Origin of the sequence: Pantoea sp. X85, from assembly GCF_029623675.1 — a bacterium.
In the GTDB taxonomy this organism is placed as follows: Bacteria; Pseudomonadota; Gammaproteobacteria; order Enterobacterales; family Enterobacteriaceae; genus Pantoea; species Pantoea leporis.
This window is the reverse complement of the sequence record NZ_CP121108.1, coordinates 3570255-3797970: the sequence shown is the minus strand read 5'-3', so window position 1 is coordinate 3797970 and position 227716 is coordinate 3570255. Positions and strand designations below refer to the sequence as shown.

The following is a 227716-nucleotide window of genomic DNA, read 5'->3' as shown; positions in this document are numbered from 1 at the left end:
TCATCGGGCTTGAACTGAACCCCTCGAAACTGTGGGCGCTGCGCCGTTCGATATTTGGCGTTGGTGCGGCTCAGGTGCTGATTTCCGCCGCCATTCTCGGCGGATTGCTGTGGCTGACCGATTTTAGCTGGCAGGCGGCGGTGATTGGCGGCATTGGTCTGGCAATGTCATCCACGGCGATGGCGCTGCAGCTGATGCGCGATAAAGGCATGAACCGCAGTGAATCGGGACAGCTCGGCTTCTCAGTGTTGCTGTTCCAGGATCTAGCGGTGATTCCCGCGTTGGCGCTGGTGCCGCTGCTGGCGGGCGGCGACAGCGGTCATGTTGACTGGTTGAAAGTTGGGATGAAAGTGCTGGCGTTCGGCGGGATGCTGATTGGTGGTCGTTATCTGCTGCGCCCGATTCTGCGCTTCATTGCCGCATCCGGCGTGCGCGAAGTGTTTACTGCCGCCTCACTGCTGCTGGTGCTGGGTTCGGCACTATTTATGGATGCGCTCGGCCTGTCGATGGCGCTCGGTACTTTCATCGCCGGTATTCTGTTGGCGGAAAGCGAGTATCGCCACGAGCTGGAAGTGGCCATCGAACCGTTCAAAGGTTTGTTGCTGGGCTTGTTCTTTATTTCGGTTGGCATGGCGCTGAATCTCGGCGTGCTTTATACCCACATCACTGAAATTTTGTTGGGCGTGCTGATTCTGGTGACGGTGAAAACGCTGGTGCTGTATGTGCTGGGGCGCATTTATGGCCTGCGCAGTTCGGAGCGCCAGCAGTTTGCCGGTGTGTTAAGCCAGGGCGGCGAGTTTGCCTTTGTGCTGTTCTCGGCGGCGTCGTCAGCCAAAATGTTCAGCGGCGACCAAATGCCGCTGCTGCTGGTGACGGTGACGTTATCCATGATGACCACGCCGCTGCTGATGAACGGCATCGATCGTCTGCTGGCGCACCGCTTTAATGAGCCCGATGAAAATGCCGAGAAGCACTTTGTTGAGGACGATCAGCCGCAGGTGATTGTGGTGGGCTTTGGTCGTTTTGGTCAGGTTGTTGGCCGTTTGCTGATGGCGAACAACAAGCGCATTACCGTGCTGGAGCGTGATATCTCCGCGGTGAGCCTGATGCGTAAATATGGCTATAAGGTTTACTATGGCGACGCCACCGAGCTGGAGCTGCTGCGTGCGGCGGGCGCGGAGAATGCGCAATCCATCGTCATTACCTGTAACGATCCGGAAGATTCGATGACCATCGTGCAACTGTGTCAGCAGCATTTCCCGCAGCTGGAAATCCTGGCGCGTGCGCGTGGACGTGTTGAGGCGCACGAACTGTTGCAGGCGGGTGTTACGCTGTTCTCGCGTGAGACGTTCTCCAGTGCGCTGGAGCTGGGTCGTAAAACGCTGATCTCGCTGGGCATGCATCCGCATCAGGCGCAGCGCGCGCAGCAACATTTCCGTCGTCTGGATATGCGTATGCTGCGTGAGCTGGTGCCCAGCCACGATGACAGCGCGCAGGTTTCGCGTGTGCGCGAGGCGCGGCGCGAGCTGGAGGATATCTTCCAGCGCGAAATGCAGCACGAGAAACGTCAGTTTGACGGCTGGGATGACGAGTAGAACTATACTTACTTAATCCGTTCACTAACGACGGCAGGAAACAGTATGCGTAAACAATTTATTGCCGGTGCGGTTTGCCCGCACTGCCAGGAAAAAGACACGTTGGCATTGTGGCGTGAGAACAATGTTGATGTGGTGGAGTGCGTCGAGTGCGGTCATCAAATGCGGGAAGCGGATAAGCAGGTGCGCGATCAGGTTCGCAGCAATGAGCAAGTGATCGGCATTTTTCATCCTGAGTAGCGCAATGGCTCAGCTTTTTTTAAGCTTGAACTTACAGCGGGATTGAATTCCGTTACAATCGGCGCCATTAACGCTGAGCAGTATGCAACAACACATTTGTTGGCATCCTCAGTCTTGAACCTTTCTGGTTGGTTATTGCACGCAAAATTGACCAATGGGACGGGATCTTAGTTCTCAACGGTTAGGAGATATCATGAAAGTAGCAAAAGACCTGGTGGTGAGCCTGGCGTATCAGGTTCGTACCGAAGACGGTGTGTTGGTTGACGAGTCACCGGTGAGTGCGCCGTTGGACTATCTGCACGGTCATGGTTCCCTGATTTCTGGTCTGGAAAAAGCGCTGGAAAATCATGATGTAGGCGATAAGTTTGACGTGCATATTCCGGCGAACGACGCTTACGGTCAATACGATGACAACCTCGTACAGCGCGTGCCAAAAGACGTGTTTATGGGCGTTGACGAACTGCAGGTTGGCATGCGCTTCCTGGCAGAAACCGATCAGGGTCCAGTTCCGGTTGAAATCACCGAAGTTGAAGATGAGCACGTAGTGGTTGATGGTAACCACATGCTGGCGGGTCAGAACCTGAACTTCAACGTGGAAGTTGTGGCGATTCGCGCAGCGACCGAAGAAGAGCTGGCGCACGGCCACGTGCATGGCGCAGATGGTCATCATCACGATCATGACCACGACCATGGTCACGATCACGGCCAGGGCGGTTGTGGCACTGGCGGTTGCGGCTGCAGCCACTAATCAGTGTTACGCTGGCGAGGCCACCTTCGGGTGGCCTTTTCTTTTTAGTAATGTGGCGGCGGGGTTTCTTCAGATTGCGAGGCAATTATCGACGGCGCGCTATCTTTCACTTTATCGATTAACAGACGGACCTGCTCACGCAGTCTGATCATCTCCAGCTCATGCTGAACCACCGTTTGATTGAGCTGATCGATGGTGTATTCCTGAAAAGCCAGCTTGCTCTCCAGCGCCTCAAGGCGTTGTTCCCATTCTGTTGGTTGCATGATCTTTCCTCATCTTGCGGTGCTGCACGTTAGTCTGTTTCGGGCCTGATTCTACGGCCTTTCGCTTCAGAATCACCTGATATTTTACCTTTCCGCGCCATGCTGCATTGAAACGCCGCATAACGCCTATATCTCTGATGAAACTTCCTGAAGCAAAAAAGGTCGGAGGTTGGACGGGTAATTACATTGTGGGAGTGTTCGCCGCTGCCACGTAAAGTTATAGTGTGGGCCTCAGTCCGCAATGATTCCCGAGGTTAGAGGCTTCGGTTTTGGAGAAAGGATGAATTCACTGTTTAAAGTCACATTGTTAGCTACCACCATGGCCTTCGCGCTGAATGCACCGCTGGCAATGGCAGCAGAAACCGCCGCTGCTCCAGCAGACGCCGCTCAGGCTGCGCCGCAAGCACCGAAAAATGCTGCCTTCAAAAACGAAGACCAGCAATCAGCTTATGCACTTGGCGCGTCCCTGGGTCGCTACATGGACAACTCTCTGAAGGAACAAGAGAAGCTGGGCATCAAACTGGATAAAGATCAGTTGATCGCGGGTGTTCAGGACGCCTTTGGCGGCAAGAGCAAACTCTCTGATCAAGAGATCGAGCAAACCCTGCAGGCCTTTGAAGGCCGCGTAAAAGGTGCTGCTCAGGCGAAGATGGAAAAAGACGCGAAAGAGAACTCCGATAAGGGTTCCGCTTACGCTGACAAATTCGCCAAAGAAAAAGGCGTGAAGAAAACCGAATCTGGCCTGCTGTATCAGGTAGAGAAAGAAGGTACCGGTAGCGCGCCGAAAGACAGCGACACTGTGGTTGTGAACTACAAAGGGACGCTGATCGACGGTACTGAGTTCGATAACTCTTATACCCGCGGTGAGCCGCTGTCGTTCCGTCTGGACGGTGTGATTCCGGGCTGGACCGAAGGTCTGAAGCACGTGAAGAAAGGCGGTAAAATCAAGCTGGTGATCCCACCGAACCTGGCTTACGGCAAAAATGGCGTTCCGGGTATTCCGGCGAACTCCACGCTGGTGTTCGATGTTGAACTGCTCGACATCAAACCCGCGCCGAAAGCGGACGAAAAAGCGCAGGCTCCAGTCGCTGCCGATCAGAAAGCACAGTAATCTTAACTTTCTGCATCACGCCGCCCTCGGGCGGCGTTTTTATTGCGGAGAAGAGAGTAAAGGTCTGGCTAAAGACCAGCACATTTGCCAGACTAGCGCCTGCACAATTATCACAATATGAGTCTGCCCCAATGCTGTCGAGACAGGCTCCAGCCATTTAGGGTAATGTCTTCGATGTCTAATCCATTCAATCCCGGTGAACTGACTGACTTCGATTTACTGGAGCAACGTCCGTTCGAGCAAGCAGATTACGATATCCTCAAATCCTACGAAGCCGTTGTCGATGGCCTGGCGATGCTGATTGGCTCGCACTGCGAAATCGTGCTGCACTCGCTGGAAGATTTGAAGTGTTCTGCGGTGCGTATCGCCAACGGTGAACATACCGGGCGTAAAGTGGGTTCGCCGATTACCGATTTGGCGCTGCGTATGCTGCACGATATGCATGGCGCCGACAGCAATGTCTCGAGAGCCTACTTTACGCGCGCGAAAAGCGGTGTGCTGATGAAATCGGTCACGATCGCGATTCGTAATCGCCAGCAGCGCGTTATTGGCCTGCTGTGCATCAACATGAACCTCGACGTTCCGTTCTCGCAGATTATGTCGACCTTTATGCCGCCGGAGATGCAGCAGGTGGATTCCAACGTCAACTTTGCCAGCTCGGTGGAAGATCTGGTGATGCAGACGCTTGAGTTCGCGATTGAAGAAGTGAGCGCTGACCGTAACGTTTCGAATAATGCCAAGAATCGCCAGATCGTGCTCAATATGTATGAGAAGGGTATCTTCGACATTAAAGATGCGATTAACCAGGTCGCCGATCGCCTCAATATCTCCAAGCACACGGTTTACCTCTACATTCGCCAGTTTAAAAGCGGTGATTTTCAGGGGCAGGATCGCTAATGCGTTACACCTTGCTGGTCACCGGACCAGCTTACGGAACGCAACACGCCAGCAGCGCGCTGCTGTTTGCGCGCGCACTTATTAAGGCCGGGCATCAGCTGGAGAGCGTGTTCTTCTATCGTGAAGGCGTATTGAACGCCAACCAACTGAGCGCGCCGGCCAGCGATGAGGTGGATATGGTGCGTGAATGGCAGCAGTTGCGCGCTGAAAGTGGCGCCGCGCTGAATATCTGCGTGGCCGCAGCATTACGTCGTGGCGTAACCGACGCGCAGGAAGCCGCGCGCTTGCAACTGGCGGGCAGTAACTTGCAGCCGGGTTTTGAACTCAGCGGTTTGGGCGCATTGGCAGAAGCCGCGCTTAGCTGCGATCGTCTGGTGCAATTCTGATGAACCGCGTGGCTTTTCTATTTACTCAGGCACCGCACGGCAGCAGCGCGGGCAGGGAAGGGCTGGATGCTGTGCTGGCGACGGGCGCGCTAAGCGAAGATATCGGTCTGTTCTTTATCGGGGATGGCGTGCTGCAGCTCAATCGCGACCAACAACCTGAGCAAATTCTGGCGCGTAACTACATCGCGACCTTTGGCGTGCTGGAGTTGTACGATATTGACCAGTGTTTTGTCTGCGCCGATTCGCTGCTGGCGCGCGGGCAAAGTTTGACGGCCGAACGTGTGTTAAACGCTGAAGTGATGGATGCCGCATCGCTACGCGAGAAGCTGGCTTCCTATCATCGTGTTATTCGATTCTGAGAACTGATCATGCTCTACACGCTGCTGCAATCTCCCTGGCAATGCGACCTCGATAGCCTGCTGCTTTTATTGCAGGAAGGCGACGATCTGCTTTTATTGCAGGATGGCGTCAGCGCCGCTTTGGCTGGCAGCCAAATGTTAATCAAGCTCAGCGCATCGCCGGCTACGCTGTGGGTATTAGAAGAAGATGTTGCGGCGCGTGGCCTGGCTGAGCAAATTTCGACCAAAGTAGCACGTTTGGACTATACTGGTTTCGTTGCGATGACAGCGAAGCATCCACAACAAGTGGCCTGGTAAGAGCGAAAACCTGGTTATTTCTTGACACCCTTTTGACACAGCCCTAAAATTCTGCCTCCTCGTAGTAATACGAGGCGATTTATTACGTGTTTACGAAGCAAAAAGCTAAATCCCAGGAGCTATTTAATGGCAACAGTTAACCAGCTGGTTCGCAAACCACGCGTACGCAAAGTTGCAAAGAGCAACGTGCCTGCGCTGGAAGCTTGCCCGCAGAAACGTGGTGTATGTACTCGTGTGTACACCACTACCCCTAAAAAACCAAACTCAGCACTGCGTAAAGTTTGCCGTGTGCGTTTGACCAACGGTTTTGAAGTTACCTCCTACATCGGTGGTGAAGGTCATAACCTGCAGGAACACTCAGTGATCCTGATCCGTGGCGGTCGTGTTAAAGACTTGCCAGGTGTGCGTTACCACACCGTTCGTGGCGCGCTGGACTGCTCAGGTGTTAAAGACCGTAAGCAGTCACGCTCCAAGTACGGCGTGAAGAAGCCAAAGGCTTAATGGTTCTCCGTTAAGTAAGGCCAAACGTTTTAACTTAAATGTCAAACTAAACTCGTAGAGTTTTGGACAATCCTGAATTAACAACGGAGTATTTCCATGCCACGTCGTCGCGTCATTGGTCAGCGTAAAATTCTGCCGGATCCTAAGTTCGGATCAGAGCTGCTGGCTAAATTTGTAAACATCCTGATGGTAGATGGTAAAAAATCTACTGCTGAATCTATCGTCTATACCGCGCTTGATACCCTGGCTCAACGCGCTGGTAAAGATGGCCTGGAAGCGTTCGAGGTTGCTCTCGAAAACGTACGTCCGACTGTCGAAGTTAAGTCACGTCGCGTTGGTGGTTCTACCTACCAGGTTCCAGTTGAAGTCCGTCCGGTTCGTCGTAATGCCCTGGCAATGCGTTGGATCGTAGAAGCTGCTCGTAAACGCGGTGATAAATCTATGGCTCTCCGCCTGGCGAACGAACTTTCTGATGCTGCAGAGAACAAAGGTACTGCAGTTAAGAAACGTGAAGACGTTCACCGCATGGCTGAAGCCAACAAGGCGTTCGCACACTACCGCTGGTAACAGCAACGTAGTTGTTATAAACCCAGCGGGCGTCCCAGTGACTCACCTGCTGGGCTTTTTTAACTTAGAACGTCTAAGAATCAGAGGAATCAAATGGCTCGTAAAACACCCATTGAGCGCTACCGTAACATTGGTATCAGTGCGCACATCGACGCCGGTAAGACTACAACTACCGAACGTGTTCTGTTCTACACCGGTGTAAACCACAAAATCGGTGAAGTTCATGACGGCGCAGCAACCATGGACTGGATGGAGCAGGAGCAGGAACGTGGTATTACCATCACGTCTGCTGCGACTACCTGTTTCTGGTCTGGTATGGCTAAGCAGTTTGAACCACACCACGTAAACATCATCGACACCCCGGGACACGTTGACTTCACCATCGAAGTTGAGCGTTCTATGCGTGTGCTTGATGGCGCAGTAATGGTTTACTGTGCAGTTGGTGGTGTTCAGCCACAGTCTGAAACCGTATGGCGTCAGGCTAACAAATATAAAGTTCCACGCATCGCGTTCGTTAACAAAATGGACCGCATGGGTGCTAACTTCCTGAAAGTTGTTGACCAGATGAAAGTGCGCTTGGGTGCAAACCCAGTTCCACTTCAGCTGGCTATCGGCGCAGAAGAAGGTTTCACCGGTGTTGTTGACCTGGTGAAAATGAAAGCGATCAACTGGAACGATGCCGATCAGGGCGTTACCTTCGTTTACGAAGATATTCCAGCTGATATGCAGGAACTCGCTGAAGAGTGGCGTGCGAAGCTGGTTGAAGCCGCTGCTGAAGGTTCTGATGAGCTGATGGAGAAATTCTTCGGCGGTGAAGAACTGACTGAAGAAGAGATCAAAACTTCTCTGCGTAAGCGCGTTCTGAAAAACGAAATCATCCTGGTGACCTGTGGTTCTGCATTTAAGAACAAAGGTGTTCAGGCGATGCTGGATGCGGTAGTTGAATACCTGCCAGCACCGACTGACGTTACCGCGATTAACGGTATGCTGGACGACGGTAAAGACACGCCGGCTGAGCGTCATTCCGATGACAAAGAGCCGTTTGCTGCACTGGCGTTCAAAATCGCTACCGACCCGTTTGTTGGTAACCTGACCTTCTTCCGCGTTTACTCTGGTGTTGTTAACACCGGTGACACCGTGTTCAACCCGGTTAAGTCAAACCGTGAGCGTCTGGGCCGTATCGTTCAGATGCACGCGAACAAACGTGAAGAGATCAAGGAAGTTCGTGCGGGCGATATCGCCGCTGCGATCGGTCTGAAAGACGTAACCACTGGTGACACCCTGTGTGACCCAGACAACGTCATCATTCTTGAGCGTATGGAATTCCCTGAGCCGGTAATCTCTATCGCCGTTGAGCCGAAAACCAAAGCTGACCAGGAAAAAATGGGTCTGGCTCTGGGTCGTCTGGCGAAAGAAGATCCATCATTCCGCGTATGGACTGATGAAGAAACCAACCAGACCATCATCGCAGGTATGGGTGAGCTGCACCTCGACATCATCGTTGACCGCATGAAGCGTGAATTCAACGTTGAAGCGAACGTCGGTAAACCTCAGGTTGCTTACCGTGAAGCGATTCGCGCGAAAGTTACCGATATCGAAGGTAAACACGCCAAGCAGTCTGGTGGTCGTGGTCAGTATGGTCATGTTGTTATCGACATGTACCCACTGGAGCCGGGCGTTAATCCGAAAGGTTACGAATTTGTCAACGATATCAAGGGCGGTGTGATTCCAACTGAATACATCCCTGCGGTTGATAAAGGTCTCCAGGAGCAGCTGAAATCAGGTCCACTGGCTGGTTATCCGGTAGTTGATCTGGGTGTTCGTCTGCACTTCGGTTCATACCATGATGTCGACTCCTCTGAGCTGGCGTTTAAACTGGCTGCTTCTTTAGCCTTTAAAGATGGCTTTAAGAAAGCACAACCTGTTCTGCTTGAGCCAATCATGAAGGTTGAAGTAGAGACTCCGGAAGAGAACACCGGTGACGTTATCGGTGACCTTAGCCGTCGTCGTGGTATGCTCAAAGGACAGGAATCTAACGCTACTGGCGTTCAGATCCATGCTGAAGTTCCGCTGTCTGAAATGTTCGGATATGCAACCCAGCTGCGTTCTCTGACCAAAGGCCGTGCTTCTTACTCCATGGAGTTCCTGAAGTACGATGATGCGCCGAACAACGTCGCTCAGGCCGTTATTGAAGCTCGTAGCAAATAAGCTACGGTTTAAAAATTGTGAACTGATGCCTTCATGACTCATGAAGGCACAACGTAAGGAATTATCGCCATGGCGAAAGAGCAATTTCAGCGTAACAAACTGCACGTAAACGTGGGCACCATCGGTCACGTCGACCACGGTAAAACCACCCTGACTGCAGCAATTACTACCGTACTGGCTAAAACCTACGGCGGTAAGGCAAGCAAATTCGATGAGATCGATAAAGCGCCAGAAGAGAAAGCACGTGGTATCACCATCAACACTTCTCACGTTGAATATGAAACCCCGTCTCGCCACTATGCGCACGTTGACTGCCCAGGCCACGCCGACTATGTGAAAAACATGATCACCGGTGCTGCGCAGATGGACGGCGCGATCCTGGTTGTTGCTGCGACTGATGGCCCAATGCCACAGACCCGTGAGCACATCCTGCTGGGTCGTCAGGTTGGCGTTCCTTACATCATCGTGTTCCTGAACAAGTGCGACATGGTTGATGATGAAGAGCTGCTGGAACTGGTAGAGATGGAAGTACGTGACCTGCTGTCAGCTTATGACTTCCCAGGCGACGACACTCCAATCGTACGTGGTTCTGCTCTGAAAGCGCTGGAAGGCGACGCTGAGTGGGAAGCTAAGATCATTGAGCTGGCTGAGCACCTGGATACTTACATCCCAGAGCCAGTTCGTGCAATCGACAAGCCGTTCCTGCTGCCAATCGAAGACGTATTCTCAATCTCTGGCCGTGGTACCGTTGTTACCGGTCGTGTTGAGCGCGGTATCGTTAAAGTGGGCGACGAAGTTGAAGTTGTTGGCCTTAAAGACACTGTGAAATCAACCTGTACTGGCGTTGAAATGTTCCGCAAACTGCTGGACCAGGGTCAGGCAGGCGAGAACTGTGGTGTTCTGCTGCGTGGTATCAAGCGTGAAGACATCGAGCGTGGCCAGGTTCTGGCTAAGCCGGGTTCAATCAAGCCACATACCCAGTTCACTTCAGAAGTTTACGTTCTGTCTAAAGATGAAGGCGGCCGTCATACTCCGTTCTTCAAAGGCTACCGTCCTCAGTTCTACTTCCGTACTACTGACGTGACCGGTGACGTTCAACTGCCAGAAGGCGTTGAGATGGTAATGCCAGGCGACAACGTAAAAATGACAGTAACTTTGATCAAGCCAATCGCTATGGATCAGGGTCTGCGTTTCGCAATCCGTGAAGGCGGCCGTACTGTTGGTGCGGGTGTTGTTGCTGAAATTATCGCTTAATTGCGTTAATGTTGATGGCTGTTTCGGCAGTCATCGCAGCATGAAAAAGAGCACTTCGGTGCTCTTTTTTTATGTCTGAATTTTGCCGTTTCGATTAATCCCACATAAAAGCTGCGTTTGAAATAAAAACCATTCTCATTTACAATTTGATCATAAATTGTACGGGAGTCCGCAGTAAATGTACGTCTGCTTGTGTAACGCCGTGAGTGATAAAACTCTGCGCGAAGTGGTTCGCCGCTATCAACCCAAATCGATTCAACAATTGCGCCAGTTGGTTCCCATTGGAAAGCAATGTGGCAAGTGCGTGCGGTTTGCGCGTGAAATTATGAAAGATGAACTGCAAAACGTGCCGCTCTACAAAGAGATAGCTTAATAAAGTAATTCTGCACTTCCTAATACCCACAATAACTGTCGCGTTTTTTTGACTTCCTTTCATCCGCATCTACGCTCTATTTAGTTGGAAGCGGAGGAAGCAAAAATGAAGGGCGACAGTAAAATCATATTTCATCTCAACAAATTGCTGGGGAATGAACTGGTTGCGATTAATCAGTACTTCCTTCATGCGCGTATGTTCAAAAATTGGGGTCTGACCCGGCTCAATGACGTTGAGTATCATGAGTCAATCGATGAAATGAAACATGCGGACAAATATATCGAACGCATTCTTTTTCTTGAAGGAATTCCTAACCTGCAAGATCTAGGTCGATTACGCATCGGTGAAGACGTGCCGGAAATGCTGCAATCTGACCTGGCATTAGAACTGGAAGGCGCAAAGGATTTGCGTGAGGCGATAGCCTATGCCGACAAGGTTCATGACTACGTCAGCAGAGACATGATGATTGAGATTCTTACGGAAGAGGAAGGGCACATAGACTGGCTGGAAACGGAACTCGATCTGGTGAACAAACTCGGCCTGCAAAATTATCTTCAATCTCAATTAAAAGATCAGAACGAACATTAGCCATATGCCCATCGTCACGCAAGCCCGCTCAGTCAAAACGATTGCTGCGGGTTTTTTTCGGTCTGTAACCAGATTGATGTGGTTAAAAACACAACACGGGTTGCTTCCTGAACTGATTTACGTATAATGCGCGGGCCTGCCGATATTGGTGTGGCGCGATTCGAGCAGAATCGCAGGGGATAGCTGTTTATGTATCGCCTAACAATACTCCCAATTGGGGAGTTATATGCTGAACGATTACACTCCTCCATCAATCGTAATGGATGCGGGTAGTAATTCTTTTCGTTTATAAAATGTTTGGAGCCTTGGTCTCATGTCGAACCAAAGAATCCGTATCCGTCTTAAAGCGTTTGATCATCGCCTGATCGATCAATCAACCGCGGAAATCGTTGAGACTGCCAAGCGCACTGGTGCGCAGGTACGTGGTCCGATCCCGCTGCCAACCCGCAAAGAGCGTTTTACCGTTCTGATCTCTCCGCACGTTAACAAAGACGCGCGTGATCAGTACGAAATCCGCACTCACAAGCGTCTGGTAGACATCGTTGAGCCAACTGAAAAAACCGTTGATGCTCTGATGCGTCTGGACCTGGCTGCCGGTGTTGACGTGCAGATCAGCCTGGGTTAATCAGGTCATCGAGCGATTGAGAGGTTGATACAATGATTGGTTTAGTCGGTAAAAAAGTGGGTATGACCCGCATCTTCACTGAAGATGGCGTTTCAATCCCAGTAACCGTTATCGAAGTTGAAGCAAACCGCGTTACTCAGGTCAAAGGCCTGGACAACGATGGTTACCAAGCTATTCAGGTTACCACCGGTGCTAAAAAAGCAAGCCGTGTGAGCAAGCCTGAAGCAGGTCATTTTGCTAAAGCTGGCGTTGACGCTGGCCGTGGTCTGTGGGAATTCCGCACCGAAGGTGAAGATTTCTCTGTTGGCCAGAGCATCAGTGTTGAAATTTTCGCTGACGTTAAAAAAGTAGACGTTACCGGTACCTCTAAAGGTAAAGGTTTCGCAGGTACCGTTAAGCGCTGGAACTTCCGTACCCAGGACGCTACGCACGGTAACTCCTTGTCACACCGCGTTCCGGGTTCTATCGGTCAGAACCAGACTCCGGGCAAAGTGTTCAAAGGCAAGAAAATGGCTGGTCAGCTGGGTAATGAGCGCGTAACCGTTCAGAGCCTGGAAGTAGTACGTGTTGACGCTGAGCGCAACCTGCTGCTGGTCAAAGGTGGCGTCCCGGGTGCAACTGGGTGCGATCTGATTGTTAAACCAGCTGTGAAGGCGTAAGGGGATAGCAATGGAATTAGTACTGAAAGACGCGCAGAGCGCGCTGACTGTTTCCGAAACTACCTTCGGTCGTGATTTCAACGAAGCGCTGGTTCACCAGGTTGTTGTTGCTTATGCCGCTGGTGCTCGTCAGGGTACTCGCGCGCAGAAGACTCGTGCTGAAGTTACTGGTTCAGGCAAAAAGCCTTGGCGCCAGAAAGGTACCGGCCGTGCGCGTTCAGGTTCTGTAAAGAGCCCGATCTGGCGTTCAGGTGGCGTAACCTTCGCTGCACGTCCACAGGACCACAGTCAAAAAGTTAACAAAAAGATGTACCGCGGCGCGCTGAAAAGCATTCTGTCCGAGCTGGTACGTCAGGACCGTCTGATCGTTGTCGAGACGTTCTCTGTAGAAGCGCCTAAAACTAAGCTGCTGGTACAGAAACTGAAAGACATGGCGCTGCAAGATGTGCTGATCATCACCGGTGAACTGGATGAGAATCTGTTCCTGGCTGCGCGTAACCTGTACAAGGTTGACGTGCGTGATGCAGCGGGCATCGACCCAGTTAGCCTGATCGCCTTCGACAAAGTCGTTATGACTGCGGAAGCAGTTAAGCAAGTTGAGGAGATGCTGGCATGATCCGTGAAGAACGTCTGCTGAAAGTAGTGCGTGCACCGCACGTATCAGAAAAAGCATCTACTGCGATGGAAAAAACCAATACCATCGTTCTCAAAGTTGCTAAAGACGCGACCAAAGCAGAGATCGTTGCTGCTGTTGAGAAGCTGTTCGAAGTGGAAGTTAAAGACGTAAACACCCTGGTAGTTAAAGGGAAAGTTAAGCGTCACGGACAGCGTATCGGTCGTCGTAGCGACTGGAAAAAAGCTTACGTCACCCTGAAGGAAGGCCAGAATCTGGACTTCATCGGCGGCGCTGAGTAAGTCGGAGGAGAAAGACAATGGCAGTTGTTAAATGTAAACCGACATCTCCGGGTCGTCGCCACGTAGTTAAAGTGGTGAACCCAGAGCTGCACAAGGGCAAACCATTTGCTCCGCTGGTAGAAAAAAACAGCAAATCCGGTGGTCGTAACAACAATGGTCGTATCACTACCCGTCATATCGGTGGTGGTCACAAGCAGGCTTACCGTATTGTTGACTTCAAACGCAACAAAGATGGTATCCCAGCAGTTGTTGAGCGTCTTGAGTACGATCCGAACCGTTCTGCGAACATCGCACTGGTTCTGTACAAAGATGGCGAGCGCCGTTACATCCTGGCCCCTAAAGGCCTGAAAGCCGGCGATCAGATTCAATCTGGCGTTGATGCTGCGATTAAAGCAGGTAACACCCTGCCGATGCGTAACATCCCGGTGGGTTCTACCGTTCATAACGTAGAAATGAAGCCAGGCAAAGGCGGTCAGATTGCTCGCTCAGCTGGTACTTACGTGCAGATCGTTGCGCGTGAAGGTTCCTACGTTACCCTGCGTCTGCGTTCAGGCGAAATGCGCAAAGTTGAATCCGAATGTCGTGCAACTCTTGGCGAAGTCGGCAACTCTGAGCACATGCTGCGCGTACTGGGTAAAGCTGGTGCAACCCGTTGGCGTGGTGTTCGTCCTACCGTTCGCGGTACTGCGATGAACCCAGTCGATCACCCGCACGGTGGTGGTGAAGGTCGTAACTTTGGTAAGCACCCGGTAACTCCGTGGGGCGTTCAGACCAAAGGTAAGAAGACCCGTAGCAACAAGCGTACTGATAAATTTATCGTACGTCGCCGTAGCAAATAATTTTAGAGGATAAGCCATGCCACGTTCTCTCAAGAAAGGTCCTTTTATTGACCTGCACTTGCTGAAGAAGGTAGAGAAAGCGGTGGAAAGCGGTGACAAGAAGCCCCTGCGCACTTGGTCCCGTCGTTCAACGATCTTCCCTAACATGATCGGTTTGACCATCGCTGTCCATAATGGTCGTCAGCACGTTCCTGTCTTTGTTTCCGACGAAATGGTCGGCCACAAACTGGGTGAATTTGCACCGACACGTACTTATCGCGGCCATGCTGCAGATAAGAAAGCCAAGAAGAAATAAGTAGGAGGAAGAGATGGAAACTATTGCTCAACATCGCCATGCTCGTTCTTCTGCTCAGAAGGTTCGCCTGGTGGCAGACCTGATTCGCGGTAAGAAAGTGTCGCAGGCTCTGGATATTCTGACCTACACCAACAAGAAAGCTGCTGTGTTGGTTAAGAAAGTCCTGGAATCTGCCATTGCGAACGCCGAACACAACGATGGCGCTGATATCGACGATCTGAAAGTCGCGAAAATCTTCGTAGACGAAGGCCCAAGCATGAAGCGCATTATGCCGCGTGCGAAAGGTCGTGCAGATCGCATCCTGAAGCGCACCAGCCACATTACTGTGGTTGTGTCCGATCGCTGAGACTCTGGAGACTAGCAATGGGTCAGAAAGTACATCCTAATGGTATTCGCCTGGGTATTGTAAAACCATGGAACTCTACCTGGTTTGCGAACACCAAAGAATTCGCTGACAACCTGGACAGCGATTTTAAAGTCCGTCAGTTCCTGACCAAGGAACTGTCTAAAGCGTCTGTATCTCGTATCGTTATCGAGCGTCCGGCTAAGAGCATCCGTGTGACTATTCACACTGCTCGCCCGGGTATCGTTATCGGTAAAAAAGGTGAAGACGTAGAAAAACTGCGTACGGTCGTCGCGAAAATCGCTGGCGTTCCTGCACAGATCAACATCGCCGAAGTCCGTAAGCCGGAACTGGACGCTAAATTGGTTGCTGATAGCATCACTTCACAGCTGGAGCGTCGTGTGATGTTCCGTCGTGCTATGAAGCGTGCTGTACAGAACGCAATGCGTCTGGGCGCGAAGGGTATTAAAGTCGAAGTCAGCGGCCGTTTGGGCGGTGCCGAGATCGCACGTACCGAATGGTACCGTGAAGGTCGCGTACCGTTGCACACACTGCGTGCAGACATTGACTACAACACCTCTGAAGCGCACACCACTTATGGTGTAATCGGCGTTAAGGTATGGATCTTCAAAGGCGAGATCCTGGGTGGTATGGCTGCTGTTGAACAACCGGAACCGGCTGCTCAACCTAAAAAGCAGCAGCGTAAAGGCCGTAAGTAAGGAGAGTCGCTGATGTTACAACCAAAGCGTACGAAATTCCGTAAAGTGCACAAAGGCCGCAACCGTGGTCTGGCGCAAGGTACGGATGTCAGCTTCGGTACTTTCGGTCTGAAAGCTGTTGGCCGTGGTCGTCTGACTGCTCGTCAGATCGAAGCAGCACGTCGTGCTATGACCCGTGCAGTTAAGCGTCAAGGTAAAATTTGGATCCGTGTATTCCCGGACAAACCAATTACCGAGAAGCCGCTGGAAGTGCGTATGGGTAAAGGTAAGGGTAACGTGGAGTATTGGGTTGCCCTCATTCAACCGGGTAAAGTCCTGTATGAAATGGACGGAGTTTCGGAAGAATTGGCCCGTGAAGCCTTCAAGCTGGCAGCAGCAAAACTGCCTATCAAAACCACCTTTGTTACTAAGACGGTGATGTAATGAAAGCAAATGAGCTGCGTGAAAAAAGCGTTGAAGAGCTGAACACTGAGCTACTTAACCTGCTGCGTGAGCAGTTTAACCTGCGCATGCAAGCAGCATCCGGCCAACTTCAGCAAACCCATCTGCTGAAAGAAGTTCGCCGTAATGTTGCACGTGTTAAGACTTTACTGACTGAGAAGGCGGCGTAATGACCGATAAAATCCGTACTCTGCAGGGTCGTGTTATTAGTGACAAAATGCAGAAATCTGCAGTTGTTGCTATCGAACGTGTCGTGAAACACCCGATCTACGGTAAATTCATCAAGCGTACGACTAAGCTGCACATCCATGACGAGAACAACGAATGCGGTATTGGTGACGTGGTTGAAATCCGCGAAACCCGTCCGCTGTCCAAGACTAAGTCTTGGACGCTGGTTCGCGTTGTAGAGAAAGCGGTTCTGTAATAGAATCCGTTTCCTCTAAAAAATAAAACGAACGGCTCGTCTGAGCCGTTCGTTTTTTCTACCCATGTGCGAGAACCGGTGTTATAATGCCGCGCCCTCAATTATGGGGCTTTTTAACGACCTGAGGTTTGGGTCCCGAAGTAGTAGTTGACATTAGCGGAGCACTAAAATGATCCAAGAACAGACTATGCTGAACGTCGCCGACAACTCCGGTGCACGTCGCGTAATGTGTATCAAGGTTCTGGGTGGCTCGCACCGTCGCTACGCAGGCGTCGGCGATATCATCAAAGTGACCATCAAGGAAGCAATTCCTCGTGGCAAGGTGAAAAAAGGTGATGTCCTGAAAGCGGTAGTGGTGCGCACCAGGAAGGGTGTTCGTCGCCCGGACGGTTCTGTCATTCGCTTCGATGGTAATGCATGCGTTATTTTAAACAATAACAGCGAGCAACCTATCGGTACGCGTATTTTTGGGCCGGTAACTCGTGAACTTCGTACTGAAAAGTTCATGAAAATTATCTCTCTGGCACCAGAAGTACTCTAAGGAGCGAGCAATGGCAGCGAAAATCCGTCGTAACGACGAAGTTATCGTGCTTACCGGCAAAGACAAAGGTAAACGCGGTAAAGTAAAGAACGTCCTGACTTCTGGTAAAGTCATCGTTGAAGGTATCAACCTGGTTAAGAAACATCAGAAGCCGGTTCCGGCCCTGAACCAGCCAGGTGGCATCGTTGAAAAAGAAGCGGCTATTCAAGCTTCCAACGTTGCACTCTTCAATGCGGCAACCGGCAAGGCTGACCGTGTAGGCTTTAGATTCGAAGACGGCAAAAAAGTCCGTTTCTTCAAGTCTAATAGCGAAACTATCAAGTAATTTGGAGTAGTACGATGGCGAAACTGCATGATTACTACAAAGACGAAGTAGTCCAGAAACTCATGACAGAGTTCGGCTACAATTCTGTCATGCAAGTCCCTCGGGTCGAGAAGATCACCCTGAACATGGGTGTTGGTGAAGCGATCGCTGACAAGAAACTGCTGGATAACGCAGCAGCTGACCTGGCAGCAATCTCCGGTCAAAAACCGCTGATCACCAAAGCACGCAAATCAGTTGCAGGCTTCAAAATCCGTCAGGGCTATCCGATCGGCTGTAAAGTAACTCTGCGCGGTGAGCGTATGTGGGAGTTCTTTGAGCGTCTGATCACTATTGCTGTACCACGTATTCGTGACTTCCGCGGTTTATCTGCTAAGTCGTTCGACGGTCGTGGTAACTACAGCATGGGCGTTCGTGAGCAGATCATCTTCCCAGAAATCGATTATGACAAAGTCGATCGCGTTCGTGGTTTGGATATTACCATTACCACTACTGCGAAATCTGATGATGAAGGCCGTGCTCTGCTGGCTGCCTTTGAATTCCCATTCCGCAAGTAAGGTAGGGTTACTTAATGGCTAAGCAATCGATGAAAGCACGCGAAGTTAAGCGTGTGAAATTAGCAGACAAGTTCTTCGCTAAGCGCGTTGAACTGAAAGCGATCATTTCTGATGTGAACGCATCCGACGAAGATCGTTGGGATGCCGTTCTCAAGCTGCAGAGTCTGCCGCGTGATTCCAGCCCTTCCCGTCAGCGTAACCGCTGCCGTCAGACAGGTCGTCCGCACGGTTTCTTGCGGAAGTTTGGGTTGAGCCGTATCAAGGTCCGTGAAGCCGCAATGCGCGGTGAAATCCCGGGTCTTAAAAAGGCTAGCTGGTAATTGTCACCATTTGAATCACGGGAGTAACACAGATGAGCATGCAAGATCCGATCGCGGATATGCTGACCCGTATCCGTAACGGTCAGGCCGCGAACAAAGTTGCGGTCTCTATGCCTTCCTCCAAGCTGAAAGTGGCAATTGCCAACGTGCTGAAGGAAGAAGGCTATATTGAAGATTTTAAAATCGAAGGCGATATCAAGTCTGAACTGGAAGTTACTTTAAAGTATTTCCAGGGCAAGGCTGTGGTAGAGAGCATTCAGCGTGTTAGTCGTCCAGGTCTGCGCATCTATAAGAAAAAAGATGAGCTGCCAAAAGTAATGGCTGGTCTGGGCATCGCTGTAATCTCTACCTCTAAAGGTGTCATGACTGATCGTGCAGCGCGCCAAGCTGGTCTTGGTGGCGAAATTATCTGCTACGTAGCGTAATCGGAGGAATAAAATGTCTCGTGTTGCAAAAGCACCTGTCGTTGTTCCTGCGGGCGTAGAGGTAAAACTCAGCGGTCAGGAAGTTTCGATCAAAGGCAAAAACGGCGAGCTGACTCGTACTATCAACAGTGCTGTAGAAGTTAAGCATGCAGACAACGCCCTGACTTTCGCTCCACGCGAAGGTTATGCGGATGGTTGGGCACAAGCAGGTACTGCTCGTGCGCTGCTGAACGGCATGGTTATCGGTGTTACCGAAGGCTTCACCAAGAAGCTGCAACTGGTTGGTGTTGGTTATCGTGCAGCTGTTAAAGGCAACTCTGTGAGCTTGGCCCTTGGCTTCTCTCACCCTGTTGACCATGCACTGCCGGCCGGCATCACTGCTGAATGTCCAACTCAGACTGAGATCGTGCTGAAAGGCGCTGATAAACAGCTGATTGGTCAGGTTGCAGCTGATCTGCGCGCCTACCGTCGTCCTGAGCCTTATAAAGGCAAGGGTGTTCGTTACGCCGACGAAGTCGTGCGTACCAAAGAGGCTAAGAAGAAGTAAGGTAACACTATGGATAAGAAATCTGCTCGTATCCGTCGTGCGACCCGTGCACGTCGCAAGCTCAAAGAGCTGGGTGCTACTCGCCTGGTGGTACATCGTACCCCGCGTCATATCTACGCACAGGTGATCGCCCCGAACGGTTCCGAAGTTCTGGTTGCTGCTTCTACTGTAGAAAAAGCTATTGCCGAACAACTGAAGTATACCGGTAACAAAGACGCCGCTGCAGCTGTAGGTAAAGCTCTGGCTGAGCGCGCTGTTGAGAAAGGCATTACTAATGTCTCTTTCGACCGTTCCGGGTTCCAATATCATGGTCGTGTCCAGGCACTGGCAGATGCTGCCCGTGAAGCTGGCCTTCAGTTCTAAGGTAGAGGTCTAAGATGTCAAACATCGAGAAACAAGCTGGCGAACTGCAGGAAAAACTGATCGCGGTAAACCGTGTATCTAAAACTGTAAAAGGTGGTCGTATTTTCTCCTTCACCGCACTGACTGTAGTGGGTGATGGTAACGGCCGCGTTGGTTTTGGTTACGGTAAAGCGCGTGAAGTTCCAGCAGCGATCCAGAAAGCGATGGAGAAAGCCCGTCGCAATATGATTAACGTCGCGCTGACTCACGGCACCCTGCAGCACCCTGTTAAAGGTGCTCACACAGGTTCTCGTGTGTTCATGCAGCCAGCTTCTGAAGGTACCGGTATCATCGCCGGCGGTGCAATGCGCGCCGTTTTAGAAGTTGCTGGAGTACATAACGTTCTGGCTAAAGCGTATGGTTCTACCAACCCGATTAACGTGGTTCGTGCAACTATTGATGGCCTGGGCAATATGAATTCTCCGGAAATGGTCGCTGCCAAGCGTGGTAAATCCGTTGAAGAAATTCTGGGGTAATCACGATGGCTAAGACAATTAAAATTACACAAACCCGCAGTTCAATCGGCCGCCTGCCTAAGCACAAAGCGACTCTGGTTGGCTTGGGTCTGCGTCGCATCAATCACACCGTTGAGCGTGAAGATACGCCTGCTGTACGCGGTATGATTAACGCGATTTCCTACATGCTGAAAGTGGAGGAGTAAGAGATGCGTTTAAACACTCTGTCTCCGGCCGAAGGGTCTAAACACGCTTCTAAGCGTCTGGGTCGTGGTATCGGTTCTGGCCTCGGTAAAACCGGTGGTCGTGGTCACAAAGGTCAGAACTCTCGTTCTGGCGGTGGCGTACGTCGCGGTTTCGAGGGTGGTCAGATGCCTCTGTACCGTCGTCTGCCGAAATTCGGTTTCACCTCTCGCAAAGCAATGATCACGACAGAAGTTCGTCTGTCTGATCTGGCGAAAGTTGAAGGCGGTATTGTTGACCTGAATACGCTGAAAGCGGCCAATATTATCGGTGTTCAGATTGAATTCGCGAAAGTGATTCTTTCTGGTGAAGTTTCTGCACCGGTAACGGTTCGCGGTCTGCGTGTCACCAAAGGTGCTCGTGCTGCAATCGAAGCTGCTGGCGGTAAAATCGAGGAATAAGTAGCAGATGGCAAAGCAACCGGGATTAGATTTTCAAAGTGCCAAAGGTGGCTTTGGTGAACTGAAGCGCAGACTGTTGTTTGTAATCGGTGCACTCATTGTCTTCCGAATTGGCTCTTTTATTCCAATCCCCGGTATCGATGCCACTGTACTTGCCAAACTGCTTGAGCAACAGCGTGGCACCATCATTGAAATGTTCAACATGTTCTCTGGTGGTGCTCTCAGTCGTGCCTCAATCTTCGCTCTGGGTATTATGCCGTATATTTCGGCCTCCATTATTATCCAGCTGCTGACGGTGGTTCATCCAGCGTTAGCTGAGATTAAGAAAGAGGGTGAAGCTGGTCGTCGTAAGATTAGCCAGTACACTCGCTACGGTACACTGGTTCTGGCTGTATTCCAGTCGATCGGTATTGCTACCGGTTTACCGAATATGCCTGGAATGCAGGGGCTGGTAATGAATCCAGGCTTTGCATTCTACTTTACCGCTGTTGTAAGTCTGGTTACTGGGACAATGTTCCTGATGTGGCTGGGCGAACAGATTACTGAACGAGGTATCGGTAACGGTATCTCGATCATTATCTTCGCAGGTATTGTTGCGGGACTCCCGCCGGCCATTGGCCATACCATCGAGCAAGCGCGGCAAGGTGACCTGCACTTCCTTCTGTTGCTGTTGGTTGCAGTTCTAGTATTTGCAGTGACGTTCTTTGTTATTTTCGTCGAGCGTGGCCAGCGCCGCATTGTGGTCAACTACGCTAAACGTCAGCAAGGCCGTCGTGTATATGCTGCACAGAGCACACATTTACCGTTGAAAGTGAATATGGCGGGCGTAATCCCAGCTATTTTTGCTTCCAGCATTATTCTGTTCCCGGCGACCATAGCATCATGGTTCGGGGGCGGTACCGGTTGGAACTGGCTGACAACAATTTCGCTGTATTTGCAACCAGGACAGCCGCTTTATGTGCTACTCTATGCGACTGCAATCATCTTCTTCTGTTTCTTCTACACGGCGTTGGTCTTCAACCCACGTGAAACAGCAGATAACCTGAAGAAGTCTGGTGCATTCGTACCGGGAATTCGTCCGGGAGAGCAAACGGCGAAGTACATCGATAAAGTAATGACACGTCTGACCTTAATCGGCGCACTGTATATTACTTTTATCTGCCTGATCCCGGAGTTCATGCGTGATGCTATGAAAGTTCCATTCTACTTTGGCGGCACATCGCTGCTCATCGTAGTGGTCGTCATCATGGACTTTATGGCTCAAGTGCAAACTCTGATGATGTCGAGTCAGTACGAGTCTGCATTGAAGAAAGCTAACCTGAAGGGCTACGGCCGTTAATTCGGGTGCTTGAGAAGTTACGGAGAGTAAAAATGAAAGTTCGTGCTTCCGTCAAGAAATTATGTCGTAACTGCAAAATCATTCGCCGCGACGGTGTCGTACGTGTGATCTGCAGCGCCGAGCCAAAGCATAAACAGCGCCAAGGCTGATATTGTCACATATTTTTCTTGCAAAGTCGGGTTGAGCTGGCTAGATTAGCCAGCCAATCTTTTGTATGTCGATGCGTTACCATTTGAGTATCCTGAAAACGGGCTTTTCAGCATGGGACGCATTTGTTTAATTATAGGAGTGCATAGTGGCCCGTATAGCAGGCATTAACATTCCTGATCAAAAACATACCGTTATCGCATTAACTTCGATTTTCGGTATCGGTAAAACTCGTTCTAAAGCCATCTGCGCTTCAACGGGTATTGCTGAAAATGTTAAGATCAGAGAGCTGTCTGAAGAACAAATTGAACAGCTGCGTGAAGCAGTTGGTAAATTCGTTGTTGAAGGTGATCTGCGCCGTGAAATCACCCTGAGCATCAAGCGTCTGATGGACCTTGGTTGCTATCGTGGTTTACGCCATCGTCGTGGTCTGCCAGTTCGCGGTCAGCGTACTAAGACCAATGCACGTACCCGTAAGGGTCCGCGTAAACCGATCAAGAAATAATCGGGGTGAGTAAATAATGGCAAAGGCACCAGTTCGTGCACGCAAGCGTGTAAGAAAACAAGTCTCAGATGGCGTGGCTCATGTCCATGCATCTTTTAACAACACCATCGTTACAATTACTGATCGTCAGGGTAACGCACTGGGTTGGGCAACCGCCGGTGGTTCCGGTTTCCGCGGTTCACGTAAATCTACTCCGTTTGCTGCTCAGGTAGCTGCAGAGCGCTGTGCAGAAGCAGTGAAAGATTACGGTATTAAGAATCTGGAAGTTATGGTTAAGGGTCCGGGTCCAGGACGCGAATCAACAATTCGTGCTCTGAACGCTGCTGGTTTCCGCATCACTAATATTACTGATGTGACTCCAATCCCTCACAACGGTTGTCGTCCGCCGAAAAAACGTCGCGTTTAATCGCCCGTTTTTAGGTTAGTTGGAGAAAGAAAATGGCAAGATATTTGGGTCCTAAGCTCAAGCTGAGCCGTCGTGAGGGTACCGACTTATTCCTTAAGTCTGGCGTTCGCGCGATCGATACCAAGTGCAAAATTGAACAACCACCTGGTCAGCATGGTGCGCGTAAACCGCGTCTGTCTGACTACGGCGGCCAGTTGCGTGAAAAGCAGAAAGTTCGTCGTATGTACGGCGTGCTGGAGCGTCAGTTCCGCAACTACTATAAAGAAGCAGCACGTCTGAAAGGCAACACAGGTGAAAACCTGCTGGCCCTGCTGGAAGGCCGTCTGGATAACGTTGTTTACCGTATGGGCTTTGGCGCCACTCGTGCAGAAGCACGTCAGCTGGTTAGCCATAAATCTATCCTGGTGAACGGTCGCGTTGTTAACATCGCTTCTTATCAGGTATCTCCGAATGATGTCGTAAGCATCCGTGAGAAAGCCAAACAGCAATCTCGCGTGAAGGCCGCTCTGGAGCTGGCTGAGCAGCGTGAAAAGCCAACCTGGCTGGAAGTTGATGCTACTAAGATGGAAGGTGTGTTCAAGCGTATTCCTGAACGTACTGATCTGTCTGCGGACATTAACGAACACCTGATCGTCGAGCTTTACTCTAAGTAAAGCTTAGTACCAAAGAGAGGACACAATGCAGGGTTCTGTGACAGAGTTTCTAAAACCGCGCCTGGTAGATATCGAGCAAGTGAGTTCGACGCACGCCAAGGTGACCCTTGAGCCGTTAGAGCGTGGCTTTGGCCATACTCTTGGCAACGCACTGCGCCGTATTCTGCTTTCTTCCATGCCGGGTTGCGCGGTGACCGAGGTTGAGATTGATGGTGTGCTTCATGAGTACTCCACCAAAGAGGGCGTACAGGAAGATATCCTGGAAATCCTGCTTAACCTGAAAGGGTTGGCGGTAAGAGTTCAAGGTAAAGATGAAGTCATCCTTACTCTGAATAAATCTGGCATTGGCCCTGTGACTGCAGCCGACATCACCCACGACGGTGATGTTGAAATCGTCAAGCCGCAGCATGTGATCTGCCACCTGACCGATGAAAACGCATCTATTAGCATGCGTATCAAAGTTCAGCGTGGTCGTGGTTATGTGCCGGCTTCTGCCCGAATTCATTCGGAAGAAGATGAGCGCCCAATCGGCCGTCTGTTGGTTGACGCTTGCTACAGCCCTGTAGACCGTATTGCCTACAATGTTGAAGCAGCGCGTGTAGAACAGCGTACCGACCTGGACAAGCTGGTCATCGAAATGGAAACCAACGGCACAATCGATCCTGAAGAGGCGATTCGTCGTGCGGCAACCATCCTGGCAGAACAACTGGAAGCTTTCGTTGACTTACGTGATGTACGTCAGCCGGAAGTAAAAGAAGAGAAACCAGAATTCGATCCGATCCTGCTGCGCCCTGTTGACGATCTGGAATTGACTGTCCGCTCTGCTAACTGCCTCAAGGCAGAAGCTATCCACTACATCGGTGATCTGGTACAGCGTACCGAGGTTGAGCTGCTTAAAACGCCTAACCTGGGTAAAAAATCTCTTACCGAGATTAAAGATGTGCTTGCTTCACGTGGTTTGTCTCTGGGCATGCGCCTGGAAAACTGGCCACCAGCAAGCATTGCTGATGAATAAACCGATCACAGGTTAAGGTTTCACTGAGAAGGATAAGGTCATGCGCCATCGTAAGAGTGGTCGTCAACTGAACCGCAACAGCAGCCATCGTCAGGCTATGTTCCGCAACATGGCTGGTTCTCTGGTTCGTCATGAGATCATTAAGACGACTCTGCCGAAAGCCAAAGAGCTGCGCCGCGTAGTTGAGCCGCTGATTACTCTTGCCAAGACCGACAGCGTAGCTAATCGTCGTCTGGCATTCGCCCGCACTCGTGATAACGAGATCGTGGCAAAACTGTTTAACGAGCTGGGCCCGCGTTTCGCGAGCCGTGCCGGTGGTTACACTCGCATTTTGAAGTGTGGCTTCCGTGCTGGTGACAACGCTCCGATGGCTTACATCGAGCTGGTTGATCGTCCAGAAGCTCAAGCAGAAGCTACTGCAGAGTAATTTGCAGTATCGTAAAAAACCCGCTTCGGCGGGTTTTTTATTGTCCGTAATTCCTTTCCATTTACTCACCTTTCGCTATGCTGATGGCTGATACACCCATCAGGAATTCCCTTATGTGGCTAATTGATCAACTTGTAGAGCAACATATACGTGAAGCTCAGGAAAAGGGTGAACTGAGTAATTTGCCGGGCGAAGGTGCACCTTTACAGCTAGATGATGACAGCGGAGTGCCTGTTGAACTGCGCACGGCATATCGGCTGTTGAAAAACTCTGGTTACTTACCTCCGGAACTTGAATTGCGTCGAGAAGCATTGGCGATAAACGATCTGCTACGCGAACTGGATCCTGACGATGGCAAGGCGCGAGAACTGTCGAAACGCTTAGCTTTGCTAGAAATAAAACTCCAGCAAGCCGGAATCAGTACCGAATTTTTGCGCGGCGAGTATAGCGATAACATCCATCATCATTTGCAGCGGGAGAAATAGCATGTATCGGATTGGCCAGCTGGCAAAAATGGCGGATGTGACGCCAGACACCATCCGCTTTTATGAAAAACAGCAGATGATGAATCATGAGGTACGCACTGAGGGCGGTTTTCGTCTTTATAGCGACGATGATTTACAGCGGCTGCGTTTTATTCGTTATGGTCGCCAACTCGGCTTTAGCTTAGAGTCAATCCGTGGTTTATTGTCGATCCGCATCGATCCTGAACATCATACTTGCCAGGAATCCAAAGCCATTGTGGCGAAAAGATTGGATGAAGTGAATGGCATGATTGCCGAACTACAGACGATTCAACGTTCATTGCATCGTTTAGCTGAAACCTGCTGCGGCGACATACATAGCAGCGCTTGCTGTTCAATACTTGAAGCTCTGGAGAGAGGTGAGGAGCCGCAGCCTGAAATTTGTTGTAGTAAGGATTGAATTTTGCGCTGGAAGGAATATAGTTGCGCCGTTAATAACCGGAGGACGAGATGACTCGCTATCAGCACCAAAAAGGTAAAATCAACGATAATGCACTGGAAGCATTATTACATGATCCACTGTTTAGGCAGCGCATTGAGAAGAATCAGAAAGGAAAGGGCAGCTATCAACGTAAAGACAAACATGGCAAAGGACGTAACTGGGAGGCCAGTGATAAGCAGAAAAGTTTATCACTGGCCTTCTTCTTTAAAGACAAAAAAGCCGCCTTACGTGGGCGGCTTTTTTATTATAATTTATCGTGATTTTGTTGTTTTAACAGGTCACGGATTTCAGTGAGCAGTAACTCTTCATTCGTCGGCTTAGGTGCCGCTTTCTCAACTTCTTTTTTCTGATACAGCTTGTTCATTACTTTAATTGCCAGGAATATCGCGAAGGCAACAATAACGAAATCGAACACGGTCTGAATAAAGTTACCGTACTCCATTACCACAGCAGGAATATCACCTTCTGCCGGTTTTAATATCCATTTAAACTGTTTGAAATCGACGCCACCAATCAGCAAGCCAAGTGGCGGCATGATGATATTGGCGACCAGTGAAGAAACAATCTTACCAAAAGCGGCACCGATGATGACACCTACCGCCAGATCAACCACGTTCCCGCGCATTGCAAAATCACGAAACTCTTTGAATAAACTCATTGTTATCTCCTTGCCTTGGCCAATGGCTAAAGTCTAACAAACCTTTGTGCAATTGCCATTAGAACAATGGATTAAGCGAAATTTTCACGGCGGGCTTTCGCCCGCAGCTTTTACAGGAAGAATGGACTTGGCTGGAACAGGCGCTCAACATCGGGCACAAACTTCTTATCCGTCAGGAACATAATTACGTGATCGCCCTGTTCGACGCGCACGTTATCATTGGCGATGATCACCTCATCACCGCGCACCACAGCACCGATAATGGTTCCCGGCGGCAACTTAATATCTTCTATCAAACGCCCAACCACGCGTGAGGTGGTTTCATCGCCGTGTGCGATCGCTTCGATTGCTTCTGCAATACCGCGACGCAGTGAGGACACGCCCACGATATCGGCTTTACGTACGTGACTTAGCAGCGCCGAGATCGTGGCTTGTTGCGGCGAGATCGCAATGTCGATCACGCTACCTTGAACAAGATCGACGTAGGCCCGGCGCTGGATCAGCACCATTACTTTTTTCGCACCCATTTTCTTAGCCAGCATGGCCGACATAATATTGGCTTCATCGTCGTTAGTGACCGCGATGAAGAGATCCACCTGATCGACATGCTCTTCGGCCAGCAATTCCTGATCCGAGGCATCACCGTAAAACACGATAGTATCGTGCAAACGTTCTGCCAGTTCTGCCGCGCGTTGTTGATTACGTTCGATCAACTTCACGCTGTACTGTTTTTCCAGGCGCTGCGCCAATCCAAAGCCGATATTGCCGCCGCCAACTAACATGATGCGCTTATACGGTTTTTCCAGACGCTGCATTTCACTCATCACCGCGCGGATGTGTTGGCTCGCGGCAATAAAGAACACTTCATCGCCGGCTTCCACAATCGTAGAACCCTGGGGACGAATGGGACGATCCTGACGAAAAATCGCCGCGACTCGCGTATCAATATGCGGCATATGTTCACGCATGATCGACAAAGGATTCCCGACCAGCGGTCCGCCATAATAGGCTTTAACCACAGCGAGGCTCACTTTGCCTTCGGCAAAATTCACTACCTGAAGTGCGCCAGGATACTGAATCAGGCGGTAGATATTGTCGATGACCAACTGCTCAGGAGAGATCAGATGATCAATTGGTACGGCTTCAGGTACAAACAGCTTCTCAGCATCGCGTAAGTATTCAGCGGCGCGAATACGCGCGATACGATTGGGCGTATTGAAAAGGGAATACGCAATCTGACAAGCCACCATGTTAGTTTCATCGGAGTTGGTTACCGCCACCAGCATATCTGCATCTTCAGCACCGGCTTCACGCAAAATACGCGGATGTGATCCGTGACCATGCACGACGCGCAGATCAAATTTGTCCTGCAATACGCGTAAACGCGTCGCATCGCTATCGACGACGGTGATATCGTTATTTTCCCCGACCAGATTTTCTGCCAGGGTTCCGCCGACCTGGCCGGCGCCGAGGATAATGATTTTCATGGCTTAGATGCTCTTGTCAGTGTGCGCAGCACTATTTTTTCATCAGCTTAGCGTAGAAGAAGCCGTCGCCGCCATCGATGGTCGGGAAAACCTGCCAGCCATTATCCTGGCCCTGTGGCAACGTCTCGGCCACGGCGTCGCTGTGCGCTGCCAAAAAGGCGCTGATTTGATTGTGATTCTCTTCCGGCAATATTGAGCAGGTGGCATATATCATCGTGCCGCCAGATTTTAGACGCGGCCAGACGGCCTCAAGTATTTCGCGCTGTAGATTCGCCAGCTCAGGAATATCACGATCGCGACGTAGCCACTTGATGTCTGGATGGCGGCGAATAACGCCCGTGGCAGAGCAGGGCGCATCGAGCAGGATACGATCAAACTGCATATCACCACACCATTCTGCCGGTGTACGACCATCGCCCTGACGCACTTCGGCCTGCATGCCCAGGCGCTGTAAGTTCTCATGCACACGGAGCAGGCGTTGCGGGTCAACATCGACGGCTAAGACTTTGGCTTGCGGGGCGATTTCAAGGATATGCGTGGTTTTACCACCTGGAGCAGCACAGAGATCGAGAATAGTTTCCCCATTTTTTGGCTCAAGCAGCAGTGCGCAACGTTGTGCAGAAAGATCCTGCACCGTCACCCAACCTTGATCGAAACACGGCAGCTGGCTGACTGGAGCGGGTGATTCCAGTCGCAATGCATCTTGTGCATCGCCAGGAAAAGCAACTTTCTCTTCTGCCTGCAATAGCGCCAGCCAGGCATCGCGACTGTGATACTGGCGATTGACGCGCAGCCACATCGGCGGTCGCTGATTGTTAGCTTCAACAATCTGTTGCCACTGTTCTGGCCATGCCGCTTGCAGACGTTTCAGCAACCAGCCTGGATGCCAGTAACGTTGCGAGCCCTGATCGACTTCGGCTAACAGCGCTTCTTGCTGGCGCAGGAACTGGCGCAACACGCCATTTAACAGGCCTTTTAAAGCCGTGCGCTTCAGCACTTCAGCACCCGCCACGGTTTCTGCCAGTGCCGCATGGGCCGGCACGCGGGTATATAGCAGCTGATAGAGGCCAACCATCAACAGATAATGCAACACGCGCTGCTTACCGGTTAAGGTGCGCTCCATCAGTTTGCCGATTAAGGCTTCTAGCTGCGGCAGCGTGCGCATCACGCCAAAACAGAGTTCTTGCAGCAGCGCGCCATCTTTATCGGATAGGTTCTTTTGCGCGCCTGGCAAAATGGCACTTAGCGATTCACCTTTGTCCACAACGCGTTCAATGAGTTGCGCGGCCAGGCTGCGCAAGTTGGTAGCTTTTTTCATGTTATTTCATCAAACAAAAAGCCCGGTCAAACCGGGCTTGGAGGATCAGGCCAGAACGGTTCCAGGTACGAACCATTCGCGGCGCGAATTGAGCAGGTCCTGAGCGGACATGGCTTTTTTACCGGCAGGTTGCAGCGATACCAGATTCAGCACACCATCGGCCGTTGCGATCTGAATGCCTTGTTTATCTGCAAGGACGATTTCACCGGGTTGCTTGTTCTGATGCGGCAAAACCGTTGCCTGCCAGACTTTTACCGGTTGCTCTTCAATCATGAAATAGCTCATTGGCCATGGATTGAAGGCACGAATACAACGTTCCAACTGCGCTGCGGAAAGTGACCAATCGAGACGTGCTTCTTCTTTGCTCAGTTTCTCGGCATAAGAGACAAGCGCTTCATCCTGGACTTCTGGCCTGGCATTACCGCTTGCCAGCAGATCCAGCGTTAACAGCATGCCTTGCGGGCCGAGTTGCGCCAGCTTCTCATACAGCGACGCGCTGGTGTCTTCAGCCGTAATTGGGCAGGAGAGTTTATGCAGCATGTCGCCGGTATCGAGGCCAACATCCATCTGCATAATGGTGACACCGGTTTCGGTATCGCCAGCCCAGAGAGAGCGTTGGATGGGTGCAGCACCGCGCCAGCGTGGCAGCAGCGAACCATGCACATTAATACAACCCAGGCGCGGCATCGCCAGCACGGCTTTTGGCAGGATCAAGCCATAAGCGACCACCACCATGATATCGGCCTGCAGATCGTCAACCAGATGCTGGTTCTCTTCAGGCTTCAGGGATTTCGGCTGAAATACCGGAATATCGTGCGCCTGTGCCAGGACTTTGACCGGGCTTGACGTAAGCTTATTGCCGCGTCCGGCTGGACGATCGGGCTGGGTAAAGACGCCAACAACCTGATGCTCAGAAGCAAGTAGCGCGTCTAAATGACGCGCTGCAAAGTCAGGTGTACCGGCAAAGATAATTTTGAGCGGTGCAGACACAGTTTAACCTTCAATGAGCACTTAATCTTCGCGTGCGTTTAGGCGGGCCAATTTTTCCAGTTTCTGTTTGATACGCTGACGTTTCAGTGGCGACAGATAATCAATGAAAAGTTTGCCATCGAGATGATCGATTTCATGCTGGATGCAAATCGCCAGCAGACCGTCGGTTTCCAGCTCGAAGCTTTTGCCGTCACGATCCTGCGCACGCACTTTGACCCACTCTGCGCGCGGCACAAAAGCACGTTGCTCAGGAATGGAAAGGCAGCCTTCTTCAATACCGGTTTCACCGCTTTTTTCCAGCAGTTCCGGATTAATCAGCACCAAACGCTCGTCACGGTTTTCAGAAACATCAATAACAATGATGCGCTGATGAATATCGACTTGGGTCGCCGCTAAGCCAATACCTTCTTCGGCGTACATGGTTTCAAACATGTCGTCGACAATACGCTGCACGTCTGCGTTTACGGTTGCCACCGGCGCAGCGATTTTGCGAAGGCGATCATCAGGGAAATGTAATACCTGCAAAACTGACATAAATATCCAGATCTGTATGCGTTGAAGAAAAGATTACTGCCTCATATTGTAGACTTTTTGATGTCTGATTGACAGCATTGCACCGCATGATAGCGCGGCTGACAGGGAGTGCAGCATGGAGAGAATTGAATGGATGCTCAGGCTGGCAAATGTGAAAGGCTTAAGCTCTGGAGTTGTCAGACATTTAGCTGAGGCATTGCAGGATAATGCTCAGGTTGATGACGATCTTTTACTGGATCAGGGATTAAACGAAACCCAGCGACAACAGTTTAAAGAGCTTTGTCCACGCCAGTTAGCACGAACACATCTATGGCTGGAGGATGAACAGCATCATGTAGTTACCTGTATCGACGAACATTATCCCTCGGCGTTAGCGGAAATCAGTCGACGTCCCTCATTGCTGTATGTCGCGGGAAATATGGACATCTTGCAGACGCCCCAACTCGGTGTCGTGGGCAGCCGTCACTGCACGCATTATGGTAAGCAATGGGGAAGCTGGTTTACGCAGCAATTAGCGCTAAGTGGATTGACCATCACCAGCGGCCTTGCACGCGGAATCGATGGCGTGGCGCATCGGGCCGCGTTAGAAGTGCAGGGCAAGACCGTTGCAGTATTAGGCAGCGGTCTGCAGCATATCTACCCTAAAAGTCATCAAGCGTTAGCACGTGAGATCATCGCTGGCGGTGGGGCACTGATCTCGGAATTCCCCCTTGATACGGCACCGCATGCGGTTAACTTTCCGCGGCGTAATCGCATCATCAGTGGTTTAAGTCTTGGCGTACTGGTAGTTGAAGCCACGTTAAAAAGCGGTTCGCTGGTGACGGCACGCTACGCTTTGGAACAAAATCGTAACGTTTATGCATTACCCGGCGCGCTAGGCAATCCGGGTAGTGAAGGTACGCACTGGCTTATCCAGCAAGGCGCGCTGCTGGTGGCGCATCCTAACAATATCCTTGAAGATTTACATTCAACGCTGCAATGGTTGCCTGATAGCAGTTCAGAAACAATATATTCACAACACAGTGACGATGTGCCATTGCCATTTGCAACTGTGTTGGCTAACGTAGGTGATGAGGTTACACCTGTTGACGTCGTCGCTGAACGTGCCGGCCAACCTGTGCCAGTTATCGCAGCTCACCTGCTGGAGCTGGAGTTAGCAGGATGGATCGCAGCTGTACCCGGCGGCTATGTCCGATTGAGGAGGGCATGCCATGTTCGACGTACTTATGTACTTGTTTGAGACGTATATCCACAACGAAGCTGAAATGCGCGTTGATCAGGATAAATTGACCGATGATTTAACCGATGCCGGTTTTCATCGTGAAGATATCTACAATGCGTTGAATTGGCTTGAGCGGTTAGCGGATTATCAGGAAGGCTTAGTTGCGCCAGTACTCATGGCAAACGATCCGCTCTCAATGCGAATCTATACCGAAGAGGAAAACCAGCGCTTAGATGCAGAATGTCGCGGTTTTATTTTGTTCCTGGAACAGGTCCAGGTGCTGAATATGGAAACGCGCGAGATGGTCATCGAACGTGTAATGGCCCTTGATACCCTCGAATTCGATCTTGAAGATCTCAAATGGGTGGTGTTGATGGTGCTATTTAACATCCCAGGATGTGAAAACGCCTATCAGCAAATGGAAGAACTGTTATTCGACGTCAATGAAGGTATGCTGCATTAATAATTTGCGATTGATGCAACCGGTAATATGAGTAAATCAGCACTATTTTCCGTGCCTAAACACGATCTCTGCCCCGCTTGCGGGGCAGAATTAGTCATACGTTCCGGCAAACACGGCCCTTTTCTGGGGTGTGTAAATTATCCAACCTGCGATTACATTCGCCCGCTGAAAAGTCAGGGAGATGGGCACGTTGTTAAAGTGCTGGAAGGCCATGCATGCCCTCAGTGTGGCGCAGACAAAGTTCTGCGTCAGGGGCGATTTGGCATGTTCGTGGGTTGCAGTCACTACCCGGAATGTGATTACACCGAAACCATCGACAAGCCTGATGAAACAGCTATCGCCTGTCCGCAATGTCAGAGCGGTAAACTGGTACAGCGGCGCTCGCGCTATGGCAAAACCTTCTACTCTTGCGATCGTTATCCAGATTGCCAGTTTGTCCTTAACGCAGCGCCGGTCGAAGGCGTTTGCCCGCATTGCCAGTTCCCTTTATTAATAGAGAAGAAAACCGCACAAGGCATGAAGCGCTTCTGCGCCAGCAAACGCTGCGGTAAGCCCATCGTCCAGGACGCATCATCATCATGAAGCCAAGCCAGTATTCAGCGGGTAGTCTCGATTTTTGCATTGAGAGGCTACAGCAACAGGAAGTTATCGCCTATCCAACCGAAGCCGTATTTGGATTGGGCTGCGATCCCGACAGCGAGAATGCCGTAATGGCGCTTTTGGCGCTCAAGCAGCGTCCAGTCGAGAAGGGACTCATTTTGATTGCAGCCGATTACGCGCAGCTGGAACCTTATATCGCCGACCGTGAACTCTCTGTGCTGCAGCGCGAGCGTATGTTTGCCAGTTGGCCTGGCCCGGTAACCTATGTAGTGCCAGCTTCGCCACATACGCCGCGTTGGTTAACGGGGCGTTTTGACTCACTGGCCATTCGCGTTAGCGATCATCCGGACGTACAGGCTTTGTGTCGCGGTTTTGGTAAACCTCTGGTTTCGACCAGCGCCAATCTTTCCGGCGAACCACCTTGTCGTAATGTGGAAGAGGTTGCTGAGCAATTTGGTCCGCAGTTCCCAGTCTTACATGCTGAAACGGGTGGGCGACTGAATCCTTCTGAAATCCGCGACGTTATTAGCGGTGAACTTATTCGTCAGGGCTAACGCATGGAAAATTTTGCCGTTTTTGGTCACCCAATTGCGCATAGCAAATCTCCTTTCATTCATAGCTTGTTCGCTGAGCAAACCGGCATTGAGCATCAATATGGCAAGGAGTGCGCGCCACTTGAGGGTTTTCCTCAGTCGATCGCCGATTTTTTTGCGCATGGCGGCAAAGGTGCCAATGTCACGCTGCCTTTTAAACAGCAGGCGTGGGAATTTGCCGATGAGCTTAGCGAGCGTGCGGCATTGTCTGGTGCGGTTAATACGTTAAAGAAAGATGCGCAGGGCAAGATCTTCGGCGATAACACCGATGGCATCGGCTTGCTCAGCGATCTGGAACGACTGCAGATGATCCATCCAGGCGATCGAATTCTGCTGGTGGGCGCCGGTGGTGCTGCGCGTGGCGTAATCCTGCCGCTGCTTTCATTCGGATGTTCGCTGGTGGTAGTGAATCGCACCGTGGCACGCGCCGAGCAGCTGGCAGAGATTTTCCAGCATAGCGGGGATATCAAAGCGGCCAGCTTTGAGCAATTAGTGGATCAGCAATTTAATCTGATCATTAATGCGACCTCGAGCGGTGTTGATGGCAAAGTTCCGGCGTTAGCCACATCGCTAATTAATGCGCAAACGCGTTGTTATGACATGTTTTATCAACAAGGTTTGACGCCATTCTTACTGTGGTGCCAGCAGCAGGGCGCGCAGCAGCTGGCGGATGGTATTGGCATGTTAGTAGGGCAAGCCGCTCACGCTTTCCATTTATGGCATGGCGTGATGCCAGAGATCACGCCAGTGATAGCCAAACTAAAGCAGTCGATGCAGCAGGAATAAAATTGGCGATCAGGAATGAGATTGGCTTTCCTGAGAGAGATATTCATTCTTCCAACCGACATAGTTATTGGATGAGTAAAGCAGCCCGGCGATTTCCGCTTCACTGAGTGGGCGGACCTGCTTAACCGGGCTGCCTAAATACAGGTAGCCACTTTCCAGTCGTTTACCTGGCGGCACCAAACTGCCAGCGCCAATCATCACATCATCTTCAACGATCACGCCGTCCAGCAGAATGGATCCCATTCCAACCAGTACGCGATTGCCGATAGTACAGCCGTGCAGCATCGCTTTATGCCCTACCGTGACATCTTCGCCAACAATCAGCGGATAACCTTCCGGATTGCTGCTGGACTTGTGAGTGACGTGCAGTACGCTGCCATCCTGAATATTGCTTCTTTTGCCTATCACCACTTTATTGACGTCACCACGAATCGCAACCAGCGGCCAGATGCTAACGTCATCGTCGAGTTGTACTTCACCCACCACCACGCTGCTGTTATCGATCATCACGCGATCGCCTTGTTGCGGGAAATGGTTCTTATAAGGTCGTAGGGCTGTGGACATGATCTTCTCCTTTTACGTTTTTACCCAAGCCTGCGGCTTAAAAGGCGGATAAACAAGATGATTTTTGAGCGGATCGCTCGCGATCGCAGCGAAAAGAGTGAAAACTCGCCAGTCGATTAAAAAGATCGAAAAAAGGGGTTGTGCAAAAAATTCGGATCCCTATAATGCGCCACCACTGAGACGGCAAAGCGGCAACGCAGACGGCTTGGCAGGGAGTGAAGAAATTCATCCCGCCGGATAAAAACGCTGAAAAAAGTGTTTGACTCCGAAGGAGAGTAGCGTAGTATACGCCACCTCGCGACAGACGGTTCAGCCGCTGTTCGCAACGCTCTTTAACAATTTATCAGACAATCTGTGTGGGCACTCGCAGGATTGATATCCGCGTCTCCGGACGCAAAAAAATATCAAAGCCTCACGAGTGAACACATAATGAAATTCATTATGACGTTTTACAGATGAGCATCGCTGAACTGGTTTCAGCAAATCAAACTTAAATTGAAGAGTTTGATCATGGCTCAGATTGAACGCTGGCGGCAGGCCTAACACATGCAAGTCGAACGGTAGCACAGAGAGCTTGCTCTCGGGTGACGAGTGGCGGACGGGTGAGTAATGTCTGGGAAACTGCCCGATGGAGGGGGATAACTACTGGAAACGGTAGCTAATACCGCATAACGTCGCAAGACCAAAGTGGGGGACCTTCGGGCCTCACACCATCGGATGTGCCCAGATGGGATTAGCTAGTAGGTGGGGTAATGGCTCACCTAGGCGACGATCCCTAGCTGGTCTGAGAGGATGACCAGCCACACTGGAACTGAGACACGGTCCAGACTCCTACGGGAGGCAGCAGTGGGGAATATTGCACAATGGGCGCAAGCCTGATGCAGCCATGCCGCGTGTATGAAGAAGGCCTTCGGGTTGTAAAGTACTTTCAGCGGGGAGGAAGGCGGTGAAGTTAATAGCTTCACCGATTGACGTTACCCGCAGAAGAAGCACCGGCTAACTCCGTGCCAGCAGCCGCGGTAATACGGAGGGTGCAAGCGTTAATCGGAATTACTGGGCGTAAAGCGCACGCAGGCGGTCTGTCAAGTCGGATGTGAAATCCCCGGGCTTAACCTGGGAACTGCATTCGAAACTGGCAGGCTGGAGTCTTGTAGAGGGGGGTAGAATTCCAGGTGTAGCGGTGAAATGCGTAGAGATCTGGAGGAATACCGGTGGCGAAGGCGGCCCCCTGGACAAAGACTGACGCTCAGGTGCGAAAGCGTGGGGAGCAAACAGGATTAGATACCCTGGTAGTCCACGCCGTAAACGATGTCGACTTGGAGGTTGTTCCCTTGAGGAGTGGCTTCCGGAGCTAACGCGTTAAGTCGACCGCCTGGGGAGTACGGCCGCAAGGTTAAAACTCAAATGAATTGACGGGGGCCCGCACAAGCGGTGGAGCATGTGGTTTAATTCGATGCAACGCGAAGAACCTTACCTACTCTTGACATCCAGAGAACTTAGCAGAGATGCTTTGGTGCCTTCGGGAACTCTGAGACAGGTGCTGCATGGCTGTCGTCAGCTCGTGTTGTGAAATGTTGGGTTAAGTCCCGCAACGAGCGCAACCCTTATCCTTTGTTGCCAGCGGTTCGGCCGGGAACTCAAAGGAGACTGCCAGTGATAAACTGGAGGAAGGTGGGGATGACGTCAAGTCATCATGGCCCTTACGAGTAGGGCTACACACGTGCTACAAGGCGCGCATACAAAGAGAAGCGACCTCGCGAGAGCAAGCGGACCTCATAAAGTGCGTCGTAGTCCGGATCGGAGTCTGCAACTCGACTCCGTGAAGTCGGAATCGCTAGTAATCGTAGATCAGAATGCTACGGTGAATACGTTCCCGGGCCTTGTACACACCGCCCGTCACACCATGGGAGTGGGTTGCAAAAGAAGTAGGTAGCTTAACCTTCGGGAGGGCGCTTACCACTTTGTGATTCATGACTGGGGTGAAGTCGTAACAAGGTAACCGTAGGGGAACCTGCGGTTGGATCACCTCCTTACCTGAAGATACTTTCCCGCGAAGTGCTCACACAGATTGTCTGATAGAAAGTAACGAGCAGAAAAAACCTCTACAGGCTTGTAGCTCAGGTGGTTAGAGCGCACCCCTGATAAGGGTGAGGTCGGTGGTTCAAGTCCACTCAGGCCTACCAAATTTCTTCTCATGCTGCGTTAAAGCGCCGCTCGTATAGTGAACTATACGTCGCGCCACTTTGCCTTGCCTGAAAAGAAATTACCGTTTGTCAAAAACGGAACTCCTGGTGAGTGGTAGTAGTGGTCTCTGCAGTAACTGTATGGGGCTATAGCTCAGCTGGGAGAGCGCCTGCCTTGCACGCAGGAGGTCAGCGGTTCGATCCCGCTTAGCTCCACCATTACAGTGACTCAAAACAATACTTCAGAGCAAACCGGAAACGGTGTGCTGCGAAGTATTATGCTCTTTAACAATCCGGAACAAGCTGAAAATTGAAACGACGTATCGTCTTCATTCTCCGTAATAAGAATGAAGCGGCGATATGTTCGAGTCTCTCAAATGCTTGCAGTCTGCGCGCGTTGCAAAACGCCTGTGGGTTGTGAGGTTAAGCGACTAAGCGTACACGGTGGATGCCCTGGCAGTCAGAGGCGATGAAGGACGTGCTAATCTGCGTAAAGCGTCGGTAAGGTGATATGAACCGCTACAGCCGACGATGTCCGAATGGGGAAACCCGGTGCACCCAGTGCATCATCGCAACATGAATACATAGTGTTGCGAGGCGAACCCGGGGAACTGAAACATCTAAGTACCCGGAGGAAAAGAAATCAACCGAGATTCCCCCAGTAGCGGCGAGCGAACGGGGAACAGCCCAGAACCTGAATCAGTTTGTGCGTTAGTGGAAGCGTCTGGAAAGTCGCACGATACCGGGTGATAGTCCCGTACACGAAAGTGCACAGATTGTGAGTTCGAAGAGTAGGGCGGGACACGTGGTATCCTGTCTGAATATGGGGGGACCATCCTCCAAGGCTAAATACTCCTGACTGACCGATAGTGAACCAGTACCGTGAGGGAAAGGCGAAAAGAACCCCGGCGAGGGGAGTGAAACAGAACCTGAAACCGTGTACGTACAAGCAGTGGGAGCCTCTTTAATGGGGTGACTGCGTACCTTTTGTATAATGGGTCAGCGACTTATATTCTGTAGCAAGGTTAACCGTATAGGGGAGCCGCAGGGAAACCGAGTCTTAACTGGGCGTTAAGTTGCAGGGTATAGACCCGAAACCCGGTGATCTAGCCATGGGCAGGTTGAAGGTTGGGTAACACTAACTGGAGGACCGAACCGACTAATGTTGAAAAATTAGCGGATGACTTGTGGCTGGGGGTGAAAGGCCAATCAAACCGGGAGATAGCTGGTTCTCCCCGAAAGCTATTTAGGTAGCGCCTCGTGAACTCATCTCCGGGGGTAGAGCACTGTTTCGGCTAGGGGGCCATCCCGGCTTACCAACCCGATGCAAACTGCGAATACCGGAGAATGTTATCACGGGAGACACACGGCGGGTGCTAACGTCCGTCGTGAAGAGGGAAACAACCCAGACCGCCAGCTAAGGTCCCAAAGTCATGGTTAAGTGGGAAACGATGTGGGAAGGCACAGACAGCCAGGATGTTGGCTTAGAAGCAGCCATCATTTAAAGAAAGCGTAATAGCTCACTGGTCGAGTCGGCCTGCGCGGAAGATGTAACGGGGCTAAACCATGCACCGAAGCTGCGGCAGCGACGCGTATGCGTTGTTGGGTAGGGGAGCGTTCTGTAAGCCGTTGAAGGTGTGCTGTGAGGCATGCTGGAGGTATCAGAAGTGCGAATGCTGACATAAGTAACGATAAAGCGGGTGAAAAGCCCGCTCGCCGGAAGACCAAGGGTTCCTGTTCAACGTTAATCGGAGCAGGGTGAGTCGACCCCTAAGGCGAGGCTGAAAAGCGTAGTCGATGGGAAGCAGGTTAATATTCCTGCACTTGGTGTTACTGCGAAGGGGGGACGGAGAAGGCTAGGTTATCCGGGCGACGGTTGTCCCGGTTTAAGCGTGTAGGCTGATACCTTTGGTAAATCCGGGGTATCTTAAGGCTGAGGCGTGACGACGAGCCACCACGGTGGTGAAGTAACTGATGCCCTGCTTCCAGGAAAAGCCTCTAAGCTCCAGGTAACACGAAATCGTACCCCAAACCGACACAGGTGGTCAGGTAGAGAATACCAAGGCGCTTGAGAGAACTCGGGTGAAGGAACTAGGCAAAATGGTGCCGTAACTTCGGGAGAAGGCACGCTGGCGCGTAGGTGAAGGGACTTGCTCCCCGAGCCGAAGCCAGTCGAAGATACCAGCTGGCTGCAACTGTTTATTAAAAACACAGCACTGTGCAAACACGAAAGTGGACGTATACGGTGTGACGCCTGCCCGGTGCCGGAAGGTTAATTGATGGGGTTATCCGCAAGGAGAAGCTCTTGATCGAAGCCCCGGTAAACGGCGGCCGTAACTATAACGGTCCTAAGGTAGCGAAATTCCTTGTCGGGTAAGTTCCGACCTGCACGAATGGCGTAATGATGGCCAGGCTGTCTCCACCCGAGACTCAGTGAAATTGAAATCGCTGTGAAGATGCAGTGTACCCGCGGCAAGACGGAAAGACCCCGTGAACCTTTACTATAGCTTGACACTGAACATTGAGCCTTGATGTGTAGGATAGGTGGGAGGCTTTGAAGCGTGGACGCCAGTCTGCGTGGAGCCAACCTTGAAATACCACCCTTTAATGTTTGATGTTCTAACGTAGGCCCGTAATCCGGGCTGCGGACAGTGTCTGGTGGGTAGTTTGACTGGGGCGGTCTCCTCCCAAAGAGTAACGGAGGAGCACGAAGGTTGGCTAATCCTGGTCGGACATCAGGAGGTTAGTGCAATGGCATAAGCCAGCTTGACTGCGAGAGTGACGGCTCGAGCAGGTGCGAAAGCAGGTCATAGTGATCCGGTGGTTCTGAATGGAAGGGCCATCGCTCAACGGATAAAAGGTACTCCGGGGATAACAGGCTGATACCGCCCAAGAGTTCATATCGACGGCGGTGTTTGGCACCTCGATGTCGGCTCATCACATCCTGGGGCTGAAGTAGGTCCCAAGGGTACGGCTGTTCGCCGTTTAAAGTGGTACGCGAGCTGGGTTTAGAACGTCGTGAGACAGTTCGGTCCCTATCTGCCGTGGGCGCTGGAGAATTGAGGGGGGTTGCTCCTAGTACGAGAGGACCGGAGTGAACGCACCACTGGTGTTCGGGTTGTCATGCCAATGGCACTGCCCGGTAGCTAAGTGCGGAAAAGATAAGTGCTGAAAGCATCTAAGCACGAAACTTGCCCCGAGATGAGTTCTCCCTGACTCCTTGAGAGTCCTGAAGGGACGTTGAAGACTACGACGTTGATAGGCCGGATGTGTAAGCGCAGCGATGCGTTGAGCTAACCGGTACTAATGACCCGTGAGGCTTAACCTTACAACGCCAGAGGCGTTTTGGTCTGAGAGACCGGATTTTCAGCTTGTTTTACCGGATAAAGAATACAGCTTTGTTCTGCGGACGTGAGTCCGAAGGATTTTGCGCTGAAGCAAGGCGGCAAGCGAGACGACGTGAAGGAGCATACTGAGGTATGTGACTGAGCGGCGCGAACGCAGCCAACGCGGCAGCAGCGTAAAAGACGCAGGACAGAGCACAAAGAATTTGCCTGGCGGCTTTAGCGCGGTGGTCCCACCTGACCCCATGCCGAACTCAGAAGTGAAACGCCGTAGCGCCGATGGTAGTGTGGGGCCTCCCCATGCGAGAGTAGGGAACTGCCAGGCATCAAATTAAAGTGTGCTGATATGGCTCAGTTGGTAGAGCGCACCCTTGGTAAGGGTGAGGTCCCCAGTTCGACTCTGGGTATCAGCACCAGTTTTAAAGCGTGAGTTCGGTAAATTACAGAATTTGCCTGGCGGCTTTAGCGCGGTGGTCCCACCTGACCCCATGCCGAACTCAGAAGTGAAACGCCGTAGCGCCGATGGTAGTGTGGGGTCTCCCCATGCGAGAGTAGGGAACTGCCAGGCATCAAACACAGAAGCCCTGAACGAAAGTTCAGGGCTTTTTTGTATGCATTGGAAACCTTCCGCTGCCGCTCACAAACCTAATCCAATTCAAATTGCAGTTATAAAAAAGCCCCTGCTTTTCAGCAGAGGCGTTTCTTAATCTAACTCACTGGATATCAATGAATAACCTGTGACAGAAACGCACGTGTACGTTCTGATTTCGGATTGGCAAAGAACTCCTGAGGTGGGGCTTCTTCCACAATTTCACCCCGATCCATGAAGATCACACGATCCGCCACCGTACGCGCAAATCCCATCTCATGGGTAACGCACAGCATGGTCATGCCATCTTCTGCCAGGCCAATCATCGTATCGAGTACTTCTTTAACCATCTCTGGATCGAGCGCGGAGGTTGGCTCATCAAACAGCATAATTTTCGGCTTCATACAGAGTGAACGGGCGATCGCCACACGCTGTTGCTGACCACCTGAAAGCTGGCCAGGAAATTTATGCGCATGCTCAGCAATGCGTACACGCTGAAGGTAATGCATGGCCAGCTCTTCTGCTTCTTTCTTTGGCATTTTGCGTACCCAAATCGGTGCCAGCGTACAGTTTTGCAAAACGGTAAGATGCGGGAAAAGATTAAAGTGCTGGAAAACCATGCCGACTTCGGTTCTAACTCGTTCAATATTACGCACATCGTGATTGAGATGGATGCCATCCACCACGATGCGTCCTTGCTGATGTTCTTCGAGGTGATTGATACAACGAATAGTGGTCGATTTACCCGAACCGGACGGTCCGCACAGTACGATACGTTCGCGTGGTTTTACTTTTAAATTGATGTCTTTCAATACATGGAACTGACCGTACCATTTGTTAACGTTTTCGAGTGTAATCATCATGGCATCAGCCGCATTAGTCATAGTTTGTGTCATGTTAAGCCTCAGTGCGATGCACGCCCGGTGTGAAAACGCTTCTCCAGATACTGGCTATAGCGCGACATGCTAAAACAGAAAATCCAGTAAACCATGGCAGCAAATACATAGCCTTCCGTCGACATACCCAACCAGGTTGGGTCAACGGTGGCTTGCTGCACGCTACTGAAGAGATCGAATAAGCCGATGATGATCACCAGGCTGGTATCTTTAAACAGCGCAATGATGGTATTCACCAGGCCGGGAATGGTCATCTTGAGCGCCTGCGGTAAAATCACCAGCATCTGGGTTTTCCAGTAGCCCAGCGACAGAGATTCAGCGGCTTCATATTGGCCTTTTGGTAGCGCCTGCAAACCGCCGCGCACCACTTCCGCGACATACGCAGACTGGAACAAAATCACGCCAACCAACGCACGCACCAGTTTGTCGATGGTAGTACCTTCCGCCATAAACAGCGGCAGCATCACCGACGACATAAACAGCACGGTGATCAGCGGTACACCACGCCAGAACTCAATGAAGATGATCGAAAGTGTACGCACCACCGGCATTTCAGAGCGGCGTCCCAGCGCCAGTAAAATCCCCAACGGCAGCGCGCCGGCAATCCCCACTGAAGCGATGATCAGCGTTAATGTCAGGCCGCCCCACTGGCGAGTCTCTACGCGCTCTAAACCGAAATAACCACCGTACATCAGGAACCAAACCACAATCGGATAGACCACCGCCCAACAAGCGATGTAGCGACCGCGACGCGGCATTGATTTGATGAACATCGGAATAATCGAGAGCAAGCCGATGACCAGCGACAGGTTGATGCGCCAGCGCAGTTCATGCGGATAGAGTCCATACATAAACTGGCCAAAGCGTGCATGGATAAACACCCAACATGCGCCTTCTTTGGTACAGTCTGCGCGCGTCTCACCAATCCAGTTAGCCTGAAATACCAGCCAGTTCAGTGCCGGAGGAATCACGTTCCAGATAAGCCAGATGCTGAACAACGTCAGCAATGTATTCAGCCAGCTGGAGAACAGATTTTTGCGTGCCCAGAGCCAAGCCTTGCTAAGTGGATTGGTCGGAATCGGCGGTGTTTCATGTGTAGTAACAGACATAATGATCCCGTTCTCTTAACGCTCAACCAGCGCAATTTTGCGATTGTAGAGGTTCATCAGCAGTGAAATGATCAGGCTGATAATCAGGTAAACCGCCATGGTAATCGCGATGGTTTCTATCGCCTGACCGGTTTGGTTCAGCACGGTACCGGCAAACAGCGAAACCATATCTGGATAGCCGATAGCGGCCGCCAGCGATGAGTTTTTCACGATGTTGAGGTACTGGCTGGTGAGTGGCGGGATAATCACACGCATTGCCTGCGGAATGATCACCTGTCGCATGGTCACTGGATTAGGTAAACCGAGCGAACGTGCGGCTTCGCTTTGACCATGTGGCACCGACTGAATACCGGAACGAATCACTTCGGCGATGAACGACGAGGTATAAACCGACAGCGCGAGAGTCAACGCGGCGAGCTCAGGGATCATCACGAAACCGCCGCGGAAGTTAAATCCACGCAGTTCCGGCACATCCCAATGCATGGCAACGCCAAACAAGGTATGAGCAATCAGCGGCAGCAGAATCAGCAACCCAACCGCAGCCGGCCAGGTGCGACGCAGTTGGCCGGTTTTTAACTGATGCTTACGGTTGTAGCGGAACAGCGCCACGCAACCCAACACCGCTAACGCCAGCGCAATCAGGAATGGCCAGGTGCCAGGTGCGTACTCGGGCCACGGAATATACAAACCGCGATTGCTGACGAATGCCAAATCAAAAGCGTTGAGTGCTTGACGCGGCCCGGGCAGGTTACGCAGTACCGCGAAGTACCAGAAAAAGATCTGCAGCAGCGGCGGGATATTACGGAAGGTCTCGATATAAATGGTTGAAAGCTTGCGCAGCAGCCAGTTCTCAGACAAGCGAGCCAGGCCCACGGCAAAGCCAAGGATCGAAGCGAAAACAATACAGAGCGCGGAAACCAGCAGGGTATTGGTCAACCCCACCATAAACACGCGCGCATAGGTGTCGCCTTCGGTGTAATCGATCAGGTGCTGGACGATGCCGAAGCCGGCACTGCGATCCAGAAACCCGAATCCGGAAGTGATGCCACGATTGGCCAGGTTGATTACGGTGTTGTGGATTAAATATCCCACCACAGCAAGCACGGCAACAATCGCGACGATTTGGTAAAGCCAGGCGCGAACCGTAGGATTACCGAACGAAAAATCCCTTTTTACGGTTGGGCGTTGCGACATGTTAAAACCTCAGTGAAGATTACGCGTGGGCACCGCAGGATGCGGTGCCCGACTGGCAGAATGGAATTAACGAACTGGCGGAGCGTACTGGATGCCGCCCGCATTCCACAGCGCATTCTGGCCGCGCTTAATTTTCAGTGCGCTGTCTTTACCGACGTTACGGTCGAACACTTCCTGATAGTTACCCACTTGTTTGATGATGTTGTAAGCCCACTTGTTATCGAGCTTCAGGTCTTTACCGAAGTCACCTTCCGCGCCCAGCAGATGTGCCATATCCGGCGTAGTCGGTTTCGCTACCATGTCATCGACATTTTTGGAGCTGATACCCATCTCTTCCGCGTTCAGCATGGCATACAGCGACCACTTGACGATGGTGAACCAATCGTCATCACCGCGACGTACCACGGGCCCCAGCGGCTCTTTCGAGATCACTTCTGGCAGTACAATGAACTCGTCTGGCTTGCCAAGTTTGATACGCAGCGCATACAGCTGAGATTGGTCAGACGCGAGGGTGTCGCAACGGCCGCTGTCGAGCGCTTTAGCGGATTCGTCAGAGCGGTCGAAGGTCACGGGGGTGTACTGCATTTTATGGGTTTTGAAGTAGTCAGCCACGTTCAGCTCGGTATCAGTACCGGCCTGAATACACACGGTGGCGCCATCCAACTCTTTAGCACTTTTCAGACCGGCTTTCTGGTGCGTCAGGAAGCCGATACCGTCGTAATAGTTCACGCCTGCAAACAGGAAGCCCATGCCGCCATCGCGTGATGAGGTCCATGTGGTGTTACGAGATAAGATGTCTACTTCGCCAGACTGCAGCGCGGTGAAGCGTTCTTTCGCGGTCAGCGGGGTGTATTTCACTTTAGTTGCGTCGCCAAATACTGCGGCAGCGGCTGCACGGCATACATCCACGTCAATACCGGTGAATTTGCCGTTAGAGTCAGCATAAGAGAACCCAGGCAGGCCGTCACTGATGCCGCACTGTATAAAACCTTTCTTCTTAATGGCATCCAGCGTGGTGCCAGCGTGCGCTTGTTGAGCAACGGCTAACAGCGAGGCTGCAGCGACCAGAGTGGAAAGCATCATCTTTTTCATAAAGCATCCTGTGTGGCGATATCGTGTGTTGTTATGTTTGCGCGCACTTTAATGTGCGCTGTTTTCTGTCTGTGGTGATTAGCCATCCACAACTCTGCAAACCTGATGCCAGGTTTGCAGAATCCTGAATTCTCTGGAAAGATCTTTTAATAAACTGAAGCACTCAGAAGATTCTGGCTAATATGGCGCACCAAAAGGCAGCATGACGAGACGACACGATCACAAATAGTGCAAAAAGTTTCACTATATGGAAGCAGTGTGAGCTAACGCTCAGGAGTGGATGTATGAGTTTGCACGCTTACGGCCGAAGCGGTTGAGGATCACAGAGAAAGCGGGCTGAAGGGTGATGAAAGGATAAGTGAGCGCGTAATAAAGTGAGGGGAAATGCGTTGCTAAGAGGGATAGGATATCACTGCTGCAATTGCAACTATCGTTACCATTATCGCGCCAATTGTTTCATGCGTTTTTAACCTCAGGAAATTACCGGCAGCAGAAACAAAAACGCCAGCCGCAAGGCTGGCGTTATCGCAGCAACGAACAGATTAGTTCATGCCGTATTTTTTCAGCTTCTTACGCAGGGTACCGCGGTTGATACCCATCATCAGAGCTGCACGGGTCTGGTTGCCACGGGTGTACTGCATCACCATGTCCAACAGAGGCTGCTCGACTTCTGCCAATACCAGCTCATACAGATCACTCACATCCTGACCGTTCAGTTGAGCAAAATAGTTCTTCAGTGACTGTTTAACCGAATCACGCAGTGGCTTTTGGGTCACCTGATCCTGAGAGTTAACGGTAGAAACGGTGAGTACGTCAGAATTTACGCGTTGTTCGAACATAGTTCTTTCAGCTCTTTATTTCGTTTACGCAAGATTTTCGAAGTATGCCTCCAACGCCTCCAGCTGTTCGCTGGCATCCTCTATGGCGTTGAATGTGCGCCGAAACTGGTCATCAGGAGCACTTTCCTGCAAATACCAGGAAACGTGTTTTCGGGCAATACGGTATCCTTTGCGCTGACCGTAAAAGTCGTGCAGCTCCCGTATATGTCCAATCAGCATTTGCTTCACTTCAGCCAGCGGCTTCGGTGCCAGCAGCTCCCCTGTGTCCAGATAATGCTGGATTTCCCGGAAGATCCACGGTCTTCCCTGAGCGGCACGGCCAACCATAAGAGCATCGGCTCCGGTATAGTCGAGCACCGCTCTGGCTTTATGCGGGTCAGTAATGTCGCCATTCGCAATAATCGGAATGGAAACGCTCTGCTTAACTGTCCGAATGCTGTCGTATTCAGCAAATCCCTCAAACAAACAGGCGCGCGTGCGGCCATGAATGGTGAGAGCCTGAATGCCACAGCGTTCAGCCAATTGGGCAATCTCTACACAATTACGATTTTCTTTGTCCCAGCCGGTACGAATTTTCAGCGTAACCGGTACATCCACTGCATTAACCACCGCGGTGAGAATCGACTCCACCAGTTGCGGATGTTGTAGCAGCGCTGAACCTGCCATCTTACGATTCACTTTTTTGGCCGGGCAGCCCATGTTGATATCGATAATCTGCGCGCCAGACGCCACATTAATGCGCGCGGCAGCAGCCATCTCATCAGGATCGCAACCGGCAATTTGCACGGCGCGGATACCAGGCTCGTCACTATGCACCATGCGCAAACGGGATTTGTCACTGGCCCAAACTTCCGGGTTCGACGACAGCATCTCGGAGACAGTCATTCCGGCGCCGTTCTCGTAACACAGGGTGCGAAATGGCTTATCGGATACTCCGGCCATAGGCGCAGCAATGAGTCGATTACGTAGCTGATGTTGTCCAATGCGCATGAAAAAAGAAGTGACCCTAACTGTTCGCAAGGCGGCGTATATTACGCATTTTTTAAAGAAGATGAAAGGCCAAACTTTGAACAATTCGCTCTCACAGAGCACGGAAATAGCGTTATCCAGTAAGGGATGAGTTATTAATCTTTATAATTCATGAGATTAAAAAAATATGCTGAAATTGTGTACAAAAATTTTTCTCAAAACATGACCGAAATCACAACATAAAAACCGCTTCTTCCAGTAATTAGCGAAAGAAATGACGCCATTATGATTATTAATTGAACTACTTAGTCACGTAGGGTTAGCGTCACTCCCCAAAAACCTACGTCGTGGAGGAGTGACAGATATAACCTCAGACATCAGGCTACTATTCAATAACCACGCGACCATTCAGCGGCTGTACTGGGCGACTGTTGCCATGCTCACCTAACCGTTTGGCGAACGTTTTAAGCTGTTCAGTTGATGCCGAAACAGTTTGCTTCATCACTAACCAGCGCACACCTTCAGTACAAGGTGGTGTCGTCAACGAACCGCTAAAGCGATAGTAGTTCTTTTGACCCGGAATCAAAGCGCTGAGATTGAGTGGCTGTTGCAGCGCCGCCTCTTTGTTAACTTCAGGTGGCAGCTCACGCAGGATCTCCGCCAGCGCAGGGTTTTCTGCCCCGGCTTCAAACATCACGCCAACCACCGCCAGATGTCCCTCTTCGCTGGCATGGACGAAATGCGCGGCCAGCGGAAAGCGTTTGCCATCAATCAGATTTTCGCTCGGCGTATGGAAGTGGAACTGACGCAGCGTATAAGCTTCGCCATCCAGCGCCAGCGCATCGCCATCTTTGACGTTGATCTGGATGGTGTGACCGTTATTGATGATGGATTTTTGTTTGGCTTGATAGCTCAACGTTAGCGGCGGCAATTGTCCATTCACCACCTTGCGGATATCGACAGGCGACTGGTTCACACCGCTTTTACAGGTGTAATAATCGGCGTGCAGATTGCCCCATTCATCCGGCGCTTCATAAGACCAGTTTGAGCTGTGTGCGTGCGCATACGATGCCATGCTTGTCAGCAGAGCGAATAAACAAAGTTTCTTTTTCATCATCCATTACTTTCAGCGATTTATCGAAGTGAAATGCCATCAAAGGCATTGCCAGCAGGGATAGCGCTATCGCCTGGAGCAGGATTGTAATGACTGAAATGTAAAGAAACGGCAAGGGTTGAGAAGGGCTGGCGCTTTGAGACGGGTCTCAGAAAAATAGTACGGCTTGCCAGTCAGTTAGCCCGACTGGCAAGCGGGCAGGTTAGCGGCGTACGCCGGTGATGCGGCACCACTCTTCTTTCTCTGCAACCGCGTCGAGCTCAAAACGCTCGGCGTAGGCTTCGCACACGCTTTCAGCCTGGCTCGCTAACACGCCGGACAATCCAAGATGACCGCCGGCTTTCGGCAGCACGCTAATCAGCGGTGCCAGCTCACGCAGCGGACCCGCGAGGATGTTGGCGACCACCACGTCAGCCTGCAAGTTTTCCGGCTGCTGGTGGGGCAGATAGAGCGCCAGACGCTCAGAGACGCCATTACGCTCGGCGTTATCACGGCTGGCCTGAATCGCCTGCGGATCGATATCAATGCCGATCGCCTGTGCCGCGCCCAATTTCAGTGCAGCGATAGCGAGAATGCCGGAGCCACAGCCAAAGTCGATCACTGTTTTGCCCTGCAGATCCAGGCCATCAAGCCAGGTCAAACACATCGATGTGGTTGGATGCGTGCCGGTACCAAAGGCGAGGCCCGGATCCAGCATCACATTGACGGCATTTGGATCCGGCACATCGCGCCAGCTTGGGCAGATCCACAGACGCTCACCGAAACGCATCGGGTGGAAGTTATCCATCCATTCGCGCTCCCAGTCTTTATCTTCGATCTGCTCGATCTTATGGCGAAACGCGGATCCCAGCAGCGGATGCTGGCTTAACTCGGCCACCACATCGCTCATCTCGGTTTCAGCGTCGAACAGGCCGATGACATCGGTATCGCCCCACAGCAGCGTTTCGCCCGGCAGCGGCTCGTACACTGGATTGTCGTGCGTGTCCTGGAAAGTGACCGACACCGCGCCAACCTCCATCAGCGCATCGCTCAGGGTTTCGGCGTTTTCGCCGGTGCTGTTAATTTTGATTTGAATCCAAGGCATAGCGTTTCTCTTTATTCCAGTGCCGCGGCATGCGTTGCAGGCGTGCGGCCAAACAGATTGCCCACCAGGAAGGCCAGCAGGCTTAAGGTCAATGACGGAACGATCGGGTGGAAGCCCCACCACTCAATATTCAGGCTGGCAAGCAGCGTATAGCATCCCGCGCCGACCAGCATGCCGCTGATCGCACCGGTGGAGTTGGCGCGCTCCCAGTACAAACCCAGCACCAGCGGCCATAGAAATACCGCTTCAAGGCCACCAAATGCCAGCAGATTCAGCCAGATAATCATATCGGGCGGATTCCACGCTGCCAGCAATAGCAGCACACCGAGCACAAAAGTGATGGTGCCTGACAGCATGCGCAGGCGCGCTTCATTTTCACTGTGCTGCGGGGCAATACGCAGGTAGAGATCTTTGATCAGCGTAGCGGAGGATTGCAGCAACTGCGCGTTGATGGTCGACATAATGGCCGCCATCGGCGCCGCAAGAAATACGCCCGCCGCCATGGGCGGTAATACGGTAATCATCAGCGTGGGAATCACGCGATCGGGGATGGTGAGATCGGGCAAAATCACGCGTCCCAGCGCACCGGCCAGATGCATACCAAGCATCAGGATCACCACTACAATGGTGCCGAGCACAATGCCACGATGCATGGCTTTGCTATCTTTATACGAAATACAGCGCACCGCGGTGTGGGGCAGGCCAATCACCCCGAAACACACCAGCACGGCAAACGAGCTGAGGAAGGTTGGGTTGATGACGTTGCCCACGCCTTCCGGTGAGGTCAGCTGCGGATCGATATCATGCAGTTTAGTCACTGCGGAGGCTAATCCGCCAGCGTGGTGAATCACTGCAAACAGCAGCAGGAAGGTGCCGATCAGCATTACCAAACCTTGCATCGCATCGTTCAGCACGCTGGCGCGGAAGCCACCGAAAGCGGTGTAGAGCGCGATGGTGCCGCCGAAGATCAGCAGGCCGGTGTCATAAGGAATGCCGGCCGCTGTTTCCAGCAGGCGCGCACCGCCAATGAACTGCACGGTCATTGCGCCGATAAACGCCACCAACAAACTGATGCTGGAGAGCCAAATAAGCAGCGTGCTGCCGTAGCGGCCGTACAACATGTCGTTGAGCGTTACGGCGTTGTAGCGACGCGCCAGAATGGCGAATTTCTTGCCTAACACGCCAAGCGAAAGCCAGACGGCAGGCACCTGAATCATCGCCAGCAGCACCCAGCCAAGGCCATATTTATAGGCTGCGCCGGGGCCGCCAATGAACGAGCTGGCGCTGATATATGTGGTGGTGATGGTCATGGCCAGCACAAAACCGCCCATCGAACGGCTGCCGAGGAAGTATTCGCTCAGGAAGTTGCCCTGACGCTGCTTGCGCATGGCAAACACCGACAGCGCGGCGATCAGCACCAGATAGGCCAACAGCGGAAGAATGATTTCAGAGTCCATCGTTATCCTCCAGCGACATGTCGCGGAACAGCACGCGCACCATCAGCCAGCACAACACAATAAACAGCAGCGGGGCGAACAGACACGAAAGCTCGAACCACCTTGGTAAGCCTAAGACGCCGATCTCATTGCCGCCCAGCCAGGCAGAAAGTCCCCAAACGGCAAGGTAGGCCAGCGTCAGATAAAGTGACCAGCGCGCCTCTTTGTTCGCTTGTAAAAAACGCCAATCCATTATGTAACCTCAAAGGCGACAAAAATGAAAAAGGCCGGAGTTAACCGGCCTCTGCTTTGCTCTGCACTGCAATTACTTCTCTTGCAGGCCGAGTTTTTTCTCCAGATAGTGGATGTTGGTGCCACCCTGCTGGAAGTTTTCGTCGGACATGATTTTCATCTGCAGCTCAATGTTGGTCTTGATGCCGTCGATGATCAGTTCCGCCAGCGCATTCTTCATGCGCGAGATTGCCACGTCACGGTTTTCACCGTAGGTAATCAGCTTACCAATCATGGAATCGTAGTACGGTGGCACACTGTAACCGGCATAGATATGCGATTCCCAACGTACACCAAAGCCGCCCGGCGCGTGGAAACGGGTGATCTTGCCTGGGCTTGGCAGGAAGGTGTTTGGATCTTCGGCGTTGATACGGCATTCAACCGCATGACCGCGAATCACCACGTCTTCCTGTTTGATCGACAGCGGCTGACCAGCAGCAATACGCAACTGCTCTTTGATCAGATCGACGCCGGTGATCATCTCAGTCACCGGATGCTCCACCTGAATACGGGTGTTCATCTCGATGAAGTAGAACTCACCGTTTTCGTACAGGAACTCGAAGGTACCTGCACCGCGATAGCCGATATCGATACAGGCTTTAGAGCAGCGCTCACCGATGTAGCGACGCAGTTCCGGCGTGATGCCTGGCGCTGGCGCTTCTTCGACGACTTTCTGGTGGCGACGCTGCATTGAGCAGTCACGTTCCGCCAGATAGATAGCGTTACCCTGGCCATCGGCCAGCACCTGAATCTCAATGTGGCGTGGATTCTCGAGATACTTCTCCATGTACACCATGTCGTTGTTGAAAGCCGCTTTGGCTTCCGCTTTCGTCATGTTGATGGATTGCTCAAGATCCTTGTCGCTGCGCACTACGCGCATACCGCGACCGCCGCCGCCGCCGGAGGCTTTGATGATCACCGGATAACCGATGCGCTTAGCGAAGGCACGGTTTTTTTCCATGTCGTCGGTCAGCGAGCCATCAGAACCTGGCACGGTGGGTACGCCTGCTTTCTTCATGGCGGTGATGGCAGACACTTTGTCGCCCATCAGGCGAATGGTGTCGGCTTTCGGGCCAATGAAGATAAAGCCTGAACGCTCAACCTGCTCGGCGAAATCGGCGTTCTCAGAGAGGAAGCCGTAACCCGGGTGGATCGCGACCGCGCCGGTAATTTCAGCGGCGGAGATCAGTGCCGGGATGTTCAGGTAGCTTTTGACTGAAGGTGGCGGGCCGATGCAGACGGTCTCGTCTGCCAGCAGCACGTGCTTCAGGTCACGGTCCGCGGTGGAGTGCACGGCAACAGTCTTAATGCCCAGCTCTTTGCAGGCACGCAGAATGCGCAGCGCGATCTCACCACGGTTAGCAATGACAATTTTATCCAGCATGCTTCGCCTCGTTATTCGATGATGACCAGCGGCTCGTCAAATTCAACCGGTTGGCCGCTTTCGACCAGAATCGCCTTCACAACGCCGGATTTGTCGGCTTCGATCTGGTTCATCATTTTCATCGCTTCAACGATGCACAGGGTATCGCCGGCATTCACTTTCTGGCCAACTTCAACGAAAGCTTTCGCGTCTGGGCTTGGCGTGCGATAGAAAGTGCCGACCATTGGTGAACGCACGATGTGGCCACTGATTTCTGGTTTAGCGGCTTCTGCTGCAACCGGTGCGGCAGGCGCCACCGCGGTAGACAACGCAGGCTGCTGCTGCATCATTGGCGCAGCATAAGCCTGCTGCATCATTGGGTAGCCGGCATTTGCAGGTGAACGGCTGATACGAACGGACTCTTCGCCCTCGGAGATTTCCAGCTCGGAGATGCCAGACTCTTCAACCAGTTCGATCAGTTTCTTAATTTTACGAATATCCATGAGTGTGGTTCCGTACTCTGTTTAATTGGAATGTGACAGGCGTTTTACTGCCGTTTGTAAAGCCCACGCGTATCCATCAGCGCCAAGTCCACAGATGACGCCGGCAGATACATCGGAAAGATAGGAGTGATGTCGGAACGGTTCGCGTGCATGCACGTTCGAGAGATGCACCTCAATAAAAGGAATGCTAACCGCCAACAGGGCATCACGCAGTGCAACGCTGGTATGCGTGAACGCAGCAGGATTGATGATGATGTAGTCCACGTTGCCGCGGGCTTCGTGAATACGGTCAATCAACTGAAACTCTGCGTTCGATTGCAAATGACTCAATTTCACATGGTGCTGATCGGCCTGTTGCGTCAGATCGCCGACGATTTGCGCCAGCGTAGTGTGACCATACTTATCAGGCTCGCGCGTTCCCAGTAGATTCAGGTTGGGACCGTTCAAAAGCAGTATGTGAAATTTGTGCGCCATCTTGCTGCTATCTCCTGCAATCAGTAAGGCATCGCGTAAAATACCGCGACATCTTGCGTTTGTCACCCTTGCGGATGAAAAACCAGACTTCGCTTGCAATAAAGCCGGGCATTATATCCGTTTCGTCGACATTCGCAGCAAAATACTGGTCTTATCTGCGAAGTTGATCGAATGCGGCCCGAAGGCCACACTTTTTAACAGATCTCGCGGGAGGAACACAACCGTGCGGGGATTATCTGGGGAGAAGTTTACGCAACTTATTGTAACGCCACGCTAACAGCGCAATGGCCAGCACGGCGTAGATCACCGGCTGCGGGGAGAGCACTTTCACTGACCAGATATAGTGAATCGGCACGAGGATCGCGACCAGATAGACGCCGTTATGCAGCGTTTGCCAGCGACGCCCCAGTTTGCGCTGCATGCGCTGGAATGAGGTGATGGCGAGGGCGCAGAGAATAATCCAGCTGATCATCCCCAGTAACAAATAAGGACGCGAAACCAGCTCGCTGCCGAGTAAACGCAGATGATCGTAGCCAAGTTCCAGCAGGTAGTAGCTGGTAAGGTGCAAACTGGCCCAGGCGAAACACCACACGCCGAGCAGGCGGCGAGTGCGAATCAGCAGCGGCTGTTTCAGGTAGCGTGTCAGCGGGCTGACCAGCAGCGTGGCGAGCAGCAACTTTAGCGCCATTCTGCCGGTAAAATGCTGGATATCTTTGGCCGGATCAGCGCTCAGCCAGCCCTGACTCGCTGCCATAAACAGATACACAAACGGCAGAAAAGCCGCCAGATGCAGCACGACTTTCAACGCAGTGATGTGACGTAAAGAGAGGCGCACTCAATAGTTCTCCCGTAAATCCAGGCCGCGATACAGTGACGCCACCTCTTTCGCGTAGCCGTTGAACAGCAGCGTAGGTTGGCGATCAACCTTCAGAATGCCGCCCGCGCCGATAAAGCGCTCGGTTGCCTGCGACCAGCGCGGATGATTCACATGCGGGTTCACATTGGCGTAAAAACCATACTCATTGGCGGCGATCTGGCTCCAGGTCGTTGGCGGGCGATCGTGCGTCAGCGTAATCTTCACAATCGATTTAATCCCTTTGAAGCCATATTTCCACGGCACCGTCAGGCGAATCGGTGCGCCATTCTGCGGCGGCAGCGCTTTGCCATACACGCCGGTACTCAGCAGCGTCAGCGGATGCATCGCTTCATCAAGACGCAAGCCTTCCACATAGGGATAATCCAGCCCGCCGCCGATAAAGCGATCTTTCTGACCCGGCATTTGGTCGGGTGCGTACAGCGTTTCAAACGCCACAAAGCGCGCATTGCTGGTGGGTTCAGCCAGTTTGAGCAGCTTGTTGAGTTCAAAACCGACCCACGGAATCACCATCGACCAGGCTTCGACACAGCGCATGCGGTAGATGCGCTGCTCCATGGCAAAACGCTTGAAGATGTCATCCATATCCAGCGTGATCGGTTTGGCAACTTCGCCTTCGATACGCAGCTTCCACGGATCGGTTTTCAGCGTGCCAGCGTTGGCAGCAGGATCGGCTTTATCAAGGCCAAATTCATAGAAGTTGTTATAACCTGACACCTTATCAAACGGCGTGAGCGGCAAATCGGCCTGCCATTCAGCCGGTTTAGTGAAATCTAAATCACGGCCAGCGGGCGCGGGCGGGCGATCATTGCCTTTAAACCAGCTCAGCACATCGGCTTGCGCGGTGCCGGGTAAACTGGCTGCTGCTGCGCCTAATCCCAACGCTTTCAGCACCTGACGGCGGCGCATATTAAAGACGCTTTCTGGCGTGACGTCGGCTTCTGTGAGCAAGTGCTTCAGGTTCATGACGTTCTCCTGTGAATAGTAAATTATGACCAGCATGCTCAACTTCAGTGTCAGGCGCGAACTTGCGGGGAAAAATGTGAAATTTCCTGGCGCATCGCCCTCTTTGAGAATAGGACGAAAAAGCCCATAGCAAAGTCAGGCCATCACGGTTTAACGCTATACTCGCGCCGTAGCGCTTATCATGCTGTGTTATGTGCGATTTTGATGCCAGTCTGGCGCTGAATCACACCTTGATTTGTGCTATTTTGCTCAGGTTTGCGCCAGGGGTAAGCGTGGCGCCGACGGATTAACACCGTTCATAACCGCAGTGATGCAGGCACAGGGATGCGATTAACAACTAAATTTTCTGCGTTTATTACCTTATTAAGTTTACTGGCGATGATATTGATGCTGGTGGGCTGCGCTTTTAGTTTTATCTGGCTATCGCAGCAGCGCGTAGAAACGCGGATGCAAACGCTGGCGACTGAAGTGGATAAAGCACTGGCTTCACAATCGCCGCAGGAAATCACGCAGTGGCTGACGCGCATGATGCCGGTGGTCAATGCCGAACAGGTGCAACTGCTGAACGGCGATACGTTAGTGTTCAGTTTAGCCCGCCATGAAAATCCGATGTTAGAAGATGAGCCTAATCGCTTTGTGCAGTTCGATTTGCCCCTGACGCATTCGCCGGGCCTCGAACTGCGCGTAGTGGCGCTGGATCCGGCCAAAACCCTGTTTCGCTCCTTTACCGGCACTTATACGCTGGTGGTCCTGTTTACGGTCGTCGCGATCATGTGCGTGCTGCTGGTCATGACCAATCGCTGGCTCAAGCGGCGCTGGCAGGATATGGAACAGTTAGAAGCGCGCGCCGATCGCATTCTGACCGGTGAACGTCATTCGCAGGGTGACCATGCGGCGGAATGGCCGCCGAAAGCCAGTCGCGCCATCGATGCGCTGCTGGGCGATCTGCAGGAAGCGGGCGAGCAGCGTTTACGCATCGATACCTTAATTCGCACCTTTGCGGCGCAAGATCCGCGTACCGGCCTGAACAATCGTTTGTTCTTTGATAACCAATTGGCGACGTTGCTGGAAGATCAGGAAGATGTCGGCACGCACGGCGTGGTGATGATGGTGCGTCTGCCGGACCTCGATATGCTGCACGAAACCCTCGGCCCAACGCTGGTGGAAGAGTATCTGTTTGATTTGATTAATATGCTGTCGACCTTTGTGCTGCGCTATCCGGGCGCGCTGCTGGCGCGATATTTCCGCAGTGATTTCGCCGTCTTGCTGCCGCATCGCACTTTAAAAGAAGCCAACAGCATTGCCGATCAACTGATTAATGCCGTCGATTCACTGCCGCCGATGCGCATGGTCGATCGTGATGATTTGATCCACATCGGCATCAGCGCGTGGCGCAGCGGTCAGAGCGTGTCGCAGGTGATGGAAAATGTGGAGATGGCTACGCGGCGTGCGGCATTGCAGGGCGGTAATAGCTGGTCGGTTGGCGAAGGCAATACGCTGGATATGGGGCGCGGCAGTGTGCGCTGGCGGACCTTGCTGGAGAACACGCTCAATCGTGGTGGTCCGCGACTGTACCAAAAGCCGGCGGTGTTGCTGGATGGAAAAGTCCATCATCGTGAATTACTGACGCGTGTGTTTGATGGCGACAAAGAAGTGGTGTCGGCTGAGTTTATGCCGCTGGTATTGCAGCTGGGTATGACTGACAGCTGGGATCGTCAACTGGTGACGCGCATCGCGGCGCTTTCGGAAGTGTGGCCGGACGAAACTCTGGCACTTCCCGTGAATATTGATTCGCTGTTGCAGCGGCCTTTTCAGCGCTGGCTGCAAAAACTGCTGCTACAGTGCAGCAAATCGCAAAGAAAACGTTTTTTATTTGAACTTGCTGAGGCCGACGTTTGTCAACACATCAGCCGTTTAGTGCCGGTTTTTCACATGTTAACCGCATTTGGCTGTCGCATTGCGGTGGATCAGGCTGGTTTGACGGTGGTGAGCAGCGCTTATATCAAACAATTCCCGATAGAAGTGATTAAACTTGCGCCGGGTTTGGTACGCAATATTGAACGACGCACCGAGAACCAGCTGTTTGTGCAGAGCTTGCTGGAAGTGTGTAAGTCATCGCCAACTCAAGTTTTCGCCGCGGGTGTGCGAACACGCGCGGAGTGGCAAACGCTGTCGGGATTAGGTGTTTCGGGCGGGCAGGGCGATTTCTTTGCGCCTTCGTTGCCGGTCAACAGTAATGTAAAGAAACACTCGCAACGTTATCGAATTTAGACCTTCAGCGCGCGAAGTGCAGGCTGATGGCTTTTTTTATCGCTTATTAGTGCCGGAGCGCGCGATGCTGGCGGCTGGAAATGTTAGATTTTATGTCGAAATTCGCCGGCTAGCGCCGGGGCAATTTAGGTTAAAACGGCGTGTTAACGCCATTTAACTGCGGCAAAAGACCCTACGATCAGGCCAAAAAAGTATTCAGCGTATTTTTTCACCGAAGCCGAACGTTTTTGCGCCTTGTAGCGGCTTCGCGTGGTTGGTAAAGTAGGCGGATTTTATTTTCCGCCCCCAGCTTGCAGGATTATCCCTTAGTATGTTTAAAAAATTTCGTGGCATGTTTTCCAATGACTTGTCCATTGACTTGGGTACCGCGAATACCCTGATTTACGTGAAAGGACAAGGCATCGTGTTAAACGAGCCTTCTGTGGTTGCCATTCGTCAGGATCGTGCCGGCTCCCCAAAGAGCGTAGCGGCTGTCGGTCATGACGCTAAGCAGATGCTGGGCCGTACGCCGGGCAACATCGCTGCTATCCGTCCTATGAAAGATGGCGTGATCGCCGACTTCTTCGTTACCGAAAAAATGCTGCAGCACTTCATTAAGCAAGTGCATAGCAATAGCTTTATGCGTCCAAGCCCGCGTGTGCTGGTCTGCGTACCGGTGGGTGCGACCCAGGTTGAGCGTCGCGCCATCCGTGAATCTGCACAGGGTGCAGGCGCACGCGAAGTGTTCCTGATTGAAGAGCCAATGGCGGCGGCGATTGGTGCAGGTCTGCCGGTTTCTGAAGCAACCGGTTCTATGGTGGTGGATATCGGTGGTGGTACCACTGAAGTAGCAGTGATCTCGCTGAACGGCGTGGTTTACTCCTCTTCTGTGCGTATTGGTGGTGACCGCTTCGATGAAGCTATCATTAATTATGTTCGCCGCAACTACGGTTCACTGATTGGTGAAGCGACTGCAGAGCGTATCAAGCATGGTATCGGTTCTGCTTATCCGGGCGATGAAGTACACGAAATTGAAGTTCGCGGCCGTAACCTGGCAGAAGGTGTGCCACGTGGCTTTACCCTGAACTCGAACGAGATTCTTGAAGCGCTGCAGGAACCGCTGACCGGTATCGTGAGCGCGGTGATGGTTGCGCTGGAACAGTGCCCGCCAGAGCTGGCTTCTGACATCTCCGAGCGCGGTATGGTGCTGACCGGTGGTGGCGCATTGCTGCGTAACCTCGATCGCCTGCTGATGGAAGAGACCGGTATTCCGGTGGTCGTGGCAGAAGATCCGCTGACCTGCGTAGCACGCGGCGGTGGTAAAGCGTTGGAAATGATCGACATGCATGGCGGCGATTTGTTCAGCGAGGAGTAATTCCTCAACGGCTGAGGCCCTGGTCAAATTGCGCAGGGAATAGCGCCTATGCTGACGCTGCTGCTGCAACGCACGACGGCGAGATGCGTCCAGCCCTGGAGGCGTTGGTGATTTAGGCTAACGCTTCTTCCCTGATGTCGAGGAACACGCAGAATTTATGAAGCCGATTTTTAGCAGGGGACCTTCCCTGCAGTTGCGCCTCTTTCTGGCAGTCATTGTGGCTATCGCGATTATTATCGCCGATAGCCGCGTGAGCTCCTTTTCCCAGATCCGCAACTACCTGGACACATCGGTCAGTCCATTTTATTTTTTGGCCAACGGGCCAAGACAACTTCTTGATGGCGTTTCCGAAACCCTGGCGTCACGTCAGCAATTGGAACTGGAAAATAAAGCACTGCGCCGTGAGCTCTTCCTGAAAAACAGTGACTTGCTGATGCTGGGGCAATATAAGCAGGAAAACGCGCGTCTGCGCGAACTGCTTGGCTCGCCGCTGCGCCAGGATGAGCACAAGATGGTAACGCAGGTGATCTCCACCGGCACCGATCCTTATACCGATCAGGTGGTTATCGACAAAGGCAGCGTAAACGGCGTTTACGAAGGCCAGCCGGTGATCAGTGATAAAGGTGTAGTCGGTCAGGTGGTCGCGGTCGGTCAGGTGACCAGTCGCGTACTGCTGATTTGCGACGCGTCGCATGCGTTGCCGATTCAGGTGCTGCGTAATGATATTCGTGTTATAGCCGCCGGTAATGGCTGCAGCGAAGATCTGCAGCTGGAGCATCTACCGGGCAACACCGATATTCGCGTGGGCGATGTGTTAGTCACGTCTGGCCTGGGCGGCCGCTTCCCGGAAGGTTATCCGGTTGGCGTGGTCTCTTCGGTGAAAGTCGATACGCAGCGTGCTTACACGGTGATTCAGGCGCGTCCAGCCGCTGGCTTGCAGCGATTGCGCTATCTGCTGCTGCTGTGGGGCGCGGATCGCAACGGCGTCGCACCGATGGCACCGGACGAAGTGCATCGCGTGGCCAACGAACGTTTAATGCAGATGATGCCGCAGGTGCTGCCGCCAGCAGGCGAAATGGGCCCACCGGCACCGGATACTTTGCAGTCGTCGCAGCAAATGGGGCCACCGCAACCCGCTAACAGCAGTCGTTCGCAAGGGAATTCTGCGAACACACGCGGAGGCCAGCCTTGAGTCGATATCGCAGCCAGGGCCGATGGGTTATCTGGCTGTCCTTTCTGATTGCCCTCATCCTGCAAATCATGCCGTGGCCGGAACAGATCTATATGTTCCGGCCATCATGGCTATTGCTGATCCTCATTTATTGGGTGCTGGCGCTGCCGCATCGGGTGAATGTTGGCACCGGTTTTTGTCTTGGTGCCATTATGGATCTGGTGGCGGGTTCAACGCTGGGCGTGCGCGCATTAGCCTTTAGCATCATCGCGTATCTGGTGGCCTTTAAATTTCAGTTATTCCGAAACTTAGCGTTGTGGCAGCAGGCATTAATGGTTATGGTGCTGTCCCTTGCGGTGGATGTGATTGTTTTCTGGGCAGAATTCCTGGTGATCAACGTCTCTTTCCGCCCGGAAATCTTCTGGAGTAGCGTGGTCGACGGCGTCCTGTGGCCCTGGCTATTCTTATTGATGAGAAAGATTCGCCGTCAATTCGCTGTTCAGTAAGGAATACTATGATAAGCCTGTACCTCGCATCCGGTTCACCGCGTCGACGTGAGCTGTTAACGCAGCTTGGTCTGCAATTTGAACGCCTGATTACCCACGTAGAAGAGCAGCGTCAGCCTGAAGAAGCGGCTGACGCTTACGTGCGTCGTCTGGCGTCGGATAAGGCGCGCGCGGGCGTCGCGGTGGCACCGCAGGATCTGCCGGTGCTGGGTGCTGATACCATCGTGGTGCTGAACGGTGAAGTACTGGAAAAACCGCAGGATGCCGCGCACGCCGCCGCGATGCTGAGCAAGCTGTCGGGACAAACTCATCAGGTGATGACCGCGGTGGCGCTGGCCGATACGCAGCGTGAGCTGGATTGTCTGGTGACCACGGACGTGACCTTCCGCACGATGACGGCGGAGGAAATTTCGCACTATATTGCCAGTGGCGAGCCGATGGATAAAGCCGGCGCGTACGGAATTCAGGGCCTTGGCGGCAATTTTGTCCGCAAGATTAATGGAAGTTATCACGCCGTGGTGGGATTGCCGCTGGTTGAGACCGGTGAGCTGCTGAGTCATTTTCAGTCACTGCGGGCGTTAAGGGGACAAGATGACGGCTGAACTGCTGGTAAATGTGACACCTTCAGAAACCCGTGTTGCCTACATTGATGGCGGCATTCTGCAGGAAATCCACATTGAACGTGAAGCACGACGTGGCATTGTGGGCAACATCTATAAAGGACGCGTCAGTCGCGTCTTACCTGGCATGCAGGCAGCCTTTGTCGATATCGGCATGGAAAAAGCCGCCTTTCTGCACGCTTCCGACATCATGCCGCACACCGAATGCGTGGCGGGTGATGAGAAGAAAAATTTTGTGGTGCGCGACATTGGCGAACTGGTGCGTCCCGGCCAGGATCTGATGGTGCAGGTGGTGAAAGATCCGCTGGGCACCAAAGGTGCGCGCCTCACCACCGACATTACTTTGCCCTCGCGCTATCTGGTGTTTATGCCCGGCGCGTCACACGTTGGCGTCTCGCAGCGTATTGAGAGCGAAGCCGAGCGCGAACGACTGAAAACGGTGGTTGCTGCGCACTGTGACGATCTCGGCGGCTTTATTATTCGTACCGCTGCGGAAGGCATTGGTTCAGAAGAGTTGTCGCAGGATGCCGCTTTCCTGAAACGTTTGTGGACCAAAGTCAGCGAGCGTAAAAAGCGTAATCAGACGCGCTGCCTGCTGTACGGTGAGCTGGCGTTAGCGCAGCGCGTACTGCGAGATTTCGCCGGTGCCGCGCTGGATCGCATTCGCGTGGACTCACGTTTGACCTGCGATTTGCTGGTGGAATTCACCAGCGAATATATTCCGGAAATGGCTAGCAAGCTGGAGCTTTACAGCGGCAAACAGCCGATTTTTGATCTGTTTGACGTTGAGAACGAAATCCAGCGTTCGCTGGAGCGTAAGGTCGAGCTAAAATCCGGCGGCTATCTGATTATCGATCAAACCGAAGCCATGACCACGGTGGATATTAACACCGGCGCGTTTGTCGGACACCGCAATCTCGACGAGACCATCTTCAACACCAACATTGAAGCGACGCAAGCGATCGCGCGTCAGCTGCGACTGCGCAACCTCGGCGGCATCATTATTATCGATTTCATCGACATGAGTAACGACGAGCATCGCCGCCGCGTACTGCATTCGCTGGAGAGCGCGCTGAGCAAAGATCGGGTGAAAACCGGCATCAATGGTTTCTCGGCGCTCGGTTTGGTGGAGATGACGCGTAAACGCACGCGTGAAAGTATTGAACATGTGCTGTGCGCCGATTGCCCGGTGTGTAAAGGGCGCGGCACCTTGAAAACGGTGGAAACCGTCTGCTATGAGATCATGCGTGAAATTGTGCGCGTGCATCACGCCTACGATTCCGACCGTTTCCTGGTGTACGTTTCCCCGGCGGTGGGCGACGCGCTGAAGGGCGAAGAGTCACACGCGCTGGCGGAAGTGGAGATTTTCGTCGGTAAACAGGTCAAAGTTCATGTTGAACCGCTCTATACCCAAGAGCAGTTTGATGTCGTCATGATGTGATATTGAGGTTGAGTTCCGCAAGCCAACGGACAGCAAGGAGAGGTGTGTGAGGCGGTTGCCGAGGATTTTGTTACTGCTGCTCGCCGCAATCATCGTAATTGTGGCGCTGCTGGTCAGCGGGTTGCGCCTCGTGATGCCGCACCTCAACAGTTATCGCAGCGATATTCTGCAGACGATCTCACGCGTCAGCGGCGTCACGGTGACGGCCAGCGAACTGCAGGGCAAATGGGAGAATTTTGGCCCGACGCTGCAGATGCGCAATCTCAACGTCGCGATGCAGGAAGATGGGCAACTGACCATCGGCCGCGTCAATCTGGCGCTCAATGTGTGGCAATCGCTGCTGCACTGGCGCTGGCAATTCCGCGATCTCACCTTCTGGCAGCTGCATCTCGAAACCAATCATCCGCTGTTCACCAGTGACGAACAGAAGAACAGCTTCAAACCGGCGCAAATCAACGATCTGTTTTTGCGTCAGTTCGATCACTTCGATCTGCGCGACAGCAGCATCCGTTTTCTGACGCCGTCCGGCCAGCATGCTGAACTGGCGATTCCGCGCCTTACCTGGCTGAACGAAAATACCCGTCACCGCGCCGAGGGCGAAGTGAGCCTCTCCAGTTTTACCGGCCAGCATGGCGTGGTGCAGGTGCGACTTGATCTCAACGACAGCAACGGTTTACTCAGCGATGGCCGCATCTGGATGCAGGCCGATGATGTGGATGTGCGACCGTGGATTGGTCCGTGGCTGCGTGATAACACCAGCCTTGAGAGCGCGCGCTTCAGTCTGGCCGCGTGGGCAAATTTGCGTGATGGCGATCTCTACGCTGGTGATTTGCTGTTGAGCAAAGGTGGCGCGCGCTGGCGCGGCGAGCAGGGCGATCATCAATTAGAGGTTGATGGCTTAACCGCGCACTTGTCGCGCTACCAGAATGGCTGGAGCCTTTCGGTACCGCAAACCCGCTTGAGAACGGATGGCATCGCATGGGCGCCAGGACATTTTTCCCTGCTGTGGAAGCCAGAAGATAAGCAGATGCTCGGCGCCAACAATGCGCCGGAGATGCGCGTGCGTGCCACGCAGCTGGATTTAGAACGTCTGGCGCCCGTCGTTCCGCTGTTTGCACCGCTTTCCCCAACCTTGCTGGATAACTGGCGTGCGCTACAGCCGCACGGCCACATTGATGCGCTGGCGCTGGATATCCCGCTGCAGCAGCCTGAGCAAACGCGTTTGCAGGTGAAATGGCGCGATCTCGCCTGGCAACAGTGGGAATTACTGCCGGGTATCAGCAATCTCAGCGGGAGCGCCAGCGGCAGCTTAAACAACGGCTTGCTGGATGTGGCGATGGGCCAGGCGGAAGTACCGTACGGCGATATGTTCCAGGCTCCGCTGCAGATTAAACAGATCACTGGCCAGCTCAACTGGCTGCGCGATGCTAACGGCTTAACGCTGGATGGACATCAGCTGGATGTGCAGGCCCGTTCGCTGTGGGCACGAGGCGATTTCCGCTACCAGCAGAATTTGGGTAGCGCGCCGCGCCTCGATATTCTCGCCGGAATTCGCGTTACCGATGCTGGCGATGCGTGGCGTTATTTCCCGCAGCAGCTGATGGGCCACGATCTTACTCACTATCTCAGTGAGGCGATTAAAGGCGGGCAGGTGGATAACGCCACGCTGCTGTTTGCTGGCGATCCCTCGCTGTTCCCGTTCAAACACAATGACGGCATGTTTGAAGTTTGGGTTCCGCTGCGCAATGCCACCTTCCAGTTCCAGCCCGGCTGGCCAGCGCTGGAAAACCTCGACATCAATCTCGACTTCCTCAACAACGGTTTGTGGATGAAAGCCGATAAAACCAGGCTCGGCGAAGTTGATGCGCGCAACGTCAGCGCGGTGATCCCGGATTACCTGAAAGAGAAGTTGATCATCGATGGCGATATCAGCGGCGAAGGCAAAAAAATCGCTGACTATTTCGAGCAAACACCGCTGAAACCGACGCTCGGCGCGGCGCTGCAGGAGCTACAGATTGGCGGCAATGTGCGCGGCACGTTGAATCTTGATATTCCACTGGATGGCGAGCAGGTGCACGCCAGCGGCAATGTGGTGCTGAACAACAACAGCCTGCATATCAAGCCGTTAAATACCACGCTGAACAATCTCACCGGCCGCTTCCGTTACAACAACGGCAATCTGGAGAGTGAAGAGCTGCAGGCCAACTGGTTCGGGCAGCCAACCGGCGTGAGTTTCAGCACGAAAGAGAATCCCAATGATTTTGGCGTGAACGTCAAACTGCTGGGCGATTGGCAGCCAGGTAAACTCAAGGTGCTGCCGGATGCCATCACGCGTCAGTTAAACGGTTCTTTACCGTGGCAGGGCAATGTGGATATCACGCTGCCGCATAAAGGCGGCGCAACCTACAAAGTGGCACTGCAAGGCGAGGGCAAAGCAGTAAGCAGTCACTTACCAGCACCGCTGGATAAAGCGGCTGGTGAAGCGATGCCGATTACCATCAACGCGGATGGCGATCTGAAAGGCTTTACCTTGAGCGGCAGCGTGCGCGAGCGCCATCGTTTCAATAGCCGCTGGATTCTGGAGCCGCAGCTGCGCGTTGATCGCGGGATCTGGCTGAATGATGCGAAAAGCACACCGAAGCTGCCCGAGAAGCGCGGCATGGAGCTGAATCTCCCGCCGCTGAATGGCGAAGCCTGGATGGGGATGATGGCTGGCGCGGGCAGTGCGCGTAACGCTCAGGGCGAGCCGGAAGTGGGCGGCGCGGCGCTGCCGGGCGACTTTATTCTGCGCACACCGGCGCTGACGCTTGGTGGTCAGCAATGGCACGACGTTAACGCTACCGTTACGCAGGGGCCAGCCGGCAATACCCACTTGCAGCTGGAGAGCCGTGAAGCACGTGGCAGTTTGCAGACGGCGCAGCGCTCTCCATGGCAGATCAACCTGAGCTATCTTTACTACAATCCTGAATGGGCTGAGAAAAGCGATGGAAAATCATCGCCGTTTGGCGGCAACAGCAGCAACATCAACTTCAGCAGCTGGCCAGCGTTGCAGCTCAACTGTGATGAGTGCTGGATTCGCGGACAGAAGTTTGGCCATATGCAGGCGAAGCTACAGCCGCAAGGCGATACGTTAGCACTTACTAACGCCTCGATTGATTCTGGCAGCTCAAAATTGAACGTGACGGGTGAATGGGTGAATAAACCCGGCGATCAGCGCACTTCGCTGAAGGGCAGCCTGAGCGGCGACAACATCAATGACGCGGCTAACTGGTTTGGCATGAATACGCCGCTGCGCGATGCACCATTTAAACTCGATTACGATCTGCACTGGCGTTCTGCGCCGTGGCAGCCATCGGAAGAGACGCTAAGCGGTACGCTGAAAACCCACTTTGGTAAAGGCCAAATCGCCGATGTGAACACCGGCCGCGCCGGGCAGTTGCTGCGTCTGTTTAGCTTTGATGCCTTGCTACGCAAGATGCGCTTCGATTTCAGCGACACCTTTAGTGACGGTTTCTATTTCGATTCGATCAACGGCACCGCGTGGATTGAAAACGGTGTGATGCGTACCGATAACCTGCTGGTGGATGGCCTGGAAGCGGATATCGCCATGAAGGGCAACATCGATTTGGTGAAGCGTCAGATCGACATGGAAGCGGTGGTCGCCCCGGAAATCTCCGCGTCGGTCGGCGTTGCCACTGCATTCGTCATCAATCCGGTGGTCGGTGCTGCGGTCTTCGCTGCCAGCAAAGTGCTGGGACCGCTGTGGAATAAGATTTCACTGTTGCGCTACCACATTAGCGGACCGCTGGATAAGCCGGAAATCAATGAAGTACTGCGCAAACCGCGTGAAGACGAGAAGAAGTGAATTTGACGCCGTCGGGTAATTGCCGCAGGCTATGACTATCCGAGCACATAATGAGTGAGAAACGATGACTCTGAATCTGGTAAGTGAGCAGTTGCTAACTGCGAACAGCATTAATCAGCAGGACCTTTATTCCCTGTTAGGGCAGCTTTCAGAACGTCGTCTGGATTATGCCGATCTCTATTTCCAGTCCAGTTTCCACGAATCCTGGGTGCTGGAAGACAAAATTATTAAAGATGGTTCTTACCATATCGATCAGGGCGTGGGCGTCCGCGCCGTGAGCGGCGAGAAAACCGGTTTCGCCTACGCTGACCAGATTTCCCTGAATGCACTGCGTCAGTCGTCTGAAGCGGCGCGCAGCATCGTGCGTGAACAAGGCAACGGCAAAGCGCATACCTTATCGGCGGTGCTGAACCGTTCGCTGTATGCGCCCGTTAATCCGCTGGATAGCCTGACGCGCGAAGACAAAATTGCCCTGCTGCACCGTGTTGACAAAGTGGCGCGTGCTGCCGATCCACGTGTGCAGGAAGTGAATGCCAGCTTGAGCGGTGTTTACGAACAGGTGCTGGTCGCCGCAACTGACGGCACGCTGGCCGCAGATATTCGTCCGCTGGTGCGTCTTTCCATCAGCGTGCAAGTGGAAGATCAGGGTAAACGCGAACGTGGCTCAAGCGGCGGCGGCGCGCGTACCGGTTATGAATTCTTCCTCGCTGATGAGAGCGGTGATGTGCGTGCCGATGCCTGGGCGCGCGAAGCGGTGCGCATGGCGCTGGTCAATCTCTCCGCCGTGGCGGCACCCGCTGGCATGTTGCCGGTGGTGCTGGGCGCAGGTTGGCCGGGTGTGCTGCTGCACGAAGCAGTTGGACATGGTCTGGAAGGTGACTTCAACCGTCGTGCGACATCGGTATTCAGCGGCAAAATGGGCCAGCTGGTGGCTTCAGAGCTGTGTACCGTGGTTGACGATGGCACCATTGAAGGTCTGCGCGGTTCACTGGCGGTCGATGATGAAGGCGTGCCGGGCCAGTACAACATGCTGATCGAAAATGGCGTGCTGAAAGGCTACATGCAGGACAAGTTGAATGCGCGCCTGATGGGCGTCAATCCAACTGGCAATGGTCGCCGTGAATCTTACGCGCACTTGCCAATGCCGCGCATGACCAACACTTACATGCTGGCAGGCAAATCGACGCCGCAAGATATCATTGAAAGCGTAGAGTACGGCATTTACGCGCCAAACTTCGGCGGCGGCCAGGTTGATATCACGTCCGGCAAGTTCGTGTTCTCCACCTCAGAAGCTTATCTGATCGAGAACGGCAAAGTGACGACGCCCGTGAAAGGCGCCACGCTGATTGGCTCCGGCATCGAAGCGATGCAGCAGATCTCGATGGTCGGCAACGATCTGGCGCTGGATAAAGGCGTCGGCGTATGCGGTAAAGAGGGACAAAGCGTACCGGTTGGCGTGGGTCAGCCAACGCTGAAGCTGGATAAAATCACCGTAGGTGGTACCGCCTAACGTTGTCAGGTCGCCATGTATGGCGACCTGAACATCTGCCCTCAACCTTTCCGATGCTGCTGATACTGCTGCGCTACCTGCCTGAAATACTCGGTCAGATAATCAATGCACACCTGCACTTTCAGCGGCAGCTTGTCTTTCTCAGTATAGAGCGCATAGACCGGGCGCGGCTCCGAGTGATATTGCGGGAACAGAATATCGATCTCCCCCGCATTGATCTCATCAATCACCCACATCAACGGCACATAGGCGATACCGCAACCTGCTTTAAGCCAGCGAATCAGCGTCTGCGAATCGTTGGTGACGAAACGGCCTTGCGGCGTAAGGCGGGTAACCAATCCTTCCGGCGCAACCAGTTCAAAAGTGTTATCCGGCCGCACGCTATATTCCAGCCACGAAAAATTATCGATCTCGCTGGGTTTTTCCGGCGTGCCATGCTGCGCCAGATAGCTCTTCGCCGCGCACACCACCATCGGCATTGCACCCAGCCGACGCGAGAACAAGTTCGAATCCTGCAGCGCGCCCACGCGCACCACCAAATCCAAACCGTTGGCAATCAAATCGGGAGCAGGAATGCCCGTCACCAGATTGACGCCCAAACCCGGATATTCGCGTAACATTTCGCTGGTCATCGCCGATAACACATTCTGCGCCATCGTCGATGAGCAGCCGATCCGTAGAATACCGATCGGCGTGTTGTTAAAGGCGTACAGCTGCTCGTGTACCTGCGACGCCTCCGCCAGCATGCGGCGACAGCCCTGAAAATAGATCTTTCCGGCCTCAGTCAGGCCAATGCTGCGCGTGCTGCGATTAAGCAATTTAACCTGTAACTCATCTTCCAGTTTGGCGACAATCTGGCTGATAGATGAAACGCTAAGCTGTAGCTGGCGCGCCGCGGCGGTAAATGAACCCAATTCAACCACTTTGGCGAAAATGGACATGCTTTTAAGTCGATCCATTGTTTACTCTGGCTAAAAAGTGATTTAGCTCACAATATGTAGAAAACGTATAGTCAAGCGCGTTACTATACGCGCGCTGGGTCTCTTCACTGCACCTGAACACGGCTGTGTTAGCCCGATGATACGCTATGATTAGCTCAACGCGGCCTGAATGTTGCCATCAGTTTATCCGTCATCCCCTGATCGTAAACCCAACGTGCTACACGGCACGTGGGCAGGTATCGGTGCAATCCGGCAAGGTCGAACTAAGGATCCGAAATGAGTGTGCTTCCGGTATTTGTCGTATTCGGGCTGAGTTTTCCGCCCATCTTCATTGAACTACTGGTTTCACTGGCGCTGTTCTGGCTGGTGAAACGCGTGCTAACGCCTAGCGGGATCTATGATCTGGTTTGGCATCCGGCACTGTTTAACACTGCGCTGTATTGCTGCGTGTTTTACCTTGTATCCCGTTTATTCGTCTGAGGTTTTTTAAGTGAAAGCGCTAATAAGAAAAATCGCGCGATACGCGATTACCCTCCTGCTGGTTGTCATCGCCATCGTGATCATCTTCCGCGCCTGGGTGTTCTACACCGAATCACCGTGGACGCGTGATGCCAAATTCTCTGCCGATGTGGTGGCGATCTCGCCTGACGTCACCGGCATCATCACTGACGTGCCGGTGCACGACAACCAGCTGGTGAAAAAAGGCGACACGCTGTTTGTGGTTGATCGTCCGCGCTACCAAAAAGCGCTGGACGAAGCCCAGGCGGATGTCGAATATTACCAGGCTTTGGTGAGTGAAAAACGCCGTGAAGCCAGTCGCCGCAATCAGTTGGGGACCAGCGCCATGTCGCGTGAAGCGATTGAGCAATCCAATAACGATCTGCAAACCAGCGAGCACCAGCTGGCGAAGTCTGTGGCCACGCGCGACCTGGCGGTGATCGACCTCGATCGCACCACTATCAAAGCGCCATCTGACGGCTGGGTCACCAACCTCAATGTCTATCAGGGCGAATTCATCACGCGCGGCTCGGTAGCCGTGGCGTTGGTGCAACAGCACTCCTTCTATGTGCTGGCCTATATGGAAGAGACCAAGCTGGATGGCGTGCGTCCGGGCTTCCGCGCACAAATTACCCCGTTGGGGAGCAACGCGGTACTGCGTGGCACCGTTGACAGCATCGCGGCGGGCGTAACCAACAGCAGCAGCACCAGCGACAGCAAAGGCATGGCGACCATCGACTCGAATCTGGAGTGGGTGCGTCTGGCGCAGCGTGTGCCGGTGCGTATTCGTCTCGACGAGCAACCGGGCAACCGCTTCCCGGCGGGGACCACGGCGACGGTGGTGATCACCGGTGCGCAGGATCGCGAAACCAAAGTCTCGCCGCTGGCACAGTTGTTCAATCGCCTGCGTGAGTTTGGTTAAGCGAGGGCGATATGATTGAGTTTTTGCGTTTCCCGGTGAAGCTCACCTTCGCGCTGGTTGCGGCGTTGATGATTGGCTTTCACTTCAATCTGGAAACGCCGCGTTGGGCGGTAATGACCGCCGGCATCGTGGCCGGTGGTACCGCCTTTGCTGCGGGGGGCGATCCCTATTCTGGCGCGCTGCGCTATCGCGGCATTCTGCGCATCATCGGTACTTTTATTGGCTGTATCGCCGCGCTCACCATCATGATTGCCACGGTGCGCGCGCCGGTGGTGATGCTGCTGCTGTGCTGTATGTGGGCCGGCATGTGCGTGTGGCTCTCTTCGCTGATCAAAGTCGAAAACTCCTATGCGTTGGGTCTTGCCGGTTACACCGCGCTGATCATCGTGGTGACGGCGGATGCCAGCGGCGGCTTAACGCTGGCTCCGCAGTACGCGGTTGAGCGCTGCAGTGAAATCGTCATCGGTATTCTGTGTGCCATCCTCGCCGACATGCTGTTCTCGCCGCGTTCGATCAAAAAAGTGATTGAGCAGGAAGTGGATGCGCTGCTGGTGGCGCACTACAAATTGCTGCAGCTGTGCGTCGCGCATGAAGACAAAGAGGAAGTGGACAAGGCCTGGAGCGCGTTAGTGCGTCGCACCACGGCACTCAACGGCATGCGCGGCCAGCTGATGATGGAATCCTCACGCTGGAAAAACTCCAGCCGCCGCCTGCAAATGCTCAACACCTTATCGCTGACGCTGATCACGCAGGCCGCCGAAACTTTCCTGATTCAAAACTCGCGTCCGGAATACATTCCACCGCACTATCGTTTGCTGATCGAAAAAGAGGTCAACAGCGTCAACGATGTGCATAAGCGCATGAAGGTGATGCGTCGCCTGATTGGCGTGAGCAGCAAAACCGTGCCGGTGACGCTAGCGAGTTGGGTCGGCGCGGCCACTGAATATCTGCTGCTGATTAACGGCATTAAAAGTAATAGCCGCATCACCCCGCTGGAAGAGAGCATTCTGCAGCGCGAGGTAGTGATTCAGGCGCGTTCTGCGGAAACCCATCACGCGATGATCAACGGTATACGTACCTTTGTCGCCACCGCGCTGGGATCGCTGTTCTGGCTGTATACCGGCTGGACATCAGGCAGCGGCTGCATGGTGATGCTGGCGGTGATTACCGCGCTGGCGATGCGTATGCCGAATCCGCTGATGATGGCGAAAGACTTCCTTTACGGCATGACGGTTGCGGTGCCGCTCGGCGCGCTCTACTTCATTTTTATTCTGCCCGCGACCCAGCAAAGTGCGCTGCTGTTGTGTATCGCCATCGGCGCGCTGGGTTTTATCGGCGGCATCTTCGTGCAGCGTCGTCAGTTGGGTACGCTGGGTGCGTTGATTGGTACCATCAACGTGCTGGTGCTGGATAACCCAATGAAGTTCGAGTTCAACGTATTCCTCGATAACGTGCTGGGCCAGGTGATTGGCTGCTTTGTGGCGATGATGGTGATTCTGCTGATTCGCGATAAATCCAAAGAGCGTACCGGACGTAAATTGCTGAATCGCTTTATGTATGCCGCGGTGGCTGCACTGACCACTAATCAGGCGCGTCGTCGTGAAAATCACTTGCCGGCGCTGTATCAGCAACTGTTTTTGCTGCTCAACCTGTTTCCCGGCGATATCGATAAGTACCGTATCGCGCTGACCCTGATTATCGGCCATCAACGCCTGCGTAATGCCGAAGTGCCGGTGAATGCAGATCTCTCGGCCTATCACCGCCAGCTGCGCTACACCGCCGATCGCATCATCTCCGCAACCAGCGATGATAAGCGGCGCTATTACTTCGAGCGGCTGCTGAAGGAGCTGGATGTGTATCAGGAGAAGCTGCAGCACTATGCTGCGCCTGATAACGTCACCGAGCCGGTGAAACGGCTGGCGCTGATGCTGGATAAGTATCAGAACACCTTAATACAAATCTGAAACTGGCCGCTGCAACCTGCAGCGGCCTTTTAGATCCCACGCTGACACAAAAACCTCTGATATTGGCATCTATACTTTCCTGACAGGACGCAAACTGACAGGAGAAAACCGATGTCCACTTCCCTGCAACAACACGAATTTTTCAAGACCGGCTATTTCGCTGATGGTCAGTGGCATAACGCCAGCGCCACCTTTGAGGTGACCAATCCTGCCACCGGCGAAGTTATCGCTAACGTGGCGAAAGCCGGCCAGCAAGAAACCGAACAGGCGATTGCCGCCGCGCAGCGTGCGTTTCCCGCCTGGCGCGATAAAACCGCCAAGGCGCGTGCCGAAATCCTCTATCGCTGGTATCAGCTGATCATCGAGAACAAAAGCTGGCTCGGCCAGTTGATGACGGCCGAGCAGGGTAAACCGCTTAAAGAAGCCGAAGGTGAAGTGGAATACGCCGCCAGCTTTATTCAGTGGTTTGCCGAGCAGGCGAAACGCGCCAACGGTGAAATCATCCCGCCGGCTAAACCGGGCTCGCGCATTCTGGCGACGCGCGAACCAATTGGTGTGGTCGCGGCGATCACGCCGTGGAATTTCCCGATGGCGATGCTGACGCGCAAACTTGGCCCCGCATTGGCCGCGGGCTGTACCGGCATAATCAAACCCGCTAACAACACACCGCTGAGCGCCTTCGCGTTGCTGGCGCTGGCGCAGAAAGCCGGTGTGCCTGATGGCGTACTCAATGCGGTGGCGGGCGATACGCATGCCATCAGCGACGCGATTATGGCCAGCAAGGCGGTGCGCAAAATCTCCTTTACCGGTTCCACCGCGGTGGGCAAAACGCTGATGCGTAATGCGGCTGAGACCATGAAAAAAGTCTCGATGGAGTTAGGCGGCAACGCGCCTTACATCGTGTTTGATGATGCCGATATTGATGCGGCGGTGCAGGGCGCGATTGCCAACAAATTCCGCAACGCCGGGCAGGTGTGCGTCAGCGTCAACCGCTTCTATGTGCATAACGCGGTCTACGATCGCTTCGTTAATCAACTGGCCGATGCGGTGGGCAAACTAAAAGTCGGAAATGGCGTGGAAGAAGGCGTGATCGTTGGCCCGCTGATTGAGCCGTCCGCGCTGGAGAAAGTGGAAGAGCACGTCAAAGATGCATTGAGTAAAGGCGGCAAATTGCTGGTCGGCGGCGAACGTCATCCTCTTGGCGGCAACTTCTGGCAACCAACGGTGATTGGCGAAGCGCATGAAGAGATGAAGCTGGCGCAGGAAGAGACGTTTGGTCCGGTTGCGGCTTGCTTCCGCTTTGACGATGAAGCCGAGGTGATTGCGCGTGCCAACAATACCGAATTTGGCCTGGCGGCTTACTTCTACACGCAGAATTTGCACCGGGTATTCCGCGTCTCAGCGGCGCTGGAAGCGGGCATGATCGGCATTAACGAATGCGCGGTATCCACTGAGCTGGCACCGTTTGGCGGCGTGAAAGAGTCTGGACTGGGACGCGAAGGATCGGTGTTGGGGATGGAAGAGTATCTGGAAGTTAAAGCGTTGCACCTCGGCGGACTCAGCTAGCCGCAACAACCAAGAGGGCGTCATGATGAGAACCGAGCGTTTCGATTTCGACGAGATTGTCGATCAAGCCCATTTTTATCGACAGTTTAGCGATCGTTTTGCGTTAGCCGATCTCGCCATCAACGATCTTGACGATCTTTGGGGTGCGATTGTCGGTGAGCAACTGCCGTTGCCGCTGGAGATTGAATTTGTAAATCTGGGGAAAGGGCAGAAACGCCGGTATGGCGCATTGATCCTGCTATTTGATGAAGCAGAAGAGGAGCTGGAAGGCCAGCTCCGCTTCAATATAAAGTAAAAAGGGCCCCGGCGAGCGGGGCCAAAGGGTTCGTCTTAATTGACGAGGAATTACTTATACAGCTCAGCTGTCACGTGGTAGCTGTCGCCGGTTTTCGCTTCAATCACTTTGTAAGCGCTGGCACCTTGCTCATCCGCTTTCTGAGAAAGCTCGGCACGATAGTCCATTGGCGAACCGCCGGTTCCGCTGATTGAGATAGTGCTGCCGGTAGGTTGCAGATTCTGCGCCTGTTGTTCGGTGACCAGTTGTGCTGCAGAAGCACCAAAGGCGAACAGGGAAAGCAGGGTAGCAGTTGCGATGGTTGTTTTGATTTTCATAATTTTCTCCTCGTTTAATCAACAACCTGCGGCAGAAAAGGGGTGGCGGGTCGTCGATCTATTGCCTGGCGCCATCAAGGCACTGGACGTTCAATTAGTGATTATTTGTACAGTTCAGCAGTCACGTGGAAGGTATCGCCACGGTTGCTTTCGATGATGCGGTAATGGCTGGCACCCTGCGCATCGGCTTTCTGTGACAGTTCCTGACGCACGTTGGTTTGGTCGCCGTCAATACCGCTCACGCTGATGGTTTGGTTCAGAGATTGCAGCTGTTCAGCTTGTTGGTTTGAAACCAGGCTGGCGGCACTCGCGCCAAAAGAAAGAACAGAAGCCAGGCCCAGTACTGCGATAGCTAATTTACTTTTCATGATTCACTCTCCTGAAATGGGGGCCGGCAACCTGAGAGGCAAGAGCGTCTCAAACGGGTCGCCGTTCACATTGCTTTTCAAGCCAATAACTTATTTGTACAGCTCAGCGGTTGCGTGGTAGCTGTCACCGGTATTCGCCTCAACCACGCGATAGGCTTTCGCACCTTGCTGGTCGGCTTTATCGTTTAACTGCTGACGGATATCCATTGGAGAACCGCCCACGCCGCTGACGCTGATGGTGCCCGCAGGTTGCAGATTCGCAGCCTGTTCAGCATTAATAGAATCTGCTGCAAAAGCACCAAATGACAGGGCAGAGAGAACACTTAAAGTCGCGATAGTAGTTTTAACGTTCATGGTATTTTTCCTCGTCGTCTATTTTTATCTTTTTCTTTCGTGTGATTTGCATCACGAAAACAAGTATAGATCTAATCACCCATGAAATTAATACCGAGCTAATAATGTTTGGTTGTAATTCTTTATCCTTATGGCACTTTTTTAGAACCTGAAGTTATAAAAAACGCCTGGATCTTAACCATAGGTGGTTATTTCACCGTAAAAACAATGATCTACATCAAATTATCTTTTAGTGCGAAAGATCGTGGTTGATCTCGCTGGCTGATAAAGATAGAGAAGGGAAAGACACTGAGCACAATGTGTAAAGCAGCGTAAAATAGCGCATAAGGTTAAATAGGCACAAAGGTCGTACCAATAATAGCGGCTGAAAAGAACCGCCAGGCATATGGATAACTTATTATTTACAAAGGGATTTGTAACAGAATGGTTACGAATGAAGCGCAAAGGGCAAGATTACCGGCAGAGGAACTGCCGGTATGCAGCAGGGTTTTATAGCTCTTGTTCGAATAAAACCAGGATCGCGTCGTACAGCTGTTTTACCGAGAAGGTGCGCGCGGGGGTAATAAAGATGGTGTCATCACCGGCAATGGTGCCGAGAATGCCTTCCGCTTTGCCCAGCGAATCCAGCAGGCGCGCTATCAGCTGCGCCGCGCCCGGACTGGTGTGAATCACCACTAACGCATCGTTGTAATCGATATCCAGCACCAGATTCTTCAGCGGGCTGGTGGTGGTGGGCACGCCGAGTTCAGCAGGCAGGCAGTAAACCATCTCCATCTTGGCGTTGCGCGTGCGCACCGCGCCGAACTTGGTCAGCATGCGAGAAACTTTGGACTGATTAATATTCTCGAAGCCGTCTTCCTGCAGCGCCTGCACGATTTCGCCCTGGGAGCTGAATTTCTCTTCCTTCAATAAGGCTTTAAACGCCTTAATCAAGTCGTCTTGTTTCGATGGGTTTCGCATAAGCTACCAATTAAAAAGGGGTTGCAGAGGGCAACAGGCCCACGGCAGATAAATTATTATGCATTTAGATGAATTTTTATGCAATAAGTCTGGTAAGAGAATCGCGGTAATGACCTGCGGGGCGGGCATCATAACAGAATATGATGTTGCACCAAAATCGCGGGTGGACGCGCAAAGCGAAGGTTGCGAAGTTGTTATATTATTGAAGTGGTAACAACAATATCGATGATCATTGCCGTCCATTGTCTTCTGGCTGCGAATGAATCATTCAGGCGACTTCTGAAGTGGAGATGTCTCGGGAGCCGATTGCGGCGTAGTGTTTAGTGCGCGACAGGTTTAGTCGCTATCGCCTGAGAAGTTGATTAAACTCGTAACCTGATGGATTTTCGGCATATCTCTGCCCCACCTTAATAAGGAGTTCAGGATGAAAGTTGCCGTTCTCGGTGCCGCTGGTGGTATTGGCCAGGCGCTCGCACTGCTGCTCAAAACGCAATTACCCGCAGGCTCAGCTCTCTCACTTTACGATATCGCCCCGGTAACGCCCGGTGTGGCGGTCGATCTCAGTCATATCCCAACGGCAGTCACCGTGGAAGGGTTTAGCGGTGAAGATGCTACGCCTGCGCTGCATGGTGCTGATGTGGTGCTGATCTCCGCGGGTGTGGCACGTAAGCCGGGCATGGATCGCGCCGACCTGTTTAACGTCAACGCCGGTATCGTGCGTAACCTGATCGAACAGGTTGCCAGCACCGCGCCAAAAGCGCTGATTGGCGTCATCACCAATCCGGTGAATACGACGGTGGCGATTGCGGCCGAAGTGCTAAAAAAAGCCGGCGTGTATGACAAGAATCGCCTGTTTGGCGTTTCCACCCTCGATATCATCCGTGCCAATACCTTTGTCGCGGCGCTAAAAGGCAAGCAGCCTAACGAGATTGAAGTGCCGGTGGTGGGCGGGCATTCCGGCGTAACGATTCTGCCGCTGCTGTCGCAGGTGAAAGGCGTGAGCTTCAGCGAGCAGGAAGTGGCGGATCTCACCAAACGTATTCAGAATGCGGGCACCGAAGTGGTGGAAGCCAAAGCCGGTGGCGGATCGGCGACGCTGTCGATGGGACAGGCAGCGGCCCGTTTTGGCCTGTCATTGATTCGTGCCCTGCAAGGCGAAGCCAACGTGGTGGAGTGCGCGTATGTGGAAGGCGATGGCGAATATGCCCGCTTCTTCTCGCAGCCGCTGCTGCTGGGCAAAAACGGCATCGTTGAACGCCGTCCGCTGGGCACGCTAAGTGCCTTTGAACAGCAGGCGCTAAACGGCATGCTGGAAACGCTGAAGAAAGATATCTCGCAGGGCGAAGAGTTTGTGAAGTGATAAACTCCGAGCGGCAATAAAAAACGCCCGGCATCTGCCGGGCGTTTTGTTTTATAATCCGCCAGATTTGAAGGTCTTATTGGCGGGCGCACCGTTAGTCGCGGGGTTTTGCTTTCCTAACGTCTCCATGCGCACCTGGAACGGCGGGAACGGCATCTCAATGCCGTGCTCCTCAAAGCCGCGCAGAATCAGCTGATGCAGTTCATGGCGCAGCGGCATGCGATGCCCCATCTCCGCCGCATGCACGCGCAGTTCAAACAGCTGAATACCTTGCTGCAGGTCGACCAGGAACACATCCGGCGCTGGCATATCTAGCACGTAGGTGCAGCGATCGGCTGCCTGCTTAAGAATGTTGGTCACTTCATCACTGTTGACTCTGGCAGGCGCTGGAATCGTCAGCACCACACGCGTCACTGAATCCGACAGCGACCAGTTCACGAACTGCTCAGTAATGAAAGCCTTATTCGGCACGATGATCTCTTTGCGGTCCCAATCGGTGATGGTGGTGGCACGCGTGTTGATGCGCGTAATGCTGCCCGTCAGGTCGCGAATGGTCACGGTATCGCCAATACGGATCGGTTTCTCAAACAGGATAATCAGGCCGGAGATAAAGTTAGCGAAAATCTCCTGCATCCCGAAACCCAAACCCAGACCCAACGCAGCAACCAGCCACTGCAGCTTCGACCACTCAATGCCCATCATTGAGAAGCCAATCAAGCCGCCAATCAGCATCAAAGCATACTTGGTCAAAGTGGTAATGGCGTAACCGGTGCCCGGCGCCAAACTGAGATGCTGCAACAGCGCCAGTTCCAGCAACGCGGGCATGTTACGCACCAGCTGCGTGGTGATGATCAGCACCAGAATCGCAATCAACACCGCACCCAGCGTAATCGCCTGCACGCTGTCCACACCCTGAATGGTGGTGCTGGCATTCCACAGCGGAATGTTATCAAGGAAGCTAAACGCCGAGTGGATTTCTGACCACAGCACAATCACCGAAACCAGCGCAATCAGCGTCAGGATTGAACGCACCAGACGCAGCGACTGTGCGCTGATCTCATCAAGATCAATGCTTGGCTCATCGATTTCGATGGTGTCGGCATTCGCTGGCGTTGATTGCTCTTTCTCTTCTTCACTGCGCGCGCGGTTGGCCAGCATATCGGCACGACGCTGACGTGCACGGTCAAAGGCGATACGGCGGCGCTGAATCAGCATCCAGCGGCGGATGATGTGATACACCACCAGCAGGAAGAACCAGATGCCCACCGAGGTTTCCAGACGCGCCAGCAGCGCCTGCGCTGTGGCGAGATAACCGATGCAGGAGGCGAGGGCAGCCACCAGCGGCAGGGCGATCATCAGGTTCCACAAAATGCGGTTTACGAAGTTATCGCCGTTGCCCTCTTTATCCAGATAGAGCGGAATACCGGCGCGTTTCAGGCTAACGGTAACGATACTCAGCGCGCCACAAATCAGGATGAAGCACACGCGTCCCAGCGTGCCGGAGAATTGCGGATCGTCGAGATTGGCAAAGGCGATCAGCAGCATGATCAGCGGCACAATCAGCCCCACCGACAGCGAGTAATAGCGCATGGCACGCGCCACGCGCGCTTGCGGCCAACGGAAATGCACCACAAACAAGCCATCGGGACGTGCAAACGCCGCGCTGATCATAAAGGCCCACAGCAGCGGCAGCGTGGCGGTGATGCCATCGCCAATCGCCACGGCGAACGGATAAGGCCAGGCATGCTGTAAACCGTAACCGAGCGCGGCCCACAATACCGGCAGCGGCACCGCCACCAGAATCGACCAAAATACCGTGCGCAGCGTCAGGCTGAAGCGATCCTGCGTCACTTTACCGACGCGGCTGGCGGAGCGCTCCATAAAGGCGTTGTAGTGACGACGCGAGCTGATGCTGAAGCCAACCAGCAGAATCGCACCAATAATCGGTAACACGGTTTCGCGATTGGTAAACATCATCGCCAGCGCTTTGCCGAGCTGGCCGGCGGTATCCAGCGACAACAGACGCTTGAGATCCTGCACCATCTCCACCGGGAAATTCAGGCCGATGGTATTAACGTCAGCGGTCCAGAACAGATAGCGATGCGTCGCATCTTTAACTTCGGCTAAGGCATCCTGTAGCTGCGTATTGGAAACTTTGAGCTTGGTGATTTCCAGAATCAGCGTATCGCAACCGGAAATCAGTGAGTTCAGCAGTTCGCGCTGGGTTTTAAGTTGCGCTTCGAGGATGCGTACCTGATCGCTGCTGAACGGCGTGCCGTCATCCTGCTTGGCTTTGCGCAGTTCCTGCTGGCGCTCTAACAGATCCTCATAATGCAGACGCTGCACCCGCAGCTGGCCCATTTCGCTGTCGATCTGCTGAGATTTCGGCATCTCTGGCAGACGGGCAACCTGCGCACGCAAGGCTTCGCCCAACAGATTGGACGCCCCCAGCCATTGCGACTGCTCACGCAACGTGCTCAGCGCCTGACGCACCTGCAAGGTCTGATTGGTGGCCAGACGCTGCTGCGAAGCGACTAAATCCATGCGCTGCGCTTGTTGATTAAGGTCTGCGGAGAGTTCGCGGTTAACGCGGAACTGATCGCTGATCGAACTCGGCAGATCGCCGCTGTTTTCCGCCAGCTGCTCGGTGCGCTCAAGCGCCAGTTCAGCTTCGCGCTGGCGCTGATTGTTGAGCTGATTGCGCAGCGCCTGCAGATAGTTATCCAGTTGAGTCGCTTTGCGCTGATGCACCTCAGCGCGCATACGCGCCAGTTCCTGACGGTTATTCGCCGAAAGCTGCGCCAGCTCTAACTCGTCCACGCGCGCTTTGTTGGCGGCGTTTTCCGCCTGACGCGCGTAAATCTGCGCCTGCGCCAGCGGCGTAGTCGCCGTCGAAGCGCTCTGCGCGCGACGATCGCTTTCGGTCATCGCCCGGCGTGCATCGGTTTGCTGCTGCGGCAGCTGCGACAGTGAATCGCTGATCTCGCGCGCGCGATCCTGCTCCTGCTGCGCCTGACGGCCTTCCTCCAGCAGCTGGCTGCTAACCTGCAACAGCTCCTGATCCAGCTCGGCGCTGCTCATATTGCTGCGCACCGCCTTGCTGCTGTCCGTCAGCGTGGCGATCTGCTGACGTAATTCGCGCGCCAGCCGCGGGAAATCATCAATCACCTGCTGATACTGCTTCGCGCGCTCCAGCGACTCATCGCGCTCGTTGAGGAAATTGATCGCCGATTCGAGCGCCTGCACCTGCTCGGTTTGCGCGGGTGAGGTTTTCGCCGATTTAGCCGCATCCAGTTCCTGCTTTAGCTGGCTGGATTGCGGAACGGTGGCTGCAAATACAGAACTGCTGAGCACAAGGCTCAGCAGCAAGGAGAGGAAAACACGCACGGGAGAGATTCCGGGTTATTTGCTAAGTGAGACGCTGTCGCCAGGCTGAGGCAGGGCGATGGCCAGCGGCTGACCGAGGCGGGTTTTGCTTTCGGCTTCAAGGCTTTCTGCCAGCTTCACGCGATTTGGCGCGAACAGGTTGATCACCGTTGAACCCAACTTGAAGCGACCCATTTCCTGGCCTTTCAACAGCACCACCGCACCATCATGATCGGCAGACGGATAGCGCCAGCGTTTAATCACACCTTCGCGCGGTGGCGTAATGGTGCCCGCCCACACGGTTTCGATGCTACCCACAATGGTGGCACCGACAAGGATCTGCACCATCGGGCCATGATCGGTATCGAATACGCAGATCACGCGCTCGTTACGCGCAAACAGATTCGGGATGTTACGTGCGGTCAGCGGGTTGACGGAGTAGAGATCGCCCGGCACATAGATCATTTCGCGCAGGATGCCGTTACACGGCATATGCACGCGGTGATAATCGCGCGGGGCGAGATAAGTGGTAACAAACTCGCCGTCATGAAACTGATCCGCCAGATCGTCGTTACCGGCCAGCAGCGCCTGCAGGCTGTAAGTGTGGCCTTTGGCCTGGAAGATCTGATCGCCGGCAATGCGGCCCAGCTGGCTGATCGCGCCATCGGCGGGCAGCGCCAGTAAAGAGGCATCGGTATCGATCGGACGCGCGCCCTCTTTTAACGGACGCACGAAGAAATCATTGAAGGTGCGGTAGCTGCCGGTATGTGGCTTGCTGGCTTCCGCCATATCCACTTTGTAGTACCAGACAAATAGGTCGATGACCGCTTTAGTGAGCCAGCCACCACGGCGGCTGGCACCCCAACCGGCGAGTTCGGTGAGGCCTTTTTTAGGCAAAATATGATTCAGGCCGAGTTTAAAACGATCAAACACCGTTGCCTCCTGGCTTAATTACGTGTCGTTAACAAAAAAGGGGGCGGATTGTAGCAGCGCCCCAGCGCGTTGGCGAATGTGCCGTTGTACTGCTTAATCTGCGTCGGAGGAAAAGTTTTTACGCGTCTTTACCTGCGCCATACTTTCCAGAATTCGGTGGTAGTTATCGAAGCGGGAGATATCAATCTTGCCCTCTTCCACCGCTTCGCGAATGGCACAGCCAGGATCGGTATCGTGCTTACAGTCGCGGAAACGGCAACCGCCAAGGAATTCACGGAATTCGACAAAGCCGCGCGTCACTTGTTCCGGCTCCAGATGCCATAAACCAAACTCACGCACGCCCGGTGAATCGATCACATCGCCGCCCGCCGGGAAGTGGTAAAGGCGTGACGCGGTGGTGGTGTGCTGACCTAATCCAGAAACGTTCGACACATCGTTGGTCAGAATTTCAGCCGCTACCTCCAGGCCAAGCAGGTTATTCAGCAGGCTCGATTTGCCCACGCCAGATTGGCCGGCAAAGATGCTGACGCGGCCGGTTAAGGCGCTTTCCAGTTCAACCAAGCCATCTTTGGCGTGGCTGGAAACCATCAAGACGCGATAACCAATGTTGCGATAGATCTCCATCTGCTCATCAACAAACGCGCGGCCTTCGGGATCTAAAAGGTCGGTTTTGTTGAGCACCAGCAGCGGTTCCACGCCAAGGGTTTCGCTGGCGACCAGGTAACGATCAATGATGTTGAGTGACAGCTCTGGCAGGATCGCCGAAACGATAATGATCTGATCGATGTTGGCGGCGATCGGTTTCACGCCGTCATAGAAGTCTGGGCGCGTTAGCACCGTCTTACGTTCGTGTACCGCTTCGACGATCCCTTTGCCGCCGCCAATGGCAGCGCGCCATAAAACGCGATCGCCAGTGACCAGCGAGCGAATGGTGCGGCGGATGTTACAGCGATGCACAACGCCTTCGCTATCTTCCACGTCTGCGTGCATGCCGAAACGGCTGATCACCACGCCATCAGCCGCTTCTCCAAACAGACTATCATCCGGCTCCGGCTTATCGCTCCGTTGCTGCAGACGACGCTGATGGTTGGCGCTTACGCGACGTTGTTGACCTTTCGACAGTTTGTTTTTACTCACGCATCCTCTCACGGCTTTCGCCAGGTTTCGCCCTGCTGGGCAAAACGTCTATGATACACCTGAAATGAGTTTAATGACGACTTTGGCAACAGGCGGGAAACGCATGACAGCTGGAAATGAAAACAACCTGATTTGGATCGACCTCGAAATGACCGGATTGGATCCGGAACGCGATCGCATTATTGAGATCGCTACCATCGTGACCGATGCCAACCTTAACATCCTGGCAGAAGGCCCGGTGTTCGCGGTGCATCAATCTGACGATCAGTTGGCGTTGATGGATGACTGGAACGTGCGCACGCACACCAATAGCGGATTGGTGGCGCGCGTCAAAGCCAGCGAGCACGATGACCGTGCGGCGGAACTGGCCACCATCGAGTTCCTGAAACAGTGGGTGCCGGCGAACACCTCGCCGATTTGCGGCAACAGTATTGGTCAGGATCGTCGCTTCCTGTTTAAGTACATGCCTGAACTGGAAGCCTATTTCCACTATCGCTATCTTGATGTCAGCACGCTGAAAGAGCTGGCGCGCCGCTGGAAACCAGATATCTTGCCAGGTTTTAAAAAGTCCGGTAGCCATCAGGCGCTGGATGATATTCGCGAGTCCGTCGCTGAGTTGGCGTACTATCGCGAGCACTTCCTGCAGCTTTAACCGCCGCGGGTGCGCAGGAAATCATCAGGTTGTCGATAAAAGCAGCGAACGCGCGGAAAGCGCAAAATTTTGCTTTTAGACTCTTGCGACTGAAAGGATTTCTCGTATAATGCGCACCCCGTACCGGTGAAGAATTTCATGCGGAACGGAGAAGTAAAGTAGTACGACGAAGCTCAGAATCGAGTAGTTGAGTTGGGTACAAGGCGGCAACTGAGCGAATATCTGGGAGCTTACTTCAGTAAGTGACCTGATTGAGTGAAGGCAGCCAACGCAGTAACCAACACAAATACGATGATTATGCGGGAATAGCTCAGTTGGTAGAGCACGACCTTGCCAAGGTCGGGGTCGCGAGTTCGAGTCTCGTTTCCCGCTCCAAACTTTCGTTGAGTAGTAAACCTCTAATGCGGGAATAGCTCAGTTGGTAGAGCACGACCTTGCCAAGGTCGGGGTCGCGAGTTCGAGTCTCGTTTCCCGCTCCAGAGTTTGTAGTAAACCATCCAAATCACGGATTTAGTCGTTAGCGTGATTGTTGTGACAAAAATACGAAGAGTCAGAATCGAGTATTTTAGTTTGCAACAAGGCGGCAACTGAACGAATCCCTGGGAGCTTACATGAGTAAGTGACCTGGGTGAGTGAAGGCAGCCAACGCAGTAGCAGACTAAAATACGAAGATTATGCGGGAATAGCTCAGTTGGTAGAGCACGACCTTGCCAAGGTCGGGGTCGCGAGTTCGAGTCTCGTTTCCCGCTCCAGATTTTCATATTCACTAATGTTATTTGCCCTTAGGCGCAATCAGAATTAAAACAGCTGCAGATCTTTTTTGATCGCATGCGACATCGTTTTTTTCTGGAAATTTTGCACGCCTCGCTAGCAGCGATAATGCTTGTTGTCTGATGCAGTTATCTCACAGGTTATCCACAATGCGCCTGCAAGCTTCTGACGGCGTTTTCCCCGTTGTTTAAAACTGTTTTGAACAGAGTTATCCACAAGCTCTGGACAAACCCCTGCGCGCTAAATACGACGTGAATATTTACAATAATCGCTTAATTGATTGATTTGTAAGTGGTTATAACTATTTCAGACTGTGATCTTGCCCTTAAGACGAAATTACGATCTCCGTCACGATTCAGTGGGATAATTTTATTCACAGCATGTGGAAAAGCGTTTTATCCTGGGCGACTGCTCAATCACGCATCACGTTGCAGGCCTTTTTCGACCGCGCGCACCAGCCGCTGTTTCTTCGCTGGCTGCACTTCTACCGCTTGCGCCGCGCGTTTCTGCAACTGCTGTGCAATCGCCCATTCAATATGCTCATCAAGCAGGGGATGTTCGCCGCTGCGCAATGCTAATGCCGCCATATTTTCTTCTGCCCAGGGCGCATTGCCCAATGCCACCGCAATATTTCGCAACCAGCGCAAATGCCCAATACGCCGAATCGCTGAACCCTCGGTGATACGCAGAAATTTGGCTTCATCCCATTTGAACAGATCGGTGAGCGGCGGCGCATGCAGCACCGCGCGCGGCGAGAAATCATCTTCATCGGTTAGCTGGCCGTAACGATTCCACGGGCAGATCAGCTGGCAATCGTCACAGCCATAAATTCGATTACCAATCAGCGGACGGAACTCTTCAGGAATTGCGCCTTCCAACTCGATGGTGAGATAGGAGATGCAGCGACGCGCATCGACCACGTAAGGTTCGACGATGGCGGAAGTGGGGCAGATAGTGATACAGGCGACACAGCGTCCACACTGCTCTTCCTGGGGCTGATCGACCGGTAACGGCAGATCAATCAGCAGTTCGCCGAGGAAGAACCACGAACCCGCTTCGCGGTTGAGGATCAGCGAATGTTTGCCGGTCCAGCCTAAACCGGCTTTAGCGGCAATCGGGCGTTCCAGAATCGGTGCGGAATCGACGAACGGACGAAAATTAAGTTCGCCACAGTGCGCCTGAATCATTTCTCCGAGCTTTTTCAGTCGATTGCGCAATACTTTGTGATAGTCGCGGCCCAGCGCATAGCGGCTTACATAGCCCAGCTGCGGATTTTTTAAGGTGCTGGCAAAGGCGGCTTTAGCTGGAAGGTAATTCATGCGTACGCTAATCACGCGCAGCGTGCCAGGTAGCAGCTCATGCGGCCGCGCACGCATCATGCCGTGGCGCGCCATCCAATCCATCTCGCCATGATATTGCTTATCAAGCCACGCCTGCAGTTTGGGCTCTTCGGCGCTCAGATCGGTATCGCAAATACCCACCTGCTGGAAGCCGAGGTCGCGTCCCCACTGTTTAATTTGTTCAGCGAGCTGTTGAAGATCGAGAGGATATGACATGAGAAACCAGGCAATTGAAGCAAACGCGCGCAGTTTAACACACTCTGTCTGGCCTGCGCAGGCGATGGCGCAACTGGAACGCGATGCCGCCGATAGCCTGGGCTTAACGCTGTTTGAGCTGATGCAACGTGCGGGCCAGGCCAGCTATGAATTAGGCCGCCAGCTGTGGCCGCAGGCGCAGCATTGGTTGATCCTGTGCGGGCACGGCAACAATGGCGGCGATGGTTATGTGGTGGCGCGACTGGCGCAGGCAGCAGGATTGAACGTGACGCTGCTGGCGTGCGCGGGCAGTAGAGCCCTGCCAGAAGAGGCGCAGCAGGCGCAAGACGCATGGCTGGCGGCGGGCGGTGTGATTCACGCGGCGGATGCGCCCTGGCCGGAGCAGGTTGAGGTGATTGTCGATGCGCTGCTCGGCACCGGCCTGAATCGCGCGCCCGCCGATCCCTACGATCGCCTGATCACACTCATCAACGCGCATGCCGCACCGGTGCTGGCGATCGATATTCCCTCTGGTTTGCTGGCGGCTAATGGCACGGCGCCGGGCGAAACGGTCATCGCCGATCACACGTTGAGCATGATTACGCTGAAACCCGGCCAACTGACCGGCAAGGCGCGCGATTACGTTGGCGTTCTGCACAACCATGAGTTGGGCTTGTCGGCATATCTTGCCGCTGAGCAGGCACCGATTTCACGCTATGACGCCGGGAATTTAACGCGCTGGCTGAAACCACGTCGCGCTACTTCACATAAAGGTGATCAGGGGCGGCTATTGGTGGTCGGCGGTGACAGCGGCACGGCGGGCGCGATTCGCATGACCGGTGAAGCCGCCCTGCGAACCGGCGCCGGACTTGTGCGCGTGCTGACACATGAAGATAATATTGGTCCGATTCTCACCGCGCGACCGGAGTTAATGGTTGATGCGCTGAGCGATGAACGGCTGGATCAGGCGCTGGAGTGGGCGGATGTGATCGCCGTTGGACCGGGGCTCGGCCAGCGCGATTGGGCTCAGAAGGCACTGAAAAAGATCGCGGTCAGTGAAAAGCCGATGCTTTGGGATGCGGATGCGCTTAACCTGCTGGCAATCAAGCAGGATAACCGTCAGAATCGCATCATTACGCCGCATCCCGGCGAAGCTGCGCGCTTGCTGGGGGTGAAAACCAGCGAGATTGAGAGTGACCGCTTACACGCTGCGCGCGCCCTGGCGAAACGCTACGGCGGCGTGGTGGTTCTGAAAGGCGCGGGCACGGTGATTGCCAGCGCGGCGGGTGACATCGCTATTGCCGATGTGGGCAACGCGGGCATGGCGTCTGGCGGCATGGGCGATGTGCTGAGCGGGATTATTGCCGCTCTGCTCGGCCAGAAACTGACATTACTTGATGCAGCCTGCGCAGGCTGTGTCGCGCATGGGGCAACAGCCGATGCCGTCGCGCGTCAGCGCGGTACTCGCGGCATGTTAGCCACTGATTTGTTCGAGCTGCTGTGGCAGTTTGTTAATCCAGAGATGATCCAACAATAAAGCATGAAGACCTGTGTTATCCCTTTGCCCGATGAGGCGGCAACCCTGAATCTGGGTGCGCAATTGGCGCGCGTCTGCAACAGCGCGCTGGTGATCTATCTTTATGGCGATTTGGGTGCCGGTAAGACCACCTTTAGCCGTGGTTTTCTGCAGGCGCTCGGCCATCAAGGCAATGTAAAAAGCCCAACGTATACGCTGGTCGAGCCCTACGAGCTCGGCTCTCGCACGCTGTACCATTTCGATCTCTATCGTCTTGCCGATCCCGAAGAGTTGGAGTTCATGGGCATCCGCGACTATTTCACCGGCGATGCGCTCTGTCTGGTGGAGTGGCCGCAGCAGGGCACCGGCGTGCTGCCTGAACCCGATTTAGCGCTGACGTTGCGCTACGTGGATGCGGCGCGTGAAGCCGAAATAAGCGCGGTTTCCGCCACGGGCGAAGCGCTGTTAACCCAATTCCAGCAAGGCAGGGATCCGGCATGATGTCACGGATGAAAATCATTGTACTGAGCTTGCTGTGCCTGTTTTCTGCCTCGGCGTTGTCTGCCACGTTATCAGATATCAAAGTCGAAAATGGCGATAGCCAGGCCACCGTCACCCTGAGCTTTAACGGTCAGCCCGTGTATGGCTTTTTTCCGCTGCACAATCCCAATCGTGTAGTGCTGGATATTCGTCAAAGCGGCGCGATTAAAGGATTGCCGCTCAATTTTAGCGGCGAAAATATTGTGCAGCGCATTCGCCATAGCCAGCCGAAGGATAAGCAAAGCCTGCGTTTGGTATTCGAACTGACGCAGCCCGCGCAGACGCGCGCCAGCACGCAGCGCGATGGCAGTAATTATCGCGTGGTGTTCACCATTCGTGGGACGCAGCCAGCGAAGCGCCCGGCCGCTGCCGCGCCTGTTACTACCGCGCGTGAAAGCCAGCCGAGCAGCAGCAGCCAGGGCAATCCGTTCAACGCCAATCAGGTGACAGCGGTGACCAGCAGCAATACCACCGTGCGTCCCGGCAACTCGGTTAGTCGCAACGATGTGGTAATTGTGGCGATTGATGCCGGGCACGGCGGTCAGGATCCCGGCGCATCCGGCCAGCACGGTTTGCACGAGAAAAATGTCACCATCTCAATTGCGCGTAAGTTGAAAGCGCTGATGGATCAGGATCCGATGTTCAAACCGGTGCTGACGCGTAACGGCGACTATTTCATCTCGGTAATGGGCCGCTCAGAAGTGGCGCGTAAAGAGAACGCGAACCTGCTGGTATCCATTCACGCCGACGCCGCGCCAAATCACTCAGCCACCGGCGCATCGGTTTGGGTGCTGTCTAACCGCCGCGCCAATAACGAAATGGCGAACTGGCTGGAACAGAAAGAAAAACAATCTGAGCTGTTAGGCGGCGCAGGGGATCTGCTGGCGAACAGCCAGGCCGATCCCTATCTTAGCCAGGCAGTGCTGGATTTGCAGTTTGGTCATTCACAGCGTGTAGGTTATGACGTCGCCGTCAAAGTCCTGCAGCAGTTGCGCGGTATTACGCCGCTGCATAAGCGTCTGCCGGAACATGCCAGCCTTGGCGTTTTACGTTCCCCGGATATTCCCTCTTTACTGGTCGAAACCGGCTTTATTAGTAATGCCGCGGAGGAGCGGCTGCTTGGCAGCAGCGCGTATCAGGAGAAGATTGCTCAGTCGATTTATAAAGGCCTACGCAATTATTTCCTTACGCATCCGCTGCAATCGATCCCAAAGGAGGAAAACCGGCCGCTGGGCAGCGCACCAGCGGTTAGCGTCGCCAGCAACCCGGCGACCGGTACGGTGCAATATACCGGCGCAACGCAGCGTCATACCGTCACGCGTGGCGAAACGCTGTCGGGCATCGCGGCAAAATATGGCGTGAGCATGGCGACGTTACGTGAGATGAATAGCCTGAAGCGCGATGTGGTTTGGGTGGGACAGCGCCTGAAGGTGCCCGCGAAATCCAGCGTCAGCGTGGCGGCGAGTCGTCCAACCCGGCATAAAGTGGTGCGCGGTGATTCCCTCACGGCGATTGCCGCGCACTATGGCGTGAGCTCGAAAGCCATCATGCAGGCGAATAATATGAAGTCGAGCAATGTGATGCTGGGGCAAAACTTAAAAATTCCGCAATCCTGATTGTTGGCTCCCCGTGAGCCAACCAGCCAGAAGGATCACCACCATGCCAATACAGATTTTACCGCCGCAGCTGGCGAACCAGATTGCCGCAGGCGAAGTGGTTGAGCGCCCGGCGTCGGTCGTAAAAGAGCTGGTGGAAAACAGCCTTGATGCCGGCGCCACGCGCATTGACGTCGATATTGAGAAAGGTGGCGCGAAGCTCATCCGCATTCGCGACAACGGCTGCGGTATCGCCAAAGCCGAGCTTGCAATGGCATTGGCGCGGCATGCGACCAGCAAAATTGCTTCGCTTGATGACCTTGAGGCGATCATGAGCCTCGGCTTTCGTGGCGAAGCGCTCGCCAGTATCAGTTCCGTTTCTCGTTTAACGCTGACTTCACGCACCGCCGACCAAAGCGAAGCCTGGCAAGCCTACGCGGAAGGGCGCGACATGGATGTGACGGTGAAACCGGCTGCGCATCCGGTAGGCACCTCGCTGGAAGTGCTCGACCTGTTTTATAACACGCCCGCTCGCCGCAAATTCATGCGCACTGAAAAGACCGAGTTTACCCATATCGATGAGGTGATTCGTCGTATTGCGCTGGCACGTTTTGACGTCGCTATTTCGCTTAGTCACAACGGTAAGTTAATGCGTCAGTATCGCGCGGTCAGTGAAGATGCGCAGCGGGAGCGGCGTTTAGGGGCCATTTGCGGCACCACGTTTATGCAGCACGCTTTACGCATTGAGTGGCAGCACGATGATTTAGCGCTGCGCGGTTGGGTCGCCGATCCTCACGGTTCGCGCCAGGTTACCGATCTGCAATATTGCTACGTCAACGGACGCATGATGCGCGACAAGCTCATCAATCACGCGATTCGTCAGGCTTATCAAACGCAGCTTGGCGACGATCAGCAACCGGCTTACGTGCTCTATCTGGAGATCGACCCGCATCAGGTGGATGTCAACGTCCATCCGGCTAAGCACGAGGTGCGTTTTCATCAGTCGCGTCTGGTACATGATTTTATCTGGCAAGGCGTGATGAGTGCGCTGCAAGCCAGCCGCGCGCCGGAATTGCCCATCGCCCACGCCGAAGAACCTGCGCCGAAGTGGCAGCCAGAAAACCGTCAGGCGGCAGGCGCGAACCACTTTGCACAACCCAGCAACACGCCACGCAGCGGCGGGGCTTCTGCGGCCGCGAATGCGAATTGGCAGAATAAAGAGCCGGTTTACAGTGCGCGTGAAGGTAATGCCTATAAGCAGTTGATGAAAACGCCGATGGTAGAAACGCCGCGCGCGGCGCCAGTTCCTGCCGCGGCTCCGGTGCGTTTGCCGGAAAAGCGTGAAGCGCCGCTGGCCGCTCATGCGCAAAGTTTTGGCCGCGTGTTAAGCGTTTTGCAGGATCGTTATGCGCTGCTGGAACGTGGTAGCGCATTGCAATTGTTATCGCTGGCCGTGGCGGCGCGCTGGCTAAAACAGGCCCAGCTTGAACCAGGGGAAGAGGGTTTAAAACCGCAGCCGCTCCTGATCCCGGTGCGCCTGAAAATTGCTGCGCCCGAGCTGGCCGCCATCGCCGATCATGCCGCGCTGCTGAGCCAGATGGGCATTGATTTACAACGAGAAGGGCAACACGTGACGTTGCGCGCGGTGCCTTTACCGTTACGAACACAAAATTTACAAATCTTGATTCCAGAACTGTTAGGCTACCTGGCCCGGCAGCAAGAGGTTTCTGCATCCAAGTTGGCCCAATGGCTGGCGCGTCGAGATGATGCAGAAGACGCTCACTGGAATCACTCGCAGGCGATTGCACTGCTGGCAGAGCTGGAAAGGCTTTGTCCGCAACTGCTGAAGTCGCCGCCTTCAGGTCTGTTACAGACCATTGAGATTGAGAGCGCGCTAAACGCGTTGAAGCATGAGTGAACTAAACCAGGCTAGCCGGCCAAAGGCAATTTTTTTGATGGGGCCTACCGCCTCCGGTAAGACGGCATTAGCGATTTCGCTGCGTCAGCAACTTCCGGTGGAACTTATTAGCGTTGACTCTGCCTTAATCTATCGCGGGATGGATATTGGCACGGCGAAACCGTCGGCAGAAGAGTTAGCACTGGCGCCCCATCGTTTGCTAGACATTCGCGATCCGGCGGAAGCGTATTCCGCCGCAGAATTTCGTCGCGATGCGTTGGCAGAAATGGCGGATATCACCCGGAAGGGGAAGATTCCGTTGCTTGTTGGTGGAACCATGCTCTACTTCAAGGCATTACTTGAAGGATTGTCGCCGTTGCCCTCGGCCGATCCCGAGGTGCGTCAGCGAATAGAGCAAATGGCGGCGGAGAAAGGGTGGGAAGCCTTGCACCGTCAGCTGTGTGAAATCGATCCGGTCGCCGGTAGTCGTATTCATCCGAATGATCCGCAGAGACTTTCGCGAGCACTGGAAGTTTTTTTTATTTCGGGTAAAACTTTAACGGAACTGACAAAAACTTCCGGCGAAGCGTTACCCTACGACGTATACCAGTTTGCTATCGCACCTGCGAGTCGTGAACTGATACATCAACGCATTGCGTTGCGTTACGACCAGATGCTAGCGTCAGGATTTGAAGCGGAGGCTCGTGCACTGTTTGCGCGAGGTGATTTGCATACGGACATGCCTTCCATTCGTTGTGTCGGTTATCGCCAGATGTGGTCTTATTTGTCAGGTGAAATCGATTACGACGAAATGGTTTATCGGGGAATTTGCGCCACTCGGCAGCTCGCTAAACGCCAGATGACCTGGTTACGTGGCTGGCCTGAAGTACACTGGTTAAACAGTGATGAGCCAGAGTTAGCGCGTAATGCGGTGCTTAAGGTAGTTAGTGCGTAGCAGGGATGATTGTGTACAATTGGTCCGTTATCGTGCGCAAATTTTTACGCAGTTTTTCTGAACCACGGTTCTTAAAGCAACAAACAACAAGCATATAAGGAAAAGATAGAATGGCTAAGGGGCAATCTTTACAAGACCCGTTTTTGAACGCATTGCGTCGTGAACGTGTACCGGTTTCGATCTATTTGGTGAATGGTATTAAGCTGCAAGGGCAAATTGAATCCTTTGATCAGTTCGTCATTCTGTTAAAAAACACGGTCAGCCAGATGGTGTATAAGCACGCCATCTCTACAGTGGTTCCTTCTCGTCCAGTGTCGCACCATAGCAATAACGCGGGCGGCAGCGGTGGTAGCAGCAACTATCATCACAGCGGAAGCAATCAAAGCGCTCAGTCGCAGCCACAACAAGACGGCGATAACGCAGAATAATTTTGCGCTGCCGTAAAGCCAGGGCTGGAGAACGAGCACGTTTTCCTGTCCTGGTTATTTTATTTTAGCGAGGTTATAGCTTGTTTGACCGTTATGATGCCGGTGAGCAGGCCGTACTGGTACACATCTGGTTCTCCCAAGACAAAGAGCTGGAAGATTTGCAGGAGTTTGAAACTCTTGTCTCTTCTGCGGGCGTTGAAGCGCTGCAAGTCATTACGGGCAGCCGTAAAGCGCCACATCCCAAATATTTTGTCGGTGAAGGAAAGGCAGTTGAAATTGCCGATGCGGTAAAAGCGAGTGGAGCATCGGTCGTTTTATTCGATCATGCCTTAACTCCTGCTCAGGAACGTAATCTTGAACGGCTGTGCGAATGTCGCGTAATCGATCGCACCGGCTTAATTCTCGATATATTCGCCCAGCGCGCCCGCACCCATGAGGGTAAATTGCAGGTCGAGCTGGCACAACTGCGCCATTTAGCAACCCGTTTGGTTCGCGGATGGACACACCTTGAACGCCAGAAAGGCGGTATCGGTTTACGTGGTCCGGGTGAAACTCAGCTGGAAACGGACCGACGCTTGCTGCGTGGCCGTATCAGTCAGATTCTCTCCCGTCTTGAACGCGTCGAAAAACAGCGCGATCAGGGCAGACAAGCGCGTGCCAAAGCTGACGTGCCAACCGTTTCGCTGGTGGGTTACACCAACGCCGGTAAATCCACTCTGTTCAACGCGACTACCTCTGCGGATGTGTACGTAGCGGATCAACTGTTCGCGACACTGGATCCGACATTGCGTCGTTTGAATGTGGCGGATGTGGGTGAAGTGGTTTTAGCAGACACCGTTGGTTTTATCCGTCATTTGCCGCACGACTTAGTCGCGGCGTTTAAAGCCACGCTGCAGGAAACGCGTCAGGCGACATTGCTGCTGCATGTGATTGACGCTGCCGATTTGCGCGTGAATGACAATATTGATGCGGTAAATGAAGTTTTGGAAGAGATTGAAGCCGACGAAATTCCGGCGCTGTTGATCATGAACAAAATCGATATGCTGGAGGACTTTGTGCCGCGTATCGATCGCAACGAAGAGAACCAGCCGATTCGTGTGTGGTTATCTGCACAGAGCGGCGTGGGTCTGCCGTTGCTGTGGCAGGCGCTCTCTGAGCGTTTAGCCGGTGAAATCGCGCAGTACGATTTACGTCTGCCGCCGGAAGCGGGCCGTTTGCGCAGTCGTTTTTATCAGTTGCATGCTATAGAAAAAGAATGGAATGAAGATGATGGCTGTGTGAGTTTGCACGTGCGTATGCCGATAGTTGATTGGCGTCGTCTGTGTAAACAAGAGCCGTCGCTAGCCAGTTATATTGTTTGAAATTGCCCAAACGCCTTTACTCAATATCTTTTAGATTGTCGTCATTATCGTTGCAGGCCGTATGTGCAGGATTTACCCGAATATTTCGGATTCCAGCAAGGCGGCAACTGAGTGAATCCCCAGGAGCTTACATCAGTAAGTGACTGGGGTGAACGAAGGCAGCCAACGAAGCTGCAATCCGAAAGATGAAGGGTAAAAAACGTAAATACAATAAATGGAGTAGAAACATGGCGTGGAATCAGCCCGGAAATAACGGACAGGACCGCGACCCGTGGGGAAGCAGCAATAATCAAGGCGGCAACTCTGGGGGAAATAAAGGAGGTCGCGATCAGGGACCACCTGATCTGGATGATATCTTCCGAAAGTTGAGTAAAAAACTCGGCGGACTGGGCGGTGGCAAACAGAATGACAATGGCCAGCGCAGCGGCGGTAGCGGTGGCAAAGTGGTTGGCATTGTTGCCGTAGCGGCAGTCGTTATCTGGGCGGCTAGCGGTTTCTACACCATCAAAGAAGCGGAACGTGGCGTCGTCACACGCTTTGGCAAATTTAGCCATCTGGTTGAGCCAGGCCTCAACTGGAAACCGACTTTCGTCGATCAGGTTCGCGCCGTAAACGTAGAAGCCGTACGTGAACTGGCCGCGTCTGGCGTGATGTTGACGTCGGATGAAAACGTAGTGCGCGTTGAGATGAACGTGCAGTATCGCGTGACGGATCCTGAGCGTTATCTGTATGCCGTGACCAGCGCCGACGACAGCCTGCGTCAGGCCACCGACAGCGCCTTGCGTGGCGTGATTGGTCGCTCAACCATGGACCGCATCCTGACGGAAGGTCGTACCGTGGTACGTAGCGAAACTCAGCGTGAGCTTGACGAGACCATCCGTCCGTACAACATGGGGATTACCCTGCTGGACGTAAACTTCCAGGCGGCGCGCCCACCAGAAGAAGTAAAAGCCGCGTTTGATGATGCGATTGCCGCGCGTGAAAACCGTGAACAGTATGTTCGTGAAGCTGAAGCTTATTCGAACGAAGTTCAGCCGCGTGCTAATGGTCAGGCGCAACGTATCCTCGAAGAGGGTCGTGCTTACAAAGAACGTACGGTGTTAGAAGCGCAGGGTGAAGTGGCGCGTTTTGCTCGCCTGCTGCCTGAATATAAAGCTGCACCAGAAATCACGAAAGAGCGTCTTTACATTGAAACCATGGAACGTGTACTGAGCCATACCCGCAAGGTGTTGATCAGCGATCGTGGTAACAATTTGACGGTTCTGCCATTGGATCAACTGATGCGCGGTGGTCAGGCATCTGGCCAGGGCGGTCAGAAAATGACGAATTTAATGAAGTCTCCTTCGTCGTCCGATAGTAATGCGAGCCGTGGAGATTCTTCATCTTACAGTCCAGACAGCATCATGGATCAGCGTCGCGCCAACGCGCTGCGCAACGATACCCAGCGCCAGGGGAGGGAGTAATCGATGCGTAAGCCAATCATCGCCGTAATTATTGTAGTGCTGGTGGTGCTTTACGCGTCACTGTTCGTGGTGCAGGAAGGCCAACGCGGCATCGTGCTGCGCTTTGGTAAGGTTCTGCGTGATGACGAAAACAAACCGCTGGTGTACGCACCGGGTCTGCATTTCAAAATTCCGTTTATCGAAACCATGAAATCACTGGATGCGCGCATTCAGACCATGGATAACCAGGCTGACCGCTTTGTTACCAAAGAGAAGAAAGACCTGATCGTTGATTCTTACATCAAGTGGCGCATCAGTGACTTCAGCCGTTACTACCTGGCAACCGGTGGTGGCGACGTTTCTCAGGCAGAAGTGCTGCTGAAACGTAAGTTCAGTGACCGCCTGCGTTCTGAAATGGGTCGTCTGGATGTGAAAGACATCGTGACTGATTCACGTGGCCGTTTAACCACCGACGTGCGTGATGCCCTGAACACCGGCAGCGCTGGCAATGATGATGACGTTCAGACGCCAGCAGCGGATGATGCGATTGCGAGTGCGGCAGCACGTGTAGAACGTGAAACCAACAGCAGTGAGCCGGCACCAAACCCGAACAGCATGGCTGCGTTAGGTATTGAAGTTGTCGACGTGCGCATCAAGCAGATCAACCTGCCGACTGAAGTGTCTGACGCGATCTACAACCGTATGCGCGCCGAGCGTGAAGCGGTAGCGCGTAGTCAGCGTTCACAAGGTCAGGAAGAGGCAGAGAAACTGCGTGCACAGGCCGATTATCAGGTTACGCGCACGCTGGCAGAAGCACAGCGTGAAGCGCTGATTTCGCGCGGTGAAGGTGATGGTGAAGCGGCAAAACTGTTTGCTGATGCCTTCAGCCAGGATCCGGATTTCTATGCCTTTATCCGCAGCCTGCGCGCCTATGAGAATAGCTTCTCAGACAACCAGGATGTGCTGGTGCTGAGCCCGGATAGCGATTTCTTCCGCTATATGAAAGCGCCCTCTAACGCCACGCGTTAAGAACTGATATAAAGTCCAGGCCGACAATGTTGTCGGCCTTTTTTTTGGGAAAAAATCATGAATTCAACCATCTGGATGGCGCTGGCTTTGGTTTTGGTGCTGGAAGGACTTGGACCGATGTTAATGCCACGCGTGTGGCGGCGGATGATTCTGGCGATGACGCAGTTGCCCGATCGTCTCTTGCATCGTTTTGGTGGCGGTTTAGTGGTGGCCGGCGTGGTGATTTACGCCATGATCAGCATGCATGCGCGTTAATCAGCCTGAAATTATGTGAGGCCGCCCGACTCAATTGTGTCTGTTGGCCGCTGTTCCCCCAACATGTTGTGAGCTGAGCAAAACTCAGGCAAAAAACAGCGCAATCGTATGCTAAAAGTGCTGAAAGAGTAAAAGTCAGGTGGTAGAATCCATTTTTAAGCAATCGGTGATTTTGAAAAAATGGGTAAGAACGTCGTCGTACTGGGCACCCAATGGGGTGACGAAGGTAAAGGTAAGATCGTAGACCTTCTGACAGAGCGCGCGAATTACGTCGTGCGTTACCAAGGTGGCCATAATGCAGGCCACACACTTGTCATCAACGGTGAAAAAACCGTCCTCCACTTAATTCCATCTGGCATTCTGCGTGAAAACGTTATCAGCATCATTGGTAACGGCGTTGTCCTGTCGCCTGAAGCGCTGATGAAAGAGATGAAAGGTCTGGAAGAGCGCGGTGTGCCGGTACGTGAACGTCTGTTGATCTCTGAAGCCTGCCCATTGATTCTGCAGTACCACGTAGCAATGGATGTGGCGCGCGAAAAAGCGCGTGGCGCTAAAGCTATCGGCACCACCGGTCGCGGTATCGGTCCTGCCTATGAAGATAAAGTGGCACGTCGCGGTCTGCGCGTGAGCGATCTCTTCAACAAAGAAACCTTTGCGGTGAAGCTGAAAGAGATCGTCGATTTCTACAACTTCCAGTTGGTTAACTATTACAAAACCGACGCAGTTGACTACGAAAAAGTGCTGAGTGATACGCTGGCGGTGGCTGATATCATTACCAGCATGGTGGTTGATGTGTCTGATCTGCTGGACGGCGCGCGCAAGCGTGGCGACCTGATCATGTTTGAAGGTGCGCAGGGTACGCTGCTGGATATCGACCACGGTACCTATCCATACGTGACCTCATCAAACACCACCGCAGGTGGCGTAGCGACGGGTTCAGGTATTGGTCCACGCTATGTTGATTACGTGCTGGGTATCGTGAAAGCCTACTCAACGCGCGTGGGTGCCGGTCCATTCCCGACCGAACTGTTCGATGAAACCGGCGAGTTCCTGTGTGCTCAAGGTAACGAGTTCGGCGCGACCACCGGTCGTCGTCGTCGTACCGGCTGGCTGGATGCGGTTGCCGTTCGCCGTGCCGTACAGATCAACTCCCTGTCAGGTTTCTGCATGACCAAACTGGACGTGCTGGATGGCCTGAAAGAAGTGAAAATCTGTGTGGCTTATCGCATGCCAGATGGCCGCGAAATGACCACCACGCCGCTGGCAGCTGAAGGCTGGGAAGGCATTGAGCCGATTTACGAAACCATGCCAGGCTGGAGCGAGACCACATTCGGCGTCAAGACGCTGGAAGGTCTGCCGCAAGCTGCACGCGACTACATCAAACGTGTAGAAGAAGTGACCGGTGTGCCGATTGATATTATTTCTACCGGCCCAGACCGCAGTGAGACCATGATTCTGCGCGACCCGTTCGACGCATAATCTCCTCAGGCCGGACTCTGTCCGGCCTTTGTATTTCTAATCTTTGACTCCACTCACTCTATTTTTTCTTGCAAATATCGATACTTGCCGGAAAAAAACGCACCGGCCACCACGCTCTGGTTTATCATCATATTTAAACATCACGCCGACCGGCGCATAACCATAACGTTCGATGATTCACTGAGGTATATGTGCAGCTAACAAGTTTTACCGATTATGGTCTGCGTGCCCTGATTTACATGGCGACGTTACCGGAAGGTAAGCAGACCAACATTACCGAAGTCACCGATACCTACGGGGTGTCGCGTAACCATATGGTTAAAATCATCAATCAACTTAGCCGGGCTGGCTTTGTCGCCGCAACACGCGGTAAAAACGGCGGAATTCGTTTAGGCATGGACCCGGAAAAAATCGTCATTGGCGATGTGGTGCGAAGAATGGAGCCATTGCAGCTCGTGAACTGCGACGAGTGTGTGATCACGCCAGCCTGTCGTTTGCGTAAAGCATTGCACGATGCGGTCCAGCTATTCCTCAAGGAACTGGACAAGTATACGCTGGCCGATTTGGTCAAAGATAACGATTCGCTGTACCAACTTTTATTGTCCGAACCGCCGGTGGCAATCCAAATTAAATGACATCGGAGGAACCGTAATGTCAAAAGATCCTTATCAGGATAGAGAAGCTGAAAAATACGAAAACCCAATTCCAAGCCGCGAATTTATTCTGGCACTGCTGGAAAAACGCGAAAAGCCGACCAGCCGCGATGACATCGCGCAGGAATTGAATATCACCAGCGAAGAGCAGCTGGAAGCGCTGCGTCGTCGTCTGCGCGCCATGGAGCGCGATGGCCAGCTGGTGTTTACTCGCCGTCAATGTTACGCCCTGCCAGAACGTCTCGATCTGCTTCGCGGTAAAGTGATTGGCCATCGCGATGGCTATGGCTTCCTGCGCGTAGAAGGTCAGAAAGATGATTTCTATCTCTCTGCTGAGCAGATGAAATTCTGCCTGCACGGCGACGTGATTCTGGCGCAGCCAGGCAGCGCCGATCGTAAAGGTCGTCGTGAAGCGCGCGTGGTGCGCGTGCTTGAGCCACGTAACAGCCAGATCGTCGGCCGCTACTTTACCGATGCAGGTACCGGTTTTGTGGTGCCGGATGACAGCCGCCTGAGTTTCGACATCCTGATCCCGCAAGAAGAAACGCTTAACGCGCGTATGGGTTCAGTGGTGGTGGTTGAAATCACCCAACGTGCGACGCGTCGCACCAAAGCGATCGGTAAAGTGACCGAGCTGCTGGGTGACGATATGGGCACCAGCCTTGCGGTCGATATGGCGGTGCGCACCCATGAAATCCCGCACACATGGCCGGAAGAAGTTGAGAAGCAGATCGCTAAGCTGAAAGAAGAAGTACCGGAAGAAGCGAAGCTGGGACGTGTTGATTTACGTAAGTTGCCGCTGGTCACCATTGATGGTGAAGATGCGCGTGACTTTGATGATGCGGTTTTCTGCGAGAAGAAACGCGGCGGCGGCTGGCGTTTATGGGTGGCCATTGCCGACGTCAGCTATTACGTACGTCCGGGCACGCCGCTGGACGATGAAGCGCATCAGCGCGGCACCTCGGTCTATTTCCCGTCGCAGGTTATCCCGATGCTGCCGGAGATTCTCTCCAACGGCTTGTGCTCGCTGAATCCGCAGGTTGATCGTTTGTGCATGGTGTGTGAGATGACCATCTCCTCCAGCGGCAAACTTACCGGTTTCAAACACTATGAAGCGGTGATGAATTCCCATGCGCGACTGACCTACAACAAAGTGTGGAACATTCTGCAAGGTGATGCCGATCTGCGTGAACAATACGCGGCGCAGGTTCCTCATCTGCACGAGTTGCACAACATGTATCAGGTGCTGGAAACCGCGCGCGAGCAGCGTGGCGGCATTTCGTTTGAGACCGATGAACCCAAGTTCATCTTCAACGCCGAGCGTCGCATTGAGCGCGTTGAGCGCACGTCACGCAATGATGCGCATAAGCTGATTGAAGAGTGTATGATTCTCGCCAATATCGCCTCAGCGCGTTTTGTTGAGAAAAATGAAGAGCCTGCGCTGTTCCGCGATCACGATCGTCCAAGCGAAGACAGCATCAAAAGCTTCCGTACCGTATTGAACGAGCTGGGCTTAAGCCTGCCGGGTGGCACTAAGCCACACCCGACCGATTATGCCGCCTTGCTGAAGCAAGTGGCCGATCGGCCAGACGCAGAAATGCTGCAAACCATGCTGCTGCGTTCGATGAAACAGGCGGTTTACGATCCTGAAAACCGGGGTCACTTCGGCCTGGCGCTGGCGTCGTACGCGCACTTCACCTCGCCGATTCGCCGCTATCCGGATTTGCTGTTGCATCGCGCCATCAAATATCTGCTGGCAAAAGAGCGCGGCGAAGTGGACGGCATCACCACGCCGACCGGCGGCTATCACTACGACATGCAGCAGATGCTGCAGCTGGGCCAGCACTGTTCACTGACCGAGCGCCGTGCTGATGAAGCCACGCGCGATGTTGCCGATTGGCTGAAGTGTGACTTCATGCAGGATCAGGTCGGCAACGTGTTCAACGGCGTGATCTCCAGTGTGACCGGCTTTGGTTTCTTCGTGCGTCTTAACGAACTTTTTATCGATGGTTTGGTGCACGTTTCCTCGCTGGATAACGACTATTATCGCTTCGATGCGGTGGGTCAGCGTCTGATTGGTGAATCCGGCGGCCGTACTTATCGTCTGGGCGATGCGGTGGAAGTGCGCGTTGAAGCCGTGCATATGGACGAGCGTAAAATCGACTTCGCGCTGATCTCCAGCAAGCGTGTACCGCGCGGCGAAGGCAAAACCGAACGTGAGCGCGAGAAACGCGGTGGCAAACCGCCAGCCAAGCGTCGTCGTGATGCCGGCAAGAAGGGCACTTTCGAACCTGATTCAGCGTTCCGCGGCGAAAAGAAAAAGACTGCGGTTGCTGAAAAACCGGCTAAAACCGAGAAAAAAGGCAAAAAAGTCTCCGAGAAAACCCGTAAAATCGCCGCCGCCACCAAGTCTAAGCGCGCGTCGAAGAAGCAGCCTGACGAAGCCTGATAGTTTGGTCGCCTTGCAGGGCGACCTGACGAAACCGTTGTAGGGTGCGCATTCATGCGCACCTGAATCTCCGTATTCAACGATCTAAATCCAACCTTGAGCAAAGTAATGAGTGAAATAATTTTTGGTATTCATAGCGTGCAGGCGCTGCTGGAGCGCGATCCTCAGCGTTTTCAGGAAGTCTTTATCCTTAAAGGCCGCGACGATCGTCGCCTGCAGCCGCTGATCCTCGCACTGGAAGCTCAGGGAATCCCGGTGCAGGTGGCGAACCGTCAATGGCTCGATAGCCAGGTTGAAGGCGGCGTGCATCAGGGCATCGTGGCGCGCGTGAAGCCAGGCAAGCAGTATCAGGAGGGTGATTTACCGGATCTGCTGCAGAGCCTTGAGAAGCCGTTCCTGCTGGTGCTGGATGGCGTTACCGATCCGCACAACCTCGGTGCTTGCCTGCGTAGCGCGGATGCCGCGGGCGTGCATGCGGTCATCGTGCCAAAAGACCGTGCAGCACCGTTGAATGCCACCGCGAAGAAGGTGGCCAGCGGCGCAGCGGAAAACGTGCCGTTGATTCGCGTCACCAACCTGGCGCGCACCTTGCGCTTGCTGCAGGAATACCACGTCTGGGTGGTTGGTACCGCAGGCGAAGCCGATCACACCGTTTACCAAAGCAAAATGACCGGCCCAATGGCGCTGGTGATGGGCGCGGAAGGTGAAGGTATGCGTCGTTTAACGCGTGAGCATTGCGATGAGCTGATCAGCATCCCAATGGCAGGCAGCGTCTCGTCACTCAACGTGTCAGTTGCCACCGGCGTGTGCTTGTTCGAAGCCGTACGTCAGCGTCAGGCGTGATCCCCACCGCAAAAAGTTTTCCAGGCCAGGCATAACTGCACATCCTCTTCATACTTGAAAAATGAGTATGAGGAGGACGTTATATGATTTGGACCACTCACACCGTATTCAATCAGCCCCAACCGCTCAGCAACAGCAATCTGTTCACGCGCGATATCGCCCTGTGCGAGGCCGTTGCACGCGAAGGTGCCAGCTGGGATCGCGAATGGCTGGCTTCCGTCGGCTTGCAACTTGGCAGCGCCGAATCCCTTGAACTAGGCCGCTTAGCTAACGTCGAAGCGCCTGAACTGCTGCGCTACAACGCGCGCGGTGAACGCCTCGACGAAGTGCGTTTTCATCCCGCCTGGCATCTGCTGATGCAGGGATTATGCGCCAGTCGGATTCACAATCTCAGCTGGCAGCCCGACGTTCAGCCACAGGCGATGGTGGCGCGTGCCGCACGATTTATCCTGCATGCCCAAGTGGAAGCCGGCTCGCTCTGTCCGGTGACGATGACGCACGCCGCCATTCCGCTGCTGCAGAATCATCTGCCTGAACCCTACGCGGACTGGCGCGAAGCGCTGCTCAGCGATCGTTACGATGCGCATCATCTGCCTGGCAACAAGAAACGCGGTCTGTTGATTGGCATGGGCATGACGGAAAAACAGGGCGGCACCGATGTGTTGAGCAACACCACACGCGCCGAACCGCTCGGCGTGCGCGGGCCGGGCGAAGCGTATCGCATCACCGGCCATAAATGGTTTTTCTCGGTCCCGCAAAGCGATGCGCATCTGATTCTGGCGCAAACGTCACAGGGATTGAGTTGCTTCTTCCTGCCACGCTTGCTGCCGGACGGCACGCGCAACGCTATTCGCATCGAACGCCTTAAAGACAAGCTCGGCAATCGCTCCAACGCCAGCGCTGAAGTGGAATTTGAGGATGCTATCGGCTGGCTGATGGGCGAAGAGGGCGAAGGGGTGCGGCTGATCCTCAAAATGGGCGGCATGACGCGCTTCGACTGCGCGCTGGGCAGTCACGGACAGATGCGCCGTGCGCTGTCGATTGCCGTGCATCATGCGCAGCAGCGTCAGGTGATGGGCAAGAACCTTATCGATCAACCGTTGATGCGCGCGGTGCTGGCGCAACAGGCACTACAGCTGGAAGGGCAAACCGCACTGCTGCTGCGGCTGGCGCGCGCCTGGTCAACACCGGCCAGCGAACATGAGCGCTTATACGCGCGTCTGTTCACACCCGCCGCCAAATTTGTGATCTGCCAGGCGGGCATGCCTTTTGTGGCAGAAGCGATGGAAGTGTTGGGCGGCATTGGCTATTGCGAAGAGAGCGAGCTGCCGCGTCTTTATCGTGAGATGCCGGTTAATAGCATCTGGGAAGGCGCCGGCAATGTGATGTGCCTGGATGTCATGCGGGTGCTCGGTCGTCACGCCGAGGTGATGACCATGCTGCACGATGAGTTTGAGGCGGTGAAGGGCAGCAATCGTCACTTTGATCGCCGCTGGCGGCAATTACGCTTGCAGCTCGCCAACCCGCGTGAAGGGCAGGCGCGAGAAATCACGCGCGAGTTACTGCAGCTGGCAAGTGCCGCGATTCTGCTGAAAGTGGCAGAGCCGCCGCTGGCCGATGGCTGGTGTCAGCAGCAGCTTGATCTGCGCGGCACACGGGCATTAAGCGACGATCTCTGCGCGCGCTTACTGTTGCGCTGCAGCGCCGGTTGAAGGCGCGCCATACAGAATGGCAGTGGCGTACCAGAAGCTGGGAAGGGTGGTTTCATCCAGCATCAGAATTTGATAGTAAACCGCACCCGCCTGATTGGCTTTAGCGGCAATAGCGCGCTGCGCATCATCCGGCGATCCGCGTGTGGTGGCGGTGATAGTGCCGAGCTTTGGCAGACCAACACTTTGCGCGCGTGAAATCTCCTGCGCGTGCTGCGTAGGCGGCGGCGGAGCTTGTGGCGTGGTGGTGAAAGCGGCGCAGCCGCTGAGCAGCAGCGTTAAGGCCAAATAGAGAGTACGCATAGCAACTCCTGAAGCAGGAAGATGGCTCAAGTGTAAGCCATCTTCCTGTGGCTTTTAGTCTTTCAAATGAAAAATGCTCACCAGCTGCGTCAGATGATGCCCTTTCTTACTCAGATGATTGGCGGTGGTTTCTGACTGGTTAATCATATCGCTGCTTTGATGCGTGGCCTGGCTGATGTGATTCATCGCCAGGTTCACCTGACCAATGCCCGCCGCCTGTTCCTGCGCGGCAATATTGATCTCACCCATCAGCGTTTTAACCTGCTCGATGTGATTGACGATATGGCTCATTGCATCGCGCGTCTGCTCAGATAACGTATGGCCGGCCGCCACTTTATCGATGGAGCTGGCAATCAACCCATCAATCTCTTTGGCTGCCGTAGCACTGCGCTGTGCCAGCGCGCGCACTTCCGCCGCGACCACCGCAAAGCCTTTACCGTGTTCACCGGCGCGAGCGGCTTCAACCGCGGCATTAAGCGCCAGAATGTTGGTCTGGAAGGCGATCGACTCAATCACATGGGTGATATCGGCGATGCTCTGCGACGCCACGCGAATCTCCGACATGGTTTCCACCGAACGTGCCACGGTGCTGCCGCCGTGATTCACGGTATTAGCCGCTTCACCGACCAGCGCCATCGCCTGCCGCACGTTGGCAGCGGTTTGTGCCACGGTGGCGCCAAACTGCTCCATGCTGGCCGAGGTTTCCTCCACGCTGCTGGCCTGACGGCCAATCTGCTCGCTGATGCTGGAGCTGCTGGCGGCGATGGTATCGGTGCCGCTGCTGATTTCCCGCGCCGCCGAACGTACCTGACTAACGACTTTCTCCAGTCCATCGCCAATGCCGTTGATCGCGCTGACCAGCTGACCAATCTCATCACGACGTGAAGAGTCGAGATGTGCCTGCAGATTACCAGCGGCGTACTGTTCTGCCAGATGGATCACCTGCTGCAGCGGATGCGTGATGGCGCGGCGGCTGTACCACATAAAGCCAATGGCAAACGCGATCACCAACGCCAGGCCAATCGCCATAAACAGGTTACGGCTGTGCGTGATTGGCGCCAGCAGGCTGGCACGGCTCACTTCACCGGCGATAATCCAGTTCCAGCCTGGCAACTGCTGCCACGCCAGCAGTCTGGTTTCGCCATCCAGTTCAATCGCCACTAATCCCTTCGGCTGGCTAAGCAATTGCTGCTGCGTGGCGTTATCCCAGCGCGGCAGTTTGCCTTCAGCGTGACGATCAAACAGATATTGGCCCTGGCTGCTGCCCGGCGTCCCATTCAACACCGAGAAGGTGCCGCTGTCACCAAGATGGCGCGCCAGCACTTTGTCACGCATCAGCGCGTACTGCGCGTCGATCTGTACCCCGACGAACAGAATAGCGATTACCGCGCCGCTGCTATCCTGCACCGGCTGATACTGCGTGATGTAACGATGGCCAAACAGCGTCGCCAGGCCGCGATAGACCGTGCCCTGATTGACGCTGCGCCAGGCGGCGCTGCTGCGATCCAATTTGGTGCCCACCGCGCGGCTGCCATCCTCTTTTTTCAGCGAGGTGGCGATGCGGATGTAATCTTCGCCGTCACGCACGAAGATGGTGGATACCGCACCAGTACGATCGAGAAAATCATCTACCGCGATCTGATCGAGGTTGAGGGTTTTCAATCCCGCTCGCAGCGTTGGCGTGCTGAATTCACCTACCTGCACACGTTCGCTGTCGTCACGACTAAAACGTTTTGGCAGGAAGCTTTGGAACAGTTTGGTGTAATTTGCCACCTCTTCCGACAGCGTGGCGTTGAACATGGTGGCCATTTCATTAATGCCTTGCACCTGATTCTGCATATCATCGGTTGCCAGCTGCTCCAGCTGACGTGCCGCGTTATGGCTCAGGGTCAAGGTCAGCGTAAATAGCACAATTGCCACGCTCAAAGACGTCAATACAGACAGCTTGATTCCGAGACCCATGGCGCTGAGAGAAAGACGCTTCATAAAGTACCTTTTGAGATTATTGAAGGGGTACAAGATCAACGGCAAAGTGGGCTAAATGTTTAGGGCAGAAATTATTCAAACTTAATGTGAAGTGGCTCGCATTTTGTCAGGCAGCGCTTACACTGAGTCCAGTGATAATCATTCTCAATGGAGGCGGTATGATTGAGTTGGCAACGGAGCATCTGGCAGGCATTGAATGTATCCACGCATCACCGGCCGGGCAGCGCCAGGCGCGCTTGCCGACGGTGTTGTTCTATCACGGTTTTACCTCATCGAAAGAGGTTTACAGCTACTTTGCCGTGGCGCTGGCGCAGGCTGGTTTCCGCGTGATCATGCCCGATGCGGACATGCACGGCGCACGTTACAACGGTGATACCGACGCGCGGATGACCCACTTCTGGGAGATCCTTAAACAGAACATCGATGAAGTGCCGTTGCTGGAAAAGGCGCTGCGCGATAACGACTGGATTGCGGATGAGCGTTTTGCCGTGGCAGGCGCCTCAATGGGCGGCATGACCGCGCTGGGCGCGATGGCACGCTATCCACAGATTCACAGCGTGGCGTGTTTGATGGGTTCCGGCTATTTCTTGCAGCTGAGTCATACGCTGTTTCCGCCGCTGGTGGCGCGCACGCCAGAGCAGAAAGAGGCTTTTGCCGCGCGTTTAGCACCGCTGGCGCCGTATGATCCCAGCGAACAGCTGGAGAAACTGGCGAATCGACCTTTGCTGTTGTGGCACGGCGAAGCGGATGAAGTGGTGCCCTTTGCTGAAACGGCGCGTTTGCAGAAAGCGTTAGGCGAGGCAGAACTCGATCACCATGTGACCACGCTATCTGAAAAAAACATCGGCCATAAAATCACGCCTGCGGCCCTGACGGCGCTGGTCAGTTTCTTTAAACATCATTTATAAAAATGCGGGTTGGCGTGATTGGCGCCAGCCCGTTTAGGTTGCCGAATCAGAGTTGTGATGACAACCGTTCGGCGGCGCTGGTATTGGCACTGACTGGGTTACTGCTTGCAGGCGCATCCAGCCGATTGACGTAGACATAACCTGATGCCGCGTTGCTGCTGTGACTTCTCATCTGCTGCGCGAAGTCAGCGGAGCTGGCAAGAGCGGGTGTAGACAGGAAGAGACCCAGTAAAGTGGCGAAAATGATCGTTTTCATTATCGACTCCTCACTCCAGGGATTGCACTCTCAGACGCGGCGAAAAGCGGAATTCGTTGCGCCTGTAAACAGTGTAGTTCTTAACCATTTTGCCGCCAGATCGTCCCTTTGAACGCCTTCTTCAGAGAATTTGATAAAACCTTCTCTAACTCACTGATGCATTTCACTTAGCACAAAAAGCCGCATCAGCTGGCACGCTAGTCGCCATTTGATGAATTGTGCGCTTGAGTTTCCGCAAGGACGCCAGTATGATTACGCGTCAATTTTTCAGCTGCATTCAGAGGTGTGTTTCATTTTTTAAATGATTCGCAACCTATAACGTTCCTTGCTTCCGTGGGCCGCAGCTGACCCTGACAGGAGGCTGAATAATCCGTAAGGAGCTATCGATGCGTCATTACGAAATCGTATTTATGGTCCACCCTGACCAGAGCGAACAGGTTCCAGGTATGATCGAGCGTTACACTGGTGCTATCACCGGTGCACAGGGCACGATTCACCGTCTGGAAGACTGGGGCCGCCGTCAGCTGGCTTACCCAATCAACAAACTGCACAAAGCTCACTATGTTCTGATGAACGTAGAAGCGCCGCAGGAAGTGATTGACGAGCTGGAAACTAACTTCCGCTTCAACGACGCCGTTATCCGCAGCATGGTTATGCGCGTTAAGCACGCGGTAACTGAAGCATCTCCGATGGTTAAAGCTAAAGACGAGCGTCGTGATCGCCGCGAAGACTTTGCTAACGAATCGGCTGATGACTCAGATGCTGGGGATTCTGAAGAGTAATCCGACATGACGGCAAATCGACTGCGCCTGTCTGGCACTGTGTGCAAGACGCCGGTTCGAAAAGTCAGTCCGTCAGGGATTCCTCATTGCCAGTTCGTGCTTGAGCATCGTTCTGTGCAAGAGGAAGCCGGTTTCCACCGGCAAGCCTGGTGTCAAATGCCGGTGATTATCAGCGGCAGCACCCATCAGGTGATTACTCAACATATAACGGTCGGCACGCAACTCACTCTCGAAGGCTTTATTAGCTGCCATCAGGCACGCAATGGTCAGAGCAGAATGGTGTTACATGCCGAGCAGATTGATTTGATAGATTCTGGAGACTAGCCAAATGGCACGTTATTTCCGTCGTCGCAAGTTCTGCCGTTTCACCGCGGAAGGCGTTGTAGAGATTGATTACAAAGATATCGCTACACTGAAAAACTACATTACCGAAAGCGGTAAAATTGTCCCGAGCCGTATTACCGGTACTCGTGCAAAATACCAGCGCCAGCTCGCTCGTTGCATCAAGCGCGCTCGCTACCTGTCCCTGCTTCCGTACACTGATCGTCATCAGTAATCGGTAGTTGTCCATTAACGACTTTAAGAGGATAAGGTAATGCAAGTTATTCTGCTTGATAAAGTAGCAAACCTGGGCAGCCTGGGTGATCAGGTTAACGTTAAAGCGGGCTACGCTCGTAACTTCCTGGTTCCACAGGGTAAAGCTGTTCCTGCTACCAAGAAAAACGTTGAGTTCTTCGAAACACGTCGCGCTGAACTGGAAGCCAAACTGGCTGACGTTCTGGCTGCCGCTAACGCACGTGCAGAGAAAATCAACGCACTGGGCAACGTAACCATCGCGTCTAAATCAGGCGACGCTGGTAAGCTGTTCGGTTCCATCGGTACCCGTGACATCGCTGATGCAGTAACTGCAGCTGGCGTTGAAGTGGCTAAAAGCGAAGTTCGTCTTCCAGAAGGCGTACTGCGCACCACCGGTGAGCACGAAGTTGACTTCCAGATCCATAGCGAAGTCTTCGCTAAACTGGTTGTGAATGTAGTTGCTGAGTAATTGTTACTCTAAATAATTCAAGGTGCAGGAAGGCGGCAAGGGAATGAATCCCCTGAGCTTACTTCGGTAAGTGACAGGGGTGAATGAGCGTAGCCAACGCATCTGTAACTTGGATTATGACGAGTATACTCAGTAATGCGAAAACGCCGGCCATGTGCCGGCGTTTTTGTTTCTGCGATTTACTGAGCGCGGATAAAGCTGCCATCTGGCTGGCGCGTAAACAGCACCGGACCGTTACTGCCATCCACCGTTAAACCGGTTACTACGCCTTGCGCGTTCTGACGAATCTTCACCTGCTGACCATTTTGTAACGCACTCAGCGGCTGCCCATCACCTTCGACTCGCGCCATGGCAAACACATCATTCACCGGTAAATTATTGTCGCGGAACAGCTGCGCCAGCGTCTGGCCTGATGCCACATTATAGGTGCGCCACTCGCCCTGCGAATCGGTTTTCGCCGGCGTGTTCTGCTGTTGATTATTATCGTAAATCTCCGCCTGCATCGGCACTTCTTTAGCGCCAGTGTCCGCCGGACGCTCAACCGGATATTGCGGCGTGCTGCTCGGCCAGAGAAACGCCAGCACCAGCACCAGCAGGGCAATGACGATGCCGCGACGATGCAAAGCGGGTAGCGGATCCATCCAGCGCACATCATCCAGCAAATGCCAGACGCGCTGAAGTGCGGCGGGAACGCGGGAAGGGTGATCGGAAGCCATTCGTGAATCCTCCTCGCTGGCGGCCTGGCGCGGAATGCGCGGCAGCCAACGTTGCAACCAAGGTAATAAAGTACGCGGTGCGCGCGTCCTGCGACGTCGTGGGGCGATCTGGCCCATGTATTCTCTCTTGTTCCGACGGTGGCGGGTGAAAACCTCGCCACAGCTATAGTATGAGCAATGCTGACAGGAAGTGCCTGGCAGCATTGAAAAATTTGACCGCTGTATTGTTTCCGTTTCGCCGGGAAATGTCATCTGCGGCGCGTGAGATTTTACGCCAGCCGCCCGCGCTGGTATGCTGCCGGTTCTATTTTTCTCCGGGATTAAGGAATCAAGATGACGACCCCTTCATTCGACAGCGTCGAATCACAAGCAAGTTACGGTATCGGTTTACAGGTAGGCCAGCAGCTGCAAGAGTCTGGACTGCAGGGTCTGCAGCCAGAAGCACTGCTCGCCGGCCTGCGCGACGCGCTGGAAGGGAACTCACCGGCCGTCCCGGTTGACGTGGTACATCGCGCACTGCGTGAAGTGCACGAGCGCGCTGAAGGCGTGCGTCGTGAGCGTGTAGAAGCGATGGCGGCAGAAGGTCAGACTTTCCTTGAGCAGAACGCACAACGCGAAGGCGTAAGCAGCACCGAAACCGGTCTGCAGTTCAGTGTCATCACGCAGGGCGAAGGTCCAATTCCTTCACGTCAGGATCGTGTGCGCGTGCATTACACCGGCAAACTGATCGATGGCACGGTATTCGACAGCTCAGTCGCGCGTGGCGAACCCGCAGAATTCCCGGTTAGCGGCGTAATCGCCGGTTGGATCGAAGCGCTGACGCTGATGCCAGTCGGTTCCAAGTGGGAACTGGCGATTCCACACAACCTCGCTTACGGCGAACGCGGTGCTGGTGCTTCCATCCCGCCATTCAGCACCCTGATCTTTGAAGTTGAGCTGCTGGAAATTCTGTAAGTAGCCAAGTTGATTCTCAAAACCGGCACGCGATCGTGCCGGTTTTTTTATATCTGTAGAACAAGCTGGTTTTAAATTAATCAGCGCATATAATGTGCGAATCGAACGATTCACACGAAAGGTGCGGTATGTATTCACTTTCCGCCAACGAAGCCAAAACCCAATTTGGCGATATGCTGCTGAAAGCGCAGCGTGAGCCGGTCCAGATTAGCCGTAACGGAAAGCCGGTAGCAGTGGTCATCTCCGCTGAGGAGTATCAGGCGATAGAGGCCATGAAGCAGCAATTTCTGCAGGAAAAAATTGCCCGAGCCAGAAATGATATTGCCAACGCACAACTGACCGATGGTGAAACCTTTTTCGACCAATTGCTGGGTTAAATGGCTAATTATCAGCTTACGGATGAAGCGCGGCAGGATCTTGTCGATATTCGCCGGTTCACTATGCAGAACTGGGGCGATGCGCAATCAAAAATCTATTTAAGGCGTTTGCAGGAGACGTTACGCACGCTGGCAGAAATGCCGACATTGGGAAAAAGCAGAGCGCTGGATGTTGCAGAAGGTGTACTCAGCTTTCCCTATGTCAGTCACATGGTTTATTACCAGCCAGGCCAGAAAGGCATTATTATTTTGGCGGTATTACATCAGAGCAGGGTGCCAGCTACGCATCTGGCAACCCGCTTATAACAACTATTTCTTCTGCAAATCCACCTGCCACAACGCAAAACCTATCTCGTCGCTGCCCACCGCTTTCATCGGGTAATCGGCGTGCTGTTCGATAAACTTCGTCGCTTTCGCACCAGGCGCGGTTTCAAAACGGATATCCAGCGGCGTGGTGCTGTTAATCGGCGCTAAACGCCAGTTGTGATCGGCCTGCGGTTTCACTTCGCCATGCACTTTGGTTTCGCTGCTGATATAGGCGGCAACCACCGAGCGATTCTCATCCGGCGACGCGAAGGCGACATACTTATCGCCGGTGCCGGCAAACTTGCCGCCATAAGCGCGATAGTTATTGGTGGCGACCAGGAAACTGGCCTGAGGATCAATAGGTTTGCCTTGCCAGCTGAGATCCTTAATGCGCGAAGCCCCCTTGTTAATCAGCGAGCACTCTGCGTCATAGCGCGCCGGCTGCGTGACATCGATTTGATACTGCACGCCATCGATTACATCGAAGTTATAGGTACGGAAATCCCAGTTAATCAGCGCTTGCGGTTTGCTGCTGTGCGGATCGATTTGATTAAACTGCGCGGCTGAACACTCCAGCCACTCTTTCACCTGTGCACCGCTGACTTTCATCACCACCAGCGTATTGGGGTAGAGATAGAGATCGGCGGCGTTACGGAAAGTGAGGTTACCTTTCTCCACTTCGACATAGCTGGCGGGATCGTTTTTGCGGCCGCCAGCTTTAAACGGCGCGGCGGCGGAGAGCACCGGCAAGCGGCCAAGATCAGGATCGCCCTGAATAAAGTGCTCGACGTAAGCGCGCTGCGCGTTGTTAACGATCTGCACCGTGGGATCGTCCTGCACCAGCGACAAGTAGCTGTACATCACGTCGGCGGATTTACCGATCGGTTTGGCAACAAAATCGCGCGTGGCGCGGTGATCCTGCTCCAGCACTTTCACCAGATCGGCATCTTCGGCAGCCAGCGATTTTTTCGCCGCGCTGTTATAAATTGGACGTGCCTCGGCTTTGCCCTGCGCAACCTGCCATTTGCCGCCCTCGTTATTCAGCACCAGATCGACCACACCCAGATGATCGCCCCACATACCGGGCATCACCGCCGGAATACCGTTAAGTGTGCCTTGGGCGATATCAGCGCCTTTAATTGCCGCAAACTCTTTGCTCGGGAAGACCGCGTGAGCGTGACCGAACATGATGGCGTTGATGCCAGCAACCTGGCTGAGGTAATAGACCGAATTTTCGGCCATGGCATGATAGGGTTCACTGCTCAAACCGGAGTGCGGAATAGCGATGATTATTTCAGCACCTTTTGCGCGCATTTCCGGCACATAGCGCTTCGCTGTTTCAGTGATGTCATCAACCCGCACTTTTCCCTGCAGATTGTTGCGATCCCAAACCATAATCTGCGGGGGAACGAAGCCGATGTAACCAATTTTCAGCGTATGCGGCTTACCGTCACGGTCTGTAACGGTGGTTTCCTTGATTAAGTAGGGCGTAAACAGTGGTTTTCCGCTCTTTTCATCGATAATGTTGGCGTTGACGTAAGGGAAACGCGCGCCGGCCAGCGCTTTTTGCAGATAAGGTAAACCGTAATTGAACTCATGATTACCGAGGTTTCCGACCGCGTAATCCAGCGTATTCATCGCTTTATATACCGGATGAACTTCGCCCGGTTTTAGCCCTTTCGCCGCCATGTAATCGCCCAGCGGACTGCCCTGAATAATATCGCCGTTATCGACCAGCACGCTGTTCTTCGCTTGCGCGCGGGCCTGCTGAATTAAGGTGGCGGTGCGTACCAGGCCAAATTTCTCCGTCGGCGTATCTTTGTAATAATCGAAATCCATCATATTGCTGTGCAGATCGGTGGTTTCCAGAATGCGCAGATCCACCGTAGCAGCCTGTACCGTGGCGGCAGTTATACAGAGTGCCAATAACGACATGCTCGCTTTGAACATCGCTTGCTCCTTGTTCGGTCCAATGGGCCTCTCAAAATAATGTAAAACCATGACGAATTATCATTTCAATTTGTGATGAAGCTCGGACTTTCATCCAATATCTCCCGCCGGGCCGCGCTAAAAGCGCATTCAGCATCCCGCCATAGCCGCCGATGATGAACTATGGTATTGATATTCAAATAGATTGCCGTAGCAGACAGCACAGTCGCAGGCTGTTGAATGACAACTGCTAAAATAAGGACAGATTGGCGGTTGGTGTCTGACAGGCAGAATCAGCGGAAAAGAGGTAAAGAATGTTAGATAAAATTTGTCAGCTGGCGCGTGATGCGGGCGATGCCATTATGCAGGTATATAACGGCGCAGAGCCGGTTGACGTGACCCGTAAGTCGGATGATTCTCCCGTTACCGCGGCCGATCTCGCGGCGCATCGCGTGATTGTGCAAGGTCTGACGGCGCTTTCGCCGGGGGTGCCGGTGCTATCTGAAGAGGATCCCCCGAGCTGGGACGTGCGTCAGCACTGGCAGAAATACTGGCTGGTCGATCCGCTCGATGGCACCAAAGAGTTCATCAAGCGCAACGGCGAGTTTACAGTCAACATTGCGCTGATCGAAAATGGCAAACCGGTATTGGGCGTGGTTTATGCGCCCGTGCTGGGCGTGATGTACTCGGCGGCTGAGGGTAAAGCCTGGAAAGAAGAGAACGGCCAGCAGACGCAGATTCATGCGCGTGAAGCGCGTCCACCATTAGTGGTGGTTAGCCGTTCGCATTTTGAGAGCGATACCGAGTTGCAGGAGTATTTGCACCAGCTCGGCGAGCATCAAACCACCGCGATTGGTTCATCGCTGAAGTTCTGTCTGGTAGCTGAAGGCAGCGCGCAACTCTATCCGCGCTTCGGGCCCACTAACATCTGGGATACCGGCGCAGGCCATGCGGTGGCGATTGCCGCCGGTGCGCATGTCCACGATTGGCAGGGCAAAACCCTCGATTACACCCCACGCGAATCGTTCCTCAATCCCGGTTTCCGCGTTTCATTGTTTTAAGCTTTCAGCGGCGCAATTTAATACGTAATAAATTGCGCCGCTAAAGAATGTGCATTGCATGGATGCATCCGTATTGGCCGTCCACGGCAGCTTCCGTTTACTTCTGCAACAACTCGTGAATTAACTTCATCGCCTGCTGCACTTCGTCCTGCGTCAGCGGACCATCTTTGACGTAGCGCACATGTGCGGTGTTATCCAGCACCACAATCGCGGAGCCGCCTTTCTCCAGCTGCCAGGCCTGACGCGCGCTGCCATTGCTATCGACGATAAACTGCGACCATGGAAACTGCTGCTTGTTGCTCTCAAGGCTGCTGCGCACGAACATGCCGGTGCCCGGAATCGCATCGTCGGTATTGACGATAGTGGTGGTTTGATAACGATCGTGCGGCAGATGCGCAGCTTTGATGGCTTCAATTAACGCCGCATTCTGCTCTTTAGCAGAAGAACGCCCGGCAATATGCAGGATAACGCGAACTTTTCCGCTTAGCTGCGCGCTATTCCAGGATTTGTAGCTAAACTTATCTTCATCTTGTTGATAAACCAGCTCTCCTTTGTCGTTAACGCCAACGGCTGGCACGCGTTCACCCAGTTTGAAGGCATGTGCCGCAGCCAGGCCCGGCAGCAAGAGTGCCAGTGCTATCACAGTGTGTCTCAAACGCATTTATTACTCTCCTTGGTGATCCGACCAGTTGTTCATGTTCCTGCAATATTAGGCGTGGATGATGCGTCTGTCGCAATGAGTTAACAGGTTTGCAACCTATGCCACAATTCCATAATGAGTGAAGGTTTATACTGAGTTTAGTGAGGCTGATAACAGAGTATTCTGTAATGATGTGTCAATTCAGTAAATAATTCACCTTTTCGGAACACGGCTAAGAAAGGATGTTCTATAGTTATGCCTCATTTGCGCTTCACGGGTTCGTCCCAAATTTGGTGACGACGGAGCGTATTAAACATTTTAGGAGTTAAACAGCATGAAGATCTTCCAGCGCTATAATCCGCTGCAAATTGCGAAATATGTCAAAACGCTATTTAGAGGAAGGTTGTACATCAAGGACGTGGGCGCGTTCGAGTTTGATAAGGGCAAAGTGATGTTGCCGCGTGTCAAAGATAAACAGCATCTCAGCGTGATGTCAGAAATCAATCGCCAGGTGCTGCGGCTGCAAGCCGAGTACAACTAAGTAAGCATAAGAAAGGGCGCCGATGGCGCCCTCAGTTTTTAGTGCGGTTGTTGGCTTGTCGCCATCAATTGCGATCCTGGGACGACTCAGATTCATCCACCGTATTTTTGTTCACATTCAGCACCGGCGGGCGTTCATCAATACGCGTAACCAGCAGCTGGTCGATACGGTAGCTATCAATATCCACCACTTCAAACTTGTAGCCGGAAAACTTCACAAAGTCGGTACGCTTCGGAATCTTGCGCAGCATATACATCATGAAGCCGCCGATGGTTTCATAATTGCCAGACTGCGGGAAATCATCGATATCCAGCACGCGCATCACGTCATCAATTGGCGTGCCGCCTTCGACCAGCCATGAATTCTCATCGCGCGCGACAATCTGCTCTTCCTGACCTTGACCCACCAAATCGCCCATCAACGTGGTCATCACATCATTCAGCGTAATGATGCCCACCACCAGCGCGTATTCGTTCATGATCACCGCGAAGTCTTCACCAGCGGTTTTGAAGCTCTCCAGCGCTTCAGAAAGCGTCAGCGTATCCGGCACAATCAGCGCTGAACGAATCTGTACGCCGCTGTTCAGCGTCAGGCTTTGATTGCCGAGTACACGCAGCAGCAGCTCTTTGGAATCGACATAGCCGACGATGTGGTCGATATCGCCATCGCAGACGATGAATTTCGAGTGCGGATGCTGGGCGATTTTGGTTTTCAGCGTAGTTTCATCTTCGTGCAAATCGAACCACACCACGTTCTCGCGCGAGGTCATTGATGACGGCACGGTACGCGATTCCAGCTCAAACACGTTCTCAATCAGCTCATGTTCCTGCTTACGCAGCACACCCGCCAGCGCACCGGCTTCCACCACCGCATAGATATCGTCGGAGGTGATGTCGTCTTTACGCACCATCGGCAGTTTGAACAGACGGAAGAAGACGTTCGCCAGGCCGTTGAACAGCCACACCAGCGGACGCAGCACCACCAGGCAGAAGCGCATCGGGTTGATGATGCGCAGCGCTACGGCTTCCGGTGCAATCATGCCGACGCGTTTTGGCGTCAGGTCAGCAAACAGAATGAACAAGCTGGTCACGATGGTGAAGGAGCAGATAAAACTGAGCTGTTCAGCCAATTCGGGTGCCATGATGCGGCTGAATAAGCTATTAAAGGCGGGCGAAAACGCCGCATCGCCGACGATACCGCCGAGGATCGCCACGGCATTCAGGCCAATCTGCACTACGGTGAAGAACATGCCAGGTTGTTCCTGCATCTTCAGCACGCGCTGGGCATTGATATTGCCTTCGTCAGCCAGCAGCTTCAGTTTGATCTTACGGGCGGCGGCCAGCGAGATCTCCGAAAGGGAGAAAAATGAACTGATGACGATCAGTAAAAGAATGACAAGTAAGCTATCGAGCATAAAAGGTCCGTTGGGTTAATCACTTGTCATTTTTGGCCTGGGCAGCGCGGGAATGGGCGTACGTCCGGTACTTGCCAGTCAAACAGGCTATCCGTGCCAAAAATGTCTGCGCCATTTCGACAAGATAAGGTTAACGTCGGGGCAGAAAGGGTGCAGGCGAGGCCTGCTGGTCGCTGATTATAGCAGCAGCGCTTATCATGCCGCTATAGGCGCGCATCAGGGGGTCGGATTAATCTGAGTGAGCGTCATTCGCGAGCTCAAGAATCGCCTTGGTTGTTGTATCGTTTAGCACATTTACCCACAATAGGTCACAATTTGGCTTAGTCGCTGAATTTGCGCCAGTGGGGGGAAAAGAGCGGCTATGCTGATGGGTAAACGCGCGCTGGTGATACCCTTCCAGAGAATAAACGCCCCTGCGGAATAGGGGCCGGCATTATTAACAGGAGTACGTGTGCCACGATTTCATATTTATTGTTTGGCCAGCCTGTTGCTTGCTGCACCTGCCGTTGAGGCAGCCAAAGTGCGCTTGCAGCTGGACGGTCTTAGCGGGGATTTGCAAAAGAACGTCAGGGCACGCTTGTCCACCATCGGCAGTGACGAGGTGTCGAACGACGGCCGTTTCCGCGCGCGCGTTGCGGAAGCGATCAAAGAAGGCCTGCGGGCGCTGGGTTATTACGAACCGGAGATCAATTTTGAATCGCGCCCGGCACCGCCGCAAGGTGGTCGTCCGGTATTGATCGCACACGTTAAGCCCGGCGAACCGGTCAAGATCGGCGGCAGCACCATTGTGATCGAAGGTGAAGCCCGCACCGACAAGGATTACCAAGCCTGGGTCAAACAGGGCACGCCGAAAGTCGGTACACAGCTGAATCACGGCGCCTATGACAAATTTAAAAACGGCTTCTCCAGCCTGGCATTGCGTAATGGTTACTTCGACGGTGACTTTAAGCAAAGCCAGCTTGGCGTTTCGGTTGAACGGCGCGAAGCCTTCTGGGACATCAATTACGATAGCGGCCCGCGCTACCGTTTCGGTGATGTCGGTTTCCAGGGCTCGCAAATCGACGAAGCCTATCTGCAAAATCTGGTGCCGTTCAAAAAGGGCGATTACTACAGCTCGCGCGATCTGGCCGAACTTAACCGCCGCTTGTCGGCGACCGGCTGGTTCAACTCGGTGGTGGTCGCGCCTGAGTTTGATAAAGGTCGTCAAAGCAAAGTGCTGCCGCTGAATGCGGTGGTATCGCCACGCGTGGAAAACACCATTGAAACCGGCGTCGGTTACTCCACCGATGTCGGGCCGCGCATTAAAGGCACGTGGAAAAAACCGTGGATTAACAGCAGCGGCCACAGCCTGGCCGCCAGCGCCTACGTTTCTGCGCCGGAGCAGCAGCTCGATCTCAGCTACAAAGTCCCGCTGCTGAAAAGTCCGCTGGAGCAGTATTACACCTTCTCCGGCGGTGTGAAGCGTACCGATCTCAACGACACCAAAGCCGATACCACCACGCTGGCGATGTCGCGAAACTGGGACAGCAGCAGCGGCTGGCAGAAGGCAATCAACCTGCGCTGGAGCCTCGATCACTTTACCCAGGCCAGCGTGACCAACACCACTATGCTGCTCTATCCGGGCGTCAGCCTGAACCGCACCCGTTCGCGCGGCGGTCTGATGCCAACGTGGGGCGATTCGCAGCGCTACTCGGTCGACGTGTCGGATACCACATGGGGTTCGGACGTTGATTTCGTCATCATGCAGGCGCAAAACGTCTGGATTCGCACGCTCGCCGATAAGCATCGCTTTGTGGCGCGCGGCAATGTGGGCTGGATCGAAACCAACGACTTCGACAAAGTGCCGCCGGATCTGCGCTTCTTCGCCGGTGGCGATCGCAGCATTCGCGGCTACAAATACAAAGACGTATCGCCACGTGATGATAACGGCAAGCTGACCGGCGCCTCGAAAATGGCCACCGGCTCGCTTGAATATCAATACAACGTGACCGGCAAATGGTGGGGCGCGGTGTTCGTCGATTCCGGTGAAGCGGTCAACGACATCAAGCAGAGCAACCTGAAAACCGGCGCCGGCTTCGGCGTGCGCTGGTCTTCTCCGGTCGGGCCGATCAAGTTTGATATCGCGCGGCCGATTGGCGACGACAAGGAGCATGGATTGCAATTTTATGTAGGATTGGGGCCTGAACTATGAAGCTGTGGAAAAAGGTCCTGATTGGCATCGGTATTTTTCTGGTGCTGCTGTTGGGCAGCATCGCGTTTCTGGTGGGCACCACGCCGGGTTTGCATCTGCTGCTGAAAGGCGCCGATCGCTGGGTGCCAGGTTTGTCGATCAAACAGGTGGAAGGTGGCTGGCGCGATCTAACGCTAAGCGGCGTGAAGTATGAAATGCCGGGCGTCAGTGTGGATGCCGGACGTTTCCACCTGGCGCTGAATCTCAACTGCCTGCTGCATTCGTCGGTGTGTGTCAATGACATCGCGCTGCAGGATGTCAGCGTGGTGGTCGATAGCAAAAAAATGGCACCGGCCAGCGCCCCGCCGCCGGAAGAGGAGAGCGGCAGCACCAATCTCAGCACGCCGTATCCCATCACGCTCAGCAAAGTCGGCCTGCATAACATCAACGTAAAAGTGGATGACACCGCAATTTCCCTGCTCGACTTCACCAGCGGCCTGCAGTGGCAGGATCGCGCACTGACGCTGACGCCAACCCATATCCAAAGCCTGCTGATCGCGCTGCCGAAAGCGGCCAAAGTGGTGGATGAGCAGGTGGTGCAGCCAAAAGTGCAGCAGCCGCAGCCGGATGAACAGCCGCTGGGCGAAACGCTGCAGGCGATGTTCGCTAAGCCGCTATTACCAGAGATGCCGGACTTCCAGCTGCCGCTGGATATCACCGTGCAGGAACTGTTGGGCGAACAGCTGCGCATCACCGGCGATACCGACATCTCAATCACGCGTCTGCTGTTAAAAGCCAAAACCGCCGATCGTCATCTCCAGCTGGAAACCTTTGATGTCGATTCGCCGCAAGGGCAGGTGAACGCCAGCGGTGAAGCGACGTTGGCCGATAACTGGCCGGTAAATTTTGCGCTGAACGGCACGCTCAATCTCGACCCAATCAAGGGCGAGAAGATCAAAATGAACCTTGCAGGCGCGATGCGTGACGAGCTGAAGCTCGGGCTGAATCTTTCCGGTCCGGTGCGTGCGCAGCTGGATGCGACCACGCAGCCTGCGGTCGCTGGTTTGCCGCTGGCGCTAAAACTCACCAGCCCGCAGCTGCGCTGGCCGCTCACCGGCGCGGTGCAGTATCAGGCGGATAATCTCGATTATCAGTTCAAAGGCAAAGCCACCGATTACGTGATGTCGCTGCGCACTGCGGTGAAAGGCGAAGGCGTGCCGCCTGCCAGCATTGCGCTGGACGGCAAAGGCAACGAGCAGCAGTTCAATCTTGATAAGCTGCGCGTGGCGGCGCTGCAGGGCAATATCGATCTGACGGCGCTGGTGGACTGGAGCAAAGCCATCAGCTGGCGCAGCGAATTGACGCTGTCCGGCATCAACACCGCCAAACAGTATCCGGATTGGCCAGCGAAGCTGGAGGGCAAAATTGCCACGCGCGGCAGCTTGTACGGCGGAACCTGGCAGCTCAGCGTGCCGCAGCTCGAGCTGAAAGGAAATGTTAAGCAGAACGCGGTGAGCGCCAAAGGTACGTTGACCGGCAACAGCTACAACCAGTGGAAAGTGCCCGGCCTTAACATTGCGCTGGGTCGCAACCATCTGGACGTGAAGGGCGAGCTGGGCGACACGCTAAATCTCGATGCCAGCATTGATGCGCCAAAGCTGGATAACGCGCTGCCGGGCCTGGGCGGCGTCGCCAAAGGCACCATCAAAGCACGCGGCACCTTACAAGCGCCGCAGCTGCTGGCCGATCTCACGGCTACTGGTTTGCGCTGGCAGCAGCTGCAGATCCGTCGTGTGGCGTTGCAGGGCGATGTGAAATCCAGCGATCAGATCGCCGGTAAGCTGCAACTGCGCGTGGAACAATTGCAGCAGGATGCGCTGAAAGTGAACCTGTTAACGCTGAACGCCGACGGCAACGAAAAGCAGCATCAGCTTAAGCTCGAGGTACAGGGCGAACCGGTTTCCGGTCAGCTGGCGCTGAACGGCAGCTTTGATCGCAAAACCCAGCGCTGGCAGGGCAATCTCAACAACACGCGTTTCGACACGCCGGTAGGCGAATGGCGACTGACGCGGGCGATGGCGATTGATTACCTCAACAGCAAGCAGACCGCCACCATTGGGCCGCACTGCTGGCAGAACCCGAACGCGCAGCTGTGCGTACCGGAACCGATTGAAGCCGGTGCCAGCGGACATGCGCATGTGGTGCTCAATCGCTTCGATTTGGCGATGATCAAACCGTTCCTCACCGATGCCACCAAACTGAACGGCGTGTTCAGTGGTGATGCGCGCGTTAACTGGACCGCCGACGGCGCGCTGCCAACCGGCACCTTAGCGCTGAAAGGCAGCGGCGTGAAAGTGGAGCAAGACGTGCAGGGCAACAGTTTGCCTATCGCCTTCGACACGCTGAACCTGAATGCGGCGCTGCGTAACGGTCGCGCACAGCTTGATTGGTTGATCCATATCGTCAACAACGGCCAGCTGAGCGGCAATGTGCAGATCGCCGATCCTGAGAATCGGCGTCAGCTGTCGGGCAACATCGGCATCAGCAATATTTCGCTGGCGATGCTGAATCCGGCGCTGATGCAGGGCGAGAAGATTAAAGGCAACCTGAACAGCAACCTGCGCCTTGGCGGCACGCTGCAGCAGCCGCAGGTGTTTGGTCAGTTGGGGCTGAGCGATGTGGATGTCGACGGCAGCTTTATGCCGGTCGATCTCACCGCCGCCAACCTTAACATGGTGTTCAACGGCATGAGCTCAACGCTCAACGGCATGATTCAGACGGCGCAGGGCAATCTTAACCTGAGCGGTAACGCCGACTGGAGCCAGCTGGATAACTGGCGCGCGCGCGTGGCGGCGCAAGGTAGCCGCATCCGCGTTACCGTGCCGCCAATGGTGCGCATGGATGTCTCGCCGGATCTGGTGTTTGAAGCCACGCCGGCCGCGTTCAGCCTCGACGGCAAAGTGGATATTCCGTGGGCGCGCATTACCGTGCAGGAAGTGCCGGAAAGCGCCACCGGCGTCTCCTCTGATGAAGTGATGCTGGATCAAAATCTCAAGCCGATTCAGCCGAAAACGGCGGCGATTCCGATCAACAGCAATCTGGTGATCCACGTCGGTAATGATGTGCGGCTCTCGGCATTTGGCCTAAAAGCCAGGCTGAATGGCGATCTCAAACTGGTGCAGGATAAAAACGGCCTCGGCTTGAATGGCCAGATCAACATCCCATCCGGCCGCTTCCACGCTTATGGTCAGGATCTGCTGGTGCGTAAAGGTGAGCTGCAATTCGCCGGACCGCCGGACCAGCCTTACGTTAATCTCGAGGCGATCCGTAATCCTGAGGCCACTGAAGACGATGTCACCGCCGGATTACGGGTAACCGGGCTGGCGGATGAGCCGAAAGTGGAAGTGTTCTCCGATCCGGCGATGTCACAGCAGGAAGCGCTTTCTTACCTGTTACGTGGTCAGGGACTCAACAGCGATGGCGACAGCAACGCATTAACTTCCGCGCTGGTGGGATTGGGGGTTGCGCAAAGTGGTCAGGTTGTGGGTAAAATCGGCGAGACCTTCGGTGTCAGTAATCTCGCGGTTGATACCGCTGGCGTAGGCGATAGCCAGCAGGTGCAGGTGAGTGGTTACGTGTTGCCGGGTCTACAAGTAAAATACGGTGTTGGCATATTTGATTCACTGGCGACCTTAACCTTGCGTTATCGCCTGATGCCCAAACTCTATTTAGAAGCCGTGTCGGGTCTCGATCAGGCACTGGATCTGCTCTATCAGTTTGAGTTTTAGCAATGCGAATAATTGTCTATGGCAGTTTACGGCGCAAACAGGGAAACAGTCATTGGATGACGAATGCGCAGTGGCTCGGCGACCATCAGATTGTGGGGTTTGATCTCTACAATCTGGGTCACTATCCGGGCGTGGTGGAAGGAGAAGGCAGCGTTTATTGCGAGGTGTATCGCATTGACGCCAGCACGCTCGGCGAACTTGATGCCTTGCGCACCAAAAATGGCGAATACAAACGCCAGCTTATTCAGACGCCTTACGGCAGTGCCTGGCTGTATGTCTATCAGCGTTCAGTCGCGGGTCGCACGCATATCGCGAGCGGTGACTGGTTAAGGCGAGATGGCGAAACAGAGGCATAAATAAAAACACCGTCCATTGGACGGTGTTTTTTTATGCGTGGCAGAAAAGAATCTTATTTCTTCTGCGCACGCTCGTAAGAGGCGATGATTTCAGCTTTGGCCGCTTCTGCGTTGTCCCAGCCATCAACCTTCACCCATTTGCCTTTTTCCAGATCTTTGTAGTGCTCGAAGAAGTGGGTGATCTGCGCTTTCAGCAGTTCTGGCAGGTCGTTCACATCTTTGATGTGATCGTACTCTTTGCTCAGCTTGGTGTGCGGCACCGCAACCAGTTTGGCATCTTCGCCAGACTCGTCGGTCATTTTCAGCACGCCGACGGGACGGCAGCGGATCACTGAGCCCGGTACCAGCGGATAAGGGGTTGGCACCAGCACGTCAACCGGGTCACCATCCAGAGACAGGGTGTGGTTGATGTAGCCGTAGTTGCACGGATAGAACATGGCGGTAGACATGAAACGGTCTACAAACAGGGCGCCAGACTCTTTGTCGACTTCATATTTGATCGGATCGGCGTTAGCCGGGATCTCAATGACAACGTAGATATCTTCTGGCAACTCTTTACCTGCAGGCACCTGGTTCAAACTCATCTGGCTTTCCTTCATTAGTCATATGTTGAGTGACGGCTATTATAGCCAACTGACTCTGAAAGTATGCCCCCTTTTTGGCGTTTCGGAATGCTCCAACCCGCTACTTCGCCGTGACAAACAGCGAGACGATCCCCGCCGCAATCAGTGGTCCAACCGGCACACCACGGAAGAAGGCCACGCCAATCACCGTACCAATCAACAGCCCACCAATCACCGACGGCTGCACGCTCATAAAGTTCACGCCGCGTCCGCCCAGCCAGGCAACGAAAACCCCCACCACAATCGCGATAATTGATTGCCAGTTGGCGAACGATTTCAACAGCGAAGAAGCCGGCAGCGTACCGCTGGCCAGCGGTGCCATCACCGCAACGGTGAGGATGATGATGCCAATCTGAATGCCCTGTTTTTCCACATAGGGAAAGAATTGCGACAGCGGGGTGAGCTTGATCGCCAGCAGGATCAGAATCGAGATGGTAACGGCGCTGTTATGAACGAAATAGCTGAGGACGGCGAGGCAAACAAGAATAATGGTGGAGGCATAAGCAGCCATGGTTTCTCCCTGCAGATTAATGGGCGCGCTGGCCGATGCCAGCGCTAAGCGTATTAAACGCTTACATTAATCAACAATCGTCGGGGTTGGCGCAACTGCCTTTGTTAATTGATTGCAACATCAGCGCCTGATTACGCACCAGACTGACGCCCTGCGCACCAACTGACAGCGCGGCCATCGTGCCCTGGCTGCTAACAAAATAGCTGCGGCTGGCATCCAGCCAACTGTCGCGATAGGTCAGCCACGCGCGCTGGGCGCTGCGCAATTTGTCTTTAGGTGCGCCGGTTAATTTTTTCATCGCTTGGGTGTACTGCGCGTTCATCTCTTTATCCCAGGCTTTATTGGCGGTGCCGTAGCATTGAGACATGCCGGCGGTGCTGGATTCCTTATTCAGACACTGATCGAGCTGCTGATCGATAGGGTTTTGTTGCGCCGCCGCAAAACCACTGACCAACAAACACGCCATCGGGAGCCATTTTTTCATCGTTTCATTCCTTAAATTTTGCGGGGGCAGAGTTCAGTAAAAATGAAGTCTGGATGATCGTCAGCCAGTTGACCATCAACAATGGATAAAGTTTCCGCGATCAATTGCCGATAATCTTTCCGTTTTAGGGCCAGCGGATTTCTGCCTTTTCTTGCAAACGGGGATAATCATGTTCAAACAGCTATCAATTCGTACTGCATTACTCACGCTTTTGGCTTTTATGACGCTGCTGCTGCTGGCAGTCAGCGCGATGGGCATCTCTGCCATCAACGCAGGCAATCAATCACTGGATGCTATTAACCGCATTCAGGGAATCGAACTGAACAGTTTGTACCAAAGCAACGCCGATCTCATGCGCGCGCGTGGCAGCGCCGCATTGGCCGTGCGCAAAATCGAAATCGGATTGCTGGAGGACGGCGCCAGCGTCACCAAACAAGCTGAGGAGGATGTCACCAGTTCCCAGCGTCATCTGAAAGCCTTTATTGATGCCGGAACGGTAACGGCTCAGGGTAAAATCCTGGCCGATGCCGTAGCTACTTCGTTCGCTGCCTATCATAAGGGCGCCATCGTGCCGATGATGGATGCGCTACAAAAGCAGTATACCGACGAATATTACCAGGTTTTGGAAGGCAACCTCTCAACGCTGGCAAGCAACTACGCGAAAGCCGTGCATGATTTTGCCGTTTATGCTGATGAAGTCTCAGCTACACGTCTGGCGCAAGCTGCACACAATGAGTGGCAGATGAAAATCATGATTGGCGTGGCGATGGCGTTGACGCTATTGCTGATCGTCATTGCCTGGCAACTGCTGCGTCGTCTGCTGCTGCGTCCACTCGATGGCGCGATTGTGCATCTGGAGCAAATTGCGGCCGGCGATTTATCCCAGCCGCTGCCCGCAGCCGGAAAGAGTGAATTAGGCCGTCTCAATCAGGCGCTGGCGAATATGCAGCTGGCGCTCAGCAGTTCGGTAAGTCAGGTGCGCGAAGCCAGCTTGCAGATTGACGTAGGAAGCCGCGAGTTAGCGGCGGGCACCGTGCATCTCTCGCAGCGTACCGAAGAGTCCGCCGCTTCGCTGGAGCAAACCGCGGCCAGCATGGAACAGCTCACCGCCACCGTGCGTCTCAATGCCAGCAACGCCAAAGAGGCCAATCAGCTCGCCAGCAATGTCTCCGACAGTGCCGATCGCGGTGCCGAAGTGGTCGGCTACGTGATGGAGAAGATGCAGGAGATCACCCAAAGCGCCAATCGCATTGGCGACATCCTCAGCGTGATTGATGGCATTGCCTTCCAGACCAACATCCTGGCACTGAACGCTGCGGTTGAAGCCGCGCGTGCCGGTGAACAAGGGCGCGGTTTTGCCGTGGTCGCTAATGAAGTGCGCACGCTGGCTGGTCGCAGCGCCACCGCCGCCAAAGAGATCCGCGAGCTCATCGCAGAATCGCAGACGCGGGTGCAAGAGGGCAGCGATATGGCCACGCGCGCTGGCGAAACCATGGATGAGATTTCAAGCGAAGTGATGCGCGTGACTACGCTGATGAAAGAGATCTCCATTGCTTCGGAAGAGCAGAGTCGCGGTATCGAGCAGGTGAATCAGGCGGTGACGCAGATGGATGAAGCCGCGCAGCAGAACGCCGCGTTAGTCGAAGAAGCCAGCGCTGCCACCCAATCGCTGGAAGCGCAGTCACAGCAGTTGCAGGATTCGATGGCGCAATTCCGTGTAGTCGCGTCTCTGCCTTCGTAGGCAGCAACAAAAAGCCCGCACGGAGGCGGGCTTTGCACAGCGGGAAAAGACTTAGGCTGAATGGTCGTCCGGATATTCACGGATAAAGCGTTCAACGTCGCCTACCATTGCGTCGTTGCCGCAGAAGAACGGGCAGCGCTGATGCAGCGTTTCTGGCTGGATGTCGAGGATGCGATTGGCACCATCGCTGGCTTTACCGCCCGCTTGCTCCGCCAGGAAGGCCATTGGGTTGCATTCGTACAGCAGACGCAGCTTGCCTTTCGGGTGGCTGGCGGTGCTTGGATAGAGATAGATGCCGCCTTTCAGCAGGTTACGGTGGAAGTCGGCCACCAGTGAACCAATGTAGCGCGAGGTATACGGGCGCTTGGTGGCGATATCTTCTTCCTGACAGAACTTCAGGTATTTCTTCACACCCTGCGGGAAGCGAATGTAGTTACCTTCGTTGATCGAGTAGGTGTAACCCTTCTCCGGGAAGGTCATGCGCTCGTGGCTCAGGCAGAATACGCCGAGCGACGGATCGTAAGTAAACGCATGCACGCCCACGCCAGTGGTGTAAACCATCATGGTCGAAGAACCGTAAACCACATAACCCGCAGCAACCTGCTTGTTGCCCGGCTGCATGAAGTCGGCTTCGGTGATTGGCGTGCCCGGCTCGCTGATGCGATGGTAGATAGAGAAAATGGTGCCGACGGAAACGTTAACGTCGATGTTTGAAGAACCGTCCAGCGGATCCATTAATACAACGTATTTGCCATTCTCTGAGCCTTCAAAGATGACGAACTCGTCTTCTTCTTCCGACGCGATACCGGCCACCACGCCGCGCGCTTTCAGGGCGGCTTTCAGCTTTTCGTTGGCAAACAGATCAAGCTTCATCTGCTGCTCACCCTGCACGTTTTCCACGCCGCTGGCACCCAGAATATCCACCAGACCCGCTTTGTTAATGTCGCGGTGGATAATTTTAGCGCCAAGCTTAATGGAAGAAATCAGCGCCGTCAGTTCACCTGTGGCGTGTGGAAAGTCGTGTTGCTTCTCGACGATGAATTCGCCTAACGTTTTCATAACACATTCCCTGCATCTACGATGGAGTGGCAGCAGCTGTAACAAGCTACCAACGTATGAGCGCAGTTTAGCCGATTGAACTTTAAAAACCATAGTCCTAATCCGTTTCTTCCCTCTCAACTCGGCGTTACACTGTGCGCCGAACTTTTGAGTAATGGATCTCTTTATGCGTATTCACATCCTCGGGATTTGTGGCACTTTCATGGGCGGACTGGCGATGCTGGCGCGCTCGCTGGGACACGAAGTGACCGGCTCAGACGCCAATGTCTATCCGCCGATGAGCACGTTGCTGGAACAGCAAAGCATTGAATTGACTGAAGGTTACGATGCCAGCCAGCTCGATCCGCAACCGGATCTGGTGATCATTGGTAACGCGATGACGCGCGGCAATCCTTGTGTCGAAGCGGTACTGGAACGCAACATTCCTTACCTCTCCGGCCCGCAATGGCTGCACGATTTCGTCCTGCGCGATCGTTGGGTGCTGGCGGTGGCGGGAACCCACGGCAAAACCACCACAGCCGGCATGGCAGCGTGGATTCTCGAGGCCTGCGGCCTGGAACCGGGCTTTATCATCGGTGGTGTGCCAGGAAACTTCGAGGTTTCGGCAAAATTAGGAAAAAGTCCATTCTTCGTCATCGAAGCGGATGAGTACGACAGCGCGTTCTTCGACAAGCGTTCCAAGTTTGTACATTACTGCCCGCGCACGCTGATCCTCAACAACCTCGAATTCGATCACGCGGATATCTTTGACGATCTGCGCGCCATCCAGAAGCAGTTCCATCACTTGATCCGTATCGTGCCGGGACAAGGCAAGATCCTGCTGCCGGAGCACGACAACAACATCAAGCAAGTGATGGCGATGGGCTGCTGGAGCGAGCAGGAAACGGTGGGCGATAACGGTCACTGGCAGGCGAAAAAGTTGACGCCGGACTCTTCACATTGGGAGATCTGGCTCGACGGCGAGAAAGTCGGCGAAGTGAACTGGGCGCTGGTGGGCGAGCACAACATGCACAATGGCCTGATGGCGATTGCAGCGGCGCGTCATGTTGGGGTGAAACCGGGAGATGCCGGTGAAGCGCTGAGCAGCTTCATTAATGCGCGTCGTCGTCTCGAACTGCGCGGTGAAGTGAACGCCATCAAGGTGTACGACGATTTCGCTCACCATCCTACCGCGATTCTCGCCACGCTGGCGGCGCTGCGCAGCAAAGTGGGCGGCACCGCACGCATTCTGGCGGTGCTGGAGCCGCGCTCAAATACCATGAAGATGGGGGTGAGCAAGAACGAGTTAGCGCCATCGCTGGGCCGCGCAGACGAAGTGTTCCTGTTCCAGCCGCACCATATTCCGTGGCAGGTTTCCGATGTCGCTGAGGCGTGCATTCAACCAGCGCAGTGGAGCGCGGATATCGATACGTTGGTGGAAATGGTGGCGAAGAAAGCCCAGCCAGGCGATTCGATTCTGGTGATGAGCAACGGCGGGTTTGGTGGTATTCACCAGAAACTGCTGGAGCGGTTAGGGCGGTGATGGTGCGGGTTTTCCCCTCACCCTGGCCCTCTCCCGCAAGCGGGCGAGGGAATGTTTAGGTGGAGCTCGGTCAGCCCCTTCTCCCGCTTGCGGGAGAAGGTTGGGATGAGGGGAAAATCGCAGAAAACTTACGCTTCTGCCAACTCGCGCAGATACTGGAAAATCAGGCGGGCAGATTTTGGCGGCTTATTCGCGGCTTTCTCTTTCTGCGCGTTACGGATCATGCTGCGCAGTTGCTGACGATCGGCGTGCGGATAGAGGTTAAACACTTCAGCGACCGCGTCATCACCTTGCTCGATCAAACGATCGCGCAAAATCTCCAGCTTATGGAACAGTGCAACCTGCTGGTTGTGACGATTCTTCAGCTTATCCAGCGCCTGGCGAATCGGATCTTCATCGCGTGAACGCAGCATCTTACCGATCAGCTGCAGCTGACGGCGACGGCCTTCTTTCTTGATGCGCTGCGCCAGTTCAATCGCGTCGCGCAATTGTTCGTCGAGTGGGATCTTGTCGAGGGAATTTTTCCCCAGCTCAACCAGCTCGGCACCAAGGCGTTTTAGCTCTTCGGCATCGCGTTTAATTTCGCTTTTGCTGACCCAGATAATCTCTTCATCTTCTTCGTCATTATTATCCGGCACATCGTCGAGCCAGTCTTCGGGCTGCTTGGTCATCTCTTGGCTCCCAAAAAAAAGAGGCTAATCCTACCAGTTTATCGGGCGACTGCGAAATTGTTCTCTGAGTCTGATAGACTCAAACAATTCATACTTAAGATTAGACGGCAGGTCGATGAACGTATCTACTCAGGTTGCAGAACAACGTAAAGTGTTGGAACAGGCTGTCGCGCAGGCGTTGGAACTGGCAAAAGCCAGCACCGATGGCGCTGAAGTGGCGGTCACCAAAACCACCGGCATCGGCGTCAGTACCCGCTATGGCGAAGTGGAAAACGTCGAATTCAACAGCGATGGTGCGCTCGGCATCACCGTCTACCATCAAAACCGAAAAGGCAGCGCTTCCTCCACCGATCTCAGCCCGGATGCGATCAAACGCACCGTGCAGGCGGCGATCGACATTGCGCGCTACACCTCGGTGGATCCATTTGGCGCACCGGCCGATCCCGATCTGCTGGCGTTTGACGCGCCGGATCTCGATCTCTACCATCCGTGGGAGATCGATGCCGATCGCGCTATCGAACTGGCCGCTCAGGCGGAACAAGCGTCGTTGCAGGCCGACAAGCGCATCACCAACACCGAAGGCGGCAGCTTCAACAGCCACGTTGGTATCAAAGTCTTTGGTAACAGCCACGGCATGTTGCAGAGCTACTGCTCCAGCCGCCATTCGCTCTCCAGCTGTGTGATAGCCGAGCAGGACGGCAATATGGAGCGCGATTACGCGTATACCATTGGCCGCGCTTTTGACGATCTGAAAAGCCCGGAATGGGTTGGCGCCGAGTGCGCCCGCCGCACGCTGTCGCGTCTGGCACCGCGCAAGCTTTCGACCATGAAAGCGCCGGTGATCTTCGCGCCAGAAGTGGCGACCGGTTTGTTTGGTCATCTGGTGGGCATGATCAGCGGCAGCAGCGTGTACCGCAAATCGACCTTCCTGCTTGATTCGCTCGGTAAGCAGATTCTGCCAGAGTGGCTGACCATTGAAGAGCATCCGCACCTGCTGAAAGGCCTGGCATCCACGCCGTTCGACAGCGAAGGCGTGCGCACCCAATCGTGTGACATCATTAAAGATGGCGTGCTGCAGAACTGGCTGCTGACCAGCTACTCGGCGCGCAAGCTCGGCTTGCAGAGCACCGGCCACGCAGGCGGCATCCACAACTGGCGTATTGCCGGTCAGGGCCACAGCTTTGACGACCTGCTGAAGCAGATGGGCACCGGTTTAGTGGTAACCGAGATGATGGGCTCCAGCATCAACGGCATGACCGGCGACTATTCACGCGGCGCATCCGGATTCTGGGTGGAAAACGGTGAGATTCAATATCCTGTGAGCGAGATCACAATCGCTGGTAACCTCAAGGAGATGTGGCTCAATATGGTAACCGTCGGTAACGACATTGAAACCCGCAGCAATATACAATGCGGTTCGGTGCTGCTGCCGGAGATGAAAATCGCCGGACAATAGAGTCATCGCTTTTTGAAAGCAGCCCGCAAGGCTGCTTTTTTTTGGCCCGACAATAATAAAAGGACATACCAATGCGTAATAAGCATGTGATTGCAGTGTTGTCGTTATCGCTGTTGTTCTCCTCGGCTAGCGTGTTTGCAGCCGATTTAGAAAAAGATATGGATGCGCTCAAAGATGGTCTGAGCGTGGTGAAGAAAACTTCTGACGCGCAGGAGATGCATACCGCGTTGGGTAAGATGCGCCAGGCGGCAACGGATGCTAAGCAATCCACGCCGGAAAAACTGGAAGGTCAGGCGGCCGATAGCGCGCAGATCAAGGATTATCACGCCGGTCTGGATTCGCTGATTGCCCAGATCGATGTGGTTGATCAGTTGGCGCAAGCCAACAAGCTGGACGAAGCCAAGGCCGAAGCGAAGAAACTGGAAGATATTCGCAACGCCAACCATAAGAAATTCCGTTGATAACCCGGCCAGCCCAGCGGCTGGCCTTATTCCTCTTTGCTTTCTCTCCGTTTTAATCCGCCTAAATCCATCACTTCTCGCATTTTGTGACCGCTTTCGCACACTTCGTGCGTCCTGAGATCTGGCGCACACTCGCCCGCGGGATTTCCACTTTGAGGTGGAAAAGTTGCGACTCAACAGCCTCAAGGGGAAAGCGTACTTTCTTATCAACGAGAAATATCTGTAATTGTCCGCTGTAAACAGGAGTAACAAGGTGAGGAGTGAAGCTGTCCCGCTGAAACAGAGCACGCCGGAAGCGATCCAGGCGCTGGCGGATAAGGTGTTAAGCCAAATTGCAGCGATCTACGCCGCGCATCACATCGAAGCCAACGCCGTGCAGCAGCAGATGCTGGCTTCGCATGTCCGAGCGATGGCATCGCGCTCTTTAACGGGTGAAGCGCTTCCGGAAGTAGAAGCTGAGCTGTTTGAAGATATCTCGCCGGAAACCATGGCGCTGGCGCAGCAGATGGTGGATCTGTTTGGCAATCTGCCCAAAGAGGAAGCCTGGTTGTTGTCCGTCCATATCGAAGTGGCGAAATCGAACGAAGCATAAATTGTGAGGAATTGAACATGGTAACTGTAGTGATTGGCGATCGTCTGGGTAAAGGTCAGAAAGTAGCAGCGGGCATCGAGAAAGCCGGTGGTCGTGCGGTGGTGGTGCCAGGCGTGGCAGCCGACATGAAGCTGGGCGACGTGATGAAAGCGGAAAACGCCGACTTCGGTATCTCCTTCTGCGGCAGCGGCGGTGCCGGTGCGATTACCGCGCAGAACAAATATGGCTACAAAGCCAAACACGGGATGCGTTCGATTGACGAAGGCGTTACCGCCATCAATGAAGGTGCCACCGTGCTGGGCTTCGGCTTTATGGATAAAGAAGAGCTGGGTGAGCGTCTGGTGCAGGCCTGGACTAAAAAACACGGCAGCTAAGTATGAAACAGCAATACGAGACGCAGGTAACGGTGCAGGGCAAAGGCGACAGTAAAGCAAAAGCCTTTGCCGATGCGCTCAGCAAGGTGCAGCAGCAAGTGCTGCGCACCAGCCAAAAGATTCTGTTGCGCATTGAACCCATAGATGTGCGGGTGCTGCGCGCGCAGGAGAGCGTGCGCAAGGAAAAATTCTTGTTCTTCTTCCTCGCGCGTGAGCGACGGAATTACAGCGTTGAGCTGGACATTACCGTTAGCGTCACTGTGATCGACACCGACAAGGTGGACTTCATAGCGACTTAATAAAAACGACAACAAGGGTACGACGACATGTTTTTAATCATTTTGTTTAAGTCGTTAATCATTGGCGGATTGGTTGGCGTCGGGGTGGGAGCGGGCGCAGCGCGCATGTTCCACGCACCGACCACACAAGGTATGGGCGCGTTCCGTACCTTGGGAGAACTCAATTCCTGTGAAGGCGATCCGGCATCGCACTTCTCCTTTGGTCTCGGCTTCTTCTTTAACGCCTGGGCATCATCCGTGGCAGCGGGTTCCTTCACGCAGGACGTCGATCACCGCATTTTGCCGAACTGGGGCGCGGCGGCACTGATGGTGAAAAACCGCAACGTGGCGGAAACGCTGCACAACCCGAAACGCATGGCGATTGCCTGCGGCATCATCGGCATGATTGTGGTGGCCTTCCTTAACAGCACGGCGTCTGCGGTTCCGGCGGCGCTGCAGGTTACCGCAGTAAAAGTGCTGGTGCCGGCGGCTAACCTGCTGGTGAATACCGTGATGCCAGTGATCTTCTGGCTGGCAGCGATTGATGCCGGTAAGAAATCTGGCTTCTGGGCCACCATTTTTGGCGGTCTGGCGCAGCTGATCATGGGTAACGCCGTACCGGGTTTGGTGCTGGGCATCCTGATCGGTAAGGGTGTGGAAGAGAGCGGCTGGAACAAAGTCACCAAGGTGATGATGTTTGCCATCGTGCTGCTGTTTGCCTTGAGCGGCTTCTTCCGCGGTTTCGATCTGAAACTGCTGCAATCCTTCCAGCTGGGTATTCCGGGCTGGCTGGATATGATCCACAACAGCGTCAGCGGCAAATAAGGAGCCATCAGCATGAACGAGAACGAAAACAAAGGGTTCTGGTACGCCGACTGGTCTTTCCCGATTTTTGTTGGCCTGCTCTCCTCCGGCGTATTTGCCGGTACGCACATGTATTACCTGTACGGCATTGGTGCTTTTAACGAAGTGGCGTTTGTCTCGATGCTGCGCTCCGGTATGGAAACCGGCGTGTATGGCGCGGTGGCGGCGTTTGGTGCCAGCTTCCTGTTTGCACGCATTATCGAAGGTTCGCTGGTGGGGATTCTCGATATTGGCGGCGCGATCCAGACCGGCGTCGGCCTCGGCGTGCCTGCGCTGCTGCTCGGTGCTGGCATTGTGTTCCCGGTCGCCAACTTTGCCGCATCGCTGGCTACGGGTTTGGTGGTGGGCTTAGCGATAGGTTATCTGATCATCCTGGCGCGTAAGTTCACCATCAACCAGAGCGACTCAACCTACGGCGCAGACGTGATGATGGGCGCGGGTAACGCATCGGGCCGTTTCCTCGGGCCGCTGATTATCCTTTCTGCCATGGCGGCGTCGATTCCTATTGGTCTCGGTTCGCTGGTGGGGGCGCTGCTGTTCTACCTGTGGAATAAGCCTATTACCGGCGGCGCGATTTTGGGCGCGATGGTGTTGGGTGCGATGTTCCCAATCTCACTCTGATACTGATGTGCGGCCATATGGCTGCACATATCCGTAGCGGCGCCATTTATTGCGCGATAAATCACGCCGCTACGAAATGAGCGTTTGTACGTGAGGAGTAAGCATGTTTGATCTGATTCTGCGCCGCGCACGTCTGTGCGACGAACAGCTGGTGGATATTGCCATCCAGCACGGCAAAATTGCCGCCGTCGGCGAGGTGAGTGGCCCGGCACAGCAGGAGCGCGATCTCGCCGGACGTTACTATGTCAGCGCTGGCTGGATTGATAGCCATGTGCACTGTTATCCCCAATCCCCGATTTATCACGACGATGCCGACACCATTGGTATGGCGCAAGGCGTCACCACGGTGGTGGATGCCGGCAGCACCGGCGCTGATGACATCGACGACTTTTATCAGCTCACGCGTTCGGCTACCACCGAAGTACGCGCGCTGATCAACATTTCACGCACCGGCATTGTGACGCAAAACGAGCTGGCCGATATGGCGCAGATTGATGGCGATGCGGTGGTGCAGGCGGTGAAACGCCGTCCCGACTTTATCGTTGGCCTGAAAGCGCGCATGAGCAGCAGCGTGGTGGGCGAGAACGGCATTCAGCCGCTGGTGCGGGCCAAGGCGATTCAGCAGGCAGCCGGCAATTTGCCGCTGATGGTGCACATTGGCAACAATCCGCCGGTGCTGGAAGAGATCGCCGATCTGCTGACCTCCGGCGACATCATTACCCACTGCTTTAACGGCAAGCCGAACCGTATCTTGTCACCGCAGGGCGAACTGAAAGCAGCGGTGAAAAATGCCATCGCGCGCGGCGTGAAGCTGGATATCGGCCACGGCGGCGCCAGCTTCAGTTTTGAGGTGGCGCGTCAGGCGATTGCGCAGGGCATTCTGCCCGACACCATCAGCTCCGACATTTACTGTCGTAACCGCATCAACGGACCGGTGCATAGCCTGGCGCACGTAATGTCGAAATTCTTCAGCATTGGCATGACGCTGCCGCAAATCATCGAGTGCGTCACCGTTAATGCCGCTGCTGGCCTGCGTCTGGCGGGCAAAGGGCGCTTGACCGCCGGTTATGACGCCGACCTGACCATTTTTACCGTCAAAGAGGAAGCCTGCCCGTTCGTTGATGCTGAAGGCGAACGGGTATTAGGTGAACAACATATTCTGCCGCTGGCCGTGGTTATCGCCGGTCACTGGCATCTGACTGATGAAGGGAAAGCGAATCATGTCTTCGATCTATGAAAAATATGACCTGAAACAGGTCATCAACGCCTCGGGACGCATGACCATTCTCGGCGTCTCCACGCCGTCTGCGGAGGTGGTGGATACCGTCAGCTACGGTCTGAATCACTATTTCGAGATGAAAGATCTGGTCAACAAGACCGGCGCTTACATCGCCAAACTGCTGGACGTGGAGAGCGCGGTGGTGGTGTCGTGCGCCTCGGCGGGCATTGCGCAGAGCGTGGCGGCGGTGATTGTTAAAGATAACGACTGGCTGCTGGAGAACCTGCACGCCGCACCGCTCAGCGTGCCGCACGATATCGTGGTGCCAAAAGGGCACAACGTGAACTTCGGTGCGCCGGTTGGCACGATGGTGGCGCTGGGCGGCGGTCGTTTGATCGAAGCCGGTTACAGCAATGAATGTTCGCCAGAGCAGTTGGCGGCGGCAATCACGCCGACCACGGCGGCGCTGATGTACATCAAATCGCACCACTGCGTGCAGAAAAGCCATCTTAGCGTGGAGCAGGCAGCGGTAGTGGCGCGCAAGCACGGCATTCCACTGATCGTTGATGCGGCAGCGGAAGAGGATTTGCAGTGTTACTACCAAATGGGCGCGGATCTGGTGATTTACAGCGGTGCTAAGGCGATTGAAGGGCCGACCAGCGGCTTAGTGATTGGTCGCACGCAATACGTTGAGTGGGTGAAGCGCCAGAGCAACGGCATTGGCCGCGCGATGAAAGTCGGCAAAGAGGGCATTCTCGGCCTGACGCAGGCGATTGAAAACTATCTGGTGCAGCCAAAAACCACCGGCGCCGAGATGGTGGCCAACATGACGCCTTTTATCGACAACCTCAACACGCTGAACGGCGTCACCGCCCGCGTGGTGTGGGATGCCGCCGGACGCGATATTGCGCGTGCCGAGATCAAGTTTGATGAAGCGGTCACCGGCTGGCCGACTGGCGAACTGGTGCAGGCGCTGAAAACCGGCGACATCGCCATCTATTTCCGTGGCTACAAAGCCAACGAAGGCATTATCGAAGCCGATGTGCGCAGCGTTAGCGCCGATCAGCTGCACATCATCTTTAGCGCTATTCAGGCGTTGATCAGCGGAGGAAAACGCGCATGAGTCTGAACCCGAATTTCTATCAGGATCGCCTGTGCCTTAACGTGCTGGCCGGTTCGAAGCAGAACGCAAAAGCGATCTGGCAGGCGGCTGAAGGCCATGTGCTGGTGGGCGTGCTGTCAAAAAACTACGCCAGCAACGAAGAAGCCATTGCCGATATGCGCGAGTATGCGGCGCTGATCGACAATGCGTTATCCGTGGGTTTGGGCGCGGGCGATCCGAACCAGTCGGCGATGGTGAGTGAGATCTCGGCGGTGCTGCAACCGCAGCACGTCAATCAGGTCTTCACCGGCGTGGCGACCAGCCGTGCACTGCTCGGCCAGAATCAAACCGTGGTGAATGGTTTGATTTCACCGACCGGCACGCCGGGCCTGGTGAAAATCTCCACCGGACCGCGCAGCTCGAAGAGCGCCGACGCGATTGTACCGATCGACAGCGCCATCGCCATGTTGCAGGACATGGGCGGCAGCTCGGTGAAATACTTTCCGATGGGCGGCCTGAAAGCGGTAAATGAGTATCGCGCGGTGGCGGAAGCCTGCGCGCGTCACGACTTCTGGCTGGAACCCACCGGCGGCATCGATCTCAATAACTTCGAAGAGATTGTGCGTATTGCGCTCGATGCAGGCGTTAGCAAAGTGATCCCGCACGTTTACAGTTCGATTATCGATAGCGCAAGCGGCGACACGCGCATTGACGATGTACGTCAGCTTCTGGCAACGTGCAAGAAACTGCTGTAACAAATGAGTAACAGGTGAGGCTCCGTGAGATTTCCCAACCAGCGTCTGACTCAGCTTTTCGCTGCGCTGCAAAATGAAACGCTGCCGCAGGATGAGCTGGCACGTCGCTTTTCCGTTTCAACGCGCACGGTGCGCACCGATATCACCGCGCTGAACGCGCTGCTGGAACAGCATGGCGCGCAGTTTGTGCTGGCGCGCGGCGCGGGATATCAACTCAAAATTGACGATGCGGCGCGCTTTGGCCGCTTACAGCAAGAGAGCGCGACGCCACTGCGCGTGCCGCGTACCTCGCAGGAGCGCGTGCGCTATCTGCTGACGCGCTTTCTGACGGCGGCGTATTCGATCAAGCTGGAAGATCTGTCCGAAGAGTGGTTTGTCAGCCGCGCCACGCTGCAAAGCGATATGGCAGAAGTGCGCGAATGGCTGGGCCGCTATCACCTCAATATCGAAACTAAACCGCATTACGGCATGAAGCTGTTTGGCAGCGAGGCGGCGATCCGCACCTGCTTAACCGACCTGCTGTGGCAGATCGATCAGGAGACGCCGGACAGCCCGCTGCTGACGGTGGAAGCGCTGCACAGCGGCATTCTGGCGCAGCTCCAACCTTTGCTGCAACAGTGCTTCGCTCAGCACGCCATTCGCCTCAGCGATGAAGGCGACCGCTATCTGCAAATCTACTGCGCGGTGGCGGTACGACGCATCAGCGAAGGTTTCCCGCTCAACGATCCGGGTGCGGAAGATGTGGGCGAGGAAGTGCGCGAGGCGGCGCACGATCTGATTAACCTGATGCGTCCGCTGGTCGGCAAACCGATTTCACAGGCGGAAGAGAACTGGCTGCGGGTCAACATCGCCGCACGCCAGATTCAGGCGCTGGCACCGAGCACCATTAACGCTGACGACGCCGATGCGCTGGTCGATTACTTGCTGAATTACATCAACACCCATTACAGCTATCGGCTGCAGCATGATGAGCAGCTGCGCGCCGATCTGCTCACCCATATCAAAACCATGATCACGCGGGTGCGCTATCAAATCCATATCCCCAATCCGCTGCTGAGCAACATCAAACAGCACTATCCAATGGCCTACGATGTGACGCTGGCGGCAGTTACCAGCTGGGGTAAATACACGCCTTACACTATCAGTGAGAACGAGATCGGTTTTCTGGTGCTGCACATTGGTGTTGGGCTGGAGAGGCATTACGACGTCGGCTATCAGCGCCATCCACAGGTGCTGCTGGTGTGCGACAGCGGCAACTCCACGCTGCGCATGATTGAGGCGCTGCTGCTGCGCAAATACCCGCAATTGGTGGTGACGGCGCGGCTGTCACAGCGCGACTATGAACTGCGCGAGCATATCGATGAAGACTTCGTGATCTCCACCGCGCGGCTCAGCGAGAAGAATAAGCCGATTGCGGTGATGTCGCCATTCCCAACCGAGTTCCAGCTGGAGCAGCTCGGCAAGCTGGTGCTAGTGGATCGCACGCGCCCGTACATGCTGGAGAAGTACTTCGACGCGCAGCACTTTATGGTGCTGGATAAGCCGATGGCGCAGTCAGAGTTGTTTCGCCTGCTGTGCGATCAGCTGGAGAGCGAAGGTTTTGTCGATGCGGATTTCTATCCGTCGGTTGAGGAGCGCGAAGCGATTGTCAGCACCCTGCTCGGCGAAGGCATCGCGCTGCCGCATTCACTCGGACTGCTGGCGCAGAAAACCGTGGTCTACACGGTGCTGGCGCCGCATGGCGTAAGCTGGGGCGAGGAGACGGCGTCGGTGATTTTCCTGATGGCGATCAGCAAGAGTGAATACGAAGAGGCGATGGCGATTTACGATCTGTTCGTCACCTTCCTGCGCGAAAGGGCGATGACGCGGCTGCGTGATTGCACGGATTTTGTCAGTTTTAAAGCGGTGGCGATCGATTGTTTGAGTCGGATGTAAGGGTTGTGCGTGCTGTCCCCCATCCCGGCCTTCCCCCGCAAGCGGGGGAAGGAGATGCAGCTTCATCACTAACATGTGGCAGCATCTTCCTCCCCATGCAGCTTCATCACTAACATGTGGCAGCATCTTCCTCCCCCATTTATGGGGGAGGACCGAGGAGGGGGAAACCCCGCACAATCTACCCGCGTTTCGCCAGCAACCTCGGAATCTCACGCAAACACCAGGCTTTGGCTTCGCCCATGCTGTCGCGGCGCCACGCCATAATAATGTCCACTTCGCGCGTATACTCGGCGCTCACCACGCGTAAACGACCTTCGGCGATATCCTGCTCCACCATCGGATACGGCATGGTCGCCACACCCAAACCGGCCAGCAGCGCGCGGCGTTTATCATCCATGCTGCTTACCGTCAGACGCTGCTGCTTATCCAGCAACTGCACCGTCAACACCGGGCGCTCGCGCGCGGTGTCCGCCACCGCGATGCCGCGATACTTCACGCGCGTCACTTCTGACAGCGGCTCAGCTTCCTGATGAATCGGATGATCCGGGCTGGCAACGTAGACGCTCATCGTGCTGTACAGCTTGCGGGTGTTAATTTCGGTTGAGGCGCGGAAGTGCATATCCGGGGCAATCACGATATCGGCGCGGCCCTGTTCCAGCCTTTCCCAGGCACCGGCTAACACTTCCGTGATCAGCGAAATCTGCGTATTGGCTTTTTCTGACAGCTTCTCAACCAGCGGGAATAAACGCTCGGAAGGCACCAGCGCCTCGGCAACAATGGTGAGATGCGTTTCCCAACCGCGCGCCAGCGCTTCGGCATCGGTGGTGAGCTTGTCGGCGGCTTCCAGCAGCACGCGGCCCCGTTCCAGCAGCATGCGGCCCACGTTGGTGAACTTGGTGCGGTGGCCGGAACGGTCAAACAGCACCACATCCAGCTCCTCTTCCAGCTTCTGCATGGTGTAGCTCAGCGCGGAAGGGACGCGACCCAGTTCATCGGCCGCAGCGGCAAAGCTGCCACGACGGTCAATAGCATCCATCACACGTAAAGCTTCAAGGGTTAACGCGCGGTCTTTTGCCATGCCGATTCTCTTTCAGTAAATTTGAACATGCCAGGCAGATTAACTGGCTTACAATCCGGCGTCCAGACTTTTACCATAATCCCATCAAGCCTGCGGTCGGTTCTCACCGCAGCGCGTCGGAGGATTATCATGATGACAACCCGCTGCGCGTCCGCATGTGGCCAGGCCGATTTCGGTTGGTTGCAGGCGCGCTACAGCTTCTCATTTGGCCACTATTTCGATCCAAAATTAATGGGCTACGCGTCGCTGCGCGTACTCAACCAGGAAATTCTGGCCCCGGGCGCCGCATTCCAGCCGCGCAGTTATCCGCAGGTCGATGTGCTGAATCTGGTGTTGCAGGGTGAAGCCGAGTATCGCGACAGCGAAGGCAATCATCTGGTGGCGCGTGAAGGTGAGGCGATGCTGCTCTCTGCGCGTCAGGGCGTGAATTACAGTGAAATTAACATCAGCAAAGATCGCCCGTTAACCCGCATGCAACTGTGGCTGGCGGCCTGTCCGGAACGTGAAAACCCACTGTTGCAGAAGCTCGACCTGCCGCAACAAACCAGCGTACTGATCGCCTCGCCCGATGGCGCGCAGGGCAGCCTGCAGCTGCGCCAGCAGGTTTGGGTGCATCAGGTGACGCTAGCGCCGGGCGAGCAGTACACGGTGAAATTGCACGGACCGCGCGCTTATCTGCAATCGATCCATGGTTCGCTGGATGTGCAGGCCAGCAGCGCCAACCAGCAGCCGCTAGGCTGCGGCGACGGCGCGTTTCTCAGCGATGAGAACCAGATTAGCCTGCAGGCCAGAACGCCGCTGCGCGCGCTGGTGATTGACCTTCCCGCCTAACCCTCACGCACAAAAAAGGGCGACCGAAGTCGCCCTGATGCTTTGCTGTAACGCTTATTTGAGAATGGTGAAGGCCGTAGTCACGTGCTTCACGCCGCTCACCCGGCTGGCAACATCGGCCGCCGCCTTCGCTTCTTCTGCAGTAACCAGTCCCAACAGGAACACTTCACCGTTTTCGGTGGTCACTTTGACGTTGGAGGATTTCACCTGATCGCTGCCCAGCAGCTGCGAGCGGATTTTGGTGGTGATCCAGGTATCCGATGACGAGGTGCCGAGGCTGACTTTCTGTCCATTACGGATTTCGTTATACACCTCGGTGGCCCCATCAACGCCCATGGCGATCTGTTTGGCACGGCTTGCCAGATCCGGGGTTGGCGACTGGCCGGTTAGCAGTACTTTGCCCTGATAAGCGGTGACAACCACGCGCGCCTGGTTTTTGATCTGTTCATCTTTTGCCAGTGCGTTCGAGACGCGCAGCTCCAGCGTACCGTCATCGACCTGCGTGCCCACGGTGCGCGGATCAGTGGCGGTTTTGGTGGCGACGGCAGCGCCGCCGGCAACCACGGCAACACAACCTTGCAGCAGCATGGCGGTTAAGAGAATGGCGACAGCGTTCAATGCTTTCATTTGAGCTCCTTCAGTCATTCCTGGTGTGGGAATAAAGTGTTATCAATCAAATCGCACAGGCAGTTCAGCGTCAGCATATGCATTTCCTGAATGCGCGCACTGCGATGTGATGGAATGCGAATTTCCACATCATGCGGACCGAGCAGGCCCGCCAGCTCACCGCCGTCGTGGCCGGTTAACGCAACGATGGTCATATCGCGGGTAACCGCAGCTTCAACCGCTTTGACGATATCGCGGGTGTTGCCACGGGTGGAAATGGCCAGCAGCACATCACCAGCCTGACCAAGCGCTCGAACCTGCTTGGCGTAGATTTCATCGTGCAGACGATCGTTACCAATCGCCGTCAGCATCACATTATCAGCGCTCAGCGCCAGCGCAGGCAGGCTAGGGCGCTCTGTCTCGAAACGGTTAATCATGCTGGCGGAAAAATGCTGGGCATTCGCCGACGACGCACCGTTACCGCAGCTAAGGATTTTGTTACCGTTCAGCAGCGACTGCACCAGCGTCATCGCGGCGCGGGAAATCGCATCGGGCAGCGCTTCGGCTGCGGCGATTTGGGTCTGAATACTTTCGGTAAAACACGCTTTAATTCTGTCCTGCACAAGACCACCTGGTTCTATCCATCGGCATTAAAGGCATCGGGCAGCCACTCCAGCTCACGCCCGGTAATGGCAATGATGTCAAAACGGCAATTCACCGTATCAAAACTGCCGCCACGCGCCAGCAACCAGAGCGCGGCGGCGCGCAGCAGCTTTTGTTGTTTCTGGCGCGTTACGCTGGCGGCGGCACCGCCGTAGCGCGCATCGCGTCGATAGCGCACTTCAACAAATACCCAGCAATCGGCGTCGCGCATAATCAGGTCAATTTCCCCGCTGCGACAGCGTACATTGCTGGCAAACCACTGCAGCCCGGCGCGCTCCAGATAGCGACGCGCCAGTTGTTCCTGCTCAGCGCCAATGCGCTGGCGGTTTACTGCACCGGAACGATCTGTCCCTGACGATACTGGTTCCATGCCAACTTCCTGTTGATCACGCAATCCGTGTCGGCGTTCAGCTTGCCGGTGTTGCCATCAATGGCAAAGCCAGGCACCTGACGCATCTGGTTAAAGTTATTCGCCAGCGTCCAGGCATCAATGCCCATCGCGTAGAGGCGAACCAGCGAATAATCGTTGTTAAACGACTTCGCCGCCTGCTGCATCAGGCCCGGATTGCTACCGGACAGCAGCGGAATATCGCTGAACTGCAGGCCATCCATCTCCAGACGGAAGTCCGGGCCTGCACCTGCCTGCGCACTGCGTGAGCTGGCGTAAAGTGCGGTATTGTTGCGGCTGCTGGTGCGCATCGCAATCATCGGCTTGATCAGCTGCAGCTCATCCTGGCTGGCGACGATGTACACCGCATCAACGCTACCGCTGCTGGCATCGGCCGTTGGCGCCGGTGCGCTGGTTTGCGGTGCAGGAATCGTCAGGCCAGCAATCGCCACGCTCTGCGATTGTGCAGGCTCAACGTTGAGCGGCGTGCCGCTTAACGCGATACCCGCACCGCTGTTGATGCCTTGCTTGAGTTCGCCGACGCCGCCAAAACGCTGCTGCAGCACGGTTGAGCCACCCAGCGTTTGCCACTCTTGCGCGAACGCTTTGCTGATACGGTCGCCATAACTGCTGCGTGGCACCAGCAATAATGGCTGGCGTTTGCCTTGCTCGTAGATATGGTGCGCGGCATCGCGTGCTTCGTCTTCAGGAGAAAGCGCAAAGTAACAAATATTCGGATGGTTCTGGATCTGTTCTGGCTCGTTCAGGGCCAACACGTTAAGCGGCGTGTTGCTATTGGCGACGGTTTCAACGTCATTTTTTAGAAGCGGGCCGACCACCAGCGTGGCGCCATCTTGCTGCGCCTGCTGCATCACCTGCGCAATCGGCTGGCTACTGGTGTCATACACTTTCACCTGCGCATTGCTGTTGCCCTGTGGGGCGGCGGGTTGTGCGGCTGGCTGTGACTGCTCGGTTTGCGGCGGTGTGTTACCTGCAACGGCGGGGCTGACCACGCTATTGGCGTCCGCTGGCGGCTGTGCGCTGGCATCGGCTGTATTAGCCTCAGGAGCGGCTTGCGGTGCCGGTGCATTGAGCACGCCATTGCGCGCATCGGTGAAGCCTTTCTGAATCGCATTGGCAAACACCTGCGCCTGGCCGTTAAGCGGCAGCAGCAGCGCGATGGTATTGGTCGACGCTTTGGTGAAGTTCTGCACCTGGCTGAGCTGGGTTGGCAGTGTCTTCGCGCCTGGGTTCTGCGGATAACGCGTCTGCCAGTCCTGAATCGCCGCTTTCAACATTTGTGGGTCCTGGCTGTTTGCGCGCCAGGTATTCAGCAGATCGAGCCAGCCCTGCAGGGTATTTTCATCAGCATTGATCACCAGGCTGTTGATCTGATCCTGGGTCATCTGCGTCAGCGCTTGCCAGGTTGCATCGATATTGCTTTGGTGATCGGCACCTTTCAGCAGCGGCTCCTGCGCTATATAGGCACGCAGCAGCGAGAGTGAAGGGCGATTCTGTGCCGCCGCGATTTGCAGCGCGTAGTAACGCACCTGCTGGTCCTGCGACAGGCCGCCGCTTTTCACCTGGCCCAGCAGCTGTTGCGCACCGGTGTAATCCTGCTGCCCAATCTGCATCTGCGCGCGCAGCAGCAGCAGTTCTTGCTGTTGCACTTCGCTTAACTGCTGCGGCAATTGATTGAGCTGATTCGCCGCCTGCGGATACTTTCCTTCCTTCAACAGGGCACGGATGGCAAGTAATTGCCAGTCGGTCTTGCTATCATCGCTGCTTTGCTGCACCTGCTGCAGATAATAGTCAGACCGGCCAGTCGCAGGACCCTGAATATTGACGTTAGAGGTTTGTTGCGGTCCCTGACCACTACAGGCGGCTAAAATCAGCCCAGCGAGAAGAACAGGTACTAAGCGTCCTGCTTTATGACGTACGACTTTTGAAGGAAGCATACTGTATCCAGTGATGTTTTTTTCAAGATGCTCAATATTAAATCGGCAATTCGGATGAAACAATGAAACAACTCGATCGGGCAGAGATTTCTGCCAGCACGCTCTATATCGTTCCTACCCCGATCGGTAACCTGGGTGATATCACTCAACGAGCGTTGACGGTGCTCTCAAGCGTCGATCTAGTCGCAGCGGAAGATACACGTCATACCGGGCTGTTGCTACAACATTTCGCCATCAATGCGCGACTCTTCGCACTTCACGACCACAACGAACAGCAGAAAGCTGAGGTGCTGTTAGCTAAGCTGCAAGAGGGCCAGAGCATCGCGCTGGTCTCCGATGCCGGCACGCCGTTAATCAACGATCCCGGCTACCATTTGGTGCGTCGCTGCCGTGAAGCTGGTGTGCGCGTGGTGCCGTTGCCAGGTGCTTGTGCGGCGATTACAGCATTAAGCGCGGCGGGGTTACCGTCCGATCGTTTCTGTTACGAAGGGTTTCTACCGGCCAAAAGCAAAGGACGTTGCGATGTGCTGCGCGCGCTGGGTGAAGAGCCGCGTACGCTGATTTTCTACGAATCGACCCATCGCCTGATCGATAGCCTGCAGGATATGGTCAGCGTGTGGGGCGGCGAGCGCTACGTGGTGCTGGCGCGTGAGATCACCAAAACGTGGGAATCTATTCAGGGCGCACCGGTCGGCGAGTTGCTGGCGTGGGTGCAGGAAGATGAAAATCGTCGTAAAGGCGAGATGGTGCTGATTGTTGAAGGCCATAAAGCCGATGAAGAAGCGCTGCCGGCGGAGGCGTTGCGCACGCTGGCGCTGCTGCAAAAAGAGCTGCCACTGAAGAAAGCCGCTGCGCTGACGGCGGAAATTCATGGGGTGAAGAAGAACGCGCTTTATAAGTACGCGCTGGAGCAGCAAGAGGCGTGACAAACGCTGGCAGATCGCCTATTATCCCGCGCCGAAGCTGACCAGACAGTCGCCGCTTTGTCGTCGTCCTCTTTCGGGGGGAGACGGGCAAAGGGGAGGAAAGTCCGGGCTCCATAGGGCAGGGTGCCAGGTAACGCCTGGGGGGCGCAAGCCTACGACCAGTGCAACAGAGAGCAAACCGCCGATGGCCCAGTAATGGGATCAGGTAAGGGTGAAAGGGTGCGGTAAGAGCGCACCGCGCGGCTGGCAACAGTTCGTGGCACGGTAAACTCCACCCGGAGCAAGGCCAAATAGGGGTTCACAAGGTACGGCCCGTACTGAACCCGGGTAGGCTGCTTGAGCCAGTGAGCGATTGCTGGCCTAGATGAATGACTGTCCACGACAGAACCCGGCTTATCGGTCAGTTTCGACTTTTTTAAACACAAAACCCGCTTCGGCGGGTTTTGTGTTTTCTGGGGCTGGGTGCGCGCTGGCCCTCATCCTAACCTTCTCCCGCAGGCGGGAGAAGGGACCGATCGAGCGATCTTTCAAACCGCAGCGGCTTATTCCCTCTCCTGTGGGAGAGGGCTAGGGTGAGGGCATCAGTCCAATAACATTAATTAAACGCCTCCACGTAAAGAAATGAAAATCCCTGAAAACATTACTGCCGCTATGCCAGAATAAGCGCGTGTTTAACTACTGAGGACAAATTTAATCCACACTGACGAGAAGCAACAACGTGGATAAGTTGTAATTTTATGGACAAAATGTTTGCGTCAAATAAGGCTCCACTCTCCTCCTCTCTCTCTGAATCAAACTGCTCAATCTGCGATCAGCACTGGCGCTTCGCGCTTTAGTTCCGTTCTCTCCTATTCTGACTTTTTAATTTAACTTTGCTAACACGCCTATTTTCGCGTGGGTGGCGTTTATTTCTCGTTCAGGAGAGAAATCATGCTGTATTGGATTTTATTAGCGCTGGCGATCGCCGCGGAAATTATTGGCACCGTCTCAATGAAATGGGCCAGCGTAAACGGTGGCAACGCCGGTTATATTTTTATGCTGGTGATGATCGCACTTTCTTATATTTGTTTATCCTTCGCCATCAAGCGCATTGCCCTTGGCGTGGCGTATGCCATGTGGGAAGGCATTGGCATTCTGTTTATTACGCTGTTTAGCGTGCTGTTGTTCGATGAAGCCTTATCCGCCATCAAAGTAGCCGGCCTGCTGACGCTGATCCTCGGCATCGTCCTGATCAAATCCGGTACGCTGAGCCGCAAGGAGCTGCGCCATGGCAACGTTTAACTGGCTGCATATCGCATGGCTGGCGCTGGCCATTGGCCTGGAGATCGTCGCCAATATCTTCCTGAAATACTCCAACGGTTTCCGCCGTCCACTGTTTGGCGTGTTATCGCTGGTGGCGGTGCTGGCGGCGTTCAGTGCGCTGGCGCAGGCGGTGAAAGGCATTGATTTGACGGTAGCCTACGCGTTATGGGGCGGGCTGGGATTGGTCGCCACCGTGGCGGCAGGCTGGATTCTGTTTGGCCAGCGTCTGAGTCGGGTTGGCTGGCTGGGCGTGGGATTGTTGTTGGTCGGTATGGTGCTGATTAAGTTTGCCTAAAGTCCCCTCTCCACGTTGGGAGAGGGTAAGAGCATCAACCCCGGCCGTGTGGCTCATCCCAGTCAAAGGCTGGACCCAGCGAGATCACGCCGCTTGGGTTGATGGTTTTGTGGCTGCAGTAGTAGTGATGGCGAATGTGCGGCAAATTAACCGTGTCAGCGATGCCTGGCATCTGATAGATATCGCGCAGGAAGCCGCTCAGATTACGGTAATCACTGATGCGGTGACGATCGCACTTAAAGTGGGTGACGTAGACCGGATCGAAGCGCACCAGTGTGGTCCACAAGCGCAAATCGGCTTCGGTAAGTTGGTTGCCAGTGAGATAGCGGTGTTGGCCAAGAATCTGTTCGAGACGCGCTAACGAATGGAACAGCGCCGTTACCGATTCATCGTACGCCGCCTGCGAAGTGGCAAAACCGCTTTTATACACGCCATTGTTGACCGTGTCGTAAACCCAGCTGTTCACTTCATCAATTTTGTCGCGTAGCTGCGCCGGATAATAGTCACCCGCGCGGGCACCTTGCGCATCAAAAGCGCTGTTAAGCATGCGCATGATGTCGGCAGATTCATTACTGACGATGGTTTGCTGGGTTTTATCCCACAGCACTGGCACGGTCACACGGCCGGAATAGTGCGCATCGGCGTGCAGATAGATTTGATAGAGAAACTCTTTTTGATACAACGCATCGCCGGTGGCGTCAGGGAAGCTGGCGTCAAAGGTCCAGCCGTTCTCCAGCATCAGCGGATGCACCACCGAAACTGAAATCATCTCCTCCAATCCCTTGAGTTTAAGCATTAACAGCGTGCGATGCGCCCACGGGCAGGCAAGCGAGACGTAAAGATGATAGCGACCACGCTCAGCGGCGAAGCCCGCTTTGCCGGTTGGACCGGCGCTACCATCGGCGGTAACCCAGTTACGCCAGACGGCTTCTGTGCGCTTGAAGCGGCCACCGGTTGACTTCGTATCGTACCAGGTATCATGCCAGACACCGTCAATCAGCTGTCCCATAAGCCCTCCATAATAAAAAGGGGCGAGGAAAATCCCCGCCCCTGCAATTCAGTATATGTGTTCTCTAACGCTTGTGCTGCTTAGCGTGCGGTTGCTGGCTGAACGCGCTGACGAATCAGTCGGTCAATGCTGTAAGCGCCTGGACCTACCAGACCCAACACCAGGAAGCCACCGGCGATGGAGAGGTTTTTCATGAACATCAGCTGGTTAACACCTTCCGCGAAGTTGCTGTGGAACAGGAACGCGGTCAGCAGAGTAAAGCCAGCGGTGAACAGGGCGGTAAAGCGCGTCAGGAAACCGAACAGAATCGCCAGGCCGCCACCGAACTCCAGCAGAATAACCAGCGGCAGCAGGAAGCCTGGGACGCCCATTGCCTGCATGTATTGTGCGGTACCGGCGTAACCGGTGATTTTGCCCCAGCCTGCGGTGATAAACAGAATGGTCATTAATACGCGTGCTACCAGCAGGCCTGAGTCTTCGAATTTTTTCATCATCTACTCCAACAAGGTTTTTGTTGCAGGTTGTTGGCCTGCGGGTTTTGAATCCCCTTGAACCGGTTGTTTCAGTTCACTGGGCTGATGGAGGGAGATGATAATCGCAGGTTGAAAGAGTTGTAAGCGAGATAAACTGTCAATGTTGTTCAGTAAATTTGAGGAGAGTAAAACCGAATCAATTCGATCCGGTTTTAGAGAGAGAAGCTAGCGGGTATTTAAAGTCGATTTGATCATGCGCCAGGTGCTCCAGACGCCGAAACCGCGCTTGGCCCAGCGCAGCAGACGATTGGGGCTGCGAATCGACCAAATGGCCAATGCACTGCTGCCAATCGCCAGATAACGACGCATGCCAATGATGGTTAACCAGCCGCGATCGTACTGCGCGGTGCTGGTCAGCCAGTCGCGGCTGTCGGCGCTGAGGTCAAGCCGCTGCTGCTGCACCTGATTGAGCAGTTCGTGAATGCGAGCTTCACGTTCGCGGCGGCTCATGAGCGATGCTCCTCCAGCAGTTTGCGATCGGTATCCAGCTCTTTACGCGTATGGCGCAACAACGTTGACTGACGCGATTTGTATAACGTCCACAAACCGAAGATGAGCGCAAGAGCAAATAGCACCGCCGTAGTGATGGCAATCGCCATCAGGCGATATTGTGCGTCCACCGCCCAGATGATCAACACCATCAGGCTCATGAGACCGAAAGCGGTAAACAGCATAGTAAGGCCCACCATCATCAGCATCTGAATCAGGTTGGCCTTTTCCTCTTCCAGTTCCACAATTGCCAGTCTGACGCGCGTCTCGACCATGCTAACCAGCGTGGTAACTACCCGTTGACCGATGTTAAAGACCCCTTTGCCGGGGCCGTGGCTTTGCTGACTATCACTCATCATTAACGCCGTGAGATTAAAATGCCGATGAGAATACCTACCGCTGCACCGATACCCACGCCGTGCCACGGATTGTCGCGCACGTATTCGTCCGCTTTTTCCGCTGCTTCACGCGTGGTTTGTGCAATACGTTCGCCGGAGTCGCCAAGACGTTCACGGGAGCTTTCAATAGCGCCGCGCGCTTTATGACGCAGTTTATCCAGCTCACCTTTGGATTTATCTGCTGAGCTGCTCAGCACTTCTTCCAGGGTATCAGCCAGATTTTTCAATTCAGCGCGCAGATGTTCAGATGTTGTTTCTTTAGCCATGGAAATCTCCTTTTACAGCATTGAGTTAAGTCCGATTAATAAGGTTCAGCTTCAAGCTTTTTCAGTTCGTGCTGCGCATCGAGCAGCTTACGTTCGCGCTTCTCAATTTTGTCCTTGTCGCCATCCTGACGCTCTTCTTTCAGCTCACGCTCACGTTCGGCGATTTTGTGCTTCTGCTCAGCGATGCGTTCGCTATGTGCAGATTTCAGCTTCTCATCGGTGCAGCCTGCGCGGACTTCGGTCAACGCGCGCTCCAGCCCGGTAACGCGGCGCTGGTTGTCGTGCTGTTTTGCCATATCGATCTCGCGTTGAATATCCTGCTCTTTTTGTTGGCAGAGCGATTCAGCCGCCAGCAGCGAACCCGAGAGTGAAAAAAGAATAGCACCTAGCAGTAATTGATGTTTCATCAGGTTGTGACCTTCCATTGTTGATGACCTGCCCGAGAGCAGACAGGAGAAGCTTCCCAGCATGTCTTAGGCTTACGCTATCTCTAAGGATAGACAGCAGACGAAAAAATTCAAAGAAGACGCGGGGATAGCGAGGATTAGCTCACCGCCTGGCTTAACGTCAGGCGGTGAAATTTAGCTAAAAATTGGGCGACTGGCGTCAGGATATTGCTGCGAAGCCTGCGGGCCAGCGGCGACGACAAAGCCTTGTGGCAACAGGCGCTTCAACACTTTTTGCGCCGCCAGGCTCTGTTCTTCATTCTCAAAATGAATCACCAGCGCATCGCCGGAGGGCGTAATACTTTTGATACGCACGCCCTGCGCAGAAAGTTGCTGATAAAGATAAAAACCATCGGGCAGATTGGTGCCGCTGTTGGCGACGCGGATCTGAACCACGGTTTCATGCTGCATCAAGGTCGGAATGAAACAGATCGCCAGCAGCGCCAACGCGCCACCCAGCGCCCAAGGCAGGAAACGCCTTGGGAATCCACGGAATGTGATCATGACTGTGAATTCCCGCTACGCGCAGACTGACGTTTACGCCAAATAACCACTAAAGAACCGACCAGGCCAACCACCAGCAGCACCAGCGGCAGCAGCATCAGGCACAACATCAGCTCATCTTCGTAACGACGGAAAATCGGCGTTTTACCCAGCGCGAAGCCCAGCACGGTAAGGATCAGCACCCACAGGAAGCCACTTACCCAGTTGAAGAACTGGAAGCGCGCATTACTCAGGCCAGAAAGCCCGGCGATGGTAGGGAGCAAGGTGCGAACGAAGGCAATAAAGCGACCCACCAGCAGTGCAGACAAGCCATGGCGATGGAACAATCGGTGGGCGCGTTGATGATATTGCGCGGGCAAGTGTGAAAGCCATTTTTGCACGGTAGGCGTATTACCGAGCCAGCGACCCTGAATGTAGCTCACCCAGCAGCCGAGGCTGGCGCCAGTGGTCAGAATCAGCAGCGTCAGCGGGAAACCCATGGTGCCTTTAGCAATCAAAACGCCGACCAAAATCAGTAAACTATCGCCCGGCAGAAAGGCGGCGGGCAGCAATCCATTTTCCAGAAACAGAATCATGAACAACACGCCATAAATGGCCCAAACCAACGTCGGGTCGGAGAGCATTTCGTAATCCTGCTGCCATAAGGCATGCAGCAATGCTTGCAAAATATCCATCAATCATTCCTGAACATCATTGTTAAACGTGCCCGTGAGGGGCTTAGGCGCAGACTGGCGTTGGTTATACATTTTAGATAAGCAGCCTGAGCAGGAGTTTCCGGATCCTTCCAGAATTGATTGTTAAATCAGCGACTTTTTAAAGCCCTGTCGCAAAGGGTAATAAAAGGGCGATAACTGTAACAAAAATAACGTTATCCAGACAGGGGAAAGTGCCTGCCGCACAGGAGTTTTACCTTTAGACGCAGGTGGTCAAAAGGAGCTTTACATGAGCTGACACTATTGCAGACTAACTGACTTTTTCAGCAACAAAACGCCTGAAAAATAAGCAGGATCAGCGTGGGTTTTCGCTACCTTCAGGCAGGATGACCGGATTTTCAGCAAACATGTAACGATCAACGTTAAATTCGAAATCATCGGTGGTGGCGTTAAACAGCATCTGCTTAGTATTTTCCAGATGTTGCCACATTGCCAGCTTACTGGCGGCGGGATCTTTGCGGATCAGGGCTTTGAGAATCTGGTCGTGATCGTCACACCAGCTGGTGATATTTTTGGCATCAATATGTTCGTGCAGCTTTAACCAGTAAGGATTGTGCAGACGGTGCAGCCACATCTTCTCGACAATCGCTGCTAAGGCGCTGTTCTGCGTCGATTGCGCAATGCGCACGTGAAACTCCATATCCCACGCCGAATCGCGCGAATGATCTTCCTGACGCGCTTTCTCCTGAATTGCCATCAATGCCACGATATCCTGGCGTGTCACCTGCGTGGCGGCAAACTCAGCCACGTTGCTTTCAATCAACTGGCGCGCCTGCAATAACTCGAAGGGGCCGAAATTAGCGAACTCCAGCTGGCTGGACGTTACCACGCGGTTCTGTTGCTGGCTGCTGATGACGTGAATGCCGGAACCTTTCCGCACCTCCACGTAACCTTCCACTTCCAGCATGATGATCGCTTCACGCACCACGGTACGGCTCACCTGCATCTCCTCCGCAATCAGACGCTCGGCAGGCAGTTTGTCGCCGACCCGATACTCGGCAGCTTCAATGCGGCGTTTGAGTTCGCTGGCGAGTTGTTGATAGAGGCGTCGTGATTCGGTCAGGTCCATTGCGCGGTCCGCTGTGGGAGAAAGTTGAGTTGTTATACCACTTCAGCCGCACAGAGGAAATGGGCTGGCCGATGCCAGCCCGGAAAGGTTAGGTGCGCACTGCAGCGGACTGCACCGCAGGCTGATCGTCGAGTTCAGAAACCGGCTGGTTTTTCAGCACCGTCCAGATAACCACCGCGCCTAGCAGATCAAACACCGCCAGCGCCGCGAACAGCGGGCTGAAGCCCAGCGTATCGGCCAGCGCACCGACCACCAACGCAAACAGGGTGCTCGCCGTCCAGGCCGCCATGCCGGTTAAGCCGTTGGCGGTAGCCACTTCGTTACGGCCAAATACATCCGAAGAGAGCGTGATCAGCGCGCCTGAAAGCGCCTGATGGGCAAAACCACCGACGCACAACAACCCAATCGCCACATACGGGCTGGTGAACAACCCGATGGTGCCTGGCGCAATCATTAACACCGCGCCCATGGTCACCACCAGTTTGCGTGAGACGATGAGATTGACGCCAAACCAGCGCTGAAACAGCGGCGGCAAGTAGCCACCGACGATGCAGCCGAGATCGGCGAACAACATCGGCATCCAGGCAAACATGGCGATCTCTTTCAGGTTGAAGCCGTACACCTTAAACATAAACAACGGGATCCACGCGTTAAACGTTCCCCACGCGGGTTCGGCGAGGAAACGCGGCAGCGCAATGCCCCAGAACTGGCGATTGCGCAGGATCTGGCGTGCCGACATCTTCTTATTATTACCGGTTTGATGCTGCAACTCCTGGCCGGCAATGATGTAGTGACGCTCCTCATCGCTCAGCTTGGTTTGTTGTTTAGGATGCTTATAAAACACCAGCCAGCAGAGGGCCCACACCATGCTCAGCACGCCAGTAATAATGAACGCCATTTGCCAGCTGTGCGCCATGATCGCCCACACCACCAGCGGCGGAGCCAGCATTGCGCCAATTGACGAGCCCACGTTGAAATAGCCCACCGCCACCGAACGCTCTTTGGCAGGGAACCATTCGCTACTGGCTTTCAGGCCTGCGGGAATCATTGCTGCTTCGGCGGCACCCACCGCGCCGCGTGCCAGCGCAAAGCCGCCCCAACTGCCCGCCATCGCGGTTGCCGCACAGAAGATTGCCCACAGCACGGCAAACACTGCATAACCAATTTTGGTGCCGAGCATGTCCAGCACATAACCGGCTACCGGCTGCATGATGGTGTAGCACGCCGAGTAGGCGGCGACGATATAAGAATATTGTTGCGTGGTGATACCCAACTGCGTTTCCAGCGTGGGCGCAGCGACGGCAATGGTATTGCGCGTCAGGTAACCGAGCACGGTGCCCAGCGTCACCAGCCCAATCATGTACCAGCGTAGCCCTTTGATCTTACGCATTATTAACCTCGTCCAGTCTGTCGTTGCGGTTTTACCGCTGTAGTTATCTGGAGCGGGAAGACGTGAACAGTGCTGTTCACTCCCGCAGTTCCTTGCCTGTGCCATTAATCCCGTTAGCAACGGAGCGAGAGGTTAACTTGTTATACCGCTTTAAAAGTTGAATGCCATCACATAAACCTTGCGGCCAGTGTATGTTAGGGCTAAAGATCGTTAAAACAGCCATTTAACGCATTATCCGCAACATAATCGTCCATATACCCACAGTGAAACTGTCATTATTGTGAGTCGGATCGCAAACAATTTTGCCGCCCGTTTAAATTGGTATGATAACTTTTAGTTAAAAGCCATCTGGCTACAAAATGAGGAAGCAGGTATGTCGCGTTTTATGAGTGAGGATTTTCTACTCGACACCGAGTTCGCCCGTCGTCTGTACCACGACTACGCTAAAGACCAGCCGATTTTCGACTATCACTGTCACTTACCGCCGCAGCAGATTGCCGATAATTACCGCTTCACCAACCTCTATGACATCTGGCTGAAAGGCGATCACTACAAATGGCGTGCAATGCGCGCTAACGGCGTGCCGGAAGCGTTATGCACCGGCGATGCCAGCGATCGTGAGAAATTTAACGCCTGGGCGCGTACCGTGCCGCATACCATCGGCAATCCGCTCTATCACTGGACGCACCTCGAATTGCGCCGCCCTTTTGGCATCACCGATGTGCTGCTGAATGAGCAGAGCGCAGATCGCATCTGGCAGCAGTGCAATGAACTACTGGCGCAGGACGCCTTCAGCGCGCGCGGCATCATGCAGCAGATGAAGGTGAAAATGGTCGGCACCACCGACGATCCGCTCGACGACTTACAGCATCACCGCAAGCTGGCGCAGGACAGCAGCTTTGACGTCAAAGTGCTGCCGAGCTGGCGTCCAGACAAAGCCTTTAACATTGAGCTGGAGAGTTTCCTACCGTGGATTCAGCGCTTAGCGCAGGTCGCGGATGTTAACGTGCAGCGCTTTGACGATCTGCGCCGCGCCTTAAGCCAGCGACTCGATCACTTCGCCGCGCATGGCTGCAAAATTTCCGATCACGCGCTGGATGTGGTGGTGTTTGCGGAAGCGGATGACGCCACGCTGGATGGCATTCTGGCGCGCCGACTGCAAGGTGCAGCGCCTTCCGCTGAAGAGACGGCCCAGTTTAAAACTGCTGTGCTGGTGTGGCTCGGCAGCGAATATGCGCGTCGCGGCTGGGCGCAGCAGTATCACATTGGCGCGCTGCGCAACGCCAATCGCCGCCAGTTCGATATCCTCGGGCCGGATGTAGGCTTCGATTCGATTAACGATGCGCCGTTGGCGATTCCGCTGGCGCGTCTGCTGGATGCGCAAAACCGCAATAACGCGCTGCCCAAAACCATTCTTTACTGCCTCAACCCGCGCGACAACGAAGTGCTGGCGACCATGGCAGGCAATTTCCAGGGTGAAGGCGAACCCGGCAAGATGCAGTTTGGTTCGGCGTGGTGGTTTAACGATCAGCTGGATGGCATGCAGCGGCAGATGACGCAGCTGGCGCAAATCGGCCTGCTGAGCCGCTTCGTCGGCATGCTAACCGACAGCCGCAGCTTCCTCTCTTACACGCGTCATGAATATTTCCGTCGTCTGCTGTGCCAGATGATCGGCAATTGGGTGGCGCGGGGCGAAGCGCCTGAAGACGAGGCGTTGTTAGGGCAGATGGTACAGAACATCAGTTTCAACAATGCGCGCGATTACTTCGGTATTGAGCTGGGAGCCTGATAATGCAGCGACTCAACCGTCACGATTTTCCTGGCGCGCACTACAGCGAGCGCGTTATCCAGTTTGGTGAAGGCAACTTCCTGCGCGCCTTTATCGACTGGCAGCTCGACTGGCTTAATCAGCATCACAATACCGATGCGGGCGTGGTGGTGGTGCGGCCGCGCAACCGCGTGGTGGAAGAGACACTGAATCAGCAAGATGGCTTATACACCACGCTGATTCGCGGGCTGAATGCGGCGGGCGAACAGGTGAGTGAAGCCCGCCTGATCCGCAGCGTGAATCGTGAAATCCAGCCGTATCAGCAGTTTGATGCATTTCTCGCGCTGGCACGCGCACCGCAGATGCGCTTTGTCTTCTCCAATACCACAGAAGCCGGCATTGCTTTTGCGGAGCAGGATCGGCTGGACGACACGCCCGCCTCATCCTTCCCCGGCAAGCTGACGCAGCTGCTGTGGGCGCGCTTCAACCATTTTTCCGGTGCCAGCGATAAAGGTTGGCTGGTGGTGCCCTGTGAACTGATCGATTACAACGGCGACACGCTGCGTGAGCTGGTGCTGCGCTACAGCCAGCATTGGCAGCTGCCGCCGGCGTTTGCCCGCTGGGTGCAGGATCACTGCGCGTTCTACAACACGCTGGTGGATCGTATTGTCACCGGTTATCCCGCGGATAGCGCGGCGATCGAAGCGTCATTAGGCTACGAAGATCGCTATCTGGTGGCGGGCGAAGTCTATTACCAGTTTGTGATTCAGGGACCAAATGCACTGGCGCAGGAGCTGCAGCTGCACACGCTGGCACCGGAAGTGAAGCTGGTGGAGGACATCACACCGTACAAAGCGCAAAAGGTGGCGATCCTTAACGGCGCGCACACCGCGCTGGTGCCGGTGGCATTTCAGGCCGGGCTGGAGAGCGTGGGAGAGGCGATGGATGATGCGCAGATGGCCAGCTTTGTCGATGCGCTGCTGCGCGATGAGGTGATCCCCACGCTGGATCTGCCGCGCGACGAGCTGCACGCCTTTGCCGACGCGGTGCAGCGTCGCTTCCGCAATCCCTTTATCCGCCATGCGTTGCTCTCCATCGCCCTTAACGGCATGACCAAATTCCGCACCCGTTTGCTGCCGCAATTGTTGTTGTCGCAGCAGCAAAACGGGCAATGGCCTGTGCGGCTGAGCTTCGCCTTTGCCGCGTTGCTGGCCTTTTATCGTGGTGCAGAGGGCAAACGTCACTGGCCGCTGCAGGACGACGAACAGTGGCTGCAGCGTTTCGCTGAACTGTGGTCAGCAGTAAATAACGATAAACAGACTCCAGAACAGTTGGTGCGCGCGGTACTCAGCGACGCCAATCACTGGGGCGAAGATCTCACTCAGCAGCCCGGATTAGTGGCTGCGGTCAGCCAACACCTGCAAAACATCATCGTCCACGGGATGCGGACGGCGTTGACACAACTGAGATAACGCTATGCAAGATGCCATTAGAATCCATTCACGCGACAACGTTGCTGTGGCGTTGCGCGATTTGCCAGCCAATACCCAGGTCGAAATCAATCAACAGGCGATCACCTTGCAGCAGGAGGTTGGACGCGGCCATAAGTTTGCGCTGCAGCCTTTAGCCACCGACGCGCTGGTGATCAAATACGGTTTGCCGATCGCGCACGCCACTCAGCCGATTGCGGCCGGCGAGATCATTCACTCCAGCAATGCGCGCACCAACCTAAGCGACGTGGATGAGTACGACTATCAGCCCGATTTTCTCGATCTGCCGCCGCAAGCTGGCGACCGCGACGTGCAGATCTATCGCCGCGCCAGCGGGGAAGTGGGCATCCGTAATGAGTTATGGATCCTGCCCACCGTGGGCTGCGTCAACGGCATCGCGCGGCAAATCCTGACGCGCTTTATGAAAGAGACCAATGACGCCGAAGGCATTGATGGCGTGCATCTGTTCAGCCATCCGTTTGGCTGTTCGCAGCTCGGGCAGGATCACGAGAACACCCGCACCATGTTGCAGAACATGGTGCGCCATCCCAATGCCGGCGCGGTGCTGGTGATTGGGCTTGGCTGCGAGAACAATCAGGTTGATGTGTTTCGTGAAACGCTTGGTGGCTTCGATAGCGATCGCGTGCAGTTCATGGAGTGCCAGAAGCAGGATGATGAAGTGGAAGCGGGGCTGGAACGTCTGCACGAACTCTATCGTGCCATGCGCGCGGATCAACGCCAGCCGGGCAAACTCAGCGAGCTGAAGTTTGGCCTGGAGTGCGGCGGTTCGGATGGTTTTTCCGGCATCACCGCCAATCCTATGCTGGGCTGTTTCTCCGACCAGATAATTGCCAACGGCGGTACCACGGTGCTGACCGAAGTGCCGGAGATGTTTGGCGCAGAGCGCATCCTGATGAGCCGCTGCCGCGATGAAGCCACCTTTGAAAAAACCGTGGCGATGATTAACGACTTCAAGCGCTACTTTATCGATCACCAGCAGCCGATTTATGAGAATCCATCACCCGGCAACAAAGCGGGCGGCATCACCACGCTGGAGGAGAAGTCGCTCGGCTGCACGCAAAAGGCCGGACAAAGTCAGGTGGTGGATGTGCTGAAGTACGGAGAGCGCTTGCATATGCCGGGACTGAATCTGTTAAGTGCGCCGGGCAACGATGCGGTTGCAACCAGCGCGCTGGCGGGCGCTGGCTGTCATATGGTGCTGTTTACCACCGGACGCGGCACGCCGTACGGCGGTTTTGTGCCGACGGTGAAGATCGCCACCAATACGCAGCTCGCCGAGAAGAAGCCGCACTGGATCGATTTTAATGCCGGGCGTTTGCTTGAAGGGATGAGTATGGCGGAGATGCTGGAGGACTTCGTCGATATGATTGTGGCGATTGCCAATGGCCAACCCGCGCGCAACGAAACTAATGATTTTCGCGAGTTAGCCATCTTTAAAAGCGGTGTGACCTTGTAAAACCAGGTCGCCATGAATGGCGACCTATATTCAAAAACCTTACTTTACTCCGACTCCGACACCGTACGACGCGGCTGGCGCTCGGCTTCGGCCTGGCATACGGCCGCGGTAAACAGAATATCCGTCGAGGAGTTCAGCGCGGTCTCGGCAGAATCCTGCAGCACGCCAATAATAAAGCCCACCGCCACTACCTGCATCGCCAAATCATTCGGAATACCAAACATATTGCAGGCTACCGGGATCAGCAGCAGCGAACCGCCGGCCACACCGGATGCACCACAAGCACACAGTGACGCCACCAGACTCAACAGAATGGCGGTTGGAACATCCACCGCAATACCCAGCGTATGTACTGCCGCCAGCGTCAACACAGTGATGGTGATGGATGCGCCAGCCATGCTGATGGTGGCACCCAGCGGGATCGACACGGAATACGTGTCTTCATCCAGATTAAGACGTTTCGCCAGCGCCATATTGACCGGAATGTTAGCCGCTGAACTGCGGGTGAAGAACGCGGTGACGCCACTTTCACGCATGCAGGTAAACACCAGCGGATACGGGTTGCGGCGAATCTTCTGGAACACCAGCATTGGGTTGATTACCAGCGCCATAATCAGCATGCAGCCGAGCAGCAGCGCCAGCAGATTGGCGTATTCCCACAGCGCGTCAAAGCCGGTTGAGGCGAGAATAGAGGCCACCAGACCAAAAATTCCCAGCGGCGCACAGCGGATCACGCAGCGCACGACCCAGGTCGCGGCATTGGACGCGTCATTAAGAAACGCTTTGCTGCTTGGGCTGGCATGACGAAACGCCAGCCCCAATCCCAGCGCCCACACCAAAATACCGATGTAGTTGGCATTCATCAGCGCTTCAATCGGGTTCGACACCATGCTCATCAGCAAGCCGTGCAGCACTTCGGTAATACCCGACGGCGGCGTAATTTGCGTGGCGCCGACGTTCATCGACAGCGTCTGAGGGAACAGATGGCTGAAGATCACCGCCACAACCGCAGCAAAGAACGTGCTGAGCAGATACAGCATGATAATCGGGCGGATATTGGTTTTTTGTCCCTGCTGATGGTTAGCAATCGAAGAGATCACCAGCACCAAAACCAACAGCGGCGCGACGGCTTTTAGCGCGCGCACGAACAGCTCACCCAGCAAGCCAACGGCCAGTGCGGCATCGCGTGAGAACCACGCCAGCGCCACGCCCGCCACCAGGCCGATCATGATTTGTTTTACCAGGCTTCCTGCGAACAGTGCGCCCAGACGTCCAATAAAGTTGTTTTGCATATCACAGTCTTTTTATATTCGCGGTCATGAGTATTGTGCGCGGTTCCACCACGCACAACGGTTTGCCCGGCGGAGTATAAGGAAAAGAGCTTATGAGGAAAGAGATAATTCTGTGCATGCGCAGCAGATCGGTTTTTTGATCTGCTGATGATGGGAAGTGTGACAGATATATAAAAGGTGAAGGTTGCCACTGGCGAAACAAAGCAGGGGCGATTAGCGCCCCTGCAGAAGATTATGGTGAGATCTTCTTCTGGTCGTTTCTGTGGTTTACCCAGGCGTTGATCAGCAGCGTACCGCCGAGAATTACACCCACCACCGTCAGCGAGATGCCGACGGGAATGTGATAGAACTCGACAATCAGCATTTTGATACCGATAAACACCAGCACAATCGCCAGGCCATATTTCAGCATCGAGAAACGCTCCGCGACGTTAGCCAGCAGGAAGTACATGGCGCGCAGGCCAAGAATCGCGAACAGGTTGGAAGTCAGCACAATGAACGGATCGGTGGTCACCGCGAAGATAGCGGGAATGCTGTCCACGGCGAAAATCACATCGCTCAGTTCAACCATGATCAGCACCAGCAGCAGCGGCGTAGCAAACAGCACACCGTTTTTGCGGGTGAAGAACTTCTCGCCGTCCAGACTATCGGTCATGCGCAGATGTTTGCGCAGCCAGCGCACCACCGGTTTGTCGCCCACCGTGCTGTCATCTTCCTCTTTCGCCAACGCCATTTTCAGGCCGGTGAACAGCAGGAAGGCGCCGAACACGTAAAGGATCCAGCTGAACTGAGTAACCAAATAGCTGCCAGCAAAGATCATGATGGTACGCAGCACAATTGCGCCCAATACGCCATAAATCAGCACGCGGCGCTGCAGGTTGGCCGGTACAGCGAAGTAGCTAAACAGCATCAGCCAGACAAAGACGTTATCCACCGCCAGCGCTTTCTCTAAAACGTAGCCAGTGAGGAAGGCGAGGGTTTGCGCGGTGGCAACTTCGCGCCCGGCGGTGCCGTCGAGATACCACCAGAAGGCGGCGCTGAACAGCAGTGAAACTGACACCCAAATCAGCGACCAGACCGCTGCTTGTTTGAATGACATGGTTTGTGCGCCGCGTCGGCCCTGTAATAGCAGGTCGATCGCCAGCATGATGAGCACTACGACAGCGAAGCTGCCCCAAAGTAACGGTGTGCCAACTGAGTGCATAGTCGTATCCTTTTCCAGAAATAAAAAAGCGGCTGAAGTCAGAAGACGTCAGCCGCTTTGATCGTGCTGCAAGCAAACCTCGCCTTCCGGCAAGGTCTCACTTACAACTCAGAATAGATTCCGGGTTGCCTGACGACCGGATGCGTAACGCATATTGCGTGGCGCATCGTAATGACGATCAATCAGCGTAGAAGTTACTCCCCTTTGCAGCGCTAAACATACGGAGTTCGATAATCGCTTTCAAGAGGGCTCTGGAAATGTTTTGCAATATTTACACTTCAGTCTGATCCGCCGGGAATACCACGCCGGTCTGGCGACGGATTTCCGTGAGCAGTTGCGCCGTAATACGTGAGTTTTCTAAGGCCGCATGCTCAACTTCACCGGCTTCCACCAATTTGGCGAAGGTTTCGGCTTCATACAGCATGGTATTGATGTGCTGCGGCTGCGTCAGGTTTTGGCTCTCGCCACCGCGCGGGATAAAGCGCAGTTGCTGGCACTCGGAGATCTTTTCAATCACCAGCGATCCCGCTTCGCCCTGAATTTCACTCGGGATCAGTGAATCGCTGACCTTTGAGTGCAGCAGCGTGACATCAAAATCGCCGTAGCCCAGCACCACCACGCCATGCGCATCAACGCCACTTTCCAGCAGGGAAGCTTGCGCCTTGACCTGCTGTGGCGCACCCCATAAGGTGACAGCGGCGGCAAGGCAGTAAAAGCCGATATCCATCATCGAGCCATTTGACCAGCGAGGATTAAAGGTATTCGGGTTCTCGCCATCCAGATAGCGCTGATAACGCGAGGAATACTGGCAATAGTTGATCAAGGCTTTACGCAGTTTGCCCAATTGCGGCAGCGTTTTTTGCAGTTGCAGGAAGGTGGGCAGGCTGGCGGTTTTAAAGGCTTCGAACAGCACCACCTGATGCTGGCGCGCGCAGGCAATCATCGCCTCGGCTTCACGCAGGTTAGACGCCATCGGCTTCTCGCAAATCACATGCTTGCCATGCGACATAAACAGTATCGCCTGTTCACTGTGCAGCGCATTCGGACTGGCGATATACACCGCATCGATCTCACTGCTGGCGGCAAGCTCATCCAGAGAGGTGAAGGTCAGCTTGCAGGGATAATCCACCACAAACGCGTCGGCCTGCTGCTGATTACGCGAATAGACGCCGCTCAGCTTCATTTTGCCGGTTTCATGCGCGGCGTCGATAAACTGGCGGGTAATCCAGTTGGTTCCCACGATGGCGAAACGAATCACGTGCTGCTCTCCTGCTAAAGTAAAACGGCAGAGTAACATGTTCATCTGAGCGCCAGGCAGGCGAAATTTGATCCTGAGATCCGCATTCCAATATGATGATGCCGCACAACTTTTTAACCGACTTAGCGGGGACGCGCGGGTGAGTGGAAGTAAACATGCTCTGAACTGGACCACATTACTGATCGCCATCCCCGTTGGATGTGTGGCCTCGCTGGTGACGCTGGCCTTTCGCGGCGTAATTGAATTGATCAACCATCTGCTGTTCAACAGTGACAGTGAAATCACCGTGGCGATGTATGTCTGGCCGTGGATCTTCTGGCCGCTGCTGGTGGGCGCGGGCGGCGTATTGGCCGGTTTTTTCCTGCGCTATGCGGTGGCGATTGAGAAACAGGAAACGGTGCAGACCGATTATCTGGAGGTGATCAACGCGCGGCTCGATGCGGTACCAACCAAAACCTCGCTGTTCCGTGCGCTGTCATCGATGGCCAGCATCGGCAGCGGCGCGTCGATAGGTAAAGAGGGGCCGATGGTGCAGCTATCGGCGCTGAGCGGCAGTTTAATCGGGCGCTGGCTGCCCAAATCGCTGAATCTGCGCAACAGCGATATCGTGGCGATGGCCGCTGCTGCCGGGCTTTCATCGGTGTATCACGCCCCGTTGGCGTCGGCGATATTTGTCGCGGAGATCGCTTTTGGCATCTCGGCGCTGCAACGCTTGATTCCGCTAATTGTCTCGTCGGCGGTGGCGGTGATGACCATGTGGTCGCTGGGTTTTCGCAGCGCGCTATATCCGTTATCCGAAGCGCTATTCCAGATGGATATCAGCAGTTTGCTGATGACGTTGCTGATTGGTTTTGTCGCCGGTATCGCCGGCTGGCTGCTGATCAAACTGATTGCGCGCAGCAAGGCGCTGTTTGGCCGCGTGCGTTCGCTGCCGCTGCGGCTCGGCGCCGGTGGATTAGCGGTGGGCTTTTTGGCGCTGATCTCCACCGATATTCTCGGTAACGGTTACGAAGTGATCGTGAAAATCATTGATGGCCAATATCTACTGATGGGATTACTGGGATTGCTGGTGCTAAAAACGCTGGCGACCACGCTGTCGGTGGGTTCCAACGCGGTGGGCGGGCTGTTTACCCCTTCCTTATTGATCGGCGCACTGCTCGGCGTGGCGCTGGCGCAAATGGGTGTGATGCTGCATTTACCGGTCGGCAATACTTTGCTGTATGCGGCCATCGGCATGGCGGCGGTGCTGGCGGCGGTCAGCCAGGCACCGTTAATGTCGATGCTGATGGTGCTTGAGATGACGCTGAATAGCAGCCTGTTGTTCCCGATTATGATCGCGTCAGTGCTGGCCTCAATGGTGGTGTATCGCCTGCAATCGTCCAGCACTTATCCGGTGGTGAGCAGCCATTTCAGTCGTTCCGAAGCCAAGTATGATTTCGATAACATGCGTGTCGATCAGTTGATCATTCCCGGCGCGGCGTTGCAGCCAGAAGAGTCAGTAGGGCAGGCGCTGGCGGTGAGCTCGCTCAAGCGGGAACGTTATGTCTATGTGATTAATAGTGAAGGGCAATTTCTCGGCGTGGTGTCGATACACGATATCTCACGCAAGGTGTTGTCGCAGGAGATCACGCTGCATTCGCCAGTCAGTAGCGTGATGGACAATAACTTTCCCTGCATTTATCAGAATCAAAGCATGCGCGAAGGTTGGGAAGCCTTTGCCCGCGTCACGCTTGAACGCCTGCCGGTGCTAAATAATCCGCAGGAGCGCCGTTTTATGGGCGCACTGACCAAAACCAGCCTGATCCAAAAAGCGCAGGAGTTTCTTTAAGCTGCGTTGCCGCGCATCGCCTGATCGGTCATCCACAAGCGGGCGTCAAATTCCAGCTGGTGATAATCCGGTTCCATGTGGCAGCAGAGTTGGTAAAACGCTTTGTCGTGCTCTTTCTCTTTCAGGTGTGCCAGCTCGTGCACCACGATCATGCGCAAAAACGCTTCCGGTGCGAGGCGGAAGAAAGTGGAGATGCGAATCTCCGCTTTGGCTTTTAGATTGCCGCCTTGCACGCGCGAAATCGCCGTGTGCAGCCCCAACGCGTGCTTCATCACCTTGATTTTATTGTCCCAAATCACTTTGCTCACCGGCGGTGCGCTGCGCATATAGCGGTTTTTCAGCGCCTGCGTGTAATCATAGAGCGCGCGGTCGCTGACGATATTGTGCGTATCGGGATAGCGTTGCTGGAGAAAGGCACCTAAGCGCTCATGTTCGATCAGCGTCTGAACCTGCTCGAGGATGTTTTCAGGGTAGCCCTGCAGATAGATTAATGACATTGGGATTCCCGGCGAAAGACAGTATACTGCGCCCCCTTTTTAGGGCGAAAATCGCGCAAAGTGTACCACGCCGGAGATTCCATGAGCCAACTTGAACTGACCAATCGCACGCTGACGCTGCACCGCTTCCCGCCAATGCGTGAGGAAAGCCCGCTACAGGCGTGGGATTCCGCCGATGAATACCTGTTGCAGCAAGCGCTGCCCGAGGGACCGGTTTTGGTGTTCAACGACAGCTTTGGCGCGCTGACTTGCGGGTTGGGAGCACGTCCGGTGTGGCACGTCAGCGATTCGCTGCTGAGCGAACAGGCGGCAAAACAGAATCTGCGACTCAATGAGATGGATGAAGATCAGGTGCATTTTCTCGATAGCCTGGCGCCATTGCCGGCCGCACCGGCGGTGGTGATGATCAAAATTCCCAAAGCGCTGGCGCTGCTTGAGCATCAACTGCGTGCACTGCGCGAAGTGGTGACGCCGGACACGCTGATTCTGGCGGCGGCGAAGGCCAAAGATATTCACAACTCCACGCTGCAACTGTTCGAGCGCATCCTCGGCGAGAGCAAAACCTCGCTGGCGTGGAAAAAAGCGCGTCTGATTTACAGCCGCTTCACTGCGCCGCAATTAGCGGATCAGCCCGCCACCACCGTTTGGCCGCTGGATGATTCTGAGTACCAGATCCACAATCACGCCAACGTGTTTTCCCGCGCGTCGCTGGATGTGGGCGCACGCTTCTTTATGCAGCATCTGCCTTTTGACATTGAAGGTGAGATTCTCGACCTGGGTTGTGGCAACGGCGTGATTGGCTTGCTGGCACTGGAACAGAACCCAAACGCGGACGTGCTGTTTTATGATGAATCCTACATGGCGGTGGCATCAAGCAAACTGAACGTGGAAGTGAACCGTCCGCAGGATATGGCGCGCTGTCAGTTTCGCGTTAACAACGTGCTGAGTGGCTTCCCGTCCGATCGCCTACACGCGGTGCTGTGCAATCCGCCATTCCATCAGCAGCACGCGGTGACCGATCATCTGGCATGGCAAATGCTGCGTGATGCGAAACGCTGCCTGCAGTATGGCGGCGAGTTGCGCATCGTCGGCAACCGCCACCTCGGCTATCACGTCAAAATGAAAAAGCTGTTTGGTAACTGCGAACTGGTGGCGTCCAACGCCAAGTTCGTGGTACTGCGTTCGGTCAAACTGCGCTAATTACACACTCAGCGCCAGTTCGGTCGCCTGAGCGATGGCGCGGCGAGCATCCAGCTCCTGCGCCACATCCGCACCCCCAATCACACGTACGGATTTGCCACGCGCGCTGAGCTGGTCCGCCAGCAGGCGCAGCGGTTCCTGCCCGGCACAAATCACCACGTTATCTATCGGCAGCGTCATCGCTTCGCCCTGATGGCGCAGATGTAATCCGGCGTCATCAATCTGCAAATATTCGACGTCGCCCCACATCTGCACGCCGTGCGCCTGCAAGCTGGCGCGGTGGATCCAGCCGGTGGTTTTCGCTAAGCCTGCGCCCGGCTTGCCGGATTTGCGCTGCAGCAGCCAGATTTGCCGATCGGCGGGCTGTGGCTGTGGCGCAATCAAACCACCTCGCGCCTGCAGGCTGCGATCGATGCCCCAGCTTTGGTAAAAATCGTCATGGCTGGTTTGATGCAGCAGAAACTCAGCGGTATCAAAACCAATGCCGCCCGCGCCGATAATCGCCACGCGTTTTCCCACCGGTTTTTTATCGCGAATCACATCAAGGTAGCTCAGTACGCTGGGATGATCGATGCCAGGAATCGTCAGCTGGCGCGGCAAGATACCGGTTGCGATGATCACTTCATCAGCGGCTGCCAGTTCGTCAGCGCTGACGCGATGTTCCGTTTTAATCGTTACGCCTGCGGCAGAAAGTTGGTGACGGAAATAGCGCAGCGTTTCACTGAATTCGGCTTTGCCGGGAATCTGCCGGGCGATATTAAATTGTCCGCCAATTTGCGCATCGGCTTCGTAAAGCGTGACCTGATGGCCGCGCTGCGCCGCCTGCAGCGCGAACGCCATACCCGCGGGTCCCGCGCCCACCACCGCCAGCTGTTTCGGTTGCTTGGTGGCGATCACCGGCATCAGCGTTTCGTGGCAGGCGCGCGGATTCACCAGACAAGAGGTGATTTTGCCAACAAAGATTTGATCGAGGCAGGCCTGATTACAGGCAATGCAGGTGTTGATGGCATCGGGCTGGCCGGTTTCGGCTTTACGGACAAAAGCCGCATCGGCGAGGAAAGGGCGCGCCATCGACACCATATCAGCGATGCCATCACGCAAAAGCTGTTCAGCTACATCGGGATGGTTGATGCGATTGGTGGCGATGACCGGCACCGATACGCGCTCGCGCAGGTGCTGCGTGACCCAGGCAAAACCAGCACGCGGCACGCAGGTGGCGATGGTGGGAATGCGCGCTTCATGCCAGCCAATGCCGCTGTTAAACAGCGTAACGCCGCACTGCTCCAGCGCTTGCGCCAGTGAAAGCGTCTCTTCCAGCGAGCTGCCGTTATTGACCAAATCGAGCATCGACAAGCGGAAGATAATGATGAAGTCGCTGCCGACGGCATCACGCACCGCTTGCGTCACCGCTAATGCAAAGCGCTGGCGTCGCGTCACATCGCCGCCCCAGTCATCCTCGCGCTTATTGGTGTGCGCCACCAGAAACTGGTTAATCAGATAACCTTCCGAGCCCATGATCTCCACGCCGTCATAGCCGGCCTGTTGCGCCAGTTTGGCGCAGTGCGCGAAGTCCTGAATGGTTTGCTGAATATCCGCATCGCTGAGCGCTTGGGGCGTAAAAGGATTGATCGGCGCCTGTAATGCCGATGGGGCAACCAGGTCACGCTGATAGCTGTAGCGCCCGGCATGCAGAATTTGCAGCGCGATTTTCCCGCCTTCTGCATGCACCGCATCGGTGATGATACGGTGCCAGTTGCACTGACTTTCCTGGTTGAGGATCGCTCCGCCTTGTGCCACCACGCCTTGCGGATTGGGCGCGATACCGCCAGTGACAATCAGCGCCACGCCTTCACGCGCTCGCTCAGCGTAAAAAGCGGCCAGACGCTCTGCGCCCTCAGCGTGTTCTTCCAGTCCGGTATGCATCGAACCCATCAGGAAACGATTTTTAAGCTGGGTGAAACCCAAATCCAGCGGGGCGAACAGGTGGGCATAATGCTCAGACATAATCACATACTCAGAGAGTGGTCGGATGAGTGAACTCTAGCGGGATTTTGCAGGGAAGGAAGTGTGTGGCGTTCAGCCTGTGAGAAGTATCAAAAAAAAGCAGGGCGGTAAGTCGCAGACGAAAGTATCGGACTTCTTTCGGCAGGCACGGGAAGAAACCTACTCGCCCTGTAATAGCATGAAGAAGGGGCTAATAAATTAGCTCTGTGGTTATTAATTCCTTTATAACTCAATCTTTTTAAAAACTGTCCGGGGTTAGGACAAGGCATATCATGCCACGCCATAACGTTATTAATCAGCAAGACTAGTCTTGATTTTTCTTTCAACAAGCCCCATTGCGACGTGCAAGTTCGATGATATCAACCAGGTTTTTTGACTCAAGTTTTTGGAATATCTTTGTTTTATAAGTGCTGATTGTTTTATTATTTAATCCCAATTCGCAAGCGATGGTTTTATTGGACTTCCCCTGTGCGAGCTGTCGCGAAATTAAATTTTCACGGTCAGTCAGGCGAGAAAGCATATCTTGCTCATTTGCATAACGCTGACGTTTATCCAGAATGTCGCCCGGTAGATAATTCACATTATTAGAAACGCAGCCAATGGCGGCGATCAGTGTTTGAATGGGATCGTAAGTTGACACGAACCCGTTCGCGCCCTGGCTAAGTGACTGTATTGAAAGGTGGTTGTTGCCATCCCGACTAATCAATATGACTTTCATCCACGTCTTTGATTTGACGATATCGCGTAAAAATGCGATGCCATTTTTTTCTTTAAAGTCAGGGTCTAATATTAGTATGTCGATGTGTTGATGAATGATATCATCAATACCATCGTTAATTGTGTGCGCAGTAGTGACACAATTAAAGCCATTCATTAATAATAAAGCCTGCACGCCGGCGGCAACCAAACGATGCTCATCAACGATGAGAATTTTTGCATTAAACATATCTCTCCCTTTAACGGCACCGTAATGATGACGTTGACGGTCATTATGTCCGGCAGATTAATAGGGCGAACCGAGAAATGTCTCGATAAGATTATGATTCTATAAATCTTGATGATTTTTCAGGCGATGTTTCTCAAATTCTTGCAAGGACTCATTAACACGTTTCATTTCCTCGACAATCTGCTGAATTAACGCTTGCGGATCGAGGGCTTCCTCGCGGTGTTTCTCCAACTTGCGGCCCAGTTCAGTCAACGTTGGAGCATTTAGCATTGCTGCTCCTCCTTTTAATTTGTGACCCAGCTGTGACAGGGCGCTGGCATCATCGGTTTGCTGAAGTGATACCAACAACTCATCGTGGCTGGTTCGTATGCTGTTGAGTAACACCAGACAACCTTCACTATCCTGTTCGGCCAGTTGTGTTAACAGCTGTGGGAAAGAGGAGATACTCGCTGCCGGCGGTGCCTGGATTTCGGGTTTTATGGCGCTGCGCCGGGTACAACGTGCAACCTGAGCAAGTAAGCTCTCTAAATCCAGCGGCTTGAAAAGACAATCGTTCATTCCCGCCTGAAGGCAGCGTTGCATAATATGCTGCTCAGCCGATGCAGTCAGGCCGAATAGCATGATCGGTGTTAACTGATGCTCATGCTCGTATAGACGCAGCGCTTCAGCGAACTCAAAGCCGTTCATGCCCGGCATATTACAGTCTGTGATGATGAGGTCGAAACGTAATGGATCCTGCTGCCATAACGTCAGTGCTTCTGCCGCACTTTCACTCACCATGACTTGATGGCCGGCCAGTTCAAGCTGTTTCCCAAGCAGTAATCGGTTGGGTGCGTGATCGTCGATGATCATCACGGAGAGCTTGTCGGAGATCAGCGGCTGCGACAAATGAGGCTGTGTTTGATCCTGCGGTTCACCGGGCAAGGCACGGAAATAAAAAGAGAACACCGCGCCTTCCCCTGGCGCACTTTCCACAATCAGCTCACCATCCAGTAGATGCGCCAGATTACGACAAATGCTTAATCCTAATCCGGTGCCAATTTGCTGCTGCTGACGATCGCCCACCTGCACAAAAGGTTCGAAGATGGCGTGCTGTTGGTCCTCCGTCATGCCACAACCTTGATCGCTAACTTCGATCACGAATTCACAACCGTCCTCCTCCTGCGCAATGCCCTGCATGAGCACAACAGTGACAGTGCCGTAATCGGAAAACTTAATGGCGTTGCTCAATAGGTTGGAGAGAATTTGATTCAGCATCAATGGGTCTGTTTTCACCCAGTAAGCAGCAATATCCATCTCTACCCGCAGTTCAAGTCCCTTAATCTCTGCTTTATTACGGAATAGCGTAACCGCTTGATCGAGAACATCAGGAAGGTAGACCGTTTCTAACGTTGGTTGATAAAGGCCGGACTCGATTTTCGACAAATCGAGAATATCGCCAATCAATGACAGCAACGCGCGTGCCGAATGGTACGCAACACGGATGTTCTCTGAGAGAGAATCAGCCGGTTGCAAGCGAGTTTCGAGCTCCAGTAAGCCAATCATGGCATGCAATGGCGTGCGGATTTCATGGCTCATGCTGGCAAGAAATTCACTTTTGGAGCGGTTGGCTTTATCAGCCACATCTTTGGCGAGTTGTAACTCCTGCAGCAGCGCATTGCGTTCAGTGACATCCAGCCAGCCCCCAATAACACCTGCGACATCACCGTGCCGATCGCGAAACGGCAGTATCCAGTGATAAAGCTGGAATGTTCGCTGTTCAAAATCCATATGTATGTCGCGCATGACGGCTTCGCCATCCACTAAGGTTTTTTGATAGCCATCTTCAATACTGTGAATACTGGCGTTATTGCCAGTGAGAACGTCCGACAGTCGTTTACCGATGACATCTTCTCGCTGGAAATCCATAAAACGTAGGTAGGCATTGTTGCAATCCACTAATCGGGTTTGTTTGTCGCGGATATACATGGCAACGGGCGAGTCATTGAAGAGTGTATGGGTGAAATTGAGCTGATTTTTCAATGCATTTTCAGCCTGAATACGCTGCTGAATAACCTTCCGCAGATGACGGTTCCACAGCAAAATAAGGGCTATTAATCCGGTCGAGACCGACACAATCAGCAAGATAACTTGTTTGTAACTCTGCCATGAAGCACTGAGGAACGGCATCTCTGACTGACGCCAATGTGCCAGCAACTTGAACATGGTTTCGGGAGGAATCGCGATCAAGGCTTTATTGAGAATGCTAATCAGCGTTTCATTACCGGGTTCAACACGCATGACAAAACGTGCCGGGTCTGCACCCAACGTGGTTTCAATAATCAGGTCATCTGCGTAATGGTTGTGGAGCAGATAATCCACAAAAATCTTTGGCATCACTACCGCATCAATTTCATGCGCCTGCAATTCACGCAAGGCCTGCAAAGGATCATTGATATAGGCGAGGTTCAGATGGGGATAATGTAGAAGCATCCAATCCTTCATCTGCCGATTGTTCAGCATGAGAGCCGAGCCAAAGGGAAAAGGATCCCGAGCCATAATATTCCGAGGGCGTTTATGGCGAATAATGACCCAGTGTGAAACCAGCCATGGGCGGGTTATTAACTGAGGGGGCATATCCGGGGTAAGCATCTCAAGCGCATACAGATGTGGAAAATGCTTATCGGTTTGGTTACGTCCACTTTCTTCCTGAACTTCTGAATTAAATGTAATGCCACTTTGATTGGCTATCAGATCTAAAACATCAATGATCATGCCGCGAAACGGCATGCTCCCGTTGCGACTGCTGAGTGGAGCGAGGGTTTGCGGTAGTGCGGTGTTGATACGCGGGTGTGCCTGCAGCCATTTCTCCTCTTCATGCTTGAGTGCAAGCGGATTACGCTGCAGCACATGGTACGTATCCAGTTGCCAGCGCTTCGCTATCTGCATGCGAATAGAGAGAGGAATTTGTGTTAAGGCAAAATTAATCGCTTCGGCAAGTTGTGGATGACGCGGGCTAATGCCAAAGCTGAAATTCATCGGAATAGCGTGGTCATCTTTGGTTATATCCAGCGCATTTGCGAACATGAAGCGATTTAGGTGCGTAAGCGTGGCGGCATTGCCCCATACACGCTCTGTTTGGCCAAATACTGTTGCTGCGACAGCATCGTAGTAACCAGGAAAGCGAACTAAAAGGTCGCTCTTAAAAGTCTCTTCTAAATGTGCACGCATCAACGCTGAACCAGACCAGGCCATGCGATTGGGTTCATCAATTTTTAATGGAGCGTTTCGCTCAGACTTAAAACCGATCGCTGCATAATCCAGCATCCAGGGGTCGCTGGCGATCAAGGTTTGCGGCTCTGATACTGAGGGGGGTTCTACATAGATCGCTAATAGTTGCATTTCTCCGCTGGTTACGGCTTCCTGGGCCGCGCTATGGCTGGCGTAATAATGGATTTCTATTGTGGTATCCAGCATATTCTGAATCAGAGAGAGATAATCCGCACTCACGCCTTCGAATCGTCGCGTATCTATATCCATAAAAAGGGGCGGTTGTGGTTGCCCAGCGACAGCAACTTTGAGAACGTGATGACGAAACTCTGAAGAGATAGGTTCAGCCAGTTGTAAAGCAGGTTGAGCTACATCATATCGCGCCAGTAATTGCAGTTTTTTCTCTGATGCTATTAATGAACATGAAACTAAAGCCAGAAAAAATAAGGCCAACAAGCGAAAAGTATTAAGATTAATTAGCACGCTGCCTTCTTAAGGTATCCATTAATGTCTATCAGGACCAGGGATTATAAAGATATTATTATCTTTCGCTCGTTCTATTCTTTTACTGTTAAAATTTTGCGACCATTCTCAAATGTTTGATTTTTAGCGAAAGAGAGAGGGTGATAGCGATGTAACTATATGATGTTCATTTCTTAGCTTATTCAGTTAGTTAGATTGCTCCTTTTCTTTCAAGACAATTCTTATGTGGTCTTGTTAAGGAGTTAAGTCAGACTTTTCCCACTTTTACGTGAGCAGGCAAGTAAGAATCTATCACGGAAAAATATAAACCTAAAAGGGGTATATAAAAATGACCGCTATTAGGGTGACGCTATCGATTTAGAATTCTGATGTTGTGAAGGCTATTTTTCACAGCTGTTGTAATCGACACCATTTATTTATTGAAGCGGGTGTGACAGTCAGAATTGGACAAAGTTAATGCTGTAATAAAGGAATAAATAAATGGTATATGCACATAATAAACAAGTGCGTGTGGCTGTCCTTGATGATCACCCCATGGTTCGTACCGTTTTCGAGTTGTGTTTAAAACATGAGCCCGATATTCATTTGGTGGGAACCTGGGCTTCAAGTAATGAATTATTTAATCAGCTGAGAAGTACCGTAGTCGATGTGCTGGTACTGGATTTCCTGCTGGGTGAACGTGAACTGGATGGTTTGGCGCTGGTGAAGCAACTGCGTAATCATTATCCCCAGCAAAAAATTCTGATCTCTTCTTCAATGGAGAGTCCGGCCATCGTCAAAATGGTGCTAAGCGCAGGCGTGAAGGGCTTTATTGGTAAAAGCCACAATATGCAGGAAATTACCCATGCGATTCGTCAGGTGGCGCAGGGCCGTTTGTTCTTGTCTAAAGAAGTCGCCTACGAGGTTGAAAATCTCTATGTCATGAGCGAAGAGTCGCTGGATGACAGCCTCGATTTTAGCAGCAAAGGCAATATGTATGAGAAGGTGAAAACCCTCAGCCCGCGTGAAGTTGAAGTGGTGCGTTGTTTTCTCGATGGTTTGAGCGTGTCACAAATTGCCGTGAAGTTTAAGCGCAGCCGTAAAACCGTGAGCGGGCAGAAACAATCGGCGCTGAAAAAGCTCGGTTTACGTTCGGATTCTGAACTGTTCAAATACAGCCACGACCTGATGTCAGGCTATTAATTCTCTTCACAGGCGGCCACTTACGGCCGCCTGTTTTCTCTTCGGCATCGCAGACTTCACGTTCCAGGTAACAGCTTTCCGTAACATGTCTTTAGGTGATGTTCATCACAGTTTTAAGCCGCATAACCCGGTCTGATGGCCCCCATTGCTACAGCTCTTATGGGGACGTTATGAATATCGAAACGCAATCCGGCGTAATCACTGGAAAAAAACAAGTCAGCGTTGCGCAGCAGCAGGTGAAATGGGACGGCAAAGGTACGCTGGTGCGTATCACGCGTGGCGGCATTTGTGGATCCGATCTGCATTACTATCAGGAAGGCAAGGTCGGTAGTTTTGAGATCAAAATGCCGATGATCCTGGGCCACGAAGTGATTGGTTATGTGGTGGAGAGCGACAATCCAGCACTTAAACCCCAACAAAAAGTCGCGGTAAATCCCTCTAAGCCTTGCGGCGCGTGCAAATATTGCCAGCGCGATCAGGAAAACCAGTGCACCACCATGCGCTTCTTCGGCAGCGCCATGTATGTGCCGCACGTTGACGGCGGTTTTACCCAATACAAAGTGGTGGATAGCGCGCAATGCGTGCCGTTCCCGCAGGATGCTGATGAAACGGTCATGGTGTTCGCTGAGCCGCTGGCGGTGTGTATTCACGCCACGCAGCAGGCAGGTGATCTCACCGGCAAGCACGTGTTTATCTCAGGCGTGGGTCCGATTGGCTGCCTGATTGCGGCGGCGGCCAAAGCGCGCGGCGCGGCCTCCATTGTGTGCAGCGATATCAGCGAGCGTTCACTGGAGATGGCGCAGCAGATGGGCGCAAGCGAGGTGATTCATGCCGCCGACGGCGATTTCGCGCCCTATCTTGCCGACAAAGGCTATTTCGATGTGGCGTTTGAAGCCTCCGGCCATCCTTCTTCGCTGCAGCGCTGCCTCGATGTGGTGTGCGCCAAAGGTACGCTGGTGCAGGTTGGCATGGGCGGCCCCATTCCCAATTTCCCGATCATGGCGCTGATTGCCAAAGAGATTAATCTGGTTGGTTCCTTCCGCTTTACTCATGAATTCAACACCGCCGTCGAATGGCTGGCTACCGGCGTGGTAAACCCGTTGCCGCTGTTCAGCGGTGAGTATGCCTTGCAGGATATCGATGCCGCGCTGCAGTTTGCCGGCGATAAAACCCGTGCCGCTAAAGTCCAGTTAACCTTTTAAGGAGCAGTGATGAGCCAGTTATTTTCCCTCGAAGGCAAGCGTGTGCTGCTGACCGGTTCGGCGCGCGGCATTGGATATCTGCTGGCGCGCGGCCTGGCGGAAGCCGGTGCTGACGTGATCGTCAACGCCACTACGCACGAAGGCGCAGAGAAGGGCGCGGCGCAGCTGCGTGAGTTGGGCTTACGCGCGCACGCCAAAGCGTTTGATGTCACGCAATCGGCGCAGGTGAAACAGGCGGTAGATGAGATCGAAGCGGAGTGGGGCGCGATTGATGTGCTGGTGAATAATGCTGGCATCCAGCGTCGTCGGCCGTTCCTTGAATTCCCGGAGCAGGACTGGAATGACGTTATCGCGGTCAACCAGACCGCCGTATTCCTGGTTTCGCAAACCGTGGCGAAAAAAATGGTCGAGCGTCAGCAGGGTAAAATCATCAATATCGGTTCGATGCAGAGCGAATTAGGGCGCGACACCATCACGCCTTACGCGGCCTCCAAAGGCGCGGTGACTATGCTGACGCGCGGCATGTGCGTGGAGTTGGCGCGTCACAATATTCAGGTGAACGCCATTGCGCCGGGCTATTTCGTCACGGAGATGACTCAGGCGCTGGCTGACGATCCTGCCTTTACCGGCTGGCTAACCAAGCGCACGCCAGCCGCTCGCTGGGGCAAACCGGAAGAGCTGATTGGCGCGGCAGTGTTCCTTGCTTCCGGTGCATCGAACTTCGTTAACGGGCATCTGCTGTTCGTTGACGGTGGCATGCGCGTCGCCGTGTGATGACCGGGCGCGGCTGGCATTATCATCGGGCCGCGCCTAAACCTTAATCACCCCTCTGTATTCCTAAGGATAATAAAAATGCCAATAACCATCATTGTGCTGGGTGTGATACTGCTGCTGGTGTTGATGATTGTATTTAAGGTCAATGGCTTCATTGCTTTGGTATTTGTCTCGGCGGTGGTCGGTATTGCCGAAGGCATGACGCCACTGAATGTAATGGCCTCGATCCAGAAAGGTATCGGCTCGACGCTGGGCGGATTAGCCATGATCCTTGGCTTCGGCGCCATGCTCGGGCGGCTGGTTTCCGATACCGGTGCCGCACAACGCGTGGCTACCACGCTGATCGCTGCTTTTGGTAAAGAGCGGCTGCAATGGGCGCTGGTGGTGACCGGACTGATCGTCGGCCTGGCGATGTTCTATGAGGTTGGCTTCGTGCTGTTGCTGCCGCTGGTGTTCACTATCGTGGCGGCTGCCGGTTTGCCGCTGTTGTACGTCGGCGTACCGATGGTCGCCGCGCTCTCGGTCACTCACTGCTTCCTGCCGCCGCATCCTGGCCCGACGGCGATTGCCACTATCTTTGGCGCTAATCTTGGTACCACGTTGCTCTACGGCATGATCATCACCATTCCAACGGTGATTATTGCCGGACCGATTTTCTCGAAGTTCCTTAAAAGCTTTGAGAAGTCACCGCCGGAAGGGCTCTACAACCCAAAAATCTTCACGGAAGAGGAGATGCCAGGCTTCGGCATCAGTATTTTTGCCGCAGTGATTCCGGTGGTGCTGATGGCGATTGCCGCCGTCTTCGAGTTGACCACGCCGAAAGAGAACGCGCTGCGTCAGTTCTTCGAATTCATCGGTAATCCGGCAGTGGCGCTGTTTATCGCGGTGGTGATAGCGGTGCTGACGTTGGGGCTGCGCAATGGCCGTAAGATGGAAGAAGTGATGGATATGTGCGGCGAGTCGATTGCCGCCATCGCCATGATCATCTTTATCATCGCGGGCGGCGGTGCATTTAAACAGGTGCTGGTGGATAGCGGCGTGGGTAACTACATCGCCGATATGATGAAGGGATCGTCACTGTCACCGCTGCTGATGTGCTGGACGGTTGCGGCAATGCTGCGCGTGGCGCTGGGTTCAGCCACGGTGGCGGCGATCACCACCGCCGGTATTGTGACGCCAATTATCGCGGCCACGCATGCCGATCCGGCCTTGATGGTACTGGCGGTGGGTTCCGGCAGCGTGATCGCTTCACACGTGAACGATCCCGGCTTCTGGCTGTTCAAGGGTTACTTCAACCTGAGCGTGGTGGAGACCCTGAAAACCTGGACGGTGATGGAGACGCTGATTTCGATTCTCGGTTTAGCCGGCGTGTTGGCGCTCAATGCCATAATTCACTGATCGATAAAGCTTCACAAGGACGTGAAGCTCTTAACCGCGCGTGCGGATCCACGAGAAGCGTGACTGATAGCCGCTGTCAAAATGGGTGTTGTAGCGATAGCTGGAACCCGCTTCCGCCATGCAGTAGGTACAGACGTTCAGCACTTCAATATGTTCCGCCACCACTCCCCGCTGTAACAACAAGCCTCGCGCCAGGTTAGGCAGATCAAACCAGATTCCATCCTGCTGGGCCCGCGCCTGCGGACGGATCGCTTGTGCGTTGTGCGGCTGCTGGGTGGAGTAGGGTAACGGCGGAAGATCGTGACGATCCTGCATCTGTGTCACCAGATCGTTACCCAGTTCATAGCAGCACGGCCCGATCGCTGGACCGATTACCACACGCAGCGTTTCACGGCTGGCGCCGCGCTCCAGCAGACGATCAATCGCGTTGTTCAATACGCCACCGAGCGTGCCTTTTAATCCGGCGTGCACCGCCGCAACCTGCTGTTGTTGCGGGTCGGCAAATAACACCGGCAGACAATCGGCGGTATACACCGCGACCGGCAGATGATCTTCGCCAATCAAGCCATCCGATTCGCAACGTTTAGGCGGGATGTTTTGGCTTGCCAGCAACACATTGGCGCTGTGACGCTGTTGACCATAAGCCGCCTCTGCCGGAACGGCCTGGCCAGCCGGCTGAAAGGCGTATTCCAGCCAGGAAAAGTCATCCAATAGTCTTGATCGTGGACCGCTGTGGGGGTGCTGTACCATAAGTGTCTCCTCTCACCAAACCGCTGCTTTCTGCTGCCCACAGCTTACGTTAACTGCTACATTTTTAAAGCTTTACAAAAACTGACCCTAATCACTTAAGGATGAAATGATGAAGAAAACCACCTTGCTGGCGGCATCCGGCTTAATGGCGCTGGCATTAACCGGTTGTGCGCAGCCTTCTAAACAGCAGGCTCAGCAGCAGCTCGGCCAGCAATCGGTGCTGGCAGTGAACTGGTTCCAGCAATCCGGCGAATATCAGGCATTAAGCTGGCAGGCGTTTAACAGCGCGCGCATGGCCTTCGATCAGGCGCCATCGCTGGCGGGTAAACCGAAAGCGGTTATCGTCGATTTAGATGAAACGATGATTGATAACAGCGCCTACAGCGCGTGGCAGGCGAAAAACGGCCAGCCCTTCTCGGGTAAAACCTGGTCAGCGTGGACGCAGGCGCGTCAGGCAACGGCCGTTCCGGGCGCAGTGGAGTTTGCCAACTACGTCAACAGCCACGGCGGCACTATGTTCTATATCTCCAACCGCGACCAAAAAGATTTTGCCGCAACGGTGGAGAACCTGAATAAGCTGGGCTTCAGCGGCGTGAGCGAGAAAACGGTGCGCTTGAGTACCGGTAATTCTAACAAGCAAGAGCGCTTCGACGCGGTGAAGAATGCCGGTTACAACGTGGTGCTGTATGTGGGCGACAACTTGAATGACTTTGGCGGTTCAACCTGGCATCAGGGAAATGCGCAGCGTCAGCAGTTCGTTAGCCTTAATCATCAGCGTTTTGGCACCCAATTCATCGTGTTACCGAACCCGCTGTATGGCGACTGGGAAAGTGGCATGGCGGAAAACTACAACAAACTCACGCCTGAGCAGCAACTGCAGGTGCGTGAAGCGCGTATGAAAGCGTGGAACGGTAAATAATTCGTCAGGTAAAATAGCGTCTGCTTAGGCAGGCGCATTCATGTCCTTTTCAGGTCCATCAATATTTACATAACTCCGTAACTATTATTCCCCTCACTGTTTTCCTGATCTCTTACTAAATTCATGGCAACTGAATAGCGAAATATCTCGTCTTATTTGCTAAATGGCAGTGAATCGCACTAATCATAAATTTTTTAATTAGGAATTCTCCCAGCTCATAAGGATTAAATTATAGCGTCGCTAAAATGGCATATAATTTTTGCGTGTATTGTTTTGTAATTGCACCGAAAATATCACATTTAAAATCGCTCTTATTTAATTGTTAATAATGCTTTTTATCGATCCTGCTCATCATTCCGCTCCTTGCATAAACTTACCTGATTCATACGTTTATTGAATTTGTGTTTACAAAAAGATTCGTTTTGTCGACGTCAGAAATATTCATGATGCAAGGTAATGCTTAAGCGTCTATAAACTATTTTTGTGAGGAAGTTCTGCTTTCATCCTCAATGGTTCTCCATAGCCGCGTTTAATGACGTCGCTATCTGCCTGAAAGCGATCTTTTTAAATGTTGAGAGAAGATTATTGTGATGACCCTGAAACCCTTATTAGTGATAAATCGTACTCTGGCTTTGCGGCGCCGCGCGCGGTTAATTCAGCCATCTGCAGAGGAATCAACGCCATGAATTTAAGCACGCTTCGTCAGGATATTCCGGCTGGTTTGGTGGTGTTTCTGGTCGCGCTGCCGCTCTGTCTTGGCATCGCGCAGGCGAGTGGATTGCCGCCCTTTGCGGGTCTGCTCACCGGCGTGATTGGTGGGTTGCTGGTGACTGCGCTGAGCCCCTCGCGTTTTGCGGTTAGTGGTCCGGCGGCGGGATTGGTAACGATTGTGGTCGCGTCGATCGCCACGCTAGGCAGCTTTTCCGCCTTTCTCACCGCGCTGATTCTGGCGGGTGTGTTGCAGTGCCTGTTTGGCTTACTGCGTGCAGGACGTTTTATCGCCTTAGTGCCGAGCAGCGTGATTAAAGGCATGCTGGCGGCGATTGGTATTTTGCTGATTATGCAGCAAATTCCGGTAGCATTCGGCGCGGCGGGCGATGTTGAGCTGTTGTCGCTGGTAAACGGGGAATTTCATTTTTCCAGCAGCGCGATGCTGGTTGCTGGCGTGGGATTGGCTATTTTATGGCTGTGGACCACGCCGCTGATCAAGTCAGTTAAAGTGCTGAGCTGGATGCCCGGTCCGCTGGTAGCGGTGCTGGTAGGCTGTGCGGCGACGGTGTTTGGGGATCGCCTGTTTCCAGCGTTAGCTGATGGCTTGCCGCGTATCGCGCTGCCCGCGTTCGACAGCATGTCGGCGCTGGTGGCTGAACTGGAAACGCCAGACTGGCAAGCGTGGCAGAATCCTGCAGTGTGGATGGTGGCGATCACGCTGGCGCTGGTCGCGAGCCTTGAAACGCTGCTCAGCCAGGAAGCGCTGAAGAAACTGCGTCCGCAACATCCTGCACCTTCACCCAACAAAGAGATGTTTGCGCAGGGCATTGGTAACCTGACCGCTGGTTTCCTTGGCGCGATGCCGATTACTGCAGTGATTGTGCGCAGTTCGGTGAACGTCAGCGTTGGCGCGCAAACCAAACTGTCGATTCTGATTCATGGTGTGCTGCTGTTAATCTGCGGCCTGTGGTTCAGTAATCTGCTTAACGCGATTCCCCTTGCCAGCCTTGCGGCGGTGCTGCTTTATACCGGCTATAAGCTGGCCACGCCGCGCCTGTTCATTGAGCAGATGCGCATGGGACCGCAGCAATATGTGCCATTCCTTGCCACCATTGGCGGCATTATTGTGTTTGGCATGCTGGCCGGCATCGGAATTGGCATCGCTACGCAAATCCTCTACAGCATCTATAAAAGCCATCGCAACGCCTTGCAGCTCACGCGACATGACGATCACTACGTTTTACGCCTGCAGCAAAATCTGACCTTTATGCACAATCCAAAGCTGCAGGGATTGCTGGCAGAGATCCCGGAAAACAGCGTGGTGATTGCTGAGCACGGCAATGCCCAATATATGGATCCCGACGTTAAAGCGGTGCTAAAAGACTTTGGTGAAAACGCACGTAAACGTGGCATTCGTCTGAGTCAATGGCCTGTTGCGGTGAAATAGCCATAAGTCTGTGCTGGAACAACCGTTTTTAAAACTAAAAATCGGATATCTCGGATAGCCGATTTTTTTATTTACAGGGCATAATTGCCACAAGTTTTATCCTTTGTCTCTGGCGTTTCTACAATGCCATTAGGCGCGACGCTGCTTTTTATGGCAGGTGAGCGCCGCCCAGCCGCAGAGTAGGATGACGAACACTTGCTTAATTACCGAATCATCGCACGGTTATTTCCGGTTTAATGCTTGCTGATGCTTAGGGTTGATGCCGGCACTTTCCAGGTTACAGGGTTCAGACGTATGCGCGTTATGCTGTTTGAAGAGAATAATTTTAAAAAGAATGCCCTCACGCTGTTTTTCATTACGCTGTTTTTCTGCTTTATCGGCAGCCATTTACGCATCCCCGAAGAGTTCTCACTATTCTGGCCGGTGAATGCGCTGGTGGCGGGATTAATAGTGAGGAATCCGTTTTTACACACTACCTCCAGCTATCTGGTGTGCTTCAGTGCGATGATTTTTAACGACACGGTATTTTCCGGCTGGGCGCTGCCAGCGTTTACCGTCAATTTTGCCAACATTCTGTTTATTCTCGTCGCGGTCAGCATGCTGATCAAACATCTGCAACGTCCTTCCGCCCACAGCCAGGTGTTCAATGCCATGCGCATTTTTCCCGCCTGTTTTCTTGGCGCGGCGGCTTGTGCAACCTGGGGCGCGTGGGCACAGGATATTGATTTCAATGCGCGCTTTATTGTGGCGTGGAGCGACTGGTTCAGCGAACAGTTCTCTACTTCGCTGATGCTGCTGCCGGTGATGCTGGCACGCCCGTTGCGAACGGTTTCACCGCACACCTTGCTGCATCCCGGCAAACTGCTGCCGCTGGCGGCGGTCATCCTGTCGCTGATCGTTGGGGCATTGATTGGCGGGGCCGGCAGCCTGACGTTCCCGGTTCCGGCGCTGATCTGGTGTGCCATCGTGTTGCCGATTCCATTGACCAGCTTAGTGATCCTGATAACCGGTATTACGGAGATTGTGCTGGTGTCGCATGGTGTGATGAACATCCAGGGTGACGATGCACTGCTGCCGATTAGCCATCTCACCTCGGCACGGCTTGGCGTCGCCACCGTTGCGCTCAGCCCGCTGCTGGTGGCGGTGAGCATGGATGCGATCCGCCAGTTAAATCATCGCCTTGCACTCCGCGCTAATTTTGATTTTCTCACCCAGTTGCTGTCCCGTTCCGGTCTGTATGAAAGCTTAAGAAATGAACCTTTCTCGCTACAACGGGAAGCAGGCGTTATTATGCTTGATGTCGACTATTTCAAAGCCATTAACGACAATTTTGGCCACGATGCCGGTGATTGCGTGCTGGAAGAGATTGCGCGGCGCATTCAGCGCGTAGTTGGCAATCGTGGCATGGTGTGTCGCTTTGGTGGCGAAGAGTTTGTGATGGTGATGTTCGATTGTAGCCATAGCCAGCTTTACCAACTCGCCGAAACGGTACGTCAGGCGATGGTCAAAGAGAAGTTCTGGATTCAGGGCAACACGGTGACGGTAACTGCCAGTTTAGGTCTGGCGCGCGGCAGTGCGCAGAATGAACGTGAATGGCCAAGCGTGATCAATCGCTTAGTGTCAGCGGCGGATAAGAATCTTTATCTTTCCAAACGCAATGGTCGTAATCAAACCTCACCGGCGATGGAGCCGCGCAGCATGATGAATGACGTGGCCTGAGCCACGTCATGGCGATTCAAACGCTACTTTTCAGTTGGCTGGTTTGCTGGTGACGCTGCTGAGCCAGCTCAATCAGACGGGAAATCAGATCGCTGTAGCTCAAACCCGCTGCCTGCCATAACTTCGGATACATGCTGATATTGGTAAAACCCGGCAAAGTATTCACTTCATTGACAATGATCTCGCCGCTTTCCGTCAGAAACACGTCAACACGCGCCATGCCAAAACACTCCAGCGCCTGAAACGCAGTAATTGCCACCTGACGAATCGCCTCGCTGGCTTCATCGCTGATTGCCGCTGGCACCACCACTTGCGCGCCGCTTTCGCTGATGTATTTGGTGTCGTATGAGTAGAAGGCATCATGCACCACCACTTCGCCGCACGGGCTGGCTTCTGGCGCATCGTTGCCCAGCACGGCACATTCAATCTCGCGCCCCTTAATCCCTTGCTCGATCAAGACTTTGCGATCAAACGTAAAGGCGAGATCCAGCGCGGCAACGAACGCTTCAGGGCTCTCGACTTTGCTCACGCCAACGGACGATCCCTGGTTAGCCGGTTTGATAAACAGCGGCAGGCCAAAGCGTGCAATCACGGCCTCAGCATCAATGTTCGCGCGCTGTGCCTGCGTCACGCTCAGCCAGGGGGCAACGTTCAGTCCGGCATCACGCAGCAGCCGCTTGGTAAAATCTTTGTCCATGCTGACGGCAGACCCGAGCACGTCAGAGCCGACAAACGGCAGATTCGCCATACGCAATAAGCCCTGTAGCGAGCCATCTTCACCCAGCGTGCCGTGCACGATGGGGAAAATGACATCCAGCTGTGACAAAGGCTGCGCTTGCTGACGGGTAATCAGCTGCTGGGAAGAACTGCCCGGAACCAGCGCGACATTTTCACCTGAACGATTAAGCGCAATCAGCTTCGGGTTCTCAGCGTTGAGCAAGTATCCCGAAGCATCATTGAGATGCCATTCACCCTGTTTATCGATTCCCAGCAACACCACCTCGTACTTGCTCTTATCGATGGCTTCGAGGATGTTTTTGGCCGATTGTAATGACACTTCATGCTCGGCCGATTTGCCGCCAAACACGATCCCTACGCGCTGTTTCACCATTGCTATTTGTCCGATTGCGATAAAGCGAGCCAGTAAGATAACACGCCCAGGACGAGCATCAACAGCCTTGCATTTTTCTGCGCCAGGCAGTGCAAAAAGCCCGCCTCCGTGCCTGCAATCACGAGTTTAAACAATTATTCCTAACCGTTTGAGACAAGTCTTGGACTGCTCAAAACCTGCCTTCTGTCAGAATTTTCCCAATTCAAACAGGTGCAACGGTGGGCAATGTGCTCACCGTTTTTTTGTCAGGTTTACAGGAGTCGGGAAATGGTCGACCAGAAGCAGGATGCTGTGGAGCAGGATGCGCGTTCTGTTGCTCGTATTGAAACCACGGTAGATGACACGCTGTTAAAAAGCGTGGCTTGGATCTGCAAACACTATAAACGCGAGAAAAGTGAAGAAGCGCTGGTGGCAGGTTTGCCAAAAGCGACATTGCTCTCACCATCACAGGCCATGACAGCGCTCGAAAACGCCGGCATTACCGGCGGCATGGTTGAGCGTCGTCTGCAGGATCTGCCGGAGCAGTTGATGCCGATGATTCTGCTGCGCAAAGGGGGCGGCGGTTGCATTGTGCTGTCGCGCCGCATTCACACTAATGAGGAAAATCAACGCGAATTGCGCTTCCAGCTGGTGATGCCAGAAGTCAGCGCTTCAGCCGTTGAGATGAATCTGGCCGAGCTGAATGAGATCTACGCGGGCTTCGCCGTCATGGCGAAACCCACTGCTGTGGTCGATGAGCGCGCCAGTGAAATGCTGCCGGAAGTAAAAGGCCATTGGCTGTTCACCACTCTGTGGCGCTATCGCCGCTATTACCGCAGTGCCGCGATTGCGGCGGTATTGATCAACGTTCTCGGTCTTTCCAGCATCTTCTTCACCATGAACGTCTATGACCGTGTGGTGCCGAACCAGGCATTCGTGACACTGTGGTCACTGGCGATTGGCGTGACCATTGCGATGATCTTCGAAGCCGTTACCCGCTTCGTACGCGCGCATCTGCTGGATATGGCCGGTAAAAAGGCCGATTTAGTGCTCGGCAGTATGCTGTTCCGTCAGGCACTTTCTATCCAGATGGAACACAAACCCGCTTCCTCCGGTACCTTCGCCAACCAGATTCGTGAGTATGAATCGGTACGTGACTTCGTGGCATCTGCCACGCTGGCGGCGATTTCCGATCTGCCCTTCATTCTGATGTTTGTGGGTGTGATCTTCTTTATCAGCGGTCCGCTGGCGATCATTCCACTGATGATGATCCCATTGATCATCATCGTCAGTGCCGCGATCCAGTGGCCGCTGGCGCGCATTATGAAAGAGAACTTGCGTGACGCCTCACTCAAACAAGGCGTGCTGATTGAATCAGTTGAAGGTATGGAAACGCTGAAAGCAGTGGGCGGTGAAGCACACATGCAGCGTCGCTGGGAAAATTTCAGTGCACTGCAATCCGCTAACTCGATGAAATCAAAACGCTACTCAACGCTGGCAACCGGCGTGGTGACGTTCCTGCAGCAGTTTCAGACGGTGATGTTGGTGGTGGCCGGTGTTTATCTGATCAATGAAGGCACGTTCACCATGGGTGCGATGATCGCCACCGTGATGCTTGCCAGCCGCGCGACTGGCCCGCTCGGTCAGGTTATTGGCCTGGCTGTACGTTATCAGCAGGCAAAAGCGGCGCTAACGTCACTCAACAAGCTGATGGAGATGCCTATTGATCGTGACAGCAGCAAAACCTATCTCACCGATCCGCCGCTGAGTGGTGAGATCACGCTGACCAACGTCAACTTCTCCTATCCGGCACCGCCAATGAAGCCGAACCCAGAGATCCTCAAAGATATCTCGTTGAGCATTAAAGCCGGGGAACGCGTCGCGATTCTTGGCCGCATCGGTAGCGGTAAATCCACCTTATTACGTGTGATGGCGCGTCTTTACCAACCGGTGAAAGGTCAGCTTTCGGCCGATGGTTTGGATGTTAATCAGATTGATCCGGCGGACTGGCGCAAGGCTGTTGGCTTTGTCGGTCAGGATGCGCGTCTGTTCTACGGCACGCTGCGCGAAAACGTAATGATTGGGCGCCCGGACGCCACCGCCAATGAGCTGCTGCGCGTGCTAAATCTGACCGGTTTGGACCACGTTGCGGCACGCCATCCAAGTGGTATCAATTTAACGGTTGGCGAGGGCGGCGAAGGCTTGTCTGGCGGTCAGCGTCAGCTGGTTTCTCTGGCGCGAACGCTGCTCACCCGGCCTAAAGTGCTGCTGATGGATGAGCCAACCAGCGCCATGGATAGCATGACGGAAAACCAATTCCTCGCGCATTTACGTCGCGCCAGTGAAGGACACACGCTGATTGTGGTGACGCATCGTCCATCCATTCTGGCATTGGTCGATCGCATCATCGTGGTGGAAGAAGGCAAAGTGGTGGCGGATGGCCCGAAAGATCAGGTGCTTGCCGCTTTAGAAGGAAAAAATAAAGCCCGCAAACAGCCGCGTCAGGCGGTTGAACCGGCGGTACGTGCGCCAGCTCCCGCTAACGATTCAGCGCCGAAGCAAGCAGCAGAGGAGGCCGCAGTATGAGCAAGTTAATGTCATGGCGTAAGAGCGAGAAAGGTATGTCCGCTGCTGATGCCGAATTTATGAATGACGTGCAGGCTTCTCTGCTGTCGCAGACCACGCCGGGTTCCAAGCTAGTGATGTGGATCATCATTGCGGTGTTAGTTGGTGGCCTTACCTGGGCCAATTACGCACGAGTCGAAGAGATCACTAAAGGCGATGGCAAGGTCATCTCACGCAGCCGTGAACAGGTTATTCAAAGCCTGGAAGGCGGCATTCTGGCAGAGATGAATGTGCGTGAAGGTACGGTTGTAGATCGCGGTGATGTGCTACTGAAAATTGACCCAACGCGTGCGCAATCCAGCTATCGCGAAGTACTGAGTAAAGTGGTGGGTCTGAAGGGCAGCATTGCACGCTTACGTGCTGAAGCTTATTCATTGCCACTGGCGTTTGATGAGCAGGTACAGAGCGATCCCGCCGTTGTGGCGCAGGAAACTAAAGCTTATGAATCGCGCAAACGTGCGCTAAGTGACAGCATCAACTCATTGCAACGCAGTTACGCACTTTCGATGCGCGAGATTCATCTGGCTGAGCCGTTAGCGGCCAAAGGTCTCTTGTCGGAAGTCGAACTACTGCGTATGCAGCGTCAGGCCAATGACATTCAGGCGCAAATCGTCGAACGTCGTAACCGCTATCAATCAGATGCCCACACTGAGCTGGGACGCCTGGAATTAGAACTGAGCCAGGTTAGCGAAAACCTGATTGGCCGTGCCGATATTGTTGATCGCACCACGATCGTCGCACCGGTGCGCGGCACGGTGAAAAACGTACGCGTTAACACCATTGGCGGGGTTATTCAGCCGGGTGAGCACATCCTTGAAATCGTTCCGCTGGAAGAGCAGTTGCTGGTGGAGGGAAAAATCCGTCCGTCGGATGTCGCCTTCCTGCGTCCAGGCTTACCGGCCAAGGTGAAAATCACCGCCTATGACTTTGCCATTTACGGCGGGCTTGATGGGCACGTGGAGTATATCAGTCCGGATACCTTAAAAGACGATCAGAAAGCCGCCAGTGGACGCCCGGATGATACCTACTATCGCGTACTGATCCTGACGGATAAAAGCACGCTGCACGCAGGTAATAAAGATCTGCCGATCATTCCCGGCATGATCGCTACCGTCGAGGTGCGCACGGGTGAGAAAACCATTCTCGATTACCTGCTGAAGCCGGTCCTGAAAGCTAAAGAAGCATTCCGCGAGCGTTAATCATCATGAAAAATAATAACAAGATGCGCCATGCACAGGCGCGTCATCTCTCTCTGCTTGCCGTTTGTATTGCCGTTGTGATGGCGCCCGCGGTTAACGTGATGGCGGATTCCACCAGTGAGTTGATGATGTTTGCGGAAATGAGCGGCCAGCGTCCTGTCGCTCCTGCGGCAGCGCCGGTGCGAACGCAACGTTTGCCAGTTTCTACGGCGCCTGCATCTGCTCCAACGACACCTGCGGCAAAGGTTGCGCAACCAACGTTCACTGCGCCTGCGCCGCTGTTTGTTGAAAGACAGATACCGGAGGTCGCGATTACTCCGCGGGTTCAGCCGTCAGTTGCGCCAATCGTACCGGCCCCAATAGCAGAAGCGCCGCACCAGCGCGAAGCCGCCGAACGTCCTGCACAGATCAGCGCGAAAACCAGCCAGCATGCTGAAATTCAGGGCGGAGGTTTCCTGACGGAAGATCAGCGTCGCCCTGAACCACAGCCGTTTAACCCGATGCAACCGTCGCGAAATGTGAGTCAGCAGCAGGCGGCAGCAACGAAAACCTATGCTCCAGCTGAAAGCGCTAAGGCAGATTTTAGTTATGTTAGCCCTCCAGCAGCGACTACAGCGGCAGAAACGACTTCACCCGTTACGTTAAGCGGCGGAGTTAATGAAACAGTTGCCGAGAGTGAAATACGGCAAAAGTTTCTCTCAGCTGCGCGTATCACCTGGCGAATCAGCCCGGCGCTGAAGTCCTATATTGCTCAGGGTGATGCGGCTGAAGCCAGCGTGGATGAAGCGAAAGGTCAGCGCTGGCCACAAGTTGATGTAAGCGCCGCTTCGGCAACCAAAGAGTTTGGTGGTGGAACTAAAAATTATGAATACCAAGGGAATATGCCGTCTTTAGGTGTTTCAGTAGCGACTAATCTAATCGACTTTGGCCAAACCAGTCGCACCATTGAAAGTCGCGAAGAGCGCGTTAAGTCAGCCTTACAGTCGGTGCAGGCACAGCGAGAAGATTTGGCGATGCAGGTAAGTAACGCCTTGATTGAGTGGAATAAACAGCAGCACGTCATCGCCATCAGTAAGCAGTATTTGGCGCGTATGGCGGAGCTGACCAAAATGCTCAGCGGTATTGTTCAGTCAGATACTGGACGTCGCAGTGAACTGACGCAGGCAAAAGGGCGCTTACTGCAAGCGCAAAGCTACCTGGAAAATGCCGAGTCTCGCGCGCGGGATGTTGAAATCACTCTGAATCGCCTGATGGGCAACAACCGCGTGACTTTACCAGCCAGCGATAAGTGGGCGCTTTCCTTTGGTGATTTAAACCGCCAACTGACGAGTTTGGATGTCCATCCTCTGATCTTGCGCGCCAGCGCTGAGGAGCGAGCAGCATTCAAAGAGGCAGAGGCGATCAAAGCTTCTGGCCTGCCAAAGCTCAACTGGACGGTAAGCAAAAACACTCGTGAAGACCAGCTCGGACGACAACAGGCATGGCAAACCGGCCTGAACGTTAGCTGGGGCTTATTCCGCGGCGGTTCAACCAACGCCCAGGAAATTGCGGCGATTAAACGTGCCGAAGCGAGTCGTCAGCAGGTGCAGGAGCAACGCCGCGATCTGGAAAATCGTGTGCGTGCTGCCAACCAGAATGCACACTCAACAGCGGAACGCGCCGTGCTGTATAAAAACCTGATTGTGGAATCCGATCGGATTCGTAAGGACTTCTTTGATCAGTGGTATCACTTAGGCCGCCGTTCATTGCTGGATGTATTGAGCGCAGAAAGCGATCTGTACAACAACCAGGTCAGTGAAGTCAGCAACCGTTTCGATAGCTATGCCGCCATTATCAGCGGATATGCTAACTCGGGCACGCTAAGTCGTTGGCTAACGACGGGGCGATAACAATTCCATACACCCGCTTCGGCGGGTTTTTTGTTTTAACCCAACGTAAACGAACGGGCTATTTGAGTTGGCAATGCTGCGTAAGTCACTTTAGAATCGCGGCGAATTTTTACCCAAGAGGAGAACGGCATTGGACACAAGTCCCAAACGATTACAGCAGGACCTCGCGGTAAGATAGCCTTCACGCTGTCTTAACTGCGCGTTAAGACGGTGAATTTCCTTCCAGAATCACCCCTTTTCATAAGCACAATGCGGCTGGTTCCCAGCGGTATTCGCACTGTCTGTAATCCATTTATTAATCTTTTGTTCCGCAAACAGAAAGCTGCGGATTGAGGTCTATCATGGATTGGAAAATCTTTTTACTGCGCGTCACTGTCGCGCTGGTTTTGGGTGCGCTGATCGGCAGTGAGCGCCAACTGCGTCAACGCATGACCGGATTACGCACCAATGCGCTGGTGAGCACCGGCGCTTGTCTCTTCGTTCTGATGACACAAAGCGTGCCCGGCATCGCTACGGATGCGTCACGCGTTGCGGCTTATGTGGTTTCCGGTATCGGTTTCCTCGGCGGCGGAGTGATCATGCGCGATGGCTTGAACATCCGCGGATTGAATACCGCCGCCACCTTATGGTGCACCGCGGCCATTGGCGTGCTGTGCAGCATGGGATTGCTGCTGGAGGCGGCCCTCGGCTGCATGGTGATCCTGTGCGCGAATATACTGCTGCGTGAACTGGCCTTGGGTATCAACCGCCAAACCATCGTCTCAGCAGCCGAAGCGATGCAACACTATAAAGTACAAATCATCTGCCTCGCGCAGGATGAGGTTCAGGTTCGCAGCCTAATGCTGCACACGCTGGGCGGCAGCGGATTGCGCCTGCAATCACTGCACAGTGAGGATTTGGATCCGCCGCATCGCATGGAGGTGAATGCTGAGGTGATTGGCAATCCAACATTAACCGATCAGCTGGAAAGCCTGGTGAGCCGCATCAGTCTGGAAAAGGGCGTAAGTTCGGTGCGGTGGCAGGTGAATGAGTTGGAGCGTGATTGATATTTAGATGTGCTTTAGAAAACGTATCGCCATTTGATCGCCACTATGAATGACAAACAAAAAGCCACCTCAAAAGGTGGCTTAACTGCATGATTTTCATCGCTAAATTTGGTGGCCCCTGCTGGGTTTGAACCAGCGACCAAGCGATTATGAGTCGCCTGCTCTAACCACTGAGCTAAGGGGCCAGCGGAGCGGGGATTATAGAGTATCTTGTTAGGGTGATCCAGAGTTCGCCATTTGGATGGTGAAAATTACAGCAATAGCTGACTCATTGATCTCAAAAGAAAATTCTATCGTCCCACGCTCTATCGCTTATTAAGCGCCCAATCATCAATGGTTTTTGAGACCAGGCTCATTCGAAAGTTTGCTGATGCTACAAATAGCGTGATGCAGGCTTGTTAAGCGAGATGAACGGCAATATGGCGATGCGTGCTTCTTCGTAACTCTGCCAAAGCTGCACATCTTCAACGGATGGTATTGTTATCAGTTCGCCGGCATCAAGTCCACGTAGCGCAGCCGAGACTAAATCATCCACTTCCATCAGCATCTCAGCGGGAATTTCGTTAATGGATTTTCCTGCGCGCTCGAAAATCTCGGTACGCGTTAAGCCTGGCAACACCGCCTGCATACGCACACCGCTTTCGGCTAATTCACGATGCAAATTACGGGTCAGGGAAAGCACATACGCTTTGCTGGCGTTGTACGCGCCATTCGCCGATTCGCTCACTAGCGCTAGCACTGAAGCAATATTCACTATCGTACCATTGCGACGTGCACGAAACGCCTGCGCAGCAGTGTGGGCCAGCTGTGTCAGCGCCACGATATTTAATGTCAGCATTGTGTGAATTTTCGCGATGTCACCGTCGATGAATTCACCTTCAACCGTCATGCCCGCATTGTTTACCAGCAGAGTAATCGCTTTATTTTGCTGGATTTCGTGATCGACTCTTTGCAAATCATCATGGTTGGTGAGATCGGCCGCTAACACGCTGACTTCAACGCCATGTGATTCACACAAAGATTGCGCCAACAGATTGAGCCTGGCTGCATCGCGCGCCACCAGAATCAAGTTTGTGCCGCGTGCTGCCAGCTGTTTTGCATAGGTCGCGCCAATTCCGCTTGATGCGCCGGTGATTAAAGCCAGGTGTTGGGACATGGTGTATTCCTTTAAATGATGGTTATCATATTTACGAGGTTTAATATGACGATCATAATATTTGTCGTCAAGCTAGAATATGATGGTTGTAATAATTACACTGATTGCTATCAACGATATCGGAGTCAATGAAGATGGAAAAGCTGAGCCATAAAGCGCGTACGCGACAGCGCATTCTGGATGAAGCCTCTGTGGTAATGCGCGAGAACGGCACTGAAAGCATCGGCGTCGCGGCGCTGATGAAGCGCGTGGGCTTAACGCACGGCGGCTTTTATGCCCACTTCGCCTCGCGCGAAGATTTAGTGCAAGCGGTGATCGCTGAGATGTTTGCCGATTCGGCGCGCCGCTTTGCGGATATCACCTCAATTAACGATCCCGCTGAACGACTGAGTCAGTTAATCGATAGCTATTTATCCGAGCATCATTGCAACACGCCGGGTGAAGGCTGTCCGCTGCCTGCGCTGGTGAGTGAAATGGCACATTTACCGGTTGAGGCGCGCACACTATTTTCCCAGCGCCGAGAAACGATGCGGCAGCGCCTGGCGTTGACGCTACATGAACTTAACCATCCGCATGCGGATGACGCCGCGACCACCATGTTGGCTGAGATGGTTGGCGCGGTGGCAATGGCACGCGCTTGTCCGGACGACGAGGAAGCACGTACGATGCTGGCGATCAGTCGTCGGTCGGTAAAACAACGCGCCGGACTGGAGATGGCATGAGTGAGCACGATATCCGCGACATTATTGCGCCTGATTTACAGGTACTGTTTTGTGGGATCAATCCGGGCAAATCGTCGGCGCACACCGGATTTCACTTTGCGCATCCCGGTAATCGCTTTTGGAAGGTGATTTACCAGGCCGGCTTTACGCGCGAGTTACTTAAGCCCGAGCAGGAGCAGCGGCTGCTGGAAACTGGCTGTGGCATCACCATGCTGGTGGAGCGTCCAACGGTGCAGGCTAACGAGTTGGACGGCGATGAATTACGCGACGGTGGTTCACGCCTGCAGCAAAAAATTCTGCACTATCAGCCGCGTGCGTTGGCGGTGTTGGGCAAGGATGCTTTTCAGAAAGCGTTTCGTCAGCGCAAAGTTGAGTGGGGCGAGCAGCCGCAAACGCTGGGTGAAACGCGTTTGTGGGTGCTGCCTAATCCAAGCGGGTTAAATCGTGCGAAGCTGGAAGAGATGGCCGCATCCTATCGCCAACTGCATGATTGGCTGCAGAGCAACGCGTGAAAGAGCTATTCTTCAGGCAATAAAAAACCCCGGCAAACCGGGGTTTTTTCGTCTCGACAACGATTAATCGTCGAGGAAGCTACGCAGTACTTCTGAGCGGCTTGGGTGACGCAGTTTACGCAGCGCCTTGGCTTCGATCTGACGAATACGCTCACGCGTTACATCAAACTGTTTGCCAACCTCTTCCAGCGTGTGGTCGGTGTTCATATCGATACCGAAACGCATACGCAGAACTTTCGCTTCGCGCGCGGTCAGGCCGGCCAACACGTCGTGGGTCGCTGAGCGCAGGCTTTCCGAGGTTGCGGAATCCAGCGGCAGCTCCAGCGTGGTGTCTTCGATAAAATCGCCCAGATGCGAATCTTCATCATCACCAATCGGCGTCTCCATAGAGATCGGCTCTTTAGCGATTTTCAGCACTTTGCGGATCTTATCTTCAGGCATCAGCATACGTTCAGCCAGCTCTTCCGGCGTCGGTTCGCGACCCATCTCCTGCAGCATCTGACGCGAAATACGGTTGAGTTTGTTAATGGTCTCAATCATATGCACCGGAATACGGATGGTGCGCGCCTGGTCAGCGATAGAGCGGGTGATAGCCTGACGGATCCACCATGTGGCGTAAGTTGAGAACTTATAACCACGACGATATTCAAACTTATCAACGGCTTTCATCAGACCGATGTTGCCTTCCTGAATCAGATCGAGGAACTGCAGACCACGGTTGGTGTATTTCTTGGCGATAGAGATAACCAGACGTAAGTTTGCTTCAACCATCTCTTTCTTCGCACGGCGCGCTTTCGCTTCGCCGATAGACATGCGACGGTTAATGTCCTTCACCTGCTCAATGGTCAAGCCGGTTTCTTCTTCGATCTGCTGCAGTTTGTACAGCGAACGATTCACATCATCTTCAACTTCCAGCAGCTTCTCAGACCATGGTTTGTTCATTGCCAGCGCGGCTTTGAACCAGCTTGGGTTGGTTTCGTTGCCGGTGAACAGCGTGATGAAGTTTTTCTTCGGCATCTTGCACAGTTCAATACACAGCTTCATGATCAGGCGCTCTTGCGTACGCACGCGCTCCATCATTTCACGCATATTGTTTACCAGGTAGTCGAACTGCTTCGGTACCAGGCGGAACTGCTTGAACACTTCAGAGAGATTCTGGATTTCGGCTACGGCGTCAGCATGGCTGCGACCTTTCGCTTTGATGACGGTACGCGTGGTTTCATACTGCGTACGCAGGTCGCCAAACTTCTCGCGAGCCAGTTCTGGATCGATAGAATTATCGTCGTCAGAGCTGTCGTCATCCTCTTCATCTTCTTCTTCATCGTCGTTACGATCTTCCTGAGATAACTCAGAACCCACGTGCGTGGCGGTCGGCGCGATATCTTCTTCCGCGTTAGGATCGATGAAGCCGATGATCAAGTCAGACAGGCGATAGTCGCCCGCTTCAACGCGATCATACTGATCGAGTAGATAGGTGATCGCTTCCGGATATTCGGCTACAGAGCATTGGACCTGGTTAATACCGTCTTCGATGCGCTTAGCGATGTCAATTTCGCCTTCGCGCGTCAGCAGTTCAACGGTACCCATTTCGCGCATGTACATGCGCACCGGGTCGGTGGTACGGCCAATTTCAGATTCAACACTGGATAAAACCTGAGCGGCGGCTTCTGCGGCATCTTCGTCAGTATCGGAGCTGTTTTCATTCAGTATCAGATCATCAGCATCAGGCGCTTCTTCAACAACCTGAATACCCATGTCATTAATCATCTGGATGATGTCTTCGATCTGATCGGAGTCGACGATATCTTCCGGCAGATGGTCATTGACCTCAGCATAGGTCAAATAGCCTTGCTCCTTACCACGGGTGACAAGTAGCTTAAGCTGTGACTGCGGGTTTTGCTCCATAAGACGGTATCCACACTTCTGTTAATTAGATTGGTGTCGGTCGGCGCGAGCCAACTATAACAGTGAAGGCGTTGTGTTTTTGCCGCTGCCTACATCGCGGCCAGGGCTGAAGCCCATCTATAATCGGCACTTAAGCCGCTTGTGTTCTTTCCGAGGCTAACTTACTTGCCATTTTCAGTGCTGGCAGTGCTCGCAATCCTCACGTACTTCAGTACGCTCCGGTTGCTGTGCGCTGGCAGCACTGAAACTGGCTGCGACGTTGACGCCTCTAAATTTGTGCTGTGTGTTTCCGGCTTCGCTTATCGCGTCTATCATTCCGGAAATCACTGAACCAGAATGCTGTTTTTAACGTACTTGCAGTTCTGATCCCGTTAAAATCTTATTTTTTCGCTAATGCCTGGCTTAAAGCCCAGAATTCACGGCGTTCGACGGCGCTTAGGCCTTCAGTTCGCTCGCGTGCGATCAGCGCTTCAAGGCGCTGTTCGAGTGCGGAATCGTAAATGCTCGCCAATGAATCCTGGAACACTTCTTCCGCCTCTTCATCCACTATCATGTGGTTCCAGGTGGCCAGTGTTTCAAGGGGCTGGCTAAAATTTGTTCCGCGATATAACTCTAGTAGCTGTCCGGTGGTCAGGCCAGGATTCTCTGTACAACGGCTGACTAACTCCACAAATAGCGGTAAACCCGCCATTTTTGACTGCTCCAGTCCATCCAGTGTAGGCACGATGGAGGCAAATTGCGGATTCTGCACTAATAACGCGATCAATACGCGCATGGTGGTGCGCTTCAACGGTGGGGCAGTTGGCAGCACTCCGCTTTCTGCCAGCTTCGGCATCAGCTTGTCTAACTGGTTATCGTCAAGAATCCCGAGTTTATTACCCAAGGTTTGACGCATATAAATGCGCAGCGTTTCACCGGGAATTTGACTAATCAGCGGTAACGCCAGTGTCGCCAGCTTGGTCTTGCCATCGCGTGTACTCAAATCCACTTGCGGCATCAGGCTGTCGAACAAAAACGTGGAGAGCGGTGTCGCCTGCTCCATCCGCGCTTCAAAGGCTGCCTTGCCCTCTTTGCGTACCAGCGTGTCCGGATCCTCGCCATCGGGCAAAAACATAAAGCGTAGCTGACGACCATCATTCATGTAAGGCAATGCGGTTTCGAGCGTACGCCATGCCGCTTCACGTCCGGCGCGATCGCCGTCGTAACAGCAAATCACGGTATCCGTTGAGCGGTAAAGCAGCTGAACGTGTTCAGCGGTAGTCGAAGTGCCCAACGAAGCTACGGCATAATCGATGCCAAACTGCGCCAGCGCCACCACGTCCATGTAACCTTCGACAACCAGCAAACGCGTGGGTTGCGGATGATTTTTTTGCGCTTCATAAAGTCCGTATAGCTGGCGGCCTTTATGGAAAATCGGTGTTTCCGGTGAGTTCAGATACTTCGGCGTATCGTTGCCCAGCACGCGGCCACCAAAACCAATCACGCGGCCACGCTTATCACGAATAGGGAACATCACACGATCGCGGAAGCGATCGTAGGTGCGGCCAGAGTCATTGCTGACCAACATGCCCGCTTCCATCAGCGATTCGCGATCGTCTTTCTGCTGCCCAAAGCGCTTCAGAGCATTATCCCAACCCGCAGGCGCATAGCCGATAGCGAAGTGATCGATCACTTCCTGACTAAGACCGCGCGTGGCGAGATAGTTCTGTGCAGATTGCGCTTGTGGATTACGCAGGCTCTGTTGATAGAAGCCGTTCAGGCCATCCAGCAACTGATAAAGACTTTGACGTTGATGGCGCTCCATCTGGCTAGGACCGTTGCCCGCTTCATACGGCACTTCTAAGCCATGAAGCGTGGCGAGCTCCTCAACGCTCTCAACAAATTCCAGACGATCGTGATTCATCAGGAAGTCGATGGCGTTGCCTTTGGCGCCACAGCCGAAGCAGTAATAGAACTGCTTCTCACCGCTTACGGTGAAAGAGGGGGTTTTCTCGTTATGAAAAGGACAGCACGCGTGATAGTTCTTACCCTGCTTTTTCAGCTTAACGCGGGCATCAATAATATCCACGATGTCCGTGCGGGCAAGTAAGTCGTTGATAAATATGCGTGGAATTCGTCCAGCCATAAGCCCCGATTTTTCAGCTCATAAACGACAACAAGCCGCGCTTCCTTTCGGAAAGCACGGCCTTTTACTTGACTCTGTCTGCGTTTATCACGCGGCGGAAGCAAGCTTCCGCAAGAAATTAGTACAGACGAGTGCGGCGTGCGTTTTCGCGAGCCAGTTTCTTGGCATGACGCTTAACTGCAGATGCTTTAGCGCGCTTACGCTCAGTGGTAGGCTTCTCGTAGAACTCACGGCTACGAACTTCTGCCAAAACACCTGCTTTCTCGCATGAACGCTTAAAGCGACGCAGTGCTACGTCGAACGGCTCGTTTTCACGTACTTTAATTACCGGCATGTAACTCTTACCTCGATAAAATTCGGTTTTTGCTGCTGACTGCGGCGCCAGCACATTTCAAAATGGTGCAGCATTTTACTCCAGCCGCGGCCGACTTGTAAAGCACCATGTATAATTTAGAACCAACAGGGGCATATGCCATCGCGGCTGCCGGTTTTTTCAGGCCGTGGAGTATAGCGCACTCTTTGTGCGACAGAAAAACACTTTTTCAGGGGCAAAGTCTCTGGCGTGAGAATTGCCTGTGTTACACTGCGCGCCGCACGAAGAGGGTGATAAAAGCTATGCGAGTTCTGGGTATTGAAACGTCCTGCGATGAAACCGGCATCGCGATTTACGACGATGCGTCCGGTCTGCTGGCAAATCAACTATATAGCCAGGTGAAACTGCATGCCGATTACGGCGGCGTGGTGCCGGAACTGGCATCGCGTGACCACGTCCGTAAAACCGTGCCGCTGATTCAGGCGGCACTGAAAGAAGCGGGCCTTGAGCCACAACAGATTGACGGCGTCGCCTACACCGCCGGGCCCGGATTGGTGGGCGCGCTGCTGGTTGGCGCCACCATTGGCCGAGCGTTGGCGTTCGCCTGGAATGTGCCGGCGGTGCCGGTGCATCATATGGAAGGGCATCTTCTGGCGCCGATGCTGGAAGAGAATCCGCCGGAATTCCCGTTTGTCGCGCTGCTGGTTTCCGGCGGGCATACGCAATTGATCAGCGTGACCGGCATTGGTGAATACACCTTATTGGGCGAATCGATTGACGATGCGGCTGGCGAAGCGTTCGATAAAACCGCCAAGCTGCTGGGGCTGGATTATCCCGGCGGACCGATGCTGTCGCGTATGGCGCAGCAAGGCACGCCAAACCGTTTCCGCTTCCCGCGGCCAATGACCGATCGTCCGGGGCTGGATTTCAGCTTCTCCGGCCTGAAAACCTTTGCGGCGAATACCATTCGCGAGAATCAGGGCGACGAGCAAGCTCGCGCGGATATCGCCCGCGCATTTGAAGATGCGGTGGTTGATACCTTAATGATTAAGTGCAAACGCGCGCTTGAGCAAACTGGCTTTAAACGTTTGGTGATTGCGGGTGGCGTCAGCGCCAACCGCACGTTGCGTGAGCGCATGGCCGAGATGATGAAAAAGCGTGGCGGCGAGGTGTTTTACGCACGCCCTGAGTTTTGCACCGATAACGGCGCGATGATTGCTTACGCGGGCATGGTGCGCCTCAAAGGCGGCACCAGCGGTGGACTCAGCGTCAGCGTGCGGCCGCGCTGGCCGCTGGCAGAATTGCCCGCCATATAAAAAAACCGGCCTTGCGCCGGTTTTTTTATTTCTTCTTATTCCGTTTCCAGATCTTATTTTCCTGGCCGCGCCACAGGCGCTGGATGTTGTCGTGGTGCCGCAACAGAATCAAACACGAGAGCATCGAAACGGGGAAAGTGAATTGCGGTTTGAACCACCACACGTAAAACGGTGCGATCAGCGCGCTGACAATCGCGCCAAGTGATGAATAGCCGCTTAGCAGCACCGTCAGCAGCCAGGTGCCGGTCATCAATCCCGTCAAATCCCAGCCAATCGGTGCAATCGCACCAAAGGCCGTCGCCACGCCTTTACCGCCGCGAAAACGAAAGAACACCGGATAGATGTGGCCCAGACAGGCGGCAATCGCCGTGAGGCCGAGATAGAGCGGGGCAACGTGCAGCAGATAAGCGATCCACACCGGCAGCATGCCTTTTGCCACATCGAAGATCAGCACTGCGGCAGCGGCGGCTTTGCCACCAATGCGCAAAACGTTGGTCGCGCCAGGATTGCCTGAGCCTTGCGAGCGCGGATCGGGTAAACCAGCCAGTTTACAGACCAGTATCGCACTGGAAATCGAGCCGCAAAGATACGCGAAAATAATCATACCAAGCGCGATAGCACTCATAGCGTCGTACCGTTCCTTTTGGGTCGTTTTGTTCTCGATAAGCGTGGATAATACGCATAATCCGCCGGAAGTGGTATCCGGCTTAGCCAAAAACAGAGACTGACATCATGGATATCGTATTTATCGAGCAGCTTACCGTGTTCACAACTATTGGCGTTTACGACTGGGAACAGGGCATGCAGCAGAAGCTGGTGCTCGATGTCGAAATGGCGTGGGACAACCGTCAAGCCGCCGCCAGCGACGATGTAAATGATTGTCTGAGCTACGCCGATGTCACGGAAGTGATCCTCAATCATCTGCATGGCCAGCGTTTCGCCCTGGTCGAAAGGGTAGCAGAAGAAATCGCCGATCTGTTGATGAATCGTTTCAAAACCCCCGGCGTGCGCATAAAGGTAGGCAAACCGGGTGCTGTAGCGCAGGCGGCCAGCGTTGGCGTGCGTATTGAGCGCGGGACTATTCCGAAATAAATCTTCCGTGATTGCCATCACAATGAAACCAAACCAAATTATGGTGTGTCTCACTTGAGGCCGTTGCGCTAACCAGCAGGAAGTGACCGAATTTCTTAAGGTTTCCTTCAGCGTGACGCAGGCATAATTTCAGGCGGTAGCCCTTTGCGACCGCCTTTTTACTGTTTAAAACGGATAGAGGAAATATTTTGATGGCAGACATTCACCAGCTTTGGGTAGCTGCAATCCTGGGGGTCGTAGAAGGCCTCACGGAATTCCTGCCGGTCTCTTCCACGGGCCACATGATTATTGTTGGCCATCTGTTGGGTTTTGAAGGCCAGACCGCTGAAACCTTCGAAGTGGTGATCCAGCTCGGTTCAATTCTGGCTGTGGTCGTGATGTTCTGGCGCCGCCTGTTTGGTTTGATCGGCATTCACTTCGGTGAGGTCAAACATGAAGGCGTGGGTACGGGCAAATTAACCCTGATTCATATTCTGTTGGGTATGGTGCCTGCGGTGGTGATTGGTTTACTGCTGCACGACCAAATCAAAACGCTGTTTAACCCGATCAACGTGATGTATGCGCTGGTGGTCGGCGGTGTGCTGCTGCTGGTGGCGGAATACTTCAAGCCGAAGCAGCCGAAAGCGGTTGGCGTTGACGATATCACCTACCGTCAGGCATTTATGATTGGCTGCTTCCAGTGTCTGGCGCTGTGGCCGGGCTTCTCGCGCTCAGGTGCGACGATTTCTGGCGGTATGCTGATGGGCGTGAGCCGTTATGCGGCGTCAGAGTTCTCGTTCATTCTGGCGGTGCCGATGATGATTGGCGCCACCGGACTGGATCTCTACAAGAGCCTCGGCTTCCTGACGACGCAGGATTTCCCAATGTTTGCCGTCGGTTTTGTAACGGCTTTCGTCGTGGCGCTGCTGGCGATCAAGGTGTTCCTTGAGCTGATCAAGCGTATCTCGTTCGTCTCTTTCGCTATCTACCGCTTCATTGTTGCGGCCGTGGTTTACGCGATCTTTATGTAAGTTGCCCCGCGCGGCTGGTTACACTGGCCGCGCGTTAATCAATTGCGCCTGCAGCACCGCCACACGCCGACGCGTCAACTCTTCCCGCACTTCCGCCCCTTTAAAACCTGCTGCCACCACATCTTTGGTTGGCACCGCTTGCGCCAGCGCAAACGCCTGACGCAAATAGTCGCCTTGCGGATAAGTCATGCTTTCCAGACCCGCGCGCCCGCGCGCATCCGCTTCGCTGGTCAGCGCCATCTTCTCCACGCGATCGGGCTTGCGCCAGGCATCAATTCGATCAAAAAGCGCGATTAACGCGTCAGCTGGCTGGCGCTCAATGGTGTGCACCACGTCATGGAATTCGGTCACCACTAACGCCAAATCACGCACCTGATTCGGCACGCGCAGGCGCTGGCACAGCGCTTCAACAATCGGCACGCCCGCGAGGCCATGACCATGATGACTCGGCCATTTTTCTGCTGGCGTCAGCGCCTTACCGACATCGTGGAACAGCGTAGCGAAACGCACATCAAGCTGATCCGAGAGCGCAGCGGACATCGCCAGCGTCATCAGCGCATGGATGCCGGTATCAATCTCGGGATGCCATTTGATCGGGGCCGGAATGCCATAAAGATTATCGATTTCCGGGAACAGCACCTGCAGCGCGCCGCAATCACGTAATACCTGGAAATAGACCTGTGGATTGCGCGTCAGCAGCGCTTTCTCCGTCTCTTTCCACACCCGTTCTGCGGTGAGGTGCGCCAGTTCGCCGCTGACCGCCATTTCGCGCATCAGCGCCTGGGTTTCATCAGCAATACGGAAATTCAGATGGGCAAAGCGGGCGGCGAAACGCGCCACGCGCAGTACACGCAGCGGATCTTCGTTAAAGGCGCTGGAAACATGGCGCAGCTGGCGTTTCGCCAGGTCGCGCTGACCGCCATACGGATCAATCAGCTCACCGCTGTCGCTTTGGGCGATGGCATTGATGGTGAGATCGCGGCGCTGCAAATCTTGCTCGAGCGTGACATCCGGCGCGAACTGCGTCACAAAGCCGGTGTAACCGTTGCCGCTTTTGCGTTCCGTACGCGCCAGCGCATACTCTTCACGGCTTCGCGGATGCAAAAAAACCGGAAAATCCCGGCCAACCTGCTGATAACCTTCCGCCAGCATCGCATCTGGCGTCGCGCCTACAACAACCCAATCTCTATCTTTTACCGGCAAACGCAGTAAGGCATCGCGCACTGCGCCACCGACCAGAAACGTCTTCACTCAACCACTCCAGAGGCAGATCAAAAATTGCGTGCTGAACACGCTTGTTACTTTATTGTTGCATACTTTGGCTAAATATCGGGCACGCCAAAAAGGGCATCTTACGATCCCCTTAAATAAAAGAACAAATCTGCGTGGCGCGTTAGTTCATCCAGCGATCGTTTTTCTTACGACGCGGCACCATATGCGGCAGCAACAGACCCAACAGCAGACCAACGCCCAGCACGCCGCCGCCATACATAAACCACTGCATGATGATGGTGCGCTGCTTGTCATCCAGTTGCACATTGGCGGCGCTGACTTTCTTCTGCGCGACAATCAGCTCATTTTTCAGCTTCTGATTCTCCGCTTTCAGGCCATCAATGGTGCCGTCGCTGTTGGCGACTTTGTTCTGCATCTCAGAAGTGCGCTGATTCCAGCTGTTGTCAATATTCGCTAGCTTGGCCGTCAGATCTTTAACCTGCTGCTCCAGTTGCGGTACGCGGGTACGCAGGCTAGGACTGGCGCTCAGTTGCGACAGTGGAATCCAGTTAGTTTTGCCTTCTGCATCACGAATCTGACCATATTGAGAGTCGTTATTGGTCTGCAGCAAGGTCACTTCCTCTCCGGCGTTCAGCTTACCGATCAGGCGATATTGATCGCCCGGACCGCTGCGCACCCAAGTGGATAATTCATCGGAGATGTAGCGTTTTTCGTCAGCAGCATGAGCAGGTGTGATGGCGCTGAAAGCCAGCAAAGAAAGGGCAGCAAGTGTGATTTTTTTCATTCGATGTCGTTTTTTCTTAATGGCGTAAAATTACCGGCACAGTCTGGAGACGCTTCTCAAAAATCTGAATGAGAACTATCCTGGTCTCAATCCGGTGCGAAAAGGGTCGTAAAAGCACAAGAAAGCGGAGACAGCGGGCTTCCGGTGCATTACTCTTCGCCAGATTAAACTCGTAAGTGCCAGCAGCGTATTGAATAAAAAATTATGACCATCGAAATCGAATTAAAGTTCATTGCTACACCGCAAGCCGCCGAAAAACTGGCGGAAAAGCTTGCCGCGTGGCCACATCAGCACTTCGCCGCGCGCGAGCTGACCAATATCTATTATGAAACCGACGACAACCAACTGCGTCGCTGGGACATGGGCCTGCGCATTCGTGGCGTTGATCAACGCTATGAAATGACGCTGAAAGCGGCCGGTAAAACCGTTGGCGGTCTGCATCAGCGTCCGGAATACAATGTTGATCTCACGGAGCCGCAGCTGGATATCGCGCGCCTGCCAGCCGAGATTTGGCCGCAGGGCACCGATATTGCTGCACTGCAATCGCGCCTACAGCCGCTGTTCAGCACTCATTTCCAGCGCGAAGCCTGGTTGGTGCAATTTGGCGACAGCGAAATTGAAGTGGCGTTTGACCGCGGCGAAGTCGCTGCCGGTGAATTCAGCGAACCGCTTTATGAAGTCGAGCTGGAGCTTAAAAGTGGTCAACGCGATGACATGCTGAAGTTCGCTGAAGCGCTGGTTACGATGGGCGGCTTACGTCTCGGCAGCCTGAGCAAAGCCGCGCGCGGCTATCAGCTGGCGCAGGGTAACTTACCGCGCCCCATCCGTACGTTGCCATTGCAGAAAATCGCCGCGAAAGCGTCGGTTGAGCAGGGCATGATCAACGCAATGACTGCGGCACTGAATCATTGGCAATATCACGAAGAAGTGTGGCTGCGTGGTAATAAAGATGCCAAAGCAGCGGTAATTGATGCGCTGGAAACGCTGCGTCAGGCGTTCTCACTGTTTGGTGCGTTGGTGCCACGCAAAGCCAGCAGCGATCTGCGCCAGAAATTAACCCGTCAGGAAGAGTTGCTGGCCGATGATGAGAACAATGCTGAAGCTACCTGCTTTTCGTTAACTTCGGTTGAGGCTCAGTTAGCACTTACTCACTGGCTGGTCGAGTCGCAGTGGCAAAAATGGCTCGACGACAAGAGCAAAAGCAAGCTGCAGGGATCGTTCAAGCGCTTCAGCGATATTATGCTAAGTCGTATTGCCGCCGATCTCAGAGAAACATTCGTTGATGTTCAACTGTTTAATGAGTTCCAGGATAAAGCGACGCGCCTGAATCGCCAGCTGTTGGCGGTGAACCTGCTGGCGGGTGCTTATCCGGCCGAAGAGGTGAATGTTTGGCTGGACGGTTGGCTGGAGTTACAGCATGCGATTCGAGAGAAGCAGGAACGTGGCTTAATGCATCTGGTTAACCTGGCCGTGCGCCCCGCACCTTTCTGGCTCAATAGCGGAATCAAACGCTAACGAAAAATCCAATCAGGGAGAGAAGATGTTGTTACCGTTACCGGCGCTCATGCAGGCGCAGTTGGCTAATGTGGCAGAGCGACTTAATTTGCCATCCTCAGCGTTCACGCCAGAACAGGCGGGCGCGCTGACCTTTAGTGACTTTATCCTCGATAACCTGCAGCAGCATCCCGAATGGTGGCAGCATCTGCAACAGCAAGCGCCTGCGCCAGATGAGTGGCAGCACTATGCCCGCTGGCTGAATGACGTGCTGCACTCAGTTGAAAATGAAACCTCCCTGATGCGTGAACTGCGTTTGTTCCGTCGTCATATGCTGGTGCGCATCGCCTGGATGCAGGCGCTGCAACATGCCACTACCGAACAAAGTTTGCAGCAACTCAGCACGCTGGCGGAAATCCTCATCGCTGCCGCGCGCGACTGGGTTTGGCAGGATTGCAGCCGCGACTTTGGTACGCCATGCAATGAAGCGGGTGAAGCCCAGCCGATGCTGATTCTCGGCATGGGTAAACTCGGCGGCTGTGAACTCAACTTCTCTTCTGATATCGATCTGATTTTTGCCTGGCCGGAAAACGGCGTAACCCAAGGTGGACGGCGCGAGCTCGACAATGCGCAATTCTTCACGCGCATGGGGCAGCGGCTGATCAAAGTGCTCGATCAACCAACGGTGGATGGATTTGTCTATCGCGTGGACATGCGCCTGCGTCCGTTTGGTGATAGCGGTCCGCTGGTGCTGAGTTTCGCGGCACTGGAAGATTATTATCAGGAGCAGGGCCGCGACTGGGAACGCTATGCGATGGTCAAAGCCCGGCTGATGGGCGACGATCACGGCCACTGGAGTCAGGAATTGCAGCAAATGCTGCGGCCGTTCGTCTATCGCCGCTATATCGATTTCAGCGTGATTCAATCGCTGCGTAACATGAAGGGCATGATCGCGCGCGAGGTGCGTCGACGCGGCTTGAAAGACAACATCAAGCTCGGCGCCGGCGGCATTCGTGAAACAGAATTCATTGTGCAGGTGTTCCAGCTGATTCGCGGTGGACGTGAGCGCTCACTACAATTGCGCTCCTTGCTCCCTACGCTCAAAGCGATTGGTGAGCTGGCTTTGTTAAGTCAGAAACAGGTCGATCATCTACGTGAAGCCTATTTGTTCCTGCGTCGGCTGGAAAACCTGCTGCAAAGCATTAATGACGAGCAAACGCAAACGCTGCCAGAGAACGAGCTCGACCGCCAGCGCTTAGCCTGGGCGATGGGCGCGGCAGACTGGACCGCGCTGATGGCGCAGCTTGAGCTGCAAATGGCCGGTGTGCGCGCCATCTTTGACGAGCTGATTGGCGACGATGCACCGGATGTCGACGATCAGCCGCAGTTGGCTGAGTTTGCCGGGCTGTGGCAGGACGCGCTGGAAGAGAGCGATCTCATCCCGGTGGTACCGCAATTGGACGATGCGCAGCGTCACGCGCTTTACAACGCGTTGAACAATTTCCGCCAGGATGTGAGTCGCCGTACTATTGGTCCGCGCGGTCGTCTGGCGCTCGACCAGTTGATGCCGCGTCTGCTCAGTGAAGTCTGCCCGCGCGAAGATGCCGATGTGCTGCTGAATCGTCTGACGCCGTTGTTGCTGGGCGTGCTGACGCGCAGCACTTATCTGGAATTACTCACCGAATATCATGGCGCGCTGCGTCATTTGATTCGTCTGTGTGCCGCGTCACCAATGGTTGCCAGCCAGTTGGCGCGCTATCCGCTGCTGCTGGATGAGTTACTCGATCCCGCAACGCTGTATCAACCTACCGCAACCGACGCTTATCGCGACGAACTGCGCCAATATCTGCTGCGTATTCCCACCGATGACGAAGAGCAGCAGTTGGAAGCATTGCGCCAGTTTAAACAGGCGCAGCATCTGCGCATCGCCGCTGCCGATATTGCTGAAACGCTACCCGTAATGAAAGTGAGCGATCACTTAACCTGGCTGGCAGAAGCGATTATTGAATCCGTGGTGCAGCAAGCCTGGCAGATGATGGTGCAGCGATATGGTCGTCCATCGCATTTGACTAGCGACAGTGAGCGCGGTTTTGCGGTTGTCGGTTATGGCAAGCTGGGTGGTTGGGAGCTGGGTTACAGCTCTGACCTTGATTTGGTGTTCCTGCATGATTGTCCGGATGATGCGGAAACCGATGGCGAGCGCGTCATTGATGGTCGCCAGTTCTATCTGCGCCTGGCGCAGCGTGTAATGCATCTGTTTAGCACGCGCACGTCGTCCGGCATTTTGTATGAAGTGGATGCGCGTCTGCGTCCTTCTGGCGCGGCGGGTATGCTGGTCAGTACTTTTTCCGCTTTCAACGAATACCAGCGCAGCGAAGCATGGACCTGGGAACATCAGGCGCTGGTGCGCGCGCGCATCGTGTTTGGCGAACCTGCGCTCTGTGAACGCTTTGATGAAATCCGCCGTAACGTTCTTTGCCTGCCGCGAGACGTTGAGACGTTGCAAAAAGAAGTGCGTGAAATGCGCGAAAAAATGCGGGCGCATCTCAGCAACAAACAGAAAGGTCGCTGGGAAATTAAGACCGATGAGGGCGGTATCACCGACATTGAATTCATCGCGCAATACCTTGTCTTAAGCTACGCGGCCGATCAGCCAGCGTTGACGCGTTGGTCGGATAATGTCCGCATTTTCGAATTGATGGCGCGTCATGGCATTATGCCGGATGAAGAGGCGCAGGCTTTGACGCATGCGTACGTCACGCTGCGTGATGCACTGCACCATCTGGCATTGCAGGAATTACCGGGCCATGTGGCGCCTGAAGCCTTTGTCGCTGAACGCGCGGTGGTCAACAACAGTTGGCAGCGTTGGTTAAGCGGTACCCAATCTGACAGCGCGGAACAGTGAGCCTGATGGCTTATGTGGTAATATCCCGCGCATTATTTTGACCGTGTTGGAGTCTCTGAATGAAAGTAACACTGCCCACTTTTGGCAAGGCCACTGTGCTGGTCGTCGGCGATGTGATGTTAGATCGCTATTGGTATGGCCCAACCAGCCGTATTTCCCCGGAAGCGCCGGTGCCGGTGGTGAAAGTGGATACCATTGAAGAGCGTCCAGGCGGCGCGGCAAACGTCGCCATGAACATTGCTGCGCTCGGTGCAGCATCACGGCTGATTGGCTTGACCGGCGCCGATGATGCCGCGCGCGTGTTGAGCGAAACCCTGCAAAAGGTCAACGTCGACTGTGATTTTGTGGCGGTACAAAGCCATCCAACCATCACCAAATTGCGCGTGCTTTCGCGCAATCAGCAGCTGATTCGCCTCGATTTCGAAGAGGGTTTTGAGGAGATTGATCCGCAGCCGATTCACGATCGTATGCGTCAATCGCTGACGCAAGCGGGTGCGCTGGTGCTGTCTGACTACGCCAAAGGCGCGCTGAACAGCGTGCAGACCATGATTCAATTAGCGCGTGAAGCTAAAGTGCCGGTACTGATTGATCCTAAAGGCACTGATTTTGAACGTTATCGCGGTGCAACGCTGCTGACGCCGAATTTGTCTGAATTCGAAGCGGTTGTGGGTAAATGCAAAAGCGTGGAAGAGATTGTCAGTCGTGGCATGCAGTTAATCGCTGATTATGAGCTTTCCGCGCTGCTGGTAACCCGTTCTGAAAACGGTATGACGCTGCTGCAGCCGGGCAAAGCGCCGCTGCATCTGCCTACGCAGGCGCAGGAAGTGTATGACGTGACCGGTGCGGGCGATACGGTGATTGGCGTGCTAGCCGCAGTGCTGGCGGCTGGCGACAGCCTGGAAGAAGCCTGTTTCCTGGCGAATGCTGCGGCTGGCGTCGTCGTCGGGAAGCTCGGTACTTCCACTGTCAGCACTGTTGAGCTGGAAAATGCCATTCACGCCCGTCCGGAAACGGGATTTGGTGTGATGACCGAAGCGGAGCTGAAAGCCGCTGTTGCGCTGGCGCGTCAGCGTGGTGAGAAAGTGGTAATGACCAACGGCGTGTTCGACATCCTGCACGCTGGCCATGTTTCTTATCTGGCGAACGCGCGCAAGCTGGGCGATCGCCTGATTGTGGCCGTTAACAGTGATGCCTCGACGAAGCGTCTGAAAGGCGAAACGCGTCCGGTCAATCCGCAAGAAAACCGTATGATTGTGCTGGGTGCGCTGGAAGCGGTGGATTGGGTGGTGCTGTTTGAAGAGGATACGCCACAACGTCTGATTGCGGGAGTGCTGCCAGATCTGCTGGTAAAAGGCGGCGACTACAAGCCGGAAGATATCGCGGGTAGCAAAGAAGTGTGGGCAAACGGTGGTGACGTGCGCGTATTAAACTTCGAAGATGGCATCTCAACCAGCAACATCATCAAAACGATTCGCAGTCATTAAGTGTGAATGGGCGGGAGGAAAACTCCCGCCCATTAGCTTACTGCGGAGTATCAATTTTCCCAGCGGGATCTGGCGTGATGATCGCCGGCGCGGGTGCCGCTGGACTTTCACTTTCTAACTTCGCCAGGCGCTGTTCCAGCGCAGCTAATTTCTCGCGCGTGCGCAGCAGTACCTGCGTCTGCACATCAAACTCTTCACGATTAACCAGGTCCATGCGCGTCAACTGCGCCTGCAATACCTGACGGATTTTCTTTTCGACATCATCGCCAAAATCGCGAATCCCTTTCGGCATCGCTTCATGTACCTGGCGAGCCAGTTGTTCAATTTTTTTCGTGTCGATCATGATTATTTCCTGGTTACGGTGGCCGATAGCTGCGCGTGTTCGGACTCAATAGCTATTAAGTGTAATGCCTGAAACGAAAAGGTTAAACCTGAAATCCGCAACGCAGGAAATGCAAAAGCATTTGCACTTTTGTCGATTGCCCGACCAGATGATTGGCGTTATAGTTTGTTCGCTTATTCTCAGGGCGGGGCGAAATTCCCCACCGGCGGTAAATCAGCTCTTGCTGAAAGCCCGCGAGCGCTCTCACAGTAATGTGAGAGGTCAGCAGATCCGGTGTAATTCCGGAGCCGACGGTTAGAGTCCGGATGGGAGAGGGTAACGACATCAGCCGGGCTTTGCCCGCGTCACGTTTTTGCCATGTGTTTTGTACGCACTCCTAAGCACGCCCTGGTTCTGGTAACTCATATTTTATAAGGTTTTTTTACCATGAATCAGACGCTTCTTTCTGAATTTGGCACGCCTGAACAGCGTGTAGAGCGCGCCATTGATGCGCTGCGCAACGGCCGCGGTGTAATGGTGCTCGACGATGAAAATCGTGAAAACGAAGGTGACATGATCTTCCCGGCAGAAACCATGACCGTTGAACAGATGGCATTAACCATCCGTCACGGCAGCGGTATCGTGTGCCTCTGCATCACTGAAGAGCGCCGTCAGCAGCTTGAGCTGCCAATGATGGTGGAAACTAACACCAGCGCTTACGGCACCGGTTTCACGGTGACAATTGAAGCTGCAAGCGGTGTGACCACCGGCGTTTCTGCTGCCGATCGCATCACCACCATTCGCGCTGCGGTGGCTGATGGCGCGAAGCCTTCAGACCTTAACCGTCCGGGCCATGTTTTCCCGCTGCGTGCGCGTGAAGGCGGTGTTCTGTCGCGTGGTGGACACACTGAAGCGACTATCGATCTGGTGACGCTGGCAGGATTCAAACCTGCAGGCGTATTGTGCGAATTGACCAATGATGATGGCAGCATGGCGCACGCGCCAGAAGCAATCGTGTTTGCTAAGCAACATGATATGCCGGTCGTCACCATTGAAGATTTGGTGGCGTATCGCCGTCAGCGGGAAACCCGTCACGCCAGTTAACTGAATTAATACAGAAGAAAGAGGCCGGATAGATATCTATCTGGCCTCTTTTTTTTGTTTTAACGATTGGCATAAAACACGTGATTGCCAATTACTACTGTACGCTGAAAGGTATGACGCCAGGCCGGTTTAGCATGATGTGCATGGAAAAAGGTCGCGCCTTTCGTTACGTCCTGTAATTCCCCTTCAACAATCTTCTGTGCCAGCTTTCTGGCGCGTTGCCAGCTTTTATCTTCATGTGGTGGATAACGATAAGGATGCTTTTTGAGAGACGTCCAGGAGAACTGCTTAGGTGCATACACCACAGGACAGATCTCTTTGACATCCCAATTGGCCCGGTTCATGGTCACCGTACCAACGGCTATTTGTCCTTTAATCGGTTCGCCACGCGCTTCATGGTAGATATTCATCGCCAGGCACAATATTGCTCCCTGAATTAACATAAATTCCAACTCATCTTTCTAAAACCGAGGGGAGTTTAAGAAGTAGATTGATTGGATGTAACAAGACTGGTCTCGCTCGGTCTTAGGTGCGGGCTATATCATTGATACCTAAGAGGCGCGCGTGCAATATTAAGACCTAACCTGTGGCGAATTTATCCGCCCTGTATCATTCAAATTCTCTGACAGAGACCATCATACTTATCAGCGTTAATCCCCCAGCGAAAGCGCGTATCGTAGCGGTTAACAAAGCGACACTTCGTCAAAGGATTAATCATGAGCACTACACGCATGCCTGCGCTGTTCCTTGGTCACGGCAGCCCGATGAACGTACTGGAAGATAATCGTTATACCCAAACCTGGCAGCAATTGGGCGCAACGTTGCCGCGTCCACGTGCGATTCTCGCGGTTTCGGCGCACTGGTACACACGCGGCACGGCGGTGACGGCGATGAATAATCCGCGCACTATCCATGATTTTGGTGGTTTCCCACAGGCGCTATTTGATGTGCGCTATCCCGCGCCAGGATCGCCAGAACTGGCTCAGCAAGTGATGAATTTACTGGCTCCGATCGCCGTTCATGCCGATCAGGAGTGGGGTTTTGATCATGGTTCCTGGGGGGTGCTGGCAAAAATGTATCCCGATGCCGACATCCCAGTGGTGCAACTGAGTATCGACGGCACTAAACCTGCTGAATGGCACTACGCATTGGGGCAAAAGCTGGCGTCATTACGAGATGAGGATGTGATGATCGTGGCCAGCGGTAACGTGGTGCACAATCTGCGTATGCTGCGCTGGCAGGGCGCAGAAACCGCGTATCCGTGGGCGGAGAGCTTTAATCAGTTTGTACGTGAGAATCTGGATTTCCACGGTGAGGCAGCAGATCACCCATTGGTGAACTTTATGCAGCATCCGGATGCACAGCTTTCGAACCCAACGCCTGAACACTATCTACCGCTGCTCTATATTCTTGGCGCGCGTGCCGCTGATGAAGCGATCAGCATTCCTGTGGAAGGGATGGAGATGGGCGCGATCAGCATGATGTCAGTGCAGATTGGCTAATGCGCAAGGCCGCCCGAAGGGTGCGGGCGGCACAGCCTTTACTCAACAAAGGTATGCGGATAGAAGCGCGACAGATCCTGCGTGATCAAGGCACGATCTTCGCGTAAGCCGATGCCCGCAGGTTGATCGTCAATCAGCCAACTGCCGATCAAGGTATAGCTATCACCGAATTTCGGTAGCTGATAGAACTGCTGGATAATCATGCCTTCTTCGCCATACGGACCATCAGCGCGGGCGATCTCCTGACCGTTTTCAATGATACGAATATTGGCCCCTTCGCGTGAAAACAGCGGTTTCACCACGTACTTATCCATCTGCGGCGCGTTCTTATCATCGGCAAAGTAAGCGGGCAGCAAATTGGGATGATTAGGGAACATTTCCCACAGCAGCGGTAACAACGCTTTATTGGAAATGATGCTTTTCCAGGCCGGCTCCAGCCAACGCACGCCCGCATCCGCCAGCTTGGTAGAAAACACTTCACGCAGCATGAATTCCCACGGATAGAGCTTAAACAGATTGCTGATGACCTGATCGTTTACGTCGGTAAACTGGCCTCTTTCACCCAATCCAATCTCGTCAATATAGAGAAACTCGCTCGGCAAGCCGGCTTCAGTGGCGCAGTCCTGCAGATATTGCACCGTGGCGCGATCTTCCTCAGTATCACGGCAGCAGGAGAAGTGTAGCCAGTTGAAACCGAACTGCTGATGCAGCGTGGCGAAGCGCTCAATCAGCTTCTCTTGCAGGCTGTTGAACTGGTCGCTGCCCTGCGGCAGATTGCCCGCTTTGACCTGGTCTTCCAGCCAAATCCACTGAAAGAAGGCGGCTTCATAGAGTGAGGTTGGTGTATCAGCGTTGTTTTCCAGCAGCTTAGCGTCACCTTTGCCATCCCATGCCAGATCGAGGCGCGAATAGAGCGAAGGCTGGCGCAACTTCCAGGAATCACGCACAAAGTCCCAGGTGTGCTTAGGAATACAGAAACGGGTGAGCAGCTCGTCACTGTTCACCACTTTTTCCACCGCCTGCAAACACATCTGGTGCAGTTCGGCGGTGGTATCCTCAAGCTGTTCAACCTGCGCTAGCGTGAATTGGTAGTACGCATCTTCACACCAGTAAGGTTCGCCATACATGGTGTGAAACTGAAAACCATACTCCGCGGCTTTTTCACGCCAGTCTGGACGTTCGGGGATTGCAATACGTTGCATGCTGCGGCTTAGCCTCCCAGCGAGCGGCTGCCGGTGCCAGAAGCACTGCTGCGCTGCATGGTGTTTTGTTTTGCCACGCTGTCACCAAAGCCGCCACGCGTAATGGTGGAAGTGGTCGCGGGTTTCGGCGCCATTGCTGTTTTCGGCACGTTGATGGTGCGGCCCGATGTGGCATTACCGTAGTTTTTACCCGCAGCATCAACAAATTTACCGTTTGCCGGGCTGTTCGGATTTTTTGGCGAGAACAGGGGCTGCTGGGCAAACCCTGCGCCGCCGCTCATCATACGTCCCATCATGTAACCGGCCATCAACGGCATCCAGAAGCTACCGCTTTGCTGAGCTTCAGCATTGTTTGCGGTGGTGCCCACACCCGCTTGTGCAGGCGTTTGCTGGCATTGGTTTTCACCAAACTCAGCCACACAATCTTCGCGTGTAGCGTATTTTGGCGCGGTACGTTCGGCTTCTTTCTGTGCGTTGTTATACGCAGTGGTACATTGCGCGCTCTGGCCTGGATTGGCTTTGGCGCAATCATCCGCGTTTTGATAGAGCGACACCGTTTCGTCACTCTGCTCGCAGCCTGCCAGCATAAACACTGCGCTAACGGCAAAGGCGACTGGCGTTAAGTGGCGTGCCTGCCAGCTTTTACGAAAAGCGGCATGGCGAATATTTTTCGTCCGTTTCATTATTTTCATCCTGTGCCCAAAGGTGGGGTAAGGATAGGGGATGAGCGGTGGAAAATGAAGCGCGAAGCCAGATGGGGAAAGGATCTTTACGTAGCTATACGATTGAATGCGAAAGGGGCCGCATACGGCCCCCTGGGGAATTAATTACCGAATGGATTTCCGCTGCTGCGTGCGGCAGCTGGACGGGCTTGTGCGGCAGTTGAAGGCGATGAAGCTTTCGGACCGTTATCCACACGCGCGGCCTGCTGGTTATTCTCCGGCGCCACCACTTCAGGTGTTGTGGTGATCTCTTTGCCCAGCGTGCTGTTCAGCTGCTGCAGATCCTGCTCGTTCAGCGTACCCAGCGCATATTTGATATTCAGCTGGTTGATCAGATAGCTATAACGCGCATCAGAAAGCTGCTGTTTAGCATTGAACAGCGTGGTGGTCGCATCCAGCACATCAACGATGGTACGCGTACCGACCTGATACCCGGCTTCCATCGCATCCAGTGAGCTTTGTGCAGAGACAACGGCCTGCTTATAAGCATCAATGCTGCTGATAGAGGCATTCACGTTATTGAATGATGAACGTACCGTCTGAACCGCGCTACGATGCGCGCCTTCCAGCTGTTCGCTGGCCGCGACATAGTTGTACTGCGCTTGTTTCACCTGCGAGGTGACCGAGCCGCCGCTATAAAGTGGCATGGTGAAGCTCAGGCCAACCTGGTTAGAACCGGTGATGGAATCGGTGCTGCCAGCGCTCTGATTGGCGCGACTGCCGCCATATTTGCTATTCGACATACCGGTTGAGGCGGTCAAATCCAGCGTCGGCATGTGGCCGGTTTCGGCTGAACGAATCTGCTCACGCGCCAGATCCTGGCTCAGTCGCGCAGAGAGCAAGGTCAGGTTGCGGCTTTCCGCTTCTTTCAGCAGGCTGGCCACAGCATCTGGACGCGCGGTTTTGAAACGATCGATATTCAATGAAGCCAGCGACAGATAATCCATGCCGGTAATCTGACGCAGCGATTCCACCGCATTATCGAGGTTGTTACGTGCAGTCACTTCGTTAGCCAGCACGGTGTCATACTGTGCACGGGCGTTTTGCACGTCAGTAATCGCGACCAAACCCACGTTAAAGCGCTGCGTGGTTTGATCCAGTTCGCGGTAGATAGATTGTTTCTGTGCTTCGGTGTAAGAAAGCGTGTCGATTGCCTTTAACACGTTAAAATAGGCAGTCGCCGTGTTAAGAATCAGGTCTTGCTGAGCAACCTGATAGGTAACATCCTGAATACCGGCCTGTTTTTCCTGCAGCGACAGCGCACGCCATTTCGACATATCGAAAATAGTTTGAGTTAATTGCAGAGAGGCGCTGGTCGTGTTGGAATGAAGTCCGCTGCTGTCACGGTAGCCATTGTCATATTTGTAATCTGCGCCCAAGCCTAACTGCGGCAATAATGGACTACGCGCTTCATTGATTTTCTCAAATGCAGCGTCGCGGTTAGCGGCAGAAGATCGCAGATCGGGGTTGCTAAGGCGCGCCTGCTGATAGACCTGCAACAGGTTTTCTGCCTGGCTGGCAAGGCTGAATCCGCCCAGAGTCAGCCCAATAAAAAGTGGGAGCAGTTTTTTCATTTGCATTCCTTTTGTTGCAGCAAAATGCACTGGTAGTGCTGCAGGTAAGCCAAAAAAATAATCGCCGATTCTACAGAGGCGGCGTCAGAGATAAGTTGGCTGAACGTGCCTTCTTCCCCTAATTTACGTAAATAATTCAAAAAGAACCACTCGGACGGAGCGGTAGACTTGGCTTTTCTTTGCTCCATCCCAATCTGCATAAGGAATCAGACGATGGCGAGTGAAAAAAAATCCCCTGTGACTTTCACAAAAAACGATGTAGAAATTATTGCACGCGAAACGCGTTACGATGGTTTTTTTTCCATCGTCAGCTACCGTTTCCGCCACCGTCGTTTTAATGGCGAAATGAGTGGTGAAGTGGTGCGCGAAGTTTTTGAGCGCGGACACGCCGCCGTGCTGCTACCCTATGATCCCTTGCGTGATGAAGTGGTACTGATCGAACAGATCCGCATTCCCGCTTTTGATTCCAGCCCAACGCCCTGGCTGCTGGAAATGGTGGCTGGCATCATCGAACCTGGCGAAACACCAGAAGATGTCGCACGACGTGAGGCGGTAGAAGAGGCCGGCCTTAAGGTTGGCCGCGTCAAACCGATAGTGAATTACTTAGCCAGCCCCGGCGGAACGTCTGAACGTTTATCGGTGCTGGTGGGCGAAGTGGATGCCAGCCTGGCAGAGGGAAATCACGGGCTGGAGGAAGAGAATGAGGATATTCTTGTCCATGTGGTGAGCCGCGAACAAGCTTATCGCTGGGTGGAAGAGGGGATTATTGATAACGCGGCATCTGTCATCGCCTTGCAATGGCTGGCGTTGCACCATGAAAAACTACGACAAGAGTGGAAGCTAAAATGAAACAGCGCTATACCCCTGACTTTCCCGAAATGATGCGCCTGTGCGAAACCAATTTCGCCCAGCTGCGTCGCCTGCTGCCGCGTAATGACGAGGCAGGCGCATCGGTGATTTATCAGGTGAATGGCGCCAGCTATCAGCTCACCATCGAAGAATCGACGCGTTACACCACGCTGGTGGAAGTGCGTCAGGTGGCGCCCGCAGTGAGTTACTGGAGCCTGCCTTCTATGTCGGTGCGGCTCTACCATGATGCGATGGTCGCTGAAGTGTGTTCCACTAAACAGATCTACCGATTTAAAGCGCGCTATGATTATCCTAATAAAAAACTGCATCAGCGCGATGAAAAACATCAGATTAACCAGTTCCTTGCGGATTGGTTACGTTACTGCTTAGCGCACGGCGCTGTGGCAGTACCGGTTTGCTGATAGCGTAAAAAACGCAACGATGGCGTGGAGATTAAGGAAACGCTTTGGATAGCCTGCTAACTCTTCCTGCGCAAGATGGGTCTGATATCAGGATTTTACAAATCACGGATACCCATCTTTTCGCCGGAAAACATCAATCGCTGCTTGGGGTAAATACCTGGTCGAGTTTTGATGCGGTACTGGATGCTATTGAAGTACAACAGCGCCAGTATGATCTGATTATCGCCACTGGCGATCTCGCTCAGGATCACACCGTCGAAGCTTACCAACACTTTGTAGCAGGCATTAATCGTCTGCCAAAACCTTGCGTCTGGTTGCCGGGAAATCACGATTTTCAGCCGGCAATGGTGGATACGCTAGCTGAAGCGGGCATCAAATCTGACAAGCACGTTCTTTTGGGCGATCACTGGCAACTGGTGCTGCTGGATAGCCAGGTATTTGGTGTGCCACACGGCATGTTGAGCGAATACCAGCTGGAGTGGCTGCACACCGCACTGAGCAAGTACCCAGAACGCCACACTCTGGTATTGCTGCATCATCACCCGCTGGCTTCCGGATGTACCTGGTTAGATCAGCACAGCTTGCGCAATCCGCATCAGCTGGAAGCGGTACTGCAGCACTTCCCACGCGCACGCAATCTGGTGTGCGGCCATATTCATCAGGAGCTCGATCTCGACTGGCATGGTCGCCGTGTGATGGCTTCACCATCAACCTGCGTCCAGTTCAAACCGCATTGCACTAACTTCACTATTGATACGCTGGCGCCGGGCTGGCGTTGGCTTACCTTGCAGCCCGACGGCTCGCTGCAGACCGAAGTGAACCGCCTGCAAAGTGACATGTTCCGCCCCGATCTTGATTCCGAGGGCTACTAAGCAATGGCGGCGCTGATTTATCTGCATGGCTTCAACAGTTCACCGCAATCGGCGAAAGCCACGCAGCTGCAGCAGTGGCTCAACGAACAGCATCCGCATATCAATGTAATGGTGCCGCAACTACCGACGTTTCCGTCTGAAGCCGCCAGCATGCTGGAAGATCTGGTGATGCAATATGCCGGTGAACCGCTGGGATTGGTGGGATCATCGCTGGGCGGCTATTTTGCTACCTGGCTGTCGCAGTGTTTTATGTTGCCAGCGGTGGTGGTTAATCCCGCCGTACGGCCGTTTGAGCTGCTGGTGGATTACCTCGGCGAAAACCGTAATCCCTACACCGGCCAGCAATATGTGTTAGAGTCTCGCCACATTTACGATCTGAAAGTAATGCAGATTGACCCTCTTGAAGCGCCCGATTTACTCTGGCTGCTGCAACAAACCGGCGATGAAATACTCGATTATCGCCAGGCGCTGGAGTATTACAGCGCATGCCGCCAGACGGTTGAAGAGGGCGGCAATCATGCCTATATCGGATTCGAACGCCATTTCGCACAGATCGTTGATTTTCTGGGATTAAACGCCCAGTGGCCTTGCGAAGTGGGGCCATTTTCCTATTGCTAATCAGACATTTACGATGAGCCAATCAAGCTATAATGCCGATGCCATTGAGGTCCTGACCGGCCTTGAACCGGTGCGTCGTCGTCCGGGGATGTACACCGATACCACGCGCCCGAACCACCTGGGCCAGGAGGTGATCGATAACAGCGTCGATGAGGCGCTGGCCGGTCACGCTAAACGCGTGGAAGTCATTCTTCATGCCGACCAGTCGCTGGAAGTTATTGATGATGGTCGTGGCATGCCAGTGGATATCCATCCGGAAGAAGGCGTGCCAGCGGTTGAGCTGATTCTTTGTCGCCTGCATGCGGGCGGCAAATTCTCCAACAAAAACTATCAGTTCTCAGGCGGCTTGCACGGCGTCGGGATCTCGGTGGTTAACGCCTTGTCGAAGCGTGTGGAAGTTACCGTGCGACGTAACGGCGAAATCTACCAGATTGCCTTCGAAAATGGCGACAAGGTGCAGGATCTTACGGTTACCGGCACCGTCGGTAAACGCAATACCGGTACCAGCGTGCATTTCTGGCCAGATGAAAGCTTCTTTGATAGCCCGCGTTTCTCGGTTTCTCGTTTATCACATCTGTTAAAAGCCAAAGCCGTGCTGTGTCCGGGCGTTGAAATTGTTTTTAAAGACAAGGTCAACGACACCGAACAAACCTGGATGTATCAGGATGGCCTGACCGATTACCTGTGTGAAGCGGTTGACGGCTTACCCACGCTGCCGGAAAAACCCTTTGTGGGCAGTTTTGCTGGCGATGTGGAAGCGGTGGATTGGGCGCTGCTATGGCTGCCGGAAGGCGGAGAGCTGCTAACAGAAAGCTACGTTAACCTGATCCCAACCATGCAAGGCGGCACGCACGTCAACGGATTGCGTCAGGGCTTGCTGGATGCCATGCGCGAGTTTTGCGAATACCGCAATATTTTGCCGCGCGGCGTGAAGCTGTCGGCAGAAGATATCTGGGATCGCTGCGCGTACGTGCTGTCGGTGAAGATGCAGGATCCACAGTTTGCCGGGCAGACTAAAGAGCGCCTGTCGTCGCGTCAGTGTGCGGCATTCGTCTCAGCGGTGGTCAAAGATGCCTTCAGCCTGTGGCTGAATCAAAACGTGCAGGCGGCTGAAATGCTGGCCGAGCTGGCAATCTCCAGCGCGCAGCGCCGCATGCGCGCCGCGAAGAAAGTGGTGCGTAAAAAACTCACCAGCGGCCCGGCGCTGCCGGGCAAACTGGCTGACTGCACCGCACAAGATTTGAACAAAACCGAACTGTTCCTCGTCGAAGGGGATTCTGCGGGCGGTTCCGCCAAGCAAGCGCGCGATCGTGATTATCAGGCGATCATGCCGCTGAAAGGTAAGATCCTCAATACCTGGGAAGTCTCTTCGGACGAAGTGCTGGCCTCACAGGAAGTGCATGATATTTCAGTGGCGATCGGTATCGATCCTGACAGCGAAGATCTGAGCCAACTGCGTTACGGCAAAATCTGTATCCTCGCGGATGCGGACTCCGATGGTCTGCACATTGCCACGCTGCTGTGCGCGCTGTTTGTGAAGCATTTCCGTACGTTGGTGCAACACGGCCATGTGTACGTGGCGATGCCGCCGCTGTATCGCATCGATCTCGGCAAAGAAGTCTATTACGCCCTGGATGAAGATGAGAAAGAGGGCGTGCTGGACCAGTTGAAGCGCAAGAAAGGTAAGCCGAATGTGCAGCGTTTTAAGGGCTTGGGTGAAATGAACCCGCTGCAGCTGCGCGAAACCACGCTTGATCCGAATACGCGTCGTCTGGTGCAATTGACGATAAGTGATGAGGATGTCGACCAAACGCTGCGTGTGATGGACATGCTGCTGGCGAAGAAACGCTCGGAAGACCGCCGCAACTGGTTGCAAGAGAAAGGCGATTTAGCCGACCTCGAAGTGTAAAAAAACAGGGACGCCGCGGCGTCCCTGTTTTATTGCTGCTGTAATGCCTGTTTAACCCGCGCAATAACCGTGCTCCACTCTTCATCCTGCCCGCGCCCAAACAATCTCATTTGCGGATACCACGGCGATTCATCGCGATTTTCCAACCAGCGCCAGTCTCGCGCCCAGGCGGGAAGTAATACCCAGCAAGGTATCCCCATCGCCCCTGCTAAGTGGATCACCGACGTATCTACACCAATCACCAAATCCAGTTGTGAAATGACCGCGGCGGTATCCTGATAATCAGTGAATTGGGCACCAAGCGGCTGTATGCGTGGATAGTCAGCGATTTCCTCTTCACCTGCACCTTTTTGCAGGCTAATCCAGTTGATATCAGGCAGGTCAAATAAAGGTGCAAACTGTGAAAGGTGCGCAAGCGATCGTTGGCTATCATTCTTATGCCCGCTAGAGCCTTTCCATACGATACCAATTTTTTTCCCGTTCCCCTTAATCGGCCACCTCGCCTGTTGTTCTGCAGAGCTAAACAGATAGGGATGATGCGCGCTAAAGGGCTGTGTTGAGTTTAGGAAGTGCTGCGGTAAATCCAGTAGAGAGCACCAGTAATCTGCCGGTGGCAACGTGTGTTGTACATCTTCCCGTGTCAGATAATTATCGAGGTGCGGCAGCGTAACCATCAATGATTTTAAGGACTTGTTGCCCAGCATGATCACTTTTATCGCATGCTTTTCAGTTTTAACGCGTGTGAGATAACGACAGAACTGAATTTCGTCCCCCATGCCTTGCTCGGTCCGTACCAACAGCGTTTTGCCGCGCAGATCCTCTCCTTGCCAGTAGCGAATAGGGAGTTTCGGTAAGGTAAAGAAGCGATCGGGATTATCGGATGCATAACGCGCCTGATAGTTAGACCAGCCAGCAGCGAAGTTGCCTTGTTGTAGCTGAACCATGCCGAGCGAATTTCGGCAACGTTGATCGGCGTCACGCACTTGCAGCACTTGCTGCATCTGACTTTCTGCTTCTTGTAGCTGGCCCATGTGCGCTAGCAACGTACTTATGCCATAGCGGGCTTCGGTATAATCAGGCTGGCTCTGCAGCGCCAATCGATACTGATCTAAAGCAAGGTGATAGCGCTGCTGTTTATGCAGCAAAATAGCGTAGTTATTATGACAGGCGGCATAGCCCATATGTGATTGCAGCGCAGACTGATAACAGGCTTCCGCCTCGCTCCAGCACCCGGCGTCATAATGGGTTAGGCCAAGACCGTTGAGTAATCCCGCATCTTTTGGCGCAAGTTTTAGCGCCCGCTGATAATAGCGCTGCGCCGTATCCAGATCGCCGTTGCGCCGGGCAAGCCGTGCGGCTTCATGAAGGAACCAGCCATCGTAGGGAGCAAGCGTCAGGTGCGCCCGAATCTTACGCCAGGCTTCTTCCTGTCGCCCTTGCTGCAGCAACTGGGTTACCGCTTGTTGCTGACGTAAATCGTTAGCCACCCGAGGTTTATGGCGCATTGTGATATCCTGCCGCTAATAAAGTGGCGTAATTTAAGCCAAAAGTGTCAGAAACCGCGCTAAGACAGGTCTCGATCTTTAAGGATGGGAATTTGAAAATAACACTGGAAGAGTTACGCGCCTGGGTTGCGGTGGTGGATACCGGATCAATCACATCAGCTGCGGAGCAGTTAGATCAAACCAGCTCTGGCGTGAGCCGTGCGCTTAGCCGGCTGGAAGGTAAGCTGCAAACCACCTTAATGCATCGCACCACGCGTCGCCTGGCATTGACCGAAGAGGGGCTGATTTTTCTCGATCATGCGCGGCAGATTCTGGCGTCGGTTGAACAGGCGGAAGAACTGATCGCGCAGCGCCGGGACATTCCTTCTGGACGCTTACGCGTCAATGCCAATACGCCTTTTACCCTGCACGTCATTGTGCCGCTGGTGGCGGAGTTTCGTCAGCGCTACCCGCTGATTCAGCTGGAATTAAACACCGACGATATTGTGATCGATCTGCTGGAGCAGCAAACGGACATCGCCATTCGCATCGGCGAGCTGCGCGATTCGACGCTGCGTGCGCGTGTGCTCGGAAGCAGCGCTATACGCCTGTTAGCCAGCCCAGATTATCTTGAAAAGTTTGGTGTACCGGAAAACGTTGATGCACTGGCGAACCATCAGCTGTTGGGGTTCAGTCAACTTGATGTACACAACGTCTGGCCGGTTTGGCAGCGCGAAGGCGAGTTCCTGCGCATCAAACCTACGCTGTCCGCCTCCAGTGGTGAAACATTGCGTCAACTGGCTTTAGCTGGGCAAGGTATCGTACGTTTATCCGATTTTGTCAGCCGTGAAGATCGCGACAGTGGGCGTCTGGTACAGGTTTTAGCAACGGAAACCCGTGAACAGCGTTTACCCATCCACGCGGTCTATTATCGCAATCAATCCCTTACCTCGCGCATTACCTGTTTTCTGAGTTTTTTACGCGAAAAAATTCAGGAAAATCATCTGTTATAGTCTTGTTCCTGCTCAATAATTTACCCTTCATCTTCATATCTTTATTTATAAAAACGCTTTAATTCATATAGTTAATTAACTAATAACTTTTCTGTCAATGTTGGGAAATTTTTTCTTTCCTAACGGGACGTTTCTTATGTCTCGGAAATCTCTCTTTCCCGATTATGTCGCTCACTTTGAGCCCGCACAGGTGGGTTAAGCCAGGGAGATTGCTGCGTTTGTACGCAATCGCACAATCAAAATCTAATGTACGGAAGGGATTAAACATGAACGTTTCGCCCGTGAGTGTTGCGGTTATTGATAAAAAAACAATAACGAAAGCGGAAGCATTGCGTGTAGGTAAAGACGGTAAAGCTGCAAAAGTTCAGGCTATTACCAACGGCAAATATTTGCTGACCCAAGGTAATGACGGCGTTGCACCAGAAAACATTACCGTTAAGCGTGTCGGGAAAGATCTGCTGGTGATGCTGGAAGGATCCGACGCCAGCGAACCCGATCTGATTATCGAAGACTTTTTTGCTAAATCAGGTGCTTTAGTTGGTAAAGCTGAAGATGGCGCGATGCATGAATACGTCGCTACCGATGGTAATGCCGATCATGATGCTGTCGCATTGGCTGATGGCGAAACCACCGCATTAGCGCTTGGAGAGAGCACGGTTGATACCGATTCTGGTTTCATGCTGGCCTCGGGATTTGAATGGTCTCCGGCGTTGATCGCTTTAGGCGGATTGGCGGCTATCGCTGCGGCCGCCGGCCTGGGCTACGTGGCAGCCAAAGAGCAATATCAGGATAAAAACGCTCACGAAAACGGTAGCAGCGATCAAAATGGTGGAGACAACGGGAAGGGCGGTGATGACGGCGGTAAAGGTGGCGGCGACAGCGGCGACGGCAATGTAAACGTCCCTGTAGTTAACGGCCTGTATGACGACGTAGGCAGCATTACCGGATTGATCGCGAAAGGCGGCCGTACCGATGACACCACGCCGACACTGAACGGCACGGGCACCAAAGGGAATGTCATTGAAATTTGGGATGGCAGCACAAAAATTGGTGAAACCACGGTTGGTGAAAACGGCACATGGTCCTTTACACCCGGTAAAGCATTGGGCGCCGGTAGCCACAGCATCACCACACGTGAACGCAATGAAAGTGGCGTAGTAGGCGATTCAAGCGAGGCCTGGAGCTTCGTTATCGATCTGACCGCCCCTGCCAAGGGCACCATTGGTAGCATGGTGGATGACAGCGTAAATCCGCCGAAAGAGATCGTGAAAGATGGCATCACCAAAGACAACACGCCGACGCTGGCGGGTAAGGCCGAAGCGGGCGCTACCGTTGAAATCTGGAAAGATGGCCAGTTGCTGGGCACTGCCAAAGTAGACAGCGAGGGTAACTGGACCTACACCAGCCCGACGCTGTCAGAGGGTAAACATGATTTCAGCATCGTCGTCGTAGATGAAGTCGGGAATAAATCGCTGCCTTCCGAAGCCTGGATTATCGAGGTTGATACCGTAGCACCAGAAAATAAAGGCATTGGTGCCATCGCTGATGATGAAGGTAAGTTGATTGAAAATGGTGGCGAAACGCAAGACAGCACACCAACCTTCTCTGGCGTCGGTGAAAAAGGCGACATCATTAAAATCATTGATAACGGCCAGGTTATCGGCAGCACCGTTGTCGATGACGAAGGAAAGTGGCAATTCACCCCAGAAAAAGCCATTGGTAATGGCGATCACGAATTCCAGATTATTGAAGTGGATCCAGCAGGTAATGAATCTGCGCCTTCAGAAAAAGTCATTATCGAAATCAACGATCCGAATAACCCTATTGATCCCGGCAAGGAAGTGATTCCGAATCCCGATGTACCGGTAACTGGCGCGGTTGACGACGTGTATCGTGATGAAATGTTGGATAACGGCGAAAAGTATTTCATCGGCAAACAGCCTATTGCTAACGGCGATGCGGTGAATGATTCAACGATTTTTGTGGGTGGAACCGGCAACGCGGGCGATATCGTTTATATCTGGCTCAGTGGGAGCAATAACCATTATTACCTCTCCTCTGTCGTAGATGAGAACGGGAAGTGGAGTATCGCCACGCCAGAGTTATCTGATGATGTTTACAAGATTGAAGCGGCATTTAAAAATGCTGAAGGCGTAGTAACAGCCAAAACCGAAGCTTTTGAAGTTGAGATCGATACGATTCCACCGGAACCCATCGATCCGGGCGATCTCTTCCCTGATTTACTCAGCCATGTTGAATTATCTGAGCTGCTCTCGGCAAACGGTGACACGTTATTCAATGAAGCGCAGGAAGAATCTGCATTACTCAATAATATTGATGAAAGCATTTTAAGTAATATGCTTTTCGATGCGGATATTAAGAGTTCTGCAGTGGACGGCGTGATGTCTCTCGATATTACAGCTTTGAAGGATTTAGATATTCATTACTTATCTGAATAATTATCACATCATTGCGATTAATAGAATAAAAACAGGCGTCATCTGGCGCCTGTTTTCTGGAGTTATAATGAAACTTAAAAAATATGCTATTGCCACGGTGCTTGCGTCATTGTCCATCAGCGCAACTCTCCAAGCGCAATCGAATTTTGGCAAAGCCTGGCAATCCATGCCTGCAGCGGCCTCAGAGCAAACCCGCATCGTTTATTATCGAGCTACAGACGATAATAATAATAAAGCAGCACACATCTATGTTGATGGCGAATTCCAAACGGCATTATTAACCGGCGGCTACACGGTGTTTTGCCTGAAACCGGGTGTACATTCGTTGGGAAGTTATATCGATGATGCGCCAGGTTATCAGGGCAAGCAGCAACAACCATGGCGCGATAATCTGGCGGCGGGCAAAACCTATTATATCATTGCCAGCCTTGACGGTTCCGGCCGTCCTCTGGTGATGGATAGCGAACAGGCTCAGCAGCAATTAGTGGGAACACGTCAGCAAACTCATTTGCTTTCCCGCGCGTCAGCGGTGGTGCCGTGCAAGGCTGGAACTACACAGTCTTATGATAATTATGAGTTTTCATCGGATTTGCTGTTTAATTTTGGTAGCGCGAACAGTGCCGATATTTCCGCTCAGGGTCATAGCGCCATTCAACAATTTGCAACCTTGTTGAAAAGCAAAAATAAAGCCGATCAGCGCATTATCGTCACCGGCTTTACCGATCCGATTGGGGAGGAGGAAAGCAACATCAAGTTAGGCCAACGCCGCGCGGATGCAATCAAGAAATTATTGGTTAATAACGGGCTCGCGAGTGATTATATTCAATCGCAAAGTATGGGTGAAAGCCAGGTCACTGCGCAGTGCGCGGGCTCCCTGAAGCAGCAGAAAGCATGCTATCAAGGCGAACGTCGTGTAATTATCAGTGTAGAGAATAAATAGTTTTATCACTTTCTAAAAATTAACCAATGGTCTGATTTTTTATAATTTAGGCCATTTTTTTCAACTTCACTTTACAATTAATGATTCTATTAAAAACCATTAATTAAGACATGTCCTGTGTTGGTTATTTCACTAACTGGTCGAGAATGCTTGCGTTCCGGGAGGAAACCGGAACACGAATCTAAATATTTAAAGGAATATATTCATGGCGAATAACAGCATTAATGAAATTAAAGAAATGAAAATCAGTACTATTACCGACAAAAAATTTGGTTGGAAAGATAAACAAGTCGATCTAAAAGATGCCGGTGGTCGTGTTGAGATTCTTATTGATGGTGTGGTTTACAAAGCACCTATCGATGAAAATGGTAAGTGGTCATTTACACCGCCAACGGGCTGGGACGAAGGCTTACATACCGTGCAGTTGATCACCATCGATAAAGCGGGTAACCGTGCACCACCAACGTCCTTCATTGTAAATCTGGATACCCAAGCTCCAGAAGCGCCAGAAATCTGGCGTGTGGTAGATAACACCGGTAGTAATAAAGGTAATTTGAATCCGGGCGAAATTACCGATGAACACAAGCCTGTCATTTCAGGCGTAGCGGAGCCGGACGCGATCGTTTACCTGTATGACAACGGTGGAAAAGATCCGATTGCTTCAGTCAAAGCTAATAGCAT

General features: G+C 53.9%; 226 protein-coding genes, 7 tRNA genes, 4 rRNA genes, 1 other RNA gene and 1 riboswitch (2 of these 239 only partly in view). Of the genes, 156 read left to right on the top strand and 82 right to left on the bottom strand.

Annotation, left to right across the window (positions count from 1 at the left end; genetic code table 11):
- The 3 genes from kefB to slyD form a co-directional block, all read left to right on the top strand.
- Window positions 1-1595: the 3' portion of a glutathione-regulated potassium-efflux system protein KefB gene (kefB, locus tag P6287_RS17700; RefSeq protein WP_008101837.1), read on the top strand. It extends 208 nt beyond the left edge of the window; only the last 1595 of its 1803 coding nucleotides appear in the window; its start codon lies off the left edge, out of view; it ends in the stop codon at window positions 1593-1595.
- A gap of 45 nt (window positions 1596-1640) precedes the next feature.
- Window positions 1641-1835, top strand: coding sequence for a YheV family putative zinc ribbon protein (locus tag P6287_RS17695; protein ID WP_007892203.1), 195 nt, complete (start codon window positions 1641-1643; stop codon window positions 1833-1835).
- 193 nt (window positions 1836-2028) lie between these two features.
- Window positions 2029-2583 carry a peptidylprolyl isomerase gene (slyD, locus tag P6287_RS17690; RefSeq protein ID WP_049851962.1) on the top strand — a complete coding sequence of 185 codons (555 nt, stop codon included), beginning with the start codon at window positions 2029-2031 and terminating at the stop codon, window positions 2581-2583.
- A gap of 44 nt (window positions 2584-2627) precedes the next feature.
- Here slyD and P6287_RS17685 read toward each other — a convergent pair whose 3' ends face one another.
- Complete coding sequence (locus P6287_RS17685; protein ID WP_137386638.1) at window positions 2628-2846, bottom strand: protein SlyX; 219 nt, start codon at window positions 2844-2846, stop codon at window positions 2628-2630.
- Window positions 2847-3126: 280 nt separating this feature from the next.
- Between P6287_RS17685 and fkpA the strand changes: the two genes are divergently transcribed.
- The 42 genes from fkpA to P6287_RS17475 all read left to right on the top strand — a co-directional run bounded on the left by fkpA (window position 3127) and on the right by P6287_RS17475 (window position 26578).
- The gene (gene fkpA / locus P6287_RS17680; RefSeq protein WP_101762637.1) at window positions 3127-3957 is read left to right on the top strand and encodes an FKBP-type peptidyl-prolyl cis-trans isomerase; all 831 of its coding nucleotides are present in this window, start codon (window positions 3127-3129) and stop codon (window positions 3955-3957) included.
- Window positions 3958-4131: 174 nt separating this feature from the next.
- Entirely contained in the window at window positions 4132-4854 is a 723-nt protein-coding gene (locus P6287_RS17675; protein WP_007886240.1) for a transcriptional regulator, read from the top strand.
- Window positions 4854-5240, top strand: a complete 387-nt coding sequence (gene tusD / locus P6287_RS17670; RefSeq protein WP_110867598.1) for a sulfurtransferase complex subunit TusD — start codon at window positions 4854-4856, stop codon at window positions 5238-5240. The genes P6287_RS17675 and tusD overlap by 1 nt, the downstream gene beginning before the upstream one ends.
- A complete protein-coding gene (gene tusC, locus P6287_RS17665) occupies window positions 5240-5599 on the top strand; it encodes a sulfurtransferase complex subunit TusC (RefSeq protein ID WP_137386635.1) in 360 nt (119 codons plus the stop codon). Before tusD ends, tusC begins: the two co-directional genes overlap by 1 nt.
- Before the next feature lie 9 nt (window positions 5600-5608).
- The gene (tusB, locus tag P6287_RS17660) at window positions 5609-5896 is read left to right on the top strand and encodes a sulfurtransferase complex subunit TusB (RefSeq protein WP_192414886.1); all 288 of its coding nucleotides are present in this window, start codon (window positions 5609-5611) and stop codon (window positions 5894-5896) included.
- Window positions 5897-6022: 126 nt separating this feature from the next.
- A complete protein-coding gene (gene rpsL, locus P6287_RS17655) occupies window positions 6023-6397 on the top strand; it encodes a 30S ribosomal protein S12 (RefSeq protein ID WP_006120575.1) in 375 nt (124 codons plus the stop codon).
- Between the two features lie 96 nt (window positions 6398-6493).
- On the top strand, window positions 6494-6964 hold the full coding sequence (rpsG, locus tag P6287_RS17650) for a 30S ribosomal protein S7 (protein WP_007886246.1): 471 nt from the start codon (window positions 6494-6496) through the stop codon (window positions 6962-6964).
- A 93-nt stretch (window positions 6965-7057) separates the two neighbouring features.
- Complete coding sequence (fusA, locus tag P6287_RS17645) at window positions 7058-9172, top strand: elongation factor G (RefSeq protein WP_101762633.1); 2115 nt, start codon at window positions 7058-7060, stop codon at window positions 9170-9172.
- A 69-nt stretch (window positions 9173-9241) separates the two neighbouring features.
- A complete protein-coding gene (gene tuf / locus P6287_RS17640) occupies window positions 9242-10426 on the top strand; it encodes an elongation factor Tu (protein ID WP_110867595.1) in 1185 nt (394 codons plus the stop codon).
- Window positions 10427-10604: 178 nt separating this feature from the next.
- Window positions 10605-10799 carry a bacterioferritin-associated ferredoxin gene (gene bfd, locus P6287_RS17635; protein WP_192237065.1) on the top strand — a complete coding sequence of 65 codons (195 nt, stop codon included), beginning with the start codon at window positions 10605-10607 and terminating at the stop codon, window positions 10797-10799.
- A gap of 105 nt (window positions 10800-10904) precedes the next feature.
- On the top strand, window positions 10905-11387 hold the full coding sequence (bfr, locus tag P6287_RS17630) for a bacterioferritin (protein ID WP_101762566.1): 483 nt from the start codon (window positions 10905-10907) through the stop codon (window positions 11385-11387).
- A gap of 313 nt (window positions 11388-11700) precedes the next feature.
- Window positions 11701-12012, top strand: a complete 312-nt coding sequence (gene rpsJ, locus P6287_RS17625) for a 30S ribosomal protein S10 (RefSeq protein WP_006120582.1) — start codon at window positions 11701-11703, stop codon at window positions 12010-12012.
- Window positions 12013-12044: 32 nt separating this feature from the next.
- Window positions 12045-12671 (top strand): 50S ribosomal protein L3, encoded by a 627-nt coding sequence (gene rplC / locus P6287_RS17620; RefSeq protein WP_008104741.1) that lies wholly within the window; start codon window positions 12045-12047, stop codon window positions 12669-12671.
- 10 nt (window positions 12672-12681) lie between these two features.
- Window positions 12682-13287, top strand: a complete 606-nt coding sequence (gene rplD, locus P6287_RS17615; protein WP_007891650.1) for a 50S ribosomal protein L4 — start codon at window positions 12682-12684, stop codon at window positions 13285-13287.
- Window positions 13284-13586: a 50S ribosomal protein L23 gene (gene rplW, locus P6287_RS17610; protein ID WP_277974166.1), complete on the top strand. Its 303-nt coding sequence runs from the start codon at window positions 13284-13286 to the stop codon at window positions 13584-13586. Before rplD ends, rplW begins: the two co-directional genes overlap by 4 nt.
- 17 nt (window positions 13587-13603) lie before the next feature.
- Window positions 13604-14425, top strand: coding sequence for a 50S ribosomal protein L2 (gene rplB / locus P6287_RS17605; protein ID WP_007891654.1), 822 nt, complete (start codon window positions 13604-13606; stop codon window positions 14423-14425).
- A gap of 16 nt (window positions 14426-14441) precedes the next feature.
- Window positions 14442-14720 carry a 30S ribosomal protein S19 gene (gene rpsS, locus P6287_RS17600; RefSeq protein ID WP_001138115.1) on the top strand — a complete coding sequence of 93 codons (279 nt, stop codon included), beginning with the start codon at window positions 14442-14444 and terminating at the stop codon, window positions 14718-14720.
- A 13-nt stretch (window positions 14721-14733) separates the two neighbouring features.
- Window positions 14734-15066, top strand: coding sequence for a 50S ribosomal protein L22 (gene rplV / locus P6287_RS17595; RefSeq protein WP_007891659.1), 333 nt, complete (start codon window positions 14734-14736; stop codon window positions 15064-15066).
- A gap of 17 nt (window positions 15067-15083) precedes the next feature.
- Entirely contained in the window at window positions 15084-15782 is a 699-nt protein-coding gene (rpsC, locus tag P6287_RS17590) for a 30S ribosomal protein S3 (RefSeq protein WP_007891660.1), read from the top strand.
- A 12-nt stretch (window positions 15783-15794) separates the two neighbouring features.
- Complete coding sequence (gene rplP, locus P6287_RS17585) at window positions 15795-16205, top strand: 50S ribosomal protein L16 (RefSeq protein ID WP_015962145.1); 411 nt, start codon at window positions 15795-15797, stop codon at window positions 16203-16205.
- Window positions 16205-16393 carry a 50S ribosomal protein L29 gene (gene rpmC / locus P6287_RS17580; protein WP_007891662.1) on the top strand — a complete coding sequence of 63 codons (189 nt, stop codon included), beginning with the start codon at window positions 16205-16207 and terminating at the stop codon, window positions 16391-16393. The genes rplP and rpmC overlap by 1 nt, the downstream gene beginning before the upstream one ends.
- Window positions 16393-16647: a 30S ribosomal protein S17 gene (gene rpsQ / locus P6287_RS17575; protein WP_007891663.1), complete on the top strand. Its 255-nt coding sequence runs from the start codon at window positions 16393-16395 to the stop codon at window positions 16645-16647. The genes rpmC and rpsQ overlap by 1 nt, the downstream gene beginning before the upstream one ends.
- A 169-nt stretch (window positions 16648-16816) precedes the next feature.
- The gene (gene rplN / locus P6287_RS17570; RefSeq protein ID WP_006120590.1) at window positions 16817-17188 is read left to right on the top strand and encodes a 50S ribosomal protein L14; all 372 of its coding nucleotides are present in this window, start codon (window positions 16817-16819) and stop codon (window positions 17186-17188) included.
- 10 nt (window positions 17189-17198) lie between these two features.
- Entirely contained in the window at window positions 17199-17513 is a 315-nt protein-coding gene (gene rplX / locus P6287_RS17565; RefSeq protein ID WP_007891664.1) for a 50S ribosomal protein L24, read from the top strand.
- A 14-nt stretch (window positions 17514-17527) separates the two neighbouring features.
- Window positions 17528-18067, top strand: a complete 540-nt coding sequence (gene rplE / locus P6287_RS17560; protein WP_007891665.1) for a 50S ribosomal protein L5 — start codon at window positions 17528-17530, stop codon at window positions 18065-18067.
- A gap of 14 nt (window positions 18068-18081) precedes the next feature.
- Window positions 18082-18387 (top strand): 30S ribosomal protein S14, encoded by a 306-nt coding sequence (rpsN, locus tag P6287_RS17555; RefSeq protein WP_007891666.1) that lies wholly within the window; start codon window positions 18082-18084, stop codon window positions 18385-18387.
- Between the two features lie 32 nt (window positions 18388-18419).
- Window positions 18420-18812 carry a 30S ribosomal protein S8 gene (gene rpsH / locus P6287_RS17550; protein ID WP_007891668.1) on the top strand — a complete coding sequence of 131 codons (393 nt, stop codon included), beginning with the start codon at window positions 18420-18422 and terminating at the stop codon, window positions 18810-18812.
- A 13-nt stretch (window positions 18813-18825) separates the two neighbouring features.
- Window positions 18826-19359, top strand: coding sequence for a 50S ribosomal protein L6 (rplF, locus tag P6287_RS17545; RefSeq protein ID WP_008104735.1), 534 nt, complete (start codon window positions 18826-18828; stop codon window positions 19357-19359).
- Window positions 19360-19368: 9 nt separating this feature from the next.
- Complete coding sequence (gene rplR / locus P6287_RS17540; RefSeq protein ID WP_008104733.1) at window positions 19369-19722, top strand: 50S ribosomal protein L18; 354 nt, start codon at window positions 19369-19371, stop codon at window positions 19720-19722.
- A gap of 14 nt (window positions 19723-19736) precedes the next feature.
- Window positions 19737-20237: a 30S ribosomal protein S5 gene (rpsE, locus tag P6287_RS17535; protein WP_007891679.1), complete on the top strand. Its 501-nt coding sequence runs from the start codon at window positions 19737-19739 to the stop codon at window positions 20235-20237.
- A gap of 5 nt (window positions 20238-20242) precedes the next feature.
- On the top strand, window positions 20243-20422 hold the full coding sequence (gene rpmD / locus P6287_RS17530) for a 50S ribosomal protein L30 (protein WP_007891681.1): 180 nt from the start codon (window positions 20243-20245) through the stop codon (window positions 20420-20422).
- A gap of 3 nt (window positions 20423-20425) precedes the next feature.
- Window positions 20426-20860, top strand: coding sequence for a 50S ribosomal protein L15 (gene rplO / locus P6287_RS17525; RefSeq protein WP_007891684.1), 435 nt, complete (start codon window positions 20426-20428; stop codon window positions 20858-20860).
- A gap of 7 nt (window positions 20861-20867) precedes the next feature.
- Window positions 20868-22199 carry a preprotein translocase subunit SecY gene (gene secY, locus P6287_RS17520; protein ID WP_007891686.1) on the top strand — a complete coding sequence of 444 codons (1332 nt, stop codon included), beginning with the start codon at window positions 20868-20870 and terminating at the stop codon, window positions 22197-22199.
- A gap of 32 nt (window positions 22200-22231) precedes the next feature.
- On the top strand, window positions 22232-22348 hold the full coding sequence (rpmJ, locus tag P6287_RS17515) for a 50S ribosomal protein L36 (protein ID WP_004160566.1): 117 nt from the start codon (window positions 22232-22234) through the stop codon (window positions 22346-22348).
- Window positions 22349-22494: 146 nt separating this feature from the next.
- Window positions 22495-22851, top strand: coding sequence for a 30S ribosomal protein S13 (gene rpsM / locus P6287_RS17510; RefSeq protein WP_034830736.1), 357 nt, complete (start codon window positions 22495-22497; stop codon window positions 22849-22851).
- 16 nt (window positions 22852-22867) lie between these two features.
- Window positions 22868-23257 (top strand): 30S ribosomal protein S11, encoded by a 390-nt coding sequence (gene rpsK / locus P6287_RS17505; RefSeq protein ID WP_004160563.1) that lies wholly within the window; start codon window positions 22868-22870, stop codon window positions 23255-23257.
- Window positions 23258-23289: 32 nt separating this feature from the next.
- A complete protein-coding gene (rpsD, locus tag P6287_RS17500) occupies window positions 23290-23910 on the top strand; it encodes a 30S ribosomal protein S4 (RefSeq protein ID WP_007891687.1) in 621 nt (206 codons plus the stop codon).
- A gap of 25 nt (window positions 23911-23935) precedes the next feature.
- A complete protein-coding gene (gene rpoA / locus P6287_RS17495) occupies window positions 23936-24925 on the top strand; it encodes a DNA-directed RNA polymerase subunit alpha (RefSeq protein ID WP_007891688.1) in 990 nt (329 codons plus the stop codon).
- A 40-nt stretch (window positions 24926-24965) separates the two neighbouring features.
- Window positions 24966-25352 carry a 50S ribosomal protein L17 gene (rplQ, locus tag P6287_RS17490; protein ID WP_008104728.1) on the top strand — a complete coding sequence of 129 codons (387 nt, stop codon included), beginning with the start codon at window positions 24966-24968 and terminating at the stop codon, window positions 25350-25352.
- Between the two features lie 113 nt (window positions 25353-25465).
- Entirely contained in the window at window positions 25466-25837 is a 372-nt protein-coding gene (locus P6287_RS17485) for a DUF1992 domain-containing protein (protein WP_192414889.1), read from the top strand.
- Window position 25838: 1 nt separating this feature from the next.
- The gene (zntR, locus tag P6287_RS17480; protein WP_101762568.1) at window positions 25839-26276 is read left to right on the top strand and encodes a Zn(2+)-responsive transcriptional regulator; all 438 of its coding nucleotides are present in this window, start codon (window positions 25839-25841) and stop codon (window positions 26274-26276) included.
- A 50-nt stretch (window positions 26277-26326) separates the two neighbouring features.
- On the top strand, window positions 26327-26578 hold the full coding sequence (locus P6287_RS17475) for a ribosome alternative rescue factor ArfA (RefSeq protein WP_110867593.1): 252 nt from the start codon (window positions 26327-26329) through the stop codon (window positions 26576-26578).
- On the opposite strand, the gene mscL is transcribed toward P6287_RS17475, so the two are convergent.
- The 5 genes from mscL to def all read right to left on the bottom strand — a co-directional run bounded on the left by mscL (window position 26563) and on the right by def (window position 31305).
- Window positions 26563-26976: a large-conductance mechanosensitive channel protein MscL gene (mscL, locus tag P6287_RS17470; RefSeq protein WP_007891693.1), complete on the bottom strand. Its 414-nt coding sequence runs from the start codon at window positions 26974-26976 to the stop codon at window positions 26563-26565. The two genes, P6287_RS17475 and mscL, sit on opposite strands and share 16 nt — an antisense overlap.
- A gap of 110 nt (window positions 26977-27086) precedes the next feature.
- On the bottom strand, window positions 27087-28463 hold the full coding sequence (gene trkA, locus P6287_RS17465) for a Trk system potassium transporter TrkA (RefSeq protein WP_007891694.1): 1377 nt from the start codon (window positions 28461-28463) through the stop codon (window positions 27087-27089).
- 31 nt (window positions 28464-28494) lie between these two features.
- Complete coding sequence (gene rsmB, locus P6287_RS17460) at window positions 28495-29781, bottom strand: 16S rRNA (cytosine(967)-C(5))-methyltransferase RsmB (protein WP_277974165.1); 1287 nt, start codon at window positions 29779-29781, stop codon at window positions 28495-28497.
- A 45-nt stretch (window positions 29782-29826) separates the two neighbouring features.
- A complete protein-coding gene (fmt, locus tag P6287_RS17455) occupies window positions 29827-30771 on the bottom strand; it encodes a methionyl-tRNA formyltransferase (protein WP_277974164.1) in 945 nt (314 codons plus the stop codon).
- Window positions 30772-30792: 21 nt separating this feature from the next.
- The gene (gene def, locus P6287_RS17450) at window positions 30793-31305 is read right to left on the bottom strand and encodes a peptide deformylase (protein WP_008104717.1); all 513 of its coding nucleotides are present in this window, start codon (window positions 31303-31305) and stop codon (window positions 30793-30795) included.
- Between the two features lie 115 nt (window positions 31306-31420).
- Between def and dprA the strand changes: the two genes are divergently transcribed.
- The 5 genes from dprA to aroE are packed head-to-tail and all read left to right on the top strand — an operon-like array spanning window position 31421 to window position 34969.
- Window positions 31421-32545 (top strand): DNA-protecting protein DprA, encoded by a 1125-nt coding sequence (gene dprA / locus P6287_RS17445; RefSeq protein WP_110867590.1) that lies wholly within the window; start codon window positions 31421-31423, stop codon window positions 32543-32545.
- The gene (gene smg / locus P6287_RS17440; protein WP_007891699.1) at window positions 32517-32990 is read left to right on the top strand and encodes a DUF494 family protein Smg; all 474 of its coding nucleotides are present in this window, start codon (window positions 32517-32519) and stop codon (window positions 32988-32990) included. The genes dprA and smg overlap by 29 nt, the downstream gene beginning before the upstream one ends.
- A 27-nt stretch (window positions 32991-33017) precedes the next feature.
- Window positions 33018-33572 (top strand): type I DNA topoisomerase, encoded by a 555-nt coding sequence (locus tag P6287_RS17435; protein ID WP_192414903.1) that lies wholly within the window; start codon window positions 33018-33020, stop codon window positions 33570-33572.
- Complete coding sequence (tsaC, locus tag P6287_RS17430) at window positions 33569-34144, top strand: L-threonylcarbamoyladenylate synthase type 1 TsaC (RefSeq protein ID WP_192414906.1); 576 nt, start codon at window positions 33569-33571, stop codon at window positions 34142-34144. The genes P6287_RS17435 and tsaC overlap by 4 nt, the downstream gene beginning before the upstream one ends.
- A 3-nt stretch (window positions 34145-34147) precedes the next feature.
- On the top strand, window positions 34148-34969 hold the full coding sequence (aroE, locus tag P6287_RS17425) for a shikimate dehydrogenase (protein ID WP_277974163.1): 822 nt from the start codon (window positions 34148-34150) through the stop codon (window positions 34967-34969).
- A gap of 9 nt (window positions 34970-34978) precedes the next feature.
- Here the strand turns inward: aroE and P6287_RS17420 are convergent, their stop codons facing one another.
- Window positions 34979-35533, bottom strand: a complete 555-nt coding sequence (locus P6287_RS17420; protein WP_137386627.1) for a gamma carbonic anhydrase family protein — start codon at window positions 35531-35533, stop codon at window positions 34979-34981.
- A 492-nt stretch (window positions 35534-36025) separates the two neighbouring features.
- Here P6287_RS17420 and P6287_RS17415 point away from each other — a divergent pair.
- The 7 genes from P6287_RS17415 (at window position 36026) to rrf (P6287_RS17385) (ending at window position 41628) form a co-directional block, all read left to right on the top strand.
- Window positions 36026-37566: ribosomal RNA gene (locus P6287_RS17415) — 16S ribosomal RNA — on the top strand.
- 73 nt (window positions 37567-37639) lie between these two features.
- Window positions 37640-37716 (top strand) — tRNA-Ile (locus P6287_RS17410).
- 143 nt (window positions 37717-37859) lie between these two features.
- Window positions 37860-37935: transfer RNA gene (locus tag P6287_RS17405), tRNA-Ala, on the top strand.
- Between the two features lie 202 nt (window positions 37936-38137).
- A 23S ribosomal RNA gene (locus P6287_RS17400) occupies window positions 38138-41044 on the top strand.
- 225 nt (window positions 41045-41269) lie between these two features.
- A 5S ribosomal RNA gene (gene rrf, locus P6287_RS17395) occupies window positions 41270-41385 on the top strand.
- Between the two features lie 15 nt (window positions 41386-41400).
- Window positions 41401-41476, top strand: a tRNA-Thr gene (locus P6287_RS17390).
- 36 nt (window positions 41477-41512) lie between these two features.
- Window positions 41513-41628 (top strand): 5S ribosomal RNA (gene rrf, locus P6287_RS17385).
- The 16S, 23S and 5S rRNA genes sit together here with 3 tRNA genes alongside, the layout of an rRNA operon.
- Window positions 41629-41783: 155 nt before the next feature.
- Here rrf (P6287_RS17385) and P6287_RS17380 read toward each other — a convergent pair.
- The 15 genes from P6287_RS17380 to msrP form a co-directional block, all read right to left on the bottom strand.
- Window positions 41784-42545 carry an amino acid ABC transporter ATP-binding protein gene (locus P6287_RS17380; RefSeq protein WP_061720213.1) on the bottom strand — a complete coding sequence of 254 codons (762 nt, stop codon included), beginning with the start codon at window positions 42543-42545 and terminating at the stop codon, window positions 41784-41786.
- Window positions 42546-42553: 8 nt separating this feature from the next.
- Complete coding sequence (locus P6287_RS17375; protein ID WP_061720212.1) at window positions 42554-43654, bottom strand: amino acid ABC transporter permease; 1101 nt, start codon at window positions 43652-43654, stop codon at window positions 42554-42556.
- A 15-nt stretch (window positions 43655-43669) separates the two neighbouring features.
- A complete protein-coding gene (locus tag P6287_RS17370; RefSeq protein WP_101762827.1) occupies window positions 43670-44848 on the bottom strand; it encodes an amino acid ABC transporter permease in 1179 nt (392 codons plus the stop codon).
- Window positions 44849-44914: 66 nt separating this feature from the next.
- A complete protein-coding gene (locus P6287_RS17365) occupies window positions 44915-45940 on the bottom strand; it encodes an amino acid ABC transporter substrate-binding protein (protein WP_101762828.1) in 1026 nt (341 codons plus the stop codon).
- A gap of 542 nt (window positions 45941-46482) precedes the next feature.
- Window positions 46483-46779 (bottom strand): DNA-binding transcriptional regulator Fis, encoded by a 297-nt coding sequence (gene fis / locus P6287_RS17360; protein ID WP_007891954.1) that lies wholly within the window; start codon window positions 46777-46779, stop codon window positions 46483-46485.
- A gap of 24 nt (window positions 46780-46803) precedes the next feature.
- Window positions 46804-47769, bottom strand: coding sequence for a tRNA dihydrouridine synthase DusB (dusB, locus tag P6287_RS17355; RefSeq protein ID WP_101762829.1), 966 nt, complete (start codon window positions 47767-47769; stop codon window positions 46804-46806).
- A gap of 364 nt (window positions 47770-48133) precedes the next feature.
- Window positions 48134-48823, bottom strand: a complete 690-nt coding sequence (locus P6287_RS17350) for a carbonic anhydrase family protein (protein WP_277974162.1) — start codon at window positions 48821-48823, stop codon at window positions 48134-48136.
- Window positions 48824-49064: 241 nt separating this feature from the next.
- Window positions 49065-49946, bottom strand: a complete 882-nt coding sequence (gene prmA, locus P6287_RS17345; RefSeq protein WP_110867451.1) for a 50S ribosomal protein L11 methyltransferase — start codon at window positions 49944-49946, stop codon at window positions 49065-49067.
- 11 nt (window positions 49947-49957) lie between these two features.
- Window positions 49958-51403, bottom strand: a complete 1446-nt coding sequence (gene panF, locus P6287_RS17340) for a sodium/pantothenate symporter (RefSeq protein ID WP_101762832.1) — start codon at window positions 51401-51403, stop codon at window positions 49958-49960.
- Window positions 51393-51635, bottom strand: coding sequence for a YhdT family protein (locus P6287_RS17335; protein WP_222185320.1), 243 nt, complete (start codon window positions 51633-51635; stop codon window positions 51393-51395). The genes panF and P6287_RS17335 overlap by 11 nt, the downstream gene beginning before the upstream one ends.
- 72 nt (window positions 51636-51707) lie before the next feature.
- A complete protein-coding gene (gene accC / locus P6287_RS17330) occupies window positions 51708-53057 on the bottom strand; it encodes an acetyl-CoA carboxylase biotin carboxylase subunit (protein WP_008101999.1) in 1350 nt (449 codons plus the stop codon).
- A gap of 11 nt (window positions 53058-53068) precedes the next feature.
- Window positions 53069-53539, bottom strand: coding sequence for an acetyl-CoA carboxylase biotin carboxyl carrier protein (accB, locus tag P6287_RS17325; RefSeq protein WP_101762834.1), 471 nt, complete (start codon window positions 53537-53539; stop codon window positions 53069-53071).
- A gap of 21 nt (window positions 53540-53560) precedes the next feature.
- Window positions 53561-54013 carry a type II 3-dehydroquinate dehydratase gene (gene aroQ, locus P6287_RS17320; RefSeq protein ID WP_101762835.1) on the bottom strand — a complete coding sequence of 151 codons (453 nt, stop codon included), beginning with the start codon at window positions 54011-54013 and terminating at the stop codon, window positions 53561-53563.
- 232 nt (window positions 54014-54245) lie between these two features.
- Window positions 54246-54848 (bottom strand): protein-methionine-sulfoxide reductase heme-binding subunit MsrQ, encoded by a 603-nt coding sequence (gene msrQ, locus P6287_RS17315; protein WP_222234934.1) that lies wholly within the window; start codon window positions 54846-54848, stop codon window positions 54246-54248.
- Window positions 54849-55853 (bottom strand): protein-methionine-sulfoxide reductase catalytic subunit MsrP, encoded by a 1005-nt coding sequence (gene msrP, locus P6287_RS17310; RefSeq protein WP_101762837.1) that lies wholly within the window; start codon window positions 55851-55853, stop codon window positions 54849-54851.
- Between the two features lie 324 nt (window positions 55854-56177).
- Here msrP and csrD point away from each other — a divergent pair, with 324 nt between their 5' ends.
- The 8 genes from csrD to tldD all read left to right on the top strand — a co-directional run bounded on the left by csrD (window position 56178) and on the right by tldD (window position 68591).
- On the top strand, window positions 56178-58124 hold the full coding sequence (csrD, locus tag P6287_RS17305; RefSeq protein WP_277974161.1) for an RNase E specificity factor CsrD: 1947 nt from the start codon (window positions 56178-56180) through the stop codon (window positions 58122-58124).
- A 310-nt stretch (window positions 58125-58434) separates the two neighbouring features.
- The gene (mreB, locus tag P6287_RS17300; RefSeq protein ID WP_007891976.1) at window positions 58435-59478 is read left to right on the top strand and encodes a rod shape-determining protein MreB; all 1044 of its coding nucleotides are present in this window, start codon (window positions 58435-58437) and stop codon (window positions 59476-59478) included.
- A 157-nt stretch (window positions 59479-59635) separates the two neighbouring features.
- Window positions 59636-60670 carry a rod shape-determining protein MreC gene (mreC, locus tag P6287_RS17295; protein ID WP_008101989.1) on the top strand — a complete coding sequence of 345 codons (1035 nt, stop codon included), beginning with the start codon at window positions 59636-59638 and terminating at the stop codon, window positions 60668-60670.
- Window positions 60667-61155: a rod shape-determining protein MreD gene (mreD, locus tag P6287_RS17290; protein WP_101762839.1), complete on the top strand. Its 489-nt coding sequence runs from the start codon at window positions 60667-60669 to the stop codon at window positions 61153-61155. The genes mreC and mreD overlap by 4 nt, the downstream gene beginning before the upstream one ends.
- Before the next feature lie 8 nt (window positions 61156-61163).
- Complete coding sequence (locus P6287_RS17285) at window positions 61164-61757, top strand: Maf family protein (protein ID WP_101762840.1); 594 nt, start codon at window positions 61164-61166, stop codon at window positions 61755-61757.
- Window positions 61747-63216 (top strand): ribonuclease G, encoded by a 1470-nt coding sequence (gene rng / locus P6287_RS17280; RefSeq protein WP_101762841.1) that lies wholly within the window; start codon window positions 61747-61749, stop codon window positions 63214-63216. Before P6287_RS17285 ends, rng begins: the two co-directional genes overlap by 11 nt.
- Before the next feature lie 46 nt (window positions 63217-63262).
- A complete protein-coding gene (gene yhdP, locus P6287_RS17275) occupies window positions 63263-67081 on the top strand; it encodes an AsmA2 domain-containing protein YhdP (RefSeq protein WP_277974160.1) in 3819 nt (1272 codons plus the stop codon).
- Window positions 67082-67145: 64 nt separating this feature from the next.
- The gene (gene tldD, locus P6287_RS17270) at window positions 67146-68591 is read left to right on the top strand and encodes a metalloprotease TldD (RefSeq protein ID WP_110867445.1); all 1446 of its coding nucleotides are present in this window, start codon (window positions 67146-67148) and stop codon (window positions 68589-68591) included.
- Between the two features lie 41 nt (window positions 68592-68632).
- Here the strand turns inward: tldD and aaeR are convergent, their stop codons facing one another.
- The gene (aaeR, locus tag P6287_RS17265; protein WP_101762846.1) at window positions 68633-69550 is read right to left on the bottom strand and encodes an HTH-type transcriptional activator AaeR; all 918 of its coding nucleotides are present in this window, start codon (window positions 69548-69550) and stop codon (window positions 68633-68635) included.
- Window positions 69551-69808: 258 nt separating this feature from the next.
- On the opposite strand from aaeR, the gene aaeX reads away from it, so the two are divergent.
- The 5 genes from aaeX to P6287_RS17240 all read left to right on the top strand — a co-directional run bounded on the left by aaeX (window position 69809) and on the right by P6287_RS17240 (window position 74777).
- Window positions 69809-70012: a p-hydroxybenzoic acid efflux pump operon protein AaeX gene (aaeX, locus tag P6287_RS17260; protein ID WP_021508145.1), complete on the top strand. Its 204-nt coding sequence runs from the start codon at window positions 69809-69811 to the stop codon at window positions 70010-70012.
- Window positions 70013-70022: 10 nt separating this feature from the next.
- Window positions 70023-70952, top strand: coding sequence for a p-hydroxybenzoic acid efflux pump subunit AaeA (gene aaeA, locus P6287_RS17255; RefSeq protein WP_101762847.1), 930 nt, complete (start codon window positions 70023-70025; stop codon window positions 70950-70952).
- 11 nt (window positions 70953-70963) lie between these two features.
- Window positions 70964-72916 (top strand): p-hydroxybenzoic acid efflux pump subunit AaeB, encoded by a 1953-nt coding sequence (gene aaeB / locus P6287_RS17250; protein WP_277974159.1) that lies wholly within the window; start codon window positions 70964-70966, stop codon window positions 72914-72916.
- A 111-nt stretch (window positions 72917-73027) separates the two neighbouring features.
- A complete protein-coding gene (locus tag P6287_RS17245; protein ID WP_277974158.1) occupies window positions 73028-74482 on the top strand; it encodes an NAD-dependent succinate-semialdehyde dehydrogenase in 1455 nt (484 codons plus the stop codon).
- 25 nt (window positions 74483-74507) lie between these two features.
- Window positions 74508-74777, top strand: coding sequence for a hypothetical protein (locus tag P6287_RS17240; RefSeq protein ID WP_271461398.1), 270 nt, complete (start codon window positions 74508-74510; stop codon window positions 74775-74777).
- Window positions 74778-74827: 50 nt separating this feature from the next.
- Here the strand turns inward: P6287_RS17240 and yhcN (P6287_RS17235) are convergent, their stop codons facing one another.
- The 4 genes from yhcN (P6287_RS17235) to argR all read right to left on the bottom strand — a co-directional run bounded on the left by yhcN (P6287_RS17235) (window position 74828) and on the right by argR (window position 76776).
- On the bottom strand, window positions 74828-75094 hold the full coding sequence (gene yhcN / locus P6287_RS17235; protein ID WP_008101968.1) for a peroxide/acid stress response protein YhcN: 267 nt from the start codon (window positions 75092-75094) through the stop codon (window positions 74828-74830).
- 101 nt (window positions 75095-75195) lie between these two features.
- Window positions 75196-75462, bottom strand: coding sequence for a YdgH/BhsA/McbA-like domain containing protein (locus tag P6287_RS17230; protein WP_277974157.1), 267 nt, complete (start codon window positions 75460-75462; stop codon window positions 75196-75198).
- A gap of 90 nt (window positions 75463-75552) precedes the next feature.
- Entirely contained in the window at window positions 75553-75816 is a 264-nt protein-coding gene (gene yhcN / locus P6287_RS17225) for a peroxide/acid stress response protein YhcN (protein WP_101762851.1), read from the bottom strand.
- A gap of 489 nt (window positions 75817-76305) precedes the next feature.
- Window positions 76306-76776 (bottom strand): transcriptional regulator ArgR, encoded by a 471-nt coding sequence (argR, locus tag P6287_RS17220; protein WP_008101964.1) that lies wholly within the window; start codon window positions 76774-76776, stop codon window positions 76306-76308.
- 424 nt (window positions 76777-77200) lie between these two features.
- Here argR and mdh point away from each other — a divergent pair, with 424 nt between their 5' ends.
- A complete protein-coding gene (gene mdh / locus P6287_RS17215) occupies window positions 77201-78136 on the top strand; it encodes a malate dehydrogenase (protein WP_101762852.1) in 936 nt (311 codons plus the stop codon).
- A 51-nt stretch (window positions 78137-78187) separates the two neighbouring features.
- On the opposite strand, the gene mscM is transcribed toward mdh, so the two are convergent.
- From mscM to rsgA, 3 genes are all read right to left on the bottom strand, one after another.
- A complete protein-coding gene (gene mscM / locus P6287_RS17210; protein ID WP_277974156.1) occupies window positions 78188-81523 on the bottom strand; it encodes a miniconductance mechanosensitive channel MscM in 3336 nt (1111 codons plus the stop codon).
- A 15-nt stretch (window positions 81524-81538) separates the two neighbouring features.
- On the bottom strand, window positions 81539-82435 hold the full coding sequence (asd, locus tag P6287_RS17205; protein WP_101762854.1) for an archaetidylserine decarboxylase: 897 nt from the start codon (window positions 82433-82435) through the stop codon (window positions 81539-81541).
- A 93-nt stretch (window positions 82436-82528) separates the two neighbouring features.
- Window positions 82529-83572, bottom strand: a complete 1044-nt coding sequence (rsgA, locus tag P6287_RS17200) for a small ribosomal subunit biogenesis GTPase RsgA (RefSeq protein WP_277974155.1) — start codon at window positions 83570-83572, stop codon at window positions 82529-82531.
- 103 nt (window positions 83573-83675) lie between these two features.
- Between rsgA and orn the strand changes: the two genes are divergently transcribed.
- From orn to P6287_RS17180, 4 genes are all read left to right on the top strand, one after another.
- Window positions 83676-84224 (top strand): oligoribonuclease, encoded by a 549-nt coding sequence (gene orn / locus P6287_RS17195; protein ID WP_101762856.1) that lies wholly within the window; start codon window positions 83676-83678, stop codon window positions 84222-84224.
- 299 nt (window positions 84225-84523) lie between these two features.
- Window positions 84524-84599, top strand: a tRNA-Gly gene (locus P6287_RS17190).
- 28 nt (window positions 84600-84627) lie between these two features.
- Window positions 84628-84703, top strand: a tRNA-Gly gene (locus tag P6287_RS17185).
- 197 nt (window positions 84704-84900) lie between these two features.
- Window positions 84901-84976, top strand: a tRNA-Gly gene (locus tag P6287_RS17180).
- A gap of 435 nt (window positions 84977-85411) precedes the next feature.
- On the opposite strand, the gene queG is transcribed toward P6287_RS17180, so the two are convergent.
- The gene (queG, locus tag P6287_RS17175; RefSeq protein ID WP_192236113.1) at window positions 85412-86551 is read right to left on the bottom strand and encodes a tRNA epoxyqueuosine(34) reductase QueG; all 1140 of its coding nucleotides are present in this window, start codon (window positions 86549-86551) and stop codon (window positions 85412-85414) included.
- Here queG and nnr point away from each other — a divergent pair.
- From nnr to P6287_RS17100, 15 genes are all read left to right on the top strand, one after another.
- A complete protein-coding gene (gene nnr / locus P6287_RS17170) occupies window positions 86550-88067 on the top strand; it encodes a bifunctional ADP-dependent NAD(P)H-hydrate dehydratase/NAD(P)H-hydrate epimerase (protein WP_277974154.1) in 1518 nt (505 codons plus the stop codon). The genes queG and nnr overlap by 2 nt on opposite strands.
- Window positions 88068-88070: 3 nt before the next feature.
- A complete protein-coding gene (gene tsaE / locus P6287_RS17165; RefSeq protein WP_061723444.1) occupies window positions 88071-88547 on the top strand; it encodes a tRNA (adenosine(37)-N6)-threonylcarbamoyltransferase complex ATPase subunit type 1 TsaE in 477 nt (158 codons plus the stop codon).
- Complete coding sequence (amiB, locus tag P6287_RS17160; RefSeq protein WP_277974153.1) at window positions 88544-90202, top strand: N-acetylmuramoyl-L-alanine amidase AmiB; 1659 nt, start codon at window positions 88544-88546, stop codon at window positions 90200-90202. The genes tsaE and amiB overlap by 4 nt, the downstream gene beginning before the upstream one ends.
- 43 nt (window positions 90203-90245) lie before the next feature.
- Window positions 90246-92099, top strand: a complete 1854-nt coding sequence (gene mutL / locus P6287_RS17155; RefSeq protein WP_277974152.1) for a DNA mismatch repair endonuclease MutL — start codon at window positions 90246-90248, stop codon at window positions 92097-92099.
- Window positions 92092-93033, top strand: coding sequence for a tRNA (adenosine(37)-N6)-dimethylallyltransferase MiaA (miaA, locus tag P6287_RS17150; protein ID WP_110867436.1), 942 nt, complete (start codon window positions 92092-92094; stop codon window positions 93031-93033). The genes mutL and miaA overlap by 8 nt, the downstream gene beginning before the upstream one ends.
- 110 nt (window positions 93034-93143) lie before the next feature.
- Complete coding sequence (hfq, locus tag P6287_RS17145) at window positions 93144-93461, top strand: RNA chaperone Hfq (RefSeq protein WP_101762863.1); 318 nt, start codon at window positions 93144-93146, stop codon at window positions 93459-93461.
- 80 nt (window positions 93462-93541) lie between these two features.
- Window positions 93542-94822 carry a ribosome rescue GTPase HflX gene (gene hflX / locus P6287_RS17140; protein WP_277974151.1) on the top strand — a complete coding sequence of 427 codons (1281 nt, stop codon included), beginning with the start codon at window positions 93542-93544 and terminating at the stop codon, window positions 94820-94822.
- A gap of 227 nt (window positions 94823-95049) precedes the next feature.
- The gene (gene hflK / locus P6287_RS17135; protein ID WP_101762864.1) at window positions 95050-96285 is read left to right on the top strand and encodes an FtsH protease activity modulator HflK; all 1236 of its coding nucleotides are present in this window, start codon (window positions 95050-95052) and stop codon (window positions 96283-96285) included.
- A gap of 3 nt (window positions 96286-96288) precedes the next feature.
- Window positions 96289-97293, top strand: a complete 1005-nt coding sequence (hflC, locus tag P6287_RS17130; RefSeq protein WP_101762865.1) for a protease modulator HflC — start codon at window positions 96289-96291, stop codon at window positions 97291-97293.
- A 57-nt stretch (window positions 97294-97350) separates the two neighbouring features.
- The gene (locus P6287_RS17125) at window positions 97351-97548 is read left to right on the top strand and encodes a DUF2065 family protein (protein WP_101762866.1); all 198 of its coding nucleotides are present in this window, start codon (window positions 97351-97353) and stop codon (window positions 97546-97548) included.
- A 180-nt stretch (window positions 97549-97728) separates the two neighbouring features.
- Entirely contained in the window at window positions 97729-99027 is a 1299-nt protein-coding gene (locus P6287_RS17120; RefSeq protein ID WP_192412263.1) for an adenylosuccinate synthase, read from the top strand.
- Between the two features lie 191 nt (window positions 99028-99218).
- Window positions 99219-99662 carry a nitric oxide-sensing transcriptional repressor NsrR gene (nsrR, locus tag P6287_RS17115; protein ID WP_008103609.1) on the top strand — a complete coding sequence of 148 codons (444 nt, stop codon included), beginning with the start codon at window positions 99219-99221 and terminating at the stop codon, window positions 99660-99662.
- A gap of 16 nt (window positions 99663-99678) precedes the next feature.
- Window positions 99679-102129, top strand: a complete 2451-nt coding sequence (rnr, locus tag P6287_RS17110) for a ribonuclease R (protein ID WP_110867435.1) — start codon at window positions 99679-99681, stop codon at window positions 102127-102129.
- A gap of 108 nt (window positions 102130-102237) precedes the next feature.
- A complete protein-coding gene (rlmB, locus tag P6287_RS17105) occupies window positions 102238-102972 on the top strand; it encodes a 23S rRNA (guanosine(2251)-2'-O)-methyltransferase RlmB (RefSeq protein WP_101762868.1) in 735 nt (244 codons plus the stop codon).
- An 83-nt stretch (window positions 102973-103055) separates the two neighbouring features.
- A complete protein-coding gene (locus P6287_RS17100; protein WP_277974150.1) occupies window positions 103056-104684 on the top strand; it encodes an isovaleryl-CoA dehydrogenase in 1629 nt (542 codons plus the stop codon).
- On the opposite strand, the gene bsmA is transcribed toward P6287_RS17100, so the two are convergent.
- Together bsmA and P6287_RS17090 are read right to left on the bottom strand one after the other, a co-directional pair.
- Window positions 104658-104984 carry a biofilm peroxide resistance protein BsmA gene (gene bsmA, locus P6287_RS17095; RefSeq protein WP_277974149.1) on the bottom strand — a complete coding sequence of 109 codons (327 nt, stop codon included), beginning with the start codon at window positions 104982-104984 and terminating at the stop codon, window positions 104658-104660. The genes P6287_RS17100 and bsmA overlap by 27 nt on opposite strands.
- A gap of 54 nt (window positions 104985-105038) precedes the next feature.
- Window positions 105039-106970, bottom strand: a complete 1932-nt coding sequence (locus P6287_RS17090) for a methyl-accepting chemotaxis protein (protein WP_277974148.1) — start codon at window positions 106968-106970, stop codon at window positions 105039-105041.
- Window positions 106971-107128: 158 nt separating this feature from the next.
- Between P6287_RS17090 and yjfP the strand changes: the two genes are divergently transcribed.
- Window positions 107129-107878, top strand: a complete 750-nt coding sequence (gene yjfP / locus P6287_RS17085; RefSeq protein WP_277974147.1) for an esterase — start codon at window positions 107129-107131, stop codon at window positions 107876-107878.
- Between the two features lie 46 nt (window positions 107879-107924).
- Here the strand turns inward: yjfP and P6287_RS17080 are convergent, their stop codons facing one another.
- Entirely contained in the window at window positions 107925-108134 is a 210-nt protein-coding gene (locus P6287_RS17080; protein WP_101762873.1) for a hypothetical protein, read from the bottom strand.
- Between the two features lie 386 nt (window positions 108135-108520).
- On the opposite strand from P6287_RS17080, the gene rpsF reads away from it, so the two are divergent.
- From rpsF to rplI, 4 genes are read left to right on the top strand one after another with little or no spacing between them, the layout of a single operon-like run.
- A complete protein-coding gene (gene rpsF / locus P6287_RS17075; protein ID WP_101762874.1) occupies window positions 108521-108916 on the top strand; it encodes a 30S ribosomal protein S6 in 396 nt (131 codons plus the stop codon).
- A gap of 6 nt (window positions 108917-108922) precedes the next feature.
- Window positions 108923-109240 carry a primosomal replication protein N gene (gene priB, locus P6287_RS17070; RefSeq protein ID WP_007892027.1) on the top strand — a complete coding sequence of 106 codons (318 nt, stop codon included), beginning with the start codon at window positions 108923-108925 and terminating at the stop codon, window positions 109238-109240.
- Between the two features lie 4 nt (window positions 109241-109244).
- Window positions 109245-109472 (top strand): 30S ribosomal protein S18, encoded by a 228-nt coding sequence (rpsR, locus tag P6287_RS17065; RefSeq protein WP_002210155.1) that lies wholly within the window; start codon window positions 109245-109247, stop codon window positions 109470-109472.
- A 39-nt stretch (window positions 109473-109511) separates the two neighbouring features.
- Window positions 109512-109961, top strand: a complete 450-nt coding sequence (gene rplI / locus P6287_RS17060; protein WP_008103594.1) for a 50S ribosomal protein L9 — start codon at window positions 109512-109514, stop codon at window positions 109959-109961.
- A gap of 179 nt (window positions 109962-110140) precedes the next feature.
- On the opposite strand, the gene P6287_RS17055 is transcribed toward rplI, so the two are convergent.
- The gene (locus tag P6287_RS17055) at window positions 110141-110794 is read right to left on the bottom strand and encodes a LysM-like peptidoglycan-binding domain-containing protein (RefSeq protein ID WP_277974146.1); all 654 of its coding nucleotides are present in this window, start codon (window positions 110792-110794) and stop codon (window positions 110141-110143) included.
- A 216-nt stretch (window positions 110795-111010) separates the two neighbouring features.
- On the opposite strand from P6287_RS17055, the gene fklB reads away from it, so the two are divergent.
- The 3 genes from fklB to P6287_RS17040 all read left to right on the top strand — a co-directional run bounded on the left by fklB (window position 111011) and on the right by P6287_RS17040 (window position 112314).
- Window positions 111011-111631: an FKBP-type peptidyl-prolyl cis-trans isomerase gene (gene fklB / locus P6287_RS17050; protein ID WP_008103590.1), complete on the top strand. Its 621-nt coding sequence runs from the start codon at window positions 111011-111013 to the stop codon at window positions 111629-111631.
- A gap of 128 nt (window positions 111632-111759) precedes the next feature.
- Entirely contained in the window at window positions 111760-112008 is a 249-nt protein-coding gene (locus P6287_RS17045) for a type II toxin-antitoxin system Phd/YefM family antitoxin (RefSeq protein WP_192412251.1), read from the top strand.
- Window positions 112009-112314 carry a type II toxin-antitoxin system RelE/ParE family toxin gene (locus P6287_RS17040; protein WP_192412249.1) on the top strand — a complete coding sequence of 102 codons (306 nt, stop codon included), beginning with the start codon at window positions 112009-112011 and terminating at the stop codon, window positions 112312-112314.
- 3 nt (window positions 112315-112317) lie between these two features.
- On the opposite strand, the gene P6287_RS17035 is transcribed toward P6287_RS17040, so the two are convergent.
- Window positions 112318-114264 carry a bifunctional 2',3'-cyclic-nucleotide 2'-phosphodiesterase/3'-nucleotidase gene (locus tag P6287_RS17035; RefSeq protein WP_192412247.1) on the bottom strand — a complete coding sequence of 649 codons (1947 nt, stop codon included), beginning with the start codon at window positions 114262-114264 and terminating at the stop codon, window positions 112318-112320.
- A 293-nt stretch (window positions 114265-114557) separates the two neighbouring features.
- On the opposite strand from P6287_RS17035, the gene cysQ reads away from it, so the two are divergent.
- Entirely contained in the window at window positions 114558-115304 is a 747-nt protein-coding gene (gene cysQ / locus P6287_RS17030) for a 3'(2'),5'-bisphosphate nucleotidase CysQ (protein ID WP_101762878.1), read from the top strand.
- 97 nt (window positions 115305-115401) lie between these two features.
- Here cysQ and P6287_RS17025 read toward each other — a convergent pair whose 3' ends face one another.
- The gene (locus tag P6287_RS17025; RefSeq protein ID WP_101762879.1) at window positions 115402-115965 is read right to left on the bottom strand and encodes a YtfJ family protein; all 564 of its coding nucleotides are present in this window, start codon (window positions 115963-115965) and stop codon (window positions 115402-115404) included.
- Window positions 115966-116278: 313 nt separating this feature from the next.
- On the opposite strand from P6287_RS17025, the gene P6287_RS17020 reads away from it, so the two are divergent.
- A complete protein-coding gene (locus tag P6287_RS17020; RefSeq protein ID WP_007892150.1) occupies window positions 116279-116485 on the top strand; it encodes a DUF1107 domain-containing protein in 207 nt (68 codons plus the stop codon).
- Window positions 116486-116549: 64 nt separating this feature from the next.
- On the opposite strand, the gene P6287_RS17015 is transcribed toward P6287_RS17020, so the two are convergent.
- Window positions 116550-117899, bottom strand: a complete 1350-nt coding sequence (locus P6287_RS17015; protein ID WP_101762880.1) for a hemolysin family protein — start codon at window positions 117897-117899, stop codon at window positions 116550-116552.
- 451 nt (window positions 117900-118350) lie between these two features.
- Between P6287_RS17015 and P6287_RS17010 the strand changes: the two genes are divergently transcribed.
- From P6287_RS17010 to P6287_RS17000, 3 genes are read left to right on the top strand one after another with little or no spacing between them, the layout of a single operon-like run.
- A complete protein-coding gene (locus P6287_RS17010) occupies window positions 118351-120090 on the top strand; it encodes an autotransporter assembly complex family protein (protein WP_137386596.1) in 1740 nt (579 codons plus the stop codon).
- Entirely contained in the window at window positions 120087-123857 is a 3771-nt protein-coding gene (locus tag P6287_RS17005; protein ID WP_192412245.1) for a translocation/assembly module TamB domain-containing protein, read from the top strand. Before P6287_RS17010 ends, P6287_RS17005 begins: the two co-directional genes overlap by 4 nt.
- Window positions 123858-123859: 2 nt before the next feature.
- Window positions 123860-124213: a gamma-glutamylcyclotransferase gene (locus tag P6287_RS17000; RefSeq protein WP_101762883.1), complete on the top strand. Its 354-nt coding sequence runs from the start codon at window positions 123860-123862 to the stop codon at window positions 124211-124213.
- 53 nt (window positions 124214-124266) lie between these two features.
- On the opposite strand, the gene ppa is transcribed toward P6287_RS17000, so the two are convergent.
- From ppa to P6287_RS16985, 3 genes are all read right to left on the bottom strand, one after another.
- Window positions 124267-124797 (bottom strand): inorganic diphosphatase, encoded by a 531-nt coding sequence (gene ppa, locus P6287_RS16995; protein ID WP_007892166.1) that lies wholly within the window; start codon window positions 124795-124797, stop codon window positions 124267-124269.
- 100 nt (window positions 124798-124897) lie between these two features.
- Entirely contained in the window at window positions 124898-125347 is a 450-nt protein-coding gene (locus tag P6287_RS16990) for a DUF441 domain-containing protein (RefSeq protein ID WP_008103576.1), read from the bottom strand.
- A gap of 70 nt (window positions 125348-125417) precedes the next feature.
- Window positions 125418-125831 (bottom strand): lysozyme inhibitor LprI family protein, encoded by a 414-nt coding sequence (locus P6287_RS16985; RefSeq protein ID WP_101762885.1) that lies wholly within the window; start codon window positions 125829-125831, stop codon window positions 125418-125420.
- A 169-nt stretch (window positions 125832-126000) separates the two neighbouring features.
- On the opposite strand from P6287_RS16985, the gene P6287_RS16980 reads away from it, so the two are divergent.
- Complete coding sequence (locus tag P6287_RS16980) at window positions 126001-127572, top strand: methyl-accepting chemotaxis protein (protein WP_277974145.1); 1572 nt, start codon at window positions 126001-126003, stop codon at window positions 127570-127572.
- Between the two features lie 51 nt (window positions 127573-127623).
- Here P6287_RS16980 and fbp read toward each other — a convergent pair whose 3' ends face one another.
- Window positions 127624-128631 carry a class 1 fructose-bisphosphatase gene (gene fbp / locus P6287_RS16975; protein WP_008103565.1) on the bottom strand — a complete coding sequence of 336 codons (1008 nt, stop codon included), beginning with the start codon at window positions 128629-128631 and terminating at the stop codon, window positions 127624-127626.
- A 166-nt stretch (window positions 128632-128797) separates the two neighbouring features.
- On the opposite strand from fbp, the gene mpl reads away from it, so the two are divergent.
- Window positions 128798-130153, top strand: coding sequence for a UDP-N-acetylmuramate:L-alanyl-gamma-D-glutamyl-meso-diaminopimelate ligase (mpl, locus tag P6287_RS16970; protein WP_277974144.1), 1356 nt, complete (start codon window positions 128798-128800; stop codon window positions 130151-130153).
- A 128-nt stretch (window positions 130154-130281) separates the two neighbouring features.
- Here the strand turns inward: mpl and yjgA are convergent, their stop codons facing one another.
- Window positions 130282-130824, bottom strand: coding sequence for a ribosome biogenesis factor YjgA (gene yjgA, locus P6287_RS16965; protein ID WP_101762888.1), 543 nt, complete (start codon window positions 130822-130824; stop codon window positions 130282-130284).
- A 115-nt stretch (window positions 130825-130939) separates the two neighbouring features.
- Between yjgA and pmbA the strand changes: the two genes are divergently transcribed.
- From pmbA to P6287_RS16910, 11 genes are all read left to right on the top strand, one after another.
- Window positions 130940-132280: a metalloprotease PmbA gene (gene pmbA / locus P6287_RS16960; protein ID WP_277974143.1), complete on the top strand. Its 1341-nt coding sequence runs from the start codon at window positions 130940-130942 to the stop codon at window positions 132278-132280.
- Between the two features lie 71 nt (window positions 132281-132351).
- Window positions 132352-132741 carry a cytochrome b562 gene (gene cybC / locus P6287_RS16955; RefSeq protein ID WP_061720170.1) on the top strand — a complete coding sequence of 130 codons (390 nt, stop codon included), beginning with the start codon at window positions 132352-132354 and terminating at the stop codon, window positions 132739-132741.
- Between the two features lie 253 nt (window positions 132742-132994).
- Window positions 132995-133333 (top strand): glycine dehydrogenase, encoded by a 339-nt coding sequence (locus tag P6287_RS16950; protein ID WP_277974142.1) that lies wholly within the window; start codon window positions 132995-132997, stop codon window positions 133331-133333.
- Window positions 133334-133350: 17 nt separating this feature from the next.
- Entirely contained in the window at window positions 133351-133707 is a 357-nt protein-coding gene (locus P6287_RS16945) for an SFCGS family glycine-rich protein (RefSeq protein ID WP_008103553.1), read from the top strand.
- Between the two features lie 2 nt (window positions 133708-133709).
- Window positions 133710-134006, top strand: coding sequence for a DUF4312 family protein (locus P6287_RS16940; protein ID WP_137386587.1), 297 nt, complete (start codon window positions 133710-133712; stop codon window positions 134004-134006).
- Between the two features lie 27 nt (window positions 134007-134033).
- Window positions 134034-134810, top strand: coding sequence for a DUF4311 domain-containing protein (locus P6287_RS16935; RefSeq protein ID WP_101762892.1), 777 nt, complete (start codon window positions 134034-134036; stop codon window positions 134808-134810).
- Between the two features lie 12 nt (window positions 134811-134822).
- Window positions 134823-135470 (top strand): DUF4310 family protein, encoded by a 648-nt coding sequence (locus P6287_RS16930; RefSeq protein ID WP_064738408.1) that lies wholly within the window; start codon window positions 134823-134825, stop codon window positions 135468-135470.
- Window positions 135471-135573: 103 nt separating this feature from the next.
- A complete protein-coding gene (locus P6287_RS16925) occupies window positions 135574-136707 on the top strand; it encodes an amidohydrolase/deacetylase family metallohydrolase (RefSeq protein ID WP_277974141.1) in 1134 nt (377 codons plus the stop codon).
- On the top strand, window positions 136691-137812 hold the full coding sequence (locus tag P6287_RS16920) for a DgaE family pyridoxal phosphate-dependent ammonia lyase (RefSeq protein WP_277974140.1): 1122 nt from the start codon (window positions 136691-136693) through the stop codon (window positions 137810-137812). Before P6287_RS16925 ends, P6287_RS16920 begins: the two co-directional genes overlap by 17 nt.
- A complete protein-coding gene (locus P6287_RS16915) occupies window positions 137809-138546 on the top strand; it encodes a KDGP aldolase family protein (RefSeq protein ID WP_222185352.1) in 738 nt (245 codons plus the stop codon). Before P6287_RS16920 ends, P6287_RS16915 begins: the two co-directional genes overlap by 4 nt.
- Before the next feature lie 24 nt (window positions 138547-138570).
- Window positions 138571-140481: a PRD domain-containing protein gene (locus P6287_RS16910; protein WP_277974139.1), complete on the top strand. Its 1911-nt coding sequence runs from the start codon at window positions 138571-138573 to the stop codon at window positions 140479-140481.
- 178 nt (window positions 140482-140659) lie between these two features.
- Here the strand turns inward: P6287_RS16910 and P6287_RS16905 are convergent, their stop codons facing one another.
- Window positions 140660-141559, bottom strand: a complete 900-nt coding sequence (locus P6287_RS16905) for a LysR family transcriptional regulator (protein WP_101762897.1) — start codon at window positions 141557-141559, stop codon at window positions 140660-140662.
- Window positions 141560-141688: 129 nt separating this feature from the next.
- Here P6287_RS16905 and P6287_RS16900 point away from each other — a divergent pair, with 129 nt between their 5' ends.
- Window positions 141689-142390, top strand: a complete 702-nt coding sequence (locus P6287_RS16900; RefSeq protein WP_110867406.1) for a pirin family protein — start codon at window positions 141689-141691, stop codon at window positions 142388-142390.
- A gap of 54 nt (window positions 142391-142444) precedes the next feature.
- Here the strand turns inward: P6287_RS16900 and dolP are convergent, their stop codons facing one another.
- From dolP to P6287_RS16880, 4 genes are read right to left on the bottom strand one after another with little or no spacing between them, the layout of a single operon-like run.
- The gene (gene dolP / locus P6287_RS16895) at window positions 142445-143017 is read right to left on the bottom strand and encodes a division/outer membrane stress-associated lipid-binding lipoprotein (RefSeq protein ID WP_101762899.1); all 573 of its coding nucleotides are present in this window, start codon (window positions 143015-143017) and stop codon (window positions 142445-142447) included.
- Window positions 143018-143031: 14 nt separating this feature from the next.
- A complete protein-coding gene (diaA, locus tag P6287_RS16890; RefSeq protein WP_192412239.1) occupies window positions 143032-143619 on the bottom strand; it encodes a DnaA initiator-associating protein DiaA in 588 nt (195 codons plus the stop codon).
- 14 nt (window positions 143620-143633) lie between these two features.
- Entirely contained in the window at window positions 143634-144029 is a 396-nt protein-coding gene (locus P6287_RS16885; RefSeq protein ID WP_008103534.1) for a YraN family protein, read from the bottom strand.
- Window positions 143987-146005 carry a penicillin-binding protein activator gene (locus P6287_RS16880; protein ID WP_101762900.1) on the bottom strand — a complete coding sequence of 673 codons (2019 nt, stop codon included), beginning with the start codon at window positions 146003-146005 and terminating at the stop codon, window positions 143987-143989. Before P6287_RS16880 ends, P6287_RS16885 begins: the two co-directional genes overlap by 43 nt.
- A gap of 62 nt (window positions 146006-146067) precedes the next feature.
- Between P6287_RS16880 and rsmI the strand changes: the two genes are divergently transcribed.
- The 4 genes from rsmI (at window position 146068) to mdtI (ending at window position 148528) form a co-directional block, all read left to right on the top strand.
- Window positions 146068-146931 (top strand): 16S rRNA (cytidine(1402)-2'-O)-methyltransferase, encoded by an 864-nt coding sequence (gene rsmI / locus P6287_RS16875; RefSeq protein WP_101762901.1) that lies wholly within the window; start codon window positions 146068-146070, stop codon window positions 146929-146931.
- 33 nt (window positions 146932-146964) lie between these two features.
- An RNA gene (gene rnpB / locus P6287_RS16870) (RNase P RNA component class A) lies at window positions 146965-147343 on the top strand.
- 515 nt (window positions 147344-147858) lie between these two features.
- A complete protein-coding gene (gene mdtJ / locus P6287_RS16865; protein ID WP_199559718.1) occupies window positions 147859-148212 on the top strand; it encodes a multidrug/spermidine efflux SMR transporter subunit MdtJ in 354 nt (117 codons plus the stop codon).
- Window positions 148199-148528: a multidrug/spermidine efflux SMR transporter subunit MdtI gene (gene mdtI / locus P6287_RS16860; protein WP_101762903.1), complete on the top strand. Its 330-nt coding sequence runs from the start codon at window positions 148199-148201 to the stop codon at window positions 148526-148528. The genes mdtJ and mdtI overlap by 14 nt, the downstream gene beginning before the upstream one ends.
- A 34-nt stretch (window positions 148529-148562) precedes the next feature.
- On the opposite strand, the gene P6287_RS16855 is transcribed toward mdtI, so the two are convergent.
- The 10 genes from P6287_RS16855 to P6287_RS16810 form a co-directional block, all read right to left on the bottom strand.
- Window positions 148563-149537: a glutathione S-transferase family protein gene (locus tag P6287_RS16855; RefSeq protein WP_101762904.1), complete on the bottom strand. Its 975-nt coding sequence runs from the start codon at window positions 149535-149537 to the stop codon at window positions 148563-148565.
- Window positions 149538-149617: 80 nt separating this feature from the next.
- Window positions 149618-150028, bottom strand: coding sequence for a DoxX family protein (locus P6287_RS16850; RefSeq protein ID WP_008103518.1), 411 nt, complete (start codon window positions 150026-150028; stop codon window positions 149618-149620).
- Window positions 150029-150235: 207 nt separating this feature from the next.
- Window positions 150236-150520 carry a YqjK-like family protein gene (locus P6287_RS16845; RefSeq protein WP_008103516.1) on the bottom strand — a complete coding sequence of 95 codons (285 nt, stop codon included), beginning with the start codon at window positions 150518-150520 and terminating at the stop codon, window positions 150236-150238.
- Window positions 150517-150915 (bottom strand): phage holin family protein, encoded by a 399-nt coding sequence (locus P6287_RS16840; RefSeq protein ID WP_192236531.1) that lies wholly within the window; start codon window positions 150913-150915, stop codon window positions 150517-150519. Before P6287_RS16840 ends, P6287_RS16845 begins: the two co-directional genes overlap by 4 nt.
- A gap of 2 nt (window positions 150916-150917) precedes the next feature.
- Window positions 150918-151223 carry a YqjD family protein gene (locus P6287_RS16835; protein ID WP_007890363.1) on the bottom strand — a complete coding sequence of 102 codons (306 nt, stop codon included), beginning with the start codon at window positions 151221-151223 and terminating at the stop codon, window positions 150918-150920.
- Window positions 151224-151258: 35 nt separating this feature from the next.
- Entirely contained in the window at window positions 151259-151630 is a 372-nt protein-coding gene (locus tag P6287_RS16830; protein ID WP_146001298.1) for a DUF1090 domain-containing protein, read from the bottom strand.
- Window positions 151631-151804: 174 nt separating this feature from the next.
- The gene (mzrA, locus tag P6287_RS16825) at window positions 151805-152173 is read right to left on the bottom strand and encodes an EnvZ/OmpR regulon moderator MzrA (RefSeq protein ID WP_222211333.1); all 369 of its coding nucleotides are present in this window, start codon (window positions 152171-152173) and stop codon (window positions 151805-151807) included.
- The gene (locus P6287_RS16820; protein ID WP_101762908.1) at window positions 152170-152847 is read right to left on the bottom strand and encodes a DedA family protein; all 678 of its coding nucleotides are present in this window, start codon (window positions 152845-152847) and stop codon (window positions 152170-152172) included. The genes mzrA and P6287_RS16820 overlap by 4 nt, the downstream gene beginning before the upstream one ends.
- A gap of 334 nt (window positions 152848-153181) precedes the next feature.
- The gene (gene exuR, locus P6287_RS16815; RefSeq protein ID WP_192412237.1) at window positions 153182-153955 is read right to left on the bottom strand and encodes a transcriptional regulator ExuR; all 774 of its coding nucleotides are present in this window, start codon (window positions 153953-153955) and stop codon (window positions 153182-153184) included.
- A gap of 88 nt (window positions 153956-154043) precedes the next feature.
- Window positions 154044-155345 carry an MFS transporter gene (locus P6287_RS16810; RefSeq protein WP_101762910.1) on the bottom strand — a complete coding sequence of 434 codons (1302 nt, stop codon included), beginning with the start codon at window positions 155343-155345 and terminating at the stop codon, window positions 154044-154046.
- A gap of 373 nt (window positions 155346-155718) precedes the next feature.
- Here P6287_RS16810 and uxaC point away from each other — a divergent pair, with 373 nt between their 5' ends.
- The 3 genes from uxaC to P6287_RS16795 are packed head-to-tail and all read left to right on the top strand — an operon-like array spanning window position 155719 to window position 160080.
- The gene (uxaC, locus tag P6287_RS16805) at window positions 155719-157134 is read left to right on the top strand and encodes a glucuronate isomerase (RefSeq protein ID WP_110867398.1); all 1416 of its coding nucleotides are present in this window, start codon (window positions 155719-155721) and stop codon (window positions 157132-157134) included.
- 2 nt (window positions 157135-157136) lie between these two features.
- Window positions 157137-158585, top strand: a complete 1449-nt coding sequence (locus P6287_RS16800; RefSeq protein WP_192412233.1) for a tagaturonate reductase — start codon at window positions 157137-157139, stop codon at window positions 158583-158585.
- Between the two features lie 4 nt (window positions 158586-158589).
- The gene (locus tag P6287_RS16795) at window positions 158590-160080 is read left to right on the top strand and encodes an altronate dehydratase family protein (protein WP_192412231.1); all 1491 of its coding nucleotides are present in this window, start codon (window positions 158590-158592) and stop codon (window positions 160078-160080) included.
- Window positions 160081-160124: 44 nt separating this feature from the next.
- Here P6287_RS16795 and sstT read toward each other — a convergent pair whose 3' ends face one another.
- The 3 genes from sstT to P6287_RS16780 form a co-directional block, all read right to left on the bottom strand.
- Window positions 160125-161372 carry a serine/threonine transporter SstT gene (gene sstT, locus P6287_RS16790; protein ID WP_101762914.1) on the bottom strand — a complete coding sequence of 416 codons (1248 nt, stop codon included), beginning with the start codon at window positions 161370-161372 and terminating at the stop codon, window positions 160125-160127.
- Window positions 161373-161604: 232 nt separating this feature from the next.
- A complete protein-coding gene (locus P6287_RS16785; protein ID WP_008103489.1) occupies window positions 161605-162576 on the bottom strand; it encodes a TerC family protein in 972 nt (323 codons plus the stop codon).
- A 271-nt stretch (window positions 162577-162847) separates the two neighbouring features.
- Window positions 162848-163834 (bottom strand): Gfo/Idh/MocA family oxidoreductase, encoded by a 987-nt coding sequence (locus P6287_RS16780; RefSeq protein ID WP_192412319.1) that lies wholly within the window; start codon window positions 163832-163834, stop codon window positions 162848-162850.
- A 139-nt stretch (window positions 163835-163973) separates the two neighbouring features.
- On the opposite strand from P6287_RS16780, the gene P6287_RS16775 reads away from it, so the two are divergent.
- A complete protein-coding gene (locus P6287_RS16775; protein ID WP_192412229.1) occupies window positions 163974-165662 on the top strand; it encodes a chloride channel protein in 1689 nt (562 codons plus the stop codon).
- On the opposite strand, the gene P6287_RS16770 is transcribed toward P6287_RS16775, so the two are convergent.
- On the bottom strand, window positions 165659-166159 hold the full coding sequence (locus P6287_RS16770; RefSeq protein ID WP_101762916.1) for a M48 family metallopeptidase: 501 nt from the start codon (window positions 166157-166159) through the stop codon (window positions 165659-165661). The two genes, P6287_RS16775 and P6287_RS16770, sit on opposite strands and share 4 nt — an antisense overlap.
- Before the next feature lie 81 nt (window positions 166160-166240).
- Between P6287_RS16770 and rlmG the strand changes: the two genes are divergently transcribed.
- Window positions 166241-167359, top strand: coding sequence for a 23S rRNA (guanine(1835)-N(2))-methyltransferase RlmG (gene rlmG, locus P6287_RS16765; RefSeq protein ID WP_110867387.1), 1119 nt, complete (start codon window positions 166241-166243; stop codon window positions 167357-167359).
- On the opposite strand, the gene P6287_RS16760 is transcribed toward rlmG, so the two are convergent.
- The 3 genes from P6287_RS16760 to P6287_RS16750 all read right to left on the bottom strand — a co-directional run bounded on the left by P6287_RS16760 (window position 167360) and on the right by P6287_RS16750 (window position 174041).
- Window positions 167360-169363 (bottom strand): NADPH-dependent 2,4-dienoyl-CoA reductase, encoded by a 2004-nt coding sequence (locus P6287_RS16760; RefSeq protein WP_277974138.1) that lies wholly within the window; start codon window positions 169361-169363, stop codon window positions 167360-167362.
- A 322-nt stretch (window positions 169364-169685) separates the two neighbouring features.
- Window positions 169686-170309, bottom strand: coding sequence for a response regulator transcription factor (locus P6287_RS16755; RefSeq protein WP_277974137.1), 624 nt, complete (start codon window positions 170307-170309; stop codon window positions 169686-169688).
- A 99-nt stretch (window positions 170310-170408) separates the two neighbouring features.
- Window positions 170409-174041, bottom strand: a complete 3633-nt coding sequence (locus tag P6287_RS16750) for an ATP-binding protein (RefSeq protein WP_277974136.1) — start codon at window positions 174039-174041, stop codon at window positions 170409-170411.
- Window positions 174042-174575: 534 nt separating this feature from the next.
- Here P6287_RS16750 and P6287_RS16745 point away from each other — a divergent pair.
- From P6287_RS16745 to P6287_RS16730, 4 genes are all read left to right on the top strand, one after another.
- Window positions 174576-175223, top strand: coding sequence for a response regulator transcription factor (locus P6287_RS16745; protein WP_231103554.1), 648 nt, complete (start codon window positions 174576-174578; stop codon window positions 175221-175223).
- Between the two features lie 170 nt (window positions 175224-175393).
- Window positions 175394-176425 (top strand): L-idonate 5-dehydrogenase, encoded by a 1032-nt coding sequence (gene idnD, locus P6287_RS16740; RefSeq protein ID WP_277974135.1) that lies wholly within the window; start codon window positions 175394-175396, stop codon window positions 176423-176425.
- 9 nt (window positions 176426-176434) lie between these two features.
- The gene (idnO, locus tag P6287_RS16735; protein WP_101762923.1) at window positions 176435-177199 is read left to right on the top strand and encodes a gluconate 5-dehydrogenase; all 765 of its coding nucleotides are present in this window, start codon (window positions 176435-176437) and stop codon (window positions 177197-177199) included.
- A 78-nt stretch (window positions 177200-177277) separates the two neighbouring features.
- Window positions 177278-178597, top strand: coding sequence for a gluconate:H+ symporter (locus P6287_RS16730; protein WP_192412221.1), 1320 nt, complete (start codon window positions 177278-177280; stop codon window positions 178595-178597).
- A 30-nt stretch (window positions 178598-178627) separates the two neighbouring features.
- Here P6287_RS16730 and P6287_RS16725 read toward each other — a convergent pair whose 3' ends face one another.
- Window positions 178628-179347 carry a polyphenol oxidase family protein gene (locus P6287_RS16725; protein WP_277974134.1) on the bottom strand — a complete coding sequence of 240 codons (720 nt, stop codon included), beginning with the start codon at window positions 179345-179347 and terminating at the stop codon, window positions 178628-178630.
- 109 nt (window positions 179348-179456) lie between these two features.
- On the opposite strand from P6287_RS16725, the gene P6287_RS16720 reads away from it, so the two are divergent.
- From P6287_RS16720 to P6287_RS16710, 3 genes are all read left to right on the top strand, one after another.
- The gene (locus P6287_RS16720; protein ID WP_101762925.1) at window positions 179457-180266 is read left to right on the top strand and encodes a 5'-nucleotidase, lipoprotein e(P4) family; all 810 of its coding nucleotides are present in this window, start codon (window positions 179457-179459) and stop codon (window positions 180264-180266) included.
- 682 nt (window positions 180267-180948) lie between these two features.
- Complete coding sequence (locus P6287_RS16715; RefSeq protein ID WP_192412217.1) at window positions 180949-182424, top strand: SulP family inorganic anion transporter; 1476 nt, start codon at window positions 180949-180951, stop codon at window positions 182422-182424.
- A 294-nt stretch (window positions 182425-182718) separates the two neighbouring features.
- Window positions 182719-184143, top strand: a complete 1425-nt coding sequence (locus P6287_RS16710; RefSeq protein ID WP_192412215.1) for a GGDEF domain-containing protein — start codon at window positions 182719-182721, stop codon at window positions 184141-184143.
- A 16-nt stretch (window positions 184144-184159) separates the two neighbouring features.
- Here P6287_RS16710 and ddlA read toward each other — a convergent pair whose 3' ends face one another.
- A complete protein-coding gene (gene ddlA / locus P6287_RS16705; protein ID WP_277974133.1) occupies window positions 184160-185254 on the bottom strand; it encodes a D-alanine--D-alanine ligase in 1095 nt (364 codons plus the stop codon).
- A 267-nt stretch (window positions 185255-185521) separates the two neighbouring features.
- Between ddlA and P6287_RS16700 the strand changes: the two genes are divergently transcribed.
- The 4 genes from P6287_RS16700 to P6287_RS16685 all read left to right on the top strand — a co-directional run bounded on the left by P6287_RS16700 (window position 185522) and on the right by P6287_RS16685 (window position 191992).
- Entirely contained in the window at window positions 185522-187819 is a 2298-nt protein-coding gene (locus P6287_RS16700; RefSeq protein ID WP_277974132.1) for a type I secretion system permease/ATPase, read from the top strand.
- Complete coding sequence (locus tag P6287_RS16695; protein WP_137386563.1) at window positions 187816-189057, top strand: HlyD family type I secretion periplasmic adaptor subunit; 1242 nt, start codon at window positions 187816-187818, stop codon at window positions 189055-189057. The genes P6287_RS16700 and P6287_RS16695 overlap by 4 nt, the downstream gene beginning before the upstream one ends.
- A 5-nt stretch (window positions 189058-189062) precedes the next feature.
- Complete coding sequence (locus P6287_RS16690) at window positions 189063-190946, top strand: TolC family protein (protein ID WP_277974131.1); 1884 nt, start codon at window positions 189063-189065, stop codon at window positions 190944-190946.
- Window positions 190947-191287: 341 nt separating this feature from the next.
- Window positions 191288-191992, top strand: a complete 705-nt coding sequence (locus P6287_RS16685; protein ID WP_110867369.1) for an MgtC/SapB family protein — start codon at window positions 191288-191290, stop codon at window positions 191990-191992.
- Window positions 191993-192101: 109 nt separating this feature from the next.
- Here the strand turns inward: P6287_RS16685 and P6287_RS16680 are convergent.
- Both P6287_RS16680 and P6287_RS16675 read right to left on the bottom strand, forming a co-directional pair.
- Window positions 192102-192177 (bottom strand) — tRNA-Ile (locus tag P6287_RS16680).
- 188 nt (window positions 192178-192365) lie between these two features.
- Entirely contained in the window at window positions 192366-193148 is a 783-nt protein-coding gene (locus tag P6287_RS16675; protein ID WP_277974130.1) for an SDR family oxidoreductase, read from the bottom strand.
- Window positions 193149-193282: 134 nt separating this feature from the next.
- Between P6287_RS16675 and P6287_RS16670 the strand changes: the two genes are divergently transcribed.
- Together P6287_RS16670 and mug are read left to right on the top strand one after the other, a co-directional pair.
- Window positions 193283-193870, top strand: a complete 588-nt coding sequence (locus P6287_RS16670) for a TetR/AcrR family transcriptional regulator (protein WP_277974944.1) — start codon at window positions 193283-193285, stop codon at window positions 193868-193870.
- Window positions 193867-194382 (top strand): G/U mismatch-specific DNA glycosylase, encoded by a 516-nt coding sequence (gene mug / locus P6287_RS16665; protein WP_277974129.1) that lies wholly within the window; start codon window positions 193867-193869, stop codon window positions 194380-194382. Before P6287_RS16670 ends, mug begins: the two co-directional genes overlap by 4 nt.
- A gap of 63 nt (window positions 194383-194445) precedes the next feature.
- Here the strand turns inward: mug and rpoD are convergent, their stop codons facing one another.
- The 3 genes from rpoD to rpsU form a co-directional block, all read right to left on the bottom strand.
- Entirely contained in the window at window positions 194446-196287 is a 1842-nt protein-coding gene (gene rpoD / locus P6287_RS16660) for an RNA polymerase sigma factor RpoD (protein WP_064738465.1), read from the bottom strand.
- Window positions 196288-196666: 379 nt separating this feature from the next.
- Entirely contained in the window at window positions 196667-198412 is a 1746-nt protein-coding gene (dnaG, locus tag P6287_RS16655; protein WP_110867319.1) for a DNA primase, read from the bottom strand.
- Between the two features lie 118 nt (window positions 198413-198530).
- Window positions 198531-198746, bottom strand: coding sequence for a 30S ribosomal protein S21 (gene rpsU, locus P6287_RS16650; RefSeq protein WP_008103436.1), 216 nt, complete (start codon window positions 198744-198746; stop codon window positions 198531-198533).
- Window positions 198747-199027: 281 nt separating this feature from the next.
- Here rpsU and tsaD point away from each other — a divergent pair, with 281 nt between their 5' ends.
- Window positions 199028-200041 carry a tRNA (adenosine(37)-N6)-threonylcarbamoyltransferase complex transferase subunit TsaD gene (tsaD, locus tag P6287_RS16645; protein ID WP_277974128.1) on the top strand — a complete coding sequence of 338 codons (1014 nt, stop codon included), beginning with the start codon at window positions 199028-199030 and terminating at the stop codon, window positions 200039-200041.
- A 25-nt stretch (window positions 200042-200066) separates the two neighbouring features.
- On the opposite strand, the gene plsY is transcribed toward tsaD, so the two are convergent.
- On the bottom strand, window positions 200067-200666 hold the full coding sequence (gene plsY, locus P6287_RS16640; RefSeq protein WP_101762983.1) for a glycerol-3-phosphate 1-O-acyltransferase PlsY: 600 nt from the start codon (window positions 200664-200666) through the stop codon (window positions 200067-200069).
- A gap of 107 nt (window positions 200667-200773) precedes the next feature.
- Here plsY and folB point away from each other — a divergent pair, with 107 nt between their 5' ends.
- Both folB and bacA read left to right on the top strand, forming a co-directional pair.
- The gene (folB, locus tag P6287_RS16635; RefSeq protein ID WP_277974127.1) at window positions 200774-201133 is read left to right on the top strand and encodes a bifunctional dihydroneopterin aldolase/7,8-dihydroneopterin epimerase; all 360 of its coding nucleotides are present in this window, start codon (window positions 200774-200776) and stop codon (window positions 201131-201133) included.
- Window positions 201134-201324: 191 nt separating this feature from the next.
- Window positions 201325-202143, top strand: coding sequence for an undecaprenyl-diphosphate phosphatase (gene bacA, locus P6287_RS16630; protein WP_277974126.1), 819 nt, complete (start codon window positions 201325-201327; stop codon window positions 202141-202143).
- Window positions 202144-202161: 18 nt separating this feature from the next.
- On the opposite strand, the gene P6287_RS16625 is transcribed toward bacA, so the two are convergent.
- Together P6287_RS16625 and P6287_RS16620 are read right to left on the bottom strand one after the other, a co-directional pair.
- The gene (locus tag P6287_RS16625; RefSeq protein WP_210081097.1) at window positions 202162-203394 is read right to left on the bottom strand and encodes a multifunctional CCA addition/repair protein; all 1233 of its coding nucleotides are present in this window, start codon (window positions 203392-203394) and stop codon (window positions 202162-202164) included.
- Between the two features lie 142 nt (window positions 203395-203536).
- Window positions 203537-204160, bottom strand: coding sequence for a TIGR04211 family SH3 domain-containing protein (locus P6287_RS16620; protein WP_101762988.1), 624 nt, complete (start codon window positions 204158-204160; stop codon window positions 203537-203539).
- A gap of 204 nt (window positions 204161-204364) precedes the next feature.
- Here P6287_RS16620 and P6287_RS16615 point away from each other — a divergent pair, with 204 nt between their 5' ends.
- From P6287_RS16615 to hldE, 3 genes are read left to right on the top strand one after another with little or no spacing between them, the layout of a single operon-like run.
- The gene (locus tag P6287_RS16615; protein ID WP_110867315.1) at window positions 204365-205675 is read left to right on the top strand and encodes an inorganic triphosphatase; all 1311 of its coding nucleotides are present in this window, start codon (window positions 204365-204367) and stop codon (window positions 205673-205675) included.
- A 25-nt stretch (window positions 205676-205700) separates the two neighbouring features.
- Window positions 205701-208559 (top strand): bifunctional [glutamate--ammonia ligase]-adenylyl-L-tyrosine phosphorylase/[glutamate--ammonia-ligase] adenylyltransferase, encoded by a 2859-nt coding sequence (glnE, locus tag P6287_RS16610; protein ID WP_277974125.1) that lies wholly within the window; start codon window positions 205701-205703, stop codon window positions 208557-208559.
- Window positions 208560-208618: 59 nt separating this feature from the next.
- Window positions 208619-210043, top strand: coding sequence for a bifunctional D-glycero-beta-D-manno-heptose-7-phosphate kinase/D-glycero-beta-D-manno-heptose 1-phosphate adenylyltransferase HldE (gene hldE / locus P6287_RS16605; RefSeq protein WP_110867313.1), 1425 nt, complete (start codon window positions 208619-208621; stop codon window positions 210041-210043).
- Window positions 210044-210080: 37 nt separating this feature from the next.
- Here hldE and P6287_RS16600 read toward each other — a convergent pair whose 3' ends face one another.
- The gene (locus P6287_RS16600; protein ID WP_008103418.1) at window positions 210081-210386 is read right to left on the bottom strand and encodes an accessory factor UbiK family protein; all 306 of its coding nucleotides are present in this window, start codon (window positions 210384-210386) and stop codon (window positions 210081-210083) included.
- Between the two features lie 171 nt (window positions 210387-210557).
- Window positions 210558-210707, top strand: a riboswitch (FMN riboswitch).
- Between the two features lie 105 nt (window positions 210708-210812).
- On the opposite strand from P6287_RS16600, the gene ribB reads away from it, so the two are divergent.
- Window positions 210813-211469: a 3,4-dihydroxy-2-butanone-4-phosphate synthase gene (gene ribB / locus P6287_RS16595; RefSeq protein WP_008103416.1), complete on the top strand. Its 657-nt coding sequence runs from the start codon at window positions 210813-210815 to the stop codon at window positions 211467-211469.
- 59 nt (window positions 211470-211528) lie between these two features.
- On the opposite strand, the gene P6287_RS16590 is transcribed toward ribB, so the two are convergent.
- Window positions 211529-211912 carry a cell wall hydrolase gene (locus P6287_RS16590; RefSeq protein WP_110867311.1) on the bottom strand — a complete coding sequence of 128 codons (384 nt, stop codon included), beginning with the start codon at window positions 211910-211912 and terminating at the stop codon, window positions 211529-211531.
- A gap of 273 nt (window positions 211913-212185) precedes the next feature.
- Here P6287_RS16590 and ygiD point away from each other — a divergent pair, with 273 nt between their 5' ends.
- The gene (gene ygiD / locus P6287_RS16585; RefSeq protein ID WP_210081100.1) at window positions 212186-212971 is read left to right on the top strand and encodes a 4,5-DOPA dioxygenase extradiol; all 786 of its coding nucleotides are present in this window, start codon (window positions 212186-212188) and stop codon (window positions 212969-212971) included.
- 38 nt (window positions 212972-213009) lie between these two features.
- Here ygiD and P6287_RS16580 read toward each other — a convergent pair whose 3' ends face one another.
- The 4 genes from P6287_RS16580 to P6287_RS16565 form a co-directional block, all read right to left on the bottom strand.
- Window positions 213010-214173, bottom strand: a complete 1164-nt coding sequence (locus P6287_RS16580; RefSeq protein ID WP_277974124.1) for a glutathionylspermidine synthase family protein — start codon at window positions 214171-214173, stop codon at window positions 213010-213012.
- 8 nt (window positions 214174-214181) lie between these two features.
- Window positions 214182-214856, bottom strand: a complete 675-nt coding sequence (locus tag P6287_RS16575; protein ID WP_061720467.1) for a DUF1190 family protein — start codon at window positions 214854-214856, stop codon at window positions 214182-214184.
- Between the two features lie 140 nt (window positions 214857-214996).
- Complete coding sequence (tolC, locus tag P6287_RS16570) at window positions 214997-216469, bottom strand: outer membrane channel protein TolC (RefSeq protein WP_277974123.1); 1473 nt, start codon at window positions 216467-216469, stop codon at window positions 214997-214999.
- Window positions 216466-216657 carry a hypothetical protein gene (locus tag P6287_RS16565; RefSeq protein WP_225614418.1) on the bottom strand — a complete coding sequence of 64 codons (192 nt, stop codon included), beginning with the start codon at window positions 216655-216657 and terminating at the stop codon, window positions 216466-216468. Before P6287_RS16565 ends, tolC begins: the two co-directional genes overlap by 4 nt.
- A gap of 25 nt (window positions 216658-216682) precedes the next feature.
- On the opposite strand from P6287_RS16565, the gene nudF reads away from it, so the two are divergent.
- Genes nudF through parE form a run of 5 tightly spaced genes read left to right on the top strand, consistent with a single transcriptional unit; the run spans window position 216683 to window position 221139 of the window.
- Window positions 216683-217318 (top strand): ADP-ribose diphosphatase, encoded by a 636-nt coding sequence (gene nudF, locus P6287_RS16560; RefSeq protein WP_101762996.1) that lies wholly within the window; start codon window positions 216683-216685, stop codon window positions 217316-217318.
- Entirely contained in the window at window positions 217315-217740 is a 426-nt protein-coding gene (locus P6287_RS16555) for a DUF1249 family protein (RefSeq protein WP_008103400.1), read from the top strand. Before nudF ends, P6287_RS16555 begins: the two co-directional genes overlap by 4 nt.
- 44 nt (window positions 217741-217784) lie before the next feature.
- Window positions 217785-218612 (top strand): 3',5'-cyclic-AMP phosphodiesterase, encoded by an 828-nt coding sequence (cpdA, locus tag P6287_RS16550; protein ID WP_277974122.1) that lies wholly within the window; start codon window positions 217785-217787, stop codon window positions 218610-218612.
- 3 nt (window positions 218613-218615) lie between these two features.
- The gene (yqiA, locus tag P6287_RS16545; protein ID WP_277974121.1) at window positions 218616-219230 is read left to right on the top strand and encodes an esterase YqiA; all 615 of its coding nucleotides are present in this window, start codon (window positions 218616-218618) and stop codon (window positions 219228-219230) included.
- Between the two features lie 13 nt (window positions 219231-219243).
- Window positions 219244-221139 carry a DNA topoisomerase IV subunit B gene (gene parE, locus P6287_RS16540; RefSeq protein ID WP_101762999.1) on the top strand — a complete coding sequence of 632 codons (1896 nt, stop codon included), beginning with the start codon at window positions 219244-219246 and terminating at the stop codon, window positions 221137-221139.
- 29 nt (window positions 221140-221168) lie between these two features.
- Here the strand turns inward: parE and P6287_RS16535 are convergent, their stop codons facing one another.
- On the bottom strand, window positions 221169-222587 hold the full coding sequence (locus P6287_RS16535) for a tetratricopeptide repeat-containing glycosyltransferase family protein (RefSeq protein WP_277974120.1): 1419 nt from the start codon (window positions 222585-222587) through the stop codon (window positions 221169-221171).
- A 149-nt stretch (window positions 222588-222736) separates the two neighbouring features.
- On the opposite strand from P6287_RS16535, the gene P6287_RS16530 reads away from it, so the two are divergent.
- The 4 genes from P6287_RS16530 to P6287_RS16515 all read left to right on the top strand — a co-directional run.
- Window positions 222737-223636 (top strand): LysR substrate-binding domain-containing protein, encoded by a 900-nt coding sequence (locus tag P6287_RS16530; protein WP_192412124.1) that lies wholly within the window; start codon window positions 222737-222739, stop codon window positions 223634-223636.
- Between the two features lie 266 nt (window positions 223637-223902).
- Window positions 223903-226095: an Ig-like domain-containing protein gene (locus tag P6287_RS16525; protein ID WP_277974119.1), complete on the top strand. Its 2193-nt coding sequence runs from the start codon at window positions 223903-223905 to the stop codon at window positions 226093-226095.
- 67 nt (window positions 226096-226162) lie between these two features.
- Window positions 226163-227035 (top strand): OmpA family protein, encoded by an 873-nt coding sequence (locus tag P6287_RS16520; protein ID WP_137386547.1) that lies wholly within the window; start codon window positions 226163-226165, stop codon window positions 227033-227035.
- Window positions 227036-227240: 205 nt separating this feature from the next.
- A protein-coding gene (locus P6287_RS16515) for an Ig-like domain-containing protein (protein ID WP_277974118.1) crosses the window boundary here: on the top strand, window positions 227241-227716 show its beginning. The gene runs 2653 nt beyond the window's last position; only the first 476 of its 3129 coding nucleotides appear in the window; its start codon is at window positions 227241-227243; its stop codon lies off the right edge, out of view.

What these genes read in the sequence shown, in the direction of transcription:
- P6287_RS16615 (WP_110867315.1), top strand. Translation starts at nt 204,365, where the DNA reads ATGACCATCGAAATCGAATTAAAGTTCATTGCTACACCGCAAGCCGCC.
- tusC (WP_137386635.1), top strand. Translation starts at nt 5,240, where the DNA reads ATGAACCGCGTGGCTTTTCTATTTACTCAGGCACCGCACGGCAGCAGC.
- P6287_RS16590 (WP_110867311.1), bottom strand. Translation starts at nt 211,912, where the DNA reads ATGTTAATTCAGGGAGCAATATTGTGCCTGGCGATGAATATCTACCAT.
- aaeX (WP_021508145.1), top strand. Translation starts at nt 69,809, where the DNA reads ATGAGTGTGCTTCCGGTATTTGTCGTATTCGGGCTGAGTTTTCCGCCC.
- P6287_RS17015 (WP_101762880.1), bottom strand. Translation starts at nt 117,899, where the DNA reads ATGCTCGATAGCTTACTTGTCATTCTTTTACTGATCGTCATCAGTTCA.
- rpmJ (WP_004160566.1), top strand. Translation starts at nt 22,232, where the DNA reads ATGAAAGTTCGTGCTTCCGTCAAGAAATTATGTCGTAACTGCAAAATC.
- ddlA (WP_277974133.1), bottom strand. Translation starts at nt 185,254, where the DNA reads ATGGTGAAACAGCGCGTAGGGATCGTGTTTGGCGGCAAATCGGCCGAG.
- rpsH (WP_007891668.1), top strand. Translation starts at nt 18,420, where the DNA reads ATGAGCATGCAAGATCCGATCGCGGATATGCTGACCCGTATCCGTAAC.
- P6287_RS16980 (WP_277974145.1), top strand. Translation starts at nt 126,001, where the DNA reads ATGTTCAAACAGCTATCAATTCGTACTGCATTACTCACGCTTTTGGCT.
- P6287_RS17055 (WP_277974146.1), bottom strand. Translation starts at nt 110,794, where the DNA reads ATGGGCCAGATCGCCCCACGACGTCGCAGGACGCGCGCACCGCGTACT.
- yjfP (WP_277974147.1), top strand. Translation starts at nt 107,129, where the DNA reads ATGATTGAGTTGGCAACGGAGCATCTGGCAGGCATTGAATGTATCCAC.
- prmA (WP_110867451.1), bottom strand. Translation starts at nt 49,946, where the DNA reads ATGCCTTGGATTCAAATCAAAATTAACAGCACCGGCGAAAACGCCGAA.
- bacA (WP_277974126.1), top strand. Translation starts at nt 201,325, where the DNA reads ATGGCAGACATTCACCAGCTTTGGGTAGCTGCAATCCTGGGGGTCGTA.
- rpsK (WP_004160563.1), top strand. Translation starts at nt 22,868, where the DNA reads ATGGCAAAGGCACCAGTTCGTGCACGCAAGCGTGTAAGAAAACAAGTC.
- P6287_RS16930 (WP_064738408.1), top strand. Translation starts at nt 134,823, where the DNA reads ATGAACGAGAACGAAAACAAAGGGTTCTGGTACGCCGACTGGTCTTTC.
- dnaG (WP_110867319.1), bottom strand. Translation starts at nt 198,412, where the DNA reads ATGGCTGGACGAATTCCACGCATATTTATCAACGACTTACTTGCCCGC.
- P6287_RS16580 (WP_277974124.1), bottom strand. Translation starts at nt 214,173, where the DNA reads ATGCAACGTATTGCAATCCCCGAACGTCCAGACTGGCGTGAAAAAGCC.
- rplB (WP_007891654.1), top strand. Translation starts at nt 13,604, where the DNA reads ATGGCAGTTGTTAAATGTAAACCGACATCTCCGGGTCGTCGCCACGTA.
- rpsN (WP_007891666.1), top strand. Translation starts at nt 18,082, where the DNA reads ATGGCTAAGCAATCGATGAAAGCACGCGAAGTTAAGCGTGTGAAATTA.
- P6287_RS16830 (WP_146001298.1), bottom strand. Translation starts at nt 151,630, where the DNA reads ATGAAACATCAATTACTGCTAGGTGCTATTCTTTTTTCACTCTCGGGT.
- rsmI (WP_101762901.1), top strand. Translation starts at nt 146,068, where the DNA reads ATGAAACAACTCGATCGGGCAGAGATTTCTGCCAGCACGCTCTATATC.
- msrP (WP_101762837.1), bottom strand. Translation starts at nt 55,853, where the DNA reads ATGAACCTGAAGCACTTGCTCACAGAAGCCGACGTCACGCCAGAAAGC.
- yjgA (WP_101762888.1), bottom strand. Translation starts at nt 130,824, where the DNA reads ATGACCAAGCAGCCCGAAGACTGGCTCGACGATGTGCCGGATAATAAT.
- zntR (WP_101762568.1), top strand. Translation starts at nt 25,839, where the DNA reads ATGTATCGGATTGGCCAGCTGGCAAAAATGGCGGATGTGACGCCAGAC.
- P6287_RS16600 (WP_008103418.1), bottom strand. Translation starts at nt 210,386, where the DNA reads ATGATCGACACGAAAAAAATTGAACAACTGGCTCGCCAGGTACATGAA.
- priB (WP_007892027.1), top strand. Translation starts at nt 108,923, where the DNA reads ATGACGGCAAATCGACTGCGCCTGTCTGGCACTGTGTGCAAGACGCCG.
- P6287_RS16945 (WP_008103553.1), top strand. Translation starts at nt 133,351, where the DNA reads ATGGTAACTGTAGTGATTGGCGATCGTCTGGGTAAAGGTCAGAAAGTA.
- P6287_RS16730 (WP_192412221.1), top strand. Translation starts at nt 177,278, where the DNA reads ATGCCAATAACCATCATTGTGCTGGGTGTGATACTGCTGCTGGTGTTG.
- hflC (WP_101762865.1), top strand. Translation starts at nt 96,289, where the DNA reads ATGCGTAAGCCAATCATCGCCGTAATTATTGTAGTGCTGGTGGTGCTT.
- yqiA (WP_277974121.1), top strand. Translation starts at nt 218,616, where the DNA reads ATGGCGGCGCTGATTTATCTGCATGGCTTCAACAGTTCACCGCAATCG.
- aaeB (WP_277974159.1), top strand. Translation starts at nt 70,964, where the DNA reads ATGATTGAGTTTTTGCGTTTCCCGGTGAAGCTCACCTTCGCGCTGGTT.
- tolC (WP_277974123.1), bottom strand. Translation starts at nt 216,469, where the DNA reads ATGAAAAAACTGCTCCCACTTTTTATTGGGCTGACTCTGGGCGGATTC.
- P6287_RS17120 (WP_192412263.1), top strand. Translation starts at nt 97,729, where the DNA reads ATGGGTAAGAACGTCGTCGTACTGGGCACCCAATGGGGTGACGAAGGT.
- mzrA (WP_222211333.1), bottom strand. Translation starts at nt 152,173, where the DNA reads ATGATCACATTCCGTGGATTCCCAAGGCGTTTCCTGCCTTGGGCGCTG.
- P6287_RS16835 (WP_007890363.1), bottom strand. Translation starts at nt 151,223, where the DNA reads ATGGCTAAAGAAACAACATCTGAACATCTGCGCGCTGAATTGAAAAAT.
- mdh (WP_101762852.1), top strand. Translation starts at nt 77,201, where the DNA reads ATGAAAGTTGCCGTTCTCGGTGCCGCTGGTGGTATTGGCCAGGCGCTC.
- P6287_RS16725 (WP_277974134.1), bottom strand. Translation starts at nt 179,347, where the DNA reads ATGGTACAGCACCCCCACAGCGGTCCACGATCAAGACTATTGGATGAC.
- P6287_RS17485 (WP_192414889.1), top strand. Translation starts at nt 25,466, where the DNA reads ATGTGGCTAATTGATCAACTTGTAGAGCAACATATACGTGAAGCTCAG.
- cybC (WP_061720170.1), top strand. Translation starts at nt 132,352, where the DNA reads ATGCGTAATAAGCATGTGATTGCAGTGTTGTCGTTATCGCTGTTGTTC.
- P6287_RS16855 (WP_101762904.1), bottom strand. Translation starts at nt 149,537, where the DNA reads ATGGGACAGCTGATTGACGGTGTCTGGCATGATACCTGGTACGATACG.
- bfr (WP_101762566.1), top strand. Translation starts at nt 10,905, where the DNA reads ATGAAGGGCGACAGTAAAATCATATTTCATCTCAACAAATTGCTGGGG.
- rplC (WP_008104741.1), top strand. Translation starts at nt 12,045, where the DNA reads ATGATTGGTTTAGTCGGTAAAAAAGTGGGTATGACCCGCATCTTCACT.
- mreC (WP_008101989.1), top strand. Translation starts at nt 59,636, where the DNA reads ATGAAGCCGATTTTTAGCAGGGGACCTTCCCTGCAGTTGCGCCTCTTT.
- argR (WP_008101964.1), bottom strand. Translation starts at nt 76,776, where the DNA reads ATGCGAAACCCATCGAAACAAGACGACTTGATTAAGGCGTTTAAAGCC.
- P6287_RS16845 (WP_008103516.1), bottom strand. Translation starts at nt 150,520, where the DNA reads ATGAGCCGCCGCGAACGTGAAGCTCGCATTCACGAACTGCTCAATCAG.
- bsmA (WP_277974149.1), bottom strand. Translation starts at nt 104,984, where the DNA reads ATGCGTACTCTCTATTTGGCCTTAACGCTGCTGCTCAGCGGCTGCGCC.
- rplV (WP_007891659.1), top strand. Translation starts at nt 14,734, where the DNA reads ATGGAAACTATTGCTCAACATCGCCATGCTCGTTCTTCTGCTCAGAAG.
- aaeR (WP_101762846.1), bottom strand. Translation starts at nt 69,550, where the DNA reads ATGGATCGACTTAAAAGCATGTCCATTTTCGCCAAAGTGGTTGAATTG.
- P6287_RS17375 (WP_061720212.1), bottom strand. Translation starts at nt 43,654, where the DNA reads ATGTCTGTTACTACACATGAAACACCGCCGATTCCGACCAATCCACTT.
- fis (WP_007891954.1), bottom strand. Translation starts at nt 46,779, where the DNA reads ATGTTCGAACAACGCGTAAATTCTGACGTACTCACCGTTTCTACCGTT.
- fkpA (WP_101762637.1), top strand. Translation starts at nt 3,127, where the DNA reads ATGAATTCACTGTTTAAAGTCACATTGTTAGCTACCACCATGGCCTTC.
- P6287_RS16715 (WP_192412217.1), top strand. Translation starts at nt 180,949, where the DNA reads ATGAATTTAAGCACGCTTCGTCAGGATATTCCGGCTGGTTTGGTGGTG.
- P6287_RS16880 (WP_101762900.1), bottom strand. Translation starts at nt 146,005, where the DNA reads ATGCTTCCTTCAAAAGTCGTACGTCATAAAGCAGGACGCTTAGTACCT.
- bfd (WP_192237065.1), top strand. Translation starts at nt 10,605, where the DNA reads ATGTACGTCTGCTTGTGTAACGCCGTGAGTGATAAAACTCTGCGCGAA.
- P6287_RS16935 (WP_101762892.1), top strand. Translation starts at nt 134,034, where the DNA reads ATGTTTTTAATCATTTTGTTTAAGTCGTTAATCATTGGCGGATTGGTT.
- idnO (WP_101762923.1), top strand. Translation starts at nt 176,435, where the DNA reads ATGAGCCAGTTATTTTCCCTCGAAGGCAAGCGTGTGCTGCTGACCGGT.
- P6287_RS16820 (WP_101762908.1), bottom strand. Translation starts at nt 152,847, where the DNA reads ATGGATATTTTGCAAGCATTGCTGCATGCCTTATGGCAGCAGGATTAC.
- idnD (WP_277974135.1), top strand. Translation starts at nt 175,394, where the DNA reads ATGAATATCGAAACGCAATCCGGCGTAATCACTGGAAAAAAACAAGTC.
- rplP (WP_015962145.1), top strand. Translation starts at nt 15,795, where the DNA reads ATGTTACAACCAAAGCGTACGAAATTCCGTAAAGTGCACAAAGGCCGC.
- rplX (WP_007891664.1), top strand. Translation starts at nt 17,199, where the DNA reads ATGGCAGCGAAAATCCGTCGTAACGACGAAGTTATCGTGCTTACCGGC.
- rpsC (WP_007891660.1), top strand. Translation starts at nt 15,084, where the DNA reads ATGGGTCAGAAAGTACATCCTAATGGTATTCGCCTGGGTATTGTAAAA.
- secY (WP_007891686.1), top strand. Translation starts at nt 20,868, where the DNA reads ATGGCAAAGCAACCGGGATTAGATTTTCAAAGTGCCAAAGGTGGCTTT.
- P6287_RS16850 (WP_008103518.1), bottom strand. Translation starts at nt 150,028, where the DNA reads ATGAAAAAATTCGAAGACTCAGGCCTGCTGGTAGCACGCGTATTAATG.
- P6287_RS17100 (WP_277974150.1), top strand. Translation starts at nt 103,056, where the DNA reads ATGATTTGGACCACTCACACCGTATTCAATCAGCCCCAACCGCTCAGC.
- rpsR (WP_002210155.1), top strand. Translation starts at nt 109,245, where the DNA reads ATGGCACGTTATTTCCGTCGTCGCAAGTTCTGCCGTTTCACCGCGGAA.
- rpsL (WP_006120575.1), top strand. Translation starts at nt 6,023, where the DNA reads ATGGCAACAGTTAACCAGCTGGTTCGCAAACCACGCGTACGCAAAGTT.
- hldE (WP_110867313.1), top strand. Translation starts at nt 208,619, where the DNA reads ATGAAAGTAACACTGCCCACTTTTGGCAAGGCCACTGTGCTGGTCGTC.
- rplR (WP_008104733.1), top strand. Translation starts at nt 19,369, where the DNA reads ATGGATAAGAAATCTGCTCGTATCCGTCGTGCGACCCGTGCACGTCGC.
- mscL (WP_007891693.1), bottom strand. Translation starts at nt 26,976, where the DNA reads ATGAGTTTATTCAAAGAGTTTCGTGATTTTGCAATGCGCGGGAACGTG.
- P6287_RS16785 (WP_008103489.1), bottom strand. Translation starts at nt 162,576, where the DNA reads ATGCACTCAGTTGGCACACCGTTACTTTGGGGCAGCTTCGCTGTCGTA.
- P6287_RS16900 (WP_110867406.1), top strand. Translation starts at nt 141,689, where the DNA reads ATGATGACAACCCGCTGCGCGTCCGCATGTGGCCAGGCCGATTTCGGT.
- P6287_RS16800 (WP_192412233.1), top strand. Translation starts at nt 157,137, where the DNA reads ATGCAGCGACTCAACCGTCACGATTTTCCTGGCGCGCACTACAGCGAG.
- rplE (WP_007891665.1), top strand. Translation starts at nt 17,528, where the DNA reads ATGGCGAAACTGCATGATTACTACAAAGACGAAGTAGTCCAGAAACTC.
- P6287_RS16710 (WP_192412215.1), top strand. Translation starts at nt 182,719, where the DNA reads ATGCGCGTTATGCTGTTTGAAGAGAATAATTTTAAAAAGAATGCCCTC.
- rpmD (WP_007891681.1), top strand. Translation starts at nt 20,243, where the DNA reads ATGGCTAAGACAATTAAAATTACACAAACCCGCAGTTCAATCGGCCGC.
- amiB (WP_277974153.1), top strand. Translation starts at nt 88,544, where the DNA reads ATGATGTCACGGATGAAAATCATTGTACTGAGCTTGCTGTGCCTGTTT.
- def (WP_008104717.1), bottom strand. Translation starts at nt 31,305, where the DNA reads ATGTCAGTTTTGCAGGTATTACATTTCCCTGATGATCGCCTTCGCAAA.
- P6287_RS16700 (WP_277974132.1), top strand. Translation starts at nt 185,522, where the DNA reads ATGGTCGACCAGAAGCAGGATGCTGTGGAGCAGGATGCGCGTTCTGTT.
- P6287_RS16670 (WP_277974944.1), top strand. Translation starts at nt 193,283, where the DNA reads ATGGAAAAGCTGAGCCATAAAGCGCGTACGCGACAGCGCATTCTGGAT.
- P6287_RS17000 (WP_101762883.1), top strand. Translation starts at nt 123,860, where the DNA reads ATGCGAATAATTGTCTATGGCAGTTTACGGCGCAAACAGGGAAACAGT.
- P6287_RS17005 (WP_192412245.1), top strand. Translation starts at nt 120,087, where the DNA reads ATGAAGCTGTGGAAAAAGGTCCTGATTGGCATCGGTATTTTTCTGGTG.
- P6287_RS17035 (WP_192412247.1), bottom strand. Translation starts at nt 114,264, where the DNA reads ATGTTCAAAGCGAGCATGTCGTTATTGGCACTCTGTATAACTGCCGCC.
- rplF (WP_008104735.1), top strand. Translation starts at nt 18,826, where the DNA reads ATGTCTCGTGTTGCAAAAGCACCTGTCGTTGTTCCTGCGGGCGTAGAG.
- P6287_RS17020 (WP_007892150.1), top strand. Translation starts at nt 116,279, where the DNA reads ATGAAGATCTTCCAGCGCTATAATCCGCTGCAAATTGCGAAATATGTC.
- nudF (WP_101762996.1), top strand. Translation starts at nt 216,683, where the DNA reads ATGGCGAGTGAAAAAAAATCCCCTGTGACTTTCACAAAAAACGATGTA.
- rpmC (WP_007891662.1), top strand. Translation starts at nt 16,205, where the DNA reads ATGAAAGCAAATGAGCTGCGTGAAAAAAGCGTTGAAGAGCTGAACACT.
- aroE (WP_277974163.1), top strand. Translation starts at nt 34,148, where the DNA reads ATGGAAAATTTTGCCGTTTTTGGTCACCCAATTGCGCATAGCAAATCT.
- P6287_RS16920 (WP_277974140.1), top strand. Translation starts at nt 136,691, where the DNA reads ATGTCTTCGATCTATGAAAAATATGACCTGAAACAGGTCATCAACGCC.
- tsaD (WP_277974128.1), top strand. Translation starts at nt 199,028, where the DNA reads ATGCGAGTTCTGGGTATTGAAACGTCCTGCGATGAAACCGGCATCGCG.
- aroQ (WP_101762835.1), bottom strand. Translation starts at nt 54,013, where the DNA reads ATGGCGCACAAATTTCACATACTGCTTTTGAACGGTCCCAACCTGAAT.
- orn (WP_101762856.1), top strand. Translation starts at nt 83,676, where the DNA reads ATGACAGCTGGAAATGAAAACAACCTGATTTGGATCGACCTCGAAATG.
- rlmG (WP_110867387.1), top strand. Translation starts at nt 166,241, where the DNA reads ATGAGCCAACTTGAACTGACCAATCGCACGCTGACGCTGCACCGCTTC.
- P6287_RS17285 (WP_101762840.1), top strand. Translation starts at nt 61,164, where the DNA reads ATGATAAGCCTGTACCTCGCATCCGGTTCACCGCGTCGACGTGAGCTG.
- P6287_RS17370 (WP_101762827.1), bottom strand. Translation starts at nt 44,848, where the DNA reads ATGTCGCAACGCCCAACCGTAAAAAGGGATTTTTCGTTCGGTAATCCT.
- P6287_RS16990 (WP_008103576.1), bottom strand. Translation starts at nt 125,347, where the DNA reads ATGGCTGCTTATGCCTCCACCATTATTCTTGTTTGCCTCGCCGTCCTC.
- rnr (WP_110867435.1), top strand. Translation starts at nt 99,679, where the DNA reads ATGTCAAAAGATCCTTATCAGGATAGAGAAGCTGAAAAATACGAAAAC.
- tuf (WP_110867595.1), top strand. Translation starts at nt 9,242, where the DNA reads ATGGCGAAAGAGCAATTTCAGCGTAACAAACTGCACGTAAACGTGGGC.
- rpsS (WP_001138115.1), top strand. Translation starts at nt 14,442, where the DNA reads ATGCCACGTTCTCTCAAGAAAGGTCCTTTTATTGACCTGCACTTGCTG.
- P6287_RS16770 (WP_101762916.1), bottom strand. Translation starts at nt 166,159, where the DNA reads ATGTCATTAATCTATCTGCAGGGCTACCCTGAAAACATCCTCGAGCAG.
- mpl (WP_277974144.1), top strand. Translation starts at nt 128,798, where the DNA reads ATGCGTATTCACATCCTCGGGATTTGTGGCACTTTCATGGGCGGACTG.
- P6287_RS17475 (WP_110867593.1), top strand. Translation starts at nt 26,327, where the DNA reads ATGACTCGCTATCAGCACCAAAAAGGTAAAATCAACGATAATGCACTG.
- rpsQ (WP_007891663.1), top strand. Translation starts at nt 16,393, where the DNA reads ATGACCGATAAAATCCGTACTCTGCAGGGTCGTGTTATTAGTGACAAA.
- P6287_RS17040 (WP_192412249.1), top strand. Translation starts at nt 112,009, where the DNA reads ATGGCTAATTATCAGCTTACGGATGAAGCGCGGCAGGATCTTGTCGAT.
- P6287_RS16760 (WP_277974138.1), bottom strand. Translation starts at nt 169,363, where the DNA reads ATGTCTGAGCATTATGCCCACCTGTTCGCCCCGCTGGATTTGGGTTTC.
- pmbA (WP_277974143.1), top strand. Translation starts at nt 130,940, where the DNA reads ATGAACGTATCTACTCAGGTTGCAGAACAACGTAAAGTGTTGGAACAG.
- rpoD (WP_064738465.1), bottom strand. Translation starts at nt 196,287, where the DNA reads ATGGAGCAAAACCCGCAGTCACAGCTTAAGCTACTTGTCACCCGTGGT.
- csrD (WP_277974161.1), top strand. Translation starts at nt 56,178, where the DNA reads ATGCGATTAACAACTAAATTTTCTGCGTTTATTACCTTATTAAGTTTA.
- tusB (WP_192414886.1), top strand. Translation starts at nt 5,609, where the DNA reads ATGCTCTACACGCTGCTGCAATCTCCCTGGCAATGCGACCTCGATAGC.
- dolP (WP_101762899.1), bottom strand. Translation starts at nt 143,017, where the DNA reads ATGAAAGCATTGAACGCTGTCGCCATTCTCTTAACCGCCATGCTGCTG.
- tldD (WP_110867445.1), top strand. Translation starts at nt 67,146, where the DNA reads ATGACTCTGAATCTGGTAAGTGAGCAGTTGCTAACTGCGAACAGCATT.
- yhcN (WP_101762851.1), bottom strand. Translation starts at nt 75,816, where the DNA reads ATGAACGTTAAAACTACTATCGCGACTTTAAGTGTTCTCTCTGCCCTG.
- P6287_RS16620 (WP_101762988.1), bottom strand. Translation starts at nt 204,160, where the DNA reads ATGAAAAAAATCACACTTGCTGCCCTTTCTTTGCTGGCTTTCAGCGCC.
- glnE (WP_277974125.1), top strand. Translation starts at nt 205,701, where the DNA reads ATGTTGTTACCGTTACCGGCGCTCATGCAGGCGCAGTTGGCTAATGTG.
- rpsF (WP_101762874.1), top strand. Translation starts at nt 108,521, where the DNA reads ATGCGTCATTACGAAATCGTATTTATGGTCCACCCTGACCAGAGCGAA.
- P6287_RS17090 (WP_277974148.1), bottom strand. Translation starts at nt 106,970, where the DNA reads ATGAAGCGTCTTTCTCTCAGCGCCATGGGTCTCGGAATCAAGCTGTCT.
- cysQ (WP_101762878.1), top strand. Translation starts at nt 114,558, where the DNA reads ATGTTAGATAAAATTTGTCAGCTGGCGCGTGATGCGGGCGATGCCATT.
- rsmB (WP_277974165.1), bottom strand. Translation starts at nt 29,781, where the DNA reads ATGAAAAAAGCTACCAACTTGCGCAGCCTGGCCGCGCAACTCATTGAA.
- P6287_RS16690 (WP_277974131.1), top strand. Translation starts at nt 189,063, where the DNA reads ATGAAAAATAATAACAAGATGCGCCATGCACAGGCGCGTCATCTCTCT.
- P6287_RS16915 (WP_222185352.1), top strand. Translation starts at nt 137,809, where the DNA reads ATGAGTCTGAACCCGAATTTCTATCAGGATCGCCTGTGCCTTAACGTG.
- panF (WP_101762832.1), bottom strand. Translation starts at nt 51,403, where the DNA reads ATGGACTCTGAAATCATTCTTCCGCTGTTGGCCTATCTGGTGCTGATC.
- P6287_RS17685 (WP_137386638.1), bottom strand. Translation starts at nt 2,846, where the DNA reads ATGCAACCAACAGAATGGGAACAACGCCTTGAGGCGCTGGAGAGCAAG.
- mutL (WP_277974152.1), top strand. Translation starts at nt 90,246, where the DNA reads ATGCCAATACAGATTTTACCGCCGCAGCTGGCGAACCAGATTGCCGCA.
- P6287_RS16565 (WP_225614418.1), bottom strand. Translation starts at nt 216,657, where the DNA reads ATGGAGCAAAGAAAAGCCAAGTCTACCGCTCCGTCCGAGTGGTTCTTT.
- P6287_RS16985 (WP_101762885.1), bottom strand. Translation starts at nt 125,831, where the DNA reads ATGAAAAAATGGCTCCCGATGGCGTGTTTGTTGGTCAGTGGTTTTGCG.
- P6287_RS16810 (WP_101762910.1), bottom strand. Translation starts at nt 155,345, where the DNA reads ATGCGTAAGATCAAAGGGCTACGCTGGTACATGATTGGGCTGGTGACG.
- ygiD (WP_210081100.1), top strand. Translation starts at nt 212,186, where the DNA reads ATGAGCACTACACGCATGCCTGCGCTGTTCCTTGGTCACGGCAGCCCG.
- P6287_RS16925 (WP_277974141.1), top strand. Translation starts at nt 135,574, where the DNA reads ATGTTTGATCTGATTCTGCGCCGCGCACGTCTGTGCGACGAACAGCTG.
- plsY (WP_101762983.1), bottom strand. Translation starts at nt 200,666, where the DNA reads ATGAGTGCTATCGCGCTTGGTATGATTATTTTCGCGTATCTTTGCGGC.
- hflK (WP_101762864.1), top strand. Translation starts at nt 95,050, where the DNA reads ATGGCGTGGAATCAGCCCGGAAATAACGGACAGGACCGCGACCCGTGG.
- rplO (WP_007891684.1), top strand. Translation starts at nt 20,426, where the DNA reads ATGCGTTTAAACACTCTGTCTCCGGCCGAAGGGTCTAAACACGCTTCT.
- P6287_RS16940 (WP_137386587.1), top strand. Translation starts at nt 133,710, where the DNA reads ATGAAACAGCAATACGAGACGCAGGTAACGGTGCAGGGCAAAGGCGAC.
- yhcN (WP_008101968.1), bottom strand. Translation starts at nt 75,094, where the DNA reads ATGAAAATCAAAACAACCATCGCAACTGCTACCCTGCTTTCCCTGTTC.
- P6287_RS16755 (WP_277974137.1), bottom strand. Translation starts at nt 170,309, where the DNA reads ATGTTTAATGCAAAAATTCTCATCGTTGATGAGCATCGTTTGGTTGCC.
- P6287_RS17350 (WP_277974162.1), bottom strand. Translation starts at nt 48,823, where the DNA reads ATGGCATCGTATGCGCACGCACACAGCTCAAACTGGTCTTATGAAGCG.
- mug (WP_277974129.1), top strand. Translation starts at nt 193,867, where the DNA reads ATGAGTGAGCACGATATCCGCGACATTATTGCGCCTGATTTACAGGTA.
- mdtI (WP_101762903.1), top strand. Translation starts at nt 148,199, where the DNA reads ATGGCAACGTTTAACTGGCTGCATATCGCATGGCTGGCGCTGGCCATT.
- rpsJ (WP_006120582.1), top strand. Translation starts at nt 11,701, where the DNA reads ATGTCGAACCAAAGAATCCGTATCCGTCTTAAAGCGTTTGATCATCGC.
- sstT (WP_101762914.1), bottom strand. Translation starts at nt 161,372, where the DNA reads ATGCAAAACAACTTTATTGGACGTCTGGGCGCACTGTTCGCAGGAAGC.
- P6287_RS16675 (WP_277974130.1), bottom strand. Translation starts at nt 193,148, where the DNA reads ATGTCCCAACACCTGGCTTTAATCACCGGCGCATCAAGCGGAATTGGC.
- P6287_RS17245 (WP_277974158.1), top strand. Translation starts at nt 73,028, where the DNA reads ATGTCCACTTCCCTGCAACAACACGAATTTTTCAAGACCGGCTATTTC.
- P6287_RS16575 (WP_061720467.1), bottom strand. Translation starts at nt 214,856, where the DNA reads ATGAAACGGACGAAAAATATTCGCCATGCCGCTTTTCGTAAAAGCTGG.
- P6287_RS16840 (WP_192236531.1), bottom strand. Translation starts at nt 150,915, where the DNA reads ATGAGTGATAGTCAGCAAAGCCACGGCCCCGGCAAAGGGGTCTTTAAC.
- exuR (WP_192412237.1), bottom strand. Translation starts at nt 153,955, where the DNA reads ATGGACCTGACCGAATCACGACGCCTCTATCAACAACTCGCCAGCGAA.
- rpoA (WP_007891688.1), top strand. Translation starts at nt 23,936, where the DNA reads ATGCAGGGTTCTGTGACAGAGTTTCTAAAACCGCGCCTGGTAGATATC.
- fklB (WP_008103590.1), top strand. Translation starts at nt 111,011, where the DNA reads ATGACGACCCCTTCATTCGACAGCGTCGAATCACAAGCAAGTTACGGT.
- parE (WP_101762999.1), top strand. Translation starts at nt 219,244, where the DNA reads ATGAGCCAATCAAGCTATAATGCCGATGCCATTGAGGTCCTGACCGGC.
- P6287_RS17435 (WP_192414903.1), top strand. Translation starts at nt 33,018, where the DNA reads ATGAGTAAATCAGCACTATTTTCCGTGCCTAAACACGATCTCTGCCCC.
- P6287_RS17230 (WP_277974157.1), bottom strand. Translation starts at nt 75,462, where the DNA reads ATGAAAAGTAAATTAGCTATCGCAGTACTGGGCCTGGCTTCTGTTCTT.
- ribB (WP_008103416.1), top strand. Translation starts at nt 210,813, where the DNA reads ATGAATCAGACGCTTCTTTCTGAATTTGGCACGCCTGAACAGCGTGTA.
- dusB (WP_101762829.1), bottom strand. Translation starts at nt 47,769, where the DNA reads ATGCGCATTGGACAACATCAGCTACGTAATCGACTCATTGCTGCGCCT.
- P6287_RS17080 (WP_101762873.1), bottom strand. Translation starts at nt 108,134, where the DNA reads ATGAAAACGATCATTTTCGCCACTTTACTGGGTCTCTTCCTGTCTACA.
- P6287_RS17125 (WP_101762866.1), top strand. Translation starts at nt 97,351, where the DNA reads ATGAATTCAACCATCTGGATGGCGCTGGCTTTGGTTTTGGTGCTGGAA.
- P6287_RS16685 (WP_110867369.1), top strand. Translation starts at nt 191,288, where the DNA reads ATGGATTGGAAAATCTTTTTACTGCGCGTCACTGTCGCGCTGGTTTTG.
- rplN (WP_006120590.1), top strand. Translation starts at nt 16,817, where the DNA reads ATGATCCAAGAACAGACTATGCTGAACGTCGCCGACAACTCCGGTGCA.
- P6287_RS17240 (WP_271461398.1), top strand. Translation starts at nt 74,508, where the DNA reads ATGAGAACCGAGCGTTTCGATTTCGACGAGATTGTCGATCAAGCCCAT.
- dprA (WP_110867590.1), top strand. Translation starts at nt 31,421, where the DNA reads ATGGAGAGAATTGAATGGATGCTCAGGCTGGCAAATGTGAAAGGCTTA.
- nnr (WP_277974154.1), top strand. Translation starts at nt 86,550, where the DNA reads ATGAGAAACCAGGCAATTGAAGCAAACGCGCGCAGTTTAACACACTCT.
- rplD (WP_007891650.1), top strand. Translation starts at nt 12,682, where the DNA reads ATGGAATTAGTACTGAAAGACGCGCAGAGCGCGCTGACTGTTTCCGAA.
- P6287_RS16520 (WP_137386547.1), top strand. Translation starts at nt 226,163, where the DNA reads ATGAAACTTAAAAAATATGCTATTGCCACGGTGCTTGCGTCATTGTCC.
- rpsU (WP_008103436.1), bottom strand. Translation starts at nt 198,746, where the DNA reads ATGCCGGTAATTAAAGTACGTGAAAACGAGCCGTTCGACGTAGCACTG.
- accC (WP_008101999.1), bottom strand. Translation starts at nt 53,057, where the DNA reads ATGCTGGATAAAATTGTCATTGCTAACCGTGGTGAGATCGCGCTGCGC.
- tusD (WP_110867598.1), top strand. Translation starts at nt 4,854, where the DNA reads ATGCGTTACACCTTGCTGGTCACCGGACCAGCTTACGGAACGCAACAC.
- P6287_RS16555 (WP_008103400.1), top strand. Translation starts at nt 217,315, where the DNA reads ATGAAACAGCGCTATACCCCTGACTTTCCCGAAATGATGCGCCTGTGC.
- mreB (WP_007891976.1), top strand. Translation starts at nt 58,435, where the DNA reads ATGTTTAAAAAATTTCGTGGCATGTTTTCCAATGACTTGTCCATTGAC.
- hfq (WP_101762863.1), top strand. Translation starts at nt 93,144, where the DNA reads ATGGCTAAGGGGCAATCTTTACAAGACCCGTTTTTGAACGCATTGCGT.
- P6287_RS16905 (WP_101762897.1), bottom strand. Translation starts at nt 141,559, where the DNA reads ATGGCAAAAGACCGCGCGTTAACCCTTGAAGCTTTACGTGTGATGGAT.
- rpsE (WP_007891679.1), top strand. Translation starts at nt 19,737, where the DNA reads ATGTCAAACATCGAGAAACAAGCTGGCGAACTGCAGGAAAAACTGATC.
- P6287_RS16695 (WP_137386563.1), top strand. Translation starts at nt 187,816, where the DNA reads ATGAGCAAGTTAATGTCATGGCGTAAGAGCGAGAAAGGTATGTCCGCT.
- trkA (WP_007891694.1), bottom strand. Translation starts at nt 28,463, where the DNA reads ATGAAAATCATTATCCTCGGCGCCGGCCAGGTCGGCGGAACCCTGGCA.
- tsaC (WP_192414906.1), top strand. Translation starts at nt 33,569, where the DNA reads ATGAAGCCAAGCCAGTATTCAGCGGGTAGTCTCGATTTTTGCATTGAG.
- fusA (WP_101762633.1), top strand. Translation starts at nt 7,058, where the DNA reads ATGGCTCGTAAAACACCCATTGAGCGCTACCGTAACATTGGTATCAGT.
- ppa (WP_007892166.1), bottom strand. Translation starts at nt 124,797, where the DNA reads ATGAGTTTGAACCAGGTGCCTGCAGGTAAAGAGTTGCCAGAAGATATC.
- P6287_RS16525 (WP_277974119.1), top strand. Translation starts at nt 223,903, where the DNA reads ATGAACGTTTCGCCCGTGAGTGTTGCGGTTATTGATAAAAAAACAATA.
- accB (WP_101762834.1), bottom strand. Translation starts at nt 53,539, where the DNA reads ATGGATATTCGTAAAATTAAGAAACTGATCGAACTGGTTGAAGAGTCT.
- P6287_RS17675 (WP_007886240.1), top strand. Translation starts at nt 4,132, where the DNA reads ATGTCTAATCCATTCAATCCCGGTGAACTGACTGACTTCGATTTACTG.
- P6287_RS16745 (WP_231103554.1), top strand. Translation starts at nt 174,576, where the DNA reads ATGGTTCGTACCGTTTTCGAGTTGTGTTTAAAACATGAGCCCGATATT.
- folB (WP_277974127.1), top strand. Translation starts at nt 200,774, where the DNA reads ATGGATATCGTATTTATCGAGCAGCTTACCGTGTTCACAACTATTGGC.
- tsaE (WP_061723444.1), top strand. Translation starts at nt 88,071, where the DNA reads ATGAAGACCTGTGTTATCCCTTTGCCCGATGAGGCGGCAACCCTGAAT.
- rng (WP_101762841.1), top strand. Translation starts at nt 61,747, where the DNA reads ATGACGGCTGAACTGCTGGTAAATGTGACACCTTCAGAAACCCGTGTT.
- P6287_RS17695 (WP_007892203.1), top strand. Translation starts at nt 1,641, where the DNA reads ATGCGTAAACAATTTATTGCCGGTGCGGTTTGCCCGCACTGCCAGGAA.
- P6287_RS17335 (WP_222185320.1), bottom strand. Translation starts at nt 51,635, where the DNA reads ATGGATTGGCGTTTTTTACAAGCGAACAAAGAGGCGCGCTGGTCACTT.
- P6287_RS17365 (WP_101762828.1), bottom strand. Translation starts at nt 45,940, where the DNA reads ATGAAAAAGATGATGCTTTCCACTCTGGTCGCTGCAGCCTCGCTGTTA.
- rpsD (WP_007891687.1), top strand. Translation starts at nt 23,290, where the DNA reads ATGGCAAGATATTTGGGTCCTAAGCTCAAGCTGAGCCGTCGTGAGGGT.
- P6287_RS17420 (WP_137386627.1), bottom strand. Translation starts at nt 35,533, where the DNA reads ATGTCCACAGCCCTACGACCTTATAAGAACCATTTCCCGCAACAAGGC.
- miaA (WP_110867436.1), top strand. Translation starts at nt 92,092, where the DNA reads ATGAGTGAACTAAACCAGGCTAGCCGGCCAAAGGCAATTTTTTTGATG.
- P6287_RS16885 (WP_008103534.1), bottom strand. Translation starts at nt 144,029, where the DNA reads ATGGAACCAGTATCGTCAGGGACAGATCGTTCCGGTGCAGTAAACCGC.
- rpsG (WP_007886246.1), top strand. Translation starts at nt 6,494, where the DNA reads ATGCCACGTCGTCGCGTCATTGGTCAGCGTAAAATTCTGCCGGATCCT.
- queG (WP_192236113.1), bottom strand. Translation starts at nt 86,551, where the DNA reads ATGTCATATCCTCTCGATCTTCAACAGCTCGCTGAACAAATTAAACAG.
- fbp (WP_008103565.1), bottom strand. Translation starts at nt 128,631, where the DNA reads ATGAAAACGTTAGGCGAATTCATCGTCGAGAAGCAACACGACTTTCCA.
- P6287_RS16795 (WP_192412231.1), top strand. Translation starts at nt 158,590, where the DNA reads ATGCAAGATGCCATTAGAATCCATTCACGCGACAACGTTGCTGTGGCG.
- slyD (WP_049851962.1), top strand. Translation starts at nt 2,029, where the DNA reads ATGAAAGTAGCAAAAGACCTGGTGGTGAGCCTGGCGTATCAGGTTCGT.
- rplI (WP_008103594.1), top strand. Translation starts at nt 109,512, where the DNA reads ATGCAAGTTATTCTGCTTGATAAAGTAGCAAACCTGGGCAGCCTGGGT.
- rplW (WP_277974166.1), top strand. Translation starts at nt 13,284, where the DNA reads ATGATCCGTGAAGAACGTCTGCTGAAAGTAGTGCGTGCACCGCACGTA.
- P6287_RS16720 (WP_101762925.1), top strand. Translation starts at nt 179,457, where the DNA reads ATGAAGAAAACCACCTTGCTGGCGGCATCCGGCTTAATGGCGCTGGCA.
- P6287_RS17045 (WP_192412251.1), top strand. Translation starts at nt 111,760, where the DNA reads ATGTATTCACTTTCCGCCAACGAAGCCAAAACCCAATTTGGCGATATG.
- P6287_RS17025 (WP_101762879.1), bottom strand. Translation starts at nt 115,965, where the DNA reads ATGCGTTTGAGACACACTGTGATAGCACTGGCACTCTTGCTGCCGGGC.
- rplQ (WP_008104728.1), top strand. Translation starts at nt 24,966, where the DNA reads ATGCGCCATCGTAAGAGTGGTCGTCAACTGAACCGCAACAGCAGCCAT.
- uxaC (WP_110867398.1), top strand. Translation starts at nt 155,719, where the DNA reads ATGTCGCGTTTTATGAGTGAGGATTTTCTACTCGACACCGAGTTCGCC.
- rlmB (WP_101762868.1), top strand. Translation starts at nt 102,238, where the DNA reads ATGAGTGAAATAATTTTTGGTATTCATAGCGTGCAGGCGCTGCTGGAG.
- smg (WP_007891699.1), top strand. Translation starts at nt 32,517, where the DNA reads ATGTTCGACGTACTTATGTACTTGTTTGAGACGTATATCCACAACGAA.
- P6287_RS17380 (WP_061720213.1), bottom strand. Translation starts at nt 42,545, where the DNA reads ATGACACAAACTATGACTAATGCGGCTGATGCCATGATGATTACACTC.